This window comes from Acidobacteriota bacterium, assembly GCA_016713675.1.
Lineage (GTDB): Bacteria > Acidobacteriota > Blastocatellia > Pyrinomonadales > Pyrinomonadaceae > OLB17.
Genome location: JADJOS010000004.1, coordinates 173,015 through 403,700, shown reverse-complemented (window position 1 = coordinate 403,700; position 230,686 = coordinate 173,015). Strand labels below are relative to the sequence as shown.

The window sequence follows — 230,686 nt, the reverse complement described above, 5'->3', positions numbered from 1 at the left end:
CGTTGTTTAAGAAACATGAAACGTAAAGATCAGCTCGTACAGCTTCGCGAAATGAATGCGACAGAGCTTACAGAACAGGCAGATGCATTGAAGGAATCGTTATTCCGCTTGAAGTTTCGTAAGACGCTCGGCGTTGGCGAAGTGGTTAATGATATCCGCCGCGAGAAGAAGACATTAGCACGCGTTCATACGCTGCTCAATCAGAAAGGTACCGAATCGAAAAAGGCGTAGGTGCCCAGGTAAAATAAGAAAATGCCAAAGAAGAAGACAGAAGAAGTCGAAGAGACAGTCGCGGTAGCAGAAGAAACTGTTGCGGACGAAGCTGCGGTCGAAGCCGCTGCTGAAGAAGCTGCACCGGTCGAAGAAGGCGCCGAAGTTGAGGCTGTGGAAGCTGAAGTTGAAGCTGCACCGGCAGAAGAAGCCGCTGAGGTTGCCGAACCGGCAGTCGAAGCTGCACCTGCTGAAGAAGTAGTTGCTTCGCCGATTGAAGAAAAGCCAAAGAAAGCTGCGAAAGCGGCTGCACCGAAGGCCAAAGCTAAGAAAGAAACTGCCCCTCCGGTCGAGCCGGCCGCCAACACCGGCGGTAAGCGTGCTGAGAAGGTCGGTATCGTTTCTTCGGACAAGATGACGAAAACGGTCACGGTTCGTGTTGACCGTCTGGTCAAACATCCTGTTTACCGTAAATACGTCAAGAAACGCAAGAAATTCATGGCCCACGATGAGACAGGTGCCAAGATCGGCGACAAGGTGAGAATTATCGAAACGCGTCCGCTGTCAGCAAGAAAGCGTTGGCGTGTGGTCGAGATCCTGCATAAAGCAGCAAGGTAATAAAGTAGGCAGTTGGCAGGAGCGGTAGGCAGTATCAGAGCTTCTGATCACTGACACTGGAGAAAAATTATGATTCAGATGCAGACCTCGTTGACGGTCGCAGACAATTCGGGAGCAAAACGCGTGGTAATGATCATGCCGGTCGGCGGTTCAACCAGCAAGCATGCGAAACTCGGCGATACGATCAAAGTAACGGTGAAAGAGGCTTCGCCCGACGGCACAGCCAAGAAAAGGTAAGGTCTATAACGCAGTCATTGTTCGGACGCATAAAGAGATCCGTCGTAAAGACGGAACCTATATCCGATTTGATGAGAACGCCGCGGTGTTGATCAAAGATGACGGCACACCTATTGGAACCCGTGTATTCGGGCCCGTAGCCCGCGAGTTGCGTGAACGGAATTTTATGAAGATCGTGAGCCTCGCTCCAGAGGTGATCTAACTAGGGGAGAGCCCCGTCAGCCGGCGGCCCCCTCTTGTGGAGGCTAAAGAAAGATGAAAACTGGTAAAAGTTGGAACAGTCAGAAGCAAGATCAAACGCGGCGATCAGGTCGTATTCATTGCAGGCAAAGAATATAACCGCTACGACAGCACCGGCAAACGGGCTCCGTTTCGCGGAAAGGTCATCGCGGTCGATGCACGCAGCGGTAAGGTCAAGGTCGAAGGCGCTATGATCGTCAAACGTCACCGTAAGCCGGTTCCTCAGATGAACCGCGAGGGCGGCATATTCGAACAGGAAGCATGGGTCTCGGCTTCGAATGTTGCCTTGATCGATCCGGAAACCGGAAAGCCGACCCGCGTTAAATATGAGGTCCGCGACGGTAAGAAGGTTCGTGTCGCAATGAGCGGCAAGGTTATCGCCGAAACCGGTTCATACAGGAAAGAGCCGAAGAAAGCCGATGAGGCTGCTGATGCGACCGAGGAAGCGGCGAAATAGTTTACGTAGCTTGGAAACGGAGCAATTTGAATATTCGAAACTCCGGAACCTGAGCAAGAAGAAAATAAAATGGCTAGATTAAAAGAAAAATACAAAAGCGAGATCGCTCCGGCGTTAGCTAAAGAATTTGAGATCAAAAATCCGATGGCTATCCCCAAGATCGAGAAGATCGTCGTCAACATGGGCCTCGGGGAGGCGTCATCCAACGCGAAGATCCTAGATGTTGCGACCGAGGAATTAAAAGTGGTGACCGGACAAAAGCCGGTGGTCACTAAGGCAAAGAAATCGATCGCTGCGTTCAAACTGCGTCAGGGAATGTCGATCGGCACTATGGTCACGCTTCGCGGGGACCGCATGTATGAGTTCCTCGATCGCCTGATCTCGGTCGCTCTGCCTCGTGTACGCGATTTTCGCGGCATCTCGGGCAAGGCCTTTGACGGACGCGGAAATTATACGCTCGGTATTCGCGAGCAGCTGATCTTCCCGGAGATCGATTTTAATAAGGTTGATAAGACACGCGGGATGAATATCTCGATCGTTACGACGGCAGTAAATGACGACCAGGCACGTTCGCTGCTGAAAGCGTTGGGAATGCCGTTCAGACAATAAAAACATGGCAAAGATAAGCAAGATCGTAAAGAACAACGACCGCAAGGACATGGTAAAGCTCTATGCAGAGCGCCGTGCCGCTGCGAAAGCAATTATCAATAACCCGAAATCGACGGTTGAAGAAGTCGATGCAGCGGTTATTAAATTGCAGAAGATGCCGCGTGACGCCAGTGCGTCGAGAGTGCGTAACCGTTGTTCGCAGACGGGCCGTTCGCGTGGATATTTGAGAAAGTTTGGCGTTTCGCGAATCGCGTTACGCGAGCTCGCACTTGCCGGGCAGATCCCGGGAGTTGTTAAGTCGAGTTGGTAGTAAGTTAGGAGTTCCGCCTTTAGGCGGCATAATACTTAAGTGGGGGCCTGCTGAAGCAGGGACTCCAAACTGAGTTTACGGAGTAAAAGAGTAATGACAGATCCAATAGCCGATATGCTGACGCGGATACGAAACGCGATCGCTGCAAAGCACACACGTGTTGATATTCCCGGCTCAAAGCTGAAAATGGAAGTTGCCCGCATCCTTAAGGAAGAAGGCTACATCAATAGCTTTTCGACCAAAGGGGAAGGCCCGAAATACGTTATTCGGGTGTTTCTTCGCTATGATGCGAAAGGAACCTCTTCGATCACGCACCTTTCCCGCGTTTCGACGCCGGGACGCCGCGTATATGTTGGTTCGTCCGATATCCCGCGTGTTTTGGGCGGATACGGCGTGAACATCGTTTCAACGTCAAAAGGTTTGATGAGCGGCAAACGTGCCCGTGCCGAACATGTCGGCGGCGAAATATTGGCCGAGATCTATTAGTCGATTTTGGATTTTAGATTTTGGATTTTAGATTGCAGACGCTTTCTTGAATAATCCAAAATCGAAAATCCTTAATCCAATATCAGGAAGATTATGTCTAGAGTAGGAAAAAAACCGATTTCGATACCGTCAGGTGTGACGGTGACGATCAACGACCAGCAACTCGAGGTCAAAGGGCCCAAGGGAACGTTGACGACACCGATCCCGGGCGGAGTTACGTTCAAACAAGAGGACGGGACACTGACAGCAGAGCGTGCGGGCGATGATGTTGCCGCGTTTCACGGATTGGCTCGTGCCCTCGCGAACAACGCCGTTGTCGGCGTGACCGAAGGGTTTACGCGTGAGATGGATATCGTAGGCGTTGGTTATAAGGCAGACGTTCAGGGATCGAAGATAAACTTCGCTCTCGGATATTCACACCCGATCGTTTACGATCTCCCGAAAGGGATCGAAGCGAAAGCAGAACGCGTCGGTGCGAAAACGTCGATTACGCAGTATCAGACGACGATCACATTGAGTGGTATCGACAAGCAACTGCTCGGACAGGTCGCGGCGGAACTAAACCGGCTGCGCAAGCCCGATGCATACAAAGGCAAAGGTGTCCGATATGCGGACAGATTGTATAGATTGAAGCCGGGTAAGACAGGGAAATAACTAACAGTGAACAACTAATGGTGAACAACTGTTCGCTATTCACTGTTCATTGTCCACTAAGATTATGGCACAGAAAAGCAGAGCAATTATTCGGAATGGTGTGCACAGCCGCATTCGTAAGAAAGTCAGCGGCACGGCAGCGCGTCCGCGTTTGGCGGTCTTTCGCAGCTTGAACCACATTTACGCTCAGGTCATCGATGACAAGACCGGCACGACGCTGGCAACGGCATCGACCACCGAAAAGGCACTTGCGGTCAAGTCCGGCGGCAATATCGAAGCAGCTGTCACTGTCGGCAAGGCGATCGCCGAGCGAGCTCAGAAGGCGGGAATTTCGACGGTGGTCTACGACCGCGGCGGATATGTTTATCACGGGCGGGTCAAGGCATTGATCGACGCGACTCGCGAAGGCGGCCTAAACAAGCATGAAGCGGCGGCCGAAACGGAAAGTACACAGGAAAGCAATGATTAATACGAAACAGAAAGTATCCGCAGGTAACCTGATCCTTAAGGACCAGCTCATTTCGATCAATCGTGTAACGAAGGTCGTTAAGGGTGGTAAGAATATGTCGTTCGCGGCTCTTGTTGTCGTTGGTGACGAAGCCGGACACGTGGGATTTGGAACAGGCAAAGCGAAGGAAGTGCCGAACGCTATCAAAAAAGCGGTCGAAGCGGCAAAGAACAATCTGATCCGTGTTCCGCTCATCGACGGTACTTTGCCGCACGAGATGATCGGCGAGTACGGTGCAGGACGCGTCTTGCTCAAGCCTGCTGCCGAAGGTACGGGCGTTATTGCCGGCGGAGCTGTGCGTGCTATCCTGCAGAGCCTTGGAGTGCACAATGTGCGTACCAAGATCCTCGGGTCGAACAATGCACACAATGTAATACGTGCAACCTTTAACGGCCTGCTTAGAATGAAGGATCCGGTCGAAGTTGCAAGGCTCCGCGGAAAACAGGTAGAAGATCTAGTTTAAGGAGCTCACGCCTAAAGGCGTAACTCTGAACAATATCATGGCAAAGAAAGTAGAAACAGAAGGAAGCGGCAAGATCAAGATCCAGTATTACCGGAGCATGATCGGCTATTCGAAAAAACAGAAGACGATCGTTAAGAGCCTGGGTATCACCAAGCTCAACCAGACGGTCGAGCGGATCGATACGCCTTCGACGCGCGGCGTCGTCGCCAAGATCCCGCATCTTTTGAGAATCGTGGAATAGTAAATCGTAATCAGTGGATCGAAAGTAGGTAAGGATCGGAATTATTCTTTCTATTTACGATTTGCAATTCACTATCTACAAGGACAAATAAAATGGCTTTATCATTGAATAATTTACACCCTGCGGAGGGTTCGACGCATAAGAAAAAGCGCATCGGACGCGGTCCCGGCTCGGGTACCGGCAAAACTGCAGGTAAAGGGCACAAGGGCCAGAAGTCGCGTTCCGGCTACAGCAGCAAGCGCGGATTCGAAGGCGGCCAGATGCCGCTCCAACGCCGTCTTCCGAAGCGTGGATTCACTAACATTTTTAAGAAAGAGTGGGTCGAGATCAGCCTCGGCAAGATCGAAGAGAACTTTAATGCCGGTGATGTCGTAACTCCTGAAATACTACACGAACGCGGTTTGATCAAGAAAGCGAAGCACGACCTAGTCATACTTGGAACTGGCGAAGTCACAAAATCACTCACGATCTCGTCGCACCGGTTTACAAAAACCGCTAAGGACAAGATCGAAAAGGCCGGCGGTACGGCAGAAATTATCGTGAAGACGAAGGCTGCGGCTTCGGCCGAATAGGAAAAGCTTGATTTTCCAGGAGAATTATGGAGAAGTTTTTTGGCGCCGTACAAAACATGTTCAAGATCCCTGAGCTGAGGACACGTATCCTCTTTACGCTCGGGCTCTTGGCGGTGTACCGTTTTGGTGCTCACGTTCAGGCTCCGGGGATCAATAAGGTCCGTCTCGAACAGGTTTGGGGCGAAGTCGCCGGAACCCTGCTTGGCGTACTCGATCTGTTCTCAGGCGGTAACTTTCGCACGATCTCGGTGTTTGCTCTTGGTGTGACGCCGTATATTACTGCATCGATCATCATGCAGCTGATGCCTGTCCTTTCGCCTGCGATGAAAAAGATTCAGGAAGAGGGTGAAGTTGGACGTCAGAAAATGAACCAATGGACGCGGTATATGACCGTCGTCTTGTGCGCCATTCAAACATTTTTCGTCGCGACCTGGCTGCACCGCAACCAGATCATCGGCGACACTTGGTGGGCGACAGCGATGATCGTTATCACGTTGACGACGGGAACGATATTCGTTATGTGGCTCGGCGAACAGATCACCGAACGCGGCGTCGGTAACGGTATCTCACTCCTAATTTTTGCAGGTATCGTCATTGGATTGCCGCAAGGAATCGTTCAGATCTCAGAACGTGTCGGAACCGGTGATGCGACCCAGACGCTCGGCGTTGTGTTCCTTATCGTAGTGATGGTCCTGCTCATCGCGGTGATCGTTTACGTTGAATCAGCCCGGCGAAACATCGCTATAACATATGCCAGCCGACGAGTCGGCACTCAGACGTTTCGCGGTCAGGAGACGAGCCTTCCGTTGAAGATCAACATGGGCGGCGTTATTCCGGTGATCTTTGCTTCGTCCGTGCTGGCGATGCCGCAGACCTTGTTCTCGGCGTTTCCGGCGGATCCGAATGAACCGACTTCGACATGGTCGCAGATCTTTACGTTCTTCCAGCAGTTTCACGGCGGTGACCCCTATTACGAACTCGTCTTTTTATCGTTGATCGTTCTGTTCACGTTCTTTTATATAACGATCATCTTTAATACCGACGAGGTCGCTGACAACCTGCGAAAACATGGCGGTTTTATCGCAGGTATTCGTCCGGGTGCTCCGACTGCGGATTATCTGAACGGTATACTGACACGTTTGACGACCGTCGGAGCGATCTACCTGGCGTTGATCGCGTTCATTCCGCAGATCCTGCTCAGCGGGTTCAAGGTTGCTCGATTGCCGTTTGTCGGAACTGCGGTCGATAACTTTTTGACGGCGACGCCCGGGCTTAGCTGGATCCCGACCGGTTTGGGATATCAATTTTATTTTGGCGGTACTTCACTACTGATCCTCGTGGGCGTTGCGATGGATACCGTTTCCCAGATCGAAGCTCAGCTCGTAATGCGTAATTACGAAGGCTTTCTCGGTGCGGGCTCGCGTCTTCGCGGACGGCGAAGCTAGTTAATTTGAACCGCAGAGACGCAGAGACGCGGAGAAATTTCGGAAGCGATCCGTCGCTGTGTGATATTTCTTTCCTCTGCGTCTTGGCGTCTCTGCGGTGAAATCGTATGAGTAAGATCATTGTATTGATAGGTGCACCCGGAGCGGGGAAAGGGACACAGGCAAGGCTCTTGCAAGAGCGGCGTTCGATACCGCAGATATCGACGGGCGACATGTTCCGCGAGATGAAGAACGCAGACACTCCGCTTGCGAAAGAGGTTCAGCAGATCATGGCGTCCGGTAAATTGATCTCGGACGACATCACATACCGGATCGTTCGTGAACGAACCTTAAAACCGGACACTGCCGGCACGTATGTCCTCGACGGTTATCCGCGGACGGCGATCCAGGCCGAGCAGCTCGAGGAGCTTGCGAAGGAGCAGAGCAAAGAGATCCAGGCGATCGAGGTCGACGTTGAACGCGGTGAGTTGATGAAACGCCTGACGGGCCGCAGAAGCTGTCCGGTTTGCGGGGAGATATATAATATCTATTCGAAACCGCCTAGAGTCGAGGGCGTCTGCGATGAGCATCCGGAAAGGTCGCTTGATCATCGGCAGGACGATTGGGAAGAGAAAGTGAAGGTCCGGCTTGAGACCTACGACGAACTAACGAAACCGCTGCTCGATTATTATGAACGCTCGGGCCGTTTGTCGAAGATCGATGGTTCAGGCGAAATAGAGGATATCTACCGCGAGATCGATGAGCTTATTTAGTTCGATCGCCGCGTTGTTTGGCAAAAGAATGATCATTGCGAAATCAGCAAAGGACCTAGATAAAATGCGAGCCGTAGGCGAACTCATCGCCGAGGTGCGAGAGTCCCTGCGTGCGATGGTCAAGCCCGGCATCTCGACAATGGACCTCAACAACGCTGCGGAGAAGATGATAAGGGACGCCGGGGCGATCCCGACCTTTATTGGATATCACGGTTTTCCGTATGCGATCTGTGCCTCGGTCAACGATGAGATCGTTCACGGGTTTTCGAAAACTACGCCGCTCAACGAGGGCGATATTGTTTCGCTCGACATGGCGGCGACCTATGACGGATTTGTCGGCGATACGGCGATGACGCTTCCGGTTGGCGAAATAACAGAGGAATTGAAGCAGTTGATCCGCGTTACCGAAGAATGTCTTGCTCTGGGGATCGAAGCAGCTCGGCCGGGCGGCCGTGTCGGTGACATCAGTTGGGCGGTCCAACAGCATGCGGAGAAGTATGGTTATGGTATTGTCCGCGATTATACAGGACACGGGATCGGGCGTCAGATGCACGAAGCTCCGCAAATACCTAACCACGGTCGTGCGGGAACCAAAGAAAAGATCCGCGTCGGGTATTGTTTTGCGATCGAGCCGATGCTCAACCTGGGAACGCATGAAACGCTGACGCTCAGTGATAAGTGGACAGTCGTTACGAAAGACGGCAAACCGTCGGCACATGCTGAGCATACGCTCGCGGTTACCGCTGACGGGCCCGAGATCTTGACGCTCACGAAAGAGCAAAAGAAGTCGTTGAATCACGGTGCGAGCGAAACTGCTGCGGCATGACTTGAAATCAGCGTCAAGAAAGGATAATATTAACGGTTTGCCCCACTTGTGGGAAATTTGGCTTTAGAAAGTATGTCTAAAGAAGAAGCGATAGAGGTCACAGCGACCGTTTTGGAGACCCTTCCAAACGCGATGTTCAAGATCGCGGTGGATGATAACCAGCACGAAGTTTTGGCTCACATTTCAGGAAAGATGCGGAAGAATTTTATCCGTATTCTGCCCGGCGATAAGGTTCTGGTCGAACTATCGCCCTATGATCTCAAACGCGGGCGGATCACATACCGCTATAAGTAGGACAGGTGAAAAGAGATGAAAGTACGACCGTCAGTAAAGAAAATGTGCGATAAGTGCAAGGTGATCCATCGAAAGGGCATCGTTCGAGTGATCTGCGAAAACCCGAAGCACAAACAGCGTCAAGGATAATTTTTAGGAGATTTTATGGCTCGTGTAGCAGGAGTTGATTTACCGCCCAACAAGAGGGCACAGATCGGGATGACCTATATCTATGGTATAGGCAAATCGCGTGCGACCGAGGTTCTCGGCCTCGCCGGTATCGATATCAATACGCGTATCAAGGATATCAGCGAAGACGATCTGAACAAGATCCGCACCATTCTCGACACCGAAGGTGACATCGAGGGTGATCTGAGAAAGCGCGTTCAGATGGACATCAAGCGTTTGATGGATATCGGCTGCTACCGCGGCCTGCGTCATCGCCGCAGCCTGCCGGTTCGCGGACAACGCACCAGCACCAACGCACGCACACGAAAAGGACCGAGGAAGGCGGCAGTCGCCAAGAAGAAGGCACCGGGCAAGAAATAGTTGTCAGTTGTCGGTTGTCAGTTGTCAGCGTTATCTGGCGATTGTTCTACCCGACAACCGGCGACCTACAAGTGATAACTGATTATGGCTAAAGCACCAGCAAAGAAGACTTTTAAGAAGAAAGAGAAAAAGAATATCCCGGTTGGGATCGTTCATATTTCGGCGTCGTTCAACAACACGCTGATCTCGATCACGGATGCGAACGGCAACTTGGTGGCTCAGTCGTCATCGGGTGCACGCGGATTCCGCGGTTCGCGTAAGGGAACGCCGTTTGCCGCACAGCAGGCAGCATCAGAGGTCGCACGCAAGGCGGTCGAGGCCGGTATGCGTGAGGTCGAAGTTCGGGTCAAAGGCCCGGGTGGCGGCCGCGAATCGGCGATCCGTGCGATCAATCAGGCAGGCATTCGCGTGACTGCGATCCGCGACACCACACCGATCCCGCACAACGGATGCCGTCCGCCGAAGCGCCGACGCGTTTGATATTTCGAATTTTTGATTTTTGATTTTATCGAAAGGATGAAGGGCCGAGACGGCTCGTAAACTTTTCCGTAAAACTACGGAGGCAGAAAATAAATTATGGCTAGATATAGAGATGCGGTGTGCCGTTTGTGCCGCCGCGAAGGTGCAAAATTATTCCTCAAGGGCGATCGTTGCTACAAGCCCTCATGTGCTATCGAAAAACGCGGCACCAACCCCCCGGGGCAGCACGGTGCAGCCCGCCGCAAGATGCTCGCCGGTTACGGTGAACAGCTACGCGAAAAGCAGAAGGTAAAGCGTATCTACTTCGTCCTCGAAAAGCAGTTTCGCAACTACTTTGAAAAGGCACGTCAGCAGAAAGGCGTTACGGGCGAGATCTTACTCTCGATGCTCGAAAGACGTCTTGATAATGTCGTATACCGATCAGGTTTTTCCACATCGCGCCGACAGGCACGCCAACTGGTAAACCACGGACACATTCACGTCAACGGCCGCAAGGTAGATATTCCTTCGTTCCAGGTGAAGGCCGGCGATACCGTTTCGGTCAAAGACAGAACGCACAAGAACGTTCACGTCGAGGGTGCATGGCAGACTGCGGTCGGCCGAGGCCGTCCGTCGTGGATCAATGCCGGAGCGGTTGATTTTAGCGTTGCGATCTCGGCATTGCCGACGCGGCAGGATATCGACGCGAACATCAACGAGCAGTTGATCGTTGAGCTTTACAGTAAGTAGTTTTTTAACGAGTTGGCTGAAGTAGCCTGGCCCGAAGAGTTTGTTCTTTCTGGGGACGGTCAGGGGACAAAGCCAACTTATGAGACTTTTAAAAGAACAAAAATATGACACAGAGCAATAATTGGACAGATTTCCAAATGCCGAGCCGCCTGAATGTGGAGACCGAGTCGTTAACGGATCGTTACGGCAAGTTCTATGCGTCTCCATTCGAACGCGGATTTGGTACGACGATCGGTAACTCGATCCGTCGTGCACTATTGTCGTCGATCGAAGGTGCGGCTATCACAGCCGTCAAGATCGAAGGCGTCGAACACGAATTCTCATCGATCAAAGGCGTTGTCGAAGATGCGACCGACGTCATTCTAAATCTTAAGCAGGTTCCGTTTACGCTCCACGGTACGGGCCCGAAGACCCTGACGATCACAAAAAAAGGCGCCGGTGAAGTTACAAGTGCCGATATCGAAGCTGATGGTGACGTTGAGGTACTGGATTCGACAATTCATATCGGCACGGTCAGTGCCGGCGGCTCACTTAACATCGAGATGCGTCTCAAATCGGGTCGCGGATATGTTTCGGCCGAGCTGAACAATGACGAGGATCTTTCAGTTGGATATATTCCCATCGATTCGGTCCACACGCCGATCAAAAAGGTCAACTACAACGTCGAACAGACGCGTCAGGGTTCGAACACAGAGTTTGATAAATTGACGATCGAGGTTTGGACGGACGGCAGCGTCGCTCCGGAAGATTCGATCGGCCTCGCGGCGAAATTGGTCAAAGATCACATGACGATCTTTATCAATTTCGAAGAAGAGGAAGAAGAATATAAATATGAGGACATCGCCCGTCCGCCACTTATGCGGAATGATCTGCTCGACAAATCTGTGGATGAAATGGAACTGTCGGTCCGTTCGTATAACTGCCTTAAGAATGCAGACATACGTTCGATCCGCGACCTTATCCGCCGAAGCGAGAAAGATATGCTGGGCACCAAGAATTTCGGCAAAAAATCACTCACTGAGATCAAGGATATGCTTCACGGCATGGGACTCGATTTTGGAATGGATTTTGACGAACAGGGAAATCCGATCCCGGGATCGGGCGGACGCGATCTAGACTAGTTGGGTCGAGGAAGTCTGGAAAGTATAGGAGGCGAAGAACGTTTCCGAACTTCCAAAACTTCCGGGACTTTCAAGACTTAAAGAAATGAGACACTTAAAAGCACATCGTAAATTGGGACGCACGACCGAGCACCGCATGTCGATGCTCAGGAACATGGCGACTTCGCTTATCAATTCGCCGAAAGATCACATCGTGACGACCGTGCCCAAAGCAAAAGAGCTTCGCCCATTCGTGGAAAGGGTCATTACACTGGCACGCAAAGCTCAGGTCCTCGAAGGTGATGACGCCGTGCTTCGCGGAGTTCATCTTCGCCGTCAGGCGGCTGCCTTCTTTCATGCCGGCAATAGCACGTATAAGGCCCAGCAGAGCCGTTTTCGCGGTAAAAAGGGCGAAACGAAAGAGCCGATCGAGAGAACGGCCGGCGTAAAAGCCGTCCAGCGGCTTTTCAATGAACTCGGAGCGCGCTATAAAGACCGTAACGGTGGTTATACGCGTATCATTAAGCTCGGACGCCGCAAAGGTGACAATGCTGAAATGGCCGTCATCGAGTTGGTTGATAACGTTCACGAACTTGCCGCAAAAAACTGATCGTGGCGGAGGCTTTAGATCATGAGTGATAACCCGGCTTCAGCAAAAGCAAAAGACGAAGAACAAGTGAACGAGAAGAAACACGACAAAAAGCACGGTGAAGAGCCCTCGTTCAATATGGACGAACTGCAGGCTTTGGCTGCATTAGTCAATGAGCATGGATTTACGGATTTTGAGTTTGAAAACGAGAATATTCGTGTCCGATTGAGCAAGGCGACAGCTGCCCCCGTTTATCAGGCTGCCCCGGTTACTGCGGCCCATCCGGCCGGTTCCCTTCCTGCAATGGCGGCTGTCCCTATGGAAGCTGTCCCGGCCGTAGATGAAGACGCCGGATTGCACAAGATCACATCTCCGATCGTCGGCACGTTTTATCGCTCGCCGGGCCCGGATAAGGAATCATACGTCAGCGAAGGCAGCAAGGTATCGCCGGGAACGACAGTCTGCATTGTCGAGGCGATGAAACTGATGAATGAGATCCAGGCCGAAGTTTCGGGCGAAGTAGTGAAGATCTACGTCGAAAACGGCCAGCCTGTCGAATTTGGCCAACCGTTGTTCGGTATTAGGAAATAAGATATTTAGCCACGAATTACACGAATACCACGAATTATTAGGAGTCTTCTTATTCGTGACATTTGTGTAATTCGTGGCTAAATCTTTTCTGTTTATGCGTGAGATAAAGAAAATTTTGATCGCCAACCGTGGCGAGATCGCGATCCGGATCATTTGGACGTGCAAGGAAATGGGCATCAAGACCGTTGCCGTCCACTCCGAAGCCGACCGCGACGCTCTACATGTTCGGTATGCAGACGAGGCTCTGTGCATCGGACCGGCATCTTCTGCTGAAAGTTATCTCAATATCCCTGCGATCATTAGCGCAGCTGAGATCACAAATGTAGATGCGATCCATCCGGGTTACGGCTTTTTAGCTGAATCGGAGACGTTCGCAAAGGTTTGTGAGGACTGCAATATCAAATTCATAGGCCCGAGCCCGAAGGTCATTGGACTGATGGGCGATAAGGTTGAAGCCCGGCGGACGATGACAGCAGCAGGTGTCCCTATTTTACCGGGCAGTCCTGAGCCGATCGAATCGACGGCTGAGGCACTTGAGCTCGCAAAGCAGATCGGTTATCCGCTCATCATCAAAGCCGCAGCAGGCGGCGGCGGGCGCGGAATGCGTATCGTTCGCGAAGAAAGCGAATTGCACGGAAGCCTCGAACTCGCTCAGACCGAGGCTCTCAACGCGTTCAAGAACGGTTCCGTGTACATCGAACGATATATAGAACGTCCGCGGCATATCGAGATACAGGTTCTGGCTGACGAGCACGGTAATGTTATTCCATCTCGGCGAACGTGAGTGTACGATCCAGCGCCGACACCAGAAATTGCTTGAGGAAGCACCGTCACCGGTCATTTCCCGCGAGTTGCGAGACAAGATGGGTGCTGTTGCTGTTAAGGCTTGTCAGGAGATCGGTTATTCGAGTGCCGGAACATTTGAGTTCTTACTTGATGAGGACGGTAGTTTCTATTTCATGGAAATGAACACCCGTATCCAAGTAGAACATCCGGTAACAGAGATGGTCACACTTGCCGATATCGTCCGCAATCAGATCATGATCGCAACGGGCGAGAACCTGGACTATCGTCAGGAAGAAGTGCAGATCGCGGGCCACTCTATCGAATGCCGGATCAATGCAGAGGACCCGGTCAAGTTCACTCCGAGCCCGGGCAAGATCACAGCTTTCAACATTCCTGGAGGGCCCGGCGTCCGGGTCGACACCGCCGTTTACCCAGGTTACGTGGTTCCGCCGTATTATGATTCAATGATCGCAAAACTCATTGTCCATGCCCGTACGCGGCCGCTCGCGATCGCACGTATGCAGAGAGCTCTCGATATGATGGTCGTCGAGGGGATCAAGACGACGATTCCGCTTCATCAGAAGATCATGGCGGACCCAAAATTTCAGGCAGGCGAGTTTTCGACCAAGTTTATGGAAGAGTTCAAGTACGAGGTCTAAATTGCCCTTAGTGCCTGGATATGTTAGATTTATAGGAACAATTAGCGATAGTTGTTCAGATCTTAGAAGTTAAAACTTCGTGGTTACCGTTTTTATGAACGGAGTTACTGCGAGCAATAGGAGAGGCTGGTTTAAGCAAGTTAGTATGGCTACAGTTAAAGAATTAAAAGAACAGATAGTTTCAGATTACAAAACTCACGACTCGGACACAGGTTCGTCACAGGTGCAGATCGCGTTGCTAACGCAGCGTATTACCGAATTGACCGAGCATTTTAAGGTTCACAAGAAGGATAACAATTCGCGTCGCGGCTTGCTCATTCTGGTCTCGAAACGTAGAAAACTGCTTGATTATTTAAAGCGCGGTGATATAAACGAATATCACGAGATCATTAAGAAACTCGGCTTGCGCCGTTAAGTTTCGGGTTTAGGGTCATTAGGACTCAAAACTGAATTGAGGCCGCTTCGGGCCGTTAGGAACATAGAGGTCACCAACGAAGAATTTGCCGGCGGCAGCTGAACGTGACAGCAAACTACGCTTTCGGACAAAAGGTGATCATCGTCAAAATCGGTAGATTTCAAAAGACGAAAGGGCTTCACGGCATACCCTTTCGTCTTTTGTTTTTGTGAAGGAAAATAAATGTCAAAAAAATATTTAAATGAATCGATCAAGCTCGGAACACAAGACTTGATCGTTGAGACCGGAAAGGTTGCAAAACAGGCCGATGGTTCGGTCGTGATACGTTATGGCGATACGATGCTGCTCGTTGCGGCAGTGTCTGCCCGAACGGCGCGTGAAGGGATGGATTTTTTCCCACTCACGGTCGAATATCGTGAAAACTCATTCGCCGCAGGCCGTATTCCCGGAAACTATTTCCGCCGCGAGGGCCGTCCGAGCGAAAAGGAGATTTTGACCTGCCGCATGATCGACCGTCCGGTCCGCCCGCTGTTTGCGGACGGTTACCGCTTTGAAACACAGATCGTCGCGTCGGTGATCTCGGCAGACATGGACAATGATCCTGACGTTATCGCGATCACCGGTGCCTCGTGCGCGTTGTATCTTTCGGACATCCCGTTCGAAAATCCGCTCGCAGGTGTCCGCATTGGCCTGATCGAAGGTAAATATGTGATCAATCCGACCTACGATGAACGTCGCGAATCTGAGCTAAATCTGATCGTTGCCGGCACAGAAGAAGCTATCTGTATGGTCGAATGCGAAGCAAACGAAGTCGCCGAGACGATCATGGTCGAGGCATTGATGCTTGCACACCGCGAGATCAAACGGCTCTGCCTGTGGCAGAAAGAACTTGGTAAGGCTCTCAATATTACCAAGCGTCAATTTGTGGTCCCGGCTCTCGACGAACATATCGTTGCTGACGTTGAGAAGACATGGAGTGACAAACTTCGCACCGCTCTCGATTCGACCGGACGCGAAAAGATCGAGGTCTACGCGGGACTCGACGCTCTCAAAAAAGAAGTTGTCGAGAGTTACCCGGAAGACGATCCGGGAGCACGTGCCACTGCTGGTAAAGCTTTTGGCAAGCTCAAGGAAAAGATCTTCCGCGAAGACATGCTCCTGAACAAGCGCCGTCCGGACGGCCGTAAGTTCTCAGAGATCCGCCCGATCACATGCGAGGTCGGCTGGCTCCCTCGGGTTCATGGTTCAGCACTTTTTACTCGAGGCGAAACTCAGGCGATCGTTACAACGACGCTGGGAACCAAGATGGACGGCCAGTTTATGGACGATCTCGAGAAAGGTACGATCGATCGCCGTTTCATGCTGCACTACAACTTCCCGCCTTACTCGGTCGGCGAAACGGGTCGATTTGGATCGACGTCGCGACGTGAGACCGGCCACGGAAACCTTGCGCGCCGAGCGATCCAGTCGGTACTGCCTGATGACGCTGATTTTCCGTACACGATCCGAATCGTCTCGGACATTACCGAGTCGAACGGCTCATCGTCGATGGCTTCGGTCTGCGGCGGCATTCTGAGCCTCATGGATGCAGGCGTGCCGATCAAGAAACCGGTCGCTGGCGTTGCGATGGGACTTGTAATGGAAGGCAATCGTTATGCGATCCTGTCGGACATTGCCGGAGCCGAAGATCATTACGGCGATATGGATTTCAAGGTCACCGGAACGGCAGATGGCATCACTGCTCTCCAAATGGATATCAAGGTCGGGGGCATCAACGCCATGATCTTGCAGGAAGCATTGGAACAGGCACGAAAGGGCCGCCTCCATATTCTGGATGTCATGACCAAGTCGCTTGCAGAGCCACGTGAACAGTTGTCCGAATTTGCTCCTCGTATCATCACCATAATGATCTCGCCGGACAAGATCCGCGACGTTATCGGCAAAGGCGGCAGCGTCATCCGTTCGATCACGGAAGAGACCGGAGCGAAGATCGACATTTCAGACGATGGCACGATCCTCATTGCGACCGCCGATGGCGAAGCTGCTCAGCTCGCGATCGCCCGTATCAAGGCACTCACTGCCGAAGCTGAGATCGGTGAAACATATATGGGTACTGTTTCGCGGATCGTGGATTTTGGAGCATTTGTTGAGATCATGCCGGGCCTCGATGGTTTGCTGCATATTTCCGAGATCTCTGATCAACGTGTTCGCGATGTACGTGATGAACTAAAAGAAGGCCAGCAGATCATGGTCAAATGCATTGGTAAAGAAGGAAACAAGATCAAGCTTTCACGCAAAGCGATCATTGCTGAGGAGAAGGCAAGAGACGCATCGAACGAGGGCTAGGTTCGGTCTCATTCAATTGATCCCCTATTTTTTGGGAAATGGACGCCGGTTACCACTATTAAGTGGTAGCCGGTTTTTATTTATGTGCCGATAAAAATAAATCGGAAAAGTAGCTGAAATTTCTGGAAAAGTGCTTCAATTGAGCATATTTTCCTGTAGAACTGAAAGAAATATTGTTTTTTTGGACTTCGGCGACAAAAAAATTGCAGAAATAGCGTGCATTTGCCAGCACATTCTGCTATATTTTCGAAACTGCCCCAAAAATTCAATTCACAACAGAGTGCCAACGAACTGTGAAAGTGTATTTCTTTCAAGGAGAACTACGTTTAGTCAGCTCAGGGTACAGAAATGAAAAATATCAATTTACGAATTGTAATGTCGGCGGTTTGCCTGGCGTCCATCATGGCAGCCTTTGTAAAGGTGGAGGCCGGCCCGGTCCGTTTCGAGCAGGTCGTCCAGATAATGAACGCGAAACCGGGCAAAGCCGAGACAAGCAGCTTTGCTAGACTTAGCGTTGCAAATTATTACGACGGCATTATTGTCGCGGATGATGATGACGAGAAGGATAAGAAGAAATCTCCGTCTCAGGATGGACGTGTTATCACCGAGACCAGGAGCGACATTGTCGTCGAAGAGGATTGTGATTGCGAACAGCCGACAACCGGCGGATTCCCGAAATGGGCGTTGCTTGGACTTGCGGCGATCCCGATTGCGTTCATCCTGATCAAGCGTAAAAAGGACACGCCGACCCCGACTGCGACGGTCCCGGGACAGACGCCTACTCCGACACCGACGCCGACTCCAAATACGCCTACGCCTACGCCGACGCCAAAAACGCCGACGCCTACGCCTCCGGTAACGCCGACTCCGCCGCAGCCAGTTCCCGAACCGGTCACGATCCTGCTTTTCGGTACGGGCCTCGCCTCGATCGGATTGGCAGCTCGCCGCCGGTTTGGTAAGAAGAAAGATGGCGAAGAGGGCGAAGACGAAGAATAAGTAATTGGAACGAGACACTCCGCTGCCGAACGCAGCGGAGCGTCTATCGTTCGATGATATTGAATTTTAAGGCGAAATGCGATAATTTCGCGATAGGGAAGAGGAAATTAAAATGCGTTTAATGAGACATAACTTTCTATTTGTCCTTGGCCTGATGCTAACGCTCGGTGTTTCGGCTGCGATCGCAGGCGGAAAAGAGAAAAAGGCGAAGATTCCCAAGAAAATGGGAGCCTTGAGTGTTCAGACCACGCCGGTAGCATATCCGGTCAAGGTGGATGGCAAATACCTTGGCATGAGCGGTGTTGGCAGTGGCGTTGACTTCTATCTCGCTCCGGGATTCCACACCGTCGAAGTCACCGGCCCGGGCGGAAAGACCTACACCCGCGAAGTGGAGATCCGCAAGGGCGTTCGAGAATGCATCTGTCTCAAAGGAGTAGAAGAGACGATCACGAAAGATTGTCCGTACAGATTTGTCCTCGACGGTCCGAGGCGCGTCACCGAGGGAGATCCGGTGACCTTTAAGGCGATAAACAAGGGCACTGCTCCTATTCCGCTAAGATATGTGTGGCGTGTAGTGAACGGCCGTATCACGAGCGGTCAGGGTACACCTGTTATCACCGTCGATTCGTCAGGAATGGGCGGCAAAACGATCGAAGCGGAATTAGATGTTAACGACGCAGTTTATGACAGCCGCTGTCGAGAGGTAATATCGGTCCCGACCGATGTTGAACCGATCAAAGAGCCGCCACCGATCTTGAAGATCATGTGCGACCAATTCGATTCGATCTCGAATGATGACGACAAGGCACGCTTAGACAACTGTATGATCATGGCCCAGAATACGCCTGATTCACAGCTGTACGTCGTTATTTATCCCGGCACTGATCGTATGAGCAGAACGCGTAACACATACGAACGAGTGTCGAAACGGTCGCTGGATTATTTGATCAAACGCGGAATGGATCCGTCGCGGATCAAATATGTCAGAGGCAGCAATCGAACCAGAACAGCATATGAGATCTGGATCGTACCTGCCGGTGCCGAGCCGCCGGTCGTGCAATAGCTGGTGGATATTGACTAACTCAACAAAGGACGAGCTTTCGGGCTCGTCCTTTTTTTATTTCTTCTTTGTTGGTTGTTCGTCGTTCGTTGTAAAATCACTACCTTACTTATGTCTGCACCAAACATCGAAACTATCGTCTCGCTTTCAAAACGCCGAGGGTTTGTCTATCCTGCATCCGACATTTACGGCGGGCTCGGCTCGTCCTGGGATTATGGCCCGCTGGGCGTTGAATTAGCGAATAACATCAAGAAAAGCTGGTGGAACTGGATCGTTTACGAACGTGACGATATCGAAGGTGTAGATTCTTCGATCATTCAGAACCGAAATGTTTGGAAATATAGCGGACACGAAGACACTTTCAGCGATCCATTAGTAGATTGCCGCGATTGCAATGCGAGACTCAGGCTCGACAAGTTAGATATCGACCCGGCAGATGACAAGCCGATGTGCTCAAACTGCAATTCTAAGAACCTAACTGATCCGAAAGACTTCAATTTGATGTTTCGAACCACGGTCGGCGCCGCTTCTTCGGACGACGACCCGACCGCTCTTGCGTATCTTCGGCCTGAAACTGCTCAGGGGATCTTTATTAACTTTAAGAATGTACTCGATACTTCGCGACGCAAATTGCCGTTCGGCATCGCGCAGATCGGCAAGGCGTTTCGCAATGAAGTGACGCCCGGGAATTTCATTTTTCGAACCCGCGAATTCGAGCAGATGGAGATCGAGTATTTTTGCCGTCCGGAGGATGCTCCGCGTATTCATCAGGAATGGATCGACGCGTACGGCCAATGGCTGGATTCGCTCGGCATTGCTCGCGAGAACATCGTGCATTACGAACAGACTGAAAAGGAACTTGCTCATTATTCAGATCGAACGGTCGATTTTCTATATCGTTTTTTCCCAGACCGTGAAGATGAGGATAAGCAGTTCGACGAGTTGCTTGGAATCGCCAATCGTACGGATTACGACCTTCGCGTCCATTCGAAAAAGCCCGAGGATGCTGATGGAAAACGCATAAATCCCGATTCGACCGAAGATCTATCGTATTTTGACCCGCAGACGAACGAGCGGTTTTATCCGTATTGTATCGAGCCTTCGATCGGTGTGAATCGGACGTTGCTGGCGGTTTTGATGGACGCGTACACCGAGCGGACGAACGACAAAGGCGAGGTCCGCGTCATTCTAAAACTCAAACCATCACTCGCCCCGATCAAGGTCGCGGTGCTGCCGCTCGCCAAAAATAACGAGGGCATCGTGGCGCTTGCGAAACAGCTAAAACGCGATCTGCAGCCGTCTATGCGCGCTGTTTATGACGACACAGGCGGCATTGGTAAGCTCTATGCGAGACAAGACGAGGTAGGTACACCCTTTTGCGTCACGGTCGATCACGAATCGCTCGAGGACAACGCCGTCACTGTGCGCGACCGCGACACCTGGGAACAAGAACGCGTTGGTATCGATGGGCTCAGGGAGTATTTGCAGACACGGTTGAAATAGTGCGATCGACCAAAGAAATGTAACCGCGAAAATCACTAAAGTGGCGAAAAAAGATAGTATGTTTTTGTTTCGTGCGTTTTGGTGATTTTCGCGGTTACTAGTTTTTATTCAACACTGATGAAGCTCGAAGGAATATTTCAATCAAATTTGCTGCGGTTCGGTATCTCGGTAGCGGCGGTTTTGGCGGCAACTGTTGGGTTGGGAGCCCTCGAGAGCCGGGTTAATTTGATCACGGTTTCGATGTCGCTGCTGCTTGTAGTGTTGGCGTCGGCGACTTTCTTTGGGCGAAATCCTGCCTTGCTGGCATCGTTTGTGGCGATGCTTTGTTTTAATTTCTTCTTTATTCCGCCGGTCGGGACTTGGCATATCGCCGAATCGCAGAACCTGTTTGCGTGGGCGGCATTTACGTTGACGGCGATCATTGCCGGCGAACTTTCGGCATATGCGACGCGTCGGGCCCGCGAGGCTGAGAGGTTATACGAAGAGCTGCAAAAGGCGTTTCAAGATGCCACCGAGGCCGCGGCACTAAAACAAAGCGAACAGCTAAAATCGGCATTGCTTGATGCCGTGACGCATGATCTGCGAACGCCGCTGACATCGATCAAGGCCTCGGTAACGACGCTGCTCGACAGCGAGGGCGGACATCGGACGATCGAACTCAGCAGCGAAGGAAGAGCCGAATTCCTCGATATCATCAACGAAGAGACCGACCGCTTGAATGGCTTTATCGAGAGCATGGTCCAATTGGCGCGCGTCGAGGCCGGGCCGGCCGGAATGCCTGCGTCTCTTTCGAACATCGAAGAGATCATCACTATCGCTCTCGAGCGAGCCGAAAAGATCGCTGCCGATCATAATCTGACAGTCAACCTCCAAAAAGAACTACCGCTAATACGCGTCGATGCCCGGGCGATAGCAGAAGTGGTCTATAATTTGATCGAGAATGCCGCAAAATATTCGCCGACCGATACAACGATCACGATCACTGCGGTGGAGCATGGCAACAGCGTCCTGGTATCGGTCGCGGACGAAGGCATGGGAATTCCGCCAGAAATGCGGGAGAAGGTGTTTGAGAAGTTCGTCCGCCTCGACGGCAGCCATTCAGATGGGCTCGGCCTGGGCCTCGCGATCGCACGCGGAATCGTGGAGGCACAGAATGGACGTATTGAGATCAGTTCGGGCGAGAACGGCGTCGGCACCAAAGTCACGCTGACGCTGCCGATCGGAGACGAATGAGCGAACCCAAAAAAGTATTGGTCGTCGATGACGAATCGCAGATCACGAGGGTCTTGCGGCACAGCCTGACCGCCCATCGATACGATGTTCGAACTGCGGCCGACGGTGTATCTGCACTCGACACTTTTCGCGATTGGCATCCTGATCTGATAATCACGGACCTGCAAATGCCTGAGATGGACGGCATTGAACTTTGCCGCGAGATCAGAAAGAACTCAAAGCTGCCTATAATCGTACTTTCGGTAAAAGGCGAAGAACGGACAAAGGTTGCCGCTTTGGACGCCGGTGCTGATGATTACGTACTGAAGCCATTCGGAATAGATGAACTGCTCGCTCGCGTTCGTGCTGCGCTTCGGAGGACACCGGACACGCCGATCGAAACATTAACAAAGCTTGAGGATGGCGATTTTTCGATCGACCCTTCGACGCGCGAGGTCTTGGTGAACGGCGAGTCAGTGCATCTTACGCCAAAGGAATTTGATCTGTTGGTATTCCTGTTTCAGAACCGGAATAAGGTAATAACGCATCGTGCGATCTTATCAGCGATCTGGGGCGGTAATTTTACGGAACAGACCGAGTATCTCAGAGTATTCGTCGGACAGCTTCGCAAAAAGGTGGAAAAAGACCCATCTCAGCCTCGATATTTGCGGACCGAGCCGTGGGTCGGGTATCGATTCGATCCTTTCGGTTAGCCTCCGACGTGCACGCTCGGCCTCAGTTCGGGGTCGGGCTCGGCGACCCGCAATATCTCGCGCGTGACGGGAGCCGTGTCGCCTTCGCCGAATAGGATATAACGGATCATATACTTGATCGGATTTCCCTCGCTCCAGCCAAAATAGACGTGAGGCGTTTTGGCAGTCATGTCTCTCAATTTCAATAGCAACGCCGCGATGGCATTCGGGACCGCGGGAGCATGCGTTCTTAAAATACGATAGCCGTCCACATCAACGCCGCTAATGTAGAGCTTGCCCGTAAATTCAGACGCGTCCCCGATCTCGATCTCGTAGAAGAGGATCGGGTCGCTAGCCGGAATGTGGTTGTCGACGCGTTTTTCGTGCTCTTTGAAGCGGTATTCGGTAATGTCGCCGGTCTCGCGGCGGTTGGTTACAATACGGATCTCTTCGCCCTCGAGATCGTTGATGAACTGCAGTGCGGTGCTGTCAAACTCGATCTTTTGGACCCGCAGTTCAGTGGTTCGCATTGCCCTCGAAACAAACGATGCGACGACTATCGCCAAGATGAATAACGACGCGATCTTGATGCCGTCAGGGCGTTCGACTATGTTGGTGATGGTCGTGTAGCTGAAAACAAGTGGAATGAAAAGATAGATCCGCCTAATGCCCTGTTTTCGGACCCAAGCCGAGATCGTTACAGCTATCGCCGCAGATGTCATCAGAACCAAGACGCCTGTTGCATATGCTCCGCCCTGAGCCTCGACATTTGCTTCGAAAATGAACGTGATCGCGAAACAGATCAGCGTAAATATGATAACCAGCGGCCGCGAAGCCCGTGCCCAGTTTGGAGCCATGCCGTATCTCGGCAAATATCTCGGAACAATATTGAGCAGACCAGCCATCGCCGAGGCACCGGCAAACCACAAGATCAAGATGGTGCTGATGTCATATGCGGTGCCAAAGATCTCGCCGAGATATTCGTGAGCGAGAAATGCCAGAGCACGTCCAGATGCCTTGCCGCCGTGTTCAAACTCCTTCGCAGGGATCAGAACGCTAGTGATAAAACTGCTGCATATGAGAAAAAAGCTCATGATCAATGCCGAGGTTCTGAGGAGCTTTTTCGTTTTTTCGATGCGATGCGGATTTTCGATCAGCGGCATCACGGCGACGCCGGTCTCAAATCCGGACAGGCCGAGAGCTAATTTGGGAAATACAAGCAAGGACAGCCCGATGATCATCAAAATACTTTGCGGCGTTCCGGTATTGGTCGTAAACACCGCATTTTTCCAATTCGCGAGGAGCGAAGGATCAATGACGATGTGGTAAATACCGGTCGCGATCACCACGAGATTCAAAAGTAGATACGCGATTACCAGAAATACGGCGATGCCGATCGCTTCCTTGAATCCCTTCAAAAAGACGGCGGCAAGGATCGCGATCATCAACAACGTAACAAGTATCGGATGATCAAGTCCCGGGATATTAGCTTCGACAAACGGATTGTGAATGACGTGCTCAGACGCATCCGCGGCGGATAGTGTAATGGTTATGACAAAGTCGGTAGCGACGAAGCCTAGCAGAGCGAGGACGAAGAGCTTGCTCTTCCAACGCGACAGCAATGATTCGAGCATCGAGATCGAACCCTGGCCGCGTGGGCTCTCGGCCGCGACGCGATTATAGATCGGCAATGCACCAAACAATGTGAGCATCACCAGTATCAATGTTGCGATCGGCGACAGCACACCTGCGGCGGCAAACGCAATGCCCGGCTGGTAGCCCAAGGTCGAAAAATAATCGACGCCGGTCAGACACATCACCTGCCACCAGGCGTGTTTCGGGTGATGGGCCTTTGCCGTAAACGCGGCATCAGGCTGACGGGCACCGTGCATTAACCAATCTCTCAATCCACCCTTTGAACTGCCGTTAATTGAACTCATAGAACGTAATTAAGGCACGGCCATCCGACATGACCGCGCCCCGTTGTCCAGCCGCTTAATAAGCTCACCCGAACAGCTTTACCTTATCGCCGTAGGCATAAAGATTCCATAAAGAAAGCATAAAGATTCCGTAAAGAATCAGCCCGGTGGGAGCAACTATCGGCGGAAAAATCTTTACGAACTTTTTATGCAAGACTTACTCAATTCTTACCAGATGCCGGCTAATCTCAGAATTGTCAGGCTCATTAGGACTTGACGGAGGTTTTTATGAACACCAATACCAAAATCGAAACTGCTCGGATCGAGAATCCTATTGTAAAGGGAGATAGCGCAACACGTCGAATAAGGCGAACGATCTTGAGCCCACTATTGTGTTCGGTGTTGGCGACGCTTGGCATATTTGGAGGAATCTCGGCATTATTCAGCGGCCTCATTTGCGTGATCCTCCATGCTCTCGTAAACGGCGACACAGCGTTCGATAGTGTCGGCACCATATTGCTGATTTCGGCGATCCCGATGATCCTCGTTGGTTCGATATTTTTAGACGAGATCGAGAAAAGAAAATGAACAGGTTAATTATTTTTAAGGCGATCCTTTTTGGGTCAGCAGTTTTTATCAGCGCTCAACAGACGATATTTAATGTTCCGACGACCGATGTTCTCGACCGCGGCAAGGTTTATATGGAGATCGATGCGGCCTTCAAATTGGATAGGACCGATGAGTTCGGACGGTTTTCGAGCTTTGTGCCGAGGATCGTCGTCGGTGTCGGCGGCAATGTCGAGGTTGGGTTGAACGTGACGGGAAATGTACAGCCGGGAGCCGATTCGACAACGCTCGTGCCGACCGTCAAATGGAAATTTTACGAGAGCAAAACGAAGGACACGGCGTTGATCGCCGGGACCAATTTCTATATTCCGGTTCGAAACCGGAGCTACAACGTGGGAGCCTACACATATCTTGCGGTAAGTAGAACGATCAATAAGACACGTCTGACGGCGGGTGGCTATGTGGCGAGCAAGAATCTGTTTGCGTCGAAGGCCGTTCGGGCCGGCGGGCACTTTGGGGTCGAACAGACGATCAATAGTAAGGTCACGCTCGCTGCGGATTGGATAACGGGACGGCATTCGGCGGGGTATCTAACTCCGGGCGTGATCTACAAGCCGCACCCGAAGGTGACGGCGTATTTTTCGTATTCGATCGGGAACGACCGTGCGGTGGAGGGAAACAATTTCTTTCTGTTTGAGCTTGGGTACAACTTTAATTGAGAGGTGGTCGACATGGTTGATCTGATATTTGTGGCGGGAATCGTTGGTTTCTTTTTGATAGCACTCGGTTATGTCGCGGCTTGCGGATGGCTGCGAAAGGGAGCGAAAAGCGAATGAGCTGGGAATCAATACTTGCGGCCGCGTGTGCGGTCATTCTGATGATCTATTTGGTTTACGCGCTCCTGCGCCCTGAGAAATTTTAACGGCCATGACACTCAACGGAATATTACAAATTTTGGCTTTTATCGCAGTCATCGCTCTGCTGGCCAAGCCGATGGGCTTGTTGCTGGTGCGCGTCTTTGACGGCGGGAAGACGTTTCTCGATGTTTTGCTAAAGCCCGTAGAGCGGTTTATCTATTGGATAACACGCGTCGATCCGACAAGCGAGATGAACTGGAAACAATACGGCGTCGCGATGCTTTTGTTCAGTCTCGTCTCGTCCCTTGCCCTCTACGCCTTGCAGCGGTTTCAGTTCTTTTTGCCGCTCAATCCGCAGGAGTTCGCGGGCCCGTCGGAGCATTCATCGTTCAACACTGCCGTTTCGTTTATAACGAATACAAATTGGCAGGGTTATGGCGGCGAGGCGACGATGAGCTATTTGACACAGATGGCGGGCCTCGCGGTGCAGAATTTTATGTCGGCAGCGGTCGGTATGGCGCTGGCGGCAGTCTTTATTCGCGGAATTGCGCGATTTGAAACGGACAAACTCGGCAACTTTTGGGTCGATCTGACGCGGGGAACGCTGTACGTTTTGTTGCCGCTGTCGTTTATCGCAGCCGTTTTCTTTGTTTCGCAAGGCGTCGTTCAGAATTTCAAACCCTACGATACGGCCAAGCTCAACGATGTTCGGACCATACAGGTCGATAAAAAGGACGCTGACGGAGCCGTCGTAAAGGACGAAAACGACGAGAATGTCCAGGAAGATGTGGTCGTCGATACGCAAACGATCGCCCAAGGGCCGTTAGCGTCGCAGCTTGCGATAAAGATGCTCGGGACCAACGGCGGTGGATTCTTTAATGCCAACTCGGCTCATCCATACGAAAACCCGACGCCGCTCTCGAATTTCATACAGATGCTGCTCATCTTTCTGATCCCGGCGGGCTTTACCTACGCACTTGGCCGAATGGTCAGATCGCAGGGACACGGCTGGGCTGTGTTTGGTTCTATGGCGATCCTGTTTGTCGCCGGTTTAAGCACCTTGTATTGGGCCGAGTCGCAGGGAAATCCGCTTTATCCGACGACCGTCGATCAGCAAGTTGTTGGCGGCAATTTTGAAGGAAAGGAAGTACGGTTTGGCGTGGCAAATTCGGCGTTGTTTGCGACCGTTACGACCGACGCTTCGTGCGGCGCGGTAAATTCAATGCACGATAGCTTTACGCCGATCGGCGGGCTTGTGCCGATGGTGAACATTATGCTCGGAGAGGTGATTTTCGGCGGTGTTGGAGCGGGAATGTACGGCATTTTGGTGATGATCATTCTCACAGTATTCATTGCCGGACTCATGGTTGGGCGAACGCCGGAATATCTCGGCAAAAAGATCGAGGCTTACGACATTCAAATGGGAATGCTGTATATCCTGATCTTTCCGTTGATCATTCTCGGCTTGGCTGCGATCTCGTCGGCAGCGACGGAATTTGGGCTGACCTCACTCAATAACAAAGGTGCCCACGGGCTGTCCGAGATCATTTACGCATTTACTTCGGGCACGGGCAATAACGGCTCGGCATTCGCCGGACTCAATGCAAATACGCTCTGGTACAACTCGACGCTTGGTGTCGCAATGTTGGTCGGGAGATTTTTTATGATCATTCCGTTGCTCGCGATCGCAGGCAATTTGGCGGGCAAGAAGCAAATTCCGCCGACTTTGGGAACGTTTCCCGTCAACACCGTACTTTTTAGCGTATTGCTTGTGAGCATTGTGATAATTGTCGGTGCTCTAACTTTCTTTCCGGCACTGAGTTTGTCGCCAATTCTTGAGCATTTCCAGATGGTAAACGGGAAAACTTTTTAGGCAAGGTGATTAACTGCGAAACAGGCGAAAAAAACGAAATATTCTGAGAATCTGGCTCCTTATTTTAGCAAATTTCGCCTTTTTCGCGGTTGATAAGGATTTTATGAAAAACGCAATTTCTATTTGGGACAAAAATATTATTCGACAGGCGAGCGTGGGGGCTTTTACAAAGCTCGATCCGCGCAAGATGCTGAAGAATCCGGTGATGTTTGTCGTGGAGGCCGGGGCGACGTTTCTGACGGTACGGATGATCGCGAACTTAGTGACGCCGGCGGCGGAGAGTTCGTTGGGTTTTGAGCTTCAGATCACGCTTTGGTTGTGGTTTACCGTGTTGTTCGCGAATTTTGCCGAGGCGATGGCCGAGGGCCGGGGCAAGGCGCAGGCTGATACGCTTCGCAAATCACGGACCGAAACGACAGCGACCTTGATCGACGCGGACGGCACACAGCGTTCGGTCCCGGCACCTGATCTGAGAAAAGGCGACATCGTATATGTTGTTGCGGGCGAATTTATACCGGGAGATGGCGAGATCGTCGAGGGTGTGGCGTCGGTTGATGAATCGGCGATCACGGGCGAATCGGCACCTGTCATTCGCGAGTGGGGCGGCGACCGTTCGGCCGTCACGGGCGGAACTCGTGTACTTTCGGACTGGATCAAGGTAAAGATCACATCAAATCCGGGCGAGACGTTCATCGACCGGATGATCTCGCTTGTCGAAGGTGCCTCGCGGCAAAAGACGCCGAACGAGATCGCTCTGAATATTCTGCTTGCGGGACTGACTATCGTGTTTTTGCTCGCAGTTGTGACGCTGCAGCCGTTTGCTATCTATTCGAACGCACCGCAGACAATATTTGTTTTGATCTCACTGCTTGTTTGTCTTATTCCGACGACGATTGGCGGATTGCTCTCCGCCATCGGTATTGCTGGAATGGATCGGCTCATTCAACACAACGTGCTCGCAATGTCGGGCCGTGCGGTCGAGGCGGCGGGTGATGTGAATACACTACTGCTCGACAAAACCGGAACGATCACGCTTGGCAACCGCCAGGCGAGCGAGTTTATTCCGCTGAAAGGCGTCAATGCCGAAGAGTTTGCCGATGCGGCCCAACTCTCGTCGCTTGCAGACGAGACGCCTGAAGGGCGTTCGATCATTGTTTATGCAAAGGAGAAATATGGCCTTCGTGGACGTGAGATAAAGGAACTAGGCGGCGGACAGGCCGAATTTATTGCGTTTACAGCACAAACACGAATGTCGGGTGTTAATTTCGACGGACGGCAGATCCGAAAGGGTGCTGTCGATGCGATCGAGAAATACGTCGCGAGCGGCGGGCAGCAGTCGCCGGCGGAACTTCGCGAGGTTGTCGAACGAATCGCACGTGCGGGCGGAACGCCACTCGTCGTTGCCGATAATCACAAGCCGCTTGGCGTTATTTATCTTAAGGATATTGTAAAAGGCGGCATGCGTGAGCGGTTTAATCAGCTTCGTCAGATGGGCATCAAGACGGTGATGATAACGGGCGACAATCCGCTCACGGCAGCGTCGATCGCCGAAGAAGCGGGCGTCGACGATTTTCTCGCCGAGGCAACGCCTGAGGACAAAATGGCTTTGATCAAGCGCGAACAGGCCGATGGAAAGCTCGTCGCGATGACAGGTGACGGTACCAACGACGCTCCGGCACTCGCCCAGGCGGATGTCGGCGTGGCGATGAATACCGGAACGCAGGCTGCAAAAGAGGCAGGGAATATGGTCGATCTAGATAGCGATCCAACGAAACTGATCGAGGTAGTCGAGATCGGCAAACAATTACTGATGACACGCGGAGCATTGACGACGTTTTCGATCGCGAATGACGTTGCTAAGTACTTCGCGATCATTCCGGCGATGTTCGCGGCGACGTTTCCGGTACTAAATGCATTGAATATCATGGGCCTCAAGACGCCTCAATCGGCAATCCTCTCGGCCGTCATTTTTAATGCGTTGGTAATCGTAGTATTGATACCGCTGGCTCTGAAAGGCGTCAAGTATCGCCCGATGTCGGCCTCGAAATTGCTTCAGCGAAATCTGTTGATCTATGGACTTGGCGGCATCATCGCTCCATTCGTTGGCATTAAATTGATCGACGTTGTTATCACGGCGATTGGATTAGCATAACGAGTGGAGAGTCGAGAGCAAGAAAACATGCCCACTCATGACTCTCGACTCATGACTCTCGACTAAATTTATGAAAGACCTTATAACTTCAGTATTGATGATCGTTGTTTTTACCGTTGCGCTCGGCCTACTATATCCGTTGGCAGTGTGGGGTGTCGGGCAAGCGTTGTTTCCGCATCAAGCGAATGGTTCGCTTATCGTGAAAGACGGCAAGGTCGTCGGCTCAGAATTGATAGGGCAGACGTTTACTTCGGCTCGCTATTTTCATTCTCGTCCATCGGCGGCTGGTAACGGCTACGATGCCGGAGCCTCGGGTGGTTCTAACCTTGGTCCGACCAGTAAAAAACTGATCGACCGGATCGCGTCCGACACAGAAGCTTTGCAGAAGGAGGATCCCGGTACGAAGATTCCGGCCGACCTTGTGACGACAAGTGCCTCGGGCCTCGATCCGCATATTTCACCGGCGGCGGCAGCGTTTCAGATTGCGCGGGTGGCTAAGGAACGCGGAATGGCTTGGTCTCAGGTTCGCGATCTGGTCAAGAAGTTCACTCAGGATCGGGATTTTGGGTTCTTTGGCGAGCCCCGTGTTAATGTTCTTCTGTTAAATTTAGAGTTGGATGTAGTCACTAATGGTCAAAAGTGAAAAGGTGAAATAATGAAAAAGTTAAGGAGTTAGTCGAGGAATCAACCATCGCTTTTCCACTTTTTACTTTCGAGTATGTTTGTCGATACCGAAATAACCGAAATGCCGAACCGCGACGGCCGGCCGTCTCCGGAATCGCTGCTCGAAATGCTGCACGAGAATGAGCGAGCGAAGCTGCGTGTTTATATCGGTGCGGCGGCGGGAGTCGGCAAGACGTATCGGATGCTCGAAGACGCACATCAGTTGAAAGAGCAGGGAATCGACGTTGTAGTTGCGGTCGTGGAGACACATGGCCGGGTTGAGACTGAAGAGCAGATCAAAGATCTTGAGATCATTCCGCCGAAAAAGATCGAATATCGCGGCAACGTGTTTGATGAAATGGACCTCGACACGGTAATTGCTCGAAAACCTGCCGTGGCAATAGTTGACGAGCTGGCACACACCAACATCGAAGGTTCCAAAAATGAAAAGCGGTATCAGGATGTTAAAGATTTGCTCGAAAATGGCATTTCGGTCATCACAGCGGTCAATATCCAGCATATTGAATCGCTGAATGACGTTGTTACAACGACCACGGGCGTTCAGGTGCGAGAGACGGTGCCGGACTGTTTCTTTAAGAACGCAGATGAGGTGATCGACGTCGATATCTCAATAGACACATTGCGGACGCGGTTGAGGCAGGGAAAGATCTACTCGGTCGAAAAGATCGAACAGGCTCTCAATAATTTTTTTAGAAAGGGAAACCTTGCGACATTGCGCGAGTTGGCTCTCCGCCACGTCGCCCAGCAGCAATCGATTCAAGACACCGAATACCGCGAGCGGGAAGGCCTCGAACACGCCGTAATTCCAGAAAAGGTAATGGTGTGTATGGCTTCCAGAGGAAGTGCGAAAAAGATCTTGCGAACGGGGGCACGGATCGCCGGACGGCTTGCGACGGAAGATTGGGTGGCTGTTTATGTCGAGACGCCGGACGAGGAACCGGGCAGAATCACTCCGGAATCCTACGGGGCACTGCAGGAAAATATCAAATTCGCCAAAACTCTCGGTGCTAAGGTGGTCTGCCTAAAGGCTCGTAATGTCGCCGACGCTCTGCTTGGGTACGCCCGCCACAATGGAATCACGCATGTTATTTTCGGTCAATCTGCACGCACACGCTGGGATATATTTTGGCGAGGTTCGGTCATTAACCGGTTTCTGGCTGAGGTACGTGATGCCACAGTACATGTAATACCTATTAACAGACGCGACGAGGAGTGATCGATCAACTTTGGATTCGCAATCTGTTCTATTGCACAATGGATTTTCTTGCCGATGAGCGAAATACCAGAAAAAGTAGCGAAATTAGCTGAATCGGTCAGGTCGAATGGCGGCAGGGCGATGCTTGTCGGCGGATGTGTGCGCGACGAGATAATGGGGATCGGCCATAAGGATTGGGATGTTGAGGTTTATGGCGTTAAGCCGGCGAAATTGCGGGAAATACTTGATTCGATCGGTGAGGCGAATGTAGTTGGCGAAGCGTTTGCGGTTTATAAGATCGGTGACGATCTGGACGTTTCGATACCGCGGCGTGAGCGTAAAGTGTCGAGCGGGCATCGAGGATTTGTCGTCGAGGGCGATCCGGAGATGTCGTTCGAGGAGGCCTGTTCGCGGCGCGATTTTACCGTTAATTCGATCCTCAAGGATATTTTGACTGGCGAGATCGTCGATCCGTTTGACGGTCAAGGCGATATCGGGCGTAAAGTACTGCGGATGGTTTCGCGGGAGACTTTTGCCGAGGACAGTTTGCGCGTAATGCGAGCCTGCCAGTTTGCTGCGAGGTTCGAGTTTGATATCGAACCCGAAACCGTTGAGGTCTGCAAGCAGATCAAAGTTACCGATCTGCCGAAGGAACGTATCTGGGGCGAATTTGAAAAGCTGTTGCTAAAGCCGCGTCGACCGTCGATCGGTTTGAAATGGCTGTACGTTCTCGGTGTCGTCGATCAGATATTTCCGGAAATGGCGTCGCTTGTTGGAGTTCCGCAGGAACCGGAATGGCATCCCGAAGGCGATGTAGATGTCCATACTCTGATGGTGGTCGACGAGGCCCGCAAACTTGTAAATGAGCTTGATTATCCGCGGCAAGTTGCTGTCATGCTGGGAGCGTTGGCGCACGATTTCGGTAAGCCTCCGACTACGGAGTTTGCTGACGGACGCATTCGTTCCCGCGGGCACGATGAGGCGGGTGTTGGGCCGACGGCCACGTTTCTTGATACGCTCGGTGTCTTTACGCTGAACGGTTTTGACGTGCGAAAGCAGGTCGTCGAGCTCGTTCGATATCACCTAAAACCGGGCGAATATTACAAATCAAAATCGCCCGTTGGCGACGGAGCATTTCGGCGTTTGGCGCGAAAGGTCGAACCTGATCTGCTCTATCGCGTCGCTAAGGCTGACAGCCTGGGACGCAATCCCGACTGGCTGCCAGAAGAGAAATGGTTTGATTCAAAGGCTCAGGAATGGTTTATCGAAAAGGTCCGCGATCTCGCGATAGAAAAAAAGGCGCCCGACCCCATCTTACTGGGCCGACACCTTATCGAATTGGGTGAGGATCCAGGGCCGCGGTTCCGGCCGATCCTCGACGCAGTTTACGAAATGCAGCTTGATGGAAAGGTCACCGATCTCGCCGAAGCTATTGCCGAAGCCAAAAAGCTAATCGCGTGATGCGAGTTCGATGCCGACCGGGCAAATCGCGGGCTTGCGATATTCCCACATTGCAAAACCGTCTTCTTCGAAATTGAGTCGCGTCGGCTCGGCCGTGAGTGGAACGATTTGGATGACGAAGCTGAGAAAATCGGCGTCCTCCCAGCCCTCTTTTATCCATTCGCGAGGTGTTTCGCCCGGCCGCGTGCGATTGAAATAGTCGATTGGCTTTTCGAACGGTATTTCAGGGTCACGGCCGAATGTCTCCCGGAAAAACCCCTTGTTCTCAAGCCTCATCCAGCCTCCGGCGAGATCGCCCGGTGGATAGGAGTATATCGAAACTGCATATTCGCAGGGCGTAACATCGACAAAGGTACCGAGGTCATATTCGCCGCCGTCCTCGGCAACGGGAAATTCTTCCATTGTCTCTTCGAGGTCTTCGTCACAGACACCGGAAACGACCATCTGACCGGAGTCGAGTTTTAGTTTCCATGATATACGTGAGGTCCACTCGGCAGATTCCTGTTCGGTGAGGTCGCCAAAAACGATGCGGACGTTATAGCCGTCGTCCTGATACAGCGACGCGGCAATCACCGCTCCGTTCTCTGTCAGTGTTTGCAGTCCTTTAACACCGCCGAAAAATTCGTGAAATTCACCTACGGGATGTCCTCCAAAATTCTTGTCGGCGACATATATCAGAGAGCCGGCTTCGTGGATCAGAAAGTCGATCGTCTTTCTTGTCATAAGGTTTCTCCTCGATAAAAAGCTACTGCAACGCCTCGACCGTTGCAGTAAAGGGATGTTTGCCCCATCGCATCACGCCGAAGCGAATAGCGATCACGATGCTCGCGCCCGGCTCGAGCGGATTTGCCGCCGTTACAGAATCGACGGTCAACGTGCTGTTCAGTCCGCCGCCGTTGGGCTGCAGGCGTCCGCCGGCAAGTGTCAGCCCGTATGTGCCGCTGGCATCGACGGAGTTCAGCAATCGAAAATCCGGACGGGACGAGTATCTTCGCTGACTAAGACTTCCTATGGTCGGGAAGTCGATCGCCCGAAGCCGCATTGCTGAAATGGGCGAAGAAGTGTTATTCGTAACCGTCCGAAATATCGTCAGCGTTCCATTTGGACCATTTTCTACGGGAGAAGGATCGAAGACCTCCGTGCCCGACTGGACGATCGTCACCTCGGCGGGCGTCATCATTCTGAGGCTTTCGGACGTCTCCGGAGCGGGAGAACCCAAAACTGAGATCACTCGCGATTGATCAGGCGAGGTAAACATCGCGGCGTGAGTATCGACCAGCATCAGATCACTGCGATTGTCGTCGGTGTCCTGGAAGCCGCCGGAGATCAATCGCCGGGCGTAACAGGACTCCCGGTTTGCGGGTACTGTCGGTGCGAGACCGTTTCCTTCGGCCCACTCGGAACCGGCGAATCCGATCGAATCGACCTTGTTCGCAGTACCAAACTGCAACGGATCAGAGGTTCGCTGCAGTACAATATCCGCGCCGTCGGGAAGGTTGACCGAGAATGTCTGATCGCCCACGGTGGTCATCGTCCCGATACCGGTCGGGAAATCGATCAGGCTGAATCCGCCCGACGGGCTGTTGTTCGTCAATAAGTAGTGGCCCCGTGAGCGGATCGTTACCAGATTTGGAATAGTTGCTATGCTTGCCAACGTTCCCGTATCGGAGTGGGCGAGTGTGACGCCGGAACTGCCATCTGCAGCAAAGATCGTTAGGTCGAAATCGTTCGGATTAAATATTTTTATATATTCATCGTTGGCTCCGAGACGTCCGCGAGTGCGGAATTCGCTGATCAGCAGGTCGCCCGAACCAAGATCATCGTCAAGAAGGCTGATCGTTGTGGTCTGTCTTCCGTTTTCGATATCCGCATTGTTGGTCGGATTGTCGAGCGTTACCGTTAATGTCTCGCGAGGCTCAAGTATTTGGTCGTTGACGATCGGTATCGATATTGTTTTGTTCGTTTCCAGCGGGCCAAACGTCAAAGTGCCGCTGATCGGCTGGAAGTCCTGAATCGGCAGTGCCGTACCGCCGGCGGTCTGATAATCGACCGTGACCTGACTCGAGATGATACCCGTCCGTTGTACCGTCAGTAGAATCGACGAACCGTTCTCGCCTTTGTTGTATGAGAGATTCTGGAACAACAGCGTGCCGCCCGATCCGCCGCTCGGTGAACCTGGAGATGCCACAAAGATAAGCTCTCGGTTGTTCGCAAGTGCCGCGATATTGAAAATTGCAGGATTCATCACGTAACCCGATCGTGTCGCGGTGACTGAATGTGGTTCGCCAGGAACGGTATCGGTGAATCCAAACTGTCCGTCTGGTCCCGTCAGTATGTTTCCCGAAACCTGTCCGCTCATCGCGACCATCACGTTAGCCATCGGATTGCCCGACGTGTCTATCACGCGTCCGCCGATGGTGAAATCGCCAAATTTTCCGACAAATGCATCGATCAGCCCGCCCGTGAACGTCTGATAGGCATCGGGTGTTGTTGGCAACGGTGTGGCGGCATTAGTTGTCTGGCCCGCAATGTAAATATTGCCGTTTGCATCAAGTGCAATATCATTGGCCGAGTCCGTGCCGCTTCCCCCGAAATATGTCGATGCAAGTGCGGAGGTCGCATTATGATTTAGGATCGTGACGACCGCGTCCGACGCGCCATTGAATGTCGAATCGTACGGACCGACTGTCGTAGGATAATCACCCGCGGTGTTCGATCCGGCAATATAAACGTTACCAAACCGGTCCACGGCAATTCCGTTCGCGCTTTCAGCTTGCGTCCCGCCGAAAAAGGTCGAATAGACGAGCGAAGTGCCCGCAGCATTTAGTTTTGAAATGCCGATTTCATTACTTCCTACCGCCGTCGTGTCAATTGCTCCTGCCGTGATCGGAAACCCTGTCGCGGCAATGCCCGTTACATAGACGGAACCTACCTCATCGACAGCCAATGAATTCAGATTATCGATGCCTGGTCCGCCAATAAATGTCGAATAGACGAGCGAGGAACCGGTCGGATCAAAACGCGTAACGAAAAAGTCCGTCACGCCGTTGTGGGTCGGGTCATAACTGCCGGCTGTCGTCGGGAGGTCGGTGACTGCGTCGGTTGTGAAGCCGGCCAGTATCGCTTCGCCATTCGGCGTTACCCAAACGGCCCTGGCACCATCAATATCGCTGCCGCCGAGAAATGTCGAATAGACGATCGCCGTTCCGGTGTCGTTTATCTTTGTAAGGAATGCGTCGTCGATTCCGTTATGGGTCGTATCAAACGCGCCTGCGGTCGTAGGATAATCGAGTGGGGCGTCGCCTGCTCGTCCCCCTATGTAGGCATTTCCGGCCGAGTCAGTAGCGATTGCATCTGCGTATTCGATACTTGACTCGCCGAGAAAGGTCGAATAGTTGAGAGAGTTGCCGGCGGCATTGAGCTTGGTAATAAACACATCGGCACCACCACCGAACGTCGTATCTATCGCACCGACAGTCGTCGGAAATGAGATGCTTGCCGTTCCGCCCAAGTACACATTGCCGTTCGGGTCGACCGTTATCGCACGGCCTTCGTCAAAGAACGGGCCGCCGAGATATGTCGAATAGACCAGTCCGGTCCCCGATGAATTCACCTTTGTTACAAACACGTCTTCGCTACCGTTCGACGTCGTGTCAAATGTTCCTGTCGTCGTCGGATAGGAAATTGAGGTCGTGCGGCCAGTAATGTACGAACAGCCATTAGAATCAACGGCGATCTCGCTGACGATATCGTCGCCAAACGACCCGACAAATGTAGAGAATGCGAGTGCGTTGTAAGTGACTGTCGGATCGATCACCAGTTCGCGACTTCGGTCGTATTCGCCGAGAGCAAAGCGAACGGTCGTGCCGTCCACCGCAAATGAACTCGGCACCTCGACGCGTGCGGAGTCTTCACCTGTTTGGTACGTGAAAGGTCGATTCTGTATCAATGTTCCGGCGGGAGTATTGATAAGCAACGATCCCTCTTCGTTGACCGAGATACTTTCGGCACCGTCAAACTTGAGTTCGATCCGCCCGGCATCGGTAAATGGAGCGACGACAAGGTCGTATTGCGTGGCACCATTTTCGAGACCATACCAGACAGTCGAAACGCCGTTATAAACATTCTCAAATCTAACCTCGCCAAAATTTGGCACGTCACTTCGCCAGCGGCTCTCATCGGAGCCCAGGAAATAGTTAGTGCGATGTTCACTGAGGCGATCGGCAGCAGCTGCGATATCAGAATTGGCGTTCGTGAACGACATGCTCACTGCATGAAAGCGTTGTGCCGGACGTTCCGTACCGGGCTCGCTTTCAGCTTTCGGCTCGTTCAGATCCGTAAAGGGCAGCACATACATCGCTTTGTCACCTGTTAGAAAAAGCATCGAGCCCGCCGACCGTGCGACGTATCTGACCTGCGGATCAAATTGCCCCACATTCTGCTCAAACTCGACGGTCTGCCGCGCAGTTGGATCTCTATCGTTGGTTGTGACGATGATACGGTCTGCGGCAGCTGGCAAATTGATGTTCAGGATCGTCAGAAGCAATAAAAGGGCGAATGATCTGCGTGTTATTTTTGGTCTCATGGTGGCGTCGATCTCCTGCAAAAGTTATTTCCAACAATGACCGTACGCCTTTCGGCCGCCAATATCGCCACCCGTTTGGGTAGCGGCGTCTCGCTCCGAAGTAGCTTGCATTTTCTTGTGACGTGCTGTTAAATTGTCAGCACTATGAAAAAGCTGATCATCGTCTTGTCATTGATGCTTGTGGTATCCGCTGCCGCCATCGCGCAAGAAAAGAGGCTCAGTTCGGCACCTAAGAGTTTTCGGAGTTTCTACACAAACTTCAAACGGGCGGTCGAGCGGAGCGATAAGACCGCTGTCGCGGGCATGACGAGGTTCCCGTTCTCATATGGTTACGACGCTGGTGACGAGGGCAAGTACACGCGATCGCAATTTGTAACTAATTTCAAGCTAATATTCGGAAATCCGCGCGAGTTCTTTGCCGAAAGTAATCCGCGCTTTGGGCGTGAAGACCGTACTTACTACGTCTATACAGAAGATGCCGCCCACCTTGGGTTCGTAAAGAGCGGCCGCACATACAAGTTCGTGAGTTACATTGTTGAACCATAGTATCGCTTCGGAACAACTGACGACTGCGAGTTCGCAATAAGCGACCGTTCATGAATTTAAGAGCCTCGTAAATACGAAATTTCGACCAGTAGTCATGGCCCAGGTGCAGAAGAGCCCGCGAGTTTTGTATTCGCCTCTTCTTTCGCAAGGTTACTGGGTATGTTGATATGGAATCTATGTTTCGGTCTGAAAACAGAGTCCCTACGGTTGTAGTCTCTTCATTTTTTTACCAGTACATTACGCCGGCGTCGCAGTTTTTCCATTGGGAACTGCGTTTGGTCAGCCAACTGACTGTACCGGGGCTTTCGGAAAGGTCGAAGTTGTTGTATGGATTGATGTATTTGATTCGGCCGTCGTCCGGATCGCAAGCGGTGACGACGATAACGTGTGAATGATCGCCCTTTGCGTTCGGATCAGAGCCCTTCACCCAATCGCCGGCAACCCACATCGGGCCGTGCTGCTTAAGACAGTCGGCGAGGACCGTCGCTTCGATATCGCCGCTGCCGCATTTCAGGCCGAGATAACGCGCAGTTTCGCGGCATTCGCCGGGAGCGATGCCGTTGTCTTTCATATAGTAGGGAAATAGGTTCGGTGATTTGTCCATTGTAGCGAGTATGTCGCGCGAATCTTTCTTCCACGCGAACAACATCTCGAGACACGTGAGCCAGCAGCACGTCGACAGAGGCTGTGACTTCGGTTTTACTTCGGGTGATACTTTATACATTGCCATGATTGCTTTCTCCTTGAGATGAATGATGATCGCACACCAATTCCGTGCTTGAGGAGAATGTACAGACAACGCAAACGGAAATCGCCACCCGTATGGATGGCGATGAAAATATCATTTAAATAACAACTCAAAACGATGAGCCAAATCCAAATTACTCAGTCAATGGCGGATCGAAGGTAGTGAGTTGCCGGCTAAACTATGCGGTTCTTCAGGGCCAGTGAGACGGCTTCGCTCTTGGAGTGGACCTGCAGCTTTTCGTAAACGTGACGCATGTGGAATTTGATAGTGTTAAAGCTGACGTTCAACTCCTCTGCCGCTGTTGTGTAATTGTGGCCGTCAACGAGCAGCTTCAGCAGACGCGTTTCGTGCGGAGTTAGATCGTAATCGACCCTCTCCGGCGGACGGGTCTCGCGGAAGAGTTTGATAACTCGGCTGGCGACCTCAGGGGACATTGGTGCACCGCCATCGACCGCTTCGCGAATGTTCTCGAGCAGCTTTGCCGGGGCCGTACGCTTTAACAAATAGCCGTTGGCTCCGGCGCAGATAGCATCGAATATGCGCTCGTCATCGTCGTAGACGGTGAGCATTAGAACTGTCATGCCCGGATATAGATCCTTGAGGATCCGAATTCCGTCTATTCCGTTCATGCCCGGCAAGCCGATGTCGCTTAACAGCACGTCGGGAACGTTGCCTTTGATCTTTGGGATAGCCTCCTCCATCGAGCGGTAACTGCCATTGCAGGCAAATCCGTCGGTAAAGTTGATCAGCGTCATCAGTCCTTCGCGAATGTCGCGGATGTCTTCGACGATCGCGATAGTAACTGTCTTTTCTGCTGCTGCCTGCATAGTTGATGTTCCTGCCATACCTACAGTGAGTCTAATGAACAAACCCATAGCTAGGAGCCACCCGTTCGGGCGGGCGAGTCGTTGGACATCACGACCTTGTCCACCGGGAAACTCACAAGTACCGTCGTCGGGGCTCCCGGTTGCGATCTGACGTCGAATACTCCGCCCATCTCTTTCGATCGGCGACGCATGCTGTTCAGGCCATTTCCGGAGTCGCCGATATTTTCATTTAGGGCGTCAAATCCGTCGCCATCGTCACGAATGATCAGTTTTATATTGCCGGCAACGACATTGAGATCGACCCATACATTTTGGGCATTTGAGTGCTTCACGATATTATTTATCGATTCCTTAAAGATCAGGAATACTTCTCGGCGCACATTGGAGTTGATGACCGTTGCGGCGACCTCATCATTTCCATGAAAGTGAAACCTCATCGATCTCGCGGCCAATATATCCGCAGCAAAACGTCGCATTCTTTGCGAAAGATCACTCAGGTGATCCTTAGACGGATTGATCGACCAGACTATATCGCTCATTGTGCCGACCAACTCGTTTGAAACATCCGTGATCCGAGCAAGATGTGTCTGAGCACCGTTGTCACCATGCTTTGCTTGGGTTTGTGCCACTTCGCTAAGTATCGCAATCTGCGTCAGACTTGCACCGATGTCGTCGTGCAGGTCTGTTGCAATTCGGGATCGGACCGTTTCGAGTTCGACGAGGCGTTCTTCGTTGGAACGGCGAACCCGCTCCTCGGCATCTCTTGCCTCCGCCAACGCAGTATTGATCTCCCGAAGCCGGGTAGTTCGATACCGAAATACCAGTACGACGATGACGATCGCCAGCAACAACATTAATGCGACAAACCACCAACGCTGCCAGATGGGTGGCAAGATCTTAAATGTGACGACGGCAGGAGACTCGCTTGCGACGTTGCTTGAGTTCAAAGCCCTAACAAGGAATCGGTAATTGCCGGGCTGAAGCCGGGCAAATGTAACGGAGCGCTGTTCGGTTGGTAAACTCCATTCCGAGTCAGCACCTTCGAGTTTGTATTGATACCGAAGCGTTTCTCCCGCCCGAAAATCCAGACCGAAGAAATCGATCTGAAGATTATTCTCAGTATGAGCGAGTTCGCCCTTTTCGATCGCGGTATTTCCAAGCTCTGATATCGCCTGTTCAACACCAGCGATCTTTAGTCCGCCGAGAAAGACGCGCGGAGCGACCGCCCTTTCGTCGGGTTGAGGTATCAGCCTGGAGACTCCGTCATTGGTCGCGAACCACAGGTGGCCGTTCTTGTCGCAATGCGAATCGACGACGAAATCCGCCGCCAAACCGTCATTTACTGAGTAGTGTTTAACTAGGCCGGTTTCGGGCGAAAATCGGTCAATTCCTCGCGCGGTACCTGTATATATCCGGCCGAATCGGTCTTCGGTTATCGTCCTTATATTGTTGCTCGATAGTCCGTTCGTCGTATTGAAATAATCGAAGACCAGGGTTTTAGCGCTCGGATCGATCAATCGAAGCAAGCCTGCGTTGGTCGATGAGAGCCAGAGCCGTCCTTTCTTGTCAAGGAGTATGTCCGATATGAATCCGCTGGCAGGCAAACCGTCAGCTTTTCCGAATTCGATAAATCTCTCTCCGTCAAATCGGGCAATTCCGCCCTCGTAGAAGCCGACCCAAAGATTTCCGTAGGAATCCTCGGCAAAGGATGCCGGAGATCTACCTTCACTGATCCCATCAGCCTCCGTGATCGTTACAAATCGGTCTTCTCCTTTTGCCAGTCGGGCGAGCCCGTGAGCGCTGCTCGTCGGCCCGCGGGTCGAAACCCAGATGTCACCGCCGGAATCCTCATAGATCTGGAACATTCCGTTAGATCTAAGACCGTCGTCGGTCGTGTAAACCTTTGTCGGTACCCGATCCGCCAGCTGAGAAAAATCTGTTATACCGGAGAAACGAAAAAGCTTCTCACCGGTAAGTACCCACCAAGCACCGTTCGAAGCGATCAATAGCGGCCGCGACGTCCAAACTGTCTGAACATTTGGGCCGACCTGCGGCCGAAGCCCTTTAAGCCTATTTCCATCAAACCGGTTTAGATAAGAATCGCGTCCGGCGAAATAGATCGATCCGTCGCGGTCCTCGCTAATTGCGTAGAATCGCGACGAGTTGGCACCGTCTTCAATCCCGAATGAAACCAAACCGCTCCGGTCAAGACGAGAAGCACCTGTCTGTCCTCCGATCCATAGATTGCCGGCAGCATCCTCCTCCATACGACCCATTACATTTGTCAGGCCTTCGGCCTCGGTGTGTAGGTGCAAAACGCCGTCGTCAAATTCGAGCAATTGGTCCTCAGACGTAAGCCATATATTCCCGTCAGTGGTCTGCATCAGCCGCTTCTGATTCGATGCTTTTACATACTTTTCGTTTGCGAGCTCGAAAATATCGCCGGCCTTTTTTGGCAAGATTACGTGTTCTTCGGGCTCAATGGCGACGACCTCATTGGGAACTAGTGATCTCATGATCACCGGGCCCGCCTCTGTGATCGATTCGATCGCTTCCGGTTTAATGACCAGTATCTGCCCTCGACGCGTCAGCCAGAGACGGCCGCTCTTGTCAGCAAGCGTCGACGAATTCCCACTGTTAATTATCCCTCGTTCATGAGGATAGAAGACAACCCGCGAGTCGGGCAGCCGCCGAGCAACTCCCCAACTGGTGTTTATCCAAAGTGATCCGTCCGAAGCCTCGGTCATGTCGGCGATCACGAAAGAGGTATTTGCTCTCGGCGGCAAATGGAGGTCAAATTCCCTGAAAGCAAAGACACCGTTACTTTCCTCATACCGGAGCAGTTTGCCTGAGCCGAGCCAGAAATTTCCGGCTGAATCCTCCAAGAATTGGCCGCGCGCCAAAGTGATAAACTCGGCATTAAGCGTTGGGGGGCCGCTTGAAGATCGCGAGACGGAATTGGGATCGAATCGAAAACTCCCACCGGTCGTAGAAATCCAGTAAGTGCCGTTGCGGCTTTCATAAATATTCTCGACACCGGGCGACGTCCCTTGCTCTCCGATCTGATAATTTACGAAATTCGAACCATCGAACCGTGATAGCCCATCGCGAGTGGCGAACCACATAAACCCCCGCGAATCACGGTAGATCGAATCGACAAAGCTGCTACCGAGGCCATCGGCGGAGGTGAACGTCTTTACGGGCAAACGCTTTGCCGCCGCAACCGACACCAATAGCGTCACGAGCATGAGAACGAAGCCGACCTTCAGGAACTGAAACTTATTGTGGAACTGGAAAACAGATGAAGTCCCAATGATTGCCATTATGAGGTGCATTTTACACGAGATATGCGGCAATCAGGTATTCAAAATAGAAAAAAGCGGGCAATTGCCCGCTTTTACATTTGGTTATGACTGTTTCCCTTCGAGAAAGGCCTTCAACCGTCGCGACCGCGACGGATGTCGGAGCTTTCGCAGAGCCTTGGCCTCGATCTGACGAATTCGTTCGCGTGTGACCGCAAAGTGCTGGCCGACCTCTTCTAGCGTGTGTTCCGAATCCGTATTTCCAAGGCCGAAACGCATCTTGATGACCTTTTCCTCACGCGGTGTGAGTGTAGCGAGAACCTCGTCGGTGATCTCACGCAGATTAGAGAAGGTCACGGACTCAGCCGGATTCAGTATCGAGCGGTCCTCGATAAAATCGCCGAGATGCGAATCTTCCTCTTCGCCGATAGGTGTTTCAAGCGAGATCGGTTCCTGGGCAATTTTCAGGACCTTGCGTACCTTTGAGACCGGAATATCCATGCGTTTTGCGATCTCTTCACTCGTTGGTTCGCGGCCAAGTTCCTGTACCAGCAGACGCGAAGTGCGAATAAGCTTGTTGATCGTCTCGATCATGTGAACCGGAATTCGGATCGTGCGGGCCTGGTCAGCGATGGCACGCGTGATGGCCTGACGGATCCACCATGTTGCGTAGGTCGAGAACTTATATCCGCGACGCCATTCGAATTTATCGACTGCCTTCATCAAACCAATGTTTCCTTCCTGAATGAGATCAAGGAACTGAAGCCCGCGGTTAGTGTATTTCTTAGCGATCGAAACGACTAGACGGAGATTGGCTTCGACAAGTTCTCGTTTCGCTTTGTTTGTGTCGAACTCGCCGACGCTAATGATCTTGAACGATCGTTTGATCTCAACGATCGGCAAGTGGTATTTCTCTTCGATCGCGGTCAAAATCGAACGGGCATCCTCGATCGTGGCAAGAAGTTCTTTCTTCTGTGCCGTAGCAGGTTTCTTTTCAAGCTTTTCTTCCGATCTTGCGATGATCCGCTCATATTTGCGGATATCTTCGACAACCTTACGGATCGACGAGATCAGCACTTGCATCGCACGCTCTGTCAGCTTGAGATGTTTTATCTCTTGAGCGATGTCGAGCCGTAGACGAGCGGTCTGGCGACGCAGATTAAGCAGCTTTTTGGTCTTTTTGTCACCGACCTTTTTTTGCTCAGCGATCAGGTTGACCCATGTCTTGAGGGCGACCTGAAAGTTCTGGCGAATATTGCCAATTCCCTCAAGCGTCCAACGCATGTACTCTTCGGCCTTATCTTCCTCGACCGAAATATCGGCTTGCTCAGAGAAAACTACGGTCTCACGAATGCTGGCTTTGCCGGCGGCGAGATCGTCACCGATCTTGAGTAGGCGCTCGACCGCAATTGGCGAACGTGAGATCGCTTTGTGCGTTTTGATCTGTCCGCGCTCAATGCGTTTTGCGATGACGACCTCGCCTTCGCGGTTCAGCAAAGGAACGATGCCCATTTCGCGGAGATAAAGCCGAACGGGATCGTTCGATTTGTCTAAGGCACCGGCCGAGAGGTCGAGATCGATATCGTCTTCTTCGACAGCTTCTTCCTCTTCGTCATCGTCGAGGACGATCGTCGAGGCTCGTTCGAGTAGCTGAGCGTCGGTCTCGGCCACCGAGATGTTGGCACCCTCGAGGCGTTCCAGAACATCTTCGAGGTCGTCGGCCGACATCATGTTTTCAGGGATCTGTCGATGAAGTTCATCGAGGCTCAAAAATTTCTTTCGCTTGCCGAGGGCAACCAAGCGATCCATCAAGTCTTCTTTTTCGTCGTAATCAGCCATATTCAGTAAATCTTTTGGATTAAAGCGGTGCGTAAATCGTTGTTCGCTATATAGTTATAAACGCCGATCGCGTGGGAAATGTTTCGCGTTCCCCGGCGGGTTTAAAAAACGAAAGTATATCACATTTCACTGATCCTACGCTGCAAATCACGACGTATTTTTTCAAGTTCGAGCTGTTCGAACGTGAGCTGATTGAATCTCGTCGCGTCATTTGACTGCTCGGCGATGGTCGCATCGCGGCTGATCTCAATAATTCGATTCGTGATCGCCATGTTGCGGAGGCTGAAAACACAATTTTCAGCATCGTGAAGAACTGCATCGATAGCGTCTTCACATTCGCGGCGAGGTTTGCCGGCGAGCAGGACCTGGCCGAGGTCGACGGCGTTCTCGTCGTCGCCGATGTGCTCGAGGAGCGATTCCTGATCGATCTCTTTTTTGGCATTGTGTATCCCGACAAAGGCGGCAAAGATCTCAGCGGTCGAAAGGTTTTCGTAATCGCTCGGCTCGATCTGAGGCAAGATCAGGTCGCGAAGCTCGCGGTCGAAAACCAGCAGTTCGAGCAAGTGGCGTTCGGCAATGGTTATCTTGGCACGGGCGGCACGCGAGACTCGCTGGGTGATATTTTGCGTGTCGTGATACGCACCGCTCTTGAGCGTGCCCCAGAGTTCGCGTTTTAGGGCGGCATCCTCGATCTGGAAATACGTCATCGCCTGGTCGAAGCTCTCGCGGCGTTGAACGGCGTTGCCGATAGCTGAGATCACCGGCAAAAACTCCTCGATCGCTTCGGCTTTTTGCTTGGCGTTGTTAAGATTGCGGTCTTTTACGGACGCGTCGAGGGCAAAACGAAGGAACGGAGCGGCCTTTCCGCGGCGCTCGTTGTAAACGTCGACCCCGTTTTCTCGGATGAAATCGTCCGGGTCTTTGCCTTCGGGCAGCACGAGAACCTTGACATCAAAATCTTGCGGCAAAAGATGCTCGATCGCTCGTCGTGCTGCTTTAATGCCCGCCGAATCGCCATCGTAATTGATGACAATTTTCTTTGTGAATCTGCTCAACAGCTTTGATTGCTCAGGCGTAAACGCTGTGCCTAGGCTGGCGGCGACGTTAGTCACTCCAAACTGATATAAGGCGATAAGGTCGAGATAGCCCTCAACGAGGATCGCAAATTTCTTCTTGCGAATATCCTCTTTCGCCTGAAAAAGTCCGTAGAGATTTTGGCCTTTGGTGTATGCCGCGGTCTCGGGTGAATTGAGATATTTTGGCTGGTCGTCCGGGTTTAGCGACCTCGCACCGAACGCGACCGGTTTGCCGTTGACATCGAGAACGGGGAACATGATCCGCCCGCGAAATTTGTCGAAGACCCTTTCTTTCTCTTCGTTTACGGAGATAAGGCCGGACTGTTCGATGACCTTTTCGTCGGTTCCGAAATCACGCAGAACGCTTAGTAGACCGTCCCAACTGTCGGGCGAATATCCGATGCGAAACGCTTTTTGCGTCTCTTCGGAAATGCCTCGTTCTTCAAGATACTTTCTCGCCGCGATCGCCTTTTTATCTTTGCCTTGCAGTTCGTTTTCCCAGAATTCGAGAGCGATCTGGTTCAGTTCGATTATCTGGTCCGCAAGCTGCTTTTTCTCGTCGCGTTTCTTTTTGCCTTGTTCGTAGGCTTTGTCATCCACTGGTTCGGGCAGCATTACGCCGGACATTTCGGCGACGCGTTTGATCGCTTCGGGGAAGTTCAATCCCTCGATCTCCATCACAAAATTGTAAACGCTCCCACCCTTGCCGCAACCGAAACACTTGTAAAAACCCTTCGACGGATTCACCGAAAACGAGGGCGTTTTTTCCTGATGAAACGGACAACACGCCATCCAATTCGCACCCTTCTTCTTCAGATCCTGCGCATACGGTTGTATTATCCGAACAATGTCTGCACGGTTTTTCAGGTCGTCAATGAAGTATTGGTCGTATAGCATTTAGTTTAGGGCGTTAAGCCTATGCAAACAATGACGTTATCCAGAAATATCCAATTCTTGTTGTCCCGTCTGTCCCGCTCTTGTCCCGCTTTTGTCCCGCAGTCGATGGAACGCCGTAACTACTGTAAATAATGATGTTGCAGTCACATTTACCGCCTGAAACGCGACTTTTGCAAAAAAAGATCTACAATATAATTTCGGCTAACGACTCCTCTCAATTTCGACCTGATAGACGGGCTCCTTGTCCGGCGTCCAGAGACTGACTGTTGCAAGGATAGCACACTATTGCATAAATATCCACATACTGTCGGAAATTCCAACGGAAATTGTTCATAGTTTCAACTCCGCGATCGTGGCTCCATTTCCGCCCTGGTCGGATGGGGCGAAGCCATACTTTTCGACGTGCGGATGGCCTTTAAGAAAGTGGTGAACGTAGTTCTTAAGTGCTCCAGTGCCGAAGCCGTGGATGATTCGGACTCTGGGGACGCTGGACATGTACGCCTCGTCGAGGAAGCGGTCGATCTCGTATTCGGCGTCGGCGGTGGTTTTGCCGATGAGGTTGAGTTCGGCCGGGGCGTCGCCGCCGTCGATGTTGATCATCTGGGCTCTAGTCTTTGGTTTTTGGTCCTTGGGCCCTTCCGCTGCGAACTGAAGGTCGACGAGTTTCTCTCTCAGGCGGAGATTGCCGACGAGGACTTCGGCGACTTCTTTGTCGAGTTTTTCGATTGTGCCGACGTTTCCGAAACTCGTAATTACTCTTGAGCCGACGGAGAGAACCACCCCGTCAGCCGAAGCGGCTGCCACCCCTCCTTGGTAAGGAGGGGAACCGGAATTACCGATGATCTTGGATTTAGGACCTTGGACTTTAGACATCACCGCACGGTTTAGTTCGGCCTTGCGGGTCATGCGCTCTTTGTCGAGGCGGTTGCGAAGGGCTTTGTCCTCGATGGTTTTTATGAAGGCCCTGGATTGGCGGTCGAATTCGTCGATGGCGTTGGCTAGTTCGCCTTCGAATTCTTTTTGTCGGGCCTTTTCTTTTTTGACGGCTTCGACTTCGAGGCCGGCGTATTTCATGGCGACTGCTTCGCGTTCTTCTTCGAGGGCGATGCGGAGGTCTGTGGCGATCTTGGTCTCAGTTTGGAGCTTCTTTAGGTAATTTTCCGCTTCTTGTGCTGATACGTCGAGGTTCTGGCGAGCTACATCAATAACCGTTTTATCGATTCCGAATCGTCTGGCAATCTCGATGCCGCTTGATGCACCGGCGAGGCCGAGGAGCAATTTGTACGTGGGCTGAAGCGTTTTTTCATCAAATTCGACCGACGCGTTGATGATACTCGGGTCGTTGGCGGCGTACATTTTCAGGCCGCGATAATGGGTCGAAGCGATGACCTGCGCGCCTTTTCTGCGGAAATGATCGACGATCGCGACTCCAAGAGCCGAACCTTCTTCAGGGTCGGTACCGGTTCCGGCTTCGTCGAGCAGAACGAGCGACGGCGGGAGGCATTCGCGGATCATGCTGGCAATATTCGACATGTGCGACGAGAATGTCGAAAGATTCGCACTCAGTGATTGATGATCGCCGATGTCGGCGAGGATCGATCGATAAAAGGGTATCTTCGCCTCTTTCGCCGGAACGGGCAGGCCTGAGATGGCCATCAGGCTAAGCAGGCCGGCGGTCTTCAGCACGACCGTTTTGCCGCCGGCGTTGGCACCGGAGATGATCATGACGGCGTTTTGGTCAGTTAATGTAAATGAGCTTGGGATTATTTCGTTCGTTGTTCGTTGTTCGTCATTCGTGGTGGACGACACACTCCCTATCGGTCGTCTTTCCGCCTTTTGTGACGCCGATCGAAGGGTATCTTCGAGGAGTGGATGTCGGGCGTCGACGAGATCTATGGTTTCGTCGTCGGATATTTCGGGAACGACGGCACGGAATTTCCGGGCGAATTCGACTTTGGCCTTGATGAGGTCCAACTCGGCGACGGCATTTACTGCTGCTTCGACAGCGGGCAGCTGCTCGCGGAGCGATTCGGTGAGGGCGAAGAGGATCCGTGCGACCTCGCGTTCTTCTTTGCCTTTCAAGTTTTGGATCTCGTTATTGGCTTCGATGGCTTCGAGCGGTTCGACGAAGACGGTCGAGCCCGAAGACGAAAATCCGTGGGCGACGCCTACAACCTTGCCTCGAAAATCGGTCTTGACCGGAATGACGAACCTGTCGTTGCGCACCGTGACGATCTCGTCCTGAATGGCCGTTCCGGCGGCACGCATCGCGGATTCGAGCGATTTCGTCAGGCGGGATTTTTGGCTGCTGATCTCGCGGCGGATCTTCGCGAGTTCGGGCGAAGCAGAATCATCGATCTCGCCGCCGGGAAGTAGTTTCCTGTTCACCTGATCGATCACGCCGAGGAGCGAAGGCGGAATATTCTCGACCGTTTGCCAGAGGACCGGAGCGAGATCTTTCTCAGGTTGGATCGACGAGCGTGCAAACAATGCCTGAGTGCAGACTCGTGAGATCTCGAGCATTGTGTTCGGCTCGAGGGCGGCATTCTTGATCTTTAGGATCGCGACGGCGTTAGATGGATCGTCGAGGCCGCTGAACGACCACGTTACCTGCTTCTCTTCATTAAGAGCGATCGTTTCGGTGATCGCGGCGAGCGAACGGTCGAGTTCGTGGCGGCTCTCAAACGGGAGCAGGTCAAGGGCGCGGTCGCGTCCCATCGGCGTTCTGGCGTGAGCCGCGACGAGGTCGAGAAGCTTGGTAAATTCCAATATTTCTAGTGAAAAACTCACTTGATTTCCACACCTTTCCAGAAGGCGACGTATCCCTCGATGTTCTTGGCATCGGACTTCGTTTCGGGGTAATACCACGCGGCGTCTTTGTTTGTTTCGCCGTTTACTACGATGTCGTAATAGCTTGCCGTACCCTTCCAGCCGCAGACCGTGTGCGTTTCGGACGGTTTGAAATGGGCTTTGTTAATGCAGACCGCGGGGAAGTAGTGGTTTCCTTCGACGACTACTGTTTCGCTGCTTTCGGCGATGGTTTCGCCGTTCCATGTCGCTTTCATAAATACCCCTTGTTATAAAAATCTCTCTCTAATCTCGGGCGTTGGGAGCATGCAAGCGTCCTGGCGACCGAAGAGTTTGTATCGATTGCGAGCGAAGACACGATAAGCCCAATCGCGGATGAACGCCGGGACGATGATAAATGCGTAACCGAGCGACCAGATTCCGCCGAGCGTCTTGGCGACCCTCAGGCCTGCGGTCGAGTGAGTGAACGTCTTATCGCCCTCGATCAGTATTATTGAATCTACATCATCGCCGAAGCCGTATTTGTTTCGCAGTTCGATCCCTATTTCGGATTGCAGCGGCGCGAATTTGAATTGCTTTTCGTGATCATGCTTGATAATAAAATTGACGGCACCGTTGCAAAAATTACATACGCCGTCAAAAAGTACGATCGAACTCATAAGTAAATTCTACCGCAAATCGTGACAACCAGTTAGCCGCGATAATTTTGAAAGAAAAAATTACACCACGGATTTCGGATAGAACGCGATTGATGGGCGATGTAAACTCTGAATCATGATGAAAGAACGAACACTAATTGAACGGACGATCGACTGGCAATGGCATGCCGTCTAGTAAAAAAACACGGAATTCGACGGCGTGTTTTACTTTGGCGTTTCGACGACAGGCATATTCTGCCGGCCCTCGTGCTCGTCTAAGACGGCGAAACGGCAGAATGTCTCGTTTTTTCTGTCGCCGTCGGAGGCTGAGAATGCGGGCTATCGAGCGTGTCTGCGGTGCAAGCCCAAGAACGAGTATTCGCCGGGCCCGTCGGCTGAATTGGTGGCCCGTGCTTTCCAAGTCCTGAAGGAAGACGAATTGGAGGTTCCTACTGTTGACGGACTCAGTCGACAACTTGGCGTGAGCAGCGGCCATTTGCAGAAAACATTTAAGACGATGCTCGGTCTGTCGCCAAAGGAAGTTGTGGATATGATTCGGCTCGAGAATTTCAAGCGAAATGTTCGTGAGACGGACGTCACCACGTCGCTATATGACAGCGGTTTTGGTTCGAGCAGATCATTGTACGAGAAAGCAGGCGAAACGCTCGGGATGACGCCGGCGATTTATAAAAAAGGTGGAAAGAATATGAAGATAGATTACACGATAGTTGATTCGCGGCATGGAAGATTGATGATCGCGGCGACGGAGAAGGGCATTTGTTCAGTGAGTTTTGGCGATACCGAGGACGAGTTGAAGAGGGAGTTGGAGCGCGAATTCTTTGCGGCGACGATCGAGAACGACGGCGAGAAACTCAAAGACGCCGTGAACGCGATCTTAAAGAGTCTTGACGGCGAAAAAGGCGATCTTGACGCTGCCGCTCGATCTGCGGGCGAGTGCGTTTCAGATGCGGGTTTGGTCCGAGCTTCGAAAGATACCGTATGGCGAAACGCGTTCGTACGGCCAGGTTGCGGCGTCGCTTGGGAATCCCAAGGCGTTTCGAGCGGTCGCCCGGGCGTGTGCAACAAATCCTGTTGCGTTAGTCAATCCGTGTCACCGAGTGATCGCTTCGGACGGAAAATTGAGCGGCTACCGTTGGGGAGTCGAGCGAAAGGAGAAGCTGCTGGCAGAAGAGAAGGCATCATAGTTCGAACTTGCTCAGAACAAAGTTTCAGTTTTCGCAGGGCAGTGCTTTGCGAGTCTGAAACTTTTTCTATATTCTCTCCGTAAAAGAAATTTCAATTCGTTTTCAATTTTCAAACTCAGGAAAGATATGAAATCAAAGCTCTTTTTGCTTGCATTTGCGGCTCTCGGCGCGTTTTTCGCCCGTGAAGGGAATGCTCAGAGTTATGCGATCACAAATGCGAAGATCGTGACCGTTTCGGGGGCGACGATCGACAAAGGGACCGTCGTCATTCGCAACGGGCTGATCGAATCGGTCGGTGCAAATGTCGCGACGCCGGCGGATGCCCAGGTGTTTGACGCAACGGGACTTACGGTCTATCCGGGATTTATCGATGCGTTGACGAGCCTCGGAATGCCCGCGGCGCAACAGCGTACGGGCGGGCCGGGCGGAGGGCAGACAGGGGCAGCAGCCGTAGCAGCGGCGGCTTCGGCTCCGACATCGAATTCGAACTATCAGGCGGGTTTGAGGCCTGAAGACGAAGCTTTGAATGACCTCAGAGCGGGCGAAGCGCAGTTTGAGGCGGCCCGGAATGCGGGTTTCACGACCGTTGTAACTACGGGGCGAAGCGGTATCTTCACGGGACAATCAACGATCTTTAATCTGGCGGGCGATACCGTTTCGGGAATGGTTGTTAAGACGCCTTATGCGCTTCATGTTACGTTTACGACGACGCCTGGAAGCTATCCGGGCTCGCTACTCGGTACATTTTCGGCGCTTAGGCAGATCTTTCTTGACGCTCAGAGGCAACAGGAGATCGAAAAACAATATGCCGCGAATCCAAAGGGAACGAGGCGTCCCGACACGGACAGATCGCTGGAGGCTCTGTACCCGGCGATAAACGGCAAGATGCCCGTGGTGTTCAACGCGAACCGCAACGTCGAGATCGTCCGTGCGCTTGATCTAATTAAAGAGCTGAAACTCAACGGCATCATCGCGGGCGGGCAGGAAGCGTGGAAATTTGCGGAACGCCTCAAAGCTCAGAATGTGCCTGTCTTGCTATCGCTAAATTTCCCAAAACGGACCACGTCGGCGTCGCCGGATGCAGACCCCGAGCCTCTTGAAACCCTTCGGTTCCGGGCTGAAACACCTGCGGGAGCCGGTAAATTGGCGGCCGCGGGCGTTAAGATCGCGTTTCAATCGGCTGGGGCGACATCGATCGGCGACTTTTTTACAAACGTGGGCAAGGCGGTCGAAGGCGGTTTGAGCAAGGACGCTGCCGTTCGTGCGATGACGCTCGGTTCGGCCGAAATTCTCGGCATCTCGGATCGAACCGGTTCGATCGAAGCCGGAAAGATGGCAAATCTCGTGGTCGTAAAAGGCGACTTGCTGGGCAAAGACAAGTTCGTGCCGCACGTTTTTGTAGACGGCAAGGTGTTTGAGCAGAAAGAGCCGCCGAAATCAACCCCGAATCGTGGCGGCGATGGGTTGGCCGTCAATATAAGCGGTTCGTACAAGATCACCATACCGGGACGGCCGGAGGCGACGCTCAACTTAACGCAGCAAGGTGCCGAATTGAGCGGTTCGATGGTCTCGCATCTCGGCACTTCGACGATAAAGGACGGTAAGGTTACCGCAGACGGTTTTAGTTTCGGAAGCACCGTTGAATTCGGCGGTTCCTCGATCGAGATGAAGGTACGCGGAAACGTTAGCGGCAATAAGATCAGCGGAACGATGGACACACCTCAGGGCGTCATGTCGTTTTCGGGAACCAAGAATCCTTAGAGGGTTGCCGGTCAGTAGGTTTTTTACTTTAGAGATCCAACGTTATGAAGAGATTTACAGCAGGTTTAATTTCGTTTCTGATGGTTGCGGCATCAGTTCCGTTGACCGTTTTCGGACAGTCAGCGAACGACGTTCTGATCAAGAACGGAACGGTTATGACCGCGGCCAAGGGAACGCTGCAGAATATCGATGTTCTAATTCAGAACGGCAAGATCACGAGGATCGGCAAGGGGCTGACGGCTCCGGCCGGCGTTCGCGTGATCGATGCGACCGGCAAGTATGTAACGCCCGGAATCATTGACGCGCACTCGCATTCGATGCTTGACGCGATCAACGAAGGTACCTATTCCGTGTCCTCGATGACGCAGACGCTCGACATGCTCAATCCGACCGACATCGCGATCTATCGGGCGCTCGCGGGCGGCGTAACCTCGGCACTTCTGCTGCACGGTTCGGCCAATTCGATCGGCGGACAGAGCACGACGGTCAAGTTCAAATGGGGCCGGCCGGTCGAAGATTATCCCATCGAGGGAGCTCCGTCGGGAATCAAGTTTGCGATGGGCGAGAACGTCAAACGCTCGACGTCGTTCGCTCTTCCGGGGACGACGCCGCGTTATCCGCGAACGCGAATGGGCGTCGTCGAGACGATGCGCGACGCATTTATGCGGGCCAAAGACTATCGTCAGGCGTGGGCCGACTTTAAAGCTGGCAGAACAAAGGTACAGCCGCGAAAAGACCTCGAACTCGAGCCGCTCGTCGAGGTACTCGAAGGCAAAAGGCTTGTTCACGCTCACGGTTATCGATCTGACGAGCACCTAAATCTGCTTCTATTGGCAGACGAAATGGGTTTTAAGGTCGCGACGCTCCAGCACGGGCTCGAGGCGTACAAGATTGCACCGGAGATCGCTAAACGAGCCACGGGCGTTTCGATATTCGCCGACAGTTGGGGCTATAAGCTCGAAGCTTACGATTCGATACCGTACAACGCGTACATTCTGTGGAAGAACGGCGTCAACGTTTCGATCAATTCCGGATTCGGACGAACGCATGAGGCGGCTCAATCTCGACGCGGCCAAGGCTATGAAATACGGCGGCGTGCCTGAGGAAGACGCGTTCAAGATGATCACGATCAATCCGGCCAAACAGCTCGGCATCGACAAACGCACGGGCTCGATCGAGGTCGGAAAAGACGGCGATATCGCCATCTGGAACGCACATCCGTTCAGCGTTTATTCGCGTGTCGAGGCGACGCTCATCGAAGGCGTAACCTATTTTGACCGCACGACCGACGCGGCCAAGCGTCTCGAAATGGCGAAAGAGCGAGAGACGCTCGAAAAACTAGAAGTTAACAAAGCTCCGGGCACCGGCGGCGGGCCTCCGCGAATTCCAACCGAACGCCGACGCGGCGATCGCGACCATGCGGATGATGAAGACGGAGGAAACCAATAATGAAGGCAACAGTAAAAATTCAAAAGTTAAAATCGTTCCTGATCGTTTCTTTATCTGTGTTTATCTGTGGCCAATTTTCTTCGGTCAAAGCGCAGAATGACGGTTCGCAGCAGAATGCCACCGGCAAGGCCGGGACGTTCGCCATTGTTGGAGCGAGGATCGTCACCGTCTCAGGTGCGACCATCGAGAGCGGAACTGTTGTCATCTCGAACGGCAAGATCACGGCAGTCGGAGCCGGTGCAAGCGTGCCTTCGGGGGCTGAGAGGATCGATGGCAAGGGTCTGACCGTCTTTCCCGGAATGATCGACGCCGCGACGAATATGGGTTTGACCGAGATAGGACAAGGCGTAAACGCTTCGGTCGATGTTTCCGAGATCGGTACGAACAACGCGAACGCGAGAGCTATCAAGGGCATCCATCCGCATTCTGCCCACGTCAACGTGACGCGCGTCAACGGCATCACGACCGTTATGTCATACCCGACAGGCGGCACGATCGCCGGGCAAGGTTCTATCATCAACTTGAACGGTGCAACGCCGGACGAAATGGCAGTTGTTGGTAATTTTGGACTCGTTATCAACTTCCCGCGTGTTGTCGGCGGCGGTTTTGGCGGAGGTGGCTTTGGCGGAGGCGGAGCGGCCGGTTTGGATTTTAATGAGCTCGTAAAACGACGCGACGCGGCGATCGATGATCTTAAGAAGATTTTTCGAAACGCCGAAAGCTACCTCAGAGCGAGAGATGCCTACGCTAAAGACAAAACGCTGCCATACGTTCCGGTCGATCAACGCTTTGATGCTATGGCTGCGTACATTCGCGGCGAAAAGCCGGTCATTTTTACCGCCGAACGCGAACGCGACATTCGCGCCGTTGCCAAATTCGTCGGAGAAATGAAGCTCAAAGGCATTATCGTCGGCGGCCAAGAAGCTTGGAAAGTCGCAGATGACCTGAAGAAGAACAATATTTCGGTCGTTTATACAAACATCTACAGCCTGCCTGTGAGAGACGATGACGCGTACGACTATCTCTTCGAAGCACCCGCGAAAATGCAGGCTGCAGGCATCAAATACAGCATATCGACCGGCGACGGCGGCCCCGAAGTTCGCGATCTGCCGTATCACGCGGGCCTAGCGTCCGCCTACGGCCTGTCGAAAGAAGACGCTCTCAAATCAGTAACGCTCTACGCCGCCGAAGTCCTCGGAGTCGCAGACAAAATGGGCTCGCTCGACGTCGGTAAGGTCGCAAACGTGGTCGTCACCGACGGCGACATTCTCGACCCGCGAACGAACATCAAATATATGTTCATCAACGGCAGAATGATCCCGCTAACGAGCCGGCACACGGAATTGTTCGACGCTTTTAAAGATAGAAAGTAGATGACGAGATGTCAGACGACGCAAACTCGATAAACAGCGGCCCGTGGCTTCAGCATGTTTCGCAGAGGCTGATGTCGAATGGCTACAAACCGATGAGACCCGAAGCGTATCAGCCTTTGGGCTTTAGGTTTGCTGTTAATCGTTCCGGCCTGGAGATCAGCAAGTTTGGGATGGTGGATCGGACTTTTGTATTTGCTGACATTCCAAGCCTTGACGTGCCAAAACTGCAGCAGTTCTCGAAAGCTGCCTTTGAATTCGCGAATAAGAACAAGACCGTATCGTTGCCGAATGGTCTATTTAGCTGTTTATTTTGTTTTGGCGTATCTGTCACCGTTAACGCCGATCCGGCGCTTGTCCACACTCTGACGGCGTCGCAGCCGATCAGTCATTTCGGGGCATTTGAGATGCCGGTAATCTTCGATCTCGCGAACGGCGGGCTTTACTATTACCAAACGACACCGATCTGGGGAGCCGCGTATCATTCGAGCTTTCGAAGGGAAGTCCAAACCAATCTCGGACCTTAGCTCTTCTGCGAGATATCCTCACCGTCTTCGAAAAACTCAAGCGAAGCTGAATTCAAACAATATCGCTGCCCGGTCGGCGGCGGGCCGTCGGGGAATACGTGGCCCTGGTGGCCTCCGCATCTTGCACAGCGAATCTCGATTCGGCGCATCCCGGAGGTGTTGTCTTCGATGTTGGTGAGGTGATCTTTATCAAATGGAGCGTAGAACGAAGGCCAACCTGTGCCTGAATTGAACTTCTTTTTTGAATCGAAAAGCGGCAGGCCACAAAGACGGCACGCGTAAACGCCTTCGAGTTTGTTATCAAGCAGAGTCCCACAGAATGCGGGTTCAGTGCCATGGTTCAAAAGGATTCGGTACTCTTCTTCGTTGAGGTCTAGGGCGAGACGCCTTACAGCCTCAGCCGAAAGCGGCGTGATGTCGTAACCAGCATCAGATTTTTCTCGTTCCATGTTATTGCTCGTCATCTCCGAAAACCCGTTTCTCGAGTTTCCTTAATCTGCCGGCCATTTCACCGAGTTTGCGGAACGCGGCGGTCGACCGGAGCCAATCGCGGTTTTCGAACGCCGGCACACCTGACATTATCTTGCCAGGTTCAACATCATGAGAGGTCGCCGATTTCGCGGTCATGATGGCGTCATCACCGATCTTCAAATGGCCTGCAATGCCAACCTGGCCTGTCAGAATAACCCGCTTGCCAATATGCGAGCTTCCGGCGAGCCCGGTCTGCGAGCAAATTAGAGCATCTTCGTCAACGATGCAGGAATGGCCGATCTGCACAAGGTTGTCGATCTTTGCACCCCGATTTATCCGGGTTTCGCCCGCCGATGCCCGATCAATCGACGTATTTGAGCCAATCTCAACATCATCTTCGAGAACGACGCGTCCGGTTTGCGGTATCTTTAACCATCGCTTTTCTTCGTCCTTGGCATACCCAAAACCGTCAGATCCAATCGTCGAATTGTTATGAATAATGCAATTCCGGCCTATTTCGCTGTTCTCGCGGACCGAAACGCCGGAATGTATCGTGGTTCCGCTTCCAATTCTGACTCCGTCGTAAATCGTTACATTCGGCATCAGACGAACGCCAAAACCGATTATACAATTTGCTCCAACGACGGCGTTGGCGTGGATCTCAACTTCACTTTCGACCGAAGCAGTCGGGTCGATGACGGCAGAACTGTGTATGAATGGTTTTAAGGTAGGCTCGGGGAAGAGTAGACGCATTGCTCGCGTGTACGCCAGTTTCGGGTCCGCCGTTCGTAGTATAACGATGTCATCACGAGTTATCTCAACATCATTTTTCAAGAAGATAGCGGATGCTTTTGTCTCAGTGATCTGAGGCGTGTATTTTGGGTTGGCGAGAAACGTTACCTCTCCGTGTCCCGCCGTGCTAAGACCGGCAACCGAAGTAATCTCGATATCCGGAAAACCGGCTTCGATAGTCGAATTGGTAAGTTCTGCTAGCTGCTCCAGTTTCATCAAATTTTCCTTGATACATCGCCCGCGCGTGTGTCACACTATTTTTGCAAACAATTTTGTCCACGCAAAGTCTCTGGCCTTCTTATTCCTCTCTCCCGGCCTTTTTGCAATATTTTGAAAGGAGCAGTACCGCATTATGAACCAAACCTCAATCGACACTACAAAGTCCAAGAATATTCCTCATTCGGAAAGGCGAGATACGGTCAAGAGCGAATTACTTGACGGACGTATTGTAGCCAAACCAGCGGCGAACAGATGGCACAATTTGATCTCTACGAATTTTACCGTAGCGGTCGGTAGCCGAATCCACCGAAGCACTTGCGAACTCTATGCAAACGATATGCAGGTGCGAATTGGTAAGAACTCGATCTGCTATCCCGATGTTTTGGTTGTTAACGGTGAACCGGTATTTGCAGATGAGACCAGTCAATTGTTGGTAAATCCAACCGTTGTTATCGAGATATTCTCGAGCATCGCAAAATCGACTGACCGGCAGCAAAAGCTCGAGGGTTTTCTTGCTATCCCAAAGATCAAGGAATGTTTGCTTGTAAATGAAAACGAAATGCGTGTCGAGCATTACGCCCGTCAAAATGCAAAGCAATGGATCTACCGAATTTATAACGAACGGGATGACGTAATAACCCTTGAATCGATCAACTGCAAGCTTTCGATGGCCGAGGTATACGCTCAGGTAAAACTGAATGAGTCGGAACTTAGCTCAAAGGCGGTAAACTGATGAAATGCTTGGGCGAGATCGGCTCGGCAGTAAATGCCGAGCCATTCTTATGCGATCAAAGGATTGTAACAGCGACAATACGGACAGATATGACCCGCGAAGTTGCATAGCGGTAAAGGACCTCTGTCCAATCGCTCTTTCGTTAGAGTTTGTATTATTTTGAGCACTTGACGGTAATGATCTATGGGTGCCTGAGATGCTTCATAGATCCATTCGTTCGCCGAAGCGGCCGGTAGTCCATCAAATCCGACCTCTATCTTATGTTCGCTGCCTTACATGATCAAGATAAAATGATAATGTTGAGTGAGCGACGCCAACGTTGCCGGAAAATTCCTTGATTTTTGCATCTTGGTCAGACGGCTCGTGCAATTGGATCGATCGATTTCATAATGACTGCTGACTACGACACAAGAACAGAACCGATCGAGAATGTTCTACTCGCTGCCCTGCCGGACACTGAGTTCAAAAGAATCTTTCCATCGCTCGAGCTGATAGACCTCGAATTGGACGAGGCGTTGTGGGAAATGGAGGAAAAGCGGAAGTATATATATTTTCCAACCTCCGCGATGATCTGTTTGCTGTACGAGACCGAAGAAGGCGTTTCGATCGAGGTCGGGATGACCGGTCGAAAAGGAATGGTAGGTGTCGTCACCTTTGTCGGAGACGCTCGAATGGCAAAACGAGCGGTCGTTCAAAGGGCTGGTCAAGCTTACCGGATGAAGGCAGCCGATGTCGAGAAGCATTTCGAGTCGTCACCGGCGTTCCATGACATTTGTATGTCTTATACCCAAACGCTTATTGCCCAAATATCACAAAGCGATCTGTAATAGGCTTCATTCTCTCGAACAGCAGATATGCCGTTATCTTTTGGTAAACCAGGACAATCTTCAGACAAAGACTTTCCACATGACACACGCTCAGATGGCCTCTGTTCTCGGCGTTCGTCGCGAGAGCGTTTCAATCGCTGCAAGACAACTCAAAGAACGAGGCGTGATCGACTACAGCCGCGGGAAGATAATGATCCTGAGCAAACGCGATCTGCTCAACGCGGCGTGTGAGTGTTATTTGGTTGTTAAAGATCAATACGATCGAATCCTCAACAAATATGTCTCAGGACACAAAGATTAGTGACCAATCTGTATCTTGCGCGATAGTGTTAGTTGATAGTTTGATCATCTTGCCGGCGCTGCTGGTGCCGAGATGTTTATATCTACATCGGTTTTTTTGGGGCTGGTCTTTAGGATCCCACTGTAATAGATCACCGCTCCAATGATCGCGACAACAACGATCAGTGCAATTGCCCAAACTGCATTGCTTCCTGTTCCATTCTCTTCTGCCATATATTGATTCGCTCCTTAAAATTAGAAGCTAGCAGAATAGAGGCGGTATTTATGTGCGTTTGCCTACATAAGTACGATTAATAGATCGAAATATGGGTTCGATGGCGATTATTGGTATCCGAACCTACGTATTTTTCTTGGAGCCCAGCTTTTTTGGTGTGACTGGTTTGGGAGTGACGGCCATCGGAGAAGGCTTCGGCGGTTTTGCTCCCATCGGTACGATCCAAAACTCACGCGAAGGCATCTGTCTTATTCCGCCATCGATTGTCTTCAAACGATTGGCATCGAAGCTACGCATTTCCACCAAATACTTAATGTATCGTTTGTTTACTGCTTTTGCCTCGCCCGCCGGGCTTTTCGGGCCGCGGTACGAAATGATGTATCCCTCGGCATTTGGTTCATTATTCAAGACGATGACAAAATTATCGAGTTTGGCCCACTCCAACTCTTCGTTGACTGAGCCAAAATCATCGATCTTGACGGCAACAACTGATGGCTTAACCGATGCTGTCGCACTGGCAGTTCTGGCACAGGCGGCGGGCAATCCGCCGATTTCCAGCGTCGCCGTGACCGATTTGCCAGCTAGGTCGGCAGTGTCAACCGTTATTACGGAACTGCCCTGCCCACTGCTGATCGTACCGGCGGAAATCGACCAATTGAATGACAGGGTCATTGCTGATTTAGAATCTCCGCTAACAATATTTGCGTTGAAGGTCACTGATTCACCTGCGATCACCTCGTCGCTCGGAGCCGAGATGCTGAGAGCGGGACATTGGGCCGCCGCTCCAGTTGTGAAAAGCGCGGTGGAACACAAACAGAAAAATATCGATCTTAATACATATCTCATCAAAATTGGCTCCAGGTTAACTTTTGAAAGCTAATTCGCTGACCGCATGCAAATTACGCTCTGAGAATCCCAATGACCTTTGTAAGGAATCAGGGTCTTGGCACATGAGGGTGCCTAAAATGCAGAATCGCGAACTATTTTGTGTTCGGCTTTTTTACAACTCGGACGGTCGGCGTCGGTCTTGGCGTGTCGGCTCCAAGCGGGACTACCCAAAGTTCGACCGACGCTTTTTCTCTTAAGCCGCCGTCTACGAACATTAAGCGTTTAGCATCGGCACGTCGAATCTTGATAAGATAATTACTTGCCCGCTTGATGATCGCCCTGGCCTCACCGGGACGGCCTTTCCGGCCGCCGTAGGCGATAATATGGCCCACAGCATCAGGATCGTTCTGAATTCGGAGGTTAAAGTCGTCAAGGTTGGCCATTTCGACTTCCTCATTGGATGGGCTATATTCATTGACCTTTGACGAGATAGGATCGTTCGCAGGAAAGTCAGTTGGCGTCGGTTTGGGCACATCCGCCCCTTTGGGCACTAAATAAGCTTGGGTTCGCGGTTCCTGTTTACGGCCGCCATCAACGACAGTGATGCGTTTCGAATCCAAACGATGAGTATCAAGCATGTATTTCTGGATCCGAGCAATGTTGGCGGTGGTTTCGAGCGGCGGACTGGTTCGCGAGCGATAAACAATGATGTAGCCAGTTGCTTCGGGGTTATCGAGCAGATTTTCTGCGAGCTTGTCGAGCGACTTCTTCTCGTCATAAACCATTGGCGGGCTATAACTGTCGCCTTTGATCACAGTCTGGCCCATCGAGTCGATCGAGATTACCGCGACAAATGCCATCGCAACGAGAAATACAGTGTTTGCCTTGATCATTGTGTACCTTTTCTCCTATATTTTGGCTACCGAACCGGTCGACTGAAAACGGCCATCATTTATTACTTACCATTGACGCCCATCGAATAGATCACGGAAACAAAAGCAGTTTCGATTCACCCAAAACCTCAATCATTTGTTGCCGGCTACTGTCTAGCTTCTTGCCGGTATTCAGTTGAAATCAAGTTTCGTCATCAAAAAACCAATGTGACCGCGTTCCGATATCGCGAGTATCGGCCGGGAAGGGAATTCGCGGCTCATGTTAACTGCCGCCAATTCACTTCCAAGTTGATTTCAATAATATGAACCGGTTTACAGAGAACATCGTAAACCAATTCGGGCAAATGTCAATCAATATCTAAGCCGCCGTCTAAAGAGCTAACACGAATGCTGATGCGATGAGACTATCCTGGAAAAGGCCCGGCCAGTCCTGAGTCGGGCTTTTCCCTTTTCCTGAACAGTTCGTTATTCCTTCGTCTTTGGACTAACGAATTTAAAGCTCTCGACTGCACCGCCGATCAGGTCGGCGGAATTAGCTACTTTACTGTTGGCTCGGCCGGTGATGACGACCACAAATTTTCCCCAGGTTAGAGCTATCATCAGAGTTTTGTCACCGCCCAGCGTTATCTGATAAGCGGCTCCGCGATAGCTGCCAATCTTAGCACTCGTCTCGCCGAACATCTTGACGTCGGGGCTATTTACCAACGTGTCCTTAAATCCCTTGAGGAAGTTTGCAACATCGGCCTCGGTTTTGATCGGCGGCCCGTCGTTGGTGATCGAGACCGAGATGCGACCTTCTTTGACGTCGCAGGTATAATTGCGTCCGCCCTCACCGTCGCTGAAATTGACACATTCCTCAGGAACCGCGATCTCAAATCCATCAGCATCGGACGCGTATACGTCGTCGCCCAGATCTGCCAGCGAAGGCAACTGTGCGGAAGCCGCGACAGCGAATGCAGTCGTCATAACTATAAGCGAAATAATATACTTGAAGTTTTTTGTCATATTGTTGTTGGTCCAAACCTATGAGATTCTAGTAGAAATACACCGTTCGAGTCAAAATCGTTGCCGAGCCTGCTCCGATCTATTACTGTATGATCTAATTAGATGACCCCTGAATTTGAAATGCTCATGAATGATCCAGACATCGAGTCAGAACGAGGGCCAGGTGGAACGCTTGTCTTCCTAGATGGCGAACAGTACTGTGTGGTTGGCCCCGAATTCGTCAGTATGGATGAAAGCGACTGTTTCGCCTTCGGGGCAACCCGCGAACAAGCCATTGCCAATTTCGCGATAAAGCATCGCCGCTAGCGATCTACATCGAAACGGGAGTATCATACCGTCATAGGAGTTTTTATGAAAAAGATCATTTTACCGACATTATTCGCAATTGGCCTCGTCTTACTTGGTTCGGCAGTGACGTCTGCTCAGACATCTTCTGTTGCCGGAGAATGGGATGCCGCTTACAATACGCCGGGCGGCCCGCGAGCATTCAAACTCGTTTTCGCCGTCGATGGCGAAAAGATCACCGGCACCGCAAAACGCTCGAACGGCGATGTGCCTCTTACCGGCACGATCAAGGGTGACGATATCAGTTTCAACTATACAATCAGCTACAACGGCAACGGCGTTCTGCTGTCTTTCACCGGCAAAGTAAAGGGCGACACAATGGGCGGAACCGTCTTTTTCAACGAAGCCGCGAGCGACGAATGGAGTGCGAAACGCACTCCGCCGCCGACCGCTGACAAGCCAAAGTCTAATTGATTCGAACGTTTCATAAGCACCGGTAAGTCGCCGCTAGGGTTGGCTCGCGGCAACTTACCGGACAGCATCCTCATTTCCCTTTCCCTGACGTAATTTGGCATCGAATGTGACGGTAATTGGCACTATGCTCAATTTCCGTCATTTTATTTTTCGAACGGCCCCAGCGGCCATTGGGAGCAAGAGTACGGTGTTTACTGTGCTCTGCTCCGATTTGGCACGATGATCCTCGTCATGGCACGCCTATTGTATTTCTTCTCACCCGAGTATGAGCCGCCGATCGGCTCACAAAAATCAAACCGGAGAATTACAGAACCCATGAAGAATCAAAAAGGCTTCTCGCTAATCGAACTATTGATCGTTGTGGTCATCATCGGCATTATTGCCGCAATTGCGATCCCGAATCTACTCGCCTCGCGGCGCAGTGCTAACGAAGGTGCGACCATTTCGGCGATGCGGACTTTGCACGGTGCCCAGATGACATATGCCTCAACGTACGGATCGGGAAGCTATTCAAGCACCCTTGCCGATCTGCAGACGAACGGTCTGATCGATTCGGCCTTGGGTTCGGGAACAAAGAGCGGCTACACCTACGCGATCACTGCAAATCCGGCAACGGCATCAGCTCCGGCCACTTTCTCATTCAGTGCTGTTCCAACGTCAACCTCAGGTGTGACCCAGACCGGAACCCGAAATCTATGCGTCCGAACCGAAGGCGTGATCAGATACGAATCGGATCCGGGCCAGCTCGGAAGCCAGCTTACATACGCAGAGTGTGCAGAGGGCGTAACCAACGTATTCCCTCTGTAGGAATCTCGGCGGTCTCGACATAGACGGGGCCGCCAGCAAAAAATACGAATCAAAGAGGACAAACATGAAAAACCAAAAAGGCTTCTCGCTAATCGAACTATTGATCGTTGTGGTCATCATCGGCATTATTGCCGCAATTGCGATCCCGAATCTGCTTGCCAGCCGCCGAGCTGCGAATGAGGGTTCGGCGATCTCATCGCTCCGGACATATCATGGAGCTCAGGCGACCTATGCATCTACCTACGGCAACGGCGATTTCGCGGGGGTTCCATTTGTAACAAGCTCGTTTACGGTCTTGGGTGCCGTGAACATAATAGACGCCTCGCTTGCCAGCGGCGTCAAGAGCGGCTACCAATTTTCAGGCCATTCGCAGGCTCGAACGGCGTCTACTCCGGCGTGCCACCTCGCACAGACGTCACCGACGACCACGTCCGGTGTGACAGCAACTGGAACCAGAGACTTCGTGATCGCCACCGAAGGTGTTATCAATTCGAGGGCGAGCAACGGTACGTCCGGCTGGGGACCCGGGATCTGCGACATGGCGGCCGATATGACGCCGATGTCCAACTAATTTCGATCCGGCAGATCTTGCATCGGGTCTGCGTGTTTAACCTTTACTGAAGGCCGCGAGCATGACGCTTGCGGCCTTTCGTACGTTCGGATGCAATATCGGCGTCACTTCAACCAAACAAAAACGGCAGGCGGATCGCGAGCTATTTTTTGTAATCTACCGTAAAGGTATTGTCTTTCAGATAGATGTTCTTGATGCCCTTGCACCAGTCGAGGTTGTAGATCTCGGCCTGGTCATAGTCGTCCCATGTGAGTTTGAACGGCACAACGCAGGCACCCTGATTACTGGCCTCACTCCAAACCATCTGGACCGACTTGCCGACCGGGAGCTTATATCTGAGCCAGTTCTTACTCCATACACCATCTTCCTTAGTGTAAAATCCATTGAGCACCCACCCGCTGGTACGGTTGAAAAGACCGAAATCATAGTCACCAACGGTCAGCACGGATTCCATATTGGCACCGTTGGTGGACATAAAATTCATCGGCTCTACCGCCGCGTTGACGGTGGTATGAGCAGATACGAGCATGAATGATGCGAAAAGCAGAGCTAAAGTCAGTCGGAATTTAACGAAACGGTTCATTTTTTTGTTTCTCCTGTTGTTTATTGATGCCGCACGGCCCGTAGAACAATTTGATCGTTTTGAGTTGACCCGTCGAGATTAGGTTACATCCAGGCGGTTGTCAAACTTCGACATATATGCACAGGAAAACTGAATGATAGAGCAGCACTATCGCTGTTTTTGTCTTGCGGACTCAATAATGGGAAGGGTGAGTCTCGAGGCGGCTCTTCACGGTCTCCCCGACCGGTCTTGAGATCACCGGTTCGAGAAGGCGGCGATATTCGGCGGAAGCGACCTTATAACATTCGCAGGCGGCAAATTCGAGGCCCGGCCGGTCGACGATCGTGAACATTCCGCGCTCGACCTTGATCAAACCCACGACCGACAGGTTGTGGGCCGCAATACTGACGCTCTCGCGGCGAACACCCAACGGGCCGGACATCTGATCGTGAGTCGCCGCTATCCGATTCGATCCCAGGCGGTCCGAACTTTCGAGCAGCAAACGAGCGAGCCGCTGTTGAACCGTATGAAACCGATTACAGGCCGCCGTTTGCGAAACTTGAGCGATCAGGGCTTGAGCGTACTTAAGCAAGGTGTCATGGCATACAGGTACGGCAGTGCATTCGGCACGAAACGCTCCGATCCCCATCCGAAATGCAATGCCTGCATTCTGAACGATCGCCAGACCGGGAGCCGAGTCGACGCCCATGAAAACCTCGATACCGACGATTCCTTCGCTTCCGATCATTCCTACCCCGACGGCCGATCCAGATTCGGTCAGGTAAAGCAATGCAATGAGAGCGGTCGTCGGGAAGTAAACGTATTCAAATCGATCACCCGACCTATGAAGCACTTGTCCGTTAGTCAGTAAGACACGCTTGAGAGCCGGCCTTAGGTGGTCAAACTCATGCGCCGGCAAATTTGCCAGCAGATGGTTGTTTCTGGCGTCGTCCGGGGTAAACATACGACTAAATCAGTACAAACTCCGTGCCGTAGAGCGAATAACCGTGTTTTAGCGGTCGCTCACGGGATATCGCACTTTGCCGCCTTAACCAAACTGCGGAACAACACACACTGCGAGGTAATATTTCGCAGTTTTGTCCCTGGTTCTGCGGACGGCTGCGGCGTGACGCAAAACCACCTTTTCATCCCTCGTGTCCAACTTGCCGCCCGAGTCGCCGGGCGGCCTCTGTCTTAACGGTTGGCATCGCCTGCGACAAATTCGATATCACTTACGCTTTCGAGAGTGAGGACCGCCTGGCTCGGCTGCGCAAAATAATATAGTCTTGCGTGGACCGTGACGATATATGTATGTCCTACCTCAATATCCGTAAAGGTGAAATAGCCAAAGCTGCCGGTGATTGCCTGTCGCGGTGCGGTGAGCTGCCCGCCTGAGAGCGTCACGCGGACACCCCGCAGGCCGTTGCCGTTTGCAGTCCGGACACGGCCCGAAACCGTGGCATCCGCGGCAGTTGTACCTACAGCGAACCTTGCCCAGAACCCGTCGCGAACGCCATACGTCGGCGGAGAGCCCACCAAGTTTCCGCCGGCGGCCGGCTGTCCAGCGGTCGCATCTATAGTATATTGGGCATCGCCGATCGTGCCGCCGCCGTTTCCGACGACGCTCTGCTCGAGCGTGTATCCACCGCCGGTAGCGACCTGAGCGGTTATCGAACTGCAGAGACCAACGGCAACAACGAGAACGAAAAACAAAGAGTTTTTGATCGTCATTATTCTTTCCTCCTGCACGGAGCGGCGTCCGGTTTTTCTGCACATACAAGCAATTTCAGATCCTCGATCGCTTCCTGCTGAATTTGGACCTGCTTTTCGAGTGCTGTCAGTTTGCTGCCTTGCTCGGCTATTTTCTTGTCGCGATCCTTTAGTTCTTCATTAAGACCCTGGATCGCGGCGAGAGCCACGCCGTCCGCATCTACCGTGCCGATCGACAGGTTATCGGTGCCAAACCCGAATAGCTTTTGAAAGTCCTGCGACATTGGGCCGATATGGCGAATGTTCTTACCCTCGGCCTTGTAGCCCCATGTCTGGATAGGCATGCTAACAAGTTTGCGAAGCACCGACCGGCCGTCAACCATCGAGAAATCGCGTTTGAGGTCTCTGCTCGAGGCATTTGTCCAGACGCCGCCGGTTGAGAGGTAGGCTCCGGTCGAGGTCGAGATCACTGCACTCGACTGGCCCCAGTTGCTGACGCTGACGCCCGACTGGATGGTGACGCCGGTCGAGAGATTTGATGATGTGAATATCCTAAACCCGCCTGAGACGCGCCAATTGGCGGAATGGTTAACACCGGCTCGTAAAACGTCGGGCGTCGAACGGTCACCAAAGACAAAACTGCCCTGCCGAGCATTTGTATGGGCGTGAAAACCCATAGCAACCGAAGCCGCTCCGCTTGCGGTGTTTCCTTCTCCAACTGCGAACGCCGAGTTCTGGGCCGCGATCGTGTCGTAGCCGAGTGCGACGGCACCGGAAGCGCTGGCTCGTACGTTTTCACCGAGCGCGACCGAAAACACACCGATATTTGCCTCGTCCCATTGGGTTCCCGGGTTTGGGTCCTGATTAAGGGTGGTCGTGTTGAGGATCGTTCGGTCGGTGACGCCGCCGGCCCGAATGGCCCCCTTTCGTGCGTGCCACATCAGCCGCGTGCCAAAGCTGCTGACCGGAACTCCGTATTCTTCAAGAAAGGAGGAACCATTACCGATCGGGTCGCCCTTGGCCAATAGCGAACCGTCGTGATTGACACGAAAGCGGCCCTGACGAGCGACCGGTGCGGGCTGGGTGTCGGTGTAATTTCCGGCAATATCGATGACCGAGTCCGTGCCCAATGAAGTAGCCGCAGGGAAGTTCACCGGATCGGTCGCCGTCGATGTCCTCTCAGCATTAAGGCCCCGTGCCGTTACAGCGTAGGGAACCGAGGCGATTTTTTGTCGTGGGGTTAGGGCAGAATAGCTCATATCAGCCGGCTTTTTAATGCTTACATCGAGCCAACGATCAGTACCGGGAAACTGATAGCCGAAATCAAGCGTGACGGTAAACAAGCCGTTCACTACATCTACGTTGGTGTCCGTAACAGTGGTTCCAACCTGATTTCCCATGCCTGAGACCGCACTGTGCAATGTGAACTGCATATGGTATGTGCCGCTCGCCGGCGAAGCACCATCAAGCAAACGGCCCTGATAACTAAAAGCCGTCGTCTGTGCGGTCACAGCCGAAGTAAATGTCAAAATGACCAGTGCTAAGACAATAGGGACAAAACGAACAATAGATCTCATCATTGATTCTCCTTTGGGTGAAATATTTTGGGAAATTGTAGCATAAGATCCCCGCCCCCGAGTCCACTAATCAGCACTTTTGTCCCGCTCTTGTCCCGCTGGGCGGCGGGACGTGTAAACCTGTGTCTGCATTAGGTTTATTGTCAAAGATCAGAGAAATTTCGCGTTTTTCAAAAAAAAACTTATTGACATGTGATTCATCTATGGTACGATGTATTAACAAACGCACAGTGCAATTATGAAAACATTCGTGCGATTTGTCAAGGAGTTTTATGGACACTTTAGACTACATCGAGGCAGGGAATGAGGCGGACGAGGCCGAATTTGAGATGCCGCAGAAGGCGAACGACGTGATACGTGAGGCAATGGCTCAAAAGCCGAAACCGCCGCTGTTTGACGGATTTTGGCAAACGGGCGAAACGGCGTTGTTGTTTGGTGCGTCGGGCGTCGGGAAAAGCGTTTTGGCGGTGCAGATCGCGGACGCATTGGCACGCGGCACAGCGGTTGACGGCTTTAAGATGCCGACTAGACGGCACAAAGTGCTGTATGTCGATATGACGCTCAGCAAGGTGCAGTTTCAGCGGCGATACACGCCGGTCGCGGAGAATGGCGGCAATGCGAAGCCGTATAAGTTTGCGGAGAGGTTCTATCACGGGCGTCCGCGTTATGAAGAGGACCTTTGTTCGTGGGTGAGGTCGGCGGTCCGCACCGGAGGTTTTGAGGTCGTGGTGATCGACGATCTGACGGCGGTGATGCGGACCAATGACGGCACGTTCGACAGCTTGCGGATAATGCGCGACATGAAACGCTTGTCGTGTGAGACGGGAGTCTCGGTGCTGGTGCTGGCCGATTCGTACCCGTCGCCAAAGGGCAATGGCGACGTTGGTGAGGCCGACCTGAGGCGTTCGCGGGTGTTGTGCGGCGTGGCGGACAGTGTCTTTGCGATCGGACGTTTGGAACGCGGCGACCTCAAACTCGTCCAGTTTCGCTCGCAGGGGAGCGAGGTCGTCTGGGGAAGCCAAAATCCGGTCGGCTGTGTGATCCGCCGGCGTGAGAACAGGCTGCTCGGCTTTGTATTCGACGAACGCTTTGCCCCAAGGCTCGATCCGGAGCGGTGCGGGCTCATCCATTTTGCGAGTATGTGCCGAGCGAATGGATTCAAATATCGCGATATCGCAAAGGTGATGAATATCTCGAAATCGCGTGCCGAGCGGCTCGTCAAAGCGTGGACGCCGGCGATCACTGAGGAAGTAGACCGTCTGGACCGGCTCGACTGTGAGAGACGCGGCGTGCCCTATGTTCATCCGGATGACGAGGAAGACGAATACGACGAAGATCTCGATGACGAATACGACGACAGCGAGTACGATGACGATGACTATTACGACGATGATTCGGAAGGTGAGACCATCGATGTCACGCCTGTCAGCGTCACCGACACCGGCCGCAAAGACCTGCCTTGGTATCGGCGGATAGATCCCCAAAAACTGCCGTTCGCCTCCGGCATCAGGCCGCGTCACATCCACGACCTCGAACGCGACTATGACCTCAACGACAACGAGATATTCGTCGAATCCCGCGAGGAACGCTCGCACAGGCCGAAGGTCTGGTACCACGTCGGCCCGAGAACCGGCACCGTCACCCGCTGGGTCCGCGATTGCTACGGCAGCACCGGCAACCATATCGGAACGTCAGGCTGGATATAGTTCGGGTCCAATAGAGATTGAGGAAAGATCGTATAAGGGAAGCGACGGGTAGCACGAGTGCTGTTTTCGATGCCGGCATGCGGCCGTGCAGGCGCAAGACAGGTCGCGGAATTACTCGACAGGAGACGCTTCTTTTACCGGGGACGGCGTAGGACGTGCCATGTACGGCCGCGGCCTGATGTCCTTACTTGGTGTGTATCTCTTGTATACCGGGCGACCTGAAACGAAGGCCATTTCATCGTCTGATGTCGAAGCTGCCGTGCGGCGGACCAGCGGGGGCTGTTTCTTGATTCGCACGGCGCGTGGAACGGTCGTATCGGCAACTACGGCGGCCTCCGGCTCGCGACCGAAGTCATCAGGTACGAACGACTCAGCAAAATTGGCGGAAAGATACTGAGGAAAGAGACTCTGCAATGCCCTAGCTTTGTTGAGGGTCGTGGCCGGATTGTCAGCACCCATAACGATCTCGGCGGATTTTAATTCAAACTGGGCCTTTGCCTGACGATCCTGGATGTCGTGCTGCAATTTGGCTTGCTGATATTGGCTCCAGATGCCGAGTGCGACCGTTGCCGCAACCACGAGCAGCGATCCGAAGGTCGATGCGCTGCCGGTCCAGGCCCGCATTTTCTCGATCTTGATCTTGTCGAGTTCGAGTTCGATCTTGCGTTCTTCGAGAGCAAGCTTTCGCTCATCGATACTTGGAGTTTCCGCTGAGGTTTGATGATCCATATCGTTGGCCGCCCGTTACTATTTTATTGCCGCAAGCGTAACACCAAGCAAACCAAGAGGCAAACGCCTACTTGGAAAAAGGGGAGCAAATACGCGGGTTCAGTGTTTGGAATCATGACACGCAGCTATTAGTTTTTAATAGTCGACTTCTCGATCTGAAGTTTGATCGGAAAGAACCCGCGGGGTGAGTGAGGCACGCAGGGCGTTAAGCACGGCCAGTACATCGATGGCCTCTTGTGTGACAGCTCCGGCGACCGGCGGCAGATAGCCCATCGCGGCGGCAATTATTCCGATCAGGCTCAGTCCGACTCCGCCCACGGCAGTTTGGAGGGCAATACGGCGCATTCGCCGACCAATGTGCAGCATTTCATCGACCCGCTCGAGCGAACTCTCAAGTATCACCGCACCGGCGGCCTCCGCTGTGACATCGCTACCCTGACCGAATGCAATGCCGACGGTAGCGGCCGTCAATGCCGGTGCGTCGTTGATACCGTCGCCCATAAAGACGGTGTTGGCGTTTTTTGTCTCGCGCCTGACCAATTCAAGTTTCTCCTCGGGGCTTTGTCCTGCATGTACCTCGGTGATGCCAACCCGTTCAGCGAGATAGCCGACCTCGCTCAACCGGTCGCCTGAGACCAGTAGGATCCGCTGAAAACCGTGTTTTGGCCCGAGATGTCGAACGAATGACTTGCCCTCCGGACGTGGTTCGTCACGAAACCTCAATGTCCCCGCGTACCGGTCGTCGATCAGGACGACGCATTCGAGGCCGCCCGAAACAGGCGGCAGTGACGCGATGTCGTTCGGCGAATGAACTCCAAGTTTCTTGCGGCTGGTCACACGGATCGTACGTTCGCCGATCACACCGTAAAGCCCTGCGCCCGGGGTTTCGCTGACTTCGGCGGCTTCATCGAGGGCAAGGCGGGCTTGCGTTGCGGCGTCGATTATTGCTGCGGCAAGCGGATGACGGGAGTACCGTTCGAGGCTTGCAACCGCAGCAAGTATCTCGTCGGAACCAAATCCTTCGGCGGGCATGACCTCTGTCAGTTTTGGTTCGCCGTAGGTAAGTGTTCCGGTCTTATCAAATATTGCGACGCTGCAGGTGTCTATCTTTTCCAGTACGGCAGGGTCCTTGATGATGATTCCCCGCCGTGCAGCCAGACTTACAGAGCCGATTATCGCCACTGGTATACCGATTATGAGCGGGCACGGCGTCGCGACGACGAGAACTGCCAAAAATAGCGTCGCGTCGCCGCCGATCACCCACGCACCAAGAGCGATAATGATCGCGACCGGAGCATAGACCGCACCGATCTGGTCGCCAAGCCGCCTCAATTGTGGCCGCCGCTGTTCGGACTCGCGCATCACCTCCATTATCTTGGCGTATCGCGAATCGGTCGCTACCTTTTCCGCCCTGATGGTCAAGGCACCCTCGCCGTTGATCGCACCGGACAGCACTGCAGAGCCGACCGCCTTCGGCAAAAGGTAAGGCTCGCCGGTCAGGTACGATTCGTTCATCGTGCTGTGCCCCCCGATGACGACGCCGTCGGCCGGACACGTCTCGTGCGGAAAGACGATGAGTTCGTCGCCGACCGCTACGTCGGCGAGCGGAATTTCGACGACAGTTGCCCCGCTCTTTTTGTGAGCGACCGCCGGCAGCCGCTTGGCGAGAGCCTCAAGAGCAAACGACGCCCGACGGACGGCGTACGCCTCTAACGCCTGGCCGCTCGCCAGCATCAGCACAACCAGCGTGCCGGCGAGATATTCCTCGAGCAGGACGGCGGTTATGATCGAAATAACGGCGAGAAGGTTGGAGCTGAATTCGAACTTGAAGGTCTTAGCGATCAAACCGATCGCCAACGGTGCTCCGCAGACGATGGCCACCAGCAGAGGTAACTCGCGGACCGGAATGCTTAATAGTGTTCCCGCCGGCTGCACCGCGAAACGCAACACGATATGAAGCGCGATCCCGGCGAGTGAGATCGCTGCTATAAGGACCTCTTTTGTCCAGATTGCCGCGGCGAGGTTAGATCTATTCTGGTCCATCGGTTCAGCTGTTTCGATCACCCGACTGGCGGGAGCCCCTAGATTGTCATGGGGCGGCGTTTCAAACGCCAATCGAACCTCCTGAGAGCGAAGATTTCCGCTGCCATGTGCGAAATCGTACGCATCGTCGGGATGTCAAACGGCACAAACGCTAAGCTTACGGCATCAGCGTCGGGCTCCCGATAGTGGTTATCGCAACACGCGTGCCCGACGATCCGGATACGACGCGGGTCCCGCGGTCATTGTCCGTTTTCGCTCCAAATTCATCAATTTGGCTCCACATCTACGCATGCCGATTTCGAAATTTACAGAGCCTTGTGCAATCATGGGGACGATATGAAAGCTATCGTGTGTGAATCGTATGGCGGGCCCGAGGTGCTTCAACTTCGCGAAGTGCCGCGTCCTGTTCCCCGAAGCAACGAGATACTGATCCGCGTGCGGGCAACTGCCGTTTCGTCGGGTGACATTCGACTGCGGAAACCGGATCCGTTCGCTGTGCGGTTTATGTTTGGGATGCTAAAGCCAAAGTATGCGATACTCGGCGTCGCACTCGCGGGAGTGGTCGAGGCAAAAGGCCAAGATGTAGGACTCTTCAATGTCGGTGACGAGGTTTTTGGATCGGCGGGAATGACCTGTGGCGCTTACGCGGAGTATGTCTGCTTGCCCGAGGCGGCAACGCTCGCATTAAAGCCGTCAGGTATGTCGTTCGAAGAGGCCGCTGCGATACCGTTCGGCGGGACGACCGCTCTGTCATTTCTGAAGAAAGGCGATATTCAGAACGGCGGGCGTGTTCTGGTATACGGAGCATCAGGTGCGGTGGGAACTTCGGCGGTCCAGCTTGCAAAACATTTCGGAGCACACGTCACCGGCGTGTGCAGCACGGCTAATCTGGAGATGGTCCGGTCGCTCGGAGCGGACGACGTGATCGACTATACAAAGGATGACCTTTCGATCCCCGAGGACACTTTTGACATTATTCTGGACACGGTCGGAAAGAGTCCGTTCTCAGTCTGCGTCAGGGCGTTAAAGGAAAACGGGCGATATTTGCGAGTCGTCCATATGGAGCCCGCCGACATCATTCGCGGTATTTGGGTCTCATTGACCACTAACAAAAAGGTGATCGGCGGCGTTATCAAAGAGTCCGCGGAAGATATGGCCTTTCTCAAGGGACTGATCGAAATAGGCAGCCTCACACCGGTAATAGACAGAACCTACACCCTTGAGCAGATACCCGAAGCCCACGCCTACGTAGAAAAGGGGCACAAAAAAGGAAACGTGATCATCGCCGTCTGAAAAATACCGAGACCGGGCCGCCGAAACAATTTCCGCCGTTTTTGTCTTTTCTCTTTAATCCTTCCTCCTTTCGTCCGACACATCCGCCGAAACGATCCCCGCGGTCGTTAGATCGAGTTGCCAATCTCCGGGTTGGAACGTTGCGAGTTCGCCGTCGGCGTTTCGTTTGTAGAAGCGGACCTGCAGCATTTCAAGAACACGGTTCGGGTCGGGGCCGGCATCGAGTTGGACCATCGGGCGGAATTCGGCCGGCCCCTCGAGGATCTTCGGAGTCCAGTCGATCGCGAGTCCAAGCCGGGAGATCAGCAGAAGGATCGCGCCTGCGGCCGCGGCGAGAAACTCGACATTGCCGGCGGTCGGGTGGACGATCATTATGCGGTTGTTGATAAAGCGGTAATGAGCGTTGTCCCCCGCCTCAAAGTGGGCGGACGCCTCCAGCGTCGTGCGGCGTGCAGCCGAAGTCAGCAGGCGGACCTTGCTCGCGTCCGCCACAGCCGACAGAAATGTCCAGTCAGCGGAACTCTTTGCCAGATCACGAGCGTCCAGCCCGAAATCCTCGGCCAGGCCGCGGATCGCCGCTGCCAAACGCCCCGCTTCGCGGGCCTCGTCCGACTTTGAGGCTTCCAACGCCCTTTGCTCGGTCAGAGCAAGATTCAACCGCTCCCAAGGGTCGATCGCGCGGGTCTTTATTTCGTAGATCGGATCAATATTCTCCATACGCAGCTACTCGAATGAGGTATTGTACCTTTTACAAGTTGCCGACGCTAAGATCGCAGGCCCGGGCATCAGGACGAGTACAACTCGTCTGCGAGAGTTTTCAGATCGTGGTCATGAATAAACTGGTCCGAAATGGTCAGGATCGAAAACAGGTTTCTTTACAAACCTTCCTCCGAGAGTTCGCCCTCTGTGAGAGATGTTTGCAGCAGATGAAGGGCCATGTCGGCGAGGAGTATTCGTTGTTTTTCGTTCCATCCCGCATCGCCGCGGGTCGATGGGTCCTGTTGGTAAGACGCCTCCGTCAGACTATGCGCGGTCCGGCTCATCGCCAATATCTCTTGTCTGATCGCTTCATCCATATTGAGCACCTCTCAAATGATACTAGATCGCGAGGCCACGCACCGCGCATCCTTACGGGCTTTGCCCGGAACGCACGGCGGCGACGGGTTCTGGCACCAAAGCGTGCCAGAACCCTTTCTTTCGTTAACTCACTTTAGGTTTTGGCCACATTAAATAGTTCTTGAACACATACACCCACGGCACAAAAAGGGCGACGATCGGGGCATAAACGAAAATGTGGGCCATTTCTTCGGCGGGGTTGCCGGCAAGAGCTCCGGCTCGCCATAAGGGGAAAGCGACCGCGAACACCCAGATTGTCTTATAAAAGATCATAAAGATCACAATTGGGAGCCACCTGAGCGGCTGCAATATTCCAAATAAAGACAATGTCGGGTATGCCGCCCAAACGCAGAACGCGACGGCCTTGGTGTGGTCCCACGGGCCCTCGTGATTTACGATCTTTTGCCAGGTTTCCAATCCGACTCCAACAAACATAAGGAAATAGAGCACCCTTAACAGATAGATGTTTATCGGCCGAACGCCTTCGTATTTGTCGTAGTTCGGTGTGAAGACATATTTGATGAATCGCATACCATAACTTACGTGTGAAGTGTCGAGATGTTCCGGGAAAGGCCTTCGATCTCTCACAACGCGCATTTTAGCCAGGATCAACTGCCATTCCTTTCGGGCCGTGCGGTAAGCCGCAGTTTATGCCGCGTGTTCCACACGCTCGGATATTCGGTGCGGCCTTAACCCCACGGGAGTTCTGGCACAGAAAACGCGACTGTTAAGGAGCGTGCCATCGTCGTGATCGCTCACCTCGGCACGCTCGTTCACACTCGCGTTTCCGCCGTTTGCGAGAGTTCAAGTCCGAATATCACAGGTCTGACACCAGTTTTTTTCACCAGTTTTTGTTTCCTACTGATCTCTCCACTCGTAGTTATAAGTCGCGGTAAATCCCTTTCCGAAATTCATTTGAATTATTCGTTTTGTTCCTCTACTGCCCTTTTCGATGACTTTTTCCGTCGTTAGTTTTGACCTGATATCTTTTGTCATGTACTTAGTTCCATCGGGTGTTACAAAATACACTCCCATTCCCTGATTAATGTGCATGCTTTGTTGAGGAGCTTTCCAAGTCAAAGCGCTTACTGTCGATAATCCAAAGACAAATGAGGTCTTTGCCCCCGGTTTTATAAATGTCGCAGGATCGGTCCAGGTGACTTGATAGGTAATACTGGCAACCGTCTTGCGATTTGAGACGTAGTACCTGAGATGAGAAATTCTCAGGTTGCCTTTAGTTCCTTTGAAACTGACCACATCTTTCAATTTTAGGGTAGTTCCCATTAGAACCGATTGCTTTTGGTATGAACCGTCTTTGAAGGAATAGTTGGTTAAGTACCAACCGGGCCCATTTGAAGCTGTTTGTGAGAAACCGAAGCTTGCAGACGTTATTAACAATCCAAGAGCCATTGCTACCTTGGCCACTAGAACGATCGATCTTGAGATGATTGATAAGTTTTGCATAGTAATTGCCTCCATCGAAGCGATCCGGGCATAGAACCTGACAGCGGTATCGCCCAAGTCCTTTTCATTCACTATTTAATCCGCAATCCCTATGCCGCCGACCTTTACCAATGAACTCTTAGGCCGCATCCCCTAGGGCGAAGAAAAACACGAGGTATTATCCGCGCGATGTGCGAATTAATTCGCAAACCCATTAAATGCCACCACCACCACCACCACCACCCACCCAACCCAAAACCAAACCCCACAACAAAAAAAGCCCGCAAACACGGGCTTTCAAGCGTCCAACTGCAATTGCGAGAGGTTGCGTCCGCTCCTGTTAGCTTTTAGCAGGGGGCGGACCAAACAAAGTGTTTACGTTGACCAAGGTGTCCCATTTTTTGCATAGTCGGCGCGCGCACTAGATCCAGATTTCAAATATCGTATTGCATATATGCAACTGTGTCCCTATTCTACATCACATTGAGCGTCGTATCAAGATGTTTCCGATGGACCTCACTTGTCACCGTCACTAGCAACGATCCCCAAACCGAAGGCAAAAGCCCGCAACCACGGGCTTTCAACGTCCAACCGCAGTTGCGAGGGTTTACGTCCGAACTTCGCAGGTCTGACCACCGCTTTTTATGCTTTACATAAAAACTTGCCCCTCTTATAATCCGTCAATATCGCTTTAACTATAGGAAATTATGGAACGACTACCGGAGATGCTTGCTAGGCTATCAGAAGATGGTGCGGACCTAGACAATCCTTTAGTCGGATTTGCGGGAGGCCCAGATATTCCTTTCCTAGACGGCCACAGAATGCATTGTGTGGGAGCGACACTCTTGGCGCAGATGAATGGTGAAAATATCGTTGAGTTTGATAGCCACCTTCCATATGCGTTTCTTCATGTTGAAAGCAACACCTTCGAAGGTCGGCTGGCTGCTGCCATTATCAATAAGATCGACTTCCGCAATGCGTGGATGATTAGCCAACATGGTTGGTTCGACAATGGCGACTACTCCGTTTATGTGGATTATAAACCAACAGTGCCGAAGTTCCTTAGGTTTATGAAGAAAGCTTTGCCGCTTTACCAGTTTTCAATTCTTTGTCGCCAAGGGCCTATGATTCGATTGCATGGCTTGGACCATTCGGAAATGTAAGATGGAGGGTTCACAAAAATCGCAAGGTCAGGCACGGCGATTTTGAGTTACTGTCGTTTTATTAAATCAACAAAAAGATGAAAGTGCCCTTTAAGTATGGCGTACAATAAACCGAACAAAAAAGGAGTTGGAGGGAGTCTTCGATGAGGTGCGGGCGATTCAAGAAGTGATTCCGCACTTGTCGATAAGCGAGATTCTAAATCTCACACTACCTTTTAAGAGGTTGCCTCGAATGACGGGCAAGCCGAACCCGGCGAGTTATGGCTATTCAGTCGAGGAATACGAAAATGATATCGTCCGGCGTCCTTTGGAAAGGTCCAAGCTTGTATATCGGTCATTCTTGTTTCCGCTCGTTCTTTGTCTGCTTTCCGCTATAATTGCGCTCATCGGGCCATTTCTATTTCCTGCTTTCCGCCCAAGTCCGATAGCCTGGGCAGTAGTTGGACTATTCTTGGGTGGAATGATTGGACCTGTGTTTTTCAATATTGCTTGGTCGAGAAAGGAAAAATACGATTTCGCCAACTACCACCGACATGTGCTGGAACTTATTGGCTATTTGCGTTTGTTGAGGCGGGGCATCGTACATTAGTTTGAAACAGACGATTCTGCGATTCTAGACGAGTCTTTAAAATATCGCAGAAACGCAGGCCAGACACCGTTCTCCCCGCTGCATTAGGTAACGAGAAAATGGGATATCTAACAATTTCAACAATCTTGCGAATCCTTACCGCCGGTCTCTTGCTTTTTGCTTTGACCAATCAGCCTTACGACTATTTCACGATTCTTAGAATCGTCACATGTGTCACATCGGCATATCTTATTTATGTTGCGAGCATCACCAAGAAGTCTTTTTGGATCGTGGTTTTTGTTTTTGTGATTATTCTGTTCAATCCAATAATTAAGTTTCCGATCAAGCGAGAGACATGGGCCATTATCGATATAATCACTGCGATAATTATGCTTGGCTCAATTTTCTTATTGAAAGAAGATAGGACGATCAACGACTTGCTGGGTCCGGAAGACGTGGGTTACGGCAACATCGTAGAGAAAGTAATGACCGAAGGACAAAATGCGTTGACCCAGCGGATGCTTGATGACCCGGAGTTTGCGCGAAAAACATTGGCTGATTTACAGAACATAGAGGCGGGTAAGACTGACGCAGAAAATAAAGCTAATGCTAAAACTTAAGGGAAAGCCAAGATGGGAAGCGTCGAAGTTTATTTTTGGGGCTTGGTATGGGTAATTATTACGGTCGGAGGATGGCTTCATTTCTCTGGCGGGTTGATTGAAGAATTTCAGCTTGTTCGGTCTGGTGTTAGCTCACCTGTTTATGTCGGCGAGTGTTTTGAAGAAGCCGTTGAGAGTGAGAGCCAAGGATCGGGCATATTAACAACTTGTGGCTATTGGTTTGAGGTAAAGGGAAAAACATATACGGGAGGGCCGGAAACTATTTTTGATGATGATACCGTCATTTACTTGCCCGAGAATCCGACCATCAACAGGATCAAGCATGCGATGGGACAAGGCTATTGGGATTTCTTTTAAGAAGGGTTGGATTGGGTCTATTGTTGTTGATTCTTTTTACCGCACCTGGGGTAATTCTTCTTAAGAGCGGCATTGTTGCCTTCCTTCGCAATGAAGAATTAAGAGATTATTGATAAGAAGATAAGAGATCGTGGTCGCGTTGGCATATTACGAGATCAGAAAAGGCCTCGTCGAGGACGAGGCCTTTTAACATGCAGACGTCTTACTTACGCCAGTGTCCAATCACCCATTCCCATTGACGACGTTCGTAATCCCAGCGCCAATGAGCTCTAACCCATTCGGTTTTCCCACCGGCCGAATCGTCCTCAAATTCTGTAGGCGGTCTGGCGGCTTAGGCGGTCTAGGTGGGTGAATCTTCTTAAGTTTCCATGAATTCATCATATAATTTTGTCTCCTGTTAGTTTCTTTACGGCGACAAAGCCGCTAGACAGAATTCAAGAAAACATGCTACTTTGTAGTTGGAGTTGTTTTTTGAATTCCATTTAGTTGGTACCGGAGGCGGGATTTGAACCCGCAATCCCTGGACAGGCCACGGTTTTCTAGACCGCTGCGTATACCATTCCGCCACTCCGGCTTAAATCAACAGGTGCATGCAATCGTTACAGCGAAGCAGGCACCTGTTTTTTTTGTGTTATGCATCTCCTCCTTCGAGATAATTTAGCCCTGCGGCTGTTAAGTAATAAAACTGGTCTTCACGTTGTTCCGCGCGACCCGCATGTTTGAATCGTGAAATTGTATTATGCACGTATGGGATTGAAATCTGTTTCCCTTCCTCGTGTTGAGCGGCAAGCGACATCAGACTTCGCGCGTTAACTCCGCGTCCGTCAGCATTCTCTTGGGCCCACAGCCCCACCAGAAACCGTGTTTTGTTAAATGTCGGCGCCAGATCAACCGCTTCGAGTGTATCTTTATTTTGCTCGCTCGCTGTTACACGTATCTCTTGCGCCAAAATCCTATTCGGACGGCTGTGAACAATTTCATTTCTCCGCGAAACATTAATCCTCGATTGATAGACTTCCTTATTTCGCGAATCTCGATCGCCGGCGAACAGCTTGTTCACCTCCGCTTTCGCCGTTTCGTCCCCATCCTCTTCGATCTCAGCCTCGAGAAATCTAAGTAAGTTTACAGAACGGCGTCGGAGAGATTCAAAGACCTCTTGGGCCTTCTGTAAATCGCTCTGAGCTTGGTCTGTTTGACCCTTCAATTCCTTTAGTCGCGTTAGGTTTGTCTTTATCAACTCATTCATAATATACATTATATCATACAAGTTTGCGGTTTGTCAATAGATAATCCATTTAGTCCAATTCCAATCCATACCAAGTATAATCCAAAAAATGTATAAAATGCAACAGAAAAAGCCTCGACAATATGCCGAGGCTTAAATAGTTAACGTCCTTACTTACGAGCGGGCTACTGACGCGCAGGCTGGCAGCCTGCGGTCCGACTACATTCCCATGCCCATGCCGCCCTTGTCGTCGGGGACGTCGCTCCCACCACCCCGGCATCCAAAACGGTTGCACCCCTCCTCGGGCAGGAGGGGGGCAAGATGGATTCGGTCGTCAGCGCGGCTTAGCGTTAGCGGTTGAAGCGATAGGTGGTGAATAGGGAATCCATTCGCGTGTCTTGTCCGGCGCTAAACTGGTTCATGCAGGCATCGTCAGTGTAGTCCATGAAGTTCGTGACCGGATCCAATCCCGCCTTGTTTCTGCACGTGTCGCGGTTCGAAGGACATCCGAAGGCGGCTGATTTTTCGGCCGGGGTATCGCTGACCGCATCACCGCTGCCGTTGCATCCGCCCTGAAACGTGTGATAAAGCCCCATCCAGTGGCCAACCTCGTGCGTCGCAGTGTCGCCGAGATTGTACGGAGCGGCGCTGCCGCCCGGAACGCTTGAGAAGAGAATCACGACTCCGTCGTCTTTTGGCCGGCTTGTATAACTCGACGGGAAAGTTGCCCAACCGAGAAGCCCGCCGCCGGGATTGCTCGAGTAGATGTTCAGGTCGTCGGCCGTGCCGACACGCAGAGCATTTTTCATGGCGGCCTCAGCTGCCGTGCCGGGACCCGCGGTGTACCAGGTCGAGTTCGTGGTGCGGTCAGTGGACACAAGATTGAATGCCCAGCCGGTCGAGGCATAGGCAGCGTTCAGAACATTCATCTGCGACGTGATCTGCGTCGTTGGGATGTCTCCGTTGGAGATGCCGGTTCCTTTGTTTATAACGTGCCAATAGACATTTATCACGCCGCCGGTGGCGTTCATCTCGTAGCCGCCGTTTGCCGCCTTTTGATTTTCCTTGAATACCGCAACCTGTCGGTCGATCTCGTCGGCCTGGGCCGCGCTCAGTTTCTCGGTAGCACAGCGTGCGCGGTCCAAAAACTCTTCCTCATTGATAAAGATCGTGCCGTTGAATTTGAACGGCTGACTGTTTTTGACGTCGGGAATTTCCTGAGAGGCCAGATCCGACTGGGCTTCGACGGGTGTGGTTCGACTCAAAAAGCCAAACGCGACCGTCGCCACGACACACAAAGCTGCAACTGACAAAAAGATCTTTACTTTCATGTACTCTCCTGTTGACCGGTTTCTGATTTTATTTGGTTGGGGCTCTTGCAACCATGGAACCGACTGCCCTGATCACACGGATTGCAAAAACTGTTCTCCTTTCTATCACAGATCCAGGAAATACGAAAGCATCGGCGAACAGGGCCGAGAAAGAAAAAAAGGCCTCGCCTATTGTTAGGCGAGGCCTTTGTTTTAATTCACGTCGAGCCCTTACTTACGTGCGGGCTACGGACACTACATTCCCATGCCCATGCCGCCCATGCCGCCGCCCATGCCGCCCATTCCACCATCACCGCCCTTGTCGTCCTGGACGTCGGCGATCATGGCTTCGGTCGTCAGCATGAGGCCGGCGATCGAGGCTGCGTTTTGGAGAGCGGTGCGGGTGACCTTTGCGGGGTCGATGACACCGGCTGCGACGAGATCTTCGTACTTCTCGGTCGCGGCGTTAAAGCCAAAGCTGTCGTCGCCTTCGCGGACCTTGCCGACGACCACTGCGCCTTCCATACCGGCGTTGCCGGCGATCTGGCGAAGCGGCTCTTCGAGGGCACGCTTGACGATATTGACGCCGATGATCTCATCGGAATCCTCGCTTTCGGTGTTGAAGTTGTCGAGAACACGCGATGCGCGGACCAGAGCGACTCCGCCGCCGGCCACGATGCCTTCTTCGACAGCAGCACGGGTTGCGTGCATTGCGTCTTCGACACGTGCTTTCTTTTCCTTCATCTCGGTCTCGGTGGCGGCACCGACCTTGATCACGGCAACACCGCCGACGAGTTTCGCCAGACGTTCCTGCAGTTTTTCACGGTCATAGTCGCTGGACGTGTCTTCGATCTGGTTACGGATGGTTTTGATGCGTCCGTCAATGGCTTCGCCCGAACCGGCACCTTCGACGATGGTTGTATTTTCCTTGTCGATGGTAACTTTCTTGGCTTTGCCGAGGTCTTCGAGAGTGATGGTCTCGAGCTTGATGCCGAGATCTTCGCTGATGACCTTGCCGCCCGTGAGGACCGCGATGTCTTCGAGCATTGCCTTGCGGCGGTCGCCGAAGCCAGGTGCTTTGACAGCAGCAACGTTGAGCGTGCCGCGGAGCTTGTTCACAACCAGGGTTGCGAGTGCTTCGCCGTCGACGTCTTCAGCGATGATGAGCATCGGACGGCCCATTTTGGCAACCTGCTCAAGAATAGGAAGCAGATCGCGCATGTTCGAGATCTTTTTCTCGTTGATCAGGATGTAAGGCTCGTCGAGGACGGCTTCCATACGGTCGGCGTCGGTGACGAAATACGGCGAAAGATAGCCGCGGTCAAACTGCATGCCCTCGACGACTTCGAGAAGCGTGTCCATCGTCTTCGACTCTTCGACGGTGATAACGCCGTCTTTGCCGACCTTGTCCATCGCCTCAGCGATGATCGTGCCGATCGTTTTGTCGCCGTTAGCCGAAACCGTGCCGACCTGTGCGATCGAATCGCCCGAGACGGGCTTTGCCATCGTGCTGATCTCAGCAACTACGGCTGCGACTGCCTTTTCGATACCGCGTTTGAGCGCCATCGGGTTTGCACCGGCGGCAACTGTGCGGACGCCTTCTTTGAAGATCGCCTGCGCGAGAACCGTTGCGGTCGTCGTGCCGTCGCCGGCTACGTCGCTGGTTTTCGAAGCGACTTCGCGAACCATCTGTGCGCCCATATTCTCGAGCGTGTCTTTCAATTCGATCTCTTTAGCGACCGTGACACCGTCTTTGGTGATGGTCGGCGAGCCGAATTTTTTGTCGATAACTACGTTGCGGCCCTTCGGTCCCAGTGTAACTTTCACTGCGTCCGCGAGCTGATTAACACCACGCAGGATAGCTGCGCGTGATTCTTCTCCGTGTACTACTTGTTTAGCCATGATGATTTGTCTCCTAAATAAACTTGTGTGTTACGCCCTTACTTACGTGCGGGCTTGTGCAACTAGGCCGCTGCGCCTGCGCGTGAAATGATGCCGAGGATCTCGTCTTCGCGCATGATGATGAATTCGTCGCCGTCGAGTTTGATCTCGCTGCCCGAATATTTGCCGAACAGGACGCGGTCGCCTGCTTTGACGTCCAGAGCCTGACGCGTGCCGTCTTCTTTATATTTGCCCGCACCGGCAGCGATCACTTCGCCTTCTTGCGGTTTTTCCTTTGCCGTGTCGGGGATGAAAAGCCCGCCGGCGGTTTGGTTGACGTTGTCTTCGATGCGTTTGATGATCACGCGATCGTGTAGTGGTGTAATGTTTGTAGCCATGTTGATTTACTCCTTTTGGAATTAATTAAAAAGAACTTAAAATAGCTCTAGACCTCGGCGAATCTAACGTTTTAGCACTCGGTGTCTATGAGTGCTAGTATAGGTGAATCCCGAACAAAGTGTCAAGTATTATTTGTGCATGTTAAGAAAATGTGACAATGGTGTTATCAAGTTTGGAAGGGGAGAATTAACCACATAGGAACATAGGGCACATAGAAGAGAAGAAAGCCTATGTGATCTATGTTCCTATGCGGTAAAAATCCGGTATGCATATATCCGAAATTAATATTTACCCGATCAAATCACTCGCAGGAATCAGTGTTGAGGCGGCGATGGTGGAGGAGCGTGGGCTGCGGCATGACCGGCGGTGGATGTTGACGACGCCGGACGGGATGTTTTTTACGCAGCGTGAATTCCCGAAAATGGCGACGATGTCGGTTTGGATCGAGGAGGACGGCAGTGGCCTCGGCGTCTCGGCGGACCGTTTTGGCGACGTTTTTGTGCCGATGGATGCTGATTCGGATAAACGTCAGCAAGTGACCATCTGGGGCAGCGTTTGCGAGGCGGAAGTTTACGGTGCGGCTTTGAATGAGTGGTTCAGCGATGTGCTGGGCACCGAGTGTCAGCTTGTGAAAATGCCGGACGACTCGAGGCGGAATGTTAGTGAACTGTTCAATTCGGGGGACGATGTTGTGAGTTTTGCGGATGGTTATCCGCAGCTTGTGATCGGCGAGGCGTCGTTGGAGGATCTGAATGGAAGACTCCGGCAAGCAGGGATGCTTGCCGCTCCAGTCCCCATGAACAGGTTTCGGCCGAATGTTGTCGTTGCGGGGTCGGATCCCTACGCTGAGGACGACTGGAAGCGGATACGGATCGGCGGAGCGGAGTTTCGTTCGTCGAAGCCGTGTGCGAGATGTGTGATGACGACGATCGATCAGGCGAAAGGCGAGTTTGACGGTAAAGATCCGCTCAAAACTCTCGCGACCTATAGGATGGCAAAGGATGTGATGCCAGAGCGCGTTGCGGATCTCGGGCTGACTGAGACCGCCGTCCTGTTTGGGCAGAATCTGATCGGCGAAAGTGTGGGCAGTTCGATCTGCGTCGGAGACGAGATCGAGGTTATCGATAGCTATTGAAACGCACTTCCGGTCAAGAGTTCGAAAGCCTGCTTGTATCTATCGGAGGTCGCTTCGGCGATCTCCGACGGCAAATGCGGTGCAGGGGGCGTTTTGTCCCAATCGAGTGTTTCGAGATATTCGCGAACGAACTGTTTGTCGAACGAGGCTTGGGCTTGTCCGGGCGAGTATTTGTCGGCTTCCCAAAATCGAGAAGAATCGGGCGTCAATACCTCGTCAATAAGCAAAATGTTGCCGTCGGCATCGGTGCCGAATTCGAATTTTGTGTCCGCGATAATAATGCCCTTGGTCAGCGCATATTCAGCGGCGGTCTTGTAGAGGGCGAGCGAAGTCGCTTTTAAGTATGCTGCAGTCTCGGTTCCGACGACATTCTTAAATTCGAGCCCGGTAATATTCTCATCATGGCCGGTGGCGGCCTTTGTGGCCGGAGTGAAGATCGGCTCGTGCAGGCGGTCGCACTGCTTCATGCCCGGCGGCAAGCTATGGCCGCAGACCTTGCCGGTCGCTTTGTAATCTTTCCATCCCGATCCTTCGAGATATCCGCGGACAACACATTCGACCGGAAATACCTCGGTACGGCGAACGAGTGATGATCGGCCGTCGAGTTCGTGATATTTCGAGATGGTGTCGGGCATCTTCGAGAGCTCGGTCGTCAGCAGGTGATTTGGCGCGATCGACGAGAGTTTGTTGAACCAAAATTCTGATAATTGAGTAAGTATCTTGCCCTTGTACGGGATCAATGTCGGCAGAATACAGTCAAATGCCGAGATACGGTCGGAGGCGACCAACAGTAGGCGTTTGTCGTCAACTTCGTACACGTCGCGAACCTTTCCGCGGTGTACGAGTTTTAATTCGTCGATGCTCGATTCTGAAACAGTCATTACAGCCGTCATATTCACTCCGGTTTTGTTAGGTCCGAGATTTATTTTATTACGGATCACGGCCAATTAAAAAGAATGGAATCGTTTCGCGATCTTTTTCTGGAATTGGCCAGTCGTTAAACGTGTACAAACATCGTTGAAATTATGATGACAAATCGGAAAACTTTGTGCATAATAATAAGTGGCAGGCAGATCGCATTTGTCGGCCCGCTAGGCAAAAGGCAATTCCCCTCGTCAATTCGCTCTAATTTCCCTCAAATTCAAAAAGTGTAAGATGTTTAATACTCGACATTCCAAAACCAATTTTCCCATTTCGATCCCGGCTGCTCTGGCTTTATGCGTTTCCGCCTTTGCCCAATCGGCGAGTGCAGACGACGGAAGCGACGGTTCGGGTATCGGAACTACGTCGCTGCTGATCTTTCTTTTTGGCGTTGCTGCTGCGGCGGCTTTCCTATTCTGGCGCAAAAGCAAAAAGCCCGCACCACAAAGTCAATACGACTACACGAACCGTGTACAGAATTACTCGAGTGCCGGCAATTATGATGAGGGCGTTGACGCCGAAAAGGAACTTGAATGGTTTAGAAAGGCCAAGAAATCGACGCCCAAGGCGGAGAAAAGGACGCCGGTCACCGATCGTTTGGCTGCGGTACGTAACAACGTAAGCTCCGTTCGAAACTCAAACGGGGACGATCTACACTTGAATGCTAAGGCGTTTCAGGAAAAGATGAAAAAGATGCAGTTCTCCCAACTGCCGGTAAATTCGTTTCTCCAGCTTACCGACCCAAGAGATTTTGATCCGCTGCCGCTCTCGTCCGATCCGGCATTATTGAGTGCTATCGAGCAAACAAATGAGGAATTTGAAGAGGACGAGTCCGTTCGCGAGCTTGCGTTGAAGATCTTGACCCGGTTCAAAACGCGAAATTCGGTCGATGCACTCGCTCAGATCGCACTTTACGATCTTTCGTCCAACCTGCGTTCCAAGGCAGTTACAACTCTGACCGAATTTGACCATGAATCGGTGTTTGAAACGATATTGTTAGCCTGTGCCGACCCGACAAGAGAAGTCAGGGCGGCCGCGGCTCGCGGATTGTTCCGTTTGAGCTTTGACCGGGCAGATGCCTGGAAGCGGATCATCGCGACCGGAGACGCATTTCGCATGAGCCACGCCGCTCGTGCCGCGACCGAGTCGGGAATCGTGGTCAAATCTTTTGACCGGCTGCTGCACGACGACATGAAGATCGCTTATGAAGCGTTTGCCCTGGTCGGCCTTCTGATCGAGTCAGGGGAAACGGCTGAGATATTTGCCGCTATCCGCAACAGCAAGGATGTGAGGATCAAGCTGGCACTTCTTCATGTACTTTCCGTGGTAAAAAACGACAAAGCACTCAGAGAGCTGAACAAACTGCGGATCGACGTCAATATTCCTGAGGAGATCGCAGCAAAGGTCAAAGAAACGGTAGCAAGCTATCATCCGGTAATGGCGTAACGATCGCCCGGTCAGTCACCAATAATATTACAAGGGGTAACGGCAGATCATCGCCGTTTTGAACGATGGCTGAGACAATTTGCGACGAATATTCAACGAACGAAGGTCCGGCGGTGGGAATGTGCGCTCCGGACTTTTCGCTTTTGTCTGAGGACGACCGGACGTGGCGGCTCTCCGATCACGACGGCAAGGTTCGGGTCTTGTTGTTCTATCCGCAGAATGAAACGCTGGTTTGCACCAGGCAGCTTTGTTCTGTCCGCGACAATTGGAAGGACTATCTGGAGACCAAGGCCGAGATCGTCGGAGTATCGCCGTCAACATCGGAGGAGAACCTGGAATTTTCTCAGCGTCGGCAATTGCCGATACCATTGTTGGCGGATCCCGGGCGAGTGATCACCTCGTTTTACGGCAGGCATTGGTTGTTTCCAATACAGCTTACACGAGCGATCGTCGTCATTGACGCAGGCGGCAAGATCCGCAGCCGACGCGTCATGCTAAGAGCATTTCGCCCAAGCGACGCCGATATCATTACATCGATCTACGAGGCCCGGGGCGACGTGCTTCAAGCCAAATACCAGACACTTACCTCGCGATTCCGCCGTCTCAAATCGAACTAGACGGTTGCCAAACATTCCGCATAGCCGGAGTCCGCTTTCTTTGAAAAATTGCATCTTTATATTAAGATTAGAGTATGCAATTCCGTCTCATAAGTGAAAACACCCCGAAAGGCGATCAGCCCGAGGCTATAAGGCAGTTGGTCGAAAACCTTAACGAAGGTGTGAAAGATCAAGTGCTGTTGGGAATTACGGGCAGCGGCAAGACGTTCACGATCGCGCAGGTGATCAATGAGACTCAGCGGCCGACGCTAGTGCTGGCGCATAATAAGACGCTGGCGGCGCAGCTTTATCAGGAGTTTAAGTCGTTTTTTCCGGAGAACTCGGTCGAGTATTTTGTCTCTTATTACGATTATTACCAGCCTGAGGCCTACGTTCCTGCGGCCGACCTCTACATAGAAAAAGAAGCGACGGTGAACGAGGAGATCGATCGTCTGCGTTTGTCGGCGACACGTGCTTTGTTTGAGCGGTCGGACGTGATCGTGGTGGCTTCGGTTTCGTGTATTTACGGTTTGGGCGATCCGGACGCGTATTTTGGGATGTTGATCTTTATCGAGCCGGGGATGAAGATCAAGCGTGAGGAGTTTTTGCAAAAGCTTGTCGAGCTACAGTACGAGCGCGTCAATATCGATTTTGAACGCGGCTCGTTTCGGGTGCGCGGCGATGTCGTGGAGCTGTATCCAAGCTATCAGGATCAGGCGTATCGCATCGAGTTTTGGGGCGACGAGATCGATTCGATCTACACGATCGATCCGCTGCTCGGCGAGGTGCTGGCCAAACACACAACACGGATCCCGATCTATCCAAAGACGCACTATGTGATGTCAAAGCCGGTGATCAAACGCGCGGTGCAGACGATCAAAGAAGAACTGGCGGTACACGAAGAATTTCTCGTCAAAGAAGGCAAGATCGTTGAGGCACAAAGGCTGCATCAGCGGACGATGTACGATCTTGAGATGATAAAGGAGATGGGATTTTGCCGCGGGATCGAGAATTATTCGCGGCATCTGACCGGCAAAGCTCCGGGCGAACCGCCGCCGACGCTGCTTGATTATCTGCCGAAAGACGCCCTGATGGTGATCGACGAATCGCACCAGACCGTGCCGCAATTGGGAGCGATGTTCAAGGGCGATCAAAGTCGAAAGGGAACTTTGGTGGAGTATGGTTTTCGCCTTCCGAGCGCGAAGGACAACAGGCCGCTTAATTTTCAGGAGTTTGAGGAACGTATCGGGCAAACCATATATGTTTCCGCAACGCCCGGGCCGTATGAGCTGAACAAGGTACAGGGCGAGGTGATCGAACAGATCATTCGTCCCACAGGTTTGCTCGATCCGATCGTCGAAGTCCGGCCCGTAAAGGGCCAGATCGACGATCTGCTCGAAGAATGCCGTTTGCGAGCCGAGCGGAACGAACGTGTGCTGGTGACGACACTGACCAAGCGGATGTCTGAAAACCTGAGCGAGTATTTCGCCGAGGTCGGCGTTAAGGTCAGGTATCTGCACAGCGATATACATACGCTGGAACGCATTAAGATATTGCGCGATCTAAGGCGTGGTGAGTATGACGTGCTGGTCGGCATCAACCTTCTCCGTGAAGGGCTCGATCTGCCTGAGGTGTCGCTGGTGGCGATACTGGATGCGGACAAGGAAGGCTTTTTGCGTTCGCAGAGTTCGCTGATCCAGACGATGGGCCGCGCTGCGAGAAATTCCGATGGCAAGGCGATTCTCTACGCCGACAAGATCACAAAATCGATGGCATACGCCATCTCCGAGACCGAACGCCGCCGAAAAATTCAAGAGGAATACAACACCGAACACGGCATCACGCCGACTACCATTATCAAGTCGATCGACGCGACTTTGGTCACGGCATACGAGGCAGATTACTTTAAGATCCCGCTCGATCTCGATTCATTCGAGGAATACTCGCCAAAGCAGTTAAAAGAAACCATTCAGCAAATGGAAGCCGACATGCGAAACGCCGCCAAAGAGATGAAATTCGAACAGGCAGCCGAGATCCGCGACAGGTTGAAGTATTTGCGGGAGAGGGAATTGGTCGTTCGGTGATCCGGAAATTGAACGCGGATAAAGCGGATTGTGCGGATCGTCGCGGATAAGATAAAATTTAGCTTAAGTTGCGAATGGATAGCGTTGGATTCGACGTATTGCCTGGTTAAAGAATTGTCCGTTCCTATCCGACTGATCCGTTGAATCCGCGTTAAAGAAAATGCAGATTAAGACCCAACCTGAGGATATTCAAGATTATCTGACCGACGCCAGCAATATGGTTGGTGGTCACGCGGAGAAGCTGTTTTTGCCGGAGACTCTGGGCGAGCTGTCGCAGATACTTCGTGAGGCGAACGAGGGCAAGACGCCGGTTACGATCTCGGGAGCGAGGACAGGGACGGTTGGCGGGGCGATACCGTTTGGTGGTGTTGTGGTGTCGCTGGAGAAGTTGAATCGGATTGTTTCGATCGATAAAGAGGCGAAAACGGCGGTTGTCGAGCCGGGCGTGATACTTGGCGATCTGCAAAAGGCTGTGGATGCCGAGGGACTGTTCTATCCGCCCGATCCGACCGAATGGTCTTGTCAGATCGGCGGGACGGTGGCTACGAACGCTTCGGGTGCGAGGAGTTTTAAATACGGAGCGACGCGTGAATTTGTTCGGCGGCTTACGATGGTGCTCGCGGACGGTGACGTTGCTGAAATTCGTCGCGGCGAAACGTTAGCTGACGAGAATGGCTCAATCACTATTAAGACTACGAGCGGCCGCTCGTTCACAACCAAGCCTTTGACGTACGAACGCCCCGATGTGCGTAAGAATGTGAGCGGCTATTTTAATGAGCAGCCGCTCGATGCGATCGATCTGTTCATTGGCAGCGAAGGGACGCTTGGCGTGATCGCCGAGATCGAGCTTTCGCTGGTCGCGAAGCCGGAAGGTTTTTTTAGCGGGATCGTGTTTTTTGGTGATGAGAGCGAATTGTTGAAGTTTGTGGATGAGGCGAAATCAACTTCGTTTGAATTTAGATCAGCGAACGCGAGAACCACCCCGTCAGTTCCGATCAAAGCATCGGGACTGCCACCCCTCCTTCGTAAGGAGGGGAGCTTTGCGGATGCCTCGCTAATCGAGTATTTTGACGAGAATGCGTTGAGGTTTATCTCAGAGAAGTTTCCTGACCTGCCCGCGGATGCGGTCGGAGCAATATTTTTTGAGCAGGAAACAACCGCGGAAAACGAAGACGCTTTGCTTGAGCAATGGAATGAACTGCTTGAGAAACATCGTGCTGATCTCGAGCGTTCGTGGTTTACGACAAATGAGCAGGACCGCGAGAAGATGCGAGATTTCAGGCATGCTTTGCCGGTTTCGGTGAACGAGCGTGTGGTCAAAAACAAGCAGCGAAAGGTCGGGACGGACATGGCCGTACCGGACGCGAATTTTGCATCGTTTCTGCGATACTACAAGGAGACTCTCAACGCCAGCGCACTCGAATATGTGATATTTGGACATATCGGCGACTGTCATTTGCACGCCAATATGCTGCCGAAGGACGCTGATGAGGCTGAAAAGGCTCGGAATATCTACGGACGGTGCGTTGCACAGGCAATAATGCTCGGCGGGACGGTTTCGGCCGAACACGGCATTGGTAAGCTCAAGCGAAAATACCTCGCCGCGATGATGGGCGAACGTTATCTGAACGAAATGGCGGAACTAAAAGCGGTATTCGATCCAAACTATATTTTGGGTCGCGGGAATATGTTTGACGAGAGTTATCTAAATTTATGATCAAAGCAATATTGATGGATTTTAACGGCGTTATTATTGATGACGAACCCGTCCAAATGCGGGCTTATCAGGAAGTGCTGAAAGGACACGACATCGATCTGACCGACGCTGATTATTACGCTTCGCTCGGAATGGATGACCGGACTTTCGTCGCGGCGGCCTTTGAACGGGCCGGCAAAAAGGCCGATTCGGCAAAGTTCGAGGATATCGTTGCGGCCAAGTCGGCGATGTGGAAAGAAATGGTCTCGGCAGAGATGCCGTTGTTCGAGGGAATTGAGAATTTTGTTGAGAAGATGGCCCAAGAGTTTGATCTGGGTATTGTCAGCATGGCCGCTCGTCATGAGATCGATCATGTGCTCGATTCGACCGGGCTCAGAAAGCATTTTGCAACGATCGTGAGTGCCGAGGATGTAGCCAATTGTAAGCCCGATCCTGAGTGTTTTCGCATCGGATTTCGCGAGCTTGACGCTGTTCGCACGGCTGCAGGGCATCTGCCGATGGTCCATGCGGATTGCCTCGTGATCGAAGATTCACCTCCCGGAGTAGCGGCCGCTCGGAATGCTGATCTGCTGGCTCTCGGTGTTTCGAATACGGTCTCGGCCGCCGAACTCCGAGCTGCCGGTGCGGCCGCGGTTGCGAAAGACCTTCGGGACTGGATGCCGGAATCGATCCGGCGAGTATTTGTTTAGTTTTTTGACCAGATAGGGACATAGGACACATGGTTGTGATCGTTATGATCGAGAAAACGTATGTGTTCTGTTTTGCTATTTGGTAAGTGAACTTATGTCAGAACATTTTATTTCCAGAGAGGTCGCCGAGGGCGATCTGTTGGCGTGTGCGGCTTTTTTGGCTGAGAACATCAAGAGCGCCGACGGGAGGGCTGAGGCGATGAATGCTGTGGTGCCCAGATATCTCGCTTTGGGAAATGTCGATCTGGCGGCGGAGCTTGCTGACACGGTCGACGATCCGTTCTCACGGGATAAACTGTTGGTGATCGTGGCCGAACATTGTGCATCGATCGATGACGACGACTATGCCGTTCAGCTTGCCGACGCTATCGAAGACGACGGAATGGCCGCACAGGCACGTGAGCGGATAGCTTTGATAAAAGCGTCAAACGGCGAATTTGAAAAGGCCCGCGAGGTTGCGGGCGAAATAATGCACCCGGATTTTGTCGAAGCGGGAATTGCGGTAAAACAAGCGGCCGACGGCGACGAAGCGGCAGCATTTGCTACGATCGAGGAGATCGAATTTGCGAGTGCCCGTGTTTTGGCGTATCAGAATATTGCATCGGCAGACGTCGAGTCCGAGAACTTTGAGCGTGCGATCGATGCTGCGACGCGAGCATCTGAATCGGCAAAAGATATCGAGCACGACGAAGAAAGGATCCGGGCTCTGTGTGACATCGGTAATCTGTACGTCGAGGCGAAACGAAATGACAAGGCGATCGAAGCCTTTGACGCGGCCCGTGCGGAGGCCGAATTGCTCGATAATGTGCACCGTGATTTTTTCCTGGCAAATTGTGCGTTAGGTTTCCTGTACGCAAACAGCCAGGAACTCGCCGACCGGACACTTGATCTCGTTACCGACAAAACGCACATGGCTTCGGCTTTGCTCGGCATGGCCCGCTATTCGTGGAAGAAAGATGCTAAGGACGAAGCCGTTGAGATCCTCGAAGAGGCATGGGCCATACTCAAATCGCAACGCGAGATCGAAACCCGCGACAGCCGTGCCCGCAACAAACTGATGGCGTCGATCGCGACGCAATTTGCCGGATTCGGTAAGACCGAACGGGCAATAGAGATCGCAAACGAGAATGACAACCAAGAGGAACAGACATCGGCATTGTCGCAGATCGCGCAGGTTCTGATCGTGCAGAACGAAGACGAACTGGCACGAAACACGATCAATGAGATCCCTGAGTACGGCGACCGCGTATTCGCCCTGCTTGCAATAAGTGATGCAAAGAACAATCTTGGCGAGACAGAAGCATCCATCAAATTGCTGGACGAGGCGGCCGGAATGACATCTGAACTTCCGCAGCAGGCGTCGCGTTCAGCCGTTCTGAACGTCATCGCGGACCGATATATCTCTCACGGTTTGTTCGAAAAAGCTCGTAACGTGGGCGAAGAAAATCTCACCGTAATCTCGGGTATCCGTGATGAGAGCACTCAAGCTGCTTCGTTGGTTGCACTGAGCGAAGTCTATCTGCGTGCCGGATTTGAACTAACAGACGAAGAAAGATCCTTGATGAAAAACATGCTCCGGACTGTGGCTTGGTAGGCGTCGTTACCAATTATCATTGTTTATCAGGTCCGCAAACTCATCGCGTTTTCGAATCAGTTCCGCGACCCCATCTTCTCTAACCAAAACCACAGCAGGCAGAAATCGGCAGTTGTATTGCGACGCTTGGGCGAGCGAATAGGCTCCGCAATTGAGCAATGCAAGTACTTCGCCTGGCTGGACGCTTTCGGGGAGCATTCGATGATCGGGGAGGCGGTATTGGCCTTCGATATCAAAATAGACGTCACCGCCGTCGCAGAGTGGGCCTGCCAGTTTGTAGGGCGTGGAGTGAGGTTGGGTTGAACGCGTCGCGGATATCAGATGGTAGTACCATTTGTAGGTTTCCATTGAGAGCAGGATGTTGAAGCCGGCGTCGGTTAATAACCAGTGGTCGGTTGTCGGTTGGTGCGAAGAGAGAACCACCCCGTCCGCCGAAGCGGCGGCCACCCCTCCTTCGTAAGGAGGGGAACTTGTCGCGACCGGACGGGTTTTATGGTTTCTTACGGTTGTCAGGCAGATCGCGGTGTCGGCGATGATGCTGCGGCCTGGTTCGACGAGAATTGTCAGGTCCTTGAGCAATTCCTCGCGCCCAATTGCGGCGTTGTTCCAGGCGGTGCTAAGGGCTTCGGCCGGTTCAAAATCGGCGGCGAGCATTTCGACAACGCTCGTCGGCATCTCAGCGGCTTGCGTGGCATCGCCGAGATAATTTACCGGAAAGCCGCCACCGATATTTATATGTTTTAGCCTGACACCGGTTTCGATGAGAATTCTTGCAACACCATCAAACAGAGCCGCAAACGCTGCGGTATAGACGCTAGGTTCGGGGTTTTGCGACCCGACGTGCAGATGGATGCCGTTCATCGCGAGGTGCGGCGAGTCTTTGTAATCGCGAAACGCAGCGAATGCTTCGTCGGGCATCATGCCGAATTTTGAGGTGAGCAAAGCGGTTTGGAGGCCGGAATGTGTGTCGGTCTCGATCTCGGGGACGAGGCGGAGGCTGACGTTAGCTTTTTTGTTTAGTCGTTTCGCGGTTTCTTCTATCAGCGTGAGTTCGTAGAGCGAATCGACTTGGATCGCGTAAATGTCTACATTTATTGCATTTTCGATCTCCCAAACTTCTTTGCTGGTGCCGTTGAAGATGATCTGATCGCCCGTAAATCCTGCCTTGAGAGCTTTCCACAGTTCGCCGCCGGAATTGACCTCGATGTCGCAGCCGGCGTCTTTTATTGTTCGTAATATCGCCATTGTAGACATCGCTTTCGCTGCGTAGCAGACCTTGAGCGGACAGCCGATGACGCCTTGGGCTTTTTGCAGTCGGGCGATGTTGTGTCTGATTCGAGCTTCACTGAAAACGAAAAGCGGCGTGCCGTGTTCGCGTGCGAGATCGGCTGCGGAGACACCGTCGATGTGTAATTGCCCATCGCGAACGTCGATAAAATTTTCTATCTCCCAGGGCAGAGTCATATAAATCGCAGGATCTGACCGCAGATGGGCGCATATGAACGCTGATATGAAATTTCTTTTTATCTGGGTCTATCTGCGTTCACATGCGGTCAATTTCTTACTTCTTCATCAACTGAATTCCAGTGCCACGCGGATACAAACCAGGCAGCGAGATCGGCAAGCGGCCGGTGACATCCTGCGTGCCGAGCAGCGAACGGGCAGCGGCCCTTTGCAGGCTCGGCATATCACCGTAGGCGACAACGTAGGTCTTCAATTCGGGGAATCCGCTTAAAATATAAGGGTTGCCAAAGCTGACAGCGATCACATTTTTGCCGGAAGCGATCAATTCTCTGATCACGATCGCTCCATTCTCCGGAATGCCGACGCTGCTTCTGGCTCCCGAACGAACCCGACCGTAAAGGGCGACGACGACAGTTTCAGCTTCGGTCGTGATGCGTCTGGCATTTGCCGCTTGCTCGGCGGTAGAATTCTCCTGCAAATATGAAGTGTTGAATCGAAGCCCGCCGGCACGCAGTGCGCCGCCGAAGCTATTCAGCATTCCCGGCCCTTCGAATCCGTTCGAGATGCCGAGAACCGCGATCTTTTGATTCGAATTCAGCGGCAGGCCGGAGGCGTCATTGCGGACCAGCGTGATCGCTTTCGTCGCGATCTCGTCGGACAGAACGGTCGAATCTTTCGGTGAAACCAGGCGGTCGATCTGGTCGATCGGCGTGAGCTTTTCTTTGAACAGGCCGAGTTCGTGCTTCCAGGCGATCTGGCGTTTTACTGATTCGTCGAGTCGTTCCATCGGCACGCGTCCGCCATTTACGGCGTTGAGCAAGCCGCGGATCATGATGTCTGCATCAGTTGGCTTTTCGAGTATGTCGGTGCCTGCGAGAAACGCCCGGACGCCGGCTTCTTCCTGATCGAAATAGAGAGTCAGGCCGCTCATGCTCATCGCGTCGGAGACGATCAGTCCTTTGAAGCCCATGTCTTTTCGTAGCATTTCGGTCTGCACTTTTGCCGACAACGTTGCCGGTATCGTCGCTTGCTCTTTGACGATCTCGGCCCCTGCCTCGGCATCACCGCCGCGATATTCGCGAAGCGGTTTGATCAATTCGCCGTCGATCTGGGGAAGAGCGATGTGAGCGATCATTATCGAGCCGACACCGCCCTCGATGGCCTTTCTAAAAGGGAAAAGCTCGGTCTTCTCGAGGCTTTCGCGGGAATGGTCGATGATCGGCAGGCCGCGGTGTGAATCAATATTGGTGTCGCCGTGGCCCGGGAAATGTTTTGCGGTCGCGATGACGCACTGGCTCTGAATGCCTTGGGAAAACGGAACGGCATATTTAGCGACCTCCGCGGGGTCTTCGCCGTAGCTGCGAACGTTGATCACTGGATTTGCGGCGTTATTATTGACATCTAGGACCGGAGCGTATACATGGCGAATGCCGATCGCCTTTGCCTCGCGGCCAGTTATTACGCCCATTCGGCGAGCGAAATCCGGCTCGCCGGTGGCGGCCACGGCCATCGCCCATGGGAAATTTGTCGCGTCCTCGAACCGCATTCCGATTCCTGTCTCGGCATCCAGCGAGAGCAGCAATGGCGTTTTTGCATTCTGCTGCATTCGATTGCCGAGGATGGTCGTTTCATAGATCGGAGCACCAAAAAAGATGATCCCGCCGATCTTGTTCTCGACGACCTGACGCTGCAGGTCTTTAAAGAATGGGCTTTCCTGATTCGCGAATCTCGCGTTTATGCCGACGTGGACCAATTGGCCGACCTTTTCTTCGACGGTCATCTTCTTGACCAGCTTCTCGGCAAAGGCGATCGACTTTTTCTGCGGCCACGGCCCTGCCGGCGATGGACAATTCTGTCCGATCGCCGGCGTAATCTGAGTGAGTACCAATGCGAAAACAAATGCAAAACTAAAAAGAAACTTCATCATGATTTTGTCGGAATAAACTGGCTCGCGATGAATGCGACTGAAAATGTAATTAGACTGCCGATCAGGGCATACCACGTCCACGCTATGACGGGGCCGTCGATGACCTTATTTGCTGCGAGCATAATGTATGTCATCACCAGAATGCTGACGATCATGCCGATGAGAGCATGGATCTCGCTTGCATGCTTCATGAACGAACCGACCAGAAATACACCAAGAACCGGACCGTTTATCAAGGATGCGACCGCAAGTGCCAAGCCGAGAGCCGATTCGCCCGAATTCATGAAGGCGATCGCCACGAGTATCTGCACGATACCGATGATGACGGTCAGTATCCCTGCCAGTTTAACAAGGTGGCTGTCTGAAATGTTCTTTGCGAACGGTTTATATAGATCGTTGATCGCTGTCGCGGCGATTGAATTGAGCGACGACGAAAGAGCCGCCGCAAAAATTGCGGCAACGACCAGCCCCGAAAGTCCGGGCGGCATATGTTCGGTGATGAAATTGGGGAAAACCTGATCACCTTTGAGGAACGGGAAGTTTGCCGATATTCCCGAGCCCGTGACGCCGGCGTTGGCGTAATCAGCCGAATTGAACGGTGCGTAGAAAGCGAACAACAAAACACCGATGAACAAAAATCCGATGAACTGACCAAGCACGACGGCACCCGACGAAAGCAACGCGGTCGCCGCCGACGAAGGCTTTTTCGTACATAGATATCGCTGAACGAGATACTGGTCGGTGCCGTGGGTGGACATCGTCAGAAAACAGCCGCCAAATAAGCCGGCCCAAAATGTGTAAGTTTTGGCCATGTCCCAGCCGAAATCGAAGACGCTGAATTTGTTGAATTGCTCGCCCAACGTCATCGCCGTTGACATGCCGCCATCGATATTTTGGATCAGAACGACCGCCGCCGCGATCGCTCCGCCGATGTAGATGACAAGCTGGACGACCTCGACCCAAATGACAGCTTCCATGCCGCCGTAGAAGGTAAAGACGATCATTACGATCCCGAGAAGGACGATCGAGGCGATGATTATTGTCGATGCGTCACTGCCCGGATAGAACGACGTGTAAACCGCTGCAAGCACGATCGCCGTCAGCAATAGGCGAACGCCGTCGGCGATATTGCGCATGACGACGAACAACGCGGACGCAAGCATCTTGACGCGATTGCCGAAACGGTCACCCAAAAGCTGATATACCGTCTGCAGATCGCCCTTGAAATACATCGGGATAAAGATCAGCGATATCACAATGCGGCCGAGCATATAACCGAACACGAGCTGTAAAAACTGAAAATTACCGCCCTTTGCAAACGCGATGCCCGGAACCGAAACAAAAGTGATCGTACTGGTCTCGGTCGCAACGATCGACATCGCGATCGCCCACCAGGGCACACTGCGGTCACCGACGAAATAGTCCTCGGTAGTTTCCTGCTTGCCCGAAAACAAGATCCCGAACGCCGTGATACCGATCAGATAGCCGATGATGATGATTAGGTCGAGTGTTTGCATTTATTGATCTCTATCGCTTTAATGTCACCGACATCGAGTTCGCGGCCCACTCCTTTATCGTTTCCGGTCGAGAGGTGTATATGTAGCCATCCTTGTTTTCTATGCGAATCTTGGTCTTTCGCGGATCGAAGTTAGCCGGAGCCTCATAATAGTAATCGATGCCGCCTTGGTCGCTGAAGTTAACATAAGTCTGAGGCACGCGCTTGTCGCCGATACGTTCAGGCACGGCCACACCATCGATCTCCATTTTTGCAGCTTTCGTCCATATTTGTTGGTAACCGCAACTCGTGTTTCTGCCAACCGTTTCGGCGGTAATTCGTTGAATTCGGATCTCAACATTTTTTACGCCGTCAGATCTATCGAAACTGGCGTTGTACCCGCAGTCTCCGGATCCGGAAAAAATAGAACAGGAACTCGTGAGAACTGCTTCGAGAACGATCAAGAGAGATGTTCTCACGACGATTCTTACGCGCCGAAATTTATCGATCATAGGTCTCCATCTTTTCGGTGCGCTATCGCCTGACTGATCGAGAATTGCGATTCGATGAGCAAGGCCTCCGCCTCGTCTCTGTCCTCTATGCCGGTTTCCGTCATTAGGATACGTACTGCACGGTCCTTCAGTTTTTCATTTCCGGCACGGACGTTGGTCATTCGGTTGCCGCGGACGTAGCCGAGTTTGATCATCGCGACGGTCGAGATCATGTTGAGAACCATCTTTTGCGCCGTGCCGGATTTCATGCGGGTCGAGCCGGTGATAGCTTCGGGGCCGACTATGGGAACGATAGCGACGTCGACCGACCTTGTTATCGCGGAATCAGGAACGCAAGTAACGCACGCCGTAAAACATCCCAAAGATCTTGCGAATTCTAAAGCACCGATAGTGTAAGGCGTGCGGCCTGAGGCGGCAAGGCCGATAACGGCGTCTTTGGTCATCAGTCCTCGTGTTTTTAGGTCTTCGCCTCCGGCTTCGCGGTTGTCTTCGCTTGATTCAGCGGCTTTGTAGAGGGCGTCGTAGCCGCCGGCGATCACGCCCTGGACCAGATCGTACGAGACGCCAAATGTTGGCGGTATCTCGGACGCGTCCAGCACGCCGAGCCGCCCGCTTGTTCCTGTTCCGACATAAAACAGCCGCCCGCCGTTTTGCAGACGTTCGACAACCGCATCGACCGTTTTTGCGATCTCCGGCAAAACCCTTTCGACTGCCAACGCCACTAGCTTGTCCTCATCATTGATCAGACGCACGGCCTCAAGCGTCGACACTGAGTCGATGGCGGCAGTTTTTGAGTTCTCTTGTTCGGTGATCGGCAGCATATTTATTAACTATTAAGCGCAGAAACGCTGAGACGCCAAGAAAGAGAGAAAGATATTCATCTTTTCGTCTTTGCGTCTCTGCGGTTCAATTTCTCATGTTCTCATTTTCTTTCATTGCCATCAGTGCGGCCGCTTGGGATGGCGGCATTTTGGGGTTTACCAAGTATGCTTTTGATGCCGTTGTGTGGATCTCGGATAACATCGGTTTTGTTAATATTTCGCCTGCTTTGAAAACGCTGCCGACGCAGCCGACGGGGAATTTGGTCTGCTGAAGGCCGAGATTGCGTATCACAGCGGCTGCGGCGGATCCGAGTTCGTTACCGGCGTTCTCTATCAGTTCGAGGGCAATTTTATCACCTTCTTTGGCGGTTTCGACTACGTTTTTTGCGAAACCTGCGATGCGGCTGTTGTCGATCTGCGGGGCGTAGATGGCGCCGATGAGGTTTTCGGCGGTAGACGCACGGAAGTACTCGCCGGCAGCTTCGGTGAGTTTTGTAGGTTCACCGCGTCCATCTGATGCTTTAGCGATGCGGTGCAGGGCCTGTTCGGCGATGCCTCGGCCGCCGCCTTCGTCACCGGCGAGCGGGCCCCAGCCGCCGGCGACGGCACGTTCACCTTTGCCGTTGATGCCGAGGCAGACCGAGCCGGTCCCGGCGATAACGACCAGGCCGGCTTTGCCAAATGTCGTGCCGTAAAGGGCGATCTCGGCATCGGTGGTGACGTTTGTGTTGCGAATGCCCGAGCGGGCGATGAAGCTTTCACGGATGCGTTCGCGGATGTCCATTCGACGAACACCGGCGAGCCCTAGCGTTGCGGCGACGATGTCTCCGCGTGAAACGCCCGCGTCGTCGCATGCTTTGTTCAGAGCCGTGGTGATGTTTGCAACTGCGGTTTCGACGCCGACGCGGAGCGGGTTTGAAGGGCCGCCTTTGGCTTCGGAGACGACCTCGCCCGATTCGCACATCAACGCGATATTTGTTTTTGTTCCGCCGCCGTCGACGCCGAGAAACAGCTGATATGACTTGGGTCTACGACTGTTTTTTGCGGCGGTTGTTGGCATCGCTCCGGACAATCACGAAAGAATATTTCAGTTCCATTCTTTGATAAACTTGACATATAATCAAATTTAACGGATTTTATGTATTCAATAAGATAATCTAATTGCATTGGTTTCGAGTGTTTTAAGTTATGGAAATCAGACAGCTAAAAGCGTTTTTGGCGATCGCCGAAGCGAAGACCTTTACTGCCGGTGCGAGGCGTGTGAACGTCACACAGGCGGCCATCTCGATGCAGATCAAACAGCTCGAGGATGAGGTCGGACTGCCGTTATTTGTCCGCACGCCCCGCCGCGTGATCGTGACGGAGGCCGGGGAACATCTAATTGGAAGGGCACGGCGAATATTGCGTGAACACGACACCGCATTGGCTGAGATCGCCGAGCTTGGCGGCGTGGAGCACGGGCGGTTGCGTATCGGGTCCGCGTCGGCGGAATTTGCGACGCAGCAATTGCCGCATATATTGCAGGGACTTCGCGAAAAATTTCCCAATTCCGAACTCGGCGTAACCTCCGGCACAAGCCAGACGCTGATCGAGAAAATTCAGCACGGCGAGATCGATATTGCGTTTGTGTCGTTTCCGGTCGATGCTCCAAATATACAGACCGATCTGTTGTTCAGCGACGAGATCGTCGCGATCGCACATCCGAAACATTCGCTCGCGAATGAGCGATATATCAGCGCGGCAACGCTCGCGGGCGAGAAGCTCATCCTCGGCGAACGCGGCGGTAATACGCGGCGAATGATCGACGATTTTTTCCATGCAGCGAACGTCCGGCCGAACATCGTGATGGAACTCTCACGGCAAGAAGCGATCAATCAAATGGTCGAAAACAACCTCGGCGTCGGCATCGCCGGTGCCAAAACGATCGCCGACGAGATCCGCGAAGGCCGCCTCGTCTCATGGCTCATCGAGGGTGCCGAGATCAATTGGGAACTCGGCCTCGCACGCCTCAGAGGCGGATATTTTTCGCCGATCGCGAAGGAATTCGTCGGGCTTTGTAAAGAAAGCTTCGTCGCGAGGGAAAAGGAACTAAAAGCAAAGCGATAGCTAACCACAGAGGCACAGAGACACAGAGGATCGATCAAATCAATTTGGAAATCGTGAAAAGTACCATTACCTGTAGAAATATCGCTGGCGTCTTGTTTTCGCTTTCTCTGTGCCTCTGTGCCTCTGTGGTGAATCGTTCCCAAGGTCTTCCGGTTGCGTTGCCGCAGGCGGTTGGGATGAATGCGGCAAAACTCGCTCAGATCGACGCTTTGGTTGAGGCTGATATTGCGGCGAAGAAATTGCCGGGGGCGGTTGTGTTGGTCGGGCATAAGGGGAAGATCGTTTATCGTAAGGCTTACGGAAACCGTTCGCTGGTGCCGACGGTGGAGAAGATGACGGTCGATACGATATTTGATGTCGCCAGCTTAACCAAGCCGATCGCGACGGCGACTTCGATAATGATACTGGTCGAGCAGGGCAAGCTGCGTTTGAACGACACGATCGGGATGTACATTCCCGACATCGACGACGCGGCCGCCAAACGCGTCACGATCCAGCAACTGCTCACGCACACATCAGGCTATCGCCCCGATTTTGACCTCGGCGAAAAATGGACCGGCCGTGAAGGCATGCTCGCCGCTCTAAAAAAAGAAAGACTGCGTGCGGCTCCCGGGACGAGATTTGTTTACTCGGATATCGGGTTTATTGTGTTGGGAGAGATAGTTGAACGAATTGCTGGAAATGGTGTCCACTTGTTTTTTAATGACAATGTTAAAGAAGAGCTGGTCAACAGTAACGATACTCAGTTCTGGACATTTATGGAGAGAATGATTGGTCGTGGTCCAAAATGGGAATCCTATAAAAGCGGCCGTCGGATGCGAACTGCTCCGACAGAAAACGTTCGCGGCCAGAACAGTTATCTCGGTCTGAAGTTTGAAGGTGATGATAAAAAGGGAGACGAAATCCTCAGAGGGCAAGTCCACGACCCAACTTCTTTCCGAATGGGCGGTGTCGCCGGACACGCCGGGCTTTTCTCGACCGCTGACGATCTCGCCCGCTACTGCCAGATGCTGCTGAACGGCGGGACGCTGGATGGGAAGCGGGTGATGTCGGCGCAGACGGTGGCGAAGATGACGGCGCCGGTGGTGGTTAGCGAATCGGGCGATGCTCGCGGGCTCGGGTGGGATATTAATACTTCGTTCTCGTCCAATCGCGGCGAACTGTTTCCGCTTGGGTCGTTTGGGCATACGGGTTTTACGGGGACGGGCGTTTGGATCGACAGGGTTTCGCAGACGTTTGTCGTGTTCCTGTCGAACCGCGTTCACCCGGACGGCAAAGGCGATGTCGGCCCGCTTCGGGCAAAGGTCGCTACGGTTGTAGCGTCGGCGATAGAGGACACGCCCGCCGAGAAATTCAAGCAGGCCGAGGCCGAATACAATGCGGCGGTTGCAGCTCAATTGCCGAAGTTTGTGACTGGAGTGCAAGCATCCCTGCTTGCACCTCAACGCAATACGACCACGGCAAGCAGGATGCTTGCCGCTCCAGTCCTTAATGGTATCGACATTCTTGAACGCGACAGATTCAAACAGCTTGCCGGGCTTAAGCTTGGGTTGGTGACAAATCACACCGGACGCAATCTTGCGGGTAAGCAGACGATCGACATATTGAAAGAAGCTGCGAATGTAAATCTCGTAGCTTTGTTCTCGCCGGAGCATGGAATTCGCGGAGAACTTGATACCGAGAAGATCGACGACAGCAAGGACGAGAAAACAGGGTTACCTGTGTATTCGCTTTACAAAGACGGAATGCGTCGGCCAAAGCCTGAGCAGACAGCGACTATCGATGCGGTTGTTTATGACATTCAGGACATCGGGGCAAGATTTTACACCTACACTGCGACGCTGAAGAATGTGATGGAAGAGGCGGCGAAAGCAGGAAAGCCCGTTTTCATTCTCGACCGGCCAAATCCGATCAATGGCAACGACATCGACGGAATTCTCGCTAACGAAGACAAACTTTCGTTTATCGCCGCACACACGACGCCCGTCCGATACGGCCTGACGATCGGCGAGCTCGGGATGATGATGAACGCCGAGCGGAAGATCGGTGCGGATGTTCGTGTGATCAAGATGGACGGCTGGGCACGGTCGATGTGGTTTGATGAGACCGGACAGACTTGGGTCAATCCGAGCCCGAATATGCGTTCGCTGACCGAGGCAACGCTTTATCCGGGAATTGGTTTGCTGGAGACAACAAATGTCAGCGTCGGACGCGGAACGGACACGCCGTTCGAGGTCGTCGGAGCTCCGTGGATCAACGGGCGGAACCTCGCGAAATATCTGAATGAACGAAATCTGAAAGGCGTGCGATTTGTTCCCGTTCGATTCAAGCCGAACGCGTCCGTTTTCAAAGACGAAGAATGCAGCGGCATCAACATCATCATTACGGAACGAAACGCGTTCGATTCGGTTGGTACTGGCATCGAGATCGCGACCGCTTTGCGGAAGATCTATTCGACCGATTGGCAGGTCGAAAGGTACGCCAGATTGCTCGTAAATCAGGAAATTCTCGACGCCGTAAAACGCGGCGAGTCGCCTGAAAATATCGACAAATTGATAAAACCAAAAAAAGAAGAATTTAACACTCGTAGGGCATCATATTTGCTTTACAAATGAGTGGTTTAGGGTTATAAAAGTTCCAACGTTCACATTTTCGTAACAACTCGTTTATTTGTAAGGATTTTAGCCGAATTCGCATATTTGTTGTGTTTGGTGCGATAACGAAAATTTGAATAAATCTCCGATAACGTAAATAATCCTTATGGTTATTTTTAGCTTTGCAAATTATTTCGACATGGGATGGAAGAATATGAAAAGGAAAACATTGTGTTCGATCTTAGCGGCATTTGCCCTCACCTTGAGCCTTGCCGGACTTGCTGCTGCACAGGAAATCACGGGCTCGATCGTCGGATCCGTAAAGGATGCTAACGGTGCAGCCGTTGCCGGAGCGACCGTTATTGTGACGGATCCGTCGAAGGACAATCTCGTTGTTCGTACGGTTACTTCGAATGAAGACGGTGGATTTTCAGTACCTGGAATTCCTTCGAGCGTGTACACCGTGACCGTGGAAGCGGCTAACTTCAAAAAAGCGGTCAGTACGAATATTAAGGTCGATGTTGGTGCAAGGCGATCGGTCGACGTTAGGGTCGAAGCCGGACGCATCGACGAAACTGTGACCGTGACGGCTGACGCTTTGGCTGTGGAACTAACAACGCCGACAGCGGGAACGACTATCAGCGGTGATCAAGTTCGAGAGATCTCGATCAATAACCGCAATTGGATCCAACTGCTTACACTTGCCCCCGGTGTTTCGTCCAATTTGTCGGATCAGGTCTACGTCGGTAATTTTAATCCTGAAGGACAGGCCAACACGGTAAATATTTCGGTCAATGGTGCCCGATCCAGTCAAAATACTTTTACAGTTGACGGAGCCGATGTCACGGATCGTGGATCCAATCTGACGATCCAGACCTTCCCAAGTGTCGATTCGATCGGTGAATTTAAGGTCCTTCGGTCCTTATATCCGGCGGAATCGGGCAGAAGCGGTGGAGGCCAGGTCAATGTCGTGACCCGAAGCGGAACCAGTAAGTTTCATGGTTCATTCTTCGAATTCGTCCGAAACGAGAAGTTCAACGCAAACTCATATTTTAATAATCAGAATGCATCTCTTCGTGATGCTTCAGGCAAGGCACAACGGCCTCCATTTCGATACAACAATTATGGGTTCACGATCGGCGGCCCGGTCTACTTCTTAAAATTTGGCGAAAAGGACCCTGGCGAAAGCTATTTTGGTAAATGGCCTAAGACGTACTTTTTCTTTTCAGAAGAGCAGAGAAAGGATAGAAGGTCGATACTTCTAGGCGGGCCTGCGGTCGTCCCTTCAGCCGGAATGAGAAACGGAGTATTTTCGTTTCCGATCTGCCTAAGCGGCACGATCTCCGGCACGACCCGAACATGTAACCAGATACTGCCCGCGGGCACACCGATCGCTTCTGTAGTTCCGATCAGCTCGGTGGCTGCATCGTATGTGGCCAATATTTACAGTAAGATCGCGTTGCCTAACGTCGACCCATATAGGCTGAGACTAAATGTTCCATATCAAGCGGACTTCCGTCAGGAGATATTAAAAATTGACACGTCGTTAACGGATTCTTTGACCGCGTATTATAGATACCAACAGGACAAGATCCCGACGTCGGAAGTAAATTCGATCTTCGGCAGCGGCTCGGGAATTCCCGGAGTCTCGTTGGCCGACGTAAACTCACCCGGAAGGACGCACACGCTCCAGTCGACATATATTGTCAGTCCTAAGTTGATAGTCGAAGGAAGGATAAACTACTCGTATGGAGCGATCCTGCTTAGGAATGCCGGTCTGATCGCACGAAGTAATTCGCCGGTCAACGTTCCGCTGCCTTACGCTACTAGTGACCCTCGCGTTCCGAATATGGCGATCTCCGGTTTGAATACTCTCACGGCATTCGGTGATTACGATAATTTTTCGGACAAAGTTGACCTGGGTGCCAACCTGACCTATATATTCGGTAACCACACAGTCAAGTTTGGTGCATCACACTCGAAATACCGTAAGTATGAGAATCAGCTCGGTGGAACTCCTCAGGGTGCATTTAGCGGGTTCAATAACTCGACCCTCGCAAGCCCCACTCAAGGCACGATCTGCATCAATCCGACAACGAATGTACCAACTACCTGTACGGGTAATCAGAATATCGAACAGAGTTTTGCGAATTTCCTAATGGGAAATAATGTAAGTTTTACCCAAACTAAGCTTGATATTACGGCGGATTTCAGACAGCGTAATTTCGAGGCATATGTTCAGGACGAGTTTAGAGCGACGCGAAACCTCACATTGTATCTCGGTGTTCGTTATTCATTTTTCGGATCGCCCTGGGATAGGAATGGAAGATTGGCAAATTTCGATCCTCTTGCATTCAATATCGCACAGGCCCCGACGGTTCGCGGAAACGGAACTCGAGTGACAGGGACCGGGAATTTTTGTAACGGTATCGTAGTAAACGCCCAGAACTATACTACGGGGCCGGCATCGTACAACTGTACTCCAACTATATCTCCCGATGGACAATATATCGTTAAAGCACCGAAATTCAATTTTGCCCCGCGTATAGGTTTGGCATGGGATCCGTTTGGTAAGGGAACCACGGTTGCGAGAATGGGTTACGGTATTTACCACGAGCAAACGTTAATTGGCTTCTTTGAACAGAATCTAGGTGCAAATCCGCCTTATCAAGAGACGATCACGGTCAACAATACGCGGTTGGATCAGCCGATCCCGGTTGGATCAAATCCTGCAGTTGTTGCCTCCGAGAATTCTCCGAATCTCATACGAGGTGTCGACAGGGACTTCAAGACGCCTTATATGCAGCATTGGTCGCTGGATATTCAACATTCGCTTGATAAGAAGACGTTATTGTCGGTCGGATATTATGGATCAAAAGGTACTAACCTGATCGGCGTTGCGGACATCAACAATCTGCGGCCGGGATATGCACTTACTCAGCAGTGTGCGACCGGTACTTCGACGACTCCGACCGTTGCTTGTCAGGCGGTTAACGCAACGACCCAGTTACCGGTGGTATTTACTTCGTCGGCAGGATCGCTGATATTGGATCAGATCCGGCCTTATCGCGGCTGGCGAAATATCTCGATGATCCAACCACGATATAACTCGAACTACCACAGTTTGCAGATATCGGCCATCAGGCGATTTACCGGTGCATCACAGGTTCAGTTGGCTTATACATGGTCAAAGAACCTTACAGATAACCAAACAGATCGCTCGACGGCTCCTCAGAATGCGTATGATATTGGGCAGGAGTATGGCAGAGCAGCGCTTGACCGTCGGCATATAACCACCGTCAATTACATTTATGAGCTGCCGTGGTATACGAGCCAGAAAGGCATCGTGGGTAAGCTCTTAGGCGGATGGCAGGTTTCCGGTATCGTTACACACCAGACCGGTTTACCGTTCACGGCGACCTACGGGTCTTTTGATCCTGCCGGAATTGGTTTTCTGGGCGCTTCACCTGCCGGAGGCAGAGCGTATGTATTGAGTAACCCCAATGTTGGCGGAGCGCAAACACAGCAGCAGTGGTTCAATACAGCAGCCTTTTTGGGTCTGCCTGCTCCTACGAGCTTCCCGGCCTATCCGGGGACGTCTTCGCGTGGTTTGATCGAAGGCCCGCCGACGTTCAGAGTCGATTTCACATTGACCAAGAACATTCGGTTTACCGAATCAATGCGATTGCAGCTTCGCGGTGAGGCGTTCAATGTGCTAAATCGTACTAATTTCACTACTTTAGGACTCGCTGCCTCTACGCCAACCTCGTTTGGAACGGTGACCGGAACCAGGGATCCAAGAGTGATACAGTTGGGTATCAAGTTCTACTACTAATTGAACTTGATCATCTTGTTTATTTACGCGTTCGTCACCAGACGAACGCGTTTTTTTGTCTTTATTGCAGTATTGTGAAAAAATTTGCTTATGACGACGAAATTGCTACGAAATTGCAGGACTTCCCAAGGTAACGAAATAGGTTCGATCTTTGTCGTCGATGGAACGATCGCGGAGCTTTGGGGCGACGATCCTGCAGGTGAATACGCACAGGTCTTTGATCTGGCGGAAGCTCTTGTTTCGCCGGGGTTTGTGGATGTTCATAATCATGGGGCGGTTGGCGTCGATGTAAATTCGGCGACGGCGGATGATCTGCTGACTGTTGGCGCGTACCTCGCAAAGAATGGCGTGACGGCGTGGATGCCGACGCTGGTGCCTGATTCGGATGAGAATTATCGGCGTGTTATCGACGCTATCGATGAAGTGATGGTGCGGCAGGCGGACCTTGCGATCGCTCAGGTTATCGGTGTGCATTACGAGGGCGTGTACGCCAGTGCGAAGATGTGCGGGGCACTTCGGCCTGAGTTCTTTCGCAGTGGTCGACCTCTGGAAGAGAGAACCACCCCGTCCGCCCAAAGCGGCGGCCACCCCTCCTTGGTAAGGAGGGGAGCTATTGACTTGCCGAAGCTGCGCGAAGGCGTTCACATGACCACTTTGGCTCCGGAGATCGACGGCGGGATCGAGTTGATCGAAACGCTTGTGAGCCAAGGTTGGATCGTTTCGATCGGGCATACGGAGGCGGACGCTGAGACGTTGGATGCCGCATTTGACGCCGGTGCGAGGCACCTGACGCATCTTTTCAACGCAATGACGGGCATACACCACCGAAATATGGGTGTCGCGGGCTGGGGACTCTATAACGAGCAGGTTACCTTCGATATTATTGCGGACGGCGTGCATGTTAGGCCCGAGATGATCAGTGTGGCATGTCACGCGAAATCGCCCAGCAAGGTATCGCTTATTAGCGATTCCATTGCTCCGACCGGTCTCGGTGACGGGGCGTTCGATCTTTGGGGCGAAAAGATCACAGTGAGGAACGGCCGAACGAAGAACGAACGCGGCAGCATTGCGGGTTCTGTTTCCACTATGCACGACGGTGTAGGGATGATGCGGTCACTTGGCTTTTCGGATAGCGATATCGCGAACATGGCCTCGACAAATCCCGCGAGATTGCTCGGCATCGATTCGGATCGCGGTTCGATAGAGATTGGAAAACGAGCTGACCTAGTCGCGCTTGATGCTGACGGAAATATAAAAATGACAATGATCGGCGGCAAGGTCGTTGAATAAAAAAAGGCACCGCTTTCGCGTTGCCTTTCCCCCTTGATGAGCGGACGGTTTAGAATTCAGATCCGCCGTGTTTGCCGCCAAAGCCCTTGTGGTCTTTGCCGCGTCCCTCAAATTTGGTTCGCATCTCTGCGGCCTTTGCCTTCTGTTCGTCCGTCAGGACCGCAAAGACCTGAGCCTTTACGCTTGCCTTCTGAACGATCGTTTTGGCAACGAGATCGCCCTGTTCTTTCGCCAATCCTTCTACCCGAGCCTGATCAAAGGTGCCGTCGGTGCCGAGTGTTTGGATCTTGGCTCGATTGTCCTTCATGGCCTGCATCGTCGGTTCAAATTCAGCTTTGTTGGCTTCCATTATCTCCTTGACCTTGGCCTTTTGCTCGTCGCTAAGGTCGAGGCCGCGAAGGGCCATTCCCATCCTATCTCCGCGGCCATGGCCGAAGCCGTGTCCACCGCCGGTGTTAGCTCGTTTCTGAGCTATTACGAATATCGCTCCGGTTGCCACAACCGCAACTGCTATGATCGCTAATACTATCTTTTTCATTATGAACTCCTATGATGACCTAAGAATATCGGCCTCCAATTTCGGCCGTCATAACGATTAACGAAGCAGTTACGGGGCCGAATGTATGAGAATTGTAGGATTCTGTAAAGAATTGTAAAAGGCACGCGCAAGGCAAGTTTTTGGCGTAGAATCTGATTGTATGAATAAGATCCTGATCATTGATGACGACGAAGAGCTCTGTGAACTTGTGTCAGAATATTTGACCGTCGAGGGCTTTACGATCGAATCTGTCAATGACGGTCAGAGCGGTCTCGATCGGGCACTGTCGGGCGACTATGACATGGTCATCCTCGACGTTATGCTGCCGAAGATGAACGGTTTTGATGTGCTGCGAAATCTGCGTGAGCAATCAAAACTTCCGGTCATCATGCTCACTGCCCGCGGCGACGATATGGAACGCATTGTCGGCCTCGAGATCGGTGCAGATGATTATCTTCCAAAGCCGTTCAATCCGCGTGAACTTGCTGCGAGACTGAGGGCGATATTGCGGCGAAGCGAACCGGTGCTCGACGAATCAGGTGCGGGCGAAAAGCTGGATATTGACGGCATACAAGTTTCCGCAGCATCCCGCATCGCCACTTGCGATGGTGTTGAATTGAATCTTACGTCGGTTGAGTTCGAACTGCTCAGCGAACTGCTCCGCGAAGCCGGCAAGATCATCAAAAAAGATGACCTCAGTGAACGGGTGCTCGAACGTAAGTTATCGCCCTTCGATCGAAGCCTCGATATGCATATCAGCAATCTGCGAAAGAAATTAGGCGTCCGTGCGGACGGCAGCGAGCGAATAAAAACGATCAGATCTGTTGGTTATATTTACACGTTGGTATGAAGTTATTTTTAAAGATCTTTCTTTGGTTCATGGTGGCGATCTCTCTGATGGTCGGCGTCATGTATTTCGTTACGCGGACATTTCAAACAGAGCCGATGGTCAACCGCTGGGAACGATCGACGCGCAATCAGCTGGTAGTCTATGCGGGCACTGTCGAGCAGATCGCCCGCAGTGAAGGCGAGGCGGGCGTTCGTGCCTTTTTGACAAGGCTCCGTGACCTCGAGCCGCCGCGGGAAGTTGACCTTGTGGCTGCGGACGATACGATCTGGTTTGGCCAGAACGAAGATGTAGTAGATTCACTTGACCTGATCGCGCGGACACGTGTGAGCGGTAAGGCCGAGACCGATCTTTCAGCAGATGAGCGTTCGATCGCAGCCGCTCCGGTCAATTTTCCTGACGGACGAAAGTTCGTATTGGTCCTGCAGTGGGAGAGAGCGGGGCCGCAAGGCGGACTTTTCTTCGGTTCGTGGCTGGCAAATCTGCGGCTTATCGGTATCCTGCTGACTGCATTTGTCGTGTGTTCACTGCTTGCGATGTACCTGACATCGCCGATCCGTAAGCTCCGCAATGCCACGAAGCGTCTGGCGGACGGCGAACTCGAAACTCGTGTTGCTGCGGAGTTAGGCCGGCGTCGTGATGAACTTGCGGACCTTGCCCGAGATTTTGACAATATGGCCGAACGGATCGGTTCACTTATCACGTCGCAGCAACGGATGACGCAGGATATCTCGCACGAATTGCGTTCGCCTCTTGCTAGAATGAATGTCGCTCTCGAGATCGCCAAGCAAAAGGCAAATCCCGAATCTGCTCCGATGCTCGAACGCATCGGGACCGAATCGATGCGGCTTAACGAGATGATCTCGCGGATCCTGATGCTCGCCAAACTCGAAAGCGGAAGCGACGATTACGAACACCGACGTTTGGATCTGGCTGAACTCGTTAAAGATGTAGCGGCCGATGCTGATTTTGAGGCGCAGGCCAATGGAAAAGTCGTCGAGGTTTCTGCTGCGGACAAATGCTCGGTGATGGGTAGCGAAAACCTGCTTCGCAGTGCTATCGAGAATGTGTTGCGGAACGCGGTTCGCTACACTGCGGACCGGACGGTTGTTGATGTTTCGCTTTCATCGAACAACGGACATGCTGTACTTAAGGTCTCGGATCATGGCGGTGGCGTACCGCAGGACGAACTTGCGAATCTGTTCCGACCGTTCTATCGCGTCGGTGAAGATCGTACTCGTCGGACAGGCGGCATCGGGCTCGGCCTTGCGATCGCCGAACGTGCTGTCAAAGCACATAAAGGCAAGATCGCCGCGTCGAACGTCAATGGCGGCCTACAGGTCGAGATAAGGCTCGACACAGTCTAATTGCTTTGCCGCGGCACCGCAGCCAACAGAATATTTGCCGCAGACCTGCTTCATTTGCGTAGATCTGCGGCAAAAGTCTTTTACATCTTATGACGCTGATCTTCTTGCAGCGACAAATGACCTCACGGCCAGCACCACGAATATCAAACAAATTATCGCCATGGCTATCTGCGATATCGCAGCGGCACTCAGCGTGAATTCGCTAATTTTCGACATTATTCTGCCAAATGGCAGAATGAAGCCGAGAAGAGCGACGACGACCGCGGCGTGCATCAGGTGCTTTCGCATCGATTCGTTCGAGGCAAGGTGGCCAAGCACCATTATGACAATGCCAAACGCCGCCGGAATGAGGGCCGTGAGGCTCGCATTGCCGTTATAAAACCCGTAACCATAGCCCACCGCTCCGACGAGGATGAGCAACCTTCCAAACCAAATTGCAGTTGATGGCATAATTTCCTATTTCTTTTGAATCGGCAGAATAATCGCCGACGGTGTCTTTCCGCCGTAAAAGATGCGCTGTGTCGCCTTTCGAAACGCGCTTGCGGTCGCCTGTTTCGGGTTCGCCAGGAATTGCTGCGGGTTGCGGGCGACGAGCGGAAACCACGTGCTTTGTATCTGGATCATGACACGATGACCCTTTTTGAACGTATGGGCGACGCCTGGCATAGTAAAGAACAGCTTCGTGGGGGCATTCGGTGTAAGCGGTTGGGGCTTTTCGAATCCATTCCGGAACCTGGCCGGCATCGGCTCGCCGCGCAATAACATTTGGTAGCCGCCTGGTTGAAAAACCGTCCACGCAGAGTTTTGCGGGGGACGCTGGCCGTCGGGATAGCGATGATCGTCAGGGAAAACATCCACGAGCTTGACGACAAAGTCCGCATCCGTGCCGGTCGATGCGACAAACAGCGACGGCTTGATGTCGCCGGTGACCGTGATGTCCTCGGAGAGCACTTCGCTTTGATAGACAAGCACGTCCGGCCTCGTACTCGCGAATCTCTGATCCTCCGTCATGAAGTCTCGTGGGTAATTGCGTGTGATCTTTTGCGTGTAAGGAACCGGATTGGCCGGATCGGAGAGGTATTCGTCGCGGCCGGCGGCTTTTGGCGGGACAAACGAGAGGCCGCCGTTCGCCGTCAGATAGATCGCGGTGTTGGTCGAGGTCTTCGGCTCGTAATTCTCCAGCCCGAGCCACTCGTGCGAGCCCGTATCGTATAAATTTACCTCTTTAATTGCCGAAATATCGCCTTTATCCTTAAGAAAATGATCGAAAAAGGGCAATTCCATCTTCTCGCGGTAATACTCGCCCGTCTTACTGCCAAAATACGCAGTTCCTAGCCAGTCGCCGTCGTTCCGGCTCCAGCCGCCGTGATCCCAAGGGCCGACGACAAGAACATTATAAATGCCGGGATTTTGTTTCTCGATGTGTTGATACGTGCGAAGGGCACCGTAAAGGTCCTCGTTGTCGTACCAGCCGCCGACTGTCATGGTCGAGCAAGTAATGTTTTTTAGCTTCGGCAGTATATTGCGGTCCTTCCAGAACTGGTCGTAGTTCGGGTGGGCCATCATTTCGTCCCAAAATTTGATTCGGGTACCGAGGGCGGTTTGATAATAGTCGGAGATCTCCTTAAGGCCGCCGAGCTGCAGATAAAAGTCGTAGCCGTCCTGCGTATTGCGGCCCTTCCAAGGCTTCATATAGCCGCCGGACGAGGTCGGCTCGGGCCTGTCTTGTCCGAAACCCTGAAAAAAAGAGAAATTCTGAGCAAGGAAGACTGCGCCGTTGTGGTGCATGTCGTCGCCGTTGTACCAATCACTGACCGGAGCCTGCGGAGAGCACGCCTTTAGTGCAGGGTGCGAATCGATCGAGCCCGCAGATGCATAAAAGCCGGGATAAGAAATACCGTAAATGCCGACCTTGCCGTTATTGTTCGGAATGTTCTTGATCAGCCAATCTATAGTGTCGTAAGTGTCAGTAGACTCGTCTATTTTGGACTTATCGGTGTTGGCAATATCGGGACGGACGTCCTCGAACTTGCCTTCGCTCATCCAACGGCCGCGCACGTCCTGATAAACAAAGATATAACCTTCCTTTGCAAACAGAGCGTCGGGCCCGAGCGAGCCTTTGAACTGGTCCTTGCCGTCCTTATCCTTGCCATAGGGAGAAACCGTGTACGGCGTACGGTTCAACAGTATCGGATATTTCTCTCGCTTCTTCTCCGGCGTGTAGATCGAGGTGAAAAGCCTCACACCATCACGCATCGTGATATAGAGCTCCTGCTTATCGTAATTTTCGCGAATGTATTTGGCGAGTTCCTGCTGCTGAGCGGTTGCAGCGGGCGGCTGTGCGATAGCGGTGAAGGTAAATAGGAGAACAACGACGAAAAAAGACGGCCTTCTTCATAACTTCTGTCCCTCTGAGCGATGATCTGCGAACAACTTGATTCTCGCTCATAGGCTGACAAAAGGGAAGCCGAGGCGGATCATGTTCCCGGCATACCCGATGCTCATTGACGCATATCGGCGATCATATCGGCTATCACCTTTTTTAGGTGGGCGGTGACTGCGGTGTAGGCATCGTCGTCATGGCCGTTACCGCCGGCAACGTCTTTGGCGTAAAACGGCTTGCCGACCATCATCTTGACCTTGGCGGGGCGGATACGCCACGAATTTCGCGGCCAAACCTTGTATAGGCCGTCGATCGCGATCGGAACGATCGGCACATCGAGCTCGGCGGCTAGTATCGCGGCTCCTTTTTTGAAGCCGTGGAGTTCGCCGTCGAATGCGCGTTCGCCCTCGGGATAGATGTTGAGAACCTTGCCCGCTTTGAGGCCGATCGCACCGGCTTTCATGGCCCTCATTAGCTCGGTATCGGGGTTGACAGGCACTACATTGAGCAGCTTAGCGATGTAGCGCGTCAGGCCGTTGTTAAAAAATTCACTCGCCCCGACATGAAAGATGTTCTTGAAGAGTCGAAAGGGATAATTTGAGCAAATTACGAATGGATCAAGGAAACTCTGGTGGTTGGGGCAGATGATGAAAGATGAATTATGAATATCGAATGATGAATTCTTATCTTTGCTCGCTTCGATTTTCATTGTGCGATCGAGATTTTCTTTACCCGAGACTTCGAGTCGGAGGAATATCTTGAAGATAAGCCAGAAGACCTTATAAATTGTGAACGCAAAGGCCCCAAATAACGGGCGATCCTTAAGAACTCCGCGGACCTCAGGGAAATCGTCGTCGGCTTCGCGGACGATCTTGCCCCAGTTTAGATCGACGGATGCGATCTCGGCGGTTTCGCCGCCGTGTTTGTTGACTAGTTCGATAACATTTGCGACGGTTAGTGCGGTCGCGGCTTCGTCGCCGTCGAATTCGGTCGAGAATGCCTGTTCAAGCGCCGCGAACGTCTCGGCACGGGCTAAGCTGTCTAGGCCAAGATCAAGTTCGAGGCTCATCGACGGATGAATAACGTCGCCGTCCTTCGCATTTTGGCGGATCGCGACTATAACGGCCTTTGCCGTGGGCGTTTGGAGCATAAGTTCGTCGCCGCTGCTTAGTTCCCACGTCTTGGTTTCCTTTGCCTCGGTCGTAACTTCGCCGCTCTCGACTTCCTGCTTGAGCTGAAACCGTTTAATTTTCCGCGTCGCGGTCCGCGGCAGTATCTCCTGCCGAATAATGTAGTCGCGAACGCGCCAATATTCGGGCAGCTCGCGGCCAAGGCTGTCGAGCGCGTGGCGGATCGCTTCTTTCGAATTCGCGATCTTTGCCTGCTTCAGATACTCGAAGTCAGGAACGACGACGGCGGCCAACTTTTCGGCACCGCTGCGGCCTTCGGACTCGTCCTCGATGCCAATAATTGCAAGCTCGGCGACCATGGGGCATTTGAGATAGTGAACCTCTAGGTCTTCGGGATGAACATTCTTGCCGCTCGGCAAGACGATAACATCTTTGCCTCGACCAACGATGTAAAGATGCCCGTCAACGAGCTTTCCTAGATCGCCCGAGCGGAAAAAGCCATCCTCGGTAAACGCCTCGGCGTTCGCCGTCGGATTGTTGTAATAACCTTTGAAGACCATCGGGCCTTTTATAAAGACCTCGCCGACGCCTTCGTTGTCGGGCTCATTGATCTTGATCTCAATGCCGTTCATCGCCTTTCCGACGCTTCCAATACGATTGTCGTCCTCGTAGGTCGCCGTTGCAGCACCACTGGTTTCGGTCAGCCCATATCCTTGCAGGATCGTAAAACCGAGCTTATGGAAATCTAATGCTACGTCCGCATCAAAGCGCGAGCCCGCAGAGATCGCAACACGGAGTTTTCCGCCAAACCCCTCGTGCACCGCGCCGAACAATTTGGGTCCGAGGTTAACGCCGAGCGTGTTTCGGAGCACGCCATTTGTAGCGAGCATCACCTTAACAGCCTCTGCAGCACGCCCGACTTAGCTTTCACTCCATCAAAGATCTTCTTGTGGAACAGATACCAAAGTCGCGGCACGGTCGTAAGGATCGTCGGCTTGAATTCCTTCATCGCCTTTGAAAGTTCGTCAGGCGTGAGTTCCTTGAGATAGCCGACCTCGCAGCCATACTTGGTCGCGATCCACATGTTTACGATCTGCAGGTATGCATGGAAGAGCGGCAAAAGACTCAGGATCTTTTCTTTGTCGGATAGTTTGAGCACGAGATTGACGCCTTCGAGCTCGGCAATAATATTGCCGTGCGTCAGCGGAACGCCCTTCGGCGTGCCCGTCGTGCCGCTCGTGTACATCAATACGGCCATGTCTTCGCCCCGTGCGGGCGGTGTTTCAGCGGCAAATTCGGCGGGGAACTGGGTCGCGGCCCAGTCTTCGAAATGCTCGAAGCCCGCTGTGTCTTCGTCGAGGTTCCAAACGACCTTTGGAATGGTACGGCCGAGTTTTTCTTCTACTTTCGCGAAGTGTTTGGTCTGGTCAGGGGAAAGAAACGCGACCTTTGCCTCGGAATTTACAAGGAAATTAGTGATCGTCTCGAGCTCGCCGTGAGGATCGAGCGGGACAATGACCGCGCCGATCATCAGCGTGCCAAGGTAGGCGATCGCCCATTTGGGATGATTCTCGCCGATCAATGCGACGCGGTCGCCAAACTGAACGCCCTCCTGGCGCAGACGGTACGAGACGCTGCGGATGCGTTCGTGCATCTCGGCCCAGGTGTAGGTGGCTTCGTCGCTGCCGACAATGCGCATCGCCGTGGCATTGGGACGCGACTCAAACGATTCAATTAACTGCTCGCAGAATGATTTAGACATAATTATCGAGGCGGTTCGATAATCTTATTCCCCAACCAACCTAAGCGCAAGGTCACGGACCAGTGTTCGGATCTAGGAAACCTTGATCTCGTTCTATGTTTTGCGGTTCCCGGTATTAGGCACGCGTACGCGGATCGCATTCGGAACGATCTCGTAGGTTGCCGGTAGTCGGCCCGGAAGCTCGCCGTCCGTTTCAATGCGGACATCGAGTGACGGATCGACTGCTGAGATCTCGATCCTTTTTGCGGTCGAGCCGTTGACTTCCTGAAGGCCATGATGCGTGCCGCGGTAGAGTGTGTGGGCGTTTAGGATTATCTTCAGAGCTCCGATATCGCCGATATTTACTACGTCGAGGAGGCCGTCGTTAAGGCTGGCATCAGGTGCGATCAACATTCCGCCGCCGAAGTAGCGTGAATTTGCGACGCAGAATGCGATAGTTTGCAGTTTCGACGCAGGGCCGTCGTCAAATCTGACGTTGAGCATCACCGGATCGAGGTCGAGCACTTGCTGCAGCGTTGAAACCGCGAAATTTGCACGCCCGCGAAGCGATTCGACCGGCAGCCAATCAAAAACTTTTTGCGACTTCACACGTTCGATGATGTTTGCGGCGAGGCCGGCGGAAGATACGTTAAGGAAATAGCGGCTAGACGTCTTTCCCTGATGATCGATAAAGGTCACGCGTCCAGCATCTATATGCCGCGTGATGCCGTCTCGTAATGCCGCGGCGGCCTCGCGGTTGCCGAGCGGCAACCCCAGCGTCCGGCGGAAGTCTCCGCCCGTTCCCGATGGCAGAACGCCGAGCTCAACATCGACCCCCGAACGCAATATGCCATTTGCTACCTCATTGATCGTCCCGTCGCCGCCGCAGGCAATGATGAATTGGCGGCCGCTGTTAGCCGCTCTTTCAGCGAGTTCGATTCCGTCGCCCGGTCCCTTTGTGAACGCAACACTGAACGGCCCGAAATGCGCCCGAAGGTCGCTGGCGGTCGCAGACCATTTGTCACGGGTCGAGCCGGATGCCGATTTTGGATTGACGATCACCAAAGGCAGCGAAGTGTCGCCGGTCTGATTTTTTACGGTTATTTTGGCCAAAGTGAATTTATCCGCAATGATTTGTGTATCGTTTTTTCTGGCCTTAGTCAAAGCGAAAAAGAAAAGCGGCTACAAAGCCGCCATTCTTTTTCGATGATATTCGCTCCGATATCAATATCCGGCAGCCTGGACAAACACGTTGTTCAGCATATTTTGCCTGTTCCGGCTGATCGTTACTGTTTTGGGAGCGGATGCCATAAAGGCTTCGATATCGGCTATAGAGCGAGGAATGGCCTTTGACATCCATTCGGTGCCGGTCTCGGTCACGAGCATGTCATCCTCGATCCGAACGCCGATGTTCTTGTATTTTTCAAATACCGGGCGGACTTTGGTCTTGAAGGCTTGCCATTCGGGCGTGTCCGGCAGATTATCCAAGGCATCTTCGCGGATGTAGATGCCAGGTTCGTTCGTATAAACCATTCCGGGCCTGAACTTTGCACTGTATTCGCCTACGTCGTGAACGTTCATACCGAGCCAATGCCCAAGGCCGTGAATGTTCCATATGCCCGATTGTTTCGGGTCTGTGATCAGTCCGAGCCGCATCAGGCCTGCCTTGATAACCTCACGGGCGGCATTTTGTGCATCGCCATACGTTGCTCCCGGCTTGGTCACCCTCGCTGCTGCCTCTTGGGCGTCATAAACGATCTGATAGATCTCTGCCTGTTCCTTAGTAAATTTGCCGTTCACCGGAAAGGTTCGGGTCACATCAGCGGTGTAATGTTCATACTCCGCTCCGACATCCATAAGCAGAAGTTCGCCTTTCTTGAGCGGGCTTTGTGATTCGACATAATGCAGTGTCGTTGCATTCGGGCCGCAGCCGACGATCGACGGATAGCCCCAGAAATCGGCGTTTCTGCGGCGAAATGTATATTCGACCTCGGCGTGAAGTTCATATTCCCAATCGAGCCTCCCGACAGTCGCCATCGAACGCATATGTGCCTCGCTCGAGATGTCGATCGCGTGTTGGAGCAGCTTTAATTCGTACGGCGATTTTACGTGACGAAGTTCCCCGAAGATCGGCTGGGCGTTTTCCACCTTATAACCGCTGATTCCTTTTGAAAACTCATGTTCGACCCGAAACTCACGCATTCCGTCGCGATCCCGATCGCCATTAGGCAAGAGCAGATAGACGGATTCCGCTGTTGGAATGGACGCGGAACCATCCTTCGAAGAAAACGCTTTCTTGTCCTTTACAGACTGAAGGAATGTATCACGCTCGACCGAATCTACCATTGTTTTGAGCCCCGAAACTGCCATCGCCTGTTCGCGAGAATACATTTTGCCTTCCCACGCTTCCCGGAATGCGTTGCGTTTTGGGAGGAACAATGTTTCGGTTACGGTTCCGCCATCCTTTGTCATCACAAACGTTGCACCGTCTTGTTTTAACGCGGTGAGGTAGTAGAGATTGTTCTCCTGGCGATAAACATAATCGACGTCATTGGTGTAGAGCCTCGGCTCGGCGCTGAACAGGATAAGCATGCTCTTGTCGGCCATTTTTGCGGCGACGGCGGCCCGGCGTTTTGCAAGTTCCGTGTGCCGCTCGGCGTCAGTGAATTTCGGTGCCGGCGGCGTCACACGGATCGATGTCGGCCCCGGAACCGCTAATACGGGAATGGCCGTAAATACCAGTATGCTCAAACTTAGCCCAGCTAAAAATCTCTTCATTTTATTACCTCAATTGTTAGATCTTTTGTTGTCGTGTTGCCGAAATAATCAGCTGCGGCGACCCGCAAAATATATGTTCCGATCTCCAGCTGAGACGGATCCAAAAAGCCCTCGCAATAGTTGTCAGCCTCGACCGAATTCGTCGCGATATAATTGAATATCGTCTCGCCGGTCGCTCCCGAGTGGCTGCCGTTGGCATAGACGAATTTTACTGCTTCGTTCGGCGGCGTCCGGTCAAATTTAATGCCCGCGTCCGATCCGGTCGAAATCGGAGCATCGCCCCGAAATAACTGGTACCAAACGCGATAGAGACCCAAACGCCGCCGCTCGTTGTTGCCGTCAACCTGATCGAATGTTTTGACCACTATTCGAATCCGGTCACGAAGCGTAATACGCGAATTTGCCGAAGGGGTTTCGATTTCTCGCCAGTTCGCATCGAAAAGGGTCACTTTTTCGATCACCGGCGGCCTCGAGTCGGAGATGCCCGGCAGGACAAGGGCATCGAGAGCATTCATCTCGGATCCGCTGCGGCCTGCGATGAGATGGACGTGATTCATCGGATTGAGTGTGCCGATCGGATCTCCGGCGTCGAACCTAGTGCCCCGGGCAACTCTTACATTCACCAACTTTCCTGCGGTGTCGCGCTGAAATTGGAATCGCGGATCGTTGAATAAGTTGCCGCCCGAATCGCGGCCGAGGCGAATATGGATATATCCCATGGTCGGCAGTCGGATCAGTTCTCGAAGTGTGTTGAAGTTCTCAGCGGCTATCGGTTTCAGCACTTTTTCGGTACGGACAAATCTCGCTGTCTCGCCGTATGAACCAGCAATATCAAGCCCGTTGTGGAACCATACCTGATCGCTAACGGTCGTTACTTCGCCGCGCACCTCGCCGAGTGTTCCGGCAATATCGCGTTTAGCCACAGGCGGGTCATAGGGCCAGCGGGCGGGTTGAGCTGTGCGAAATTCTTCAGGTTTGTCGCGTCTTGCCGTAATTTCGTCTGGTGTGATCTCGCTGCCCTTGTCGGCGGAAATTCGGCGGACGAGCCGATTTTCGCTGTCGGCGACGATCAGATCGCCTTTATTATCAATGGCAATTCCGCTGGGCGGTTGAATCTAGAGATCGCCAAACTGCCGTCGCGAATGCCCCGGCCGGCATTGTTCAGGGTGGTGACGATCGGCAAAACGCCGCCGATCTTTCGAATGGCATTGCCGTCGGTGACGTAGATCGTGCCGTCCGGATCGACCGCGATGCCCGTTGGCTGGACAAATGACGCTGATAAAAGCTGGCCGTTCACCAGGTCGTTGGTTCCATTTCCGGCGAGCGTCCAGACGCTGCCGTCGGGCTCGACCACGCGGATGCGGTTGTTGCCGGTATCGGCGACGAGCAGCTTGTCTTGCCAGATGGCAATGCCGGCCGGCGTGTCGAATTTGGCAGGGGTGCCATCGGCGAAACCGGCTGTCGAGCCGGCAATCGTGGTGGTCCTGCCGTTTTCGATTACGCGGATGCGGTCGTTGTATGTGTCGGCAACAAAGATCTTGTCGCCGGAAACAGCGATCCCTATCGGGCCGTTGAACAGTGCGGTCGAGGCATCTCCGTCGGTATTTCCTGACCTGCCTCGACGCCGGCCACGAGGAGATGGAGCCGGTTTTATCTACCTTTATGGTGTTGCGTACCGGAATCGGCGACAATCAGATCGCCGTTCTTGTCGAAGGCGATCGACGATGGCGTGTCGAGCCCGAGGCGAAAACCGTGCCGTTCTCCGCCTGCGGCGATCTGCCAGATAGAGCCTTTTTCGCCGTCCGAGACGTAGGTGACGCCGTCCTTACGGCGATGCCGAAACGGCTCGCCAATTGAATTATCGATGCCGGCGATGGTCGAGACGAATTTGAGGTTCGGGCGGTCGAGCGAGAGATACGAACAGCCGTAAGCAAGGGCCGAAACGCATACCGCAAATGCGGTTAAAATCTTATGTTTACGGTTGAGAAAATGTAGTGGCATTTGGGCTGGATATTCGTTGCTTTTCGGCATCTTATGCTGATACTATAGCGACACTCGTTCACGCATATCAAAACAAGGAGTTTAATATTATGTTTTCATTACAAGACCTATTAGGACAAGAACAGGGAACACAGGCGGTCGAACAGATCAGCTCGAATGTCGGTGCCGAGCCTTCGCTGGTCAATTCAGCGATCCAGATGGCATTGCCGGCGCTTATCAGCGGCCTTGCCAATAACGCGGCGACGCCCGAAGGAGCGGAGAGCCTGAATACGGCACTTGACAACGATCATGCCGGCGGCGGCGTGCTTGATAATCTGGGCGGTTTGGCAGGGATGATATTCGGCGGGCAGCAGGAAGCGGCTCCCCCGCCTCGTCAGGCAGATGCGGGCGGCATTTTGGGGCATATTCTGGGTACGAATCAAGGTGCGGTAGCCGAACAGGTGAGCAATCAAACGGGCCTCGGGATGGGCCAGGTCGCGCAGATACTGATGTTCCTCGCACCGATCGTGATGGGCTATCTCGGCAAGCAGAAACAGCAGCAGGGCGTCGGAGCGGACGGCCTCGGCGGCTTGCTCGGCGGTCTACTCGGCGGCGGCCAGGCTCAAGCGGCGACTCCTCAGTCGTCGGGCAACGCGATGATCGACATGGCGTCGAACATGCTCGACAGCGACCGCGACGGCTCGGCCCTCGACGACATCGCTTCGATGGCGTTCAAGTATATGACTAACAAATAACCAGTGGTCGGTGGTCAGTGGTTGGTTGTCAGTAGGAAATAGAGCGACAGACGAAAATGCGAGTTTGAACGAGTGTGCCGGGGTGAATTTTCATCACCTTAGCACGCTCGTTCGCACTCGCGTTTCTGCTATTAGAGGAATGACCAATCGTGTATTTTTTACCTCACATTTGAAATTGTGGTACGTACCACAAATAATTCAACAAAATTAAAGAAAATGCCGTGAAATGGCGTTCTGCGACAGATTAAATGGGGCTCAGCGACAGTGTTTTAGGGGCCTTGCGACAGCAAAAAGCGGGGTTAGCGACAATAAAAAACAGCCTAGCGACAATCAAGAAACGTGTCTTAGATACTGTCGCCGGCCGCCGTGCCGGTCAGGTTCCGAAAAAAGCCCATCGCTTTCCAACATTCCCATTCAAAAACGCGAAATACAACACTCCATCAACACCCCAATTGGCACCCATCGATCCCATCCTCCCATTCCGGCTGCCTCCGTCCGGCACGAACGACGACCCCGGCCGGGGTCGTACAGATATCTCTATTGCCACTTCTATAGACCTTCGATCCCGCCGGGATCGTGATCGGATCGTCAAGCTGGACTTATCTGAAACAAACCGCGACAGCGAGGCGTATGAGAGGGAAATCATACCGGTGCTCTCGGACGCCAAAAAATACTGATCGAATAAGGAACTTATGATAATTAGACATTCTTTACGCCGCTTGTTTGCGGGAGCGTTCATTTCGTCGTTGATGTTTTCGAGTTTGGCTCAGGCGGCGCCGATGGCGGATCTGGTCAAGCTGTTTCAGCAGAGCCAGGAAGTCAAAAAACTGCCCCAGGTCAACTGGATACGCAGCCGGCAGATCGACATCAAGCATATCGCGATCGATCTGAGGTTCGATTGGGACAAGGAGCAGGCGATCGGCAGTTCGACGCTGACGCTGTCGCCTTTTTACGACACGAGCGAGGTCAAACTCGACGCGGCGATGATGACCATCGACGGCGTCACGCTGGTCGGCGGCGGGGCTCTGAAATTTCAGTATGAGGCGAAAAAGGACAACGACAACCTCGTGATCGATCTCGGCCGGACCGCAATAGCCGGCGAGACTGTCACCGTAAAGGTCGATTACAAAACGAATTACGTCAATAAGGTCGATGATACCGAGACCTCGATCGGCAGCTTTGGACGCGGTTTGAGGTTTATCAAACCGACCGCTGACAATCCGAACAAACCGAGGCAGATATGGTCGCAGGGCGAGACGGAATTTAACCGCTACTGGTTTCCGTCGTATGACACGCCGAACGATTTTCGCACGACCGAGATGCGTGCAACGGTCGCGAAGCCTTTCTTCGTGGTCGGCAACGGCAAACTCGTCGAAACCAAGGAAAACAGCGACGGCACACGCACTTTTCACTGGAAGATGGATCAGCCATACACCAATTATCTGACCTCGATCGTCGTCTCGGAAACGACGCCCGTCGTGCAGGACTTTGAGGGTGTTCCGGTTTATAACTACGGCTATACGAACGAGACCAAAGAGGTCGCTGCAACGGTAAAGAATCTGCCGGCGACGATGAAATTCTTTTCGGAACTAACGGGCGTTAAGTATCCTTATCCTAAATATTCACAGGCATTTGTCGAGGAATTTGGCGGCGGAATGGAGAATATTTCGGCGACTACGCAGATCGCAGAAATGATCCACGACGAACGCGAACTGCTCGATACCGACAGCGAACCGCTGCAGTCGCACGAACTGGCTCACCAGTGGTTTGGCGATTATGTGACGTGCCGCGATTGGGGCCAGATATGGCTCAATGAGTCGTTCGCGAGCTATCTGCAGGCGATGTGGACGGAGAAGCTGAAAGGGCATGACGAATTTCTCTACGCAGACATCCGTGACAAGCAAAATGCGACGCTCGACACATGGGCACAGGGCATTCGCCGGCCGATCGTGACGAAATATTACGCTAACAAGGACGCGATGTTCGACACATACGCGTATCCGGGCGGTGCCTCGGTGTTGCACATGCTGCGCAAACATTTGGGCGACAAGATGTTCTCTAAATCGCTCAATCATTACCTGACGAGCAACGCACATCAGCCGGTTTCGACCGAAGATCTCCGGATCGCGATCGAAGAAACGACCGGGCAATCGATGGACTGGTTCTTTGACCAGTGGCTGTATCGAATGGGCCATCCGGTTTTCGAAGTGACGCAATCGTACGACGAAGCTGCGAAAAAGCTGACGCTCAACGTCAAACAAACGCAAAAGCTCGATCTGAACAACGAATATCCTCAAACGGCCTATTTCCAGAGCTATGTTGACGTCGCGATCGACAACAAAGTGACACGAGTTTGGATGGAGCCGAAGGCAGAGAACGTGTTCAAGTTTGACGCAGCAACGAAGCCGAAACTCGTAAATTTCGACTACGAAGGCACGCTGCTGAAGGAGATGACGTTTGAGAAATCGACCGACGACCTGCTCTATCAGATGGCGAACGACAAAGATCCGTTGGGACGCCGCTGGGCGATGAATGAGCTTGAGAAAAAGGCGGCAAATGCGGCTGACAAGGCCCGGATCGTGGACGCATTGATCACGTCGGCCGAGAAAGATCCGTTTTGGCGCATCAACCGTGCCGCATTGTCGGTGATCGCTAATATCTATTCGCCCGATCCGCCTCCGGGACAGGACCGTCCGGCGGTGAAATTGGATGCAAATGTCGAAGCGGCCGTTATTCGTTTGACCAAACACGCACGGTCGTCGGTTCGCGGCGATGCTCTCGAATTGCTCGGCGAAACGCAGGACAAGAAACACTCGGATCTGCTGCTCGCCGGCCTGAACGACCGCAGCTACGAGGTGATCGATCAATCGGCTCTCGCCATCGCTCGCGCCAAAGACCCGCGTGCTTTCGACGCATTGTCGAAATTAACGACGACGGCGTCGTGGAAAGGCCGCATACAAAGTGCGGGTCTGAGTGGACTCGGCGAACTCGGTGACAAGCGTGCGTTCGACATCGGATTCAAGGCAGCGACGGACAAGACGCTGCCGACAAATGCACGCGCGGCACTCGTTATCGTCGGAGCGACAGGCAAAGGCGATCCGCGTGCGTATCCGCTGATCTTTGAAAAATTCAAATCGTCGTTCGACACTTCGAATATTCCCGGCATCATCAGCGGGATCCAAGCGATCGTCAAGCTCGCCGATCCGCGAGGGCAGGAAGCATTCGATCTGCTCAAGGTCAAATTCAAGGACAATCCGGGAGCGATGCAGTTCGTTAACGGGCAGGAGGCCGAATTCAAAGCGGCGTTGAAGCCATAAGAATCGGCCACCGATCAAAACGGATAAAAATGGATGACGCGGATAGGAATTAGATCCTATCCGCGTTATCCGTTTGATCGGTGGCCAATTGGTTTACTGTTCGCAGACTCGATAGGCTGCGTTATAGTTCGGGCTTTGCGGGAAGGTCGCGATGCCCTCGAAGCAGCTGCCGCTGGTCGCGAAGCCGTTGAAGATCACCTCAGTACCCATTCCGCCGTCGATCGTGAAATGGAGCGTTTTATTCGCGGGGAGGCCATTCTGATCCCAAAGACCCGTGTAGGTTGGAGCCTGTTGGATCGAGATCGTGCCGCCGAGATTGAGGTCCATGTCAAAGCTCTGCTGTGAGCTGGGATACAGTTCGCACTCGTAGAATGAGGTCAGGTTGGTGCCCGAACAGCTCGTGACGAGATAGTTTCCTGACGAAATGACATTATCAGGATAACGAACAGCCGGTGTGAACGACCGCGTGTTATTAGCAGCGTTTGCTTCGTTCGTGCTCGTCGTGGTCGCCGTCGACTTTAGTGTTGGAGCAGTGGTCGCGACCTGAAATTCGAATGTGAATGACACCTGACGGATCTGATTGTTATTCATGTTGCCAAAATTGCAGACGATCTTGTTGCTGACGACCGAACAGGTGCCTTGAGGCGTCTGAACGCCTGTCAGTTTGCCGAGAATGTGGCGGTTCGGGCTGGTGTTGGTCAGCGGGAACTCGACCGTTAATGTGACGTTGTTGGCCGTTCGGTTTCCGACGTTCTTGACTCGGGTCGTGTAGGTATATGGCGATTCGACGAGCGGCGTTGCGTTGCCCTGCCACGTCATAACTTCGAGGTTAGGTGCCTGTGCGGCGGCTGCGTTTGCGGCGCCGAATACGGTGACTATGGTTAAAAGTGAAAGAGCAGCAAAGCTCTTGAGTGAAAAGTTCTTCATTTTGATTCTCCTAAGTTTATTTGTACAAGCTCACGCGTGTGCTTGACGTATGAACGCAGGTTTGCGGATGGCCTTGCACGCTTTCTCGACATTTTGTTCAAAGTTAGTTACACTAAGCAGGATTTGTGGTGAGTTATTGCAACTTGCGGCCACGTAAAATAAACCGCTAAACAGCAAGAGTGTCAGCAATGATCGGTCGAAACTCTGTGCTTGTTTGGCACGGGGTTTTTCAATTTTATGGCAGAATTTCTCGATCTATTAAAAGAAAAGATCATCATCTTTGATGGTGCAATGGGCAGCAATCTGCAGTCGCTCGATCTGACGATCGACGATTGGGGCGGGCCGGATTTTGAGAATTGTTCCGAAAATCTGCTTTATACGCGACCGGACGCGATCGAAACGGTGCACCGCAGCTTTTTAGAGGCGGGCTGTGATGTGATCGAGACGAACAGTTTCGGCGGGAGCGAGGTCGTCTTGACGGAATTCGGAATTGCCGATAAGACCTACGACGTAAATCTCAAGGCCGCGCAGCTAGCAAAACGGCTTGCAAATGATTTTTCGACATACGACAAGCCGCGTTTTGTAGCCGGTTCCATCGGACCGGGAACTAAGCTGCCGACGCTCGGACATATTACTTACAACGATCTGAAGGACGCCTATCGCGAGCAGGTTCGCGGGCTGATCGACGGCGGAGCTGACCTGATGATGGTTGAGACCTGTCAGGACCTGCTGCAGACAAAGGCTGCTCTGGCGGCGATATTTGAATTCTTCGAGGCACAAAAGATAAAACTGCCGGTGATCGCTTCCGTGACGATAGAGGTCTTTGGGACCATGCTCAACGGTACGGAGATCGGTGCGGCTTTGACGGCGCTTGAGCCGTTCCCGATCGACGTGATCGGTATGAACTGCGGCACCGGGCCGAAACACATGGCCGATAGCTTTCGGTATTTGTGCGAAAATTCGCCGATACCGGTCTCAGTTCTTCCGAACGCCGGTTTGCCTGAGGTCAAGGACGGCAAGCAGCACTATGACGAGACGCCCGAGAGCTTTGCAGCACAGGTCGAGCATTTTGCGAATGATTTTGGTGCGAATATCGTCGGCGGCTGCTGCGGCACATCGCCCGAACATTTGCGGCAGGTCGTCGAGCGTCTGAGCGGAATTTCACCGAAACTGAGAGATGCGAAACTGATACCTTCAGCTTCGTCGATCTATTTTCAGCAGCCATACACACAGGACGCTTCGTTCTTGATCGTTGGCGAGCGTGTAAACGCCTCAGGTTCTAAGAAGATGCGTGATCTGCTTGACGCTGAGGATTGGGACGGGCTTGTAAGTTTGGCGAAATCGCAGGAGAAAGAAGGTGCGCACATTCTCGATGTCAACGTCGATTTCGTCGGGCGTGACGGCGTTGCGGATATGCACGAACTGGCTGCGCGGTTGGCGACGGCGGTGAAAATTCCGCTCATGTTCGACTCGACCGAGTGGGAAAAAATGGAGGCGGGCCTGGAACACGCCGGCGGCAAATCTCTATTGAATTCAACAAATTACGAGGATGGCGAAGAGCGTTTTCTGAAAGTTCTCGACCTTGCAAAACGGTTTGGGGCGGGCGTTGTTATCGGTCTGATCGACGAGGACGGAATGGCTCGTTCGTTCGACGACAAGGTCAAGATCGCACGCCGTGCATATAAACAGGCGGTCGAATTCGGCATCGAATCGCACGATATTTTCTTTGACCCGCTCGCCCTGCCGATATCGACCGGGATCGAGGAAGACCGCAAGAATGCTGTCGAGACGATAAACGCGATAAAGCAAATTCACGAGGAAATGCCGGACGCGAATATTATTCTCGGCGTTTCGAATATCTCGTTCGGGCTGAATCCGGCGGCCCGTGTCGTGCTCAATTCTGTGTTTCTGCACGATTGTGTCGATGCCGGGATGAACTCGGCGATCGTCAATGCCTCGAAGATCTTGCCGCTGATGAGATTTAGCGAACTTGAAATAGATACGGCCCGCGACCTGATCTATGACCGGCGAAAATTCGAAGGCGATATTTGCACATACGATCCGCTTGGCGATTTTTCGAATATGTTTCAGGGCAAATCGGCACAGTCGATCAAGCCGGACATCTCGAATCTGCCGATCGAGGAGAAGCTGAAACACCACATCATCGACGGCGAACGCATCGGGCTCGAAGATTCACTCAAGGTCGCTCTCGAAAAATATGCCCCGCTTGAGATCATCAATGATCTATTGCTCGACGGCATGAAAACGGTCGGCGAACTGTTTGGCTCAGGTCAAATGCAGCTGCCGTTCGTGCTGCAATCAGCCGAGTCGATGAAGGCGGCGGTGAGGTTCCTGGAGCCGTTCATGGAGAAGGTCGAGGGATCGAACAAGGGCGTTCTGGTGCTCGCGACCGTCAAGGGTGATGTTCATGATATCGGCAAGAATCTGGTCGATATTATCCTCACCAATAACGGCTACAAGGTAATAAATCTGGGCATCAAACAGCCGATCGATGATATTCTTCGAGCTGCCGAAGAGTCCAATTGCGATGCGATCGGCATGAGCGGTTTGCTAGTCAAATCGACGCTCATCATGCGCGACAACCTGGAGTTGATGAACGAACGCGGAATAAAAACGCCCGTCATTCTCGGTGGTGCGGCACTAAACCGGCGATATGTCGATGCCGATCTGATACCGCTGTTTAACGGCAAACTGTTTTATGCGCGTGATGCTTTTGACGGGCTGCACGCAATGGATGAGCTGACTTCGACGGCGGATTTAAACGCAGAGAACGCGGAGGACGCAGAGAAGACAAGGGCGGTTGGAGCGAGCGGATCGCGCGAATCGAGTGATGTTATAGACACAGATATTGTCACCGTCGGTGACGAGGAAGACTTGGTTGGAGAGGACGCGAAGCTGGGCACTGTTGCGGCTCGGGTTTCGACTCGGGCGGCTGGTGATACGACGCATACTAATCGGTCGGACATTGTTGCGATCGACGAATTGCCGAAGGCTCCGTTTTACGGGTCTAAGGTCGTTGAGATCGGCGATCTGACCAAGGTTTTTGATTTTATTAATGAGACGGCGTTGTTCAAAGGGCAGTGGCAGTACAAGCAAGGTAAGTCTTCGAAAGAGGAATATGCCGAGCTGCTGAAAACGACCGTTTATCCGAAATTTGCTGAGATAAAGGCACAGGCGATCCGCGAGAAATTGCTTGAAGCAAAGCTCGTTTACGGCTATTTTCCGTGTCAGTCGTCCGGTAACGATGTGATCATTTATCAGGAAGACGAAAAGACCGAGCGTATGCGGTTCACGTTCCCGCGACAGGCTGTTGAGCAGCGTGGCGGCAAGAAATTGTGTTTAGCTGACTATTTTGCGTCGGTCGATTCGGGCAAAACGGACGTCGTCGCATTTGACCTGGTCACGATGGGCCGAAAGGCGAGCGAGCACTCGGCGAAGCTGTTCAAATCGGACAACTATACAGATTATCTGTTGTTTCACGGACTCTCGGTCGAATCGGCAGAGGCACTTGCCGAGATGTGGCATAAGCGTATCCGCGAAGAACTCGGGATCGACGAGAACGATTCGCCTGAACTTGCAAAGTTGTTTCATCAGGGCTATCAGGGCTCGCGGTACAGTTTCGGTTATCCCGCGTGTCCGCGGATCGAGGATCAGACGAAGCTGTTTGAACTGCTGCGGCCCGAGCGTATCGGTGTCGAACTGACCGACGAATTCATGCTCGAACCTGAGCAATCGACCTCGGCCATCGTAGTGCATCATCCGGATGCGAAGTATTTTAATATTGAGTAATTCTTTGTGATAACATTTGCTGAGCTACAGGACATTTCAGAACAAAGGGTGCCCCGGTTTTGCTGATTAGCAAAGCCGGCTTTTGTTTTGTAAAATGTTGGATAACTTAGACTTTCCCACTCATAAGTTCCAATTATGACAAAAACTATATTTATTGCCGGTTCCGGCGGGATCGGCGAGGCAGCGGCACTTTTGCTGCGGGAATGGTGCGAATTTGAGACGGCAATTATCCTCGGCGATGTGTCTGAGGACAGTCTGCGGAAAGCGGTCGCGCTGGTGACGGGTAACTCGTCGAAGACGACGTCCGTCGAGACCGTTGTGATGTCGCGTGACGGTATCAATGACGCAATGAGATCGGCGTTCGAACGGACGGACGTACTGCTCGATTGTTCGCCTGGCGGACAGGCTCCTCGGATGGCGAGATTTGCGGTGGATTTTAAGTTTCATTATGCAAATCTTACTGAATACGTAGCCGAGACCGACGAGATCACGACGATGGCAGCGGATGCTGAGACCGGATTTATCCTGCAGACGGGCCTTGCCCCGGGCTTTATCAATGTAAAGGCGATGGAACTCTATAACGAGTTCGTCCAGAAATATGAGAACGAAAAGGTCGAACGGGTCGGGATGAAGGTCGGGGCAATGACCGCTCATGCCCACGCACCGCACTTTTACGGATTTACATGGTCGCCGATCGGTGTGGCGACGGAATATGTTAAGAATTCCCGGGTCATTCGCGATTTTGAGATCACCGAACGTCCGGCGCTTTCGGCCCGCGAAACGATCGTCATAGGTGCCCGCACATACGAAGCCGACCTGACATCGGGCGGTGCTGCCGATCTGCCTGATTTTTTTGAAGGGAAAGCACGGCAGCTCGATTACAAAACGCTGCGGTACGTCGGTCATTACAATTGGGTCGAATCGATCATCGAAACGCTTTCAAAGGATGAAGGCCTGCCGGATCGACTGCAGGACGCGATGTTGCAGGCGGTTCCTTCGGTCGAGGACGACCTCGTGCTGGTGCATGCATCGGTTGACGGGTTTGATGTGCGTGGGAGGCGTCGAATGATCGAGAAGGCCTATTTTGTCGAACCGCTCGAGATCAACGGCCGTCATTTGCGGGCGATACAGACGACGACGGCCGCTCCGCTGTGCGAATCGGCGATGATGCTGCTCGGCGGCAATTACAAAGGCGTTGTTCTGCAGAGCCAGATCGATCCCGGCTCGTTCATGCGAGGGAAATTCGTGTCGAGCGTCTACAAATAAATAGTTAGCCGGTCGCCCTCGACCGGCTGAAATACTCGAACAAAAAAGGCGGAGCGGGAATTAACCGCTCCGCCTTTCAATTTTATGTTCCCAAATTACGGAACATATGCACTTGGCGTCGGTACGTCACCCGCTGCACCAAACACCTGAATGAGTGTTCCGGCGGTTGTCCGCTGAACGAACCAGGTATTGGTTGACGGACGGAAGACTGCCGTATCGAACCGGTCGTCGCCGTCGTAGTCTCCGGGAACAGGAATGTCTCCGCTCGCTCCGAACGGTGCCGAGTAGAACGAATTATCTTCGCTCCGCAGGATATACCATTCGCCGGTCGCAGGACGCCAGATAGCTATATCGGTCTTATTGTCGGCCGTATAGTAGCCCTGAACTGGCTTGTCCGTCAAATTACCGAATGTGAGTGCGTACACGACGGCATCGATGCTGCGTCGGATCCACCACTGGCCAACTGCCGGACGGAAGATCGCGACATCGGCCTTGCCGTCACCGTCGTAATCACCGACAACAGGTTTGTCACCAGCCGAGCCAAAACCGAAAATGTCGGTTCCTCCGATCGACTTCTGAATGAACCACGTGTTGGTCGATGGCCTGAATACTGTCGGATCGGCTTTGCCGTCACCATCGAAATCGTATGCAAGCGGCGTATCACCGGTCGTTCCGAATGGGAACGAGAAGAACGAAAAGTCTTCGCTCCTCAAAACGAACCAAGCTCCGGTCGCGGGTCGGAAGAAAGCGAGATCGGCCTTTTGGTCGCCTGTGAAATCGGCTGGGACGATCTTGTCAGCGGCTGAACCGAACGGCAGAGCAAGTGTGGTTCCGTTTGACGAACGCTGAGCCCACCATTCGCCTGCCGCCGGACGAAAGATCGAAACGTCGGTCTTGTCGTCGCCGTCATAATCAAACGGGGAACGGAAATTATTCGCAGCCGAAGCCGTAACGGTAAAGTTGACGTCCGACATATCAAAGAAGATATTGCCGTCCCCCTCGACCTTGATGCGTCCTTGTGTGGTGGCGATATTCGGTATCGTGACCGTCTGCGTGCCGTCGTTTGGCGTACTCGAAAGCACCGTTATCGGGAATGTCAAACCGCCATCCGACGAGAAGCTGATCTTCACGTTGGCCGCGTTTACAGGAGCTGCCGAAGTTCCGGCAACATTCCAAGTGATGGTTTGCGACGAGTTTCCGGCCCAACTAACTGCAGTGTTCGGGGCAGTGACGTTAAATGGTCCTGAAACGCCATCGACGTTGACCACGACCTCTGCAGAATTTATTCCGCCGCCGTTCGCACGGTTATCGCGAACAACAACCTGAAAATTCATCGTGCGTGTGATCGCCGGAAGCAGTTCGCCGGTCATAGAGCCGCCCGTAGTGTTGGGCGGAACATTTGCGTTGTTCCTGATGAACTGGAGTGACGGGAAGTACCTGATACCGTTCGTCTGCGGAACGTAATTTCGGAACAACGGCCGCGGGATGCCGTCAGCATCGCTGTTCGGCACCGTCGTGGCCGCACCGCTGACACCGCCGGCATTGTACTGCTGCCAGTCATAGGTGAGTGTGTCAAAGTTTGGGTCGGTCGCCGTAGCAGCGAGGGAGAATGGTGTCCCTTTTGGAATGTTGTACGGCCCGGGGGTGGTCAACGTTACGGTCGGGGGCACATTTCCGGTCGCTGTCTGAGCAGAACAAGTGTTGCCGTTATTTACCTGACTGAATGCAACGATCACCACCAGGCTGCGAACGTGCATCGTGTCGATACTGTTCGGTGCAAGGTCATTACTGCCGCAAAGCCCTGCATAACCCATGATCGTGATCCCGCTGCCGGGCTCGAACGCATTAGCACCACTTCGGTTCCCGCTACATCCACCGACCGATGCATTGAAAGTATGGTTCGATCCCCATTGGTGGCCCATTTCGTGGGCAACATAGTCGATCGCAAACGGGTCGCCAAACGGACTCGGTAATCCGGTTGTCCCGGCTCCTTTTGAAGCCCCGCATGGGGAACTAAGCTGTGCGACGCCGCCGCTTCCGGTTGAGAATACGTGACCGATATCGTAATTAGCTGAACCAATAACTGTATTCAGATTTGGAGTATTTTCGTTTATCGCGTTCGAAGTGTTTGAGTACGGATCGTTTGCAGATGTACATGCCGAACCGCCGGTTCCTACCGGACAGGTCATGTTGTTGGCGGCGTAGACAACAAGGTCATTGTTGGCCACCATCACCATTCTCAAGGTGAGGTCTCGTTCGTAAACCCCATTGACCCGATTCATGATCAGTACCTGGGCAGCAAGACAATTGGCCACTGTGTTGTTCGCACCGCCTCCGGTTACTGCCGAGCAGTATTCAGCGTTAGCAGCTAGGGCCAATCGGTAGGTTCTTAGGGTTGCGCCGGAAGTAACATCGCTTGAGGTTTCCGGGATCTCAAACTTAGATAGGTCATAGATATCTGAAAATGCTTTTGAGCCGGTCTCGCATTTCCAGTCGTCGATCCGAGCCAGATCTCGTTTGAAATAGCTGACGTAATTTCCAGTGTCGCCGACAGCGTACGGATCGATCATTACGGTGCCATTTGGTGAAAGGATCATTGCGTGGAAACCGTTCGGCAGGAAATCGAGTCGTGCGGTCGCGGTCGGATCATCGAGGCCCTGGGCACTGTATGTGCGGCCCAATTCAGGATATTTGTCGACCAGACCCTGCTCGACGATCAGCGAATGAACGATCGAGAATCGTGAAAAACCGCCGCCGGGCATTGGAAGTTCGAGGATCGTGTCTGCGTCGCGCGGTGTAAACTCCTCAGGTGCCGAGGTCAAAATGCGTTCCAAATTCGTCTTGTCCAATTGAAACGTGCCGTATGATTCAGGCGTACGCGTACGCTGAGCCGGCCGGCGGCTCAATTCCGTATCATCGATCTGACGCCAAACCCTGATCTGCTGATGTGTTTGCCATACCAATGCCGGTAAGGCCGATCAACATCATAAAACCCAAAACCAAGCAGTAGTGCTTTTTCGCGAACATAAAACTATCTCCTTTTTGCGAACAATTAATGACGGTGGCCGATCTAAAATTCCGCCCTAAGCCGGACGACTGTTTTCAGCCGTAGAGAGGGGATCTTACTTCGTTGTAAATGCAAATAATCTTGAACGCGCAATGATACAAAATTAATTCCGAGCTGTCCACAAAAAATGCGGCAGCTCAGCCTTTTCGAGATAGTGAAAAATGTTAAAATTACGGTTTGCATTGGCGGCTTAGCATGACTGAAACGACCGAGATCACAACAAAGCAAAATACGGAACTGGTATTGCTGCCAACGGCAGAGGAAATATCGGTCATCTCGCCGGTCGAGCGGGCCGGATTTTGGCTTACGCATCGGATGAATTTGGGCGGTTGGAAGCGGCTAATGACGTTTTTTCAGCGGCATATCGGTTCGCTCTGGATCTATTTGGCAACTTACAACCTGATGAATGTTTTCGGCATTGAAAATGTCGAGAACGCTGATGTAGATACACCGCTGGTACTGGTAGCAAATCACCGTTCGTTCTTTGATATGTACACGGTCTCGAGCGTTATATTTCGCCGAACGAAGCGGCCGGTAACGTTGTTTTTTCCGGTGCGTGCGAAGTTCTTTTACGATAATCCGTTCGGTTGGTTCGTCAATCTGGTGATGGGCTGGTTTTCGATGTATCCGCCGTTCTTTCGCGAGGCAGGCGAAGCGAAGAAGCGTGAGTTCGATAAATATTCGATGCGTCGTCTCGTGCAGCTCTGCACCGAAGGACAAGGCCATATTATCGGTTTTCATCCCGAAGGAAAGCGTAACCTCGAAGGCGGTACGTACGACCTGCTGTCGGCGCAGCCGGGGATCGGGAAGGTCATATACTCTGCCCATCCGCAGGTCGTTCCGGTGTTCATCGCCGGACTCGGCAACGACCTTCCGAAGCAAATACTTGGTAACTGGACGGGCGGCCCCAAAGTCCGCATCTGGTTTGGCGAGAAGATAGACCTAACGGAGTTCTATTCAAAACGCGATGCGATCCGAACGCATAAGGAAATTGCCGACCATCTTATGTCGAAGATCGCAGAGCTTGGCGAGCAGGACCGTAAAGAGTTTACCAAGGCCGGTGATTAACTTTCTATTGGGGCTTTGCGGCGGCTGTATTTGAATTCGAGGAACCCGTGGTCGCAACCTGAAGCTGCGTTTCAGCTTCTTTTTGTAATTCTTCAGGCGTTTTCCATCCTGCCTTTCTCAGAAGTTCGATGGCAAACCGCACCGGCACGGCCATATTTGCGGCAGTATTCTCAGTAAACACCCCAAAATTAACACCGATCACCTTACCTGCTTGACCGAATAGCGGAGCGCCTGAGCCGCCCTCGGCGGTCTTGGCGTCATGGACGATTCGCTTTGCATCAAGATCGGTTATGGCCCCCTGCGTGGTCAGCGGGACGATCTTTTGAGATTGGGCGAGGAAATTGATCAGATTCTGACGCGAATTGCCGAATCGCTGATTGATCGATTTAGCTTCGTCGTCATCGACCATTGCGAGCAGACGGTCGGGACCGCTCGGATATCCCATGGTGACCACGGTCTTGCCGATCGCCGCCGAATCGGTATCAAAATCGAGCGGAAGCACCGGTATCTCGGCCGGCAGTGTCGCTGCGTCAACGGTTCCGACGCCGAGATCGTCTCGAGTGCCCAACTGCTTTATCTTCAGCGGAAAAGGTGTCGCGACGTTTGGAAAGTAAATGACAAGCCGTTTGACACGGGCTCGGCCGTTCGCGACCGACATCATTTGCTTGACAAGATCGTCCTCTTCCCACGGCTGAACTACGTGGCGGTTGGTGACTATATAGCCGCCGCCAACGTGAAATCCGGTGCCGATAAAATCGTATTCGACGGTCGAACCGTTGCCCTCGGTCGTCAGTCCGATCTGCGGCTGCGGCGGCGGGCCGCTCGGGTCTTCTGATTGTGTCGGTTCATATGGGCTCGGCCGATATGCCTGCGGATCGGCATAACGCAGGACCTTGCCGCTCTTTTTGTCGACCAGATCGTAAACGCCTACGATCAGACAAACGCCGCTGCCGTATTCGACCCGAAGATTTGGTGCGAGCGATACGGTCTTCATCATGTCCTTGTTCGTTTTGTCGAGCTCGCTGATCTGGTCGTTCGTCTTGCCGAGTTTGTCTTCGAGCTTGGCGATGATCTCGCTCTGCTGTTCTGATTGCTTGCGGCTCTCGCGAAGTTCCTTGTTCACCGCGTATCCGATATAGAAGATCCCGGTGATAAACCCGAGAACGATCACGAGCGTGATGAGCTTGGTCGTAAGAGAGATCTCACGTGCAAGTTCACGCGTGAATTCCCGAAGAAACGCCTTGGCGTCGTCACGTTTTGCCGAGCTTGCAGATTCGAGGGCAGCTTCCTCAATGAACTGAGCGATGTGAGGCTGTTCGCGATTGGTGGTGATCAGCGATGATTTGGTCTCAAGCGAAAAGAACGAGAACACAATATCCGCATTATCGACCGCGATCACATCGCCATCAGTTATAGCGATGAACCGCCGCATCGGCCTTTCGTTAATGCTCAATCCCAGCGATTCGTCAAAATCGATGATCCGATAGACGCCGTCAGCATTATCGAGGTCGAACCACATCGATCCGCCCTTGGCATCGGGCATGTGGATCTGCAGGTCGCACAATTCATCGGAACCGACGCGAATCCTTTCCTGCGAAAAAAATTCGGTTCGCTTCTCAGTGCCGACCGTGATGTGGATGATAATGCCGACTGCCATCAAGATAGTGAATAGCTAACAGTGAATAGTGAACAGTTAATAGCTAACAGTGATTAGCATACCAAAAACTGGGCATAGTAAACTACATTCTGTTAACTATTAACTTTTAACTGATCCACTTTTAACTGTTAGTTTGTTAGTTGTTCACCATGAAAAAATTCATCACCGACCGCGAACAGCTCGAAAAACTTGCACCGATGCTCAAGGCACCGCTTCGCAGGCACGTATTCGTCTGCACGGGCACCTCATGTTCCGCGGTCGGCGGGCAGGAAGTGATGGCTGAGTTCTCGCGGATCCTGACCGAGAAAGGCCTGCGTAACGGCAAGGAATCAAAAGGCCGCAACCCGCTTGGCGAGGTCGTCCTCACCGAATGCGGCTCGATCGGCTTCTGCTCCATCGGCACCGCCGTCATGGTCTACCCCGATGGCACAATGTACGGCCAGGTCATGCCCGAAGACGCCGCCGAGATCGTTGAGGAGCACTTGGAGAAGGGGAAGGTTGTTGAGAGACTGGCGTTGGTCAAGCTGTAGAAGTCTGTCTAGTAAAACTCGCCCTCGCATTTAACGTGAAGGTCAATATATTCTACGAAGCTAGGCGCTAATTCAATGAATCGATCTTCTTGAATAGGCCCAGCCCAAGGCGGCAAACCGTGGACAAAAGCTACTACTCTTCCTTTTCCCTCCGGCGTTAAATCAAGGAAGACTTCTGAACCTCCGCCATCACGCGAATGGTAGTACAGCATCGGGAGTCTTTGCCCAACGTCGAGCACAATCTATTTCGTGCAAAACTGTTCCGGCACCGTATTGACCGCTCTCGTCCCGGCCAACTAAATAGACGTCACCGAAGGAAACTTCTTCGTTTTCGGGCGGAATCTTTATGCAGAACTCATAATAGCCTCCGTTGGCAACTTGTAGGAACTCCAAAAAGTCACTCGGCAATGAAGTTCCGAGCAGTGATTCCACCTTAGAGATTTCTTCTGGCTCCGGTGGACTGCTGCTCGACTCTATTTCAATTTGTCGATATCTAGGCATGTCTGAATGAATGTCGTTGATAATACACCAATTTCGGTATTATTAACGACGTTTTTGTTAGATAGCGAAAAACTAAGGCGTTTTCTTTTTCTTGGTGAGGCCGGATTTGCGTTCGGATTTGCGGACGAAGCCCATTGCGCCGTAGAGCGGGCTGTCGTTGCCGAAGTCGGGATTGCCGGCGACGCCTTGGCCGACTTTTGAGCGTTTTTCGTCGAGAGCGGCGTACATATCGTCGCGGGCTTCGCGTTGCAGCTTGAGCTGCGCTTCGAGATCGTCGATCGCAGCGTCGGCAGCGGCGGCTGCGACGATGTCCGCGTCGAATTGCGACTGTGTCGTGCCGTTAAACTCGACATCTTTCGCACCTTCGAACCAAGCGTCGTTCATTACGTTGCATTGTTCCTTGACTCTCTTAACATTTACATTTGCCATCTCAATATCTCCCTAATGTTTTGTTAATAACCAATGAAACACGCCCCTTACCGCGTTTTCCCGAACATAATACACGCGAGCAAACCACACGTCAACACGATGTAAATCGACATCTACATCGTTTAATTTCCGATATTGCTCGTTTAATTTTAGCGATTGCTCTTTTAATTCTCGATATAGGTCTTTTAATTACGAAATAAAAGACCAAAGTCACCAGATAAATGTCTTATTTGGGAAATAAACGATATATTTCCGACGTTACATCGCTAAAAAAGAAAATAGAAGGCGTAATATGCCATCGACGACGAGTTAATACACATTTTGCTCTTAGAGCTTGGCAACATTGTCACCGATGCAAGGGCATGAGACAAAAGCTCCCCTCCTTGGTAAGGAGGGGAGCTAGGAACCACTGATTTTTACGTTACGAACAGACGCGTTCGGTGCGTGAGCGGTCGGCGAAGTCGGTGGGCCGAAACGGAAGCTTGCACGGATCTTATCCAGCATCCACTCGCTTTCATCAAAAACCTCGCGATTCTCAAATCTTAGAACACGGATGCCTTTTGATTCGAGGAAAGCAGTCCTTTCTCGGTCCTCGGCGGCACCTTTGCTGCTGAAGTGAAGAGAACCGTCAAGTTCGACTGCGAGTTTTTCGGAGGGGCAGTAGAAGTCGAGGATGTAATTGCCAACCGAATGCTGGCGAACGAATTTGCGGCCTTCGAACTTTGAGCCTTTTACTATTCTCCAGAATGTGGCTTCGGCGGGAGTAAGATTCTTGCGAAGGTCCTTGCGGAATTCACGGAGGAGCGGCAGTGAGTGAATGTCGGTTTTACGCCTTTGTCGTTCGCTCATCTTCTTTTTTTGTTAATCTAAAAACCACCCCGTCCGCCCAAAGCGGCGGCCACCCCTCCTTCGTAGGGAGGGGAGCTTTAAGAGTTTAACTCCGCATCACCGTCAATATCTCATCCACGACCTTCTTCGTATCGCCGAAGAGCATAAGCGTGTTTTCTTTGTAGAACAGGGGGTTGTCGACGCCGGCGTAGCCGCTGGCCATGCCGCGTTTCATGACGATCGTGTCGCGGGCTTCCCAGCAGTGGAGGACGGGCATGCCGGCGATGGGCGAGCCGGGGTCGTCCATGGCGGAGGGGTTGACGATGTCGTTGGCGCCGATGACCCAGGCGACGTCCGTCGAGCTGAATTCGTCGTTGACCTCGTCCATTTCGAAGACGATGTCGTACGGAATATTCGCCTCGGCGAGCAGGACGTTCATGTGGCCGGGCAGGCGTCCGGCGACGGGGTGAATGGCGAATTTGACCTCGACGTTCTTGGCTTTGAGGATCTTGACGACCTCAGCGAGCGAGTGCTGAGCCTGTGCGACGGCGAGTCCGTAGCCGGGGATGATGATGATCTTGCGTGCGTTCGAGAGCAGATCGGCCGCTGCGGGAGATTCGATCGAATGTACCTCGCCTGCGGGAGCTGCCGCACTGCTGCTGCTACTGCTGTCAGTTCCAAATCCGCCGAGCATGACGCTGACGAACGAGCGGTTCATACCCTGACACATGATGTAGCTGAGGATCGCACCGCTTGAGCCGACCAGAGCACCTGTAATGATAAGCAGATCGTTGCCGAGCATAAAGCCCGCTGCCGCTGCCGCCCAGCCCGAATAACTGTTGAGCATCGACACTACCACCGGCATATCGGCTCCGCCGATCGCCATGATAAAGTGAACGCCGAGAATACCGGTCAGAATGGTCGCGATCAATAGCGGCCATTGTCCGGAAGCCGAGTCAGGCGACATCAGGAAAGCCGCACCGAGACCGATCGTTGCAAGGAGCATGATCAGATTGATAATGTGCCGTCCGGGCAGCATGAACGGTTTGCCGCCGATGGTGCCGCGAAGCTTGAGGAACGCAATGACCGAACCCGTAAACGTGACCGAACCGATGATCACGCCGAGGAAGATCTCGACCAGGTGCAGAGTGTGCTCGCCCGACGACATCTGCTTGTGCGGTCCCAGATAGGTAGCAAAACCGACCAGAACCGCAGCGAGGCCGACGAAGCTGTGCAGCATCGCCACCAGCTCAGGCATCGACGTCATCTGAACGCGCGCCGCCAAAATAGCACCGATCACGAGACCAGGCACCAACGCCGCCGCCAAAACTGGCAGCCCACCGACCTGCATCCCAGCCGCCGTCGCGACCAGAGCGATCAGCATACCCAAAATGCCGTAAAGGTTCCCACGCCTCGCGGTCGTCTGCTGAGACAACCCGCCAAGGCTCAAAATAAACAACGCGCTCGCGGCGATGTAGGCGATAGTGATTAGTGATTGCTGCATGAATGATCTTACGGTGCCAATGACCGATTCCCACGGAAAGCTACGCGACCGACAGGGCTATGAACGCCTTCGACCGAGTTGCCGAATTCCAAGGGTCGTAAGTGATAAAAAACCAATTGCAGTCATAACGACTGCCGCGACGCTACCCAAGTATTCGACCCCATCTCCGTCCCGATCTCGCGTTATTTCAGCGATATATTGAAAGCCGACAAGGAAATAAACCACTGCCGTTACGATCAGGAATATTGAAATCAATAACCAAAGCAAGGGAAATCTAATCGGGTTCATAAAACTCTAACTACTTCCGAAACATCGCCAACATCCTATTGGTCACCAAAAATCCGCCGGCGATATTGATCGCGGCAACCAAAACTGCGATGGCCCCAAGGATGGTGGTGACGCTGAGGTCGGTGCCGACCAGTTGGAGCATGCCGCCGACGAGGATGATGCCGCTGATGGCATTGGTGACGCTCATAAGCGGGGTATGGAGGGCCGGTTTGACGCTCCAGACGACCTGAAATCCAACAAAACATGCGAGAATAAACACCGTCAAATGGCTAAGCGTATCGCCGCCGGCGTTCTTGACCTCCGACGGGACCAACGCTCCAATGCCGAATAAAACCACGCCCGCGACCGCGAGTACCCAAGGGTTGATGCCTTTGCTCTCACCGCCGTGGCCGTGACTGTTTGCGGCCTTTACCGCGACGCTGGCTGAACTCTTGGTCGGGACGCCGGGCTCGGGCGGTGCCGCCGGTGTCGGCGGAGCCGGAGCGGGCCACATCATCTTGCCGTTGTGCAAGACGATCGCACCGCGGACGACCTCGTCTTCGAGATCGACGTGCAATCCTTCCTCGCCGTTCAATTCATCGATAAGCGCAACGATCGTCGAACCGTAAAGCTGGCTCGACATGCTCGCCATCCGCGAGGGCAGATCTGTGTAGCCGATGATCGTGACGCCCTTATGATGGACGACCTTGCCGGGATCGGTCAGGACACAGTTGCCGCCTTGTTCGGCGGCGAGATCGACGATGACCGAGCCTGGTTTCATCGATTCGACCATACCTTGTGTGATCAGTTTTGGAGCGGGTTTGCCGGGAATAAGAGCAGTAGTGACAATGATATCGACCTGCATCGCCTGTTGGGCGAACAGCGCCATTTCGGCTTTGAGAAAAGCGTCGGACATGACCTTTGCATAGCCGCCTTTGCCTTCGCCTTCTTCTTCGATATTTACTTCGAGAAACTCGGCTCCCATCGAAGCGACCTGATCTTTGGTTGCGCTTCGCGGGTCGAACGCCCGTACGATCGCCCCCAGAGCTCTTGCCGCACCGATCGAAGAAAGCCCGGCGACACCGGCCCCGATGACCATCACCTTCGCCGGATCGATACGCCCGGCGGCGGTGATCTGTCCGCCGAAAAATCTCGGGAAATTATTTGCCGCCTCGATGATCGCACGGTATCCGGCGATATTTGCCATCGCCGAGAGTGTGTCCATCTTCTGGGCACGCGTGATACGCGGAACACAGTCCATGCCGAAAACGGTCGCTTTGCGGGCTGCGAGTTTGTCGAGGATCTCGCGGTTCTGGGCCGGCCACATAAAGCCGATCAGCCAGCCGCCCTCTTTCATCAGGTCGGCTTCGTGAACACCGAGCTCGGTATTCTGCTCAGGCGGACGTACCTTTAGAATAACGTCTGATGTCGCCCAAAGCTCTTTTGCCGTCTCGACGATCTCGGCACCCGCCTCGCGATATTCACCGTCGATGCAGTTGATGCCGTGTCCGGCGTGCGACTCGACCTGAACTTCGAAACCCAGTTTTTAAGGCGAATGATGGTCTGCGGCGTGGCCGCGACGCGTTTTTCGCCCGGATGTATCTCTTTCGGAATACCGATCTTGGTCATTTAGTTTTAAAAGTAAAGAAAATTTACGTTTCTATATACGAGCGCCGACAGAATTCTAATAAATCTAAGTTTATCAGACAAATAACCAGGTTAGTATTCCAACCGCGGCTATTAGTTGATTTTCTGCATCGCGATATTGATCATCTTGTCCGCGGTTGCAGCGTGACTGTAAGAGATCCAGAATCCGGCCTTTGGATATCTCATCATCTTAAAGAACGATCCATCCTCGCTTGCGGCAACCTCTTCACCAAAAACATCCTTCGCGGTCGGTGCCAATTCGATCGCGCCGACAAACGTCATCATGATCGCCGTCACCGTTTTGCCGTCCTCATAAAAGACCTGCATCGATTCATTTTCTGAGAACAAATAAAAATCCTGCTTATCGGCCTTTTCTTTTGGATTGCCGAGAATTGCCCTCGCGTTTTCAATTGGAATTCCGATCGAGACGCCCTTGTATGACGAAAATGGCGTTCGCTCAGTCTGTGCAATTGCTGAGATCGCTGCCAAAAATACGAAAATCGCTACGAATAAGATCCTGCATTTCATTTCACACCTCGTTTCGGCTCAGCCGGAAAACTCGTATGAATTGTGCAGCCGGCCGATCAAATGAGATTCAACTTCAATGGCGTCGGAGAACTTTAACCTGATGCCGGCAGTCTATCGCGGCCTAAAAGCGAAAGTTCTCAAACACCTGCGTCCATTTTCATGTGAAACAATGTACAAATCAGTGACAAGTATCACAACCTTGCTTCATAAATACGATTAAATGGAGTTTCTGACGCCCGGCGAAACTCTGCAAAGCCGCCTGACATCACCACTTCTTTCAATGCATCTTCAGGTGCGACGGCACCGAGTGCCGGGCCGCCGAGGGCGAGAGAGTTAGCCGTGCAGCAAAGCGTTGATGCTCCGGAAAATGTACGGCCGATGATGTTGAAATTTTCCTCGACGGTATTTCCGGCCATTGGTTCGACGATCATGCAGCTGCCGCGCGGTGCGAGCGTTTCACATGCATGTTTTGCTGCTCCGTGCGGGTCGCCCATGTCGTGAAGGCAATCGAAAAAACAAATGAGATCGTAACCGTTACTCGGAAAATCACTCGCCGAAGCCACCGAAAAATGCACGCGGTCGCTCAACCCGGCGGCCTCCGCTTTCTTCTTAGCTGTTGCGATCGAGGCCTCGTGATTGTCATAGCCGTAAAACTGCGAATTCGGGAATGCCTTTGCCATAATTATGGTCGAGGCCCCGTGGCCGCAGCCGACATCGGCGACCTTGGCTCCGGCCTCGAGTTTTTCCTTTATGCCCGTCATCGCAGGTATCCATTCATTCACAAGATGAGCGGTGTAGCCGGGACGAAAAAACTTTTCAGTACCGACAAAGAGGTCGGAGTCATGTTCGCGCCATAACATTCCTCCCCCGTTCACAAATGCATCCTCGATCCTCGGCTGTGCATTCGCCATCGCTTTGATAACGTAAAAGCCGCCACCGACATAGAACGGACTGTCCTCGTCTGTCAGGGCAACCGCCTGTTCCGGCAGCATCGAAAACTTGCCGGTCGCCGGATCATAGTAGACATATTCGCCGGCGGCCTGATTTACCAGCCATTCGCGAACATAGCGTTCAGTAGTGCCTGTCTTTTCCGCGAGTTCGGCAGGCGTCATTCCGTCCGAGTCAGCAAGTGCCTCATAAAGCCCGAGTTTCTGGCCGATATATCCTAAAACCGTACTAAGGCTGGCGCCAAAATCGCCAACGACCTTGCCTAAAAATGCATGCATTTTGTCCTCGTTGATATCGAGTGACCGCGCCGTATGTGTCATATATTCCTCCAAATGGAAAACCGTGAGAGGGAAACAGAATTGTGCCGATGCGCGGGATTATATACCCAAAAAGAAGATCCGCGCAATCACAATTTTCTGTGACCGGCGCGGACATATTATTCTACTCTTGAGTGACTAACTACCGACGGTGACGGTAACGGACGCGGATGTTCCGGCTGCCGCAAATGACGCGATCGGCGATTCGGCCGGGCCTTCGGTGACCGAGCCGGTCGTCGAATTGAATCTGGACCCGTGTTTTGGACAGACGAACTGTTTACTCGCCTGGTCAAATTCGACAATTCCGCCCTTGTGGGTACACTTTGCTGAGAATGCGGCAAACGCGGCTTCGCCCGTGCGCAGTATGATCAACTTTCCGGCAGTCGAATCAACGACAACAGAGCCGCCGATCTTATTGAGCCGACTTTTGTCATCGATCGGAACAGTAATGTCCTCGAAAGGTATTCCAAATGCCGATCCGGTACCAGACAACGAAAGCACAATGCCGGTGGCTGCGAGTGCGGACTTTACCAAAAACTCACGTCGGTTGCCGCATTCCAAACTATCAGTGCAATTTTTTACCAGGTTTTCCTCCGCGTATTTGATGCAAGTAATGACGTTAAGGTTTGAGGATAGGATAATTTTATCGACTATCGCACAAATTTCAGCAGCGACGAGCCGAAAAACACATAACATGAACAGAGGATCAATTCCCCGGCGAATATTGCTGTGATGAACTTCCAGTAGTTCATTTTGGTCGTTCCGGCAAGATAACAGACAAGATCGGTCGGGACGAAAGGGAAGAACGCCCACGATGCCACGAACAGAAAGCCGAGCGGGTGTTCGAGCTTGGCTTTCAATTTGTGCGTCAGTTCCGGATTGTGATCCTCAAAATACTCGTGGAAGCCAAGAAATTCTGAAAAGTAATAGATCATCGTCGAAGAGAGCAGAATTCCGCCGATCGAAACTGCAAGCACAGCCAACGGTTGGTCGGGGAAAAGCAGCGTGCCCGCGATCACGAGCGGAGTGCTCGGCAAAAGCGAAAATCCGCGAAGAGCCGACATCGCCAGATAAATAAGCCAGATCTCGCCCTCAAACCGCCTCAGGAATTCAGCAATATTATCCGCTGTAAACCAATGCGGGTAAAGAAGATATGACCCGACACCGGCGATCATCGCACCTAGCCAAATAGCCAGGCAAATATATCTGACCGCCGAACTTAACTTTGCCGCTGCTGTTTTCTTTTCCAATTTCACTCTCAAACCAAAAAAAGCCGTGATCGATCGTCACGGCTTTGATAAGTATCGATAGTTTTTCGATCGTTAGTCGATCGAAACTGTCAGTTTATAACTTGCATTGCCGCGGGTTCCGCCGACGATTATCTTGTAATCGCCGCTTTCGGGCAATTGTCCATTCCAATCAGTAGCGTCATCCCCGTCGCCGGCATATGAAAGGAATTTGCCGCCGGGAGTTTTGATCTGGAACACGGCATTATCCTCGAGCGAAGTTATCTCGACCGACATCAACTGTCCGCTTTTGGCACCAATCACGTAGACCGAACGCTCACCGCGGATCACACCGCCCGAAACAGTGGCTGACGATTCGCCGGCATCAAAGCTGATCCGTTTAGTCCCGCTTTCGGTTTTCGGGGCGACCACGACGGGCGAGGCCTTGACCTCAGGCGTCGGCGTCGCAGACGAAGGCGTGATCGTCGGTTTTGCAGTATTCGTGTTCGTGTTCGCCGGAGCGGAATTGCCGCCGCTATTAAACGAAAATGAGCACGCGGAAACGCCGGCCGCAACCGCGAGTATTAAAACAAGGGTGATCTTCATAATTTTAAGCTGCCTTTGCTGCCGAATCCAAATTATCGCGCCACCGCAGCACAGGCTTGCGGGCGGCGGATGCTTCGTCGAGGCGGCCGATCCTTGTCGAGTGCGGTGCGTCGATGACGAGCTGCGGATTTTCGCCGGCTTCGGCGTCGATGTCGATCATCGCCTCGATAAATGCGTCGAGATCGGCACGGCCGACGCTCTCGGTCGGTTCGATGAGCATCGCACCCTCGACAACTAGCGGGAAGTAAACCGTCATTGGATGGAAACCGTAGTCGATCAGACGTTTGGCTATATCGAGCGTCACGACGCCCTTTTTCGCCTGGTTCTTATGCGAAAAGATCGCCTCGTGCATACAGTCTGACTCGAACGGAGCGTCGTAAGTATCACGCAGTTTGTGCGAAACATAACGGGCGTTGAGGACCGCGGTCTCGGTAGCCTCTTTAAGGCCGTCAAAGCCGTGGGTATAGATATAGGCCAGTGCCCGCACCATCATGCCGAAGTTGCCGTAAAAGGCCTTGACGCGGCCGATCGAATTCGGATGATCGTAGTTCAAATGATACCGGTCGCCGTCTTTTTCGATGCGTGGTGTCGGCAGGAATGGTTTAAGATCTGCCGTACACAGGCACGGTCCGCAGCCCGGGCCGCCGCCGCCGTGCGGTGTCGAAAATGTCTTGTGCAGATTTAGGTGGATGACATCGACGCCCATGTCGCCGGGGCGGGCAATGCCGACGAGCGCATTCATATTGGCGCCGTCCATATACACGAGGCCTCCTGCGGCGTGGATGGTGTCGCAGATCTCTCGGATGTTCCGTTCAAAAATGCCGACCGTATTTGGGTTAGTAAGCATTAGTCCGGCGACGCCACCTTCGTTGCAGAGCTCTCGAAGGTGATCCATATCGGTCAATCCCTCGGCGGTCGAGCGGATGGTCTTTACGGTAAATCCCGACAACGCGGCAGACGCCGGATTTGTTCCGTGAGCTGAGTCCGGGATGAGCATCACGCGGCGATCCTTTGATCCTTCGCCGTAGCGTTGGTCAAGAAAGGCACGGATCAACATCACGCCTGTCATCTCGCCTTGAGCACCCGCGGCCGGCTGGAGCGATATGCCCGCAAGGCCCGTTATCTCGCAGAGATCTTCCTGCAAACGATAGATCAACTCAAGGGCACCTTGCGTCTCTTCCTCAGGGGCCAGCGGATGCAGGCCGGCAAAACCGTTGATACGGGCGACCTTTTCGTTGAGCCGCGAGTTATATTTCATCGTGCACGACCCCAAGGGATACATGCCGAGATCGATCGAGTAATTCCATGTCGAAATTCGAGTGAAATGTCGGACGACATCGACTTCGCTGACCTCAGGCACACCGTCGAGATCGTCTGTACGGCGAAGTTCCGCCGGTAAGATATTTGCCGATTCCGGCACGTCGAGTTTCGGCAGTCGATAGCCGACGCGTCCGGTCTGCGACCGCTCAAATATCAAACCTTCGTTTTGAGTTGGGTGTTGTGTAACTTTTTTGATGCTCATATAAACCTACAGTGGCACGCCGGAAGGCATGCGTTCCGACTATTTCGGCAATCCTTTTCTCGCTATGTCCTCGACGATGTTACAAAAACGGTCGAGTTCCCATAGTGTCGTGTAGACATTCGGTGTGATGCGAATGCCGATAAATTCTTCGTGAACGATCGGTGTTGTAAAGATCTTGTGTTTCGACATCAAGTAAGAACCGATCGCTCCGGGCTCAATACCGTCGATCTTGAAATTGGCGATCGCACACGACTGTTTCGGGTCGAACGACGTGTTAAATCCTACCTTTGGCACGTCCTTGAGTTTGTTCATCCAGTAACGCGAAAGATATCGAAGCCGTTCTTCTTTGCGTTTGCCGCCGATTGCATTGTGAAACAAAATGGCTTCGCCGATCGCGAGCCGCATTGCGGCTGAGTGGGTGCCGATCTCCTCGAACTTGCGAATATCGTTCTTGTTCTTGTCCTCAGACGCCATCAGTGCCCAAACTTTCGCGATCTTGTCTTTCTTGACATAGAGCATTCCCGTGCCCTTGGGAGCGTATATCCATTTGTGGAGAGACGTGCCGTAATAGTCGCATTGCAGATGGTCGCGTTTGAAATCGAACTGGGCAAACGCGTGGGCACCGTCAACGATCGTCTCGATACCCCTCGATCTCGCCATCTCGCAGATCCTGCGGACAGGCAATATCTGTCCAGTAAGATTTATTTGATGCGATACTAGTATCAACTTGGTCTTTGGTGTCACCGCTCGTTCAAATGATGCAGCTATGTCATCAACATTTTGCGGAGCGAGAGGGATTTTGATCAGATTCAGTTTCAAACCTTCACGCAGCTCACGCTGTTTGAGCGTTGTGATCATTCGTGGATAATCTTGCGTTGTCGTGAGTATCTCGTCACCGGCCTTGAAGTCCATGCCCATCAGCAAGATCTCGAGCGATTCGCTCGCATTTCGCGTGATCGCGATCTCTTCGGCAGAGCAGCCGAACACCTCAGCGAGTCCCGTTCGCACCGTTTCCGACTGCGGCTCGAGCAATTGCCACATCGTATAGGCGGTCGCGTCTTCCTGCTGCCATGTGTAACGAACAAACGCCTCGGTCACCATTCGCGGGCTGGGCGAAACGCCGCCGTTGTTTAGATTGACAATTCCGCGCGTGACCGAAAATGCCTGTTGGATCGTAGCCCAGTAGTCTTCGTCCAGAGCCGCCTCGACCGGAGAAAGATGCTCGATACGCTTTCCCGCCGCCTGAACACTCGAAAACAACGACCCTACCACCGACGAAGAAAGAGCCATTAGCCCGAGGCCTTTACCGGCGTTGGAAAGAAAACTTCGGCGGTCGATGTCGTTTACAAAGCTGCGAACTGTCATTCTATTCCTCCTATTTCTTCGTCTTCCGATTGTTTACAACTAACCAGATCCCGATAACAAAATAATCAAAAATATCGGCACGATACATAAGAGTATTTCTGTTGCACCGAAGATCATTGACTAGACCGCCGCGAGTCCGGCGACCAAATCATCGATCTGCGTCTTCGTATTTGTTTCGGTCACGCAAACCAAAAACTCATTCGGCCGGTCCGAGTAATATTTCGACAGTGCCAACCCGCCGACGATGCCGTTCCCGGTTCGGACCTTTGATAAAACCTCGGCGGCGGGTTTCGTCGAGCGGACAACAAATTCGTTGAAGACAGGCGTTGAAAACGCCATCTCGTAGCCGTCGATGGCGGCGATCTGATTCTTAGCGTATGCGGCCTTTTGGGCGTTTTGCATAGCTACCTCTTGCAGGCCCCTTTTGCCCATTGTTTCCATGTAAATGGTGGCGGCGAGGGCTATCAGGCCTTGGTTGGTGCAAATGTTCGAGGTCGCCTTTTCGCGGCGGATGTGCTGTTCGCGGGTTGAGAGCGTCAGCACGAAACCTCGGTTGCCGTTCTTGTCGTAGGCGACACCGCACAGGCGGCCGGGCATGTTTCGAACGTATTTCTCTTGGGTCGCAAACAACCCGACATGCGGCCCTCCAAATCCCATCGGAACGCCCCAAGACTGGCCTTCGCCAACGACGATATCGGCACCGCATTCGCCCGGTGGTTTGAGCAGGCCGAACGAGATCGCTTCGGTAACGACGACGACGAACAGAGCCCCAACCGCATGTGCGGCATCGGCGAGCGTTTGCAGATCTTCGATACAGCCGAAGAAATTAGGCGACTGCACGACTAGTGCGGCGGTCTTGTCGTCAAGAGCCTCGAGTCCGGTGACGCGGCCGGTGGTCTCGTCAAACCCGATCTCGACGATCTCGCTGTCACCATGCTGATCATAGGTCGTTGCTACCTCTCGGTATTCGGGATGGACGCTTTTTGCGACGACGATCTTTTCGCGGCGAGTGACCCGCTGAGCCATCAGATACGCTTCGGCCATCGCGGTCGAGCCGTCGTACATCGACGCATTCGCGACCTCCATTCCGGTGAGTTGGCAAACAAGCGTTTGAAACTCGAAAATGTACTGCAGTGTGCCCTGCGAGATCTCAGGCTGATACGGCGTGTAGCTGGTAAAAAATTCGCTTCGCTGGATCAAATGATCGACGATCGTCGGCGAAAAGTGTGAATATACACCTGCACCGAGAAACGAAGGCTTTGTCGTCGCCGTGTTCTTTGCTGCCATACCTTCCATCGCGGCGATCACTTCGTTCTCGGCAAGAGGTTCCGTGATCTTCAGGTCGCGGTTCAGCTGGACGTCTGCAGGTATCGAGCGAAATAGTTCGTCAGCGGTCTTGAGGCCAACAACTGCGAGCATTTCGTCTCGTTCTTCGGGTGAATTTGGTATGTATCTCATGTTAAAAGGTGTTCAAGGTAAAATGATAACAGACAATTCTTTGCGGGCAAATTCTCACAATAATTGGCAGCAGAGGACCTCAGCTATTCACTTAAACGCTTCGTCGTCGGGGCTGACAAAGTATGAAGGCGGCGAGCCGCATGCCCGCCATTTTGGAGTTTGCTGTCACAGCTTCAAGGAGTTTAATACCGAGTTAGCTTCGTCAGATAGAGCTGCCTCGGCTGCCGTGCTAGCGTCCGGATGATTCTTTTGAATGATCTTGTTTGAAAAGCCCCTTTGGCCGGAAGTAAGTGGTTGCAGTTGAAATTCCAGCTGTGCTTCAAAGTTGCCGGAACTGCCGGTGTTGGTTATCTTTCCGAAAATACTACCGACCTTGCCGGCTGTCGACTGTTTGAGCTTTGTAAAGTTACTTGACAATACATAATCGCATCCAGCGGCCCGAGCCTCGGCTTCGGAACCGTATACGACACCTTCGATCTTACCTGAAGTCAGGCGCTTAGCGAGGAATGCCTGCAAATTGGAGACGGAGACAACTGCATCCCCGGAGTTTCTTATCTCAATGACGCCGACGCGGATCATTCCAGGCTTTTTCGCGCTGCTGGCCGTCGAGTCCTCTCCCGGGATCTTTGACCAGCCCCCTGGTCTGGTCTCGAGCGACCCGAGAGTTCCGTTGTTGTTTGGCCGGCCGTTGTCGTTGCCGAAACCGTCGGCGGACATCGCAGCCGAACCAGGCATTTCGTACAGATCGTTGGCCGATCTTGCCGCCATGTATCCGACGGGAATATCGAACATTGCGTCGTCCAGCGGGGCTTTTGAAAACTCGACTGTCTCGATGGTTTGAGTCATCGCCGGCATATCTTCATCGTCGGCCGAGCCCATCTTCATCTTTTGTGTGAGCGAGAGAGGAAATCCAAGTTTGCCCGTGCCTGTGTTTTTAATGACCATGCGGTCGGTGCAGCCGCGGTTTCCATCGCTGCCGGCGTACGGATTTCTCGGTGCAGAAACCGGACATGAGAATTGGGGCAGATCGACATACCACCCGTCGATCTCGATCTGCATGTCGCTTTTATTGCACGCATCCGGCGAGGATTGCATCGTCATGACCGACTTGATCCTTCGGGCCGTCAGGCCGAACATTTGTTTGCGTTCGCCGGTGTCCGTGATCGAATTGGTAATCGTAATGGTTCCGCCCTTTGTCGCTACACCAGATGGTGAGGGCGTCGCAGACGACGGAGACGAAGACCCGAGATCGGTCTGGAATGGTTCCACAAAGTAGAGCTTTTTACTGTCGCTGACTTTTATTGTGCGCTTAAGGTCGCATTGTTCAATGTCGGTCATGCCGGCCATTCCCATCATCCCACTGCTTTCCGTGCGTTTTCGCGATCCTTTAACATAAACGGTTGACGAGAAATTCTGTCCGCTGATCGAGGTCGATTGCTTGATCTTGTAGTTTTGTCCGCATACCGCAGCCGCGGCAAAGCCAATAATCAATGTGGGTGCCACTATTGCTGTTAGTAGTTTCATTGTAGTGTTTCTCCATATTAAATCGCTATATAGTTTGTTTCTGACTATTTTTATTATCGCTTAAACTGGCGGATGTGATTGTGACCTGCGTCATTGCCGTTGCTTGTACCATTGTGTTCTATTTGGCGGATGGCTTTGCCACGTTTGAATCATCCACAGATGGTCCAGACTGACCAAAAATATACGTGATCTCCCTGATCATCTTAATATGCTAGCGACATGATCCAACTGTGTCAGCGGCGACAAAAAGAAAAAAGGCCAAGGCAACCGCGCCATGACCTCTGATAATTTTTACGACGATCGTGCGATCGTTCGTTTGTAAGCTCTCCGTTTTCTACCTGCAATCATGCACTCGCTTCGAGATACTCTTCGTATTCGACAGCAGAGAGCATCTTATCGGCTTCAAGCGGATTGTCCATTTTTATTTTGACCATCCAGCCGGCACCATAGGCGTCATTATTGACGGCTTCGGGAGTGTCATTGAGGCCTTCGTTCACCTCGGTGACAGTTCCGGCAAGCGGCGTAAAGATCTCGGAAACAGCCTTGACCGATTCGACCGAGCCGAACGCCTCATGCGTGCCAAAATGATCGCCGACTCGCGGCATATCAATATAAACAACATCGCCGAGCGAATGCTGGGCGTAATCCGTAATACCGATCGTCGCAATATCGCCTTCGACGAGGACGTATTCGTGATCTTTGCTGTAACGTAAGTTCTCTGGAATGTTTGACATAGTATTTAGATAAAATTTAGTTTTTGATCAGACTGCGTAAAGCTCAAGGTAGCCGCATTTTTCGCATCTCAGGCCCCGCACATCTCGCCGCACGCGGTCGTGGACTTTGACGTTGTCGCCTTTGATGCCGAGCAGAGAAGCGTGTTCGGGTTCGCCGTCAACCCAAGTTAGCTTCATATAATAATGCTCGCTTTTATCTGCGGCAAAGCCCTTGATCATATTCCCGCCGCATTTGCCGCAAATGTACTGCGAAACGCTCATTTTGCCCGCTTGTAAAAGGGCGTCGGTACTACTTTTGCTCCTACGTGTCTGCCTCTGACATCAATTTTAATTTCTTGTCCGATATTTGCAAACTCCGGTGGCAAAAACGCGAGTCCAATGTTCTTTTTCAGGAACGGAGCAGGTGAACCGCTCGTCACTACTCCGACCTTTTCGTCGCCAACGTAGATGTCCATACCGTCGCGGCCGATGCCGGGCTCGGTCATTTCGAAACCGGCGATCTTGCGCTTCACGCCGGCTTCTTTTTGGGCGGCGATCTGGTGCGAGCCGGTGAATTCGCCTTTGCCGAGCTTAGTGATCCAGCCGAGGCCGGCTTCGAGCGGGGTGATGTCATCGCCGAGTTCGTGGCCGTAGAGCGACATCGCTGCTTCGAGCCGAAGCGTATTGCGTGCGGCGAGGCCGCAGGGCAGTATGCCGCCGTCGCTCTCATACTTACCCGTCTCGAGCAGTTTGTCCCAGAGCTGTTCGGCGTGTTCGGGGGAGGCATAGACCTCAAAACCGTCTTCACCGGTGTAACCGGTCCGCGAGATGATCGAATCAACACCGTCAACCTGGCCGGTCGTAAAGTGATAATATTTTATCGCTCCGAGGTCGGTCTCGGTCAGTTTCTGCAGAATGCCCGTGGCGTCAGGGCCCTGGACCGCGATCTGGCAATAGTCATGCGACGCGTTTCGCAGGCCGAGGTCGTCGTGTTCGGAATGGTGCGATTTGATCCAGGCCCAGTCCTTTTCGGTCGTGCCGGCATTTACGACGAGCAGCAGACGGTCATGGCTAAAACGGTAGACGAGCAGGTCGTCGACGACGCCGCCGTTGGTATTTGTCAAAGCCGAGTAATGTGCCTGGCCGTCGACCAGTTTCGTGACGTCGTTCGTCGTAAGGCGATTGACAAAGGCAATGGCGTCGGGCCCCTCGACCCAGATCTCGCCCATGTGCGACACGTCGAACAGAGCGCTCGCGGTGCGGCAGCGCATATGTTCCTCGATGACGCCTGCGCCGTACTGCACCGGCATATCCCAACCGCCAAAATCCACCATCTTCCCACCCAACGCACGATGCACGGCGTTCAGCGGAGTTTTTTCAATTCTGTATCAGACATACTAACGAGTGTAAATTAGAGGTATTATCCGGGCAAGTACAGGCGGAGAAAAGGTGACCAAGTTATTAGGAGAGTGAGCAAAATTAACCGTTGAAAGGAAACCGCGGCCGCCGATATCGATCGGTTCGATCAGTGTTGTCAGATCAGTTATTCTTCTTCTTTTTCTTATCGACCTCGGCCGGGAGTTTGGTGACGGACTCGAGGATGGCGTTGCAGGAATCGATGGAATCGAGGATGACGCCCTTCTGCATTTGGTCGGTGGTGGAGTCGAGTTCTTTTTGGAGTGCGGGCTTATAGCGCGACGCCGCGGCGGCGAGGTTGCGGACAGCGACCGGAAAGATATCGGCGAGCGTTTTGGGTTTTTTGATCTCGGGATCAGGCAGAATGGCTGAATCCGGGCGTTCGGAGATGTTGTCGATGTCGTCGATGGCCTTTTGGAGCAGGCGTTTGATGTCGAAGAGCAGGTCGATCCGCTCGCCTTTCGGCAGATCGCCCCAGGTTTCAGATTCTTTCTTGCCCGCCGGCTTTGAAACGTCGATCTTTAGCAAGTCAAACCGCCGATCGGCGGCATGGACCAGAACCTCGATCCGACGATCGATCTCTTGCGCGTCGCGAACGAGTTCGATCTCGGCGTCGGTCAGAAAATCACGCCGCTGTGCATTCGCCGTCAACTGTGAAATGTGAAACGTGAAAAGCAACAAACCGGCCACCATCAACACATCGCGCATGCTTATCTTTATCATGATCTTTATTCTTTCACTTTTCACTAATTGGTATTTATGACGGTGTCGCCGAATTGCGGCTCGATCGCACTGGTCCGGGCGTCGCGCAAATTCTTGAGCAGTTTGAAAATGTAGGGCTCGTATTTCGGCGGAACCTCGCGGCGGATCAGTTCGAGCCGCGGTGCAAAGCCGCGAAGCCCGATCTCGTAGCGTTTCAGATTATTGCGCATCCTGCTGCTGCCGTTATTGCGGCGAAGTAAATAGTCGAGAGTATTGTCCATCAGATAATGGAATGCTCCCAGTTCGACATAAAGATTGTAATAATCCTGAGTCTGGAATAACTTCTCGGCCTGCTTCAAATGTGCATCCATGAAGGCAAGAGCGAGGATCGTGCGGTCCTTTTCGTCGGTAACCGATTCGAGCTTAGCTTTTTCTTCCTTTGCAATGATCTTTGACGGCGGCGGAACAGTTTCGGGCTGAGCCGACACGGTGGAAAACGAAAAGTGGAAAATCGAAAGTAAAACAGAGGCGTACAGAGCGAAACGGTGAGCAGATATCAATGCTGAACCAAGGGTCTTAATTTTGAGTTTTCCGTTTTTCACTTTCAGTTCTTCTTTACTTTCATTTCCTTTATCTGTTTTTGCAGCGAGGGGACTCGCAAGTTAACTTTTTCTATCTCAAGTTGATTCTTGAGCGGATCCGCGAGACGCAGGAACTGTTGATAGTTTGCCATTGCGTCCAGATATTCTGCCAGTTGATCGTGCGAGACCGCAAGCAAATAATGCGCGATGGCGCTTTCGGGCATCTTCGCGGCTATCCATCTGTATTCTGCCTTTGCCTCGGCGTAACGCTTGAGTTGATAAAGTGCGGCGGCGAGATTTGCATGGACCGTGGCGTTTTCCGGAGCGATCTCGGAGATCCGCTTGAGCAATGCAGCGGCTTGATCGAAGCGTTTTGCCTGAACCAAGGCGGCACCGTAACCGATCGCATGGTCAATATTGGTTGGCTCCGCCTCAGATGCACGGCGGCAATAGTCGAGGGCTTTGTCGGGAGCTTCGAGCCGATTGAGAACGCATAAACGGCCGAGATATGATGCGTTTTTCGGTTCCTTGGCGACGAGAGCTTCGAGTTTTGCAGTGTCCGTTGACGCCGCAGCCGAGATGCCTGCACGAAGCGATTCCGCCTCGGCCGACTTTACCTTTATCAGGTCGAGGAGCTTAAGAGCGACGTCGGTCTTGCCCTGGGCGGCAGCGACACGGGCTTGTAGGACAATTGTCGATGTCCGATCCGGAGCGAGTTTGGTAAGCGTTTCGGTATATGACTCAGCCTGTTCGGTGTCGTGATCGTTGAGGGCGAGCTCGGCTGCGAATTTGATGGCGTTGATATTTTTCGGATCGACTGCGAGCGCATTCTTCAGCGAAGATCTGGCAAGGGCCTTTTCGCCCACGGCATTTTCAAGTCCGGCACGAGCGGACCATATCGAAGCCGGGACCTTCATCTTGCCATCCGTCAGGATCCTCAATTTTGTGAGTGTCTCGCCGAGGGATTTCGATGGAGCCGCCGAATGCAGCTGCAGATCAACAAGTGCGGCGTAAGCAGGGAAGTTGTTTGCGTCGAGTTCGATCGCTTTGGTCAAGGTTGCAGAGGCATCGGCAGCGAGCCGTTTTGCTTCGGCGATGTCTCCCGATTCGGTGGCCGCGATATGTTTCCTTACTTTCACGTCGCCGAGCATCGCAAGTGCCAGCGACCATTCAGGCCGTTTCTCCGTTGCCTTGCGAAATGATGACTCGGCTTCGTCGATCTTGTTCAGTGCCAGATAAGCAATGCCCTTCTGGTATTCTGCTTCGGGAAAATCCTCGACCAAAGCTATCGCTTCATCATAGAGTTTGATCGCCGCGATAAGATCGCCTTTTTCGTGGATCTCTTGACCCTGATTGAATATATTAACGGCGTTCTTAGGTTCGTCTTCACCATCCTGAGCAAATGTACAAAGTACTGCGGATCCGAAAAGAACTGTGCACAACAAAGAGGCGGCGAATACATGTCGTATGGCCACAGCCGGATTGATCAAAATGCGATCTCTTGTCATTTGCAGAAATTGTAAGTTTATCATCCGGGCATTCAAATTGCTATGTTTTCAGCGATTTGTGCACGTTCATTTTCTAAGTCAAAGATTTGCGTTCACTATTTATAGTGATATAAGATTTTGGTTCGCCGTCAAACGGTTCCCGTCCTACAATGAACGCACCAACGTCAAATAAAGCCGACATCACCGCATCCACTCAATTCCCGGAAAAGGAAGATTCCCTTCGGTCTATGATGCGTGATATGGGCTCGGTGTTGGTCGCGTTTTCCGGCGGTGTTGACAGCACATATTTGGCGCTTATTGCGACGCAGGAATTGGGCGAAAAAGCGTTGTGTGTGCTTGGCTTGTCACCAAGCGTATCGCAGTTTCAGCGAGAAGAGGCGGCATCGATCGCCGGCGAGTTCGGTTTCAATTTTGAGACCATCGAGACGGACGAACTCAACGACGAAAAATATCGGGCGAATCCCGCGAACCGGTGCTATTTCTGCAAATCTGAATTGTATTCGAAGCTCGAGGCTCTAGCGGCGTCACGCGGTATCGGTTTCGTGTTGGACGGAACGAACTCCGACGACATGAAAGATCATAGGCCCGGCCGCGTCGCCGCGGCTGAGAACAGTGTAAAGAGCCCACTCGCCGATCTTGGGTTCGAAAAGGACGAGATTCGCGAATTCAGCCGGCTCCGCGGGGTCCGGGCGTGGGACAAACCGGCGAGTCCGTGTCTGTCTTCGCGAATTGCTTACGGCGTACCGGTGACGATCGAACGTTTGTCGATGGTCGAGCGCGGTGAGGATTTCATTAGAGCGATCGGATTTAAGGAATTTCGGGTTCGCGTTGATGGCGAACATGCAAGAGTTGAGGTCGGCCCGGCCGAACTCAGCCGTGCTCTCGAGCCGGCGATTGTGTCGAGTATCACAGAAAACTTAATGAAGATCGGCTTTAATAATGTAGAGCTTGATCCGAAAGGGTTTCGTTCAGGTTCAATGAACGAGGCAATTAACATAGTGGGCAATAATTAAATCATCTATAATCAAATTATCTATTTGGAGAATTAAATAAAATGGCAAATCCGATGGCCGACGAAATGCGGCGATTTAAGGGCAGCGACGAAAAGAACCCGTTCGAAGCAATGAGCGAGCGTTTTGACCGAGCGGCAAAATTATTGGGACTGGACGAAGATCTTTACAGAGTAATGCGTGTGCCGAGCCGCGAGATCAAGGTTTATATTCCTGTGCGTATGGACACTGGACATATTCAGGTGTTCGAGGGCTATCGCGTTCAGCATAACTTTGCCCGCGGGCCGGCAAAGGGCGGCATTCGTTATGCTCCTGACGTATCGTTGGACGAAGTAAAGGCTCTGTCGGCTTGGATGACCTGGAAATGCGCGGTCGTCAACGTGCCGTTCGGCGGCGGAAAAGGCGGCATCATTTGCGATCCGCATCAAATGTCGCTCGGTGAACTCGAACGCATGACACGCCGCTACACGGCTGAGCTGATCGATTTCATCGGCCCGGACAAGGACGTTCCGGCTCCCGACATGAACACGAACGAACAAACGATGGCGTGGATCATGGATACATATTCAATGCATGCCCGTCACACCGTGACATCGGTCGTCACCGGCAAGCCGGTCGCACTTGGCGGTTCGCTCGGACGGCGTGAGGCGACCGGACGCGGCGTGTTGATCTGTGTTAACGAAGCGATCAAACGATTTAACCTGACGCCGGAACAGACGACCGTCGTGGTGCAGGGCAGCGGAAACGTTGGCGGCATCGGTGCCGAATTGATGTGGCAGCAGGGTTATAAGGTGGTCGCAATTTCAGATGTCGGCGGCGGTATCTATAATCCGAACGGACTCAATATCCCGCACGTTCTCGAATATTTGAACCAATATAAGTCGCTGGAGGGCTATCCGGACGTAGAGGCGGTCGATAACAAGGCTCTCCTGGAGATCGAATGTGACGTCTTGGCCCCTTGTGCTACGGAGAACCAGATCACCTCGGAAAATGCCGATCGGATCAAATGTAAGATATTGGCAGAAGGTGCAAATGGCCCGACGACGCCCAAAGCAGACAAGATCCTTCACGATAAAGGCATTTTTGTCATTCCGGATATTTTGGCAAACGCCGGAGGCGTTACTGTCTCGTATTTCGAATGGGTACAGGATCGCATGGGATACTTTTGGTCGGAAGCCGAAGTCAACTCTCGGCTCGAGGATAAAATGGTCGCGAGTTTTAACGAATTATGCCATTATGCGACGAAGCATGATGTCGATACACGAACGGCCGCTTACATGATGGCCATCGATCGCGTTGCATACGACACTCGGATGCGCGGGATCTATGCGTAAAAAAGTTCGTAATTTGTTAAAAACGCTTGATTTTCGTGATTTTTTAGGATAAGGTCAAACGATGAGTACCGTTGTTGCGTTGTAATATGCAGGCATTCGGGTTGAACTCGCGTCAGTATCTTAAATTTATTGAACGTTTTTTTTGAAACTGTGCCGCGTTTTATGGCGAGCCTGTTTGGCAAGTCATCTTACGTGTGCAATAATCGGGTAGCTAGTCATTGTTCTAATTTGTTTAGGGCACGCTTTATGGCTACATATTGAAATTTGATTCTTTATTTTCTGCGGAGGAATGTGATGAAACTCGCAAACAAGGCGTATATTGTTACGCTCTTAATGCTTACGTTCGTATTTACGGCGACGGCACAAAAAAATCTTAGGCCTGCTAGCGACCCTAGAAACACGTCACCAACGGTAGGTACCGGTGGTGCTGTTGGTGGTCCGACTGGCCTCTTTACTGTCTATGACGGCGAAACACTTAGGAAAGGTGAATATACTTTCAGCGCCGCTTTTAGCAATTATGACCGCGATCCGGGTGATGTAGATTTCAGCTCGTTACCGCTGAGTTTTCAGATCGGTGTGACCGATTATGTCGAGCTTTTCTTCGAAACCGAAGCGATGCGCGGCGTAAAGGTCAATGCTCGTCGAAACTTGTCGTCTAACTATCTGCCGAACTCGCAGCTCTTCGTGTCCGGCTTTGGCGTCACGAGTCCTCCGGCGATCGTTATGGCTCCCCGCGGACCGGGCAACCCACTCATTCAAGGTGCGGTATTCCGTCCTACGGGTAATCAGCCGTTCACACCGTATCCTTACATCGGCGGCAGTGCAGGCACATACGGACTGCTTCCGGGATTCTTCTCAGGCCCGCAGTTTGGATATCCTGCCGGAACGAATGCTCTCTTGAGCGTTACGGCCGGCGGTAACGGCGCCTCGAATTTCCCGGGCATCGGATCGGTCTACGGCGGTATTCTGCCGGGATTGGTTCTTGCGACGACCCCGCTGCTCAACCAGGCTGGAGCACCGGCCGGACAGGCACCTACCTCATTCACACTCGCCGCGTCATACAATCCTGACGCTCCGTTCATCAATCGCGGATATGGCGAATCAGCTTTTAACGCGTTCACGGTCGGCGGCAAATGGCGTTGGACCAACGTGAACAACCCGATCAGTGCCGGTGTCGTTGCATACTATAGATGGTATGCGGATAACGCTTCGGACGCTGCAGGTTTCAACCAGCTCCAGCGTGGAGCCAGCCCCGGCGGAAACATTGGTGACATTGGCGTTACCATGTTCGGCGGAGCTCGTCTCGCGAAATGGGCGAACCTTTCGGCTAACGTCGGATTCATGTATGCATCCGATGTGAAGGGCGATATGGCCGGCGGAACATTTACATTGCTTGACCGCGGCAACGAGCTTACCGGTTCGATCGGTGTGGATTTCCCTGTTAATAAGTATTTCCAACCGATCGTCGAATTCCGCTCGCTCAGCTATGTTGGCGGCAGAACTCCGAATGCGTTTGAAAATAATCCGATGGACGCCATTTTTGGTGCCAAGATCCACGTCACCCGTTATGCAGGTTTTGGTGCGGCATACCGCTACCACGTCAACCAGCAGGATCGCGGATCGTTTAACAATGACGTAACCTATACGAACACGGTTGCAATTCCTTGCCGAGCCGGTCAAACGGTTGGTTGCCCGCAGACGGTTACATCGTCTTTCCGCGGCGTTCCTCAAGGATTCCAGGTTTCGTCTGACCCGCACGGATTCATTTTCCAGGGTTGGATCGGCCGACGCAACAAGCGTGCTGAAGCTGTTGTTAACCAAGTTGCTAACGTAAATTCGGTTACACTTTCGAACTCGACGATCACCATCGGATGTCCTCCGGGATTCCGTTCACGCTCGGGTGCTTGCAACGACAACCGTACGATCGGTGTTGCGACATCGGCTAGCGATCCGGAGAATGACGTTCTCACCTATAACTACACAGTTTCGGGTGGACGCATTGTTGGATCGGGTGCAAACGTTGATTGGGATCTGAGCGGTGCTCAGCCGGGAACCTACACGATCACCACTGCTGTCAATGACGGCTGCGGCGTTTGTGGTAAGACCGACACTCGTACGGTTACGATCAAGGCATGTGATGACTGCGTCAAGATCTGTGACTGCCCGACCTTGTCGGTTGACGGCCCGAGCGGCGTTACCAATCCTGGCAGCCCGATGTCGTTTACTGCAAACGTAAGCGGCGGAGCAGATGTTACCTACAACTGGACCGTTTCGGAAGGAACGATCTCGTCCGGACAGGGAACCAGTGCTATCACAGTCGATACGACCGGACTTGCCGGCCGCACTGTGACGGCAACTGTCAACATCGGCGGACTCGATCCGAATTGCAACTGTGTCACGTCCGATTCGGAATCCGCTCCTGTTGCAACTAAGCCGGAAGCCGAACTCGTTGACGAGTTCCAGAAACAGGTCGATGACGAAGTCAAAGCTCGTGTAGACAACTTCTACATCAGGTTGAACAACGATCCTAACGCACAGGGTTACATCATCAACTACGGTACGGCCGCTGAGATCAAGAAGCGTAGAGCTCAGATCATGAAGGCGATCAACTTCCGTAAGTATGACGTAAGCCGCGTGACCTTTGTCGACTCGATATCGGATGGCGGTGTGAACACCAAGTTCTACCTCGTCCCGTCGGGTGCTGATAATCCGATGCCGTAATTGGCAGCAGCTTCTCGGATCGAAAGAGACGGGAACATAATTTGAGCGGCCGCCGGTTCCATCACAAACCGGCGGCCGTTTTTTTTGCGGAACCGTATCGCTTTGAAAGTTCCGAAGTTTTTTGTAGAATGAATGAATGGCTTCGGATTCCGCTATAAATCGCCGGGATCATTCTAAAAAGTGCAAACTATTGCCTGTCTTACGTCATCTCATTGATGGCTGGTTTACCTCTCCGGTGCGGGGCATCCCGCCGATAGTTCTGACCAACAAAAAGTAATATGTTCAATTTCAAAAAGCTCAATGTGGTGTTTTCGTTACTATTGGCAGTTTCGATATTCAATTCGCTGATCTTCGCTGTTGATCCTGACGGTTCGGCGGGAGCCGATCCGCCGAAATTCGAACTGTGGTCGGTTGTTGGCCCCGATGGCGGTGACGTTCGTACGGTCGCGATCGATCCGCGGGATATGAACAAGCTGTACATCAGCACTCTCGACGGTCAGATCCATGCCTCGTCGGACGCAGGGAAGACCTGGCGGCTGCTGGTCAATCTCAACGAACCGGAGATGATCATCGACAATCTTTTTGTCGACGCCCGCGATTCCAAATTGATCTACGCGTCGGGCCACAGACACAAGGCACCGGGCGGATTTTTCAGGTCCACGGACGGCGGTTTGACCTGGAAAGAGGCGAAAGAGCTCAAGAATGAATCGATTCACGCACTGACGCAATCGCCTTCAGACCCGAGTATGCTATTCGCCGGAACTACGCATGGCGTATGGGTCTCAAAGAATTCAGGAGCTGACTGGGAGCGGATCGCTTCGCCGACAAATCCGATAAATATCGATTCGATCGCGGTCGATCCGAGGTCGCCGAATACGATCTATGCAGGCACCTGGTGGCGTGCATATAAAACGACCGACAGCGGCAAGAATTGGCGTTTGATCAAGAACGGGATGATCGACGATTCTGACGTGTTTGCGATCGCCGTCAATCCGCGTAACCCCGAGCACATTCTGTCTTCTGCCTGCAGCGGCATATATGAGTCATATAACGCCGGCGAAAAATGGTCAAAGATCCAGGGCATACCTTCGCAGTCGCGCCGCACACGTGACATCATGCAGCATCCTTCGGTGCCGAGCACTTATTACGCGGCGACGACCGAGGGCTTTTGGATGAGTGTCAACAGCGGCAAATCGTGGGCGTTGACGACGCAGCGAAATCTCGAGATCAATTCGATCGCAGTTCATCCTGATATGCCGACGCGTGTTTATATCGGGACCAACAATTACGGGGTAATGGTCTCAAATGACAGCGGGCGAAGCTTCACTCCGACAAACGACAATTTTACCAGCCGCTTTACTTACTCGATCATTCCTGACAAGCAGCAGTCCAATCGTCTCTACGCCGCAACTCGCAACATCGCGACCGGCGGCGGATTCTTCTTTGTCAGTAATGACGCGGGCGTCACATGGACGCCTTCGCGGAGCCTTGATGTCAATCGAGTTTCGCCGTTCTCAATTCTCCAGGACCGCAAGAATCCGAGTTTGATGTATCTCGGCACCAATCTCGGCATCTACCGCTCGCTCGATCGCGGAGTTACATGGCTGCCTTTGCCAACCGTCAAGGCTCCTGTGACGACCAAGAAGCCGGTGAAGAAAGTGCCGGTCAAAAAGGGAACAGCCGTGAAAACGCCTGTTGTCACAGCCGCCGCCATCGGCCCGGCTGTCAAGACCGTCGGTTCGATCAACGAGAAGGTCAAGGTGCTCGAATTTACAGAAGACGGCCGAAACGGGATCTTCGCCGGCACTGACAAGGGGCTTTATCGCAGCTACGACATTGCTAAAGGCTGGGAAAAGCTTAATCTGGGTGTCGGTATCAACGAGAATATATTTGCTATCCACACTTCGCCTACTCGTCCCGGCACCATTTGGGTCGGAACGGCCACGTCGGGTGTTCTGGTCTCACGCGACGATGGCAAGACATGGGCAAAGGCCGGCGGAGCCGCCGAGGGCGTTCCCATCAGCTCGATCGCATCTGACCCCGAGCGGCCTGACTATGTTTACGTCGGGACCTCGCAGACGTTTTATATCAGTAAGGATGGAGGTGCTACGTGGAAGCGCCGTGGCGGTGACCTGCCGCTTGGTAATTTCACCAGTATCCTGATCAATCCTGACAATACGGACGAGGTGATCGTGTCGAGTTCGATCGACACTGACGGCGGGATCTTTATTTCGACCAATGCTGGCGACAAATGGAAGCGTATCGACGGTAAGGACTGGAAATTACCGAGCCGCAGGGTGTGGTCGCTCGCGTTTGACCCGAAAGACCCCAACAGGCTGTTTGCCGGAACTCACTCTTCCGGAGTGTATAAGATAGAGCGAAGAGCTGAGACGGCCTCCACACCATCAGCCGCAAAGCCGAACGATACCGGTATTCCCGAATAACGTTGGTGATGTTCTCAGTAAATTGAGCGGTGCGATAGTGCGCCGCTCTTTTTTGTTTTGAACTTGGAACTTTTCGGCGGTATATCTATAATTTCATTTATAAGGAGCCAGTTCATTGGATCACGAGAGCGCCGTTCGGACCTCGACGGCTAGAAACGATATGCGAATTTCGAGCGTTCCGTTTTCGGCGATACCGGAGCAATCACGGCTCTTTCTTGATTATCAATCCGATCCCGCATCGCTCAGGAAATTTTATCCCAACGCTGTTTCGTCCGTTCCCGATCTAACCGGCTTTGCTCCGACCGTGCTTGCCAATTACACGATCGACCGGACATCCGTCTGCGATGCCCTCGTTGAGATAAATACGGCATGCGGAGCCTCGGCGGCCGCAATGGCCAATATCGAACGCCTCCGCGAGGAAAGCACCGTCGCGGTTCTAACGGGCCAGCAGACAGGTCTGTTCACGGGGCCGCTATACACGATCTACAAGGCATTGTCGGCGGTGAAGCTGGCGGAACGATTGTCGGCGGAGGGAGTTTCGGCGGTTTCGCTGTTTTGGGCCGCGACCGAGGATCATGATTTTGATGAGGTAGCGAATACCTCAGTCGTCGCGCGTGACGGCAGCGTGTCTACGGTCAATTATGACGCGTCCGATCGTGTCGAAGATTCGCCGGTCGGTTCAACGTTGCTGGACGCAACTATCACCGAAGCGATCCGAGATCTGACCGACAGTTTGCCGCGAACCGATCTTTCCGGTTATGTTGAGCAATTGTTGTCCGCGGCATGGGAGCCGGGACGTAAATTCGGGGCAGCATTTCTTGTTCAAATGGCTGAGATCTTTCGTCCGTTCGGCCTCGTCTTTGTTGATCCGCAGAATATCAGACTGAAACGCCTTTCGGCCTCGATCTGCGTCGAAGCAATTGCTAGTTCTGATGAAATTTATAAGAACGTGACGGCTCGTTCGAATGAACTTGTTTCCTTGGGTTATCACTCCCAGGTCGTGGTCGGAGACGATTATTTCCCGTTATTTTGGCAGACTGACCAGGGGGTTAGGTCTGCGATCCGTCGAACCGGTGACGGCGACTACCGTTCAAAAGCAGACAAGCGTGAATTCACGACTCCCGAGATGCTGGAGATCGCCGCTTCTGAGCCTGAAAGGTTTAGTCCCGGCGTCATGCTTCGGCCGGTGGTGCAGGACTATTTGTTTCCGACGATCTGCTATTTCGGCGGCGGTGCCGAGATCGCCTATTTTGGACAGAACAGCGCTGTTTATGAGACGCTCGGACGTCCTGTGACGCCGGTCTTGCATCGGCAGTCGTTCACTGTCATCGAACCGCGGCACGAACGGATATTGAACGACCTCGACCTCGACTTTACGGATCTTTTTGCCGGTATCGATTCGCTCCTTCCGTCGCTGATCGAAAAACACATTTCGCCGGACACTGCCAAATTGTTTGCCGATGTCGAAGAGCGGTTGAATACCGAACTTGACCGCCTCGATCAGAGTTTGACGGCGTTGGACGTTACGCTTGCCGCAAACCTCGCAAAGCGCAGACGGAAAATGATCTATCATATTGATGCCCTTCGCAAAAAGGCTTACCGGGCGGAACTGCGAAAGAGCGAGATGATAAACGGCCGGATCGCGGCGGCATTCTCTTCCATTTATCCGAACGGGCATTTGCAGGAGCGAAGCATTAACATTGTGACCTATTTGAACAAATACGGGCCGAATTTTGTGGATTGGCTATACGATTCGATCGATCTCGACGACCGCGGCCACCGGTTGATACACCTCTAAGATGAACAAAATAAGGGTATTGCCCGATAATTTGGCAAATCAGATCGCTGCCGGCGAGGTCGTCGAGCGGCCGGCATCGGTCGTCAAGGAAATGGTCGAAAATGCCATCGACGCCGGAGCAACGCGCATTCAGGTTGAAATCGAACTCGGCGGCCGCCGCGTAATTCGCATCAGTGACGACGGCGAAGGCATGGTCCGCGATGATGCGATACTTGCTTTCGAACGCCATGCCACATCAAAGATCCACACTCTCGAAGACCTCGCCGCTATCGGCACGCTCGGTTTTCGCGGTGAAGCCCTTGCCTCGATCGCCTCGGTCGCCAAGGTCGAACTGCTCACCAAATCACTTGCCGAAAATGAAGCAACAAAGGTCATCATCGAAGGCGGCCGCCTGATCGACGTAAAGGACGCAGCCCGCGATACCGGAACGACGATCACCGTTCGCGACTTGTTTTTTAACACGCCCGCGAGACGCAAATTTATGCGGAGCGAGGCGACCGAGAACTATCACCTTACCAGTATCGTCACGCATTATGCTCTCGCACATCCGGAGATCGCGTTCACGCTGACGAATAACGGAAGGGAAGTGCTGCGTGTTTCGCCTGCGAAGGATCTTCGCGAGCGGGCGTTCCAGGTCTTCGGTGCAGGAGTCCTCGACAGCCTTTTGCCGGTCACCGGTGGACGTGAGTACGTCGCAAGGGTCAGCGGTTATGTCTCGGCCCCACGCGAACGCCGGACGACGCGGGACGCCCAGTACTTCTTTGTAAACAAACGTTTTGTCCGCGACAAGACCATAGCCGGCGGCCTGCTCGAAGGATTCCGCAGCGTCTTGCCGCACGGTGTTTATCCTGTTGCGTTCTTGTTCCTCGATATTCCGCTCGATGAGATCGACGTCAATGTCCATCCTGCTAAGACCGAGGTTCGATTTCGCCGCGGCGAAGCGGTCAAAGACGTGATCGCAGAAGCTGTCCGCGAAGCACTGGCACGGGCCGGCGTGACAGGCGATATCGGATCGGAACGACCTGAACGGCAGGAGTATTCGAGCTTTACCGTCCCGGTGCGTGAAGAGGTCCATCAGATCGAACAGTCAGAGATCGTGTTCGATGATCGTACATCCGGAGTTCAGAGAACTGTTGAGGATGTCGAAACCGGGATAAAGGCCGAATCGGGATCTCATGAGCGTGTAGAGATCGACGATGCGGAGCCTGTCAGTATATTTGATCACCCGCAAGAGCGTGAGGTCGCCATCGCTGTTGGAGAATTCGAGGATCTGGCTAGACAGCGTTCGTCGGTTTTCAATGACGTCAGGCCGCTCGATTACGCTGTATTGCCGCCGGTCAATTCGGCTGAAAAGTTTGTGAAGAAGGTCGAGGTCGAACAGGTCTTTGCTGCTAAGATACAGCCGCTTGGGCAGCTTCACGACAGTTTTATCATCGCTGTCGACGACGAAGGATTGCTGCTGATCGATCAACACGTCGCACACGAGCGAATCCTATTTGATAAGTTTCGCAAGAGCGAGATCGATCGACCGATCGAATCGCAAAATCTGCTGCTGCCCGAAACGCTCGATCTCTCGCCGGCGCAGTCGCAGGCGTTCCAGCTTGTCGAAGGTGACCTTGAGTCACTCGGTTTTGGTTTGATGAGGCTCTCAGGCAGGACTGTCGCGATCAAGAGCGTTCCGACCGACCTGCCGGCGTCGGAGGCTCGAAATCTGTTTGCCGAAATACTCGACACGATAGATGCCGAGAAAAAAGGCTCGCCAAAATCGACGCTGCGCGACGACATCGCCGCTTCGCTGGCCTGCAAAGCGGCCGTCAAGATAAATATGAAACTGACGCCGGAGAAGATGCAGTGGCTGATCGACCGGTTGTTGATAACGACGTCGCCGACAACATGTCCGCACGGGCGGCCTGTCATATTGAGGCTCTCGATGAAGGATATCGAGCGAGGTTTTCACCGTACATAAACAGATGGATGAGAAAAAAGGGCCGAGCCCGGAAATGCCGGACCGGTTCTGGAAGAAAATTTATCTTGCGGTAGTGGTGACCACGATTGTGGTGATTACCGCACTCTGGGCTTTCTCTCAGTATTTTAGTTAGAGTCTGAAGATGAGATCACTGGACTGGGCAATTGTGGCGGCGTATTTGGTTTATGTCGTTTGGGACGGCATCCGCATGACCAAGCACACGGGCACCAAAGAAGGCTATTTTCTTGCCGATCGCGGTTTGCCGTGGTGGGCCGTCGGATTGTCAGTGATGGCGACTCAGCTTTCGGCTATCACGCTCGTCGGTACGACCGGACAAGCCTACAGCGACGGAATGCGCTTCATACAGTTCTACTACGGGCTGCCGTTCGCGATGATCATCCTTTGTGTGACCGTGGTGCCTTTTTTTCACAAGGCAAACGTCTTTACAGCATATGAATACCTTGAAAAGAGGTTTGATGTAAAGGTCCGCACGCTGACCAGTTTTTTCTTTCTCATCTCGCGCGGACTCGGCGTCGGCACGATCATATCGGCGCCGTCAATTGTCCTGTCGATAGTATTTGGCTGGAATCTGACGGCAACGATATTTGCGATCGGGCTTTCGACGACGATCTATACGGTCTTTGGCGGTGTTCAGGCGGTTACGTGGACCGACGTCAAGCAGATGATTGTCATCTTTTTCGGGCTCGGCGTTTGTTTTCTGGTCATATTGTGGAGCTTTCCAACGGGTGTATCGCTTGGCGACGGGCTTCATCTTGCCGGAAGTCTCGGCAAACTCAACATGGTCGACACGACCTTTGACCTGAAAGAGAAATACACGATCTGGTCAGGCCTGATCGGCGGACTTTTTCTGATGCTCGGTTATTTTGGCTGCGATCAGAGCCAGGTCCAGCGGTTCTTGACTGCCAAGTCGGTCGCTCAGGGGCGGACATCGCTCATGATGAGTGCATTCCTCAAAATACCGATGCAGTTCGGCATTTTGCTGATCGGAATCATGGTGTTTATCTTTTACCAGTTTTCCGCCCCGCCGATCGTATTTAACAAAGCCGAGGTCGCTAAGGCACAGCAAACTGAACAGTTTCGCGAGATTCAGAGCAAATATGATGCTGCCCACGCTGCGAGGCGTGAGGCGGCGATCAGCTTTTCGACAGGTGATGAGGTTACCCGTCAGAGCTACATCGACGCGGACAAAAAGTTCAACGAAAGCCGCAAAGAAGCTGTGGCATTTGTCAGGCAGACCAGCAACCCAACGTTCAACGACGTCAATTATGTCTTCCCGACATTTGTCCTCGAGAATATGCCGATCGGCGTAATCGGCCTATTGATATCTGTGATATTTGCGGCAGTGATGTCGTCGATATCGGCCGAGCTTAATTCTCTTGCGACAGCGACGACGATCGACTTTTACCGGCGGCTTTACAAGCCTGAGGCGACTGATTCGCACTACGTATTGGTGGGGCGTCTCAGCACGTTCATTTGGGGCGTATTTGCATGCATTGTCGCTCTATTTGCGACCAATCTTGGTTCGCTCATCGAGGTTGTCAACAAATTCGGCTCGTTTTTCTATGGATCACTGCTTGGTGTATTTGTTCTGGCCTTTGTCGTAAGAAGAGCGAGAGCAAGAGGTGCATTCTTTGGCCTACTCTTTGGGATCGCCTCAGTTTGGACCGCGAGTTTGTTTACAGACATTGAATTCCTTTGGTTCAACGTGATCGGCTGTCTGGTCACCGTTTTTGCAGGTTATTTAATTAGTTTGACCGTACGGAAAGATCCTAAGGCCGGGGAGCCGATCGAGACATTGATATGAAGCTCAGTATTTTCAACAAATCCTCCGCAGCGTTTGTCGCAGTTCTTGTCACTTTCCAACTCTTGATCCCTGCGGCTGCCTCAGCACAGGTACGATCGGTCAATGATTACGGTGCGATCGGCCTTGCTCAACTGTTAAAACGCCTGAACACAACTGCCAGTGTAATGATGATAGGTGCCCATCCCGACGACGAAGATTCGGCCCTGCTTGCGTATCTGGCTCGAGGCGAAAATGCCCGAACCGCTTATCTATCACTTACACGCGGCGACGGAGGACAAAATATCATCGGCCCCGAACTATTCGAATCGCTCGGCGTTATCCGCACAGAAGAGTTATTGCAGGCGAGACGCCTCGACGGTGCCGAACAGTATTTTGCCCGTGCTTTTGATTATGGATTTTCAAAAACTCTTGACGAAGCAAAGAGAAAATGGGACGAAAGGGTCGTCCTGTGCGACACCGTGCGAGCGATCCGAAAATTTAAGCCGCTGGTGGTCATCTCGCGATTTTCAGGCACCTCGGCTGACGGTCACGGCCAGCACCAATACGCCGGCTACATTTCTCCGCTTGCGGTAAAAGCGGCCGCTGACCCTGAGCAGTGCAAGGACGCGGGATTTGCCTGGGAAGTATCGAAGTTCTACGTTGGACAAGGTTTTTCCGCTAATTCGACAGCATCACTCAGATCAAATACCGGTGCATATGATCAGATCCTCGGCCGATCATATTTTGAGATCGCCATGGAAGGCCGGAGCCAGCACAAATCACAAGGCGAAGGCCGTTTGGAATTGAAGGGCGAGATATATTCCGGTCTTAACTTAAAGTTCGGTGCAACTGATGTTTCGGCCAAAGAATCGTCTCCATTTGACGGGCTGGATACCTCGATCAAGGGAATTGCTAGGATCACCAATAATTCGGAAGAGCGTGTGGGCCGTATCTTGGCGACGCTCGAACAAAAGCTGGTCGAGATCGGCTCAAAATATCGCGTTGATGACCCCAAAGGGATCGTAGCTGAGCTGGCGAGTGCTTACAATATTGCCGCAGATGGCGAGCGTTCGACCCGCAAACCATTTACGAAGGAGATGTTCGAGGCCGTCCAGGAAAATCTGGCCAACGCGATGATGATCGCCGCGGGAATTCAATTCGACGCACTTGTTGATAGAGAGACCGTCGTGCCGGGCGAGAGCATATTATCGACAGTCAATGTCTATTATCCAAAGACGGAAGATATCAAGATACAGGAGATATCAATGAAAACTCCTCGTCGATGGGAGGTAGTAAATGCCGAAGCTCCGAAGGAAGGGAATCCGGGCTTTAACCGTCGCGAAAGTCCAAATCAGTCGGCCTATTTCAATGTGAAGGTTCCGGCCGACGCGAAGGTCACCCAGCCTTATTGGCTCGAAGATCCTCGTGATGGAGACCTATTTCGTTGGCCTGCGACCGCCGATCAAAACCAGCCGTTTGACCCTCAGAGCTTGGGTGCGGCCATAAAAATGAATGTGTATGGTGCGGAAGTCACTTTTCTTCGGCCGGTTCAGTTCCGTTATGCCGATGCGACGAGGGGTGAGATCCGCCGCGATCTGAACCTCGTCCCCGCCCTATCGGTAAGCGTAGATCAAAAACTGCTCATCGTGCCGCAAAGCAATAAACCGCAGACACGCACGCTCACGGTCGGTATCACAAACCATTCCGCAAAACCAACTACAGGTGTTGCCGGACTCGTCATTAACACGCCGAACGAATGGAAAGTGACCGCCGAAAACCGCACATTCGATCTAAAGAAAAAGGGCGAGCAGACGAGTGTTGCATTCGTTGTTACGATTCCGGCGAAGACCAAGCCCGGAAGCTATAACGTCTTCGCGAACGCATCCGTGGGCGAAAGCCTCGCTTCGCAGACGATGAACACCATCGCCTATCCGCATATCCAGACGCACCGCTTTTACACGCGTGCCGAGACAAAGGTCGAGGTGCTTGATCTTAAGGTCGCGCCTGTCAAGGTCGGCTACATTATGGGCAGCGGCGATGAGGTTGCTGATTCCGTCAAAAAAATGGGCGTGGAAGTGACGATGCTTGACGAAAAAGATCTCGCTTCCGGCGAACTTGCAAGATTTGATACTATCATCGTCGGCATTCGTGCGACCGAGACGCGGCCCGATTATGTGGCGAACAACCAGCGTCTACTCGATTATGTAAAGAACGGCGGGAATCTGATGGTTCAATACCAACGAGCGGGCCTGCAGCAAATACTGCCTTTTCCCGCCGCCGGCAATGTACGCGTCGTTGACGAGAATGCCAAAGTGACGATCCTCCAGCCGCAGCACCCGGCCTTCAATTTTCCGAACAAGATAACGGATGCCGATTTCACCGGTTGGGTGCAGGAGCGTAATGCCTACAATCTCAATACATTTGACGCCAAATATGTCTCGCTGCTCGAATCTCACGATGCGGGCGAAGCCGAAAACAAGGGCGGTCTGGTTGTTGCGGAGATCGGCAAAGGGAAGTTCATATATTGCAGCTATTCGTTCTTCAGGCAGCTGCCATCAGGGGTATCGGGTGCATACAGACTGTTCGCAAATCTGATCAGTATTCCAAAGTCGGCAAAATAGACAGAAGAAATAGATTGACAGGTCCGAAACAAGATATTATATTCAATGAGATATCATTAGTAGTATAACTGACAATGAGAATTCACAGTTTTAGCAAATTTGGCCTTAATTACTTTTACCTGATGGGTAAAGGCGGCTGAAGTTTGTGTTGTGAAAAGTTAGTGATCAATAACATCCAGCAAACAAGAGCCGTGAAACTGAAAAAGTTCACGGCTTTTCGATCTTACGGAATATGACCATCCAAGAGAAAAGAAAAGAGATCGACGCCATCGACGCTGCAATTATCGAGTTGCTGATCTGGCGGTCAAGTGCGGCCCGAGATATATCGATGCTTAAGCTCAGTGCCGGTTTGCCGATCTCCGACCGCTCTCGCGAATCCGATGTGATCTCAAACGCGACACGGATCGCGGCGGGGAAGGTCACTGACGAGGCGATACTGCAGATATACGAGGCGATAATGGCGGAGTCGAGGCGGGTTCAGCAAGCCGTTCGTTATGAAGTTCTGCGACATGGAGCCTTACGATGAACCAGGTTGCGATAGCCGGAATTCGAGGCTCATACAGCGAATCTGCGGCAATCGAGTATTTCGACGGCGAAATCGGGCTTATCGAATGTTCGACGTTCGAAGGTGCTTTCGGAGCTCTACGCAGCGGACTAGCGGAATATGCGGTAATTCCGGTCCGCAATTCGATCGTTGGCGAGATTGCTTCGACCAAGTCACTCATGAAAAAGAAACGGCCCAAGGTCGTCGATCATGTCAAGATCCGGATCGAACATGTCCTGGCCGGTGTGCAAGGGGCAACGTTTGATGACCTCTCGATCGTCAGGTCACACGCCGAAGCTCTGAAACAATGCTCATCGTTCCTTACGGCGAATCCGCACCTTGAGCAATTGACAGGCTTTGACACGGCATCGAGTGTACGGTCGATCGTGGTCGCGGGCCTTGTAAGGAATGCGGCTATCTGTAGTGTAAGGGCAGCCGAGATCTACGGTGCGTCGATCTTGAGGCGAAGGATCGCCGACAGAGCGAGTAATGTGACTACCTTTGCGGTCATTTCAATAGGGAAAAAATAATAAGCACGACGTGTGCCTCGGAACGTGAAGTAACAAATTCAAAGCCGCCCGTCCTCCGCTGGCTTAGGATCTAGAGCTATTCGATGACGACGAGCACCTCGCCGGCGTTGACGGTTTGGCCTTCAGCGGCTCTGATCTCTTTCACGGTACCGTCTTTTGGCGACTTTAGTTCGTTTTGCATTTTCATCGCTTCGACTACGATGATGCCGTCGCCTTTCTCGACATCAGCTCCCAATTCGACCAAAATTCGTACCACTTTGCCGGGCATGGCGGTTTTGATCTCGGCGAGGCCATCTATGCTGTCATGGTCGTCGCCCGCTCCGCGTAAACGCTTTGGATCGATGATCTCAACATCGAGGGCCTGTCCGTGGATCGTCACACCAAATTCCGAAACAGAACCTGCTTTCGGAGACACAAAGACCTGTGAGACCTTGTTAGCGTTCTTGACGAGAAGCACTTCTTTTTCAGGCTCGGAAACATCGAGTTTGTACTCACGGCCGTCGACCGTCGCCGTTACGAGTCGCCCGTCGCGGCCGATCTCGACCTCGTGTTTCTCGCCGTCTATTTCTGCTTGCAGTTTCATATCGATCCGGCTATAAGCTTATCAAAGATTCGACAAGTGGTCATTCAGCGATCTCTGCGTCTTTGCTCCGAGTTTACCGCGTGGGCTCTTTCGTCCGCCCTGTTCTATTCCACGCAGAGGACGCCGGGATTATTGCAGAGAACGGATAGCAAAACAAAAAATCACCCGATCCGAACATTTTCGAACCGGGTGATTCTGTCAAGAATTGCAGTGGTTTACCAGGTGCAGGCATACACCGAGGTCGAAGCCTTAGCGGTTTCGATGGCCTTTTTGCAAATGCCCGGAAGTGTAGCTTTGCCCTCGGGTGTCGAGGCTGCTTTCTTAAATCCGTCACGTTGTGCCTGAAAAGCTGTTTTCATCGGGCCTTCGACTGCCGGAGCCTTAGCGGCGATGCTGGTCAGGCATGCTTCGTACTTTTTGATATATTCGTCGCACTCAGCTACGCCGACCGAATCGCCCGCAGCGACATCGGTCTTCTTGTCGTCAGCTTTCGGCGCCGTCGTTGTTGTTGCCGGAGCGGTAGTTGCCGGGGTCGTTGCTGCCGGCGAGGACGCCGGTTTTACGTTCGAATTGTTTGCGTTGTTGGCTGCGGGAGCTCCGCAGGCGGCTGCAAAGATCGCGAAACAGAATAGAGCTGCAATAGCTAAGAGATTTTTCATGGTAATTAATTTACTCCTTTTGTTTTTTGATGTCCCGACGCTGCGAAGCAGCATACGTTAGAGCGGCTTCCGGTCCGAGAACCGTGTCAAACCAAAGATCAATTTGTGACGCAAATATAATAATGCGCTCGACGGCGTGAACGCAACTATCGACTGTCCGGAAGTTTTTCAACTGCGAAATATATCAAATGAGCGAAGCAAAGCTCGTCCTGGTTTTTCGTATCTTTCGTCTGTTTCGCGGTAATGAATTCTTACCGCCGCGGCCTTGCATTCGCTTTTTTGGCGGCGATAAACTGCTCAAATCGGTCTTCGTTCACCGACCAGATCATGGATCCTGTGAGCAAGCCCAATGCTGGATATGCGAGGAGAAAAAAGCTCGAAAGCGGCAGCCCGCTCCACGCCCAACTGGCCAGATTCATCATCACGAAAAAGAAAATGCCGGAAACAAGCGCAGTTCTCGCGACAAAATAGGTCTTTCCCTTAAGCCGTAGTTTCTCCCACCGGAGATATTTCTTTCGCGACATTTTCCTCATTCGAATGATCGAATCTTTAACCAACTTGTCACTCGGCAAATTATCGCCGAGAAGCTTAGTTTGCGTGGTATTGATCCTTGTCCGCGGACCAAGAATTTTAGCTATTTAGAATCGCCATACAACACAATCCAGATAAGGAGGAAATCCAACTGGAAATCCCCATCCTATCGCCCAAGAGCCACCATAGATCACAGATAACACCAAAATGGAGATTACGATGTCGCGAAGCGTCCACAACAGCCTGCCATTTTGCGCGTTTCGATGCCTCAGCCAAGTCGGCCTCTTTCTTCGTCATTGGCTGAAAAGAGTTATGTTCTTATTACCCCTTGTTTTAGACCTTAGCAGAAAATAAGTCCTATTTATTCGGCTGCGTTGTAATCCGCAGATATGGTTTCACCTCTGTCCAGCCTTTGGGGAATTTCTCTTTCGCGTCTTCGTTCGAGATGCCCATGCCGATGATGCAGTCGTCACCGTCCTGCCAGTTAACTGGCGTGGCGACGGCGTAGTTGGCGGTCAGCTGCAGGGAATCGATCACACGCAGCAATTCCGCAAAGTTCCGTCCCGTCGATGCCGGATAGGTCAGCGTTAATTTCACCTTTTTGTCCGGGCCGATGACAAAGACCGAGCGAACGGTCATGGTGTCATTGGCGTTCGGGTGGATCATGTCGTAAAGGTCCGACACCTTGCGGTCGCTGTCCGCGATCATCGGGAAATTAACAGCCGTGCCCTGCGTTTCCTCGATATCCTTTTCACAATCGAGATGTGATGCAAGCGGATCGACGCTCAGCCCGATGACCTTCACGTTCCGCTTATCAAACTCCGGCTTCAACCTCGCCGCCATTCCCAGTTCGGTCGTACAGACCGGCGTGTAATCCTTCGGATGCGAAAACAGCACCCCCCAACTGTCCCCCAGCCATTCATGAAAATCGATCATACCTTGTGTTGTTTCTGCCGTGAAATTCGGAGCCGTATCACCCAATCGCATAGCCATAACATTACCTCCATTGATATAGGTCGAGTATATCAAATCGCTATTCGTGTTGAACAGACATCCTGACCAAACGCTGCTGATCGGAACCGATAGGGCTTGGCGAATAGATGCCGGAGTCTGCTCCATTCTGTGAAAAACTCCTTGAATGTGCATCTGGTATCTGATAAACTGTTGCATAGATAAAACGCTGTATGACAAAATCTTGCGTTTTTTTTTGAAAATGGTGGCAAAATGCAAAGAAGGTCTTCGCAAGTATTGAAAACACACCGGTTACTTGTCACGCACAAGAGAGGGACAAGAGCGGGACAGGTTGCGACAGATTTTGAACTGAAATGCTATAACATCCTGTGCAGCAATGACTTACGCAAATCGTGCCGATTTCGCTGTCCTGCAGGACGAAATCGGATCATAGCTTGATCTTTGAAGATTATGGGTATTTCGTTTAGGCGTCGGACGAGCTGTCGCTTTCATCGTCCTCTACCGCCTTTCGTAGGCGGAGTAGTTGGATGCGTTTTTCGTCGGCCTTGATTATCTCGATGTCGAGGCCGCGCAAGTTTAGTTTGTCGCCGACCTTGGGGACGTAGCCCGCCTCAGAGGTGACGAGGCCGGCGATCGTGTTGTAGTCTTCGTCTTCGAGTTCGAGATCGACGAGGCGTTCGATCTTGTCGACCTCGGTCGAGCCGAGCACGTCCCAATGGCCGCCTCCGGCCTCGACGATCTCGATGATCTCTTCCTGCGAGCTGTCCTCGTCCTCGATCTCGCCGACGATCTCTTCGAGCAGGTCCTCGACCGTGACGAGGCCGGCGACGCCGCCGTATTCGTCGATGACGATCGCGATCTGAACGTGGCCGCTCTGCATTGATTTGAGCAGTTCGTCGGCAGTCTTGGTCTCGGGCACAAACAGAGCGTCGCGCAATATCTCGTTGACCGGCATGTCCTCTTTGCCTTCGGACCAGGAGACGAGCAGGTCGCGGACGTAGATCAGGCCTTCGATATTGTCAATGCTGTCGCGGTAGACCGGCAGACGTGAGAATTTCTCAGCGATGATCGTATCGCGTGCCTGTCGAACGGTCGCGTCGATCGGAAGCGCCACGATCTCGGTCCGCGGCGTCATTATCTCGCCGACCCGTGTGTCGCCGAATTCGACGACCGTCTCGATCAGGGCACGTTCGTCCTCCTCGATAATGCCCTCGGCCTCGCCGACCTCCATCAGAGCTTGGAAATCGTCGTCGTTGTCGTCGTCACGGTCGTCCTGAGCGTCGGGCGAGGCGGTCGTTTCGAGGCGATTCGCCTCTTTGGTGTTGGAACGAGTGACAAAAGGCTCGACGATGATCGACGCGATTGCATAGATCGGCCGCACGGCGGGCAGCAAAAAGAGCAGCTTCTTCTCAGTGTTATTCCGGACTACAAGCCGCGGCACGATCTGACGAAGTATCACCGTCGCCGCCAAACCGATCACAAGTGCGAAGAAAAGCAGCCAGTTTCGGCTGGTCGTAAACGAAAGTACGATGATCGTCAGCAGCACGGCAAACGAGATCAAGAGGATCTGAATGACCGACGATAGGGCAAAGCGGAACCTCGCACGATTGTCGATGATCTCACGAAGGAACTGAGCAGATGTTTGTTTTTGTGCCAGCTCAGCATCCGCCGATATGCGCCGCAGGCTGACGTCTGACAGGTGAGAGAACGCCATATCGACCGTCGCCAGGAAGACCAATGCGAGCAGAATGATAACGGCAACGACTATCTCAATTTCCATATTTGGTTAATTGTAGAGTGTTGGCCGGGAAAAGAAAAGATTATGTGATCGCGTCGTCTAATCTTCGAGGTTCTTCCACGCACGGCCGTCGTGCTCGAGCATCGCATCGGAATCGGACGGTCCCCACGAGCCGGCGGCGTAATTCGGAAAGGCTCTCGCGGGCAGTGCTTTCCAAACGTCAAGAACAGGCGTGACAATGCTCCAGCCTGCTTCTACCATATCAGCTCTCTGAAAGAGCGTGGCATCGCCGATCATGCAATCGAACAGCAGGCGTTCGTAGCCCGTGCTTACCTGCTCGCCAAAGTGGTCAAGATAGTTGAAGTCCATATCGACGGCGCCCATATTGACGATCGGCCCGGGGATCTTGGCACCGAAATGCAGCGTGATGCCTTCGTCCGGCTGGATGTGGATGACGATCCGATTGGTCGTCAGGCGCTCGATCGACGTATCTCGAAAGAGAACGAAAGGTGCCCGCTTGAACTGAATGATAATGCTCGAATGTTTGGACGGCATTCGCTTGCCCGTGCGGATATAGAACGGCACGTCGGCCCAACGCCAGTTGTCGATCGATAATTTGAGTGCGGCGAAAGTCTCGGTGTTGGAGAATGGTGCGACCTTTTCTTCGCCTCGATAGCCGGGAACGGCCTTGCCGTCGATCGTGCCCTCGCCATATTGACCGCGAACACTGCGGCGAAGCACATCTTCGGCGCGAATGGCTGAATAGCGTGTAGGATCTTTGACTGCTCGTCACGAACGGCATTTGCTTCGAATGAGACGGGCGGTTCCATCGCGGTCAGTGTGACGAGCTGCAGGATGTGATTTGGGATCATATCGCGCAACGCCCCGGCTGAGTCGTAATAACCGCCGCGAAGCTCCACTCCAAGCTTTTCGGCGACAGTTATCTGCACGTGGTCGATGTAATTACGATTCCAGATCGGCTCGAATATACTGTTTCCGAAACGGAAAACTAGTATGTTCTGGACCGTTTCTTTGCCGAGGTAGTGATCGATGCGGTAGATCTGATGTTCGTCAATGAGCTTGAGAAGATCGGCGTTCAAGGTCTTGGCCGATTCCAGATCGTGACCGAAGGGCTTCTCGAAAATGAAGCGACGCCAATGGCCGTTCTCCTCTTTTCCGAGGCCGCTTTTTACTATCTTTCCGGTCACGTCGGCGAACAGGGCGGGCGGCGTTGCGAGGTAAAAGAAGTAGTTTTCAGGGATCTGATGTGCAGTACAAACGTCGCCGATCATGGCTTTCAGGTCGCCAAACAGCTTTTTGTCCTCGTCAAAATCACCGCCCGTGTAATAGACGCGTTCCTCGAACCACTTGAGCAGTTTCGCATCCGGCGGATGAGGCAGGAACTCGTGATAATTGGCCAGCACCTGAGCACGAAAATCTTCGGTCGTAATTTCCTGACGCCCGACGCCAATGATCGCAAATGTATGCGGCAGGAAATCCTCTTTCGCGAGATTGTACAGTGCCGGCAGCAGCTTGCGTTTGGTAAGGTCACCGGTCGCACCGAAGATGACCATTACACAAGGGTCGGCGGATCTTGTCGTATCACTCATAACGCATTCGCCACAGATTAACACAGAAAATGATGGAACGGATATCTAACTCGATTGAGACTGAATACGGAGAAGATGATCAAATACCTAGTTCAAATATCTAGTTGTTCGCGGAGTTCCAATTCGCGGGCATTCATTTCGCCGTTATCGGTTTCGTGGTCGTACCCGCAGAGGTGCAGCAGGCCGTGGAGGATAAGCTGTTTGATCTCACCCTCGAGCGTCAGGCCATTTTCTGCAGCCTGCTTTTGAGCCTGCTCGACCGAGATCACAATGTCACCGAGATTATCCTTGTCAGGTTCAAATTCGTCGGGTTCGTGCGGGAATGAGAGAACGTCGGTAGTTGTCTTTTTGCCGCGAAACAGTTCGTTGAGCTGTTTCATGCGGCTGTCGTTTATCAATGCAATTGCAAATTTCCGCCCTTGGTTTTCGAAAATCTTCGCGCTAATTCCATTAGCGAATGTTCGGTAATCGTCGAGATCAACCGGAATCTTTCTTTGCAGATTAATTACGTCGATCATCTGATTGATTTTTTGCCGAATGTGCATCATATGCTTGCACGATAGCCTGCACCAGCCTGTGCCGAACAACGTCCTGATCGGTGAAGTGGACGAAGGCGATGCCTTCGATGTCTTGCAGTATGGCTTCGGCTTCCTTGATGCCTGAGCGTTGATGGCCGGGGAGGTCGATCTGGGTTTTGTCGCCGGTGACGACGGCCTTTGAACCCGGGCCGATGCGGGTGAGGAACATCTTCATCTGCTCGCTCGTCGTGTTTTGAGCCTCGTCGAGAATGATAAACGCGTCAGACAGCGTTCGGCCACGCATAAATGCGAGCGGAGCGATCTCGATGATACGCTTTTCGAGCATCTTCGTGACCTTTTCAGCGTCGACCAGATCGAAAAGCGCGTCGTAAAGCGGCCTTAAGTAGGGATCGACCTTTTCCTGTAGATCGCCGGGCAAAAAGCCAAGCCGTTCGCCAGCTTCGACTGCGGGACGAGTAAGCACTATGCGGCTGACCTGTTTTTTGAACAACGCATCAACCGCCATTGCAACTGCGAGGTAACTCTTCCCAGTTCCCGCAACACCGATGCCAAATACGAGGTCATTGGCAGCGATCGCGTCGAGATATTTGCGTTGATTCGCGGTTTTCGGTGCGACCTGTTTCTTGCCGGTTGGATTGAAACGTGCTTTTAGAAAGTGGTCCGTCAGTCGGTAGGTCCGGTCCTCGGCGATCTGTTTGAAAGCGTCCCGCAGCTCTTTATCACTGAAAACATTGCCGCCCGTTGAAAAGCTCTTCGAAATCGTCCAGTATCTGCTCGACCGTCGCGATATCGGCTTCGTCACCATCGATCTGAAACTCATTCCCGCGCGAACCGATGGTCACGTCGAAGATAGATTCGAGATACTTGAGGTTTTGATCCTGAACGCCAAACAGCGTGTTGAGTCCTTGGGGTGGTAGTTCTAGTTTTTTGAGGTTGCTCAAATTTAGTTATTTTGCGAGTCGGAGCTAGTTTCTATAACAGTGAGGCTACTAAAACAAACAATTAGTGTCAAACAAATCTGTGCCTCGGATCGGGGCACTGCAACAAGTTTTTCGGCAGCAACCAAAGCCCTTGCATCGTGGACTATTTTCGGCCAAACGCAAAGAAAAGTGTGGGAGGAGTGTTGCGAATATGGTACAATGTCCTGTACACAGTGCGACTCGGGTGCTGTAAGACATTGTAATGTACGTTTTCAGAAAAATGGGGGAAACGCCAGTAAGAATGGGGTGTAAAGTGTTGTAAAATGTTGAAAACACAGAGGTTATATGTCCCGCTATGGGTGCGGGACAGGTGCGGGACAAGCTGGAACAGAATGTTGAGCGTGTGCCTGTAAGCTATTGAGCGGGGAAAGCTTATAGGATTTCAGCCGAGTGAACCGTCCCGCGGCTTATAATTTAACAACCTCGGGCGGCGCCCAATTAGCTTGGCCGCTTTGCACACGATTCGGGCGGTATGATATTCTTACTCCTTTGTAAATATCACGATATTTTACCTAATTAGAGGAGCATATTGATTAATAATGGCTAATGAAGGAAGCGGACAGGTCGGGACAGTTGTACAGATCATCGGACCGGTCGTTGACGTAGAATTTTCAAACAATTATCTGCCGCCGATCTATCAGGCACTGCGGATCACGAGCGAAGGCTTTGACGGTGAGAACATCGATGTCGTTGCCGAAGTCCAACAGCACCTCGGCGAAGGCCGGGTCCGTGCCGTTTCGATGCTTCCGACCGATGGTATGGTCCGCGGGATGAAGGTCATCGATCTCGGCGGCCCGATCCAGGTGCCGGTAGGCGGGGCGACATTGGGCCGCGTGATGAATGTGATCGGCGATCCGGTGGACGAACTCGGCCCGGTTAACTCGGAAACGAGATCATCGATCCATCGCCACGCACCTTCGTTTGACGAGCAATCGACACAGCTCGAAATGTTCGAAACGGGGATCAAGGTCATTGACCTTGTGCAGCCGTTCCTCCGCGGCGGTAAGATCGGCCTGTTCGGCGGTGCCGGCGTGGGCAAAACGGTTTTGATCATGGAATTGATCAACAACGTTGCGATCGGTTCGGACGGTTTCTCGGTATTCGCCGGTGTGGGTGAGCGTACGCGTGAGGGGAACGATCTGCTCCGCGAAATGGTCGAGTCGAAAGTTATCAAATACGGCGATGCTTTTAACGAGCACATGGAAAAAACCGGCGAATTCGATCTTACAAAGGTTGATAAGGACGAGATCAAAGGTTCCAAAGTATCGCTCGTTTACGGCCAGATGACCGAACCGCCGGGAGCACGTCTTCGTGTTGCTTTGTCAGGCCTTACTGTAGCAGAGTATTTCCGCGACCAAGGGAATGACGTGCTTTTCTTCGTCGACAACATTTTCCGCTTTACGCAGGCAGGTTCAGAAGTATCAGCACTTCTCGGACGTATGCCGTCTGCTGTGGGCTACCAGCCGACGCTTGCGTCAGAAATGGGCGAGATGCAGGAACGCATCACTTCGACCAAGACCGGTGCTATTACGTCGATCCAGGCCGTTTACGTGCCCGCCGACGACTATACTGATCCGGCACCTGCGACGACGTTTGCTCACCTTGATGCTGTTACGGCTCTGTCGCGTCAGATCGTGGAATTGGGCATTTACCCGGCGGTCGATCCGCTCGCTTCGAACTCACGTATTCTCGATCCGCAGATCGTTGGTGAAGATCACTATAATACCGCACAGGCGGTAAAGAAGATCCTTCAGCGTTATAAGGATCTGCAGGACATCATCGCGATTCTTGGGCTTGATGAATTGAGCGAAGACGACAAAGAGACAGTGGCGCGTGCCCGTAAGATCCAGCGTTTCTTCTCACAGCCCTTCTTTGTTGGTGAGCAGTTCACTGGTCTCAAAGGGGAGTATGTGAAGGTCGAAGACACGATCAAGGGTTTCCGCGAGATCCTCGAAGGCAAATGCGATGACATGCCGGAACAGTCGTTCTACATGGTTGGCACGATCGAGCAAGCTCGCGAGAAAGCGAAGAAGATGGCTGCTGCCGCTTAGCGGTAATGGAAAATTGGAAGGGGAGAATTGAAATTTGAAGATCGCATGTTCTTCGTTTTCAATTCTCAATTTTCATTGCTCAATTCTCAATTATGCTTAGATTAGAAATTGTAACTCCTGAAAAGCGTGTTTTTGACGCCGAAGTGGATTCGGTGACGGTGATGACAGCGACTGGCGAAGCAGGCATTTTGCCGAATCATGCTCCGCTTATTTCTGCATTAAAACCTGGAATATTGACATATTCTTCCAAAGGAGCGAGCGACAAGCTTGCTATTTCCGGTGGATTTGTTGAAGTCAACGGTAATAATGTGTCTGTACTTGCAGATACGGCCTTTGCGGCTGAAGATATCGACGTAGCCGAAGCGAAAGCTGACAAAGAAGCAGCTGAAAAGGCATTTGCTGCGGTAGCCGCGGGCGCAATCGAAGACACTGAGTTCGCACGAAACCAGATCGAAGCTGCGAATGTTCGAATACAATTGGCAGCGGGTAAATAGTCCAATACGGAGATCATACAGCAAGTTCGTAGAAGAGATCGTCAGATTAGCAAAAGACCGTTAATCATAACGAAAGTTATGGTTAGCGGTTTTTTCTTAGCGTCGAGGTTGATCATTCTTCACAACCGAAAGTCTTGACATTGACGCGAAAGTGTATATAATCGCCGTAATTCGTATTTTAAAAATTTACCTTTTGGTTGATGGCTGGGCGGTTGACCCACGATTTCGTTTAGGATTTATCGACAGATAGCTGTTCTTCCATAACCAATTAAAACTGCAAGTTCACAAATAGGAGCGGGTCACTGACTTAGGAGCAAATATGTTACAGAACCAGATGTCATTTCGTTTTACGGCCGTATTTTTCATTTTCGCGATCATCGCAGCGTCCTTTGCAATTAATGCTCAGGATCTGGTGCAGCCGATCGAGAATTCTGATATTTCATCTGCTCAAGTCAAAATGCAGGCCGCGGAGATCAATGAAGATCTGTTTCCATTCATTTCCAAAGCGGGCGGCGACCTCGGCTCTGCGGACCTTATAACGGCAGGAACATATGCATACTCGGTGGCGACCGGTGTTGCCCTTGATGACATTTCAGTGGGGTCGACTCAACTTGTTGCGGCAAGTCAGGACGATACGGTATCTGCGGTGACCAATATCGGATTTGATTTTTGGTACGACGGGGTTCGCTACAGTCAATTTTCAGTCGGTGCTAACGGCTTGGCACGACTTGGATCGACCGCTGTCACAACAGCGTTCAATAACAGTACCAGCGGATTAGACACGGTTACCAATGCTCCAAAGATCGCTCCGTATTTTGAGGACCTCTGTACCGGTGCGACCGGCAAGGTGCACTATAAGGTTACGGGTTCTGCTCCGAACCGAAAGCTGATCGTTGAGTGGTTCAACATGGAGATCCCGCGTGAAGGATCTTGCGGATCCGGCACCGCCAACGGCGTATTCCAAATGTGGTTATTCGAATCTGCGGCGGCAAGTAACCCAGGCCGTATCCAATTCGTTTATGGTGCGGATGTTCTTCCTTCTACAGCGACCGATCTAGGTGCTTCTGTCGGACTGCAAGCCGGCGTGGCGACCAACTTTGCATCGATCACCGTTTCTGACGACACGGTGTCATATGCGGTAGTTAACAATACGAATTTGCCGGGCATTCCTGCGGGAAAGAGCTATATCTTCACGCCCAACGTTCCGGTTGCACCTACAGGTCTGACCTTTGCTCCGGTCACTCAAACATCCATCCAGTTGAACTGGACGGACAACGCGACTAACGAAGCCGCTTACGCCATCAATCGATCGACGGACGGCATCAACTTCAGTTTTCTCGCTCAGACCGCAGCAGATGCGACCTCATTCAACGATACGGGATTGATTCCCGGAACCACATATTTCTATCAGGTATATGCGGCAACCGAAGGTGCGTCGAGCAGCAGTATTTCCGGCAGTCAGGCGACGAATGCTGCGGGTAGCGACAGTTGTGCCGGTGCAGGTGGAGACTGGAGCAACACAGCGACATGGACGGACGGCAGTGTTCCGACCGCTTCGGACAATGTGACTATCGGGTCGGGATGCACAGTAACTGTTGACACGGCAGGTGCGGTCGCCTTAAACGTCACGATCGACAGCGGAGGTACTCTTCAATCTCCGACGACAGGTGCCGTAACGACAAACAACCTGAGCGTAGGCGGAAGCGTTACAAATAACGGCGTACTTGATTTCAGCACAAATGCCGATACGTCAGGTGCGATCCTTACGTTCGTGTTTGCCGGTGCCGAATGTTACTTTTGGCGGAACAGGTGCTACCACCGACGTCCGTGCGATCACGGTTGCAAAGGGTGCAATCGCTTCAACAGTTGAACTCAATGCTACAAACTTTACCGTACTCGGTGTCAACACCGACTCGGCAGGCTTCTTGACGCTTACAAGTGGCACATTCAAGATCTCGGGTACTTTCACCGTAGTAAACCGTGTGTTTACAGCTGCGGGCTATACGATTCCTGCAGCAGGTGGTTTTTGGCTAAATAACCCGAACTTCACAGTAGCCGGCCAAAATGGTTCTCCGACCAACAGCGGATTGCTGCGTATTTCGAGTGGTATTTATAATGTCGGGACCTCAGCCGGCAATTCACTCGGCGGCGGAACAGGGGCTGTCTTCACAATTGAAGGTGGAACACTAAATACTGCAGGACGTCTGCAGACGACGAGTGCAGTTACCTACAACCAGTCGGGCGGCGACGTCAATGTCTGCACTGTCGGTAACACAGCAACGACGGCTTGTTTCGGTCTGACTTCTACTGCAAACACGTTCAACATGTCGGGTGGTAATATCACCTTGGTTTTGCCTAGCACAAGTGCTACACCGTTGGATTACAGTGTGAGTACCAGTACGGCAGTAGTTTGGGTGACCAATCCGGCGTTAACGACGCTTAACGTAGGTACCGGGGCCGCGGCAGAGACATTCCGTGTTTTAGGTTCGACCCCGAATTTGAACATTCCCCTTAACAAGACGATGGCGGTTGGCTCAGGCACGGCAGGAGGAGCTATCTTCCATCGTGGAGCTACCGTAGTTAATAACGGAGCCATTGTAATTCAGGGAACGGGAGCAAGTTCGCGGTTCGATTGGGCAGCCAGCGGTCCGATGACCTATAGCGGATCCGGTACGTTTGGAACCCTTGCCACGCCATTTGCCGGAGTGGGAATGAGTGCAAACAGTCCGACCGGAAACAATGCTACGATCAACTCGCCGATCATAATCAATCGGGTTAACTTCTTCAACGGTGGGTTCACAAATAGCGGCCAGATCACTCTGGGAGGCGGTGCCGCGACCACGACGGTCATTCAGGTTGGAAACAGCACAACTGCGACGAATGCCGGTTCTTTTGACGTTTCACCGGTTCATAATGCCGGTTCGGGAGGTCACATATTACTTCACCTTCGAGCTACCACGATCAACTGGGTCACCGGGTTTGAAGTAAATACAACACGAACCTTGACCCAGTTGACCGTTGACAATAATGCCGTCGGAGGATCGCTGACGATCGCGGGCGGGCCGTTAACTGTCACGAGCATATTGGCTCTCACCAATGGTGTTGTAAACACTACTGCAGCAAACCTGCTTACAAATAATGCTGCGACCACGACGCGAACCACTGGATATGTTGACGGGCCTCTAGCCCGAAACATGGCGGTTGGATCACATACGTTCTTTGTCGGTGACACTGCGTACTCACCTGTGGTGGTAAATACGACCGCACTTGGCGCTCCGACTATCTTTACCGCCGAGGCGATCGACGCCCCGATGGTGGGCCTTATCCAGGGGCAGAGCCTCTCGCGTTACTGGAATTTGACCGAGGCTGGGGATATCACTGCTGACCTTTCGTTCACATATGCAGCGGATGCGGTGGACGTTAATGGTATTGAGACCGATTATCGTATTTATAAGAATGTCGGCGGTGTCATCACGAATATGTGTCCCGGCGGCCCGTGCGTTAGTGATGCGACCAATACTCTTGGGCCACTTGTTGGTGTTACTGACTTTTCGTCGTGGAGTGGTGCCGAGAACGCCGCTGTCGACACGAACGCTCCTGATACGACGATCTTGACTCAGCCAAATAATCCGATCAACAGTTCGGCTGCTACGTTTACATTCTCCGGAACAGATACGTTGGTAGGTATCGCCGGCTTTGAGTGCAGGATCGATGCCGGAGCATGGGCACCATGCACTTCTCCGAAGACGTACACTGGCCTTGCGGATGGTTCGCATACATTTGATGTGCGTGCTGTCGATACTGCGAGCAATCCGGATCCGACACCGGCGACCTACACCTGGGTGATCGATACCGTTGCTCCTGACACATCGATACTCACGAATCCGACCAATCCAACAACGAATACAAATGCGACGTTCACATTCTCGGGCACCGACGCTGCGGCTCCTGAAGCTGTTGCAAGCTTCGAGTGCAGGTTGGACGGAGGAATGTACGCTGCCTGTACTTCGCCGCAGAATTATGTTGCATTGGCGTTAGGTTCGCATACCTTCGACGTTCGAGCGATCGACACCGCCGGTAATGTGGATGCTTCGCCTGCTAGCTTTGCATGGACGATCAATCCGGTGGGGCCGACGGGACCTGTTTCGGTTACAGCTACTGCGGGAACACCAGGTCCGACAGCGTATCCAACGCTTAAGGACGCTTTTGATGCTATCAATGCAGGAACCCATCAGGGGGCTGTTTCGGTTCTAATTGTGACGAGCACAACTGAGACGGCATCGGCTGTTCTCAACAACAGCGGTGCAGGCTCGGCCAACTATACGTCAGTTCTTGTTCGACCGAACGCTGTGGTCTCGGTAACCGGAAACATCGTTGGTGCGATTATCAAGTTGAACGGTGCCGATAACGTCACGATCGACGGCCGCATCGGCGGCGTGGGAACAAACCGTGATTTGACGGTTAGCAATTCAAGCACTTCGGCGGCAACGGCGGCAATTTGGTTGGCCAGTGTTGCAGCAGGTAACGGTGCTTCGAATAACACGATCCGAAATCTCGAACTGGCGGGCGGCACGGACACTTCGGCAAGTGCCAATTCCACATTTGGTATTATCATGTGCGGCACGACCATCAGCACAACGGCAAACGGGGTTGACAATGATAACAACGCGTTTATCGCTAACCGCATAGTCAAAGTACGTTACGGAATCGTCACCAGAGGCACGACGACTGATTTGAATATCAACCCAGTCGTTACAGACAACATTGTCGGACCAAACGCATTCGGAACAGACCAGATCAACAAAGTCGGTATCTTTATGCAAGCCGACACGGGTGCACTTGTTTCGCGTAATACAATCCAGTTCGTCGGTTGCTTGGATCCGCAAGCCTGTTCTGGAGCAGACCGTATGGGTATCGGCATCGGACAAGAATCGTGGAGCATGACTCCTGGTACCCTAACGTCGAATAATTACACGGTTACTAGAAACGTAATTCACGATATTGTTGAAGAAACCACATTTTCTTCAGTCGGTATCAACTTAGCGACAACGGGCGGAACAACTAATAACCTCGTTGCAAATAACTTTATTTACAATGTTCGGGCCAATGGTACGGTCGGCGACCAGGCCGTTGGTCTGGGCATCGCAGGCGGTCTCGGCGACAGGGTTGTCTTCAACTCGATTTCGATGACCGGTGACGTTGACCCTGGGGTTTCCACCGCAACATCAAACTTCGGAAGCGGCATCCGCGTTGGAAACGCGAGCGGAGCGACTCACGGAAATCTGACGTTGAGCAATAACAGCGTATATATGGACTTGAGTTCGACCAGTACGGCTGCTGCTCGATATTATGCGATTAGCGGCAATGCGGCGGGATATAATTGGGGGACAGGTGGAGAAAATCACAATAACTACTACATCAATCCTATTAATACCCAACTACAGACAGGTGGTTTGGGTACCGTCAGCGGAAACACGCTGACGACACAATTTGCAACTTTGGCCAACTGGCAAACCGCTTATACGACACCGGCGGCGCAGGATGCCAATTCCATCCAGGCCGATCCGCAGCACGTTTCGACAACGGGCGACCTTCACATCGCTGTAGCGTCGCCGAATGTCGATGCAGGACTCTCAGTTGTCGGCGTTACGCGAGACATAGACAATCAATCTCGCGTTGCGGCTCCCGACATTGGTGCAGACGAACCGAGTGGAGTTACACCTCCGGCAAACGACATCGAGACAACGTTGATCATCGCTCCGGCAAACAGTGCGGTATTTACGACCGGTGCGACCAGCACACCGCAAGCCAGATTTACGAATGTCGGATCGGCAACCCAAACCAGCCGGCAGGTTACATTTACCATCACCGGTCCCGGTGGTTACAACTATTCCAACATGCAAACGATCCCCAGTATTGCAGTAGACGAAGCCGTGAATGTAATATTTGCGACAACACCTGCGTTTGCAATGGCTGGTACTTATACCATGACAGCCTCGACGGCGGCTGACTCAAACACGGCGAACGATTCAGCTGTGGGAACCTTCAGCGTTGTCGCACCGTTTAACGGCAGTTACAATGTGGGAACGGCTGAAACATTCACATCGCTGACCAATCCGGGCGGCATCTTCGCGGGGATCAATTCTGCGGGTGCCACGGGTAACATTACGATCAACATTACTTCTGATCTGGCTGGCGAAACCGGCGCGGTTGCCCTAAATGAGATCGCGGGCGGCTTCACGGTTCTGATCAAACCGACCGGGGCGGCTCGTACTATCTCCGGGGCGGCTCCGGCAGCCGGCGGATTGCTTGGGTTTAGCAGCACTGATGGAGTAACTATCGATGGTTCGCTTTCGGCCAGCACTGACCGAAGTCTAACGATCATCCCGAGCAATGCGGCGAATAACGGCGGAGGTATCTATTTTGCGTCCGGAGCGAACGGCACACAGAATAACGTCGTTAAGAATGTCAATGTTTACGGCAACGGTTCAACGACCGGAGTACTCCTTGGTGTCGCCTTTGCGGGCAGCACCTTCGGCGGACTTGGTGTTGACAATGATAACAACCGCATCGAAAACTGCGATATTCGAGGAGCGTTCTACGGAATCGCCTCTTTAGGTGCAAGTGCGGCGAACAAAGATACCGGCACGGTTATTACGAAAAACATAATGTCCGGCACCGGTGCAACCGGGATCGGACGTGTCGGAATATACATTATCTTTGCCGACGGAGCAGAGATCACTCAAAACAACATCGCCAGCGTTTCGAATCCGGGAAGCGTCGATACCATAGGTATCGCCGCCGGATCGCAGGGCCTCTCGTCTACTCCTTTGGCTACGGGCGGAATCAGCAATGCGACAATTTCGAGGAACTACGTTGGCGTTGTCAGCAATAATGCTACTTTCTCGTCGGCGGGTATTGTTGTGGCGTCTGATACGACCGGTACAAACAACGTTGTTAACAATATGGTTACAGGTGTTACAGGCAACGCAAATGCTGGTGATATTGTGGCAGGAATCTATGTCAACGGCCTGGCTGGCTCTACTCAGAACATCTATCACAACTCGGTGTCGATGACGGGCGACCGTCTTCCGGTAACGGCAAATATGCTTCCGAGCTATGCACTCGCCATCGCTACCGACCAACCGACCAATGTCGTGAACAATGTTCTAGTCAATTCGCAAACCAGAACCGGCTCGACCGGCGGCGGTGGCGAAAGCTATGCCATTGGTTTCGATGGTCCGGCAGCAAATGTTAATTTGCTGTCGAATACCAACGATCTGTTTGTCTCCGGTCCGATCGGAGTTGTCGGAATTACCGGCGATCTGACGACGGCTGCTCAAACAACCACTGCCGGAACCGGAACTAACCAGGCCACTTTGGTGGCATGGCAGACGGCAACGACCGAGGATGGAGCCTCGATCTCAGCCGATCCGCTCTTCACGTCAACGACCGATCTTCACATTCCGGCGGGCAGTCCGTTGGTGAATATCGGAACCGATGTGATGGTGACGACCGATTTCGATGGTCAAACTCGCGATGCGATGCGACATAGGTGCAGATGAATTTGTTCTGGTGACCCCCGGTACGCTTCAATTCAGTGCTGCAACCTACTCAGTTGGCGAGGCTGGCCCGACTGCGACCATCACGGTCACGCGTACGGGTGGCAGCGATGGTGTAGTTGGTGCTTCGTATGCAACGGTCGCAGGCGGAACCGCTACCGGCGGTGCAGTTTGCGGCGGAGCAGTCGACTACGCCAACACTTCGGGTACGGTATCGTTTGGCGACGGTGTAACTACGCCGCAGACGTTCACGATCCCGTCGAACGGAACGGCGACCGGCGGAGCAGCATGTACGGCAGGCGTTGATTACATCAACACCTCCGGAACGCTTACCTTTGCCAACGGTGTCAGCAGTCAGACATTCAATGTCACGATATGCGATGACGCCGTTGTCGAAGGCAACGAAACGATCAACTATACGCTGACCAATGCGACCGGCGGTGCAACCATCGGTTCGCCGAGCTCGGCCGTACAGACGATCGTTGATAACGATGTTGCTGCCGGAGCGTTTTCGGTCAATGACGTCAAGGTCACTGAGGGCAATGCAGGTCCGGTCAACGCGATATTCACTGTCACTTATACCGGCGGAGCGGCTGCTTCGGTATCGTTTGCAACTGCAAATCGCACCGCGACCGTAGGAACTGACTACGCGACCAACAGCGGAACACTCAACTTCCCGGCCTTGTCGGAATTGGGTGGTTCGTCAACGCAGACAGTTACGGTGGTTGTGAACGGCGACACCAATAAGGAACCGAACGAGACATTCTATCTGAACCTCTCCGGAGCGACCGGCGGAGCGACGATCTCTGACAATCAGGGTGTCGGCACCATAGTTGACGAAGACCGTGCCTACGTGAATGACTTTGACGATGACCTCAAGTCTGACTTCAGCGTCTTCCGTCCGAGCGACCAGATCTGGTACATCCTGCCTTCGGCGAGCGGTGTACCGAGCCTGACGTCGTTTGGTTTGGCAACTGACCGTCCGACACCGGGCGACTACGATGGCGACGGCAAGACGGATATTGCGTTCTATCGTGCGTCAAACTCGGCATGGCATATCCTCAAGAGCTCGACCAGTACGGTCGCGGTCTGGATAGTCGGTCAGGTCGGTGACAAGCCGGTCCAGGGCGATTACAACGGAGACGGCACGACCGATATGGCCATCTTCCGTCCGTCCAACGGCCTCTGGTCTGCGTTCTTCGTGGCCGACGGTTCTTCGACGTCACAGCTGTTCGGTATCTCGACGGATCGTCCGGTCCAGGGTGATTACGACGGCGACGGCAAGACGGATCCGGCGGTCTATCGTGACGGCACTTGGTACGTACTTCGCAGTTCGGACAGCAGCGTCGGTATCCAGAACTGGGGAACTGCCACTGACAAACCGGTCAGCGGTGATTTCGGCGGCGACGGCCAGACCGACCTTGCGATCTACCGCAACGGTCAATGGTGGGTCCTCGATTCGTTGACAGGTGCGTCGAGCGTAGTTGCCTGGGGACTCGCGACCGACATAGCGGTTCCGGCCGACTATGACGGCGACGGAACCACCGATGTCGCGATCTTCCGTCCGTCGGATGGCGACTGGTACGTACTCCGAAGCTCGACGTTGACCATTCAGGGCATCCACTGGGGCCTCAACGGCGACTTCCCGATACCTGCCGGAAACCTGCCGCAATAGGCGTAAATTAGCCGGTTCCTTGTGAACCGCATTGGCACGGATCTGAACATCAATTCAGGTCCGTGCTTTTTTGTGTCGATGCTCCGACGCACGCCCTGCACACGGTCGGTTCAAGGCGCCTCTACGTTCGCAATTTGCTTGACTTTGAATCGCATTCGTCTATAATTGCTGAGCAACGTACATTTTAATTTAGTAATCCCGCACTAAAACCGGCGAGCCTCACCTCTCGTCATTGCAGCTATCTTTGTTGTACCACAGCGTGGTCTCGTTAAACCCACGCCTGGCAGCAGTAGGAATTTAGAGGAGTATATCCGTCTTCGGGTCAAAGAACTTATGTCAAACCGCAAATCGTCGCTCCGTTTCGTTATCGTCAGCACACTCATCATCGCCATCTCGGCCATGACAGCCTCCGCAAGCTGGACGGATTATGTAAATCCGTTTACTTACTTCGCGTCGGCTGAAACCGCACAAGCGGAACCCGCAGTACAGGTTGAGACGCCGCCTGCGTTGGTGACGACTGTGACCACAAACGGTGGTTCGGGGCTTGCACCGACTTATCCAGATCTCGCATCGGCGATCACTGCTCTAAATGCCATTCCAGCGGCATCACATCTAGTCCGACGACAATTACCGTTACAGGAACTGAGACCGCTCCGGCGGGTGGCTACACGATCACAGCGACCGGAACGGTAGCGAATCCGATCGTGATCGATGGTCAAACTACGACTACTATCACAGCATTTACCCCTCAGGCTAGCGGCATCCTGCACGACGCGATATTCGAGATAGTTGAGGGCGACTACATCACGATCAACGGCTTCACAATGCTGGAAGATCCGGCAAACACAACGACTGCCGCGGGTACGAACAACATGACCGAGTGGGGCGTCGCTCTTCTTTATGCAACGACGACAAATGGTGCTCAGAACAATACGATCTCAAACAACACGATCGATCTTAACCGCACATATCAGAACACGTTTGGGATCTATAGTAATTCAACGCATACGGCTACCACGGTTACGACCTCTGCGACAGCTACTACCGCGGCGGGCGGAAACAGCGGATTGAAAGTCACCGGAACTGTATTACGGACGTGAATGCAGGATCGTTCTTGTCGGACCAACGGCCGCTGCGGATCATAACGATGGCGTAGACATGATCGGCGGAACTCCGGAACAGGCAAATACGATCACGAACTACGGAACGACCGGAACCTTTTCTGGCTACGCAAATGTTTCGGGCACTGGTTGAATGGAATTCTATTGAGAAACGCGAAAACTTTAATTTTCCTATAATTCAATTACATCGAGTGCTGGTGGTTATACCGGCGGTGCCTTCGACAACATTTTCAGGGTGTATGTTCCGTCATTCAGCAATGCTCCTTGGGGACGTTACGAATTCCTTCAACAACAACAATATTTCCGTTCGAAGTGGCGCTATTGGGAACTTTCAAGGGATTACTATTGACTCATCGACGACCAATGCCACTTCGACGACAAATATCGATAATAACAATTTCACGGCACTTACCTATTCGGTTGCGTTCGCGGAGCCTTACCGCTATCTCACAGTCCGGTAGTTACCGCTGGTCCGCTTACGCATAGTATCAACGGCAATACCTTTACCAACCTTTCAACCGCAACAACGGGTTCGTTCACGTTTATCTCCAATAGTTGGACTCGCCCCACAAATGGCGTAGGCAATATCAACAACAATTCTATTGTTACGGCGTTCAATAAAACAGGTGCCGGTGGTACCGTGACGCTCGGGATATACGTCTAATTCACACCTACGGAGCATATGATCTAAGGATTCCCAATAACAACAACAACCCAAATCATTACGGTTACCGGAGCTACAACAAGTTGCCGGTTGAGAAGCACCGGACTGTCCCGGTTCCGGACCATCAAGACTGTGACCGGCAACACGTTTAGTAACTGGACCGGCGGTACAAGCCAGCTCACAGGGCTCGCCGTTAGTTTCAGCAGTTCTGCGACCGTTACGGGTAATATCGTCAGCAACTTTAATTGTGCTTGACTGTATCGTTGGTATTGAAACGTCTTCGGGTACTCAGACCATTGCGCAGAACAAGGTTTACGACATTTTCTAGCTCTGGCGCAGGCGGTGCTCGTCGCGGGATCACGGTTTCCGGTGGAACCACTGTCAATTTCCAAAATAACTTGTTAGGTAATCTTTATGCTCCTTTGGCGAGTGCGACTGATGCTATTTGCGGAATCAATATATCGAGTACGACTTCCGTTCAAATCTAAATATTACATTCAACACGATCTACTTGAATGCGTCGTTGCGGGAGCGAATTTCGGAACATTTGGCATTTTCCAGTACGACCAATGCCACGGCAACGACAGCTAATCTCAATTTGAGAAACAACATTATCGTTAATACGTCGACCACGGCGGGAACGGGCTTGACCGCAGCTTACCGCAGTTCCAGCACTACATTGACTAATTACGGAGCGTCAAACAGCAACGATTTCTACGCCGGAACTCCAGGCAGCAACCTGATCTTCACGACGGAACAAACTCCGACCAGACCCTTGCAGCATACAAGGCACGATTATATTTCCGACGCAACTCGAGAGCGGCGGTATTCCTGTCGCTGGTATAACCGACGACTTTGACGGAAATGTACGCAACGTCTCGACTCCTGACATCGGTGCGGACGAAGGGAACTTTGTACTGCTTGATCTTACCGGGCCGGCGATTACTTATTCGCCGCTTCTGAATACGTCATCGACCGGCAATCGCTCGCTTAGCGTTTCCGTTGTCGATCCTTCGGGTGTTCCGACAGTGGGTGTCGGGCTGCCGGTTATCTATTACCGTAAGAACGCCGATCCGTATGCTTCGACACAGTGCACCTATGTCAGCGGCAGTAATTATGACTGCGGCATCATTGCAGCAGCTATGGGCGGAGTTGTCGCGGCCGATGTCATTCAATACTACGTCGCGGCACAGGATACGCCCGGAAATGTCTCTGTCAGTCCTTCCGGCGGAGCCGGCGGCTTGACCGCAAATCCACCTGCAGCCGGAACTCCTCCGACGACGCCGAACCAATACACGATCGTAGGTACGGTTAGCGGCACATTCAATGTCGGAGTTGGTGAGACTTATACTTCGCTAACTAACACCGGCGGCATCTTCGAATTTATCAACAATTCGGAAGTGACCGGAAATATCACGATCAATATCACCAGTGATCTGTCCGCAGCGTCCGGCACATTGGTCGCCGAGACCGGTACTGTTGCTCTGAATCAGTTTGCGTCGCCATTTACGGTGACCATCAAACCAAGCGGCGGTGCACGACTTATTAACGGGCCGGCGGGTGCGACGGCGCTGATACGCACTAATGGTGCAAGTCGCGTAACTATCGACGGTTCGCTTTCGGGCGGCACGGACCGCAGCCTGACGATCGAGAATACGAGCGGTACGACGCCCCAGGTAGTTCGATTTGGTTCGATCGGTGCGGCTGCGATCACGGCTAATACGTTGAAGAACTGTATCGTCATCAACGGTGTAGATACGAGTTCGGCAGTACTTGTTCTTGATAACGCCGGCACTGCCGGAACTTTCAACAACATCACTATTCAAAACAACGACATCAGAAGGGCATTCATCGGTATTTTCGCCAATGCTACTGTTGGAGCAGGCAACGGTGCCAATTTGCTGATCACCCAGAATAAACTTGATACCACAGGGATTTTTGCGATCAGAAACGCTGGTGTTTATGTACAGGGTGCTGATGGTGCCACGGTCAGCGACAACACAGTCGGCAATCTGAACGCGACGTCGGCAGAGAATGACTATGGTATTTGGCTTGCGACGGGAACGGTCAATACGACCGTTTCGAACAACTCCATATCCACATTGGAGATGACAAACACCGGAGCGTTTACCGCATTTGGTATTCGTGACAGCGGAGCTACCGCCGCATCGGGCAACAATATCATTCAAAACACGGTCACCAATATTTCAACCAACGGTTCGACCGCCGTGTTTGGCATCGATAACTCAAGCGGCGGTACGACGATCCAAAGGAATCGCGTCGATGGGGTGATCAATAACAGCACGTCCACTTATGGAGCTTATGGAATTAACATCAGTACGGGAAATAATGTGGTCGTCCGAAACAATTTTGTCAGTAACGTAACAGGCAACATGACCGGCGGCGTAGCATTCTCTGAGCAGTTTGGGATCTTTGGGATTCGTGTAGCGTCAGGCACGGGACATCAGATCCAAAACAACTCGGTCAATCTTTATGGTCTGCGGCCGGGAACGGCTACTGCATCTCTGTTGACGGCGGCCTTGGGCGTTTCCAGCACGAGTTCGACCGGTATGGATATTCGCAATAACATATTTGCGAATAACATCACGGGCGGTACAACGTCCATCGCGAATGTTTCGGTCTATCTGCCATCGGGCGGAACGTCGGCGATGAATCTGAACTGGAATTACAACTCCTACTATTTTGGTACAGATGTAGCGCGAGCGGGTGCCGGTCAAGCGGGAACAACATCGGGAACTAACTTCTTCACGACGTTCGATCCGACCATGACATCACCGGCATCGAACCTGAGATCGTACACGAGTACGCTTAGCGGCGGAGGAGCCAATGACGATTCGTCACAAGGAGCTACGACAGCGGTGCCGTTCGTGTCCGATTCGGACCTGCATCTTTCGAGTCCCTCGAATCTCGAAGTTGGATCTGCGATTCCGATCGTTGGTTTGACCAACGATTACGACAATGATCCGCGGCCGGCAACGACGCCGGATATTGGGGCCGACGAGATCGTTGGTTATCAGGGCGGTTCACTGCCTGCAGGAACGTATTACAATGTCGGGATCGGCGTCGGTTCGCTCGGCGGCGGTGTAACGGTCACTAATCGGCTGTATCTGTTGGGCGATGTCAACGGCGGCGGATTTACGATGACGCTGGGCTGTGATGCCTCGGTCGTCGGTGCCGGGCCTACCAATTTCATCGGCAATGGCTTTGTTCGCAAAGACTTCTGTGCACCGGGAGCATTTAGCTATCCGGTCGGCACAGGCGGCGATTATTCGCCGGTCAGTGCGACCATCACGGCGATCGCAATGGTTCCTTCGGGTCTCACTGTTGTGGCCTACGACGAATTCCTGACGGGCTTTGACCCGCTCGAATCGATCTCGCGTAACTGGCAGCTTGACGAGGACGGCGACCTGACGGCGGACCTGCTGTTCACCTACGTTGATTCGGACGTGAACGGAAACGAGGCTGACTATCGCGTCTGGCGTCGTCAGGGCAATGGAACGACGACCAATCTGTGTTCCGGCGGCCCGTGCGTTGATACGGTGAACAATATCCTCGGCCCTGTGAACGGCGTTACGACGTTCTCACGCTGGACCGGTTCCAAACCTCTGGCGCCCACCGCGGCGGAGGTTTCGATCTCGGGGCGGGTTACTACGGCTGACGGGGCGGGGATCAAGAATGCGATCGTCTCGATACAGGGCGGCACTTTGGTGGTGCCGAGGTTTGTGCGGACGGGATCGTTCGGGTATTACACGGCGCCTGATCTGAATGCGGGCGAGACGTATATCGTGACGATCAATTCGAAGCGGTTCATCTTCTCGGTGCCTAATCGTGTGGTCACGGCGAACGACAGCGTCACCGACGTTGATTTCGTAGCCGATCCTCAGTAATAATAGATTCGAGCGGCGGGGCTAAACGCCGTTCGATAATTTGCAGGGATATGCGAAACGGTACCTGCAGTAAAATGCCCCCGCCTTAAACAAGCGGGGGCATTTTTCTCCTTCTGCAACCATCGATCAGCCGTGAACGTTCGTCCCGTCAAACGCCGCTTGGGACGGCGAAAACTGCGGGTGACGTGTAAACGCTGCAGATGCGTGGGTTACGGCGTTTTGGACGAATAAATGTCCCGCACTTGTCCCGCTGTTCTGTGGGACAGATAACCTGTGTGTTATCAACGACTTACAACGCCTTTAACGTCTTGTCCCGCTATATTTCAAAAAAACGCATTATTTTGTCTTACAGCGTTTTATCTATGAAATAGTGTATCAGAAAGTAGATGCTGAATGAAAGCGTTTTTTGGCCGGGAGCTTGCTAAGGCCGCGATCGTTCAGCCCGGTATGTACGCGAAACGCCCTTACTCCGTGCGGGCTTCTGCAAAGACTCGCGGTGAGAGCGGCCGTGAATATCCCTGTTACGGCGGGCGGCAAAAGTCCTGACATCAATAGTTATTCGTTTATAATCGCAACAACACTTTTACCGAACATATTTTCCACGCTATTTCAAGCCGCACGCGCGTGCCTTGCGGCAGAACGCGTGAACTCACGGGCAGACGCCCGACGGAATTCCACGGAGCATTACAAATGTCAAAACTCTCTCGCAAGCTAACACTCATCGCAGCAACCCTTCTGATCATCACAACAACCGCCCTGCTGTCATTCGCCAACCTCCGCCAATCCACCGCCACAGCCATAACCTCCGTAACCGAATTCCTCGGCCTGACCCGCTCCGAATCCGCAGTTTTAAGCACCAAAACCGACCCAAACAGCACCGCCAACCCCAACAACAGCACCGAGCCAACGGCACCGATGTTTTTTGCCGTCAATTCCATTACGTCTACTGGTACTCCGTTCACGAAAACTTCGATGGGTGCGAAGTTCGGGACTGCAACGTTACCCTCCGGTTTTAAGATCGGTTCGGATTGGTCAATAGGCACAGCGGCGACAACCTCTGCATTCGGAACAATTGGAACAGGTGCAGTAACGGGATCATCGAGTGCCGGAGTGATCAACTGGGCCAACGGCGTAACGGCCTCTGCGACGGATCGTTCGCTCGCTTCCCTTAGATACGGGTAGTTTTACGTTTCCTTGACCATCGTATTAAAGGTTACCAAACAACACTAGGTTCAATTTCGCCGCTGGACATTACTTCGATTACGAACAGTCACGGTCAGGTACAAGTCAGTTCGACTGGACATTCTTCCACTACTATTCCTCTGACATGGACGGCGGCGGTCGCGGGAGCACAGGCACCGAGCGGATATCTTATTAAGGCAAGCACGGGAGCGATAACCGATCCGGTTGACGGCATACAGCCTGCGGACGACACCGACGCTACGGACGGCGAAGGCGTCAAGAGCGTCACGCCCGGCTCGGCGGCTTCGTTCGCCGGATTTACTTCGTCGCCGGGAACGAGCTACAACTTCAAGATATATTCGTACACCAACAGCGGTGCGACCATCGATTACAAGACCGACAGCGCGCCAAGCGTAACCGCTTCGACAGTTGCTGATCCTCCGACGCTCACCGCTGCCGTCGGGGCGACGGTCGATGCACCGTTTCACGTCACATTTACTTACGACCCCACATGGCGCGCCGCCATCACCGGCATCACCATCGGCGGCACGCCGCTGACCGCCGGCTACGCAGTATCGGCAGGGCAGATCACATTTACGCCGTCGGCTTCGTCACCCGCGAACCTCCTGCAAACCTCCGGGACCAAGAACATCGCCATTCAGGCGACCGGCTACGGCGATGCCGCCGTCAGCCAGAGCGTCGGCCACGGCACCGTGGCATCGTATGTGTTCGGGACGTTCAGTTCGCCGTACAGCACGGGCGTCGCGTCGATCGTCAGTGCCAGCGGCCGCGATCAATACAGCAATTCTTGCTCGACGGATTCGACGACGGTCGTCACGCTGACGAGCGCTTCGGGGAAATGTTCTGTTCGACGCAAATCTGGACAGCACCTACGGCGACAACGGCCAAGGCCCTCTCCGGCGGCTAGTTTTGAGTTTCTGATCCGCAACAACGTCGCCGAAACCACGACCATCACCGCCACCGCCGACAACACCGCCACCGGAACATCCCCCAATATCACGGAACGACGTTACCCTGTCGTCGGATTATTTCCGCTCGAAGGCGACCGGCAGTTGGGCGACGCATCAACATGGGAATCGTCGCATGATGATTTGACGTGGTTCAACGCCACGCTGGCACCGACAACTGCTTCGACGGCTGTCACGATCCGTAATGGCCACAATGTGACCGTGGCTACTACGCCTACTAGCACCGATGACACGACCGTAGATGCGGGTGGTACGCTTACCGTTAATTCGGCCGTGACCTTGACGATCGCAAACGGACCGCCACCGACCTGACCGTAAATGGTACGGTGGTGAACTCCAACGTGATCACACCGACCGGAACTATCTCGTTTGGCGCCACTGGTAAGTATCAGCATGCCAGAAATGGTGGGCCAGTTCCTTTGGCAACTTGGGGAGTCGGCTCATTGGTTGCAGTTACGGGAATTACGTCCCCGCCGCCCACCGGGCCCGGTCAGTCATTTAGCAACTTTACTTGGAATTGGCAGGGGCAGACGACTAACGTAGGCTTGGCAAATCCCAGTGGTTTCGCGATTACGGGGACATTTACCGTTAAAAGCACTGGTGGTACGACAAATGAAGCAGTTCGGCTGACGAGCGGAACGAATTACTCACTAAATGTCGGAACGCTCGTGATGGATGGAGGTCACCTTTCCCTCACAAGCGGATCGGGAACCGGAGCGCTTACGGTTAGCGGCAACGTTACGCTGTCGAACGGCAGCGAACTCTATTTGAGCCAGGGCGGAAGCGCAAACGGAACACTATACGTTGGCGGTGACCTGTCAGTAACAAGTGCGACAATAACCGAGACAGCTACGACAGCCGGGCACGCCATTATCTTTAATAAGGCAGGAACACAATCTTTCACCGCTTCGTCCGCGACACTCTCCGGCGAATCTTAACTACAACGTCAATTCGGGTTCGACCGTGAACCTGAGCGGCAATATTCCGCTCAATGCGGCTGATCGATTCTTCCAAGTCGTTGAACGCTCTTAAATACCGGCACAGCGCTATTACGAACAGGTCGTTTTCACGCTCGGAGCGACCGGAACGCTCGGTATCGGTTCGCCTGATGGTATCGTAACGGGCAGTACGACGAATGGTAATCTTCGCAACTCCGGGGTGCGTTCGTTGACAACTAGCGGATCGACGTTTGTTTATAACGGTGCGGCGGCACAGGCGATGGGGAACGGTTTGCCAGCGTCGGTCACCAATCTAACGATCGACAACGCCGCGGGCGTTACTTTGAGCACGGACGTGTCCGTGACCGGGACGCTGACATTGACGCAGGGCAAGATCACTTCGGCTTCGAATACGATCTCGATTCCTGCGACGGCGACAGTTGCCCGTACGAGCGGCCATGTGGTCGGCAATCTGCAGAAGACCTTTGGGGCGACGGGCGTGAAGGACTTTGAGGTCGGCACGGCAAACGGCTATTCACCTGTCAGCGTAAACGTGACGGCGTTAACCGCTACGCCAAATCTGACGGTGAAAGCCATTGAAGGACCGATGCCGGGAATAACGGGTACGAACAAACTCGCACGCTATTGGCGACTGACCAGCGGCGGAACGCTCACGTCCGATCTGACATTCAACTATCTGCCGGGCGATGTCGTCGGCACCGAAGCGAACTATCAGTTCGTCAAGAGCTCGAGCAGCGTGCTGACCGTGATACCGCCGTCCTCGAACGGCGTCAATTACTCGATCATTACCGGAGTCACAAATTTCTCCGACTGGACACTCGCCGAGCCTTCCGCGGTGACATACGCGATCACGCCTTCGGCAGGAACCGGCGGCACGATCACACCGAATACGGTACAGAACGTGACCCACGGCAGCAGCCAGGCGTTTACGATCGCGGCGGACAGCGGCTATGTCATCGGTGATGTGCTGGTCGATGGCGTTTCGGTCGGCGCTGTGTCGAACTATAACTTTACAAACGTCACGGCAACCCACACGATCGCCGCGAGCTTCGTCGCGAATCCACTGCCGACGTTGGGGAACTACGACCCGACGGCGATCGGTTTGAGCGGGAATGCGACGGTGACGCCGGATGCAGTGCCGACCAATACGACGAGCATGAGCGTTTCGGCTCCGACGCTATTTAACGGCGGGTTGACTGCCGATCCGGTGACGGGCGACGTAAGCATTACCAACGCGGCACTAGCCAAGATACCGGCGGGTGCGTATACGGTCACTGTCACGGCGTTCGGGCCGGGCGGCGAGGCGACGAAGACATTTGCACTTACGGTGACGGCAGTACCATGTTCGGGCGTCGGCGGATTTACCTCGCCCGCCGTTCCTGAAGAAACGGTTGGAACTGGCCCTGCTTCGGTCGCGGTCGGCGATTTTAACGGCGACGGTATCCAGGACCTTGCCGCAGCTAACTACGATACGACCACCGTCTCGATCCGATTGGGCGACGGCAGCGGCGGCTTTACATCTCCGGCCGTGCCTGAAGTAACGGTTGGAACTAACCCTTTCGCGGTCGCGGTTGGCGATTTTAACGGCGACGGCGATCAGGATCTTGCTACAGCTAACTACAATTCAGCCAACGTCTCGATCCGGTTGGGAAATGGCAGCGGCGGGTTTACATCACCGGCCGTACCTGAACTAACGGTTGGAAATGGCCCTGTCTCGGTCGCGGTTGGCGATTTTAACGGCGACGGCATTCAGGATCTTGCCGCACTTAACTATTTTTCAAACAACGTTTCGATCCGGTTGGGGAATGGCAGCGGCGGGTTTACATTACCGGCCGTACCTCAAGTAGCGGTCGGCGTTCTCCCTCACTCGGTCGCGATTGGCGATTTTGACGGAGACGGCGATCAGGATCTTGCAGTAGCTAATGCTGGACCAAGCACCGTCTCGATCCGGTTGGGCGATGGCAGCGGCGGCTTTACATTACCGGCCGTACCTGAAATAACGGTTGGCAACACCCCTCGCTCGGTCGCGGTCGGTGATTTTAACGGCGACGGCAATCAGGATCTTGTCACCGCTAACCAGGGCTCAAACAACGTCTCGATCCGGTTGGGAAATGGCAGCGGCGGCTTTGCACCACCAGCAGTGCCTGAAGTGTCAGTTGGCTCTAGCCCTATCTTGATCGCGGTTGGCGATTTTAACGGAGACGGTAACCAGGATCTTGCCGCAGCTAACTCCAATTCAGCCAACGTCTCGATCCGGTTGGGAAATGGCAGCGGCGGCTTTACATCACCAGCCGTACCTCAGGTGACGGTCGGAACTCAGCCTTTATCTGTCGCGGTTGGCGATTTTAACGGCGACGGTCGTCAGGATCTTGCCACAGCTAACCGGACTTCAAACAACGTCTCGATCCGTCTCGGCACATGTATACCTGCACCGACGGTGGCGAGTGTCAGCCCGACTTCGGGTTGGACGCTGGGCGGATTTGTATTGACGGTCAACGGTACGGACCTGACCGGAGCGTCGGCCGTCACGGTCGGCGGTAATGCGTGTCCGATCATTAGTAATACGGGAACAGTGATAACCTGCACCACGCCGGCGGGATCGTTGGGGGCCAAGGACGTTCTCGTAACAACTCCGGGCGGCACGAGCACCGCTCACGCGGGCTCGGTCTTTACCTACACTGCTCCGATCTGCCCGGCGGGAAAATACTTTAACGGCAGCATTTGTGCGGACGCCGATCCGGGATTTTATGTGCCAACCTTCGGCCAAACGTCGCAGACGCCGTGCGCGGCTGGAACCTTCCAGCCAAATATGGGGTCGGTGTCTTGTAACCCGGCGACGGCGGGTAACTATGTCCCGGCTCCGCAGGCTACGGCTCAGATCCCGTGTGCGGCGGGAACATATCAGCCCGGAGGCGGAGCGCAGGCTTGTTTGAACGCAGACGCCGGTTCGTATGTGCAAGATCCGGGCTCGATATCTCAAACCGCGTGTGCGGAAGGTTCGTTCCAGCCGAATCCGGGCCAGTCGTCCTGCATCCTTGCCCCTGCGGGCAGCTATGTAGGCACGACCGGAGCCATAGCCCCGACACCGTGTGCGGCGGGCAGCTATTCGTCAACCGAAGGCGCGGCCGCGTGTACTCCGGCCCCGATCGGCAGCTATGTCGGCGGCAGCGGAGCGATAACATCAACACCCTGTGCAGCTGGGTACTACCAGCCTGCTGCCGGACAGACCAGTTGTATCGAGGCTTCCGCAGGCTACTATGCCAGCGGAACAGGCAACGAAAATCAGACCAAGTGTGAATTAGGCAAGTATCAGCCAGCCACGGGACAGTCGTCCTGCATCCTTGCCCCTGCGGGAGCTGTAGGCACGACCGGAGCCATAGCCCGACAGTGTGCGGCGGGCGGCTCGTCAACCGAAGGCGCGGCCGCGTGTACTCCGGCCCCGATCGGCAGCTATGTCGGCGGCAGCGGAGCGATAACATCAACACCCTGTGCAGCGGGATACTACCAGCCTGCTGCCGGACAGACCAGTTGTATCGAGGCTTCCGCGGGCCACTACGCCAGCGGAACAGGCAACGAAAATCAGACTCAGTGTGATATCGGCATGTATCAGCCAGCCACGGGACAATCGTCCTGCATCCTTGCCCCTGCAGGCAGCTATGTAGGCACGACCGGAGCCATAGCCCCGACACCGTGTGCGGCGGGCTCATATCAGCCTGCGATGGGAGCAGATTCCTGTATGTTGGCAGATGCGGGCTACTACGTGCCGACGTCGGGGCAAACGTCGCAGACGGCATGTCCTCCGGGCACTACGTCTTCCGGCGGAGCCACGGTCTGCACGGCACTTCCATTCACAGTAACATTCAACGCCAATGGCGGCAGCGGTTCGATGGCGAACCAGACGACCAATGCGCCGACCGCGCTGACGGCGAACGCATTCACGCTCACGGGCTATGCATTCGCGGGCTGGGGCACAGCTCCCGCAGGCCCGGTCGTTTATGCTGACGGAGCGACCTATCCATTCACTGCGGACGCCACGCTGTATGCACAGTGGACAGCGCAGAGCCAGACGCTTTCGTTCAACAGCAACGGCGGCACTGCCGTAGCGCCGATCACGGCGGACTACGGCACGGCCATCTCGGCGCCGTCCGCTCCGACAAAGGTGGGATACACCTTCGCGGGCTGGTTTTACGATGACGTCACGTTTGCGAGTCCGTACACATTCTCGACAATGGGCCCAACGACGACGATCCATGCCAAATGGACGCCGAACGCCTACACTTTGAGCGTAGCGACCGTGGGCTCAGGCTCCGTGACGAAGAACCCGGATCAGCCAACCTACGGCCACGGCACAGTTGTCGAACTGACTGCGGTGCCTGATGTTGGTTGGACATTTAACGGCTGGAGCGGCGACACCGAGGACGCAAATTATCCAAATCGCGTCCCGCTCGTGATAATCACGGGCGAGAGCAACTCCGGCGGCTATGCGGTCAACGCGGACGCAAGCCCCACCGAGCTGTCGGCGCGTCCAGGCGTTCAGATATTGAACAATACTTCGTTGTTATTCGAAGACCTTGATATCGGCACCAATAATCTGATCGGGCATGCGGGACTTTCGGACAATGCAACGCACGGGTTCGAACTCGGGCTTGCCAATAGCGTGGCTGCGAGTGAATGGCCAAACTCGCCCGTCTATCTGGTCAAAACGGGCCAGGGCGGCAGCACGATCTCTCAATGGACTGTCGGCAGCCCATACTGGACCACGTTCAACCAGCGTGTAACCGCGGCGGTGAATAATCTCACAGCCAGCGGCAAGACGCCGGTGGTTTACATATTGTATTCGCACGGCATCAACGATGCGATCGCGGGCACGCCGGTGGCGACGTGGAAGAACGACACGATCGCACATCTGGCAAAGGTCCGCCGTGCGGTCGGCCCGTCTTCGATCCTGATGACACGGCTGATGTCGCCCACCTATGACACCTACAATACCGCGATCGACGAGATCGACGCGGCAGATGACCTGAGTGTGGCGATCAGCGTTTCGGGGGCAACTCTTCGCGATGCTAACCATTGGGACTACGCGGGCATGAAACTGATCTCTTCGCGGATGGTCGAGGAAATGCTCACAAGCGGCGGCGGTTCAATTACTGCCAATCCGTTCTCGGTGACGATGGACCGCAACAGGAGCTTGACCGCCCACTTTGTGCCCAGTCAGTACACTCTGACCTACACAGCCGGAACGGGCGGCACTATCTCAGGAACGTCGCCACAAACCGTCACTCACGGTGAGAACGGCAGTGCTGTCACGGCGGTCGCGAACATCGGTTTTGCGTTCGTCAACTGGAGCGATGCTTCGACAGCGAATCCTCGTACCGACACCAATGTGACGGGAAATATTACCGTAACGGCCAACTTTGTCGCGGTCCCGCCGACGGTCTCGTCGGTGAGTCCGACGTCGGGATTTTCGGCGGGCGGTTATACGCTGACAGTGAACGGCGCAAACTTTGCAGGAGCGACCGCCGTCACGGTCGGCGGAGCGGCGTGTCCGATACTTAGTAATTCCGGAACGGTCATCACCTGTACGGCTCCGGCACATGCCGGCGGAGCTGTTAGCGTACTCGTCACGACTCCCGGCGGAACGAACGCGGCGAATACGCTGTTTACCTACGTCGAGCCGACGATCTCGGTCAATGACGTGGAATTCATCGGGCAGAGCGTTACGGACAATAAATTCTCTATTTCGCTTTCGGGGCCGTCTTCGCAGACGATCACGGTCGATTACCAGACGAACGACATAACCGCGACAGGTGCAGCGGCATGCGGCGGAAGTGCGGATTACGAAACGCAAAGCGGAACGCTGCAGTTCGATCCGGGCGTAACGGTGATGTTCATTACGGTGCCGATCTGTCCGGACAGCGTGCAGGAACCGACGGAGACATTCTCGTTCGACCTGAGCAACGCTAGCGCCGGGACGATCGCGGATGCGCAGGGAATCGGTACGATCTCGAGTGATGACAGTTCGAGTGCGTCGATCGGCGATGTGACCCTGGCTGAGGGCAACGCGGGGCCGACGACATTTTCGTTCCCGGTCACGCTCACCAATTCGGTCTCGACGGCGGTCACCATCAATTACACTGTGACGCCGGGTTCGGCCACAACGCCGAGCGATTACAGCTCGAGCGGAACGTCGATCATCATTCCGGCAAATACGACCGGTCCTGTGAATATCGATGTCACCGTAAACGGCGATACCGATTACGAAGCGAATGAGGCGTTCACGGTAGCGATCACCTCCAGTCATGTCGCTATCGGTACGGGAACCGGCACCGGCACGATCACGAACGACGACGCTCCTCCGGGAACGCTCGTCGTCACGAACACCTCAGACAACGACGGCATCTGCCTCCCCGGCGACTGCTCGCTCAGACAGGCGATCAACTCGGCGAATGTTAATGCTGATGCGACGACGATCGAGTTTGATATTCCGGGAGCGGGCGTTCAAACGATCTCGCCGGTCTCGCCGCTGCCGAGCGTTTCAACCCAAGTGATCATCGATGGCTACTCGCAGCCGCTGTCTGTTCCGAATACAAACCCAACGACAATAGGCATCAATGCCGTTCCGCTGATCGAATTGAGCGGTGCGTCGGCTGGCGGCGGCGCCGACGGTTTGCGTCTTGCGGGCGGCGGTTCGACCGTTCGAGGCTTGATCATCAACCGATTTTCTGACGATGGCATTAGTATTGTCGCGAATAGTGACAGCAATTCCATTCAAGGTAACTTTATCGGAACAGATGCGACCGGCACTGTCGATCTGGGCAATTCGGGCGACGGGATTTCCTCGGACGTAGTGAATGTAGGATTGGTGCCGGACCTCACCCTCATCGGCGGAACAAATGTGGCGGACCGAAATTTGATCTCCGGTAATAACGGCGATGGCATCGATCTATTCTTTGCAAATACAACTACTGTCCAGGGCAACATTATTGGATTGCAGAACAACGGAATTGACCTGTTAGGCAATAACGGTACCGGGATCAATGCCAGCGTCGGCGAAGCCGAGATCATCGGCGGTACAAACGCCGCGGCGCGCAATATGATCTCCGGAAACGGAAACGGTATTTCCGTTAACGACAGCGCGACCATTCAGGGCAATTACATTGGCACGGACGTATCGGGAACGCTCGATCGCGGCAATACGGGGACAGGCATCTCGATGAATGTATCCCTCAATAATCTGATAGGCGGCACTGCGATCGGAGCAGGCAATCTGATCTCCGGCAATGGTCAGGAAGGAATTCTTATCGGAAATAGCGACAGCAATACAATTCAGGGCAATCTTATCGGTACCCAGGCGGACGGAACCAGTCCGCTCGGAAACGGTGACATCGGAATTAGCGTGTTCGCCGGAACCAGTAGCGATAATGTCATTGGCGGTGTAACGACCGGAGCCGGAAACACGATCGCTTTCAACGGCGACGATGGAATCCAGATCGCAATCGGTGCCGGCAATCGCGTTAGCGGCAATTCGATCCACTCTAATGGCACGACCAACCTTCATCTAGGTATCGACCTCATCGGCACGGATGGCGTAGATGCCAATGACTCAGGCGACGGTGACACCGGTCCGAACGGTCTCCAGAACTTCCCGGTAATAACGACAGCGGAAGACACAGGAAGTACGAGTCATATAGTCGGATACTTGAATTCAACGCCGAGCACGACATTTGCGGTCGATATTTATAGTAACGATGCCTGTGACGCGTCGGGTTATGGTGAAGGTAAGCAATACCTTGGTTCGTTCAACGTGACCACCGACGCGTTCGGTGATGTTACGTTCGATCACACCGCAATTGCACTTACGCTCGGCAAGTATCTGACGGCGACAGCGACCGATCCGAGCGGAAACACCTCGGAATTCTCGGCCTGTCAGCAGGTGACCGGCGGTTCGGCAGGAACGATCCAGTTCTCGTCCGTTTCGTATAATGTCGGCGAAGGTGCCAGTACGGCAACGATCACTTTTGACCGAATTGGCGGCACCGATGGTTCGATCAGTGCAACGTTCACGACAAGTGACGGCACCGCCGTCACTCCGGGTGATTACACCGCGGTGACCGGACACGTGGTCACATTTACCGACGGCGACAGTACCCAGAAACAATATAACGTAACGATCGTTGATGACCTCGACGACGAATCGGACGAGACCGTTGGCCTGGAACTCACCTCGACAACGATCAATGGGACGCCGGCCGGCACGACTGCAACGTTGACCATCATCGACAACGATGCCCCGGCCAGCTTTAACATCGTCGCATCGGCCGGGCCAAATGGTTCGATCAGTCCATCGGGAACAGTGTCCGTGCTAAACGGAGCCAATCAGGCATTTACGATCACGCCAAATGCTGGCTTTTCGATCGCGAATGTTTTGGTTGACAGCGTATCGGTCGGGGCCGTGTCGAACTACACATTTACAAACGTGACGGCCGGCCACACGATCAGCGCATCATTTATCGCTTCCACTTATACCGTTACGTTCGACGCGAACGGAGGCAGCGGTTCGATGGCAAACCAATCGGCCAATGCTCCGACAGCACTGACTGCGAATAATTTCACACGTTCGGGCTATACGTTCGCCGGATGGGGAACTAGTGCGGGCGGGCCGGTTGTTTATTCCGACGGTGCGACCTATCCGTTCACAGCAGACGTGACGCTTTATGCGCAATGGACGATAGCAGTTGATACGTATTTGCTCACCGTCAATTCGGCAAACGGTACGGTCGTGAGCACGCCGGCAGGCATAAATTGCCCGGGCGATTGTTCAGAGTCGTTCGATGACGGAACTGTTGTTACGCTGGAGGCAGCACCTGATACGGGATACCGGTTTGTCAGTTGGAGTGCGGGCGTAACTAATACGGCCGCCAATCCGACGACGGTTACGATGGACTCGGCCAAGACGATCACGGCCAATTACGCGCTCAATACGATCTCAGGCAATGTCAATTACGCGACGTTTACCTCGGGAGCGAAGGGCGTGCCGAATGTCGGTTTAAGTGCTGCAGGATCTCTGCCGCAGACGGCAAGCACCGATCTCGCCGGATACTATTCGATGTCCGGATTCGGTGCAGGAGCCTATACCGTGACACCGGCGGTTCCCGCAACACAGCCGTGTTTGATAAACAACGGCATCAACGCACTTGATTCATCTTTGGTGCAGCAACAGGTTGTCGGTTTGATCGATATGACGGCGTATCAAAAGGCGGCGGCCAAGGTAACCGGTACTCTTACACCCGCACTAACGTCATTCGATGCGGCATTGATCGCTCAAAAATCGGTCGGTATCTGCTCACCGCCGATCATCAAGACGGGCCAATGGGTGATAACTCCGGCGGATCGTACGCATATCGTCGTGGACAACGATATCACTGACGATTTCGATGCCTATATGATGGGCGATGTCGACGGCAGTTGGGATCCGCTCGGTGCAAGCCGTCCGGCACTGGCGCGAGTGTCGAATTCGCCTGATGCCGTACAGGTCGGTCTGCCGGCGGTGACGGCAGATGCGGGAACGCGTGTATCGGTTCCGCTGCGAATGGACAACATGATGGGCCGCGGCGTGACGTCGTATCAGTTCGACATCGAGTACGATCCGACGGTGATCGAGCCTGCTGAACTGGCAGCCGACCTCGTCGGAGCGGTTCCGGCCGAACTGGCGATCGTCTCGAACGCACCTATCCCGGGCGTGTTGAAGGTAACGGTCTATGGAGCGTTCCCCGCAACGGGCGACGGCGTCTATGCCAACCTGCATTTCAACGTGCGAGGAGCGATGGGCAGCAGCTCGCCGCTGGCTATCCGCGGATTCATGCTCAATGACGACCGCTGGAGGTCAATACGACCGACGGTGTGATTATGGTGGGCCGCGTCAATGCTGAACGTCCTTCGATCAAGGGCCGGATCTTGACGACCGACGGCAGCGGAGTTCTCAACGCGATCGTCACCCTGACCTCAACGACAGGCAAGATCCAGTCGATGCGTTCAGGTGAGGGCGGAGCGTTCGAGTTCACACGCGTAGTCGCGGGCGAAACCTACACTTTGACCGTCCAGTCGAAGCGTTTCAGGTATCAGCCCCGAACCGTCAGCTTGACGGGAAGCGTTGTCGAACTTGATATGTTCGGTCGGTTGTAGTAGCTTTCGTTGTGTCCGCGATCAGTGGTGGGGGGTCGGGGTATCAAACTTCATCGAATAGTGTAGGATCGGGCGTCCCCACCCGCCGGTCTTGCACTATTTTGTTTTGCATAGATAGATCCGGAATTTATTCCGGTTGATCGCAAAAAGTGATTGCCGGAACGAAAAAAGTTTGAAAGGTTTTTGCGATTTTTCTCATATATAAGTACGGAACACTTTTTTGCAATCCTCGGCGGCGTCCAGGAATGTGGAGATGAGATTTGAGACTAAAAACAGGGGATCTATTTATATTCAAGCGACCACTTTTAGAATGTCCGGAATGGCGCATTTTGTGTCGCCCAAACGCATGGAATTTTTATCATCGAAAAATACGGGTCTATGATCGTCCGGAAATTGCGAGTTTCAATTATAAGAACTGACCATTGACAAATATGCCTGAGATCCCACAAAGGAAATTAACCGAATTGGTTGGACTGATGTTCGACGCTGCTCAAAAGGCATCGCCTGATGCGTGGGATGACGTATATTTGGCGATCGCCCAAACCTTTTCGTCCGGCCCGGGCGGATTCATTTTCTACAACAAACAAACAGATGAATTCAAGGTCATGGCTGGGACTCGGGATGATCGTGTCGCTCTAAATTATCTCGAGCGATTTCAGCATACCAGCCCGTTTCGAAAATATGTGACGGACCTTGAACCAGGCGAGCGATTCAATAGAGAGGAATACATGTCAGACGATGATTTTCGTCAGGCCGACATTTACCGCGATTCGTTTGCTCCGGCTGCTATTTTTCATATCGAATATCGTGTTTTTCGGGCATATCGCGAGATTCGCCGCGGACTGCTGTTAACTCGTCCCGAGGGTCAGAAGAATTTTGACTCCAGCGAATCAGCCGCTTTGACTTTCCTGATCAGCTACTTGGAAAAGGCGTTTCGAGTTTACGTCAGCCTGATCGAATCAAAACGTCAAAGCCGTCTCATGACCGACGCGTTTGATTGCTTTTCCCACAGCGTGCTCGTGGTAGATAGAAACGAATCACTTATTTTTGCGAACAAGAGCGGAAACGAGATACTGGCTCAGGAGAACGGGCTTCGCACGGATCGATACGGTAAGATCCGCACCACATCAGCCGCAGACGCCAGAAAGTTCCGAACGGTTTTGGACAAAGTGTTCGATGGCAATTATGAACAGGGCAAGTCTGAGGGTGTCCTAAAGGTTACACGTGAAAAGGGCCTTCGACCACTGGAAATACTTGTTTCACGTTGTGAGGAACATGACGCCGGCGATAATTACAACGAGCCTTTGGCGATCATCTACATATCAGATCCTGACCAGCAAATAGAAACGGTCGATTCGGTTCTCACGCGAATTTACGGACTTACGGACGCTGAAGCTAGAATTGCGGGGCTTTTGACGAACGGTTTGTCCTTAGGCCAGATCTGCGATGAGCTTGGGATAAAGCAAAATACGGTTAGGACCCATTTGAAGCATATTTTTTCTAAGACTGAAACAAACCGGCAGGCGGAGCTGATCAAATTGATACTCAATAGTCCTGCCAATCTTAATATGCATCGAGAATGAGGATCCGATGAAGATAAATGGGTAAAAGACATCGCTGGACTTATTTTTTGGTGTAACCCATTTGGGTGACGACTTAGAACGACCCCTCGTTCATACTCGCTTGAAGTCAGATAATACAATTTAAGTTTTTTTCGAAGTTTATTTCGAAAGGCCTGCCTCAACGGCAGGGCTAGAATCAAAAATGTCGGTGCAAATGACCCTGGTGCCTCCTGCTTCCACGCCGGATTCATGTCGCGAGCAGTAGTAATCAATTTCACCGTAAATTTGAGTTCAAAAGGAGCGGGAGCACGTGTGTTTATGTACGGCTTCATTTGCGCAGAGAGTTTTCGATGATTCTTGGTTTCTTTTTGAATGTTGGTCGAATGTCAAGAGCAAACAGCTGCAGAATGCAGCAGGATCAGGCCATCTTGGTCGGAGTCATGTTCCTGGCGAAGTTCCGTACGATGGTCCAGTTTCACCAGATCGTGCAAAGATGCGATCTCATGAAGCAACGGACATTTCCACAATTACAGCTAGTTAGGAGAAGGGTATGTCACGCAAAGTAACAATGCACATGGCGGATCAATCGGATTCGTCTTCCACCAAACGTTCGTGATTACGATTTTTCGGATCACTTTCAATGGTAGTAATACTGTTGACATCCGCAGCAGTTCTGGCCTCGAGCACAAGTGCAGCTCCGTTTGCCTTTGTCGAGTCGGTCAAAGAATACTTCGGTATTCAGCGAGTCGCTGAGGTGACAATTTCCGGAAACACTGGCCTCTCGTCGAGCAACGAAACCCATTTTGTACAGCCGTCGTTAGCGATGGCCAGCCTTTGGGCTGTAGCACCTGCATCTCAAGATGCAGATGCTGGGCAGACCCAGAACTATACCTTTGAGTTCTTTGCACTTGACAATACCTCGAATCTAAATCAGTCGATCACCATTCCGGCCGGCTGGACGACACCGACGTTGACACCAGGCCCCGGCGAGGTTACGGTCACATCCGGGACTTGTGTTGTTACATCGTTTTCGATCACAGGGAATACCATCAATTTATCGCAGACCGTAAACTGCACATCTGGTCAAAATTATTTTGTTAATTACCTAAATGCAACGGCTCCCATAACTACGGGCCCTTACGAGTTTACTAGCGGCCCGAGTGTTGGAATACAGCCGGTCGTAACGGTTGTAAATACAGCCACCACGACCACGGTCACAACTTCCGGCAGCCCGTCGACATACGGATCGATGGTGACCTTTACGGCGACAGTTGCTCCAAATCCCGGGGCTGGCAATGGCAATGTCACATTTAATGCAGCCGCAGGTGGTTGCGTGGCGGTCCCGGTCAATGCGTCAGGCCAGGCCACGTGTCAGAACAACGCACTTACCGTACCCGGTTCACCGCATACGGTAACTGCCAACTACAATGGCGGCACCGGATACCTCTCGAGCGGCGGTTCACTGACGGGCGGCCAGAGTGTGAGTGCCATCGCACTGACAGCGACGGTGACGGCCAGCAACAAGCCGTATGACGGCAACAACACGGCGTCGATCACGGCATGTGCCCTGAGCGGCGTGATCGGCCTTGACGATGTGACCTGCAACTTCGGCGGTTATTCGGCAACATTCAATAATGAGGACGTAGGCACGGGCAAGCCTGTTGCGGCAACCGGCCTGCTTCTGGCAGGAGCGGATGCCGGCAACTACTCGTTCGGCGGTACGGGCTCTGGTTCGGCAAATATAACACCGCTAAACCTAACAGCGACGGTAACTGCTTCGAACAAGATCTATAACGGAAATGATTCGGCGACGATCAACACGTGTGGGTTGACGGGAGTGATCGGTCTAGACGATGTCACATGCTCCGGCGTCGGCACCTTCACCACCGGCAAGAACGTTGGCAACGGCAAGGCAGTTTCAGCGGTGGTCACGCTGGCGGGTGGCGATTCGGGCAACTACACGGTTACTTCACCTGCATTTACCACCGCCGACATCACGCAGCTCGGAGTGACTGGTACGTACTCCGCAGCCAATAAGGCTTATGACGGAAACGCGGTTGCAGCTTTGTCAGCTCCGACGGTGGTCACACCGATCGGCCTTGACGATGTGACATTGACCAGCGGCGTCGGGGCATTCAATAACCCAAACGTTGGCACAAACAAACCAGTGACTGTCACAGGAGCTTCGCTTACTGGCGTAGATGCACCTAACTATTTGCTTGGAGCGGTATCGGCCAACAACGCCGACATTACTCCAGCTGACCAGACAGCAACGATAACGAACACGCCGCAGGCGTTTACAGGTTCGCCGCAGACGGCGTTGGTAGTATGTTCGGGCGGCGGTGCGGCAACGCTTTCCGGCGGAGCAGGAACTGCTATTGGAGTTTATCCTGCGACTGTCGATTGTGCGGCTAACGGTAATTACGCTGCTACCCTCAGCCTAGATGCCGGCAACTTTGTCATCCTAGGATCAACGACGGTGACGATGGGCGAGGCCGTCTGGAAGTACTACGATGAGATCGCCAACGTGAATATCGCCGGACACGACTTCGTTTCCGGAGCGGGAACGCCTCCGTCCGGAGTCGGAAGTGCACGGTTGGTCACGACACCAGCCGGTGCTGGATCGAAAAAATCGATCTACACTCCGCAGTTCGGTTCGGTCCGACTCGACAAGATCACATCGCTGCGATACAGCACTTACGTTGATTCGACTGCGGTAACCCCAAATACCTATCCGTCGCTCCAGTTCAATGTCGACTTCAACCTGACGGACGCGAGCAATGCGTGGCAGGGACGTGTCAATTACTCGCCAAATCTGCCGGGTGGACAGAACGGAGTGGTTGCGACGGATACTTGGCAGGAGTGGAACGCCTACAATGGTTACTTCTGGTACTCGTCCCCGGGACTCGTGCCCGTGGGCCTAACAGGCACGCCGTGTACGATCGCTTCACCATGTACGATCGCGACAATGCTGGCGGACCACCCGGATATGGGTATCCACAGTGCTCTGGATCCTCTCAACGCTCCGAATGCGGGCTATGCGTTCCTCGGCTTCTACGCGACGGCCGGAGCCAAGGCTTATGTTGATGAATTTGTTATCAGCGTTGACGACGGTATCGTTAATCTAGCCCCGACTACAGACGGTTACGTGTTCGATTTTGAACCGGGCACAGTGACAGCGACTATAGTTGCTGACAATAAGGTCTATGACGGCAATACATCGGTGAACATCTCTAGCTGCTCGGTGGCCGGTGCGGTTGCCCCGGATGACGATGTGGATTGTTCGGCAAGCGCCGCGTCGTTTGCGGATGAAGATGTCGCTAACGGCATCTCGGTTAACGCAAACATAACGCTGACAGGCACAGATGCCGAAAATTACGTGGTCGCTCCGACCGCTTCGACAACGGCGGATATCACACCGCTAAATCTGACAGCGACCGTGACTGCATCAAATAAGGTCTATGACGGAAACAATACGGCTTCGATCACGGCATGTGCTCTCAGCGGAGTGATAGTACCGGACGTTGTGACGTGCAACTTCGGCGGTTATTCGGCAACTTTCGCGAGTCCCAATGCGGGAACGCATGTGGTGACTGCGACCGGCCTTGCCTTGGCGGGAGCGGATATTGCGAACTACACGTTCGGCGGTACGGGCACGGGATCGGCCACGATCACACAGGCAACGTCGATAACGACAGTCGATTGTCCGAATCCTTCATATCCATATACGGGATCGGCGATCACACCTTGTACGGCAGGCTACACAACCTCGGACGGATTGAGTGGATCACTGTCCGTTAGCTACACGGCCAATGTAAATGTTGTTGACAGCCCTGTCACTGCGAGTGCGACATTCGCTGGTGACAGTAACCATGCCGGGAGTAATGGTTTCGATACGTTTACCATCACTCCGACCGTAAACACGATCATTGAACGGCCGGGCACTGCAAATTGGGTTTACTATGACGACAATACGAACTCCGTCATACCCGGACATGATTTTGTAATTGGACCGGCAGGCGGAAACTTACCGGCCGGAAGCGCGAGATTCCTTAGCGGTGCCGGAGGCAAAAAGGCTCTGATCACGCAGATGTTCAATGGAACAAAACTGGCGGATATCAGAACGTACAGCTATGACACGTTTGTCGCGGTCGGATCGGGCGGCGGTGAGCCAACACTTCAGTTCAACGTTGACTTCGACCTGACCGATCTGGACGAATCCTATCAAGGACGTGTGGTTTATGTTCCATCGCAAAATGGAGCAGTTACTCCCGGTTCTTGGCAGTCATGGGATGCAACGGATGGACTATTCTGGTACTCGCCCACGTACTCGCCTTACCCGGCGGAATGTACACAGGCTGTTCCGTGTACCAGAGCGCAGGTCCTGTTGGCCCATCCGAATATCGGTATTCACGATGGTGCATTGGGTGCACTACTGTTCCGGTCTGAAGCTAATAGCAATTCAAATGCCGATAATCTCCGCATTGGAATTGGAAATACGGACACTGTTTTTGACTTTGAACAATCACAAACGATCGTCGAACGGCCCGGCACCACCGATTGGGTCTATTTCGATGACAACACCAATTTGGTAATTCCGGGGCACGATTTCGTTTTGGGCCCGGCGGGCGGCACACTTCCGGTGGGAAGTGCTCGATTCCTCAGCGGAGCGGGTGCGAAGAAAGCTCTTCTCACTCAGCTATTTAACGGTGTGTGTTTAGATGACATTAGTACATTGAGCTACGACACTTATGTGGTCAGCGGCTCGGGTGGCGGCGAACCAACGCTGCAGTTCAATGTCGATTTTGACCTGAACGATGCTAACGAATCTTATCAGGGCCGAGTGGTATATGTACCGTCGCAAAACGGAATCGTCACACCGGATACATGGCAAAATTGGAACACCCTTAGCGGCGTGTTTTGGTATTCGCCAACGTATTCACCGTACCCGGCCGAATGTACCCAGGCGGTTCCTTGTTCGCTAGCGTCGATCTTGCTAGCCCATCCGAACATCGGAATTCACCGTAGTCCTTTGGGTGCCCTTATCTTCAGGTCTGAAGCAAACAGCGATTCGCGTGCGGACAATCTGACGGTAGGAGTTAGTGGTGGTAATACGACTTTCGATTTTGAGCAAGGAACATCGACGACGACGATCAATTGTACAGCCGGCCCGTTCACCTATACGGGAGCGTCACAAAATCCTTGCACCGCTAGCTACACACTTTCGAGCGGCGGTACAGGTCCGGTTGCCGTAGTCTATTCGCCGGATGACATAAATGCGGGCCTAGTGACCGTCAACGCGACATTCGCTGGTGATGATAATCATTCGGGCAGCAATGCGGTCGCACAGACCTTTACAATCGGCCAGGCGACTTCGTCTACGACTGTAAGTTGTCCGCTGAGTGTTGTCTACGACGGAACAGCTCAAACGCCTTGTACCGTCTTGGTTACGGGTGCTGGTGGGCTTAGTTTGACACCGGCCGCGAGTTACTCGAATAACGTTAACGTTGGATTGGCCACTGCGAGTTATACGTATGGAGGCGGTCCAAATCATACCGGAAGTAACGATTCGGAGAATTTCAATATTACGATCGCACCGCAGACGATCAATGGATTTGGGCCACTACCGAATAAAAACTACACCGATCCGAACTTCAACATCACAGGTGTGACGGCGACTTCGGGGCTTCCAGTCAGTTTCACGAGCTCGACACCTTTGACCTGCTCGGTGACGCTGTCCGGAACGGTTGATATTCTTGCACCTGGTACATGTACGATCAACGCCAATCAAGCCGGCGACGGCAATTGGAGTGCTGCACCGCAAGTCACTCAGAGTTTCTCGATCACGTTCTGCCCGGTACTGTCGGTATCGCCTCTGTTGACGTCGCCTGAGAAGGTCGATGTGTGGATCCCGGTCGAGATAAGTGACACTACCGGTGCCGGTGTTATCGGTGTCGATGTCACTATCACCTATGATCCGTTGATACTCGCCCCGGTTTACGAAGCGGGATACCCTGTTGGCCCTGGAATGACATTCCCGAATGTGGTTAAGACGGATGCGCCATTGGCAACTCCTTACACGATCGGTACATCAGCCGTTAGGACCGCCGCCGAAACGGTAGCCGGCACGATCAATCTGTCGGTTTACGATTCCGTACCGCTTAGCGGAGCCGGAACGGTTATCTACGTTCATATGAAGGTCATCGGTAATACGGGTGACATCTCATTCCTGAACCTAAGCAACAATGTGATCAACGGAACACTTGTCTGCTCGAACACGTCGAACGGCCAGATCGAGATCGTCAAGGCACCGACCACAACGGTCGTAACCTCGAATAACGATCCGTCCGTTTACGGAAGTTCGGTAACCTTGACCGCTACGGTCTCGTCGGTGACGACGGTCAACAACGGCGATGTCGATTTTAATATCGACGGAAATCCGTTCCCGGGCTGTCAGAACGTGCCGGTTGTTGGCGGAATAGCTCAATGTACTACCAGCAGCCTTAACGTTGGTACGCATCCGGTCATTGCTTCTTACAGCGGAAGTGTGGATTACGATCCGAGCACTTCGGCTTTGTTTAATCAGGATGTGACACAGGCTTCGCTCGTTATAACAGCGTCGAGCCACACCGTAAATTATGGTGATGCGGCTCCGACGATCACGCCGAGCTACGTTGGGTTGACGAATGGCGATCTTGCACCGGCAACGCCGCCGACATGCGGAACGACATACACAACGGGTTCGCCGGTTTCGGGTTCTCCATATCCGACGACGTGTCTTGGAGCAGTTGACCCGAATTACCTGATTACGTACTTGCCGGGAACGGTGACGGTCAATCCAGTCGGTTTAACGATCACTGCTTCGAGCCATGCGGTAACGTACGGTGCCGCGGTTCCGGTGATCACTGCAAGCTATGTCGGATTGACGAATGGCGACACGGCTCCGGCAACACCGCCGACTTGCGGAACAACTTACACGGTTGGTTCGTCGGTTGCGGGTTCTCCTATCCGACGACTTGTTTGGGTGCGGTCGATACTAATTACACGATCAGCTATGTACCCGGCTCGGTCACGGTTAGCCAGGCTCCGTTGTTGATCACGGCTTCGAGTCACACGGTAAATTACGGAGACGCAGTTCCGACGATCACACCGATCTATTCCGGTTTGGTTGCGGGTGACCTGGCCCCTGCAACGCCGCCTACCTGCTCGACCACCTATTTGATGGGATCGTCCGTGATAGGTTCACCTTATCCGACAACATGCGTTGGAGCAGTTGACGGCAATTACCTGATCACCTATGCACCTGGTAGTGTGACGGTGAATGCAGTTGCTCTGCTGATCACGGCGTCCAGCCATACGGTAACGTACGGCGATGCGGCTCCGACGATCTCGCCGAGCTACAGTGGATTAGTTGCGGGCGACCTTGCTCCGGCAACGCCGCCGTCTTGCTCGACGACCTATTCATCGGGTTCGCCGGTTTCGGGTTCACCGTACCCGTCGACCTGTGGAGGTGCGGTTGACACGAATTACATCATCACCTATGCATCCGGCATTGTGACGGTGAATAAGGCGAATGTCGCGTGTATCGTCACGCCGTATGACGTGATCTATGACGCCCTGCCGCATACCGCGACAGGAACTTGTACCGGTGTTCTTGCTCAAGATCGAACGGTCGACCTTGATCTTTTGACTACCACCACACACACTGCTCCGGGCGTTTACAATGACACCTGGGTCTTCACAGATACGACTGGTAACTACAACAATACCAGCGGAAATATAACCGACACCATAAGGAGCGGAACGGTCGAGGGTGTTGTCAGCTACGGTATCGTACCTGCTAACAAGGTCTCGGGCGTGACGGTTAACGGCGTGGGTTCGATCGCTACCAGCGGTATTTCCAACGCCTTGGGCTACTACTCGTTGACCAATTTCGGAATAGGTTCGTACACGATGACGCCGAGCAAGCCGACACAACAGTGTTTGACATCAAACGGGATCACATCACTTGATGCCGCGTTGGTTGCTCAGCACGTGGTCGGTATCGCGACGCTTACGGGTTACGGGCTTGATTCGGCCAAAGTTAGCGGATTGCCGACAGTCTCATCGTTCGATGCAGCACTTATCGCTCAAAAGACGGTTGCCAATTGTGCGACGTTGCCTTATCAGCGTTCGGGTCAATGGTATTTCGTTCTGCCCAGCAACACTCACTCTCAGGCTCAGATCATTGACAACATTGTCACTGACAACTACACAGCTTATATGCTGGGTGATGTTGACGGCGATTGGAATCCTGCGGGCCTAAATCGTCCGGCACTGGCGCGAGTGTCGAATTCGCCTGATGCCGTGCAGGTCGGTCTGCCGGCGGTGACGGCAGATGCGGGAACGCGTGTATCGGTTCCGCTGCGAATGGACAACATGATGGGCCGCGGCGTGACGTCGTATCAGTTCGACATCGAGTACGATCCGACGGTGATCGAGCCTGCTGAACTGGCAGCCGACCTCGTCGGAGCGGTTCCGGCCGAACTGGCGATCGTCTCGAACGCACCTATCCCGGGCGTGTTGAAGGTAACGGTCTATGGAGCGTTCCCCGCAACGGGCGACGGCGTCTATGCCAACCTGCATTTCAACGTGCGAGGAGCGATGGGCAGCAGCTCGCCGCTGGCTATCCGCGGATTCATGCTCAATGACGACCGCTGGGAGGTCAATACGACCGACGGTGTGATTATGGTGGGCCGCGTCAATGCTGAACGTCCTTCGATCAAGGGCCGGATCTTGACGACCGACGGCAGCGGAGTTCTCAACGCGATCGTCACCCTGACCTCAACGACAGGCAAGATCCAGTCGATGCGTTCGGGTGAGGGCGGAGCGTTCGAGTTCACACGCGTAGTCGCGGGCGAGACCTACACTTTGACCATCCAGTCGAAGCGTTTCAGGTATCAGCCCCGAACGGTAAGCATGTCAGGCAATGCCGTCGAATTGGACGTGATCGCCGAGCAGTAGAACCGTGATTGCGGGCCGCGGTAAATGGTGGATATCGCGGCCCCAACCTGGATCGTATCGAGTAAGACGGGTCGTTCCCACCGGCGGCTTTGCACTATTTGTTTGTAACAGCTTTCGCTGTTTTGACTCTCTTTCGTAGTTGTCGTTCGGCTCCCCTAAACAGGCCGACGAATGAACACTACTCAGACACTGGAGGAATTGTTTACATGTCAGTCAATCAACTACCGGCCACGATCAAAAACTTTGAACGTTTCGGCACAAGACCCGCATTTTTATCACGAATTGCAGACACGTCCTTACTCATCTTGCTCGCAATGATCTTGATGACCGTGTCCGTTTTTTCGCAGTCGATCTTGGAAATTGAGCGCCCGGACAAAGATCAACCCGGCTCCGCTGACCTCAGTGAAAGCAGCCAGTATTTCCAAGGGTTTGAAATAGATAATGTTTGGGGCGGAAACCCATTGCGGGTTGCTACCGGAACGGACGGCATCTCCTCGCGTACCGGCGGATTCCACGCGAAGGCATCCGCTGGGAATTTTACTCGTTGGGGAGGTTACAGTTCCGTATTTCCAAGTTTGGGTTTTACGACTTCGGTCGATGTCTATTTCAACATGGCAGGCGGCTTTGGTAATGACACTCGGTTTGATTTTTCGTCAGCTGCCAGTCAGCCTGACGGTAATCATCGCCGTGATTTTATTTTCAATTGTGGATTTTATAGTGATGGCGGGCCATACGGCAGCGGAAACAGGTTCGTGTGCAGCAGCAGCAACAATTCGCCGGGAAATCCTCGAGATCCGGGCAGATCGCCTGTATTTGTAGATTCAAGTGGCTGGTACACACTCAAGCATACCTTCAGAAACAACGGCGGCGTCCTTGCCGTGGATATGGTCTTGCTGGACAGCGTTGGATCGGTCAAGGGTTCGTGGACACTTAGTGATCCGACGGATATCATCGGTACGACTGTGGGGGGAAATCGATATGGGTGGTTCGTCACCAATGGATTCCCATTTCTCGCGATCGATAACTCGAAGCGGGCAAACATCATTCCGTCAAGCACAGTGAAAGTTACACCGGTCAATTACAACGGATGGATGTTCTATGACGATGACAATGATGCCGTGAATAACGCCCTCGGCTCGTTTGTTACTGGTCCCGCGACTCCTAATTATGGTTCTGGAAGCGCCCAAATAAGTGTGATCGGGCTGAGCCAGAGGGTCAATTTGGCGACCTACCAATTCTCAGGCACTCCGTTGGCCGACATCAACGAATTGAAGTTCAGGACATATAATCCGTCGGCTGGAAATGGCGGTTCCCCAACTACCACCTCGTTCCTGGTGTTTAACGTCGACTTTAACGGATCGGATACATGGCAGCGACGCCTTGTTTTCGTTCCTTCGGGTGTCACCCAAGATAACTGGAAAGAGTGGGACGCTATTGCCGGCGGAAACGCTCTTTGGAGCCACTCTGGACCAACGTGGCCGATGGGAATCGGCGGCGGCGGCGAGCCCGGAACTTCGACCAAGACCTGGGGCCAGATCCTGTCGCAGTATCCTGGAATCAGAATGAGAGTCACCGACTCGCATTTGGGAATTCGAGTAGGAAATCCTGATCCGCTTGGCTACACAGAAAACATCGATTCGTTTACCTTAGGTACGGCGACGAGCACGACGACGTTCGATTTCGATCCGGCGGCTCTTCTCGTTGATGACAATACCACCGAGTGTCCGACGGCTCCATACATGACAATTCAGGCTGCGATCAATGCTGCAGCACCCGGAGCCACGGTCAGTGTCTGCGCGGGTACTTACAATGAAGACATAAATGTCAACAAGGCGGGACTAACGCTTGTCGGTGCGGGAGTCGACATTTCGACGATAATCGGACAGCATGCGACGGGAGGCCCGGATACCGTCTTGATCACTGCTCCAAATGTTACCGTTGACGGATTTACGATCACGCGAACAGGCAATACTGATGTCCCGCTTGGGTCGTGGGCCGCGAATACACATAATCAGGGTGTAAATGTTGCTGCCGTCACAGGCGTTACCATCCAAAACAGCAAGATCACAGGCAATCGAAATGGTATCTACGTCGGCCAGTCGTCACACAATACGACCATTCGACGGAATATTATCGATTTCAATCGTACCGGCGTGCATCTGGTTGATAACAATAACGCGTTGATCGAGGAAAATTTCATCACCGACAACTGGACGATGGGTATCTTGTATCGCGAAGAACTTCCGGTCGGCCCTGATCCAACCGGCGTCGTCGTGAGGAACAACAACATCTCCGGCAATTGGTTCAGCCAGATCGAGTTTCGGGAACCTCCTGGATCTTCAGTGTTGAACATGTCGGGGAATTATCTTGGGACCACAAACCCGACGAGAGTCACGACAACCAGTCTCGAGCCAGGCTACAACGCGCAGATCCCGGCGGCTTATCCGGGCGGATCGGCGGTTGCACCGGGAAGTCCCACCGGAACGATCGCGGGCCCTCAATCCGCTCGCGTTGATTACTCTCCGTTCCTGAACAGCGGAACGGACACACAACCCGGAACTCCGGGTTTCCAAGGCAATTTTTCGAATGTGACCGTTAACGTGGACAGTGCGTCATCAAGCGGTCCGATCAGCAATATTCAGGACGGGATCAATGTGGTGGCGACCGGCGGAACCGTGACGGCCTTGGCCGGAACATACCCGGGCAACGTTTTGATCAATAAAGCCGCTACGTTGAATGGCAACTTCACGATCGGCGGCACGTTGAGCACCAGCAATTCAGGTGCAGTGGTCAGCCCGGGTCTCAGCCCCGGGATCATCAACAGCGGCAATCTGACGCTGAATTCGGGTGCTACGGTCAGCATGGAGATCAACGGTCTTGTTGCCGGTACTTTCCATGACCAGCTAAATGTAACCGGTACGGTAGATCTAGGCGGGGCGAATCTAAATCTGTCGGTCGGATATATACCGATGTTCGGACAACAGGTCGTGATCGTGAACAATGACGGAGCGGATGCGGTTACCGGTACCTTCGCAGGATTGCCTGAGGGTTCGACCGTTACCGTTGGATTCTATATCTTTACCATCAATTATGCCGGCGGATCCAATAATAACGATGTGGTACTCACGGCTACGCCGGTCTGTGAGACCGTGTCGACACCGGTGGTGACATCGCTGACGACATATCCGGCTGTTACGGGTGTTCCGGTCACTATTCCGGTAACCACGTCGGATCTGACGGGTGCCGGTGTGATCGGTGTTGATTTCACCTTCGACTATGATCCCACGGTCATGATCCCGGATGTCACGCCGGCGACCGTTGCGGGTACCATCAATCCGGGAGCGATCTTGACCTTCAATGCGGCAACACCCGGATCTTTGGTCATTTCGTTATTCGATTCGACGCCATTCGCTTCTGGCGGAACGTTGGTGTTCATCATGATGAAGGTCATCGGACAGATCGGTTCGTCGACTCCATTGACGCTCACCAATTTCCGATATAATAACGATCTGGTCTGTTCAAATGAAACTAGCGGCTCGTTACCTGTCATCGGTTCGACCAGCGGACGCGTGTGGTATTCGAACACGAATATCGCACCGAACGCTCCCGGCTCGTTCGGCGTTCCAAACGTGACGATGACGCAGACCGGCCCGATCCCGGGCGTCACTACGACGGACGGCCTCGGTGATTACTCGCTCACGGGCATCGGCAACGGCGTATTTACGATCACGCCGTCGCGTGTACCGCAAGACTTTAATGCGATGTCATTCCTGCCGTTCGGCATCAAGTCAAATGACCCGTCGCGTATTGCGCAGCATGTGGTCGGCCTGATCACGCTCACCGGGCGACAGCTCGATGCGGCAAAGGTCAGCGGGCTGCCGGTGGTCTCATCGTTCGATGCGGCATTGATCGCTCAATGGATCGTCGGATCAGGGCCGAGCTTCCCGGGAAATCAGACCGGTCAGTGGAAGTTCTTCCCGACGAACCGCACCTATACCAACGTCATCGTCGATCAGGTCAATCAGGATTACGATGCTGTCTTGATGGGTGACACCAATGGCGACTGGGTCGCTTCGCCAACTAGGCCGGCTCCGACCGAGGCGTCAAAAGATGCCGTTCGTGCGTCGGTAGGCGATATCGCGGCGGCACCGGGAACGACCGTGACCGTACCGTTCAGGATCGACAATCTGAGGGGCAGGGCGGTTTCGTCCTATCAGTTCGATGTCGAATTCGATCCGACCGTGATCTCGGCGAGCGAACTCGCGGCGGACCTTGCCGGTACGATCGGGGAAGGCCTTGGCTTTGCGGCCAATTCGCCTATGCCGGGACTGCTCAAGGTCGTGGTCTTCGGTGCGATGCCGGTGGGCGGTGACGGTGTTTACGTAAACCTGAGATTCTCGGTCATCGGCGGTGATGGTACGACCACGCGGCTGGCGTTGAGCAATTTCAGCTTTAACGACGGCAGCGACGAGGTGACCTCGTTCGGCGGCCGGCTGTCGGTCGGGTCTGCGGCTGAAAACACGACGATTCGGGGCCGTACGATCTCGGCCACGGGCAGGCAGGTCGCGGAGGCATTGGTCACATTGACCAGTTCGGCGGGCGAGAGCCGGTCGGTGGTCTCTCAGGCTGACGGCTCGTTCGAGTTTGGCTCGTTGACCGTGGGCGAAACGTACACCGTATTTGTGCAGGCTAAACTCTACACATTCACGACCCGTACGGTCAGCCTGGCGGGCAGCGCGGTCGAATTGGACATGATCGGTATGCAGTAGTAACGCAGCAATAGGCCGCGGTCATTGACAGCGATCGCGGCCTTGTTTAGATCGCTTTTTTAAAAAAGAAGTTCGTTGGATCGAAAAAAACTTGAAAGGTTTTTGCGGTTTTTCTCATATAACAATGAGGAACATATTTTTATCAGAGCCGGTGATGAGCCGGCTCGTTCATGCGAAAAAGTACGCACT

181 protein-coding genes, 1 tRNA gene, 8 pseudogenes and 1 riboswitch (1 of these 191 only partly in view) are annotated in these 230,686 nt (G+C 52.9%); of the genes and pseudogenes, 109 read left to right on the top strand and 81 right to left on the bottom strand.

The features are described 5' to 3' along the window. The 32 genes and pseudogenes from rplP to IPK01_15060 form a co-directional block, all read left to right on the top strand. Positions 1–10, top strand: partial view of a 50S ribosomal protein L16 gene (rplP, locus tag IPK01_15215; GenBank protein MBK7934785.1) — the 3' portion only. Its footprint begins 419 nt before the window's first position; 10 of the gene's 429 nt are visible here — the last part of the coding sequence; its start codon lies off the left edge, out of view; it ends in the stop codon at positions 8–10. Between the two features lie 5 nt (positions 11–15). Next, positions 16–231: a 50S ribosomal protein L29 gene (rpmC, locus tag IPK01_15210; protein ID MBK7934784.1), complete on the top strand. Its 216-nt coding sequence runs from the start codon at positions 16–18 to the stop codon at positions 229–231. Between the two features lie 21 nt (positions 232–252). After that, positions 253–828 carry a 30S ribosomal protein S17 gene (gene rpsQ, locus IPK01_15205; GenBank protein ID MBK7934783.1) on the top strand — a complete coding sequence of 192 codons (576 nt, stop codon included), beginning with the start codon at positions 253–255 and terminating at the stop codon, positions 826–828. 69 nt (positions 829–897) lie between these two features. Continuing rightward, positions 898–1,267 (top strand): annotated as a pseudogene (gene rplN, locus IPK01_15200) (50S ribosomal protein L14). Between the two features lie 60 nt (positions 1,268–1,327). Further along, positions 1,328–1,762: a 50S ribosomal protein L24 gene (gene rplX, locus IPK01_15195; GenBank protein ID MBK7934782.1), complete on the top strand. Its 435-nt coding sequence runs from the start codon at positions 1,328–1,330 to the stop codon at positions 1,760–1,762. 69 nt (positions 1,763–1,831) lie between these two features. Further along, a complete protein-coding gene (rplE, locus tag IPK01_15190) occupies positions 1,832–2,371 on the top strand; it encodes a 50S ribosomal protein L5 (GenBank protein ID MBK7934781.1) in 540 nt (179 codons plus the stop codon). Between the two features lie 4 nt (positions 2,372–2,375). Then, positions 2,376–2,681, top strand: a complete 306-nt coding sequence (gene rpsN / locus IPK01_15185; protein ID MBK7934780.1) for a 30S ribosomal protein S14 — start codon at positions 2,376–2,378, stop codon at positions 2,679–2,681. A gap of 93 nt (positions 2,682–2,774) precedes the next feature. Then, the gene (rpsH, locus tag IPK01_15180; GenBank protein MBK7934779.1) at positions 2,775–3,167 is read left to right on the top strand and encodes a 30S ribosomal protein S8; all 393 of its coding nucleotides are present in this window, start codon (positions 2,775–2,777) and stop codon (positions 3,165–3,167) included. Between the two features lie 93 nt (positions 3,168–3,260). After that, complete coding sequence (rplF, locus tag IPK01_15175; protein MBK7934778.1) at positions 3,261–3,821, top strand: 50S ribosomal protein L6; 561 nt, start codon at positions 3,261–3,263, stop codon at positions 3,819–3,821. Positions 3,822–3,885: 64 nt separating this feature from the next. Continuing rightward, the gene (rplR, locus tag IPK01_15170; GenBank protein MBK7934777.1) at positions 3,886–4,290 is read left to right on the top strand and encodes a 50S ribosomal protein L18; all 405 of its coding nucleotides are present in this window, start codon (positions 3,886–3,888) and stop codon (positions 4,288–4,290) included. Next, the gene (rpsE, locus tag IPK01_15165; GenBank protein MBK7934776.1) at positions 4,283–4,792 is read left to right on the top strand and encodes a 30S ribosomal protein S5; all 510 of its coding nucleotides are present in this window, start codon (positions 4,283–4,285) and stop codon (positions 4,790–4,792) included. Before rplR ends, rpsE begins: the two co-directional genes overlap by 8 nt. A gap of 37 nt (positions 4,793–4,829) precedes the next feature. After that, the gene (rpmD, locus tag IPK01_15160; GenBank protein ID MBK7934775.1) at positions 4,830–5,033 is read left to right on the top strand and encodes a 50S ribosomal protein L30; all 204 of its coding nucleotides are present in this window, start codon (positions 4,830–4,832) and stop codon (positions 5,031–5,033) included. Between the two features lie 92 nt (positions 5,034–5,125). Continuing rightward, positions 5,126–5,605 (top strand): 50S ribosomal protein L15, encoded by a 480-nt coding sequence (gene rplO, locus IPK01_15155; GenBank protein MBK7934774.1) that lies wholly within the window; start codon positions 5,126–5,128, stop codon positions 5,603–5,605. 26 nt (positions 5,606–5,631) lie between these two features. After that, positions 5,632–7,050, top strand: a complete 1,419-nt coding sequence (gene secY, locus IPK01_15150; GenBank protein MBK7934773.1) for a preprotein translocase subunit SecY — start codon at positions 5,632–5,634, stop codon at positions 7,048–7,050. Positions 7,051–7,157: 107 nt separating this feature from the next. After that, positions 7,158–7,802 (top strand): adenylate kinase, encoded by a 645-nt coding sequence (locus IPK01_15145; protein ID MBK7934772.1) that lies wholly within the window; start codon positions 7,158–7,160, stop codon positions 7,800–7,802. Positions 7,803–7,830: 28 nt separating this feature from the next. Further along, complete coding sequence (gene map / locus IPK01_15140; protein ID MBK7934771.1) at positions 7,831–8,628, top strand: type I methionyl aminopeptidase; 798 nt, start codon at positions 7,831–7,833, stop codon at positions 8,626–8,628. A 72-nt stretch (positions 8,629–8,700) separates the two neighbouring features. Next, positions 8,701–8,922 carry a translation initiation factor IF-1 gene (gene infA / locus IPK01_15135; protein ID MBK7934770.1) on the top strand — a complete coding sequence of 74 codons (222 nt, stop codon included), beginning with the start codon at positions 8,701–8,703 and terminating at the stop codon, positions 8,920–8,922. Positions 8,923–8,937: 15 nt separating this feature from the next. Next, a complete protein-coding gene (gene rpmJ, locus IPK01_15130) occupies positions 8,938–9,051 on the top strand; it encodes a 50S ribosomal protein L36 (GenBank protein MBK7934769.1) in 114 nt (37 codons plus the stop codon). A gap of 15 nt (positions 9,052–9,066) precedes the next feature. After that, a complete protein-coding gene (gene rpsM, locus IPK01_15125; protein ID MBK7934768.1) occupies positions 9,067–9,450 on the top strand; it encodes a 30S ribosomal protein S13 in 384 nt (127 codons plus the stop codon). An 84-nt stretch (positions 9,451–9,534) separates the two neighbouring features. After that, positions 9,535–9,930 (top strand): 30S ribosomal protein S11, encoded by a 396-nt coding sequence (rpsK, locus tag IPK01_15120; GenBank protein MBK7934767.1) that lies wholly within the window; start codon positions 9,535–9,537, stop codon positions 9,928–9,930. A 96-nt stretch (positions 9,931–10,026) separates the two neighbouring features. After that, a complete protein-coding gene (gene rpsD / locus IPK01_15115) occupies positions 10,027–10,659 on the top strand; it encodes a 30S ribosomal protein S4 (GenBank protein MBK7934766.1) in 633 nt (210 codons plus the stop codon). A 104-nt stretch (positions 10,660–10,763) separates the two neighbouring features. Beyond that, positions 10,764–11,780: a DNA-directed RNA polymerase subunit alpha gene (locus tag IPK01_15110; GenBank protein MBK7934765.1), complete on the top strand. Its 1,017-nt coding sequence runs from the start codon at positions 10,764–10,766 to the stop codon at positions 11,778–11,780. 85 nt (positions 11,781–11,865) lie between these two features. Further along, positions 11,866–12,369: a 50S ribosomal protein L17 gene (gene rplQ / locus IPK01_15105; protein MBK7934764.1), complete on the top strand. Its 504-nt coding sequence runs from the start codon at positions 11,866–11,868 to the stop codon at positions 12,367–12,369. Positions 12,370–12,486: 117 nt separating this feature from the next. Further along, complete coding sequence (gene accB / locus IPK01_15100; GenBank protein MBK7934763.1) at positions 12,487–12,939, top strand: acetyl-CoA carboxylase biotin carboxyl carrier protein; 453 nt, start codon at positions 12,487–12,489, stop codon at positions 12,937–12,939. A gap of 94 nt (positions 12,940–13,033) precedes the next feature. Then, positions 13,034–14,384 (top strand): annotated as a pseudogene (gene accC, locus IPK01_15095) (acetyl-CoA carboxylase biotin carboxylase subunit). 145 nt (positions 14,385–14,529) lie between these two features. Next, positions 14,530–14,799 carry a 30S ribosomal protein S15 gene (rpsO, locus tag IPK01_15090; GenBank protein ID MBK7934762.1) on the top strand — a complete coding sequence of 90 codons (270 nt, stop codon included), beginning with the start codon at positions 14,530–14,532 and terminating at the stop codon, positions 14,797–14,799. Positions 14,800–15,021: 222 nt separating this feature from the next. After that, positions 15,022–17,145: a polyribonucleotide nucleotidyltransferase gene (gene pnp / locus IPK01_15085; protein MBK7934761.1), complete on the top strand. Its 2,124-nt coding sequence runs from the start codon at positions 15,022–15,024 to the stop codon at positions 17,143–17,145. Between the two features lie 348 nt (positions 17,146–17,493). After that, positions 17,494–18,141 carry a PEP-CTERM sorting domain-containing protein gene (locus tag IPK01_15080; GenBank protein MBK7934760.1) on the top strand — a complete coding sequence of 216 codons (648 nt, stop codon included), beginning with the start codon at positions 17,494–17,496 and terminating at the stop codon, positions 18,139–18,141. Between the two features lie 112 nt (positions 18,142–18,253). Beyond that, positions 18,254–19,204: a PEGA domain-containing protein gene (locus IPK01_15075; protein MBK7934759.1), complete on the top strand. Its 951-nt coding sequence runs from the start codon at positions 18,254–18,256 to the stop codon at positions 19,202–19,204. Between the two features lie 108 nt (positions 19,205–19,312). Then, on the top strand, positions 19,313–20,704 hold the full coding sequence (locus IPK01_15070) for a glycine--tRNA ligase (GenBank protein ID MBK7934758.1): 1,392 nt from the start codon (positions 19,313–19,315) through the stop codon (positions 20,702–20,704). Between the two features lie 117 nt (positions 20,705–20,821). Further along, complete coding sequence (locus IPK01_15065; GenBank protein MBK7934757.1) at positions 20,822–21,937, top strand: DUF4118 domain-containing protein; 1,116 nt, start codon at positions 20,822–20,824, stop codon at positions 21,935–21,937. Continuing rightward, on the top strand, positions 21,934–22,629 hold the full coding sequence (locus IPK01_15060) for a response regulator transcription factor (GenBank protein ID MBK7934756.1): 696 nt from the start codon (positions 21,934–21,936) through the stop codon (positions 22,627–22,629). The genes IPK01_15065 and IPK01_15060 overlap by 4 nt, the downstream gene beginning before the upstream one ends. Here IPK01_15060 and IPK01_15055 read toward each other — a convergent pair. Beyond that, positions 22,626–24,548, bottom strand: coding sequence for an amino acid transporter (locus tag IPK01_15055; GenBank protein MBK7934755.1), 1,923 nt, complete (start codon positions 24,546–24,548; stop codon positions 22,626–22,628). The two genes, IPK01_15060 and IPK01_15055, sit on opposite strands and share 4 nt — an antisense overlap. Before the next feature lie 267 nt (positions 24,549–24,815). On the opposite strand from IPK01_15055, the gene IPK01_15050 reads away from it, so the two are divergent. From IPK01_15050 to IPK01_15015, 8 genes are all read left to right on the top strand, one after another. Then, positions 24,816–25,115: a hypothetical protein gene (locus IPK01_15050; protein MBK7934754.1), complete on the top strand. Its 300-nt coding sequence runs from the start codon at positions 24,816–24,818 to the stop codon at positions 25,113–25,115. Next, positions 25,112–25,813, top strand: a complete 702-nt coding sequence (locus IPK01_15045; GenBank protein ID MBK7934753.1) for a hypothetical protein — start codon at positions 25,112–25,114, stop codon at positions 25,811–25,813. Before IPK01_15050 ends, IPK01_15045 begins: the two co-directional genes overlap by 4 nt. 113 nt (positions 25,814–25,926) lie before the next feature. Further along, positions 25,927–26,016 carry a K(+)-transporting ATPase subunit F gene (gene kdpF / locus IPK01_15040; GenBank protein ID MBK7934752.1) on the top strand — a complete coding sequence of 30 codons (90 nt, stop codon included), beginning with the start codon at positions 25,927–25,929 and terminating at the stop codon, positions 26,014–26,016. A 5-nt stretch (positions 26,017–26,021) separates the two neighbouring features. Further along, positions 26,022–27,824, top strand: a complete 1,803-nt coding sequence (gene kdpA, locus IPK01_15035) for a potassium-transporting ATPase subunit KdpA (GenBank protein ID MBK7934751.1) — start codon at positions 26,022–26,024, stop codon at positions 27,822–27,824. Between the two features lie 103 nt (positions 27,825–27,927). Continuing rightward, on the top strand, positions 27,928–29,976 hold the full coding sequence (gene kdpB, locus IPK01_15030; GenBank protein ID MBK7934750.1) for a potassium-transporting ATPase subunit KdpB: 2,049 nt from the start codon (positions 27,928–27,930) through the stop codon (positions 29,974–29,976). A gap of 70 nt (positions 29,977–30,046) precedes the next feature. Continuing rightward, positions 30,047–30,619 carry a potassium-transporting ATPase subunit KdpC gene (gene kdpC, locus IPK01_15025; GenBank protein MBK7934749.1) on the top strand — a complete coding sequence of 191 codons (573 nt, stop codon included), beginning with the start codon at positions 30,047–30,049 and terminating at the stop codon, positions 30,617–30,619. Positions 30,620–30,766: 147 nt separating this feature from the next. Further along, positions 30,767–31,876, top strand: a complete 1,110-nt coding sequence (locus tag IPK01_15020; protein MBK7934748.1) for a histidine kinase — start codon at positions 30,767–30,769, stop codon at positions 31,874–31,876. A 54-nt stretch (positions 31,877–31,930) separates the two neighbouring features. Further along, positions 31,931–33,316 carry an HD domain-containing protein gene (locus tag IPK01_15015; GenBank protein ID MBK7934747.1) on the top strand — a complete coding sequence of 462 codons (1,386 nt, stop codon included), beginning with the start codon at positions 31,931–31,933 and terminating at the stop codon, positions 33,314–33,316. Here the strand turns inward: IPK01_15015 and IPK01_15010 are convergent. Both IPK01_15010 and IPK01_15005 read right to left on the bottom strand, forming a co-directional pair. After that, positions 33,305–34,039, bottom strand: a complete 735-nt coding sequence (locus IPK01_15010) for a hypothetical protein (GenBank protein ID MBK7934746.1) — start codon at positions 34,037–34,039, stop codon at positions 33,305–33,307. The two genes, IPK01_15015 and IPK01_15010, sit on opposite strands and share 12 nt — an antisense overlap. A gap of 22 nt (positions 34,040–34,061) precedes the next feature. After that, positions 34,062–37,901: an SBBP repeat-containing protein gene (locus tag IPK01_15005; GenBank protein MBK7934745.1), complete on the bottom strand. Its 3,840-nt coding sequence runs from the start codon at positions 37,899–37,901 to the stop codon at positions 34,062–34,064. Positions 37,902–38,045: 144 nt separating this feature from the next. Between IPK01_15005 and IPK01_15000 the strand changes: the two genes are divergently transcribed. Continuing rightward, a complete protein-coding gene (locus tag IPK01_15000; protein MBK7934744.1) occupies positions 38,046–38,447 on the top strand; it encodes a hypothetical protein in 402 nt (133 codons plus the stop codon). A gap of 226 nt (positions 38,448–38,673) precedes the next feature. On the opposite strand, the gene IPK01_14995 is transcribed toward IPK01_15000, so the two are convergent. The 8 genes from IPK01_14995 to IPK01_14960 all read right to left on the bottom strand — a co-directional run bounded on the left by IPK01_14995 (position 38,674) and on the right by IPK01_14960 (position 50,603). Next, positions 38,674–39,171, bottom strand: coding sequence for a hypothetical protein (locus IPK01_14995; protein ID MBK7934743.1), 498 nt, complete (start codon positions 39,169–39,171; stop codon positions 38,674–38,676). 197 nt (positions 39,172–39,368) lie between these two features. After that, positions 39,369–40,022: a response regulator transcription factor gene (locus IPK01_14990; GenBank protein MBK7934742.1), complete on the bottom strand. Its 654-nt coding sequence runs from the start codon at positions 40,020–40,022 to the stop codon at positions 39,369–39,371. Between the two features lie 50 nt (positions 40,023–40,072). Further along, entirely contained in the window at positions 40,073–43,345 is a 3,273-nt protein-coding gene (locus IPK01_14985) for a hypothetical protein (GenBank protein ID MBK7934741.1), read from the bottom strand. An 84-nt stretch (positions 43,346–43,429) separates the two neighbouring features. Beyond that, the gene (rpoD, locus tag IPK01_14980) at positions 43,430–45,163 is read right to left on the bottom strand and encodes an RNA polymerase sigma factor RpoD (GenBank protein ID MBK7934740.1); all 1,734 of its coding nucleotides are present in this window, start codon (positions 45,161–45,163) and stop codon (positions 43,430–43,432) included. A 119-nt stretch (positions 45,164–45,282) separates the two neighbouring features. After that, entirely contained in the window at positions 45,283–47,136 is a 1,854-nt protein-coding gene (locus IPK01_14975) for a DNA primase (protein ID MBK7934739.1), read from the bottom strand. A 330-nt stretch (positions 47,137–47,466) separates the two neighbouring features. Then, positions 47,467–49,926, bottom strand: a complete 2,460-nt coding sequence (locus IPK01_14970; protein MBK7934738.1) for an endonuclease MutS2 — start codon at positions 49,924–49,926, stop codon at positions 47,467–47,469. Further along, the gene (locus tag IPK01_14965) at positions 49,923–50,201 is read right to left on the bottom strand and encodes a DUF427 domain-containing protein (protein MBK7934737.1); all 279 of its coding nucleotides are present in this window, start codon (positions 50,199–50,201) and stop codon (positions 49,923–49,925) included. Before IPK01_14965 ends, IPK01_14970 begins: the two co-directional genes overlap by 4 nt. A 12-nt stretch (positions 50,202–50,213) precedes the next feature. After that, the gene (locus tag IPK01_14960) at positions 50,214–50,603 is read right to left on the bottom strand and encodes a thiol-disulfide oxidoreductase DCC family protein (GenBank protein MBK7934736.1); all 390 of its coding nucleotides are present in this window, start codon (positions 50,601–50,603) and stop codon (positions 50,214–50,216) included. Between the two features lie 229 nt (positions 50,604–50,832). Between IPK01_14960 and IPK01_14955 the strand changes: the two are divergent. The 7 genes and pseudogenes from IPK01_14955 to IPK01_14925 all read left to right on the top strand — a co-directional run bounded on the left by IPK01_14955 (position 50,833) and on the right by IPK01_14925 (position 56,894). Next, positions 50,833–51,276 (top strand): annotated as a pseudogene (locus tag IPK01_14955) (methylphosphotriester-DNA--protein-cysteine methyltransferase family protein). Between the two features lie 211 nt (positions 51,277–51,487). After that, on the top strand, positions 51,488–51,787 hold the full coding sequence (locus IPK01_14950) for an MGMT family protein (protein ID MBK7934735.1): 300 nt from the start codon (positions 51,488–51,490) through the stop codon (positions 51,785–51,787). A gap of 126 nt (positions 51,788–51,913) precedes the next feature. Beyond that, complete coding sequence (locus tag IPK01_14945; GenBank protein ID MBK7934734.1) at positions 51,914–53,548, top strand: amidohydrolase family protein; 1,635 nt, start codon at positions 51,914–51,916, stop codon at positions 53,546–53,548. Between the two features lie 44 nt (positions 53,549–53,592). Beyond that, a complete protein-coding gene (locus IPK01_14940) occupies positions 53,593–54,651 on the top strand; it encodes an amidohydrolase family protein (protein MBK7934733.1) in 1,059 nt (352 codons plus the stop codon). Further along, on the top strand, positions 54,596–54,997 hold the full coding sequence (locus IPK01_14935) for an amidohydrolase family protein (GenBank protein ID MBK7934732.1): 402 nt from the start codon (positions 54,596–54,598) through the stop codon (positions 54,995–54,997). Before IPK01_14940 ends, IPK01_14935 begins: the two co-directional genes overlap by 56 nt. Further along, positions 54,997–56,370 (top strand): amidohydrolase family protein, encoded by a 1,374-nt coding sequence (locus IPK01_14930; GenBank protein ID MBK7934731.1) that lies wholly within the window; start codon positions 54,997–54,999, stop codon positions 56,368–56,370. Before IPK01_14935 ends, IPK01_14930 begins: the two co-directional genes overlap by 1 nt. Before the next feature lie 8 nt (positions 56,371–56,378). After that, positions 56,379–56,894 (top strand): hypothetical protein, encoded by a 516-nt coding sequence (locus IPK01_14925; protein MBK7934730.1) that lies wholly within the window; start codon positions 56,379–56,381, stop codon positions 56,892–56,894. On the opposite strand, the gene msrB is transcribed toward IPK01_14925, so the two are convergent. After that, on the bottom strand, positions 56,891–57,343 hold the full coding sequence (gene msrB / locus IPK01_14920; protein MBK7934729.1) for a peptide-methionine (R)-S-oxide reductase MsrB: 453 nt from the start codon (positions 57,341–57,343) through the stop codon (positions 56,891–56,893). The genes IPK01_14925 and msrB overlap by 4 nt on opposite strands. Position 57,344: 1 nt before the next feature. Further along, on the bottom strand, positions 57,345–58,373 hold the full coding sequence (gene lpxD, locus IPK01_14915) for a UDP-3-O-(3-hydroxymyristoyl)glucosamine N-acyltransferase (GenBank protein MBK7934728.1): 1,029 nt from the start codon (positions 58,371–58,373) through the stop codon (positions 57,345–57,347). 136 nt (positions 58,374–58,509) lie between these two features. On the opposite strand from lpxD, the gene IPK01_14910 reads away from it, so the two are divergent. Both IPK01_14910 and IPK01_14905 read left to right on the top strand, forming a co-directional pair. Then, a complete protein-coding gene (locus tag IPK01_14910; GenBank protein ID MBK7934727.1) occupies positions 58,510–59,109 on the top strand; it encodes a Uma2 family endonuclease in 600 nt (199 codons plus the stop codon). A gap of 389 nt (positions 59,110–59,498) precedes the next feature. After that, positions 59,499–60,237, top strand: a pseudogene (locus IPK01_14905) (Crp/Fnr family transcriptional regulator). A 44-nt stretch (positions 60,238–60,281) separates the two neighbouring features. Here the strand turns inward: IPK01_14905 and IPK01_14900 are convergent. Continuing rightward, positions 60,282–60,449, bottom strand: a complete 168-nt coding sequence (locus IPK01_14900) for a hypothetical protein (GenBank protein ID MBK7934726.1) — start codon at positions 60,447–60,449, stop codon at positions 60,282–60,284. A gap of 92 nt (positions 60,450–60,541) precedes the next feature. Between IPK01_14900 and IPK01_14895 the strand changes: the two genes are divergently transcribed. Continuing rightward, the gene (locus IPK01_14895) at positions 60,542–61,330 is read left to right on the top strand and encodes a hypothetical protein (protein MBK7934725.1); all 789 of its coding nucleotides are present in this window, start codon (positions 60,542–60,544) and stop codon (positions 61,328–61,330) included. Positions 61,331–61,430: 100 nt separating this feature from the next. Here the strand turns inward: IPK01_14895 and IPK01_14890 are convergent, their stop codons facing one another. Both IPK01_14890 and IPK01_14885 read right to left on the bottom strand, forming a co-directional pair. Then, positions 61,431–62,171: a hypothetical protein gene (locus IPK01_14890; GenBank protein ID MBK7934724.1), complete on the bottom strand. Its 741-nt coding sequence runs from the start codon at positions 62,169–62,171 to the stop codon at positions 61,431–61,433. A gap of 465 nt (positions 62,172–62,636) precedes the next feature. Next, a complete protein-coding gene (locus IPK01_14885; GenBank protein MBK7934723.1) occupies positions 62,637–63,176 on the bottom strand; it encodes a hypothetical protein in 540 nt (179 codons plus the stop codon). Between the two features lie 102 nt (positions 63,177–63,278). Here IPK01_14885 and IPK01_14880 point away from each other — a divergent pair, with 102 nt between their 5' ends. The 4 genes from IPK01_14880 (at position 63,279) to IPK01_14865 (ending at position 65,313) form a co-directional block, all read left to right on the top strand. Further along, positions 63,279–63,482 (top strand): hypothetical protein, encoded by a 204-nt coding sequence (locus IPK01_14880; GenBank protein MBK7934722.1) that lies wholly within the window; start codon positions 63,279–63,281, stop codon positions 63,480–63,482. A gap of 45 nt (positions 63,483–63,527) precedes the next feature. Then, a complete protein-coding gene (locus tag IPK01_14875; protein ID MBK7934721.1) occupies positions 63,528–63,935 on the top strand; it encodes a hypothetical protein in 408 nt (135 codons plus the stop codon). A 315-nt stretch (positions 63,936–64,250) separates the two neighbouring features. Next, on the top strand, positions 64,251–64,742 hold the full coding sequence (locus tag IPK01_14870; protein MBK7934720.1) for a prepilin-type N-terminal cleavage/methylation domain-containing protein: 492 nt from the start codon (positions 64,251–64,253) through the stop codon (positions 64,740–64,742). 64 nt (positions 64,743–64,806) lie between these two features. Further along, positions 64,807–65,313: a prepilin-type N-terminal cleavage/methylation domain-containing protein gene (locus IPK01_14865; protein ID MBK7934719.1), complete on the top strand. Its 507-nt coding sequence runs from the start codon at positions 64,807–64,809 to the stop codon at positions 65,311–65,313. A gap of 142 nt (positions 65,314–65,455) precedes the next feature. Here IPK01_14865 and IPK01_14860 read toward each other — a convergent pair whose 3' ends face one another. From IPK01_14860 to IPK01_14845, 4 genes are all read right to left on the bottom strand, one after another. Continuing rightward, on the bottom strand, positions 65,456–65,896 hold the full coding sequence (locus IPK01_14860) for a hypothetical protein (GenBank protein MBK7934718.1): 441 nt from the start codon (positions 65,894–65,896) through the stop codon (positions 65,456–65,458). 172 nt (positions 65,897–66,068) lie between these two features. Continuing rightward, positions 66,069–66,839, bottom strand: coding sequence for a Crp/Fnr family transcriptional regulator (locus IPK01_14855; protein ID MBK7934717.1), 771 nt, complete (start codon positions 66,837–66,839; stop codon positions 66,069–66,071). A 230-nt stretch (positions 66,840–67,069) separates the two neighbouring features. Next, positions 67,070–67,606, bottom strand: coding sequence for a carboxypeptidase regulatory-like domain-containing protein (locus IPK01_14850; protein MBK7934716.1), 537 nt, complete (start codon positions 67,604–67,606; stop codon positions 67,070–67,072). Beyond that, on the bottom strand, positions 67,606–69,165 hold the full coding sequence (locus IPK01_14845) for a hypothetical protein (GenBank protein MBK7934715.1): 1,560 nt from the start codon (positions 69,163–69,165) through the stop codon (positions 67,606–67,608). The genes IPK01_14850 and IPK01_14845 overlap by 1 nt, the downstream gene beginning before the upstream one ends. A gap of 269 nt (positions 69,166–69,434) precedes the next feature. Between IPK01_14845 and IPK01_14840 the strand changes: the two genes are divergently transcribed. Further along, on the top strand, positions 69,435–70,868 hold the full coding sequence (locus IPK01_14840) for an AAA family ATPase (GenBank protein MBK7934714.1): 1,434 nt from the start codon (positions 69,435–69,437) through the stop codon (positions 70,866–70,868). Positions 70,869–70,979: 111 nt separating this feature from the next. Here IPK01_14840 and IPK01_14835 read toward each other — a convergent pair whose 3' ends face one another. Together IPK01_14835 and IPK01_14830 are read right to left on the bottom strand one after the other, a co-directional pair. Continuing rightward, the gene (locus IPK01_14835; GenBank protein ID MBK7934713.1) at positions 70,980–71,597 is read right to left on the bottom strand and encodes a hypothetical protein; all 618 of its coding nucleotides are present in this window, start codon (positions 71,595–71,597) and stop codon (positions 70,980–70,982) included. Between the two features lie 135 nt (positions 71,598–71,732). After that, positions 71,733–73,640, bottom strand: coding sequence for a heavy metal translocating P-type ATPase (locus IPK01_14830; GenBank protein MBK7934712.1), 1,908 nt, complete (start codon positions 73,638–73,640; stop codon positions 71,733–71,735). Positions 73,641–73,976: 336 nt separating this feature from the next. Here IPK01_14830 and IPK01_14825 point away from each other — a divergent pair, with 336 nt between their 5' ends. Then, positions 73,977–74,933: an NAD(P)-dependent alcohol dehydrogenase gene (locus IPK01_14825; protein MBK7934711.1), complete on the top strand. Its 957-nt coding sequence runs from the start codon at positions 73,977–73,979 to the stop codon at positions 74,931–74,933. A 54-nt stretch (positions 74,934–74,987) separates the two neighbouring features. Here IPK01_14825 and IPK01_14820 read toward each other — a convergent pair whose 3' ends face one another. The 4 genes from IPK01_14820 to IPK01_14805 form a co-directional block, all read right to left on the bottom strand. Beyond that, on the bottom strand, positions 74,988–75,650 hold the full coding sequence (locus tag IPK01_14820; protein ID MBK7934710.1) for a hypothetical protein: 663 nt from the start codon (positions 75,648–75,650) through the stop codon (positions 74,988–74,990). A 158-nt stretch (positions 75,651–75,808) separates the two neighbouring features. After that, a complete protein-coding gene (locus IPK01_14815; GenBank protein ID MBK7934709.1) occupies positions 75,809–76,009 on the bottom strand; it encodes a hypothetical protein in 201 nt (66 codons plus the stop codon). Positions 76,010–76,133: 124 nt separating this feature from the next. Further along, positions 76,134–76,580 carry a hypothetical protein gene (locus IPK01_14810; GenBank protein MBK7934708.1) on the bottom strand — a complete coding sequence of 149 codons (447 nt, stop codon included), beginning with the start codon at positions 76,578–76,580 and terminating at the stop codon, positions 76,134–76,136. 327 nt (positions 76,581–76,907) lie between these two features. After that, positions 76,908–77,585: a hypothetical protein gene (locus IPK01_14805; protein ID MBK7934707.1), complete on the bottom strand. Its 678-nt coding sequence runs from the start codon at positions 77,583–77,585 to the stop codon at positions 76,908–76,910. Positions 77,586–78,199: 614 nt separating this feature from the next. Here IPK01_14805 and IPK01_14800 point away from each other — a divergent pair. From IPK01_14800 to IPK01_14790, 3 genes are all read left to right on the top strand, one after another. Then, on the top strand, positions 78,200–78,655 hold the full coding sequence (locus IPK01_14800) for a hypothetical protein (protein MBK7934706.1): 456 nt from the start codon (positions 78,200–78,202) through the stop codon (positions 78,653–78,655). Between the two features lie 687 nt (positions 78,656–79,342). Next, positions 79,343–79,843: a hypothetical protein gene (locus tag IPK01_14795; protein MBK7934705.1), complete on the top strand. Its 501-nt coding sequence runs from the start codon at positions 79,343–79,345 to the stop codon at positions 79,841–79,843. Between the two features lie 12 nt (positions 79,844–79,855). Further along, positions 79,856–80,200 (top strand): hypothetical protein, encoded by a 345-nt coding sequence (locus IPK01_14790; GenBank protein ID MBK7934704.1) that lies wholly within the window; start codon positions 79,856–79,858, stop codon positions 80,198–80,200. A gap of 487 nt (positions 80,201–80,687) precedes the next feature. Here the strand turns inward: IPK01_14790 and IPK01_14785 are convergent. The 5 genes from IPK01_14785 to IPK01_14765 form a co-directional block, all read right to left on the bottom strand. Then, positions 80,688–80,774: transfer RNA gene (locus IPK01_14785), tRNA-Ser, on the bottom strand. 57 nt (positions 80,775–80,831) lie between these two features. Next, positions 80,832–81,446 carry a hypothetical protein gene (locus IPK01_14780; protein ID MBK7934703.1) on the bottom strand — a complete coding sequence of 205 codons (615 nt, stop codon included), beginning with the start codon at positions 81,444–81,446 and terminating at the stop codon, positions 80,832–80,834. 329 nt (positions 81,447–81,775) lie between these two features. After that, a complete protein-coding gene (locus tag IPK01_14775; GenBank protein MBK7934702.1) occupies positions 81,776–82,756 on the bottom strand; it encodes a zinc metalloprotease in 981 nt (326 codons plus the stop codon). Between the two features lie 234 nt (positions 82,757–82,990). Then, positions 82,991–84,637, bottom strand: a complete 1,647-nt coding sequence (gene groL, locus IPK01_14770; protein MBK7934701.1) for a chaperonin GroEL — start codon at positions 84,635–84,637, stop codon at positions 82,991–82,993. 62 nt (positions 84,638–84,699) lie between these two features. Further along, positions 84,700–85,014, bottom strand: coding sequence for a co-chaperone GroES (locus tag IPK01_14765; protein ID MBK7934700.1), 315 nt, complete (start codon positions 85,012–85,014; stop codon positions 84,700–84,702). Positions 85,015–85,280: 266 nt separating this feature from the next. Here IPK01_14765 and IPK01_14760 point away from each other — a divergent pair, with 266 nt between their 5' ends. Beyond that, positions 85,281–86,150: an MOSC domain-containing protein gene (locus IPK01_14760; protein ID MBK7934699.1), complete on the top strand. Its 870-nt coding sequence runs from the start codon at positions 85,281–85,283 to the stop codon at positions 86,148–86,150. Here the strand turns inward: IPK01_14760 and IPK01_14755 are convergent. Next, positions 86,144–87,031, bottom strand: a complete 888-nt coding sequence (locus IPK01_14755; GenBank protein MBK7934698.1) for a phosphoribosylaminoimidazolesuccinocarboxamide synthase — start codon at positions 87,029–87,031, stop codon at positions 86,144–86,146. The two genes, IPK01_14760 and IPK01_14755, sit on opposite strands and share 7 nt — an antisense overlap. A 274-nt stretch (positions 87,032–87,305) precedes the next feature. Here IPK01_14755 and IPK01_14750 point away from each other — a divergent pair, with 274 nt between their 5' ends. The 6 genes from IPK01_14750 (at position 87,306) to IPK01_14725 (ending at position 95,197) form a co-directional block, all read left to right on the top strand. Next, on the top strand, positions 87,306–88,517 hold the full coding sequence (locus IPK01_14750; GenBank protein ID MBK7934697.1) for a HEAT repeat domain-containing protein: 1,212 nt from the start codon (positions 87,306–87,308) through the stop codon (positions 88,515–88,517). Between the two features lie 65 nt (positions 88,518–88,582). Further along, the gene (locus tag IPK01_14745) at positions 88,583–89,134 is read left to right on the top strand and encodes a redoxin domain-containing protein (protein ID MBK7934696.1); all 552 of its coding nucleotides are present in this window, start codon (positions 88,583–88,585) and stop codon (positions 89,132–89,134) included. 74 nt (positions 89,135–89,208) lie between these two features. Further along, the gene (gene uvrB / locus IPK01_14740) at positions 89,209–91,197 is read left to right on the top strand and encodes an excinuclease ABC subunit UvrB (protein MBK7934695.1); all 1,989 of its coding nucleotides are present in this window, start codon (positions 89,209–89,211) and stop codon (positions 91,195–91,197) included. A 160-nt stretch (positions 91,198–91,357) separates the two neighbouring features. Then, positions 91,358–92,914 carry an FAD-binding oxidoreductase gene (locus IPK01_14735; protein ID MBK7934694.1) on the top strand — a complete coding sequence of 519 codons (1,557 nt, stop codon included), beginning with the start codon at positions 91,358–91,360 and terminating at the stop codon, positions 92,912–92,914. Continuing rightward, on the top strand, positions 92,911–93,603 hold the full coding sequence (locus tag IPK01_14730) for an HAD family phosphatase (protein MBK7934693.1): 693 nt from the start codon (positions 92,911–92,913) through the stop codon (positions 93,601–93,603). The genes IPK01_14735 and IPK01_14730 overlap by 4 nt, the downstream gene beginning before the upstream one ends. A 94-nt stretch (positions 93,604–93,697) precedes the next feature. Then, complete coding sequence (locus IPK01_14725; GenBank protein ID MBK7934692.1) at positions 93,698–95,197, top strand: hypothetical protein; 1,500 nt, start codon at positions 93,698–93,700, stop codon at positions 95,195–95,197. 6 nt (positions 95,198–95,203) lie between these two features. Here the strand turns inward: IPK01_14725 and IPK01_14720 are convergent, their stop codons facing one another. The 6 genes from IPK01_14720 to IPK01_14695 all read right to left on the bottom strand — a co-directional run bounded on the left by IPK01_14720 (position 95,204) and on the right by IPK01_14695 (position 102,476). Further along, positions 95,204–96,661, bottom strand: coding sequence for a diaminopimelate decarboxylase (locus IPK01_14720; GenBank protein MBK7934691.1), 1,458 nt, complete (start codon positions 96,659–96,661; stop codon positions 95,204–95,206). Positions 96,662–96,758: 97 nt separating this feature from the next. Continuing rightward, entirely contained in the window at positions 96,759–98,588 is a 1,830-nt protein-coding gene (locus tag IPK01_14715) for a glycoside hydrolase family 3 C-terminal domain-containing protein (GenBank protein ID MBK7934690.1), read from the bottom strand. After that, the gene (locus tag IPK01_14710; GenBank protein ID MBK7934689.1) at positions 98,585–100,105 is read right to left on the bottom strand and encodes a sodium/solute symporter; all 1,521 of its coding nucleotides are present in this window, start codon (positions 100,103–100,105) and stop codon (positions 98,585–98,587) included. The genes IPK01_14715 and IPK01_14710 overlap by 4 nt, the downstream gene beginning before the upstream one ends. Before the next feature lie 10 nt (positions 100,106–100,115). Further along, complete coding sequence (locus IPK01_14705; protein ID MBK7934688.1) at positions 100,116–100,595, bottom strand: hypothetical protein; 480 nt, start codon at positions 100,593–100,595, stop codon at positions 100,116–100,118. Next, the gene (gene murQ / locus IPK01_14700) at positions 100,592–101,416 is read right to left on the bottom strand and encodes an N-acetylmuramic acid 6-phosphate etherase (GenBank protein ID MBK7934687.1); all 825 of its coding nucleotides are present in this window, start codon (positions 101,414–101,416) and stop codon (positions 100,592–100,594) included. The genes IPK01_14705 and murQ overlap by 4 nt, the downstream gene beginning before the upstream one ends. Before the next feature lie 85 nt (positions 101,417–101,501). Further along, positions 101,502–102,476 (bottom strand): hypothetical protein, encoded by a 975-nt coding sequence (locus IPK01_14695; GenBank protein MBK7934686.1) that lies wholly within the window; start codon positions 102,474–102,476, stop codon positions 101,502–101,504. A 128-nt stretch (positions 102,477–102,604) separates the two neighbouring features. Here IPK01_14695 and IPK01_14690 point away from each other — a divergent pair, with 128 nt between their 5' ends. From IPK01_14690 to nagA, 4 genes are all read left to right on the top strand, one after another. Further along, entirely contained in the window at positions 102,605–103,522 is a 918-nt protein-coding gene (locus IPK01_14690; protein MBK7934685.1) for a LysR family transcriptional regulator, read from the top strand. 125 nt (positions 103,523–103,647) lie between these two features. Then, positions 103,648–106,137, top strand: coding sequence for a DUF1343 domain-containing protein (locus IPK01_14685; protein MBK7934684.1), 2,490 nt, complete (start codon positions 103,648–103,650; stop codon positions 106,135–106,137). Between the two features lie 193 nt (positions 106,138–106,330). Continuing rightward, positions 106,331–109,951: a carboxypeptidase regulatory-like domain-containing protein gene (locus IPK01_14680; GenBank protein ID MBK7934683.1), complete on the top strand. Its 3,621-nt coding sequence runs from the start codon at positions 106,331–106,333 to the stop codon at positions 109,949–109,951. A 90-nt stretch (positions 109,952–110,041) separates the two neighbouring features. After that, positions 110,042–111,241 carry an N-acetylglucosamine-6-phosphate deacetylase gene (gene nagA / locus IPK01_14675; protein MBK7934682.1) on the top strand — a complete coding sequence of 400 codons (1,200 nt, stop codon included), beginning with the start codon at positions 110,042–110,044 and terminating at the stop codon, positions 111,239–111,241. Positions 111,242–111,290: 49 nt separating this feature from the next. Here nagA and IPK01_14670 read toward each other — a convergent pair whose 3' ends face one another. Continuing rightward, a complete protein-coding gene (locus IPK01_14670; protein ID MBK7934681.1) occupies positions 111,291–111,779 on the bottom strand; it encodes a Spy/CpxP family protein refolding chaperone in 489 nt (162 codons plus the stop codon). A 160-nt stretch (positions 111,780–111,939) separates the two neighbouring features. Between IPK01_14670 and IPK01_14665 the strand changes: the two genes are divergently transcribed. Both IPK01_14665 and IPK01_14660 read left to right on the top strand, forming a co-directional pair. Further along, positions 111,940–112,629, top strand: a complete 690-nt coding sequence (locus IPK01_14665) for a response regulator (protein ID MBK7934680.1) — start codon at positions 111,940–111,942, stop codon at positions 112,627–112,629. Beyond that, positions 112,626–113,993: a HAMP domain-containing protein gene (locus IPK01_14660; protein ID MBK7934679.1), complete on the top strand. Its 1,368-nt coding sequence runs from the start codon at positions 112,626–112,628 to the stop codon at positions 113,991–113,993. The genes IPK01_14665 and IPK01_14660 overlap by 4 nt, the downstream gene beginning before the upstream one ends. A gap of 87 nt (positions 113,994–114,080) precedes the next feature. On the opposite strand, the gene IPK01_14655 is transcribed toward IPK01_14660, so the two are convergent. From IPK01_14655 to IPK01_14610, 10 genes and pseudogenes are all read right to left on the bottom strand, one after another. Then, the gene (locus tag IPK01_14655) at positions 114,081–114,443 is read right to left on the bottom strand and encodes a hypothetical protein (protein ID MBK7934678.1); all 363 of its coding nucleotides are present in this window, start codon (positions 114,441–114,443) and stop codon (positions 114,081–114,083) included. A 6-nt stretch (positions 114,444–114,449) separates the two neighbouring features. Next, a complete protein-coding gene (locus IPK01_14650) occupies positions 114,450–116,249 on the bottom strand; it encodes a CocE/NonD family hydrolase (protein MBK7934677.1) in 1,800 nt (599 codons plus the stop codon). Between the two features lie 245 nt (positions 116,250–116,494). Beyond that, complete coding sequence (locus IPK01_14645) at positions 116,495–118,396, bottom strand: AMP-binding protein (GenBank protein MBK7934676.1); 1,902 nt, start codon at positions 118,394–118,396, stop codon at positions 116,495–116,497. Beyond that, the gene (locus IPK01_14640; GenBank protein MBK7934675.1) at positions 118,396–119,268 is read right to left on the bottom strand and encodes an AMP-binding protein; all 873 of its coding nucleotides are present in this window, start codon (positions 119,266–119,268) and stop codon (positions 118,396–118,398) included. Before IPK01_14640 ends, IPK01_14645 begins: the two co-directional genes overlap by 1 nt. A 93-nt stretch (positions 119,269–119,361) precedes the next feature. Next, entirely contained in the window at positions 119,362–120,360 is a 999-nt protein-coding gene (locus IPK01_14635; protein ID MBK7934674.1) for a diacylglycerol kinase family lipid kinase, read from the bottom strand. 111 nt (positions 120,361–120,471) lie between these two features. Beyond that, positions 120,472–122,025, bottom strand: coding sequence for an aminopeptidase P family protein (locus IPK01_14630; protein MBK7934673.1), 1,554 nt, complete (start codon positions 122,023–122,025; stop codon positions 120,472–120,474). Continuing rightward, positions 122,022–123,140, bottom strand: coding sequence for a hypothetical protein (locus IPK01_14625; GenBank protein MBK7934672.1), 1,119 nt, complete (start codon positions 123,138–123,140; stop codon positions 122,022–122,024). Before IPK01_14625 ends, IPK01_14630 begins: the two co-directional genes overlap by 4 nt. Then, positions 123,095–123,379 (bottom strand): hypothetical protein, encoded by a 285-nt coding sequence (locus tag IPK01_14620; protein MBK7934671.1) that lies wholly within the window; start codon positions 123,377–123,379, stop codon positions 123,095–123,097. The genes IPK01_14625 and IPK01_14620 overlap by 46 nt, the downstream gene beginning before the upstream one ends. Next, positions 123,377–123,589, bottom strand: a pseudogene (locus IPK01_14615) (gluconolaconase). The gene IPK01_14620 and the pseudogene IPK01_14615 overlap by 3 nt, the downstream one beginning before the upstream one ends. An 86-nt stretch (positions 123,590–123,675) precedes the next feature. Next, complete coding sequence (locus IPK01_14610; protein ID MBK7934670.1) at positions 123,676–124,026, bottom strand: hypothetical protein; 351 nt, start codon at positions 124,024–124,026, stop codon at positions 123,676–123,678. An 89-nt stretch (positions 124,027–124,115) separates the two neighbouring features. Between IPK01_14610 and IPK01_14605 the strand changes: the two genes are divergently transcribed. The 3 genes from IPK01_14605 (at position 124,116) to IPK01_14595 (ending at position 128,077) form a co-directional block, all read left to right on the top strand. Further along, positions 124,116–124,760: a DUF937 domain-containing protein gene (locus tag IPK01_14605; protein MBK7934669.1), complete on the top strand. Its 645-nt coding sequence runs from the start codon at positions 124,116–124,118 to the stop codon at positions 124,758–124,760. A 248-nt stretch (positions 124,761–125,008) separates the two neighbouring features. After that, positions 125,009–125,437 (top strand): hypothetical protein, encoded by a 429-nt coding sequence (locus IPK01_14600; protein MBK7934668.1) that lies wholly within the window; start codon positions 125,009–125,011, stop codon positions 125,435–125,437. Between the two features lie 15 nt (positions 125,438–125,452). After that, positions 125,453–128,077, top strand: a complete 2,625-nt coding sequence (locus tag IPK01_14595; GenBank protein MBK7934667.1) for a hypothetical protein — start codon at positions 125,453–125,455, stop codon at positions 128,075–128,077. A 93-nt stretch (positions 128,078–128,170) separates the two neighbouring features. On the opposite strand, the gene IPK01_14590 is transcribed toward IPK01_14595, so the two are convergent. After that, complete coding sequence (locus IPK01_14590) at positions 128,171–129,004, bottom strand: hypothetical protein (protein MBK7934666.1); 834 nt, start codon at positions 129,002–129,004, stop codon at positions 128,171–128,173. Positions 129,005–129,119: 115 nt separating this feature from the next. Next, positions 129,120–129,195: riboswitch (SAM riboswitch) on the top strand. A 46-nt stretch (positions 129,196–129,241) separates the two neighbouring features. Here IPK01_14590 and metH point away from each other — a divergent pair. Together metH and IPK01_14580 are read left to right on the top strand one after the other, a co-directional pair. After that, positions 129,242–132,814 (top strand): methionine synthase, encoded by a 3,573-nt coding sequence (metH, locus tag IPK01_14585; protein MBK7934665.1) that lies wholly within the window; start codon positions 129,242–129,244, stop codon positions 132,812–132,814. Between the two features lie 135 nt (positions 132,815–132,949). After that, positions 132,950–134,080: a saccharopine dehydrogenase NADP-binding domain-containing protein gene (locus tag IPK01_14580; GenBank protein MBK7934664.1), complete on the top strand. Its 1,131-nt coding sequence runs from the start codon at positions 132,950–132,952 to the stop codon at positions 134,078–134,080. 95 nt (positions 134,081–134,175) lie between these two features. Here IPK01_14580 and IPK01_14575 read toward each other — a convergent pair whose 3' ends face one another. After that, the gene (locus tag IPK01_14575) at positions 134,176–137,043 is read right to left on the bottom strand and encodes a hypothetical protein (GenBank protein ID MBK7934663.1); all 2,868 of its coding nucleotides are present in this window, start codon (positions 137,041–137,043) and stop codon (positions 134,176–134,178) included. Between the two features lie 299 nt (positions 137,044–137,342). Between IPK01_14575 and IPK01_14570 the strand changes: the two genes are divergently transcribed. Next, positions 137,343–138,215, top strand: coding sequence for a 1-acyl-sn-glycerol-3-phosphate acyltransferase (locus tag IPK01_14570; GenBank protein ID MBK7934662.1), 873 nt, complete (start codon positions 137,343–137,345; stop codon positions 138,213–138,215). Positions 138,216–138,219: 4 nt separating this feature from the next. Here IPK01_14570 and IPK01_14565 read toward each other — a convergent pair whose 3' ends face one another. Then, positions 138,220–139,872, bottom strand: a complete 1,653-nt coding sequence (locus IPK01_14565) for a trypsin-like peptidase domain-containing protein (GenBank protein MBK7934661.1) — start codon at positions 139,870–139,872, stop codon at positions 138,220–138,222. A 149-nt stretch (positions 139,873–140,021) separates the two neighbouring features. Between IPK01_14565 and IPK01_14560 the strand changes: the two genes are divergently transcribed. Then, entirely contained in the window at positions 140,022–140,402 is a 381-nt protein-coding gene (locus tag IPK01_14560; protein ID MBK7934660.1) for a (2Fe-2S) ferredoxin domain-containing protein, read from the top strand. 189 nt (positions 140,403–140,591) lie between these two features. Here IPK01_14560 and IPK01_14555 read toward each other — a convergent pair whose 3' ends face one another. The 20 genes and pseudogenes from IPK01_14555 to IPK01_14460 form a co-directional block, all read right to left on the bottom strand. After that, positions 140,592–140,834 carry an SMI1/KNR4 family protein gene (locus tag IPK01_14555; GenBank protein MBK7934659.1) on the bottom strand — a complete coding sequence of 81 codons (243 nt, stop codon included), beginning with the start codon at positions 140,832–140,834 and terminating at the stop codon, positions 140,592–140,594. 141 nt (positions 140,835–140,975) lie between these two features. Further along, positions 140,976–141,332 carry a hypothetical protein gene (locus IPK01_14550; GenBank protein MBK7934658.1) on the bottom strand — a complete coding sequence of 119 codons (357 nt, stop codon included), beginning with the start codon at positions 141,330–141,332 and terminating at the stop codon, positions 140,976–140,978. Positions 141,333–141,731: 399 nt separating this feature from the next. Then, on the bottom strand, positions 141,732–142,181 hold the full coding sequence (locus IPK01_14545; protein ID MBK7934657.1) for an endonuclease domain-containing protein: 450 nt from the start codon (positions 142,179–142,181) through the stop codon (positions 141,732–141,734). An 85-nt stretch (positions 142,182–142,266) separates the two neighbouring features. After that, on the bottom strand, positions 142,267–143,664 hold the full coding sequence (locus IPK01_14540; GenBank protein ID MBK7934656.1) for an NAD(P)(+) transhydrogenase (Re/Si-specific) subunit beta: 1,398 nt from the start codon (positions 143,662–143,664) through the stop codon (positions 142,267–142,269). 298 nt (positions 143,665–143,962) lie between these two features. Further along, a pseudogene (locus IPK01_14535) lies at positions 143,963–145,560 on the bottom strand (Re/Si-specific NAD(P)(+) transhydrogenase subunit alpha). Positions 145,561–145,671: 111 nt separating this feature from the next. After that, the gene (locus IPK01_14530; protein ID MBK7934655.1) at positions 145,672–146,106 is read right to left on the bottom strand and encodes a hypothetical protein; all 435 of its coding nucleotides are present in this window, start codon (positions 146,104–146,106) and stop codon (positions 145,672–145,674) included. Between the two features lie 191 nt (positions 146,107–146,297). Continuing rightward, complete coding sequence (locus IPK01_14525) at positions 146,298–147,374, bottom strand: methyltransferase domain-containing protein (protein ID MBK7934654.1); 1,077 nt, start codon at positions 147,372–147,374, stop codon at positions 146,298–146,300. 135 nt (positions 147,375–147,509) lie between these two features. After that, positions 147,510–147,932, bottom strand: coding sequence for a Rieske (2Fe-2S) protein (locus tag IPK01_14520; GenBank protein MBK7934653.1), 423 nt, complete (start codon positions 147,930–147,932; stop codon positions 147,510–147,512). An 89-nt stretch (positions 147,933–148,021) separates the two neighbouring features. After that, the gene (locus IPK01_14515) at positions 148,022–148,621 is read right to left on the bottom strand and encodes a TVP38/TMEM64 family protein (protein ID MBK7934652.1); all 600 of its coding nucleotides are present in this window, start codon (positions 148,619–148,621) and stop codon (positions 148,022–148,024) included. 72 nt (positions 148,622–148,693) lie between these two features. Further along, positions 148,694–149,203 carry a hypothetical protein gene (locus IPK01_14510; protein ID MBK7934651.1) on the bottom strand — a complete coding sequence of 170 codons (510 nt, stop codon included), beginning with the start codon at positions 149,201–149,203 and terminating at the stop codon, positions 148,694–148,696. Positions 149,204–149,207: 4 nt separating this feature from the next. Then, positions 149,208–150,725 (bottom strand): aminomethyl-transferring glycine dehydrogenase subunit GcvPB, encoded by a 1,518-nt coding sequence (gene gcvPB, locus IPK01_14505; GenBank protein ID MBK7934650.1) that lies wholly within the window; start codon positions 150,723–150,725, stop codon positions 149,208–149,210. 39 nt (positions 150,726–150,764) lie between these two features. Beyond that, positions 150,765–152,090 (bottom strand): aminotransferase class V-fold PLP-dependent enzyme, encoded by a 1,326-nt coding sequence (locus tag IPK01_14500; protein ID MBK7934649.1) that lies wholly within the window; start codon positions 152,088–152,090, stop codon positions 150,765–150,767. Positions 152,091–152,210: 120 nt separating this feature from the next. Beyond that, the gene (gene gcvPA / locus IPK01_14495) at positions 152,211–153,548 is read right to left on the bottom strand and encodes an aminomethyl-transferring glycine dehydrogenase subunit GcvPA (protein MBK7934648.1); all 1,338 of its coding nucleotides are present in this window, start codon (positions 153,546–153,548) and stop codon (positions 152,211–152,213) included. A gap of 165 nt (positions 153,549–153,713) precedes the next feature. Further along, positions 153,714–155,072, bottom strand: a complete 1,359-nt coding sequence (locus IPK01_14490; protein MBK7934647.1) for a hypothetical protein — start codon at positions 155,070–155,072, stop codon at positions 153,714–153,716. A gap of 344 nt (positions 155,073–155,416) precedes the next feature. After that, positions 155,417–155,806 (bottom strand): glycine cleavage system protein GcvH, encoded by a 390-nt coding sequence (gene gcvH / locus IPK01_14485; GenBank protein MBK7934646.1) that lies wholly within the window; start codon positions 155,804–155,806, stop codon positions 155,417–155,419. 27 nt (positions 155,807–155,833) lie between these two features. Further along, positions 155,834–156,067 (bottom strand): hypothetical protein, encoded by a 234-nt coding sequence (locus tag IPK01_14480; GenBank protein MBK7934645.1) that lies wholly within the window; start codon positions 156,065–156,067, stop codon positions 155,834–155,836. Beyond that, entirely contained in the window at positions 156,064–157,167 is a 1,104-nt protein-coding gene (gene gcvT / locus IPK01_14475) for a glycine cleavage system aminomethyltransferase GcvT (GenBank protein ID MBK7934644.1), read from the bottom strand. The genes IPK01_14480 and gcvT overlap by 4 nt, the downstream gene beginning before the upstream one ends. A gap of 157 nt (positions 157,168–157,324) precedes the next feature. Beyond that, positions 157,325–157,924 carry a hypothetical protein gene (locus tag IPK01_14470; GenBank protein MBK7934643.1) on the bottom strand — a complete coding sequence of 200 codons (600 nt, stop codon included), beginning with the start codon at positions 157,922–157,924 and terminating at the stop codon, positions 157,325–157,327. A gap of 23 nt (positions 157,925–157,947) precedes the next feature. After that, positions 157,948–158,505, bottom strand: coding sequence for a hypothetical protein (locus IPK01_14465; protein MBK7934642.1), 558 nt, complete (start codon positions 158,503–158,505; stop codon positions 157,948–157,950). A gap of 2 nt (positions 158,506–158,507) precedes the next feature. Continuing rightward, positions 158,508–159,992, bottom strand: a complete 1,485-nt coding sequence (locus IPK01_14460; protein MBK7934641.1) for a tetratricopeptide repeat protein — start codon at positions 159,990–159,992, stop codon at positions 158,508–158,510. Positions 159,993–160,141: 149 nt separating this feature from the next. On the opposite strand from IPK01_14460, the gene larE reads away from it, so the two are divergent. The 10 genes from larE to IPK01_14410 all read left to right on the top strand — a co-directional run bounded on the left by larE (position 160,142) and on the right by IPK01_14410 (position 176,764). Next, positions 160,142–161,005 carry an ATP-dependent sacrificial sulfur transferase LarE gene (larE, locus tag IPK01_14455; GenBank protein MBK7934640.1) on the top strand — a complete coding sequence of 288 codons (864 nt, stop codon included), beginning with the start codon at positions 160,142–160,144 and terminating at the stop codon, positions 161,003–161,005. A 41-nt stretch (positions 161,006–161,046) separates the two neighbouring features. Then, complete coding sequence (locus IPK01_14450; GenBank protein ID MBK7934639.1) at positions 161,047–162,336, top strand: Glu/Leu/Phe/Val dehydrogenase; 1,290 nt, start codon at positions 161,047–161,049, stop codon at positions 162,334–162,336. 294 nt (positions 162,337–162,630) lie between these two features. Beyond that, entirely contained in the window at positions 162,631–165,057 is a 2,427-nt protein-coding gene (locus tag IPK01_14445) for a hypothetical protein (protein MBK7934638.1), read from the top strand. Between the two features lie 278 nt (positions 165,058–165,335). Next, positions 165,336–167,501, top strand: a complete 2,166-nt coding sequence (locus IPK01_14440; protein MBK7934637.1) for a hypothetical protein — start codon at positions 165,336–165,338, stop codon at positions 167,499–167,501. Between the two features lie 160 nt (positions 167,502–167,661). Further along, positions 167,662–169,299: a bacillithiol biosynthesis cysteine-adding enzyme BshC gene (gene bshC / locus IPK01_14435; GenBank protein ID MBK7934636.1), complete on the top strand. Its 1,638-nt coding sequence runs from the start codon at positions 167,662–167,664 to the stop codon at positions 169,297–169,299. A gap of 1 nt (position 169,300) precedes the next feature. Then, on the top strand, positions 169,301–171,265 hold the full coding sequence (gene mutL / locus IPK01_14430) for a DNA mismatch repair endonuclease MutL (protein MBK7934635.1): 1,965 nt from the start codon (positions 169,301–169,303) through the stop codon (positions 171,263–171,265). A 142-nt stretch (positions 171,266–171,407) separates the two neighbouring features. Then, the gene (locus IPK01_14425) at positions 171,408–173,090 is read left to right on the top strand and encodes a sodium:solute symporter (protein ID MBK7934634.1); all 1,683 of its coding nucleotides are present in this window, start codon (positions 171,408–171,410) and stop codon (positions 173,088–173,090) included. Then, entirely contained in the window at positions 173,087–175,690 is a 2,604-nt protein-coding gene (locus tag IPK01_14420; protein MBK7934633.1) for a PIG-L family deacetylase, read from the top strand. Before IPK01_14425 ends, IPK01_14420 begins: the two co-directional genes overlap by 4 nt. A 232-nt stretch (positions 175,691–175,922) precedes the next feature. Further along, positions 175,923–176,216, top strand: a complete 294-nt coding sequence (locus IPK01_14415; GenBank protein ID MBK7934632.1) for a chorismate mutase — start codon at positions 175,923–175,925, stop codon at positions 176,214–176,216. After that, a complete protein-coding gene (locus IPK01_14410; protein ID MBK7934631.1) occupies positions 176,213–176,764 on the top strand; it encodes a hypothetical protein in 552 nt (183 codons plus the stop codon). Before IPK01_14415 ends, IPK01_14410 begins: the two co-directional genes overlap by 4 nt. Positions 176,765–176,840: 76 nt before the next feature. Here IPK01_14410 and IPK01_14405 read toward each other — a convergent pair whose 3' ends face one another. From IPK01_14405 to IPK01_14365, 9 genes and pseudogenes are all read right to left on the bottom strand, one after another. After that, positions 176,841–177,347 (bottom strand): hypothetical protein, encoded by a 507-nt coding sequence (locus tag IPK01_14405; GenBank protein MBK7934630.1) that lies wholly within the window; start codon positions 177,345–177,347, stop codon positions 176,841–176,843. Positions 177,348–177,562: 215 nt separating this feature from the next. Further along, the gene (locus tag IPK01_14400; GenBank protein MBK7934629.1) at positions 177,563–178,006 is read right to left on the bottom strand and encodes a hypothetical protein; all 444 of its coding nucleotides are present in this window, start codon (positions 178,004–178,006) and stop codon (positions 177,563–177,565) included. A 251-nt stretch (positions 178,007–178,257) separates the two neighbouring features. Next, positions 178,258–178,578 carry a hypothetical protein gene (locus tag IPK01_14395; protein ID MBK7934628.1) on the bottom strand — a complete coding sequence of 107 codons (321 nt, stop codon included), beginning with the start codon at positions 178,576–178,578 and terminating at the stop codon, positions 178,258–178,260. A 316-nt stretch (positions 178,579–178,894) separates the two neighbouring features. Continuing rightward, positions 178,895–179,530, bottom strand: a complete 636-nt coding sequence (locus IPK01_14390) for a peroxiredoxin (GenBank protein MBK7934627.1) — start codon at positions 179,528–179,530, stop codon at positions 178,895–178,897. A gap of 442 nt (positions 179,531–179,972) precedes the next feature. Further along, positions 179,973–181,289: an HlyC/CorC family transporter gene (locus IPK01_14385; GenBank protein MBK7934626.1), complete on the bottom strand. Its 1,317-nt coding sequence runs from the start codon at positions 181,287–181,289 to the stop codon at positions 179,973–179,975. Between the two features lie 57 nt (positions 181,290–181,346). Beyond that, positions 181,347–182,857: pseudogene (gene zwf / locus IPK01_14380) on the bottom strand (glucose-6-phosphate dehydrogenase). 92 nt (positions 182,858–182,949) lie between these two features. Then, positions 182,950–183,375, bottom strand: coding sequence for an rRNA maturation RNase YbeY (gene ybeY, locus IPK01_14375; protein ID MBK7934625.1), 426 nt, complete (start codon positions 183,373–183,375; stop codon positions 182,950–182,952). Further along, positions 183,359–184,216 carry a PhoH family protein gene (locus tag IPK01_14370; GenBank protein ID MBK7934624.1) on the bottom strand — a complete coding sequence of 286 codons (858 nt, stop codon included), beginning with the start codon at positions 184,214–184,216 and terminating at the stop codon, positions 183,359–183,361. The genes ybeY and IPK01_14370 overlap by 17 nt, the downstream gene beginning before the upstream one ends. Beyond that, positions 184,116–184,337 carry a hypothetical protein gene (locus IPK01_14365; GenBank protein MBK7934623.1) on the bottom strand — a complete coding sequence of 74 codons (222 nt, stop codon included), beginning with the start codon at positions 184,335–184,337 and terminating at the stop codon, positions 184,116–184,118. Before IPK01_14365 ends, IPK01_14370 begins: the two co-directional genes overlap by 101 nt. Before the next feature lie 578 nt (positions 184,338–184,915). Between IPK01_14365 and atpD the strand changes: the two genes are divergently transcribed. The 19 genes and pseudogenes from atpD (at position 184,916) to IPK01_14270 (ending at position 230,497) form a co-directional block, all read left to right on the top strand. After that, entirely contained in the window at positions 184,916–186,427 is a 1,512-nt protein-coding gene (gene atpD / locus IPK01_14360) for a F0F1 ATP synthase subunit beta (GenBank protein MBK7934622.1), read from the top strand. Positions 186,428–186,519: 92 nt separating this feature from the next. Next, complete coding sequence (gene atpC / locus IPK01_14355; protein ID MBK7934621.1) at positions 186,520–186,921, top strand: ATP synthase F1 subunit epsilon; 402 nt, start codon at positions 186,520–186,522, stop codon at positions 186,919–186,921. A gap of 319 nt (positions 186,922–187,240) precedes the next feature. Then, a pseudogene (locus tag IPK01_14350) lies at positions 187,241–188,353 on the top strand (fibronectin type III domain-containing protein). Between the two features lie 307 nt (positions 188,354–188,660). Next, a complete protein-coding gene (locus IPK01_14345) occupies positions 188,661–194,486 on the top strand; it encodes a hypothetical protein (GenBank protein MBK7934620.1) in 5,826 nt (1,941 codons plus the stop codon). Then, positions 194,461–196,158, top strand: a complete 1,698-nt coding sequence (locus IPK01_14340; GenBank protein MBK7934619.1) for a hypothetical protein — start codon at positions 194,461–194,463, stop codon at positions 196,156–196,158. Before IPK01_14345 ends, IPK01_14340 begins: the two co-directional genes overlap by 26 nt. A 333-nt stretch (positions 196,159–196,491) precedes the next feature. After that, positions 196,492–196,851, top strand: coding sequence for a hypothetical protein (locus tag IPK01_14335; GenBank protein MBK7934618.1), 360 nt, complete (start codon positions 196,492–196,494; stop codon positions 196,849–196,851). 11 nt (positions 196,852–196,862) lie between these two features. Beyond that, positions 196,863–197,258: a hypothetical protein gene (locus tag IPK01_14330; GenBank protein MBK7934617.1), complete on the top strand. Its 396-nt coding sequence runs from the start codon at positions 196,863–196,865 to the stop codon at positions 197,256–197,258. A 1,130-nt stretch (positions 197,259–198,388) separates the two neighbouring features. After that, positions 198,389–198,802 (top strand): hypothetical protein, encoded by a 414-nt coding sequence (locus tag IPK01_14325; protein MBK7934616.1) that lies wholly within the window; start codon positions 198,389–198,391, stop codon positions 198,800–198,802. A gap of 169 nt (positions 198,803–198,971) precedes the next feature. Beyond that, positions 198,972–201,851 (top strand): hypothetical protein, encoded by a 2,880-nt coding sequence (locus IPK01_14320; protein MBK7934615.1) that lies wholly within the window; start codon positions 198,972–198,974, stop codon positions 201,849–201,851. A gap of 393 nt (positions 201,852–202,244) precedes the next feature. After that, positions 202,245–202,397 (top strand): hypothetical protein, encoded by a 153-nt coding sequence (locus tag IPK01_14315; GenBank protein ID MBK7934614.1) that lies wholly within the window; start codon positions 202,245–202,247, stop codon positions 202,395–202,397. Positions 202,398–202,541: 144 nt separating this feature from the next. Further along, on the top strand, positions 202,542–203,033 hold the full coding sequence (locus IPK01_14310) for a hypothetical protein (GenBank protein ID MBK7934613.1): 492 nt from the start codon (positions 202,542–202,544) through the stop codon (positions 203,031–203,033). Next, positions 203,024–204,334, top strand: coding sequence for a DUF1533 domain-containing protein (locus tag IPK01_14305; protein ID MBK7934612.1), 1,311 nt, complete (start codon positions 203,024–203,026; stop codon positions 204,332–204,334). Before IPK01_14310 ends, IPK01_14305 begins: the two co-directional genes overlap by 10 nt. Before the next feature lie 17 nt (positions 204,335–204,351). Beyond that, positions 204,352–204,960 (top strand): hypothetical protein, encoded by a 609-nt coding sequence (locus IPK01_14300; GenBank protein MBK7934611.1) that lies wholly within the window; start codon positions 204,352–204,354, stop codon positions 204,958–204,960. Positions 204,961–205,189: 229 nt separating this feature from the next. Next, a complete protein-coding gene (locus IPK01_14295) occupies positions 205,190–214,885 on the top strand; it encodes a VCBS repeat-containing protein (protein MBK7934610.1) in 9,696 nt (3,231 codons plus the stop codon). 2 nt (positions 214,886–214,887) lie between these two features. Beyond that, a complete protein-coding gene (locus tag IPK01_14290) occupies positions 214,888–215,163 on the top strand; it encodes a carboxypeptidase regulatory-like domain-containing protein (protein ID MBK7934609.1) in 276 nt (91 codons plus the stop codon). Positions 215,164–215,594: 431 nt separating this feature from the next. After that, on the top strand, positions 215,595–216,746 hold the full coding sequence (locus IPK01_14285; GenBank protein ID MBK7934608.1) for a helix-turn-helix transcriptional regulator: 1,152 nt from the start codon (positions 215,595–215,597) through the stop codon (positions 216,744–216,746). Positions 216,747–217,365: 619 nt separating this feature from the next. Then, positions 217,366–223,821 carry an Ig-like domain repeat protein gene (locus IPK01_14280; GenBank protein ID MBK7934607.1) on the top strand — a complete coding sequence of 2,152 codons (6,456 nt, stop codon included), beginning with the start codon at positions 217,366–217,368 and terminating at the stop codon, positions 223,819–223,821. Continuing rightward, complete coding sequence (locus IPK01_14275; GenBank protein ID MBK7934606.1) at positions 223,746–225,728, top strand: carboxypeptidase regulatory-like domain-containing protein; 1,983 nt, start codon at positions 223,746–223,748, stop codon at positions 225,726–225,728. The genes IPK01_14280 and IPK01_14275 overlap by 76 nt, the downstream gene beginning before the upstream one ends. Before the next feature lie 206 nt (positions 225,729–225,934). Further along, a complete protein-coding gene (locus IPK01_14270) occupies positions 225,935–230,497 on the top strand; it encodes a right-handed parallel beta-helix repeat-containing protein (GenBank protein ID MBK7934605.1) in 4,563 nt (1,520 codons plus the stop codon). The last annotated feature ends 189 nt before the right edge of the window (positions 230,498–230,686 follow it).

Bases quoted from the DNA above. Each gene is read 5' to 3' on its own strand.
- rpmC (MBK7934784.1), top strand. From the start codon at position 16: ATGAAACGTAAAGATCAGCTCGTACAGCTTCGCGAAATGAATGCGACA.
- rpsQ (MBK7934783.1), top strand. From the start codon at position 253: ATGCCAAAGAAGAAGACAGAAGAAGTCGAAGAGACAGTCGCGGTAGCA.
- rplE (MBK7934781.1), top strand. From the start codon at position 1,832: ATGGCTAGATTAAAAGAAAAATACAAAAGCGAGATCGCTCCGGCGTTA.
- rpsN (MBK7934780.1), top strand. From the start codon at position 2,376: ATGGCAAAGATAAGCAAGATCGTAAAGAACAACGACCGCAAGGACATG.
- rpsH (MBK7934779.1), top strand. From the start codon at position 2,775: ATGACAGATCCAATAGCCGATATGCTGACGCGGATACGAAACGCGATC.
- rplF (MBK7934778.1), top strand. From the start codon at position 3,261: ATGTCTAGAGTAGGAAAAAAACCGATTTCGATACCGTCAGGTGTGACG.
- rplR (MBK7934777.1), top strand. From the start codon at position 3,886: ATGGCACAGAAAAGCAGAGCAATTATTCGGAATGGTGTGCACAGCCGC.
- rpsE (MBK7934776.1), top strand. From the start codon at position 4,283: ATGATTAATACGAAACAGAAAGTATCCGCAGGTAACCTGATCCTTAAG.
- rpmD (MBK7934775.1), top strand. From the start codon at position 4,830: ATGGCAAAGAAAGTAGAAACAGAAGGAAGCGGCAAGATCAAGATCCAG.
- rplO (MBK7934774.1), top strand. From the start codon at position 5,126: ATGGCTTTATCATTGAATAATTTACACCCTGCGGAGGGTTCGACGCAT.
- secY (MBK7934773.1), top strand. From the start codon at position 5,632: ATGGAGAAGTTTTTTGGCGCCGTACAAAACATGTTCAAGATCCCTGAG.
- IPK01_15145 (MBK7934772.1), top strand. From the start codon at position 7,158: ATGAGTAAGATCATTGTATTGATAGGTGCACCCGGAGCGGGGAAAGGG.
- map (MBK7934771.1), top strand. From the start codon at position 7,831: ATGATCATTGCGAAATCAGCAAAGGACCTAGATAAAATGCGAGCCGTA.
- infA (MBK7934770.1), top strand. From the start codon at position 8,701: ATGTCTAAAGAAGAAGCGATAGAGGTCACAGCGACCGTTTTGGAGACC.
- rpmJ (MBK7934769.1), top strand. From the start codon at position 8,938: ATGAAAGTACGACCGTCAGTAAAGAAAATGTGCGATAAGTGCAAGGTG.
- rpsM (MBK7934768.1), top strand. From the start codon at position 9,067: ATGGCTCGTGTAGCAGGAGTTGATTTACCGCCCAACAAGAGGGCACAG.
- rpsK (MBK7934767.1), top strand. From the start codon at position 9,535: ATGGCTAAAGCACCAGCAAAGAAGACTTTTAAGAAGAAAGAGAAAAAG.
- rpsD (MBK7934766.1), top strand. From the start codon at position 10,027: ATGGCTAGATATAGAGATGCGGTGTGCCGTTTGTGCCGCCGCGAAGGT.
- IPK01_15110 (MBK7934765.1), top strand. From the start codon at position 10,764: ATGACACAGAGCAATAATTGGACAGATTTCCAAATGCCGAGCCGCCTG.
- rplQ (MBK7934764.1), top strand. From the start codon at position 11,866: ATGAGACACTTAAAAGCACATCGTAAATTGGGACGCACGACCGAGCAC.
- accB (MBK7934763.1), top strand. From the start codon at position 12,487: ATGGACGAACTGCAGGCTTTGGCTGCATTAGTCAATGAGCATGGATTT.
- rpsO (MBK7934762.1), top strand. From the start codon at position 14,530: ATGGCTACAGTTAAAGAATTAAAAGAACAGATAGTTTCAGATTACAAA.
- pnp (MBK7934761.1), top strand. From the start codon at position 15,022: ATGTCAAAAAAATATTTAAATGAATCGATCAAGCTCGGAACACAAGAC.
- IPK01_15080 (MBK7934760.1), top strand. From the start codon at position 17,494: ATGAAAAATATCAATTTACGAATTGTAATGTCGGCGGTTTGCCTGGCG.
- IPK01_15075 (MBK7934759.1), top strand. From the start codon at position 18,254: ATGCGTTTAATGAGACATAACTTTCTATTTGTCCTTGGCCTGATGCTA.
- IPK01_15070 (MBK7934758.1), top strand. From the start codon at position 19,313: ATGTCTGCACCAAACATCGAAACTATCGTCTCGCTTTCAAAACGCCGA.
- IPK01_15065 (MBK7934757.1), top strand. From the start codon at position 20,822: ATGAAGCTCGAAGGAATATTTCAATCAAATTTGCTGCGGTTCGGTATC.
- IPK01_15060 (MBK7934756.1), top strand. From the start codon at position 21,934: ATGAGCGAACCCAAAAAAGTATTGGTCGTCGATGACGAATCGCAGATC.
- IPK01_15055 (MBK7934755.1), bottom strand. From the start codon at position 24,548: ATGAGTTCAATTAACGGCAGTTCAAAGGGTGGATTGAGAGATTGGTTA.
- IPK01_15050 (MBK7934754.1), top strand. From the start codon at position 24,816: ATGAACACCAATACCAAAATCGAAACTGCTCGGATCGAGAATCCTATT.
- IPK01_15045 (MBK7934753.1), top strand. From the start codon at position 25,112: ATGAACAGGTTAATTATTTTTAAGGCGATCCTTTTTGGGTCAGCAGTT.
- kdpF (MBK7934752.1), top strand. From the start codon at position 25,927: ATGAGCTGGGAATCAATACTTGCGGCCGCGTGTGCGGTCATTCTGATG.
- kdpA (MBK7934751.1), top strand. From the start codon at position 26,022: ATGACACTCAACGGAATATTACAAATTTTGGCTTTTATCGCAGTCATC.
- kdpB (MBK7934750.1), top strand. From the start codon at position 27,928: ATGAAAAACGCAATTTCTATTTGGGACAAAAATATTATTCGACAGGCG.
- kdpC (MBK7934749.1), top strand. From the start codon at position 30,047: ATGAAAGACCTTATAACTTCAGTATTGATGATCGTTGTTTTTACCGTT.
- IPK01_15020 (MBK7934748.1), top strand. From the start codon at position 30,767: ATGCTGCACGAGAATGAGCGAGCGAAGCTGCGTGTTTATATCGGTGCG.
- IPK01_15015 (MBK7934747.1), top strand. From the start codon at position 31,931: ATGAGCGAAATACCAGAAAAAGTAGCGAAATTAGCTGAATCGGTCAGG.
- IPK01_15010 (MBK7934746.1), bottom strand. From the start codon at position 34,039: ATGACAAGAAAGACGATCGACTTTCTGATCCACGAAGCCGGCTCTCTG.
- IPK01_15005 (MBK7934745.1), bottom strand. From the start codon at position 37,901: ATGAGACCAAAAATAACACGCAGATCATTCGCCCTTTTATTGCTTCTG.
- IPK01_15000 (MBK7934744.1), top strand. From the start codon at position 38,046: ATGAAAAAGCTGATCATCGTCTTGTCATTGATGCTTGTGGTATCCGCT.
- IPK01_14995 (MBK7934743.1), bottom strand. From the start codon at position 39,171: ATGTATAAAGTATCACCCGAAGTAAAACCGAAGTCACAGCCTCTGTCG.
- IPK01_14990 (MBK7934742.1), bottom strand. From the start codon at position 40,022: ATGCAGGCAGCAGCAGAAAAGACAGTTACTATCGCGATCGTCGAAGAC.
- IPK01_14985 (MBK7934741.1), bottom strand. From the start codon at position 43,345: ATGGCAATCATTGGGACTTCATCTGTTTTCCAGTTCCACAATAAGTTT.
- rpoD (MBK7934740.1), bottom strand. From the start codon at position 45,163: ATGGCTGATTACGACGAAAAAGAAGACTTGATGGATCGCTTGGTTGCC.
- IPK01_14975 (MBK7934739.1), bottom strand. From the start codon at position 47,136: ATGCTATACGACCAATACTTCATTGACGACCTGAAAAACCGTGCAGAC.
- IPK01_14965 (MBK7934737.1), bottom strand. From the start codon at position 50,201: ATGAAAGCGACATGGAACGGCGAAACCATCGCCGAAAGCAGCGAAACA.
- IPK01_14960 (MBK7934736.1), bottom strand. From the start codon at position 50,603: ATGAGTTCGATCGTACTTTTTGACGGCGTATGTAATTTTTGCAACGGT.
- IPK01_14945 (MBK7934734.1), top strand. From the start codon at position 51,914: ATGAAATCAAAGCTCTTTTTGCTTGCATTTGCGGCTCTCGGCGCGTTT.
- IPK01_14940 (MBK7934733.1), top strand. From the start codon at position 53,593: ATGAAGAGATTTACAGCAGGTTTAATTTCGTTTCTGATGGTTGCGGCA.
- IPK01_14935 (MBK7934732.1), top strand. From the start codon at position 54,596: ATGAGGCGGCTCAATCTCGACGCGGCCAAGGCTATGAAATACGGCGGC.
- IPK01_14930 (MBK7934731.1), top strand. From the start codon at position 54,997: ATGAAGGCAACAGTAAAAATTCAAAAGTTAAAATCGTTCCTGATCGTT.
- IPK01_14925 (MBK7934730.1), top strand. From the start codon at position 56,379: ATGTCAGACGACGCAAACTCGATAAACAGCGGCCCGTGGCTTCAGCAT.
- msrB (MBK7934729.1), bottom strand. From the start codon at position 57,343: ATGGAACGAGAAAAATCTGATGCTGGTTACGACATCACGCCGCTTTCG.
- lpxD (MBK7934728.1), bottom strand. From the start codon at position 58,373: ATGAAACTGGAGCAGCTAGCAGAACTTACCAATTCGACTATCGAAGCC.
- IPK01_14910 (MBK7934727.1), top strand. From the start codon at position 58,510: ATGAACCAAACCTCAATCGACACTACAAAGTCCAAGAATATTCCTCAT.
- IPK01_14900 (MBK7934726.1), bottom strand. From the start codon at position 60,449: ATGGCAGAAGAGAATGGAACAGGAAGCAATGCAGTTTGGGCAATTGCA.
- IPK01_14895 (MBK7934725.1), top strand. From the start codon at position 60,542: ATGGGTTCGATGGCGATTATTGGTATCCGAACCTACGTATTTTTCTTG.
- IPK01_14890 (MBK7934724.1), bottom strand. From the start codon at position 62,171: ATGATCAAGGCAAACACTGTATTTCTCGTTGCGATGGCATTTGTCGCG.
- IPK01_14885 (MBK7934723.1), bottom strand. From the start codon at position 63,176: ATGACAAAAAACTTCAAGTATATTATTTCGCTTATAGTTATGACGACT.
- IPK01_14880 (MBK7934722.1), top strand. From the start codon at position 63,279: ATGACCCCTGAATTTGAAATGCTCATGAATGATCCAGACATCGAGTCA.
- IPK01_14875 (MBK7934721.1), top strand. From the start codon at position 63,528: ATGAAAAAGATCATTTTACCGACATTATTCGCAATTGGCCTCGTCTTA.
- IPK01_14870 (MBK7934720.1), top strand. From the start codon at position 64,251: ATGAAGAATCAAAAAGGCTTCTCGCTAATCGAACTATTGATCGTTGTG.
- IPK01_14865 (MBK7934719.1), top strand. From the start codon at position 64,807: ATGAAAAACCAAAAAGGCTTCTCGCTAATCGAACTATTGATCGTTGTG.
- IPK01_14860 (MBK7934718.1), bottom strand. From the start codon at position 65,896: ATGAACCGTTTCGTTAAATTCCGACTGACTTTAGCTCTGCTTTTCGCA.
- IPK01_14855 (MBK7934717.1), bottom strand. From the start codon at position 66,839: ATGTTTACCCCGGACGACGCCAGAAACAACCATCTGCTGGCAAATTTG.
- IPK01_14850 (MBK7934716.1), bottom strand. From the start codon at position 67,606: ATGACGATCAAAAACTCTTTGTTTTTCGTTCTCGTTGTTGCCGTTGGT.
- IPK01_14845 (MBK7934715.1), bottom strand. From the start codon at position 69,165: ATGATGAGATCTATTGTTCGTTTTGTCCCTATTGTCTTAGCACTGGTC.
- IPK01_14840 (MBK7934714.1), top strand. From the start codon at position 69,435: ATGGACACTTTAGACTACATCGAGGCAGGGAATGAGGCGGACGAGGCC.
- IPK01_14835 (MBK7934713.1), bottom strand. From the start codon at position 71,597: ATGGATCATCAAACCTCAGCGGAAACTCCAAGTATCGATGAGCGAAAG.
- IPK01_14830 (MBK7934712.1), bottom strand. From the start codon at position 73,640: ATGGACCAGAATAGATCTAACCTCGCCGCGGCAATCTGGACAAAAGAG.
- IPK01_14825 (MBK7934711.1), top strand. From the start codon at position 73,977: ATGAAAGCTATCGTGTGTGAATCGTATGGCGGGCCCGAGGTGCTTCAA.
- IPK01_14820 (MBK7934710.1), bottom strand. From the start codon at position 75,650: ATGGAGAATATTGATCCGATCTACGAAATAAAGACCCGCGCGATCGAC.
- IPK01_14815 (MBK7934709.1), bottom strand. From the start codon at position 76,009: ATGGATGAAGCGATCAGACAAGAGATATTGGCGATGAGCCGGACCGCG.
- IPK01_14810 (MBK7934708.1), bottom strand. From the start codon at position 76,580: ATGCGATTCATCAAATATGTCTTCACACCGAACTACGACAAATACGAA.
- IPK01_14800 (MBK7934706.1), top strand. From the start codon at position 78,200: ATGGAACGACTACCGGAGATGCTTGCTAGGCTATCAGAAGATGGTGCG.
- IPK01_14795 (MBK7934705.1), top strand. From the start codon at position 79,343: ATGGGATATCTAACAATTTCAACAATCTTGCGAATCCTTACCGCCGGT.
- IPK01_14790 (MBK7934704.1), top strand. From the start codon at position 79,856: ATGGGAAGCGTCGAAGTTTATTTTTGGGGCTTGGTATGGGTAATTATT.
- IPK01_14780 (MBK7934703.1), bottom strand. From the start codon at position 81,446: ATGAATGAGTTGATAAAGACAAACCTAACGCGACTAAAGGAATTGAAG.
- IPK01_14775 (MBK7934702.1), bottom strand. From the start codon at position 82,756: ATGAAAGTAAAGATCTTTTTGTCAGTTGCAGCTTTGTGTGTCGTGGCG.
- groL (MBK7934701.1), bottom strand. From the start codon at position 84,637: ATGGCTAAACAAGTAGTACACGGAGAAGAATCACGCGCAGCTATCCTG.
- IPK01_14765 (MBK7934700.1), bottom strand. From the start codon at position 85,014: ATGGCTACAAACATTACACCACTACACGATCGCGTGATCATCAAACGC.
- IPK01_14760 (MBK7934699.1), top strand. From the start codon at position 85,281: ATGCATATATCCGAAATTAATATTTACCCGATCAAATCACTCGCAGGA.
- IPK01_14755 (MBK7934698.1), bottom strand. From the start codon at position 87,031: ATGACTGTTTCAGAATCGAGCATCGACGAATTAAAACTCGTACACCGC.
- IPK01_14750 (MBK7934697.1), top strand. From the start codon at position 87,306: ATGTTTAATACTCGACATTCCAAAACCAATTTTCCCATTTCGATCCCG.
- IPK01_14745 (MBK7934696.1), top strand. From the start codon at position 88,583: ATGGCTGAGACAATTTGCGACGAATATTCAACGAACGAAGGTCCGGCG.
- uvrB (MBK7934695.1), top strand. From the start codon at position 89,209: ATGCAATTCCGTCTCATAAGTGAAAACACCCCGAAAGGCGATCAGCCC.
- IPK01_14735 (MBK7934694.1), top strand. From the start codon at position 91,358: ATGCAGATTAAGACCCAACCTGAGGATATTCAAGATTATCTGACCGAC.
- IPK01_14730 (MBK7934693.1), top strand. From the start codon at position 92,911: ATGATCAAAGCAATATTGATGGATTTTAACGGCGTTATTATTGATGAC.
- IPK01_14725 (MBK7934692.1), top strand. From the start codon at position 93,698: ATGTCAGAACATTTTATTTCCAGAGAGGTCGCCGAGGGCGATCTGTTG.
- IPK01_14720 (MBK7934691.1), bottom strand. From the start codon at position 96,661: ATGACTCTGCCCTGGGAGATAGAAAATTTTATCGACGTTCGCGATGGG.
- IPK01_14715 (MBK7934690.1), bottom strand. From the start codon at position 98,588: ATGATGAAGTTTCTTTTTAGTTTTGCATTTGTTTTCGCATTGGTACTC.
- IPK01_14710 (MBK7934689.1), bottom strand. From the start codon at position 100,105: ATGCAAACACTCGACCTAATCATCATCATCGGCTATCTGATCGGTATC.
- IPK01_14705 (MBK7934688.1), bottom strand. From the start codon at position 100,595: ATGATCGATAAATTTCGGCGCGTAAGAATCGTCGTGAGAACATCTCTC.
- murQ (MBK7934687.1), bottom strand. From the start codon at position 101,416: ATGCTGCCGATCACCGAACAAGAGAACTCAAAAACTGCCGCCATCGAC.
- IPK01_14695 (MBK7934686.1), bottom strand. From the start codon at position 102,476: ATGCCAACAACCGCCGCAAAAAACAGTCGTAGACCCAAGTCATATCAG.
- IPK01_14690 (MBK7934685.1), top strand. From the start codon at position 102,605: ATGGAAATCAGACAGCTAAAAGCGTTTTTGGCGATCGCCGAAGCGAAG.
- IPK01_14680 (MBK7934683.1), top strand. From the start codon at position 106,331: ATGAAAAGGAAAACATTGTGTTCGATCTTAGCGGCATTTGCCCTCACC.
- nagA (MBK7934682.1), top strand. From the start codon at position 110,042: ATGACGACGAAATTGCTACGAAATTGCAGGACTTCCCAAGGTAACGAA.
- IPK01_14670 (MBK7934681.1), bottom strand. From the start codon at position 111,779: ATGAAAAAGATAGTATTAGCGATCATAGCAGTTGCGGTTGTGGCAACC.
- IPK01_14665 (MBK7934680.1), top strand. From the start codon at position 111,940: ATGAATAAGATCCTGATCATTGATGACGACGAAGAGCTCTGTGAACTT.
- IPK01_14660 (MBK7934679.1), top strand. From the start codon at position 112,626: ATGAAGTTATTTTTAAAGATCTTTCTTTGGTTCATGGTGGCGATCTCT.
- IPK01_14655 (MBK7934678.1), bottom strand. From the start codon at position 114,443: ATGCCATCAACTGCAATTTGGTTTGGAAGGTTGCTCATCCTCGTCGGA.
- IPK01_14650 (MBK7934677.1), bottom strand. From the start codon at position 116,249: ATGCGTGATGGTGTGAGGCTTTTCACCTCGATCTACACGCCGGAGAAG.
- IPK01_14645 (MBK7934676.1), bottom strand. From the start codon at position 118,396: ATGCTCGCTACAAATGGCGTGCTCCGAAACACGCTCGGCGTTAACCTC.
- IPK01_14640 (MBK7934675.1), bottom strand. From the start codon at position 119,268: ATGTCTAAATCATTCTGCGAGCAGTTAATTGAATCGTTTGAGTCGCGT.
- IPK01_14630 (MBK7934673.1), bottom strand. From the start codon at position 122,025: ATGAAGAGATTTTTAGCTGGGCTAAGTTTGAGCATACTGGTATTTACG.
- IPK01_14610 (MBK7934670.1), bottom strand. From the start codon at position 124,026: ATGCCACTACATTTTCTCAACCGTAAACATAAGATTTTAACCGCATTT.
- IPK01_14605 (MBK7934669.1), top strand. From the start codon at position 124,116: ATGTTTTCATTACAAGACCTATTAGGACAAGAACAGGGAACACAGGCG.
- IPK01_14600 (MBK7934668.1), top strand. From the start codon at position 125,009: ATGGGGCTCAGCGACAGTGTTTTAGGGGCCTTGCGACAGCAAAAAGCG.
- IPK01_14595 (MBK7934667.1), top strand. From the start codon at position 125,453: ATGATAATTAGACATTCTTTACGCCGCTTGTTTGCGGGAGCGTTCATT.
- IPK01_14590 (MBK7934666.1), bottom strand. From the start codon at position 129,004: ATGAAGAACTTTTCACTCAAGAGCTTTGCTGCTCTTTCACTTTTAACC.
- metH (MBK7934665.1), top strand. From the start codon at position 129,242: ATGGCAGAATTTCTCGATCTATTAAAAGAAAAGATCATCATCTTTGAT.
- IPK01_14580 (MBK7934664.1), top strand. From the start codon at position 132,950: ATGACAAAAACTATATTTATTGCCGGTTCCGGCGGGATCGGCGAGGCA.
- IPK01_14570 (MBK7934662.1), top strand. From the start codon at position 137,343: ATGACTGAAACGACCGAGATCACAACAAAGCAAAATACGGAACTGGTA.
- IPK01_14565 (MBK7934661.1), bottom strand. From the start codon at position 139,872: ATGGCAGTCGGCATTATCATCCACATCACGGTCGGCACTGAGAAGCGA.
- IPK01_14560 (MBK7934660.1), top strand. From the start codon at position 140,022: ATGAAAAAATTCATCACCGACCGCGAACAGCTCGAAAAACTTGCACCG.
- IPK01_14550 (MBK7934658.1), bottom strand. From the start codon at position 141,332: ATGGCAAATGTAAATGTTAAGAGAGTCAAGGAACAATGCAACGTAATG.
- IPK01_14545 (MBK7934657.1), bottom strand. From the start codon at position 142,181: ATGAGCGAACGACAAAGGCGTAAAACCGACATTCACTCACTGCCGCTC.
- IPK01_14540 (MBK7934656.1), bottom strand. From the start codon at position 143,664: ATGCAGCAATCACTAATCACTATCGCCTACATCGCCGCGAGCGCGTTG.
- IPK01_14530 (MBK7934655.1), bottom strand. From the start codon at position 146,106: ATGAAATGCAGGATCTTATTCGTAGCGATTTTCGTATTTTTGGCAGCG.
- IPK01_14525 (MBK7934654.1), bottom strand. From the start codon at position 147,374: ATGACACATACGGCGCGGTCACTCGATATCAACGAGGACAAAATGCAT.
- IPK01_14510 (MBK7934651.1), bottom strand. From the start codon at position 149,203: ATGAAGATCACCCTTGTTTTAATACTCGCGGTTGCGGCCGGCGTTTCC.
- gcvPB (MBK7934650.1), bottom strand. From the start codon at position 150,725: ATGAGCATCAAAAAAGTTACACAACACCCAACTCAAAACGAAGGTTTG.
- IPK01_14500 (MBK7934649.1), bottom strand. From the start codon at position 152,090: ATGACAGTTCGCAGCTTTGTAAACGACATCGACCGCCGAAGTTTTCTT.
- gcvPA (MBK7934648.1), bottom strand. From the start codon at position 153,548: ATGAGATACATACCAAATTCACCCGAAGAACGAGACGAAATGCTCGCA.
- IPK01_14490 (MBK7934647.1), bottom strand. From the start codon at position 155,072: ATGAAACTACTAACAGCAATAGTGGCACCCACATTGATTATTGGCTTT.
- gcvH (MBK7934646.1), bottom strand. From the start codon at position 155,806: ATGTCAAACATTCCAGAGAACTTACGTTACAGCAAAGATCACGAATAC.
- IPK01_14480 (MBK7934645.1), bottom strand. From the start codon at position 156,067: ATGAGCGTTTCGCAGTACATTTGCGGCAAATGCGGCGGGAATATGATC.
- IPK01_14470 (MBK7934643.1), bottom strand. From the start codon at position 157,924: ATGATAAAGATAAGCATGCGCGATGTGTTGATGGTGGCCGGTTTGTTG.
- IPK01_14460 (MBK7934641.1), bottom strand. From the start codon at position 159,992: ATGACAAGAGATCGCATTTTGATCAATCCGGCTGTGGCCATACGACAT.
- larE (MBK7934640.1), top strand. From the start codon at position 160,142: ATGAACGCACCAACGTCAAATAAAGCCGACATCACCGCATCCACTCAA.
- IPK01_14450 (MBK7934639.1), top strand. From the start codon at position 161,047: ATGGCAAATCCGATGGCCGACGAAATGCGGCGATTTAAGGGCAGCGAC.
- IPK01_14445 (MBK7934638.1), top strand. From the start codon at position 162,631: ATGAAACTCGCAAACAAGGCGTATATTGTTACGCTCTTAATGCTTACG.
- IPK01_14440 (MBK7934637.1), top strand. From the start codon at position 165,336: ATGTTCAATTTCAAAAAGCTCAATGTGGTGTTTTCGTTACTATTGGCA.
- bshC (MBK7934636.1), top strand. From the start codon at position 167,662: ATGCGAATTTCGAGCGTTCCGTTTTCGGCGATACCGGAGCAATCACGG.
- mutL (MBK7934635.1), top strand. From the start codon at position 169,301: ATGAACAAAATAAGGGTATTGCCCGATAATTTGGCAAATCAGATCGCT.
- IPK01_14425 (MBK7934634.1), top strand. From the start codon at position 171,408: ATGAGATCACTGGACTGGGCAATTGTGGCGGCGTATTTGGTTTATGTC.
- IPK01_14420 (MBK7934633.1), top strand. From the start codon at position 173,087: ATGAAGCTCAGTATTTTCAACAAATCCTCCGCAGCGTTTGTCGCAGTT.
- IPK01_14415 (MBK7934632.1), top strand. From the start codon at position 175,923: ATGACCATCCAAGAGAAAAGAAAAGAGATCGACGCCATCGACGCTGCA.
- IPK01_14410 (MBK7934631.1), top strand. From the start codon at position 176,213: ATGAACCAGGTTGCGATAGCCGGAATTCGAGGCTCATACAGCGAATCT.
- IPK01_14405 (MBK7934630.1), bottom strand. From the start codon at position 177,347: ATGAAACTGCAAGCAGAAATAGACGGCGAGAAACACGAGGTCGAGATC.
- IPK01_14400 (MBK7934629.1), bottom strand. From the start codon at position 178,006: ATGAAAAATCTCTTAGCTATTGCAGCTCTATTCTGTTTCGCGATCTTT.
- IPK01_14390 (MBK7934627.1), bottom strand. From the start codon at position 179,530: ATGGCTATGCGATTGGGTGATACGGCTCCGAATTTCACGGCAGAAACA.
- IPK01_14385 (MBK7934626.1), bottom strand. From the start codon at position 181,289: ATGGAAATTGAGATAGTCGTTGCCGTTATCATTCTGCTCGCATTGGTC.
- ybeY (MBK7934625.1), bottom strand. From the start codon at position 183,375: ATGATCGACGTAATTAATCTGCAAAGAAAGATTCCGGTTGATCTCGAC.
- IPK01_14370 (MBK7934624.1), bottom strand. From the start codon at position 184,216: ATGAGTTTCAGATCGATGGTGACGAAGCCGATATCGCGACGGTCGAGC.
- atpD (MBK7934622.1), top strand. From the start codon at position 184,916: ATGGCTAATGAAGGAAGCGGACAGGTCGGGACAGTTGTACAGATCATC.
- atpC (MBK7934621.1), top strand. From the start codon at position 186,520: ATGCTTAGATTAGAAATTGTAACTCCTGAAAAGCGTGTTTTTGACGCC.
- IPK01_14345 (MBK7934620.1), top strand. From the start codon at position 188,661: ATGCCGATACGTCAGGTGCGATCCTTACGTTCGTGTTTGCCGGTGCCG.
- IPK01_14340 (MBK7934619.1), top strand. From the start codon at position 194,461: ATGCGATGCGACATAGGTGCAGATGAATTTGTTCTGGTGACCCCCGGT.
- IPK01_14335 (MBK7934618.1), top strand. From the start codon at position 196,492: ATGTCAAACCGCAAATCGTCGCTCCGTTTCGTTATCGTCAGCACACTC.
- IPK01_14315 (MBK7934614.1), top strand. From the start codon at position 202,245: ATGAAAGCGTTTTTTGGCCGGGAGCTTGCTAAGGCCGCGATCGTTCAG.
- IPK01_14310 (MBK7934613.1), top strand. From the start codon at position 202,542: ATGTCAAAACTCTCTCGCAAGCTAACACTCATCGCAGCAACCCTTCTG.
- IPK01_14290 (MBK7934609.1), top strand. From the start codon at position 214,888: ATGGTGGGCCGCGTCAATGCTGAACGTCCTTCGATCAAGGGCCGGATC.
- IPK01_14285 (MBK7934608.1), top strand. From the start codon at position 215,595: ATGCCTGAGATCCCACAAAGGAAATTAACCGAATTGGTTGGACTGATG.
- IPK01_14280 (MBK7934607.1), top strand. From the start codon at position 217,366: ATGGTAGTAATACTGTTGACATCCGCAGCAGTTCTGGCCTCGAGCACA.
- IPK01_14270 (MBK7934605.1), top strand. From the start codon at position 225,935: ATGTCAGTCAATCAACTACCGGCCACGATCAAAAACTTTGAACGTTTC.